Origin of the sequence: Pseudomonas sp. R1-15 (assembly GCF_051132085.1) — a bacterium.
Taxonomy (GTDB): Bacteria; Pseudomonadota; Gammaproteobacteria; order Pseudomonadales; family Pseudomonadaceae; genus Aquipseudomonas.
This window is the reverse complement of sequence record NZ_CP071660.1, coordinates 2305381-2533741: the sequence shown is the minus strand read 5'-3', so window position 1 is coordinate 2533741 and position 228361 is coordinate 2305381. Positions and strand designations below refer to the sequence as shown.

The following is a 228361-nucleotide window of genomic DNA, read 5'->3' as shown; positions in this document are numbered from 1 at the left end:
CCTTGCGGTAGGTCCGGTCTTCGAAATCCATTTCGCCGGCTTGCGCCTGGGCAGGCAACGGCTCGGAGATGGTTTGCATGAGGTAACCCCTGATTGTTGTTATTGGGTCACGTCGAATGAGCGGCTCATCCGGCGATTGAACGAGGACTCTACTGTCGTGGATCGATTCATTCCCAATGGCATTTTTGGATTAGTTGATAACCAGTTGTTATCGGAATCCGAGGGGCTACTGCGTAGCCCAGCGGGAGCAAGCTCCCTCGCCACGGGGTTTGGTGCTGGCTGGACCCATGTCTTCGCGAGCTGGCTCGCTCCCACCGGGCTGTGATTTACCTCAGTAGAAATCCAGTGTGGGAGCGAGCCTGCTCGCGAAGGCGGCGGCACTGTCAACCACTCTGGCGGGCGTTGTCCTTGAGAATCTCGGCAAACTCCAGCGCCGCGCCCACCAGCGGCTCGTCCTTTCGCGTGAGGATGCCGTAATCCTGCGGCACCAGGTGCAAAGGGGTGTCGAGGGTCTTGAGCTGGCCGCTTTCCAGCAGCGGATCAACCATGGCATTGGGCAACATGCCGATCATCGGGCCGCGTTTCAGCACCTGGAGGAAGGTCTGCATGGAAATCGTATCGATGGTGTTGCGCGGCATCCGCACGCCCGCTTCGGCGAACGCCAGTTCCATGCGGGCGCGGATCGGCGTGCCGACCGGGTAGAGAATCCACGGCAAGTCGACCAGTTGCTGCAGCGATATCGGCCCGGCGTCTGCCAGCGGGTGCCGGTCGTTGACGACGATGCAGAACGGTTCCGGAGCCAGGGGCTGGAAGTCGTAGCGCTGCTGCTGGCTCTGCTCGGTAAACCGCGCCACGGCCAGGTCGAGCTTCTTCTCTTCCAGCATCTTCATCAGGTGATTGCTGGTCTGCTCTACCACCTCGATGGACAACAACGGCCAGCGCTGCTTGATCTGCAAAATCGCCTCGGGCAGGGCCACCGCGGTCGCGGCAAAGATCCCGCCGACCTTGAGATAACCATGGCCGCCCTCCCGCAGGCTGCTGATCTGTTCGACGAACGAGCGCGCGTCATTCAAAGCGATCTGTGCGTAGCGCAGCACATGCTCGCCCAGCGCGGTGGGCGGCATGCTGCGCGGACGCCGCTCGAACAGGGCGAAGCCGAGCAGGCTCTCGATTTCCTTGAGCATCTTGCTCACCGCCGGCTGGCTGAGGTTCATCTGTTCGGCCGCCAGGTGCATGTTGCAGGTGCGGCCCAAGGTATCGATCAGCAGCAGATGGCGGAATTTGAGCCAGCCGCAGAAGCTGGAAAAGGACAGATCGGACATGGGCAACCCTCACGATGCAATAACCGGACGTTATCAGATACTGAATATATCTCATTGGAGTTCATCACCAGCGCGCCCTAGCTTGAAAGCTTTACGAACCAGGAAGACTGCCCATGTCGCTGATGCTTACCCCCGAGAACACACTGCCGGTCGATGGCCTGGCCGGCACCCTGATTGGTCGTGCCTGGGTCCCTGGGCGGATCGCCGGGCCTTCGCCAATCGTACTGCGCAGCGACGGAGTGTTCGACCTGTCGGAGCGTTTCGCGACCTTGAGCGATTTGCTGGAAGCGTCCTCGCCGCTGACAGCGGTCAGGCAAACGCCGGGCACGTTCATCGCCAGCGTCGACGCGCTGCTGGCCAACACCGGCATGCATGCTGACCCGGCCAGGCCCTTCCTGTTGCCGCCCTTGGACTTGCAAGTGATCAAGGCCGCCGGCGTGACCTTCGCCGCGAGCATGATCGAGCGGGTGATCGAGGAGCAGGCTGGCGGTGACGCGGCCCGGGCCGAAGCCGTGCGCGCGACGGTGCACAGCGTCATTGGCGACAACCTGCGCTCGATCGTCCCGGGCTCCGAGCAAGCCATGCGCCTCAAGGCCTTCCTTATCGAACAGGGCATGTGGTCGCAGTACCTGGAGGTCGGCATCGGGCCGGACGCGGAAATCTTCACCAAGGCGCCGGTGCTGGCCGCCGTCGGCAGCGGCAGCCAGATCGGCATTCATCCAGCCTCGCAATGGAACAACCCGGAACCGGAAGTGGTGCTGGCGGTGAATAGCCGCGGCCAGATCCACGGCGCCACCCTGGGCAACGACGTCAACCTGCGGGACATCGAAGGCCGCAGCGCGTTGTTGCTGAGCAAGGCCAAGGACAACAATGCCTCGTGCGCCATCGGGCCGTTCATTCGGCTGTTCGATGAACACTTCAGCCTGGACGACGTGCGGGCCTGCGAGGTCGATCTCCAGGTACACGGCGAAGACGGTTACCGCCTGCACGGCTGCAGCTCCATGAGCCAGATCAGCCGCGACCCGCAGGACCTCGCAGGCCAGACACTCAACGCCAACCACCAATACCCGGATGGCTTCCTGCTGTTTCTCGGTACCCTGTTCGCCCCCACCGAGGATCGCGACCACGCCGGCAGCGGTTTCACCCACAAACTGGGCGACCGGGTCAGTATCAGCAGCCCGTTGCTCGGCAGTTTGCATAATCAGGTGACTCACAGCTGCGAGGCCGCGCCCTGGACCTTCGGCGTCGGCGCCTTGCTGCGTAATCTCGCCGCGCGGGGGCTGCTCGATCGCTGAGCCCGACAGATCGTCGATTCATCCAATTACAAGAGAGAAATGAATCATGAGTGACACGCCAAAACGCCGCCTGCGTAGCGAGCAGTGGTTCAACGACCCGGCTCACGCGGACATGACCGCCCTGTATGTCGAGCGCTACATGAACTACGGGATGACCCGCGAAGAGCTGCAATCGGGTCGGCCGATCATCGGCATCGCCCAGACCGGCAGCGACCTGACGCCCTGCAATCGTCATCATCTGGAGCTGGCGCAACGGGTCAAGGCCGGTATTCGCGACGCTGGCGGCATCCCGATGGAATTCCCGGTGCACCCGATCGCCGAACAGTCGCGCCGGCCCACTGCCGCCCTGGACCGCAACCTGGCCTACCTGGGCCTGGTGGAAATCCTCCATGGCTACCCGTTGGACGGCGTGGTGCTCACCACCGGCTGCGACAAGACCACCCCTGCCTGCCTGATGGCGGCGGCGACCACCGACCTGCCGGCCATCGTGCTCTCCGGCGGGCCGATGCTCGACGGCCATCACAAGGGCGAACTGATCGGCTCCGGCACCGTGCTCTGGCACGCACGCAACCTGATGGCCGCCGGCGAAATCGACTACGAAGGCTTCATGGAAATGACCACGGCGGCATCGCCCTCGGTGGGCCACTGCAACACCATGGGTACCGCGCTGTCGATGAACGCCCTGGCCGAAGCCCTGGGCATGTCGCTGCCCGGTTGCGCGAGCATTCCGGCGCCCTATCGCGAACGCGGGCAGATGGCCTACGCCACCGGCAAACGCATCTGCGAACTGGTGCGCCAGGACGTGCGCCCATCCCGGATCATGACTCGGGAGGCGTTCGAGAACGCCATCGCCGTCGCCTCGGCACTCGGCGCATCGAGCAATTGCCCGCCGCACCTGATTGCCATCGCCCGGCACATGGGCGTCGAGCTGAGCCTGGACGACTGGCAGCGGATTGGCGAAGACGTGCCGCTGCTGGTCAACTGCATGCCGGCCGGCAAGTACCTCGGCGAAGGCTTCCACCGCGCCGGTGGCGTGCCGGCAGTCATGCATGAACTGCAAAAGGCCGGACGCCTGCACGAAGACTGCGCCACGGTCAGCGGCAAATCGATTGGCGAAATCGTCAGCAGCAGCCTGACCAGCAACGCCGATGTCATCTACCCGTTTGCTACCCCGCTCAAGCATCGCGCTGGATTCATCGTGCTCAGCGGCAATTTTTTCGACAGCGCGATCATGAAGATGTCGGTGGTCGGCGAGGCGTTTCGCAAGACCTACCTGTCCGAGCCCGGCGCTGAAAACAGCTTCGAAGCCCGGGCCATCGTGTTCGAAGGGCCGGAGGATTACCACGCGCGGATCGACGACCCGGCGCTGGACATCGACGAGCGCTGCATCCTGGTCATTCGCGGCGTTGGCACCGTGGGTTATCCCGGCAGCGCCGAGGTGGTAAACATGGCGCCGCCCGCAGCGCTGATCAAACGCGGTATCGACTCCCTGCCCTGCCTCGGCGACGGCCGCCAGAGCGGCACCTCGGCGAGCCCGTCGATCCTCAACATGTCCCCTGAAGCGGCGGTGGGCGGCGGCCTGGCGCTGCTGCAAACCAACGACCGGCTGCAAGTGGACCTGAACACCCGCACCGTCAACCTGCTGGTCGACGAGGCCGAAATGGAACGGCGCCGTCGCGAATGGACACCCAGCATCCCGCCCTCGCAAACGCCCTGGCAGGAACTCTATCGGCAACTGGTCGGGCAGTTGTCCACCGGCGGCTGCCTGGAGCCGGCCACGTTGCATTTGCGGGTAATCGCCCGCAGTGGCGAGCCGCGGCATTCGCACTGATTCGGAGCGCCCGGTCGTGAGTGGCCGGGCACTTCAGAGCACTTAAAGAAGCGTCCTACGTCACCCGTCTCCTTGTCTGACTTATTTCCCTAGCCTTCCTCGGCAAAGTCTCGCGCACCCGATTTTTCGCGAGACGCCTGCCCATGTTCGACCGATTTTTCCTGCCGGCCTTTGAACAAGCCGCTTCCTGATGGATCAGGTGCGCCGCATCGAGGCGGAACTCGACAGCTTCAAAGACAGCCTTTCCCTCTACCGCGAACAACTCGACCGCTGGTACGCCCGTGCGGCGGACCGGGCCAGCCAGGCGGCCGACTTGCCTTCGCTGATGGGCATGGAACGGGTGCTTCTTTTTGGTGGCAGCGCCACGACGGTCAGCAGCCGCGACAGTGATTTCCACTCGACCGTGGCCCGGTGCCCCAAGGGTGGGGTCCTGACGATCGAGAGCAAGCTCGAATCGGTGTACGACATTCCGCTCGGCGACATCGTGGTGGATGTAGTGTCGGTGGACAGCGGCGAGGTCACCCCCGTCCAGCTGGATGCTCAGGGTGTCGGGACCTTCAAAGGCGAAGCGGGTCGCTACTACCGGGTTCACGTTCAAAGCGAAGTCACCCCCAGGCAGATCGAGGACCTGTTTTCTTCCTACAACGGCCTGACTGCTGATCTGACGGACTGGCTGCGTAGCGAATGGCAGGTTTTCAAGCCGCAATGGGCGCAGCAATCGTCGGCGACGTCGGCGGCCGCGGTGGGCAATGGCCTGCTCGCCGGCGGTTGGGCGGCCATCGAGGGCGTGTGGGACAGCATCAGCTTGCTCTCGGACATCCTCAAGGACCCGAGCCGGTTTGGCGATCAGTTGGGCAGCGGTGCGGCGGACCTGGTCGAACTTGCCGAGTCGTCCCCGCTGGTGATGGCCAAGCTGCAATTGCTCGCCAGCGACGAAGCGGCGCTGTGCCTGCTGGTGCGCACCGCGAGTCTCTGGCTGGACATGCTGCCGCCCAGCGAAGTGGCCGGCGGCACGGCCAAAGCGTTGTCCATGGTGGTCGTGCAGTTGGTGATCGACCTGCTGATCGGCGTGGTCCTGACCTTCGCCGGGGCGGGCGCCGGGATTGCCTACCTGTCGCTGCGCCTGGTCCGGCACAGCGCCCGGCTACTGGACGCCGTAACACGTTTCATCCGGGCGATCTTCGCGGTGGTGAACGGGTTCATGGCCTACGTGGACCGCTACAAAACCGTGGCGGCGCGAGGCATTGCCGCTGGCGTGAAAAAAGGCCGGATGCAATTGCGCTGGGACGCGCAGCGCAACACCACGCTGAAAAAAGACGAACCCCACGACGACGCCCCGGCCCCCTCGAAAAACCCCAACGGCGACCCCGCCGACAGCGCCGCCCAGACCCGCACCGACGGCTGCCCGGTGTCGATGGTCACCGGCGAGGAACTGCTGACCCTGGAGGATGGCACCCTCGACGGGCGCTTGCCCTTCGTCTTCACCCGCCTCTACCGCACCAGCGCCGCCGGGCTGGACATCGGCCTCGGCCGTGGCTGGAGCCATGGCCTGGCCCATCGCCTGGTGATCGAGGGTGAGCAGGTGATCTGGATCGACAGGAAAACCGCCGCACCACCTTTCCTCGCCCCAACCTTCAGCGCCCGGCGATCCACAACAGCCTGGCCCGCGCGGCGATCTACCTGAGCCGCGAGCCGGACGAACTGATCATCGCCCAACCCGGCGAAGACGCCCCTTTCCTACACTTTCGCGACGGTCATCTGACGGCGCTGAGCGATCGGTACGACAACCGCCTGACCGTCCAGCGCAACATCTATGGCGACATCAGCCGCCTGGACAACGGCGCCCGACGCGGCCTGCGGTTGCGCTACGAGCATCGTCACCTGGTCGCCATCGACTATCAGAGCTTTGACCCGCAACAGCATCCGGACGAAGCCTGGCGCACCGAACAGACGCTGGTGACCTACCGCTACGACGGCCGTTTCCGACTGATCGAGGCGACCAATGCCGCCGGCGAAAGCGAGCGCTACGACTACGACGACCAGCACGTCATCCTCCAGCGGCAACTGGCCGGCGGCGCGAGTTTTTACTGGGAATGGCAAGGCCTCGGCCCAGCGGCGCGCTGCGTGCGGCACTGGGCGTCCTTCGCGCAGATGGACAGCCACTACAGCTGGGGCGAGGACGGCAGCGTCACGGTCCGGCATCGAGATGGCAGCCAGGAGGTGTACGTCCACGACGACCGTGCACGGTTGGTGCGCCAGGTCGATCCCGCTGGTGGCGAACAGCTCAAAGCCTATGACCAGCAGGGCCGGCTGACCGCCGAGCAGGATCCTTTGGGCGCGGTGACCGAATACCGCTACGACGAAGCCGGACGGCTGGTGGCGTTGATTCCGCCTGAAGGCGAGCCGACGTCCTACGAATACCGCAACGGCTTCCTGCACGCCCGACAGCGCGGCAAAGCCGTGTGGACCTACCGGCGCAATGCCCAGGGTGATGTGATCGAGGCCATCGACCCGGATCGTCACAGCACCCTGTACGCCTATGACGCCCAAGGGCAACTGCTCTCGATCCGCTATCCGGACGGCGGCACCCATCATTTTGTCCGCAACAGCCAGGGCCAGCTGACCGAAGAAACCCTGCCCGACGACAGTCAGCGGAGTTTTTCCTACGACACGTTGGGACGGCTGCTGACCCGCCGGGACGAACATGGCGCGATCACCCACTACCAGTGGGACGCCGTCGGCCGCCTGCTGGAAACCACCCTGCCCACCGGCGCCACCCGCGCCTGGAGCTACAACGCCTACGGCAAGGTCACCGCCGAACGCGACGAACTGGGGCGCATCACCCGCTACGAATACGCCGACGACCTGCACCTGATCAGCCGGCGGCTCAATCCCGATGGCAGCGAACTGAAGTATCGCTACGACTCGGCGCGGCTGTTGCTCACCGAAATCGAGAATGAATCCGGCGAAAAATATCAGCTGGCCTACACGCCCAACGGATTGATCCGACAGGAAACCGGCTTCGACGGCCAGCGCACCGGCTACGCCTACGACCTCAACGGCCACCTGCTGGAAAAGACCGAGTTCGGTGCCGATGGCAGCCAGCGGCTCACCGCTTATCAGCGCGACAGCGCTGGCCGCCTGTTGCGCAAAACATTGCCCGACGGCAAACCGGTCGAGTACCGCTACGACGCCCTCGGCCGGCTGGTCAGCGTCGACGACGGCCACTGGCCGCTGGCCTACGAATACGACAACCAGGACCGCCTCGTCGCCGAACATGAGGGCTGGGCCACCCTGCACTATCGCTACGACGAGGCCGGCCGGCTGACCTACTGCCGCCTGCCCGACCGCAGCACCCTCAATTACCGCCACCTCTATGGCGGCGCGCTGCTGGCCATCGACCTCAACGGCCAGTGCCTGACCGAACACCGCTTCACCGGTACCCGCGAGCGCCAGCGCCAGCAAGGCCTGCTGCTCAGCGACTACAACTACGACGAACAGGGCCGCCTCAAGGCCCAGACCGTGTGGCAGACCCAGCAGAAACAACTGTTCTGGCGCGATTATTCCTACAGCGCCAACGGCAACCTCGCCACGCTGTCCGACACCCGAAACCGACGCGCCTACCACTACGACCCGCAAGATCGCCTGCTGCGCATCGACTACGCCCACAGCCAGCCCCCCGAGCACTTTTCCCACGACCCGGCCGGCAACCTGCTGCTGCACGACCGCCCCGGCCCGACCACGCTCAAGGGCAACCGCCTGCTGATGGAGGGCGATCGCCACTACGACTACGACGCCTACGGCAACCTGGTCCGCGAGCGCCGCGGCAAAGCCCAGTGCCTGGTCACCGAATACCGCTACGACAGCCAGCACCGCCTGATCGGCCTCACCACCCCGGACGGTAACGAAACGTCCTACCGCTACGACGCCTTCGGCCGACGCATCGAAAAGACCGTGGACGGCCAGACCACCGAATTCATCTGGCAAGGCGACCAGCTCATCGCCGAAAGCAGCGATCACCATTATCAAAGCTACGTCTACGAGCCCGGCACCTTCCGCCCCCTCGCCCTGCTCGAAGGCCAAGGCCCAAACAACGCCACGCCGTTCTACTACCACAACGACCACCTCGGCACACCCCAGGAACTGACCAGCCACCAGGGCGAAATCGTCTGGGCGGCGCGTTACACCGGCTACGGCAAACTCACCAAACTCGCCCACGGCGCCGGCAAACAACTGACCCAACCGTTGCGCTTCCAAGGCCAATACCACGACCTGGAAAGCGGCCTGCATTACAACCGGCATCGCTACTACAATCCGGACACGGGGCGGTATCTCACGCCTGACCCGAGCAAGCTGGCGGGTGGGCTCAATGGGTACCGGTACACCCTGAACCCGACGGGGTGGGTGGATCCGTTGGGGTTGGAAGGCTGTCCGGGCGACGGGTGTAAGAAGCCGGCGGTTGGCGAGCAGGATCCGGCGGCTAAGGTTGGAGTGGATGAGGGTGAGCCTTCGTCTCCTATTATTCAAAATGTTGATCCGACGTTACTGAACCGAACACATGCAATATCAGGCAAGACGTCGAGAAAAATAGTAGAGACTCTCTCTAACAATATGCGCAAGAGTGGTTACGATGACAGTTTCCCTATTGAGGTCGCCGAGCATAACGGCAGTCTATATATTTTGGATGGTCATCATCGAGCCGCCGCTGCAAGACAAACAGGAACCAAGGTCACCTTGATGCTTATCAAAGACATTGCTGGCCACAAAACCACACCAAACAGCATTGATGACGTTATCGACTCGGCAAGAAGTGTTGGTTTTGATCGACTGGAGCAGCGTAGAAGATGAAAGATAAAGAAAACCTAGGGGAGCTAGCTCTTGACTTCCTCTCAAGCGTCGATGAAGCCACTTCTTTGCTCGAAGAGAAGTTTGGCTCACGGTCTATTTTACGGCTATGGCGCAGCGGACAAATAAAACGCTGCGGGATTGTAAAGAAAAAAATAACCTACGAACTTCACGGTGCAGGGTGTGCTGTGAACCTACCGCATGTACTCGTAAACTTCGATTACGGTCCCGGCGGTAGAATAGATGGTTTTGATGCATGGCGTCTTTATCTTTACGCCACCGAGCTGCCAAAAAAGTATCCTAGGTATCAAAGCCAAGAAGTTCTGGAGCTGGATTTTCGGGAATATGTCGCATCAGGTCGATTTGAACCAATGCCCGAGGACCGAAGCGGCCTCTATTGCTTATCGAAAAACAATTGAGAAAAACGGGGACAGATTTATTTTTAATAGATCCGCCCCTTTCAAGGCGTTAATAAATCCGTCCCCTTTTCACTTAATAAATCCGTCCCCTTTTCACACCATACCCAAAGAATCATTTAAAAAGTACACCAAGAAAAAATAACCGATGAACACTCAGAAAATATACCAGCTTGGCGGAAAGATAACATTTGATGATATTTCGCATTTAAATCAAACAAAGGAGCTATCACAGCTCATAGACGACCTGAAAGAGGATTTATTTCAAGCCAGCTTCCCTTCGGATCAAATTTTAGATATCGGGTGGTACCCGGAATTTTGTAAAGAGGGTCACTTTAGAGTCGTTCTGTTATCAAAATCCAACTGGGACACCCCAGTACACTCTGAAAACGCAAGAAACTGGATAGAGCTGGAAAAAGCATTAGCAAATGCGTTGAATAAAGTTAAAAAATAGGACATCGGCGACAGACTTAGGAGTGAATTGATGCTGACTTATAACCGCTTTCGCGAGCGGGCTCGCTCCCACAGCGGACTGGATATGTCATCAGAACTACCAATCAGCCAGACACACCGAGGGCTGTTGAGAGGGGCTGCTACGCAGCCCAGCGGGAGCAAGCTCCCTCGCCACGGGGGTTGCAGGAATATGTAAGCTACGGGGAAAGCCCAACAAATAACTCTGCCAGTAACGCTCACAGATCAATCTTTCAACACCCCCTACTCACATATTCCCAACCATCTCCCACAACGACGCCCCTACCCCGGTAATGCTCTCCCCAGCAATCAACCCCGCCGCTGCCGTAATAGCGAAGCGTTCCGTGAGGCTTGGCCAGCGGCAGCTCACCAGCCAGGTGAGCACGGCGCCGAGGGCCATCATCAGCGATACCGAGGCCGGCAGGACAAAGGCCAGGCCCAAGGCCGCCGTGCTTGGCAGGTAGCGGGCCCGATGGGCCGGCAGCAGGCTGTCGAGGATGCCCAGCAGCAAGCCGGCGAAACCACCGATGAAGATCGCCCAGCGGATGCTCGCCGACAACGAGTCCAGGCCATGGGTCAGGGTTTGCGCCACGGCCTTCCAAGTGGCGACCGCCGGGGCCGGCCATTCTTCGGTGAGCAGCATGGTTTGCGGGTCGGGGATCAACGCCAGGTAAGCGAGCACGCCGACGATGCTGCCGATGAAGATTCCCAGGGTCTGCGCCTGCAGTTGTTTGCGCGGCGTGGCGCCGATCGCTCGGCCCACCTTGAAATCGTTCATCAAGTCCGTGCATTGCCCGGCCGAACCGCCCGCGGTATTGGCGCTCATCAGGTTGATCGGCACCTGGCCCGGGGCGACGATGCCAAAACTCAACTGGGACAATTGCCCGATGGCACCGATAGGCGGAATACCCGTGGCGCCAACCACACGGGCCGCCACCGCCGCCAGGCAGATGGCCAAGGGGATGGTCAGCAGCGCCATCCACGGATTGATGCCGAACAACAGCGCTTGCAGGCTTACCACCAGAAAGATCGACAATAGGAAACCGAGGGCGGGGCCGGCCTTGGGAATCACCCAGGTCGCCGCGCCGCTGGCCTTGGTGGAACCGTGCAAGGCCCACAGGCGAATCGCCAGGGAAGCCAGCGTCGAGCAGACCATCAGGCTCACCCCCGGCCACAGCAGCCACTCCACCAGCACCGCAAATTGCGGTCCACTGCTGCCGGGCGGTAACTGCACCAGGCCATTTTCCAGCAGCCACGGCGCCAACCCGCCCCACGCCAGCAGCGCGCCGAGCAGCAGGGTCAGGCCGACGCGGATGCCGATGATGCCGCCGAACCCCACCAGCAACAGCGAAGGGTCTGCGGTAAAGGTCAGGCGCTCCAACTGGGCGTTCGGCGACCAACGCGGGATGGTCCACCAAAACGTATCCACCCACTTGGCGAGCCCGGACAGCAGCGCCGCGCCGAGCAGCACCTTGAGCCGCGTCGCGGCTTCCTGGCCATGGTTGTAGATGTGCAGGAGGGTTTCCAGGGTCGCCATGCCTTCGGGGAACCTCAGCGCCTTGTCATTGAGCAATGACGGCCGCAGGTACCAGGCAATCCAGATGCCCAGGAAGCTCACCGAAAACACCCAGGCAACCATCGGCACAGCGTCCAGTTGCTGGCCGGTCAGCAAGGTGTACGCCGGAATGGGCGCGACCAGCCCGCCGGAGATGATCGACGCCGCTGCCGACGCAACGGTCTGGTTGATGTTGCTTTCGTGCAACGTCCACGGCAGCCCCGCCGCCGAGCGTTTGGCCAGGCCCTGCCAGATGCCGTAGCCGACCAGCAAGGCAATGATCGACATGTTGAACGACCAGCCGATTTTTAGTCCGGCATAGACATTGGAGGGCGTTAGGAGGATGCCAAGCACGATCCCCGTGATGACCGCGCGCGGGCTGAATTCGCGTTCGACGGGGAGGACATGCGGGCTCGAAATCTGGTCCATGCGAATTCCTTATCGGCAAAAAACAGTCGCCTCAGCCGAGGCAACTACCTGACAAGTGAGTACTGTATCGACGCAAGGTTCACCTGCGATGGTTCTGGCGACCACGGGATAGAGCCGTCAGCCCCGACAATCGAACGCTCTCCTCAAGCAGCCCTCCACCTGGCCGATAACCTGTGTGACGGCGGCCCTCCGGCCTCGTCAGGCTCTGCTGGTCGCATAGGGTGATGATCAATGGCTTTGCAGCTTAACCGCTTACTGATGTTTGGCGTCCTGGTGCTCCTGCTTGCAGGTGGGTCGGCGTTGGCCATCGCGGCTGAGCCGCCGCTGCGCATCGTCACGGAGGAGTTGCCGCCCTACAACATGACGCAGAACGGACGCGTGACCGGCATGAGCACCGAGGTCGTCGAGGCCGTGCTCAAGGAGATCGGCGTCCAGGCGTCGATCCAGCCCATGCCCTGGGCCCGCGCGTACGAGTTGGCGCTCAACGAAAGCAACGTCCTGATCTATTCGATCGTCCGCACGCCCGCACGCGAAGCGCTTTTCCAGTGGATCGGCGCCATCGCCCCGACCCAGTGGTACATCTACTCCCTGGCTGAGCGGCCAGTGAAGCTCAGCTCCCTGGCCGATGCCCATGGGCACCAGATCGCGACCGTCAATCAGGACGTCGGCGAGCAATACCTGGTCTCGAAGGGGTTCCGCATCGGCGAGGATCTGCAATCGAGCACCAAATACGAACACAACTACCGCAAGCTCAAGGTCGATCATGTGGAGTTGTGGATTTCCAACGAACTCAACGCGCTGTACCTGACCCGGCAGAATGGCGAAGACCCGGAAAAGGTCCTCATCCGGTCATTGCCGCTGCCCGAACTGAGCAGCGCCGACGGCTTGAACATGGCATTCAGCCGCAACACGCCGGCGCAAACCGTCGAGAAATTCCGCGCCGGCCTGGAGGCCATTCGTCGCAACGGCGTCTACGATGCCATCGCGCGCAAGTGGTTATGAGATGGACGGCAACTTCGCCCCGGCGCCCTTTCAACGACCACAGGCCAAGGCCCTCAGCTCCCTGGGGCGTCGACTGGTGCTCGCGACGCTGCTGTTCTGCCTGATTTTCACCGTGGCGATGGTGACATGGCGCACCTGGCTGGCCTGGGAAAGCAACCTGGCGGAAATGAATTCCGAGCTGGGGCTGATTGACCAGGTGTTCCAGGACACCCTGGCCCACGCCATCTGGGAAATGGATCGCGAGTCCCTGGACAAGCAGCTCAACAGTGTCGCCAGTGCAGCGCCGGTCGGACGCGTGGTCCTGAATGTCCTGCGGCCCGGCCGCTCACCGGAAATCATCGAACTCAACCGCTACACCACCGGTAACGCCGGCTCGGCACCGGTGTTGCAGCGCCAGCTCATCGCGCAACCCTATCTCGGCGCTCATGAAAAAGTCGGCGAGCTGATTATCGAGGGCGATAATCAACTGCTCTGGAAGCGCCTGTGGGGCGAAGCGCGCACCATCGTCATCACGCAAATCATCCAATCGATGCTCCTGGCCGGGCTGGTCATGACCATGTTCAACCGTCTGGTGACCATCCATGTGGTGCATATCGCCCGGCATTTGGGTGAGCTCGCTCCGCAAACTCTCAAGCGTCACCTCAAATTGCAGCGCTCGGTCAACCGCCAGGACGAACTGAGCCTGCTCGAAACCCAGGTCAACGAACTGCAGGACAATCTCCACGCGCACCTGGAACGCCAGCGTTCGGACGAACTGGCGATCGCCGCCAGCCGCGATCAACTGGTCGAACTGGTCGAGGCGCGCACGGCGGAACTCAAGGCCGCCAACCAGGCCCTCGAAGCCCTGTCCCGCCACGACGCCTTGACCGGCCTGGCCAACCGTCGCCACTTCGACGAACTGAAGGAAGTCGAATTCCGCCGCGCCATGCGTCATAGGACGCCGCTGGCGGTGCTCATGTGCGACGTGGATTTTTTCAAGATCTACAACGACACCTACGGCCACATGAACGGCGACCTGTGCCTGCAACAGATAGCCGAAACCCTGCGTGACGTGTTCGGGCGCTCCGGCGAGCTGACCGCACGGGTGGGTGGCGAGGAATTCGTCGTCGTGCTGCCCAACATCGACGCGCAGCAGGCCTGCGAGGCAGCCGAGCGGCTGCGCGCCGCCCTGGCCGAACGCAAGCTGCCCCACAGCGGCTCATCGGTCTCGCCCTTCGTCACCCTGAGCATCGGCGTCGCCGAGCTGGACCCCGAGACCATGGATCATTTCGATCCACTGATGCAACGCGCCGACCAGGCGCTGTACCGGGCCAAGCACCAGGGACGCAACCGCGTCTCCCTCTGAAGACCCATCAACGTCGAGGTCTGTATGCGCCACTCTCTGATGCTCTGCTCCTGCGTACTCCTGGCCTTGATCAGCCTCACAAGCCAGGCCGAAACGATCGAGGTCGTGACCGAGGACTCGCTTTACGCGTATCTGCGCGACGACAAACTCGTCGGCCCCGGCATCCATATCGCGTCCGACACGCTGCAACAGGCCAACCTCAGCGATTTCCGCATGGCCCTGTATCCCTGGGCGCGGGCTTATGAGATGGCCTTGCGCGAACCCAACGTGCTGATTTTCCCACTCGATCGCACCCCGGCCCGGGAACAGCTGTTCAAGTGGGTCGGTGAAATCCATCGTTCCACCAGCCGGCTCTACAAGCTGCGCGACGCCGACCCCATCACTGTCCGCAACCTTGAAGAGGCCAAGCAGTACAGCATCGGCGTGATACGCAATGACGCCAAGCAGATCTATCTGCAAGAACGTGGCTTCAGTCGTCTGGTCGTGTCGGCGAACAACCACGACAACTTCCAGAAACTGTTGAACCGTCAGGTCCAACTGGTGCCGATGCCGGAGAACACGGCACGCCTGATGAGCCAGGATGCCCAGATGGATTTCAATCAGCTGGAGGAAGTCTATGCCCTCGACGAACAGCCCCACCGGGTCTACCTGGCTTTCAGCCTGAGCACACCGGACGAAACGGTCGCCCGTGCCCAGCGCGCGTTCGAGGCGCTCAAGGCGTCGGGCGAAGTCGAGCGGATCATGAAGGAGAAGCGTTGACGAGCGGCACCGGTCAGCGACGTTGAACTCTCGCATCGCAAACATCGTCTAGCCCATTAGATTCTGTGGGAGCGAGCCTGCTCGCGAAGACGGCGGCACATTCGACATCAATGTCGTCTGTCACACCGATTCGCGAGCAGGCTCGCTCCCACATTCCTGGGTTCGGCTACCGCGATGGAGATGTATCGATGAGCACACTGAACTGGGTATCGGCGTCCATTCAGACCCTGATGCTGGAACGCAACGATTGGGTACCCAACCATCCGCGCCTGCCGGTGATCATCTACCGTGACGCGATGGCTGCCCAGGCAGGTGATCTGGCCGCCCATCTGGAAGAGATGTTCCGCAGCAACGGCTGGCCACCGCAATGGCGCTACGGGATCTACGATTTCCACCATTACCACACCGAGGGCCACGAAGTTCTGGGCGTCGCCAGCGGTCAAGCGCGCTTGATGATCGGCGGCCCCGATGGCCAAGTGATCGACGTCCAGGCAGGCGACGTGTTGCTGCTGCCTGCTGGCACCGGGCATTGCAACCTGGGTTCCAGCGAAGATTTCCTGGTCGTCGGAGCGTACCCACCGGGCCAGCAGGCCGACATCTGTCGCGAAGCGCCGAGCGCGGCGCAACTGGCAAACATCGACGCGCTACCGTTTCCTGATCAGGATCCGGTGCAAGGCGCCAAGGGTGCTGTCAGTCGATATTGGCGGAGCCAACGCTGACATTTCGCAGCCTTTCGCAACGATCCACGGTCAACGACCGTAGACCTTCTGCAACTGCTCTTGGGACAGCGCGTCTTCGAAAGGGACCGGCACCGACTTCACCGCGCCATACAGGTTGCGATAGCGCCAGTAGTTACCGTTATTGGCCAACTGGTAGCCGCGCTCGACCACACGCTGGCCGTCAAGCACATAGCGCAGGGTTTCCTGGGCCGCCTCTGGTGGCACCGGTAACATCAGGTCGGTTGCCAGCACCCGCATCGACTCGTCGATGCATTCGTCGAGCACTTGGGTCACTTGCACCAGATCCAGCGAGCCGTCGTCAATACAGCGTTTGCCACAGCGCCTGATCGGCTGGCTGGAAACCTCGATGCGCATGCGATACAACGCGGAACCCGCGATGTCCTGGACCTGTACCTGATTGATCAGCACGAAACTGCCACGGTCAGGCGTAAGCATCAGTTTGGGCTCGATCACCAGGCGAGCGCTGACCGGCCCCTGCCCCTGCTTGAGTCCTGCCACCAGCGACGCTTGCTGGAAGCGCTGTTGCAACCGCTCCTGCAACGGCTCGCCGGCAAGCAGGTCCGCCAGCGGGCGCGACTCCTTGGCGGCGGTATTTTCCGCATCGCGCTGCAAGCTGCCACTGCCCATCTGGGTATTGATCAGGCTGGCAACCAGCAACCCGGCAAGCCCGGCGCTGTTACCGGAGCTTGCGACCAGGGTATGACTGGACGACGCTGCCTTCTGCGCGGCCTGCGCGTCGACCACCGTGCTGGCTCCCACAAACGCCTGCGGCAATTGCAGGTCCACCTTGACTCCATGGGCCTTGACGTAGGACACCGCGTCCTGCGATTTGAAACCGGCCTCAGGTGCCGGTTTCTGCGCGCATCCCATCAGCATCAACAGGGCCACTGAGGTGACCGCGATCAATTCACGCTTCATTGTTCGAACGGCGTGATCATTTGCTGACGGCTCGTATCCATCGCCTGGTAGAAGGCATTGGTCAGATTGGTATAGTTCGGCTCGTCCCACTCGCCCTGGGCGGCCTGCACGACGGAAAAGGGTTTGAACCACAACAGTCTGTTATCGGCCAGATCGATCAGCATGCCCTGTCCGAATACTTGCGCCATGGGTACGCTGGTCGGCACGATACTGTAGTAACTGCGGGTGGCTCCGGTCCCTGTCACGTTGACCAGCAGCAGGCGATCGACACCGTAGGTGGCCTTGATCGATGTCAGGTCGCGGACGGTGTAGCCTTCACGGAAACTCGTCTCCTTGAACTTGTTCAAATCCACCGGCTCGTTGATGCGCTTGGCCTTGTAACCCTTGGCTTGCAACTTGGCGACAATGGCATCCGGCAATGTGTTGAGATCGCGCACTTGCCATTTTTCGACATTATCGCTGAGCTTGCTGTTGACGCCTTTGTTGATGGCCAGGTCCAGCAGACCCTGGTTGCCGGTCAGCGCCAGGACGGGTTCCGGCACCACGTTGATCGCCACGCCAACTGTGGTCTCCTTGGCATCCCAGAATTGATGGTCCAGCGGTACCGGAGGCTGGACATGAGCGCAGCCGGTGAGTGTCAGGCAAGCAACAACGGTCAGTGCTGCCAGGGTGCGAAGCGTATGAAAAGACATGTATCAAGTCCCTATGATTAAAAACGATGCTGCTTATGTCGGCAGCGACGGCAGTAACAATAGCGGCACATTGATATTTATTTTTTCAATCCTTTGATCTTCCATACGCTTCTTCGCTTGCTGCTCCCTAGATCATCGGCGAACTGCTCACCACCCGCAGCGCCAACCCCTCGAACGCATCCAGAGTAATGGTGAACTCACCCTCGGGCGTGAGATCCCCTTCGACCCGCTCGTTGATGATGTCCACCACTGGCCCCGGTGCGATACCGGGCAGGTGCAGGGTTTCGGTGATCGGCGTCGAACCGAAGTTCAGCGCGGTGATCTGCGTGCCTTTGCCGGCCGGCAGTTCGTGAACCATGATCAGCAGCCCCGGATGCTCGACGTCCGGGATGAGGATCTGGCGGCTCGCCGCGATGTCGTAGGCGCGGCGCGCGGCCAGGATCCTGCGCAGTTGCGAGGCGAACGAATCCGGATCCTTCAACTGGCTCGGCAGGCTGCCGTACAAAGTCTTTGGACGCGGCATCTGCCCGGCTGACAGCGGCGCTTCCGGGTTGAGGTCGACCAGGTCGTAGGCACCACGATGAATCCAGCGCGTGTCGCCGTCGCGCATCAGGTGCTCGACCTGTTCCGCCGGCAACGGCAACGCTCCCACCAGATCCCAGCCAGACAAGGCGAACACGCCCGGTTGCATGGCGTTGAACATCACCAGTAGCAGATGCACCTGGCGAATCTGCTGGATATCGGCCGCTGTGATCGCGTCGAGGTCGCGAATGCCCAGGGCGGCGGTGATGATGCTCGCCGTGGTGCAAGACACGCCGTTGGTGACGAATTTCAGGTTGTAAGGCGCATGCTCGCCGGACAAGCGTTCATACATCTGCTCGCGGATGTGCTCGCGCAGGATACTGCCGGGAAACGTCTGGCCTTGATACAGGTAGGTGTCGTGGGCATGCAGCGTCCAGAAATGCACCAGCTCCAGGGTCAGTTCATCGTGATTCTGCAAGGCGTGGATCAGCGAGCCCGGGTCGATGCCGAAGCTGTGCATCTGGCGCAGCATCAAGCGCAGGAATTCGGTGTCGCCCATCAGCAGGGCGTGCTGGTAGGCCGGTCGAGTGATGAAGTCGTAAGACAGGTCTGCCCCGCCGTGGGACATGGCGGCAATGTCGTCGAGGGTCAGGTTCAATTCCTGGAAGCTGAAACCGCCCGCCTTGCGAATCGCCCCGCCGAGCAACTGGTTGCCGGTGATCGACAGCGGATGGCTTTCGGACCAGGCGGTGCCATCGAGCTTGCGCTCCACGCCGAGAAATCCGTTGGCGTCCAGCCGGAGGATCTTCGCGCCCATGACATCGATGGCGTGCAGCGCATCGCCAATGATCATTTGCTGCGCGGCAAATGTCGGGTCCAGCCAGTTCAGCGACGGCTGCCCTTCCTTGAAATAGTGCAGATAAACCCAACGCCGTGGCTTGCCGTCGACGCCCATGATGATCGGCGTCGCGCTCCAGTCGGTTTCCTTGACGCCAGGCTCGAAGAAAATCACTCGCTGCAACTGACCGACGATGTAGTGCTTGTCCCGCAGGGCATCCACCTGCTGCGCGGTGAGGTTCTGGGCATCACGCCCCTCCCCGACCTCGGGCAGCAGCGGCCAGTCTTCCTCGCGGATTTCCACCATGTGGTAGAGGCCCGGATAGTCTTCGTAAGCCATCTCCGCCAGGCGGAAATCAGCGCCCTTGCCGGTGTGGGACGGGATGACGTCGTCGATGACCACCGCGTTGTGCGCAGCGGCCATGCGGGTCAGTGCCTGGAGTTGAGCGTCGGTGCCCAGCTCAGGGTCGATGTCGAAGCTGATGCGGTCGAAATTGCCATCGATGGTTGGCGTGTAGTCAGTGCCGCTCAGGCCGCCGGATCTTTTCAGCGGACCATTGTGGATGCCCTGGATGCCGATTTTCGACAAGGCGTGCCACAAGGTTTCGTCGCCCAACGCCTCGAGCACCGTGCCATTTTCCCGGGTGACGATGGAGGCTGGGTATGCGGTAAACCACACTGAGGAAAGCGCTGAAGCATCACGGGGCCGGGTGTGCGCATAGGGCTGCTGCCACAAGCGTCCTTGCCCCGAATAGAGCTTGGCCCGCTGCCGCGCCGCGTGGAGCATCGATTGTTCGACCAGCCAGTCGACATGATTTTTCTCAGCCATCGTCATAAAAATCCCTGTCGTGAAGAAAAAACCGGACCGGCTGCCGACATCAGCGGCGCCGCTTATTAGTCATATGAGGCTCTGGCCCGGTATTCGTTGCATTGAGGCACGAAGCGGTGGGTATTCGATGGGTGAACCCGAACCAAGGTGGGAGCGAGCCTGCTCGCGAAGGCGCCAGCCCAGACGCCTCAAAACTCGTGGCGAGGGAGCTTGCTCCCGCTCGGCTGCGCAGCAGTCGCAAAACCGGTGGATGCGGTCTGCCTCAAAGACTGCCGGGGCCCGCTTCGCAGGCCAGCGGGAGCAAGCTCCCTCGCCACGGGGGACCTGCTCTGGCGTGGCGGCTCGTGTTCAGGCCGATGTCCCGCCGCAAATCGGACTGATCCAACCCTGTGGGAGCGAGCCTGCTCGCGAAGGCGCCAGCCCAGACGCCACAAATTCCGTGGCGAGGGAGCTTGCTCCCGCTCGGCTGCGCAGCAGTCGCAAAACCGGTGGATGCGGTCTGCCTGAAAGACTGCCGGGGCCCGCTTCGCAGGCCAGCGGGAGCAAGCTCCCTCGCCACGGGGGACCTGCTCTGGCGTGGCGGCTCGTGTTCAGGCCGATGTCCCGCCGCAAAACAGACTGATCCAACCCTGTGGGAGCGAGCCTGCTCGCGAAGGCGCCAGCCCAGACGCCACAAATCCCGTGGCGAGGGAGCTTGCTCCCGCTCGGCTGCGCAGCAGTCGCAAAACCGGTGGATGCGGTCTGTCTGAAAGACTGCCGGGGCCCGCTTCGCAGGCCAGCGGGAGCAAGCTCCCTCGCCACGGGGGACCTGCTCTGGCGTGGCGGTTCGTGTTCAGGCCGATGTCCCGCCGCAAATCGGACTGATCCAACCCTGTGGGAGCGAGCCTGCTCGCGAAGGCGCCAGCCCAGACGCCACAAATCCCGTGGCGAGGGAGCTTGCTCCCGCTCGGCTGCGCAGCAGTCGCAAAACCGGTGGATGCGGTCTGTCTGAAAGACTGCCGGGGCCCGCTTCGCAGGCCAGCGGGAGCAAGCTCCCTCGCCACGGGGGACCTGCTCTGGCGTGGCGGTTCGTGTTCAGGCCGATGTCCCGCCGCAAATCGGACTGATCCAACCCTGTGGGAGCGAGCCTGCTCGCGAAGGCGCCAGCCCAGACGCCTCAAAACTCGTGGCGGGGGAGCTTGCTCCCGCTCGGCTGCGCAGCAGTCGCAAAATCGGTGGATGCGGTCTGCCTGAAAGACTGCCGGGGCCCGCTTCGCAGGCCAGCGGGAGCAAGCTCCCTCGCCACGGGGGACCTGCTCTGACATGGTGGTTCGTGTTCAGGCCGATGTCCCGCAGCAAATCGGACTGATCCAACCCTGTGGGAGCGAGCCTGCTCGCGAAGGCGCCAGCCCAGACACCTCAAAATCCCGTGGCGAGGGAGCTTGCTCCCGCTCGGCTGCGCAGCAGTCGCAAAACCGGTGGATGCGGTCTGTCTGAAAGACTGCCGGGGCCCGCTTCGCAGGCCAGCGGGAGCAAGCTCCCTCGCCACGGGGGACCTGCTCTGGCGTGGCGGTTCGTGTTCAGGCCGATGTCCCGCCGCAAATCGGACTGATCCAACCCTGTGGGAGCGAGCCTGCTCGCGAAGGCGCCAGCCCAGACGCCTCAAAACTCGTGGCGAGGGAGCTTGCTCCCGCTCGGCTGCGCAGCAGTCGCAAAATCGGTGGATGCGGTCTGTCTGAAAGACTGCCGGGGCCCGCTTCGCAGGCCAGCGGGAGCAAGCTCCCTCGCCACGGGGGACCTGCTCTGGCATGGCGGTTCGTGTTCAGGCCGATGTCCCGCCGCAAATCGGACTGATCCAACCCTGTGTGAGCGAGCCTGCTCGCGAACGCGCCAGCCCAGACGCCACAAATTCCGTGGCGAGGGAGCTTGCTCCCTCGCCACGGGGATTTGCTCTGACGTGGTGGTTCGTGTTCCACAGCCTGCGTTACCGCCTTCGCCAGCAGGCTCGCTCCCATAGACTCAGTCGTCGTTGAACGGTGCTGCCACGTCACTTTCACCTGGCGCACCGGGTTTCCGCAGGTTGGAGCAATTGGAAGCGTAATTCTGTCCATCGAACCACGCGTCGACAAAGGCAAACACGTCATCCAGCGAACCATGCAACACCCCGTCATGCCCCAGGCCTTCATACGTACGCCACGTCACCGGATTGCCAGCGGCACACAACGCCGCCGCGACCGCGTATTGCCGCTCCGGCGTAATGGTATGGTCCGCCTGGCCCGTGGCAATGAACAACGGGAAGGCTATCGACGCCTGGGGCATATCGGTCGTTGGAATGCGCGCAGCGTTCAACGCCTCTGGGGTGATCGTGAACAGCTCGGCAAACGAACCAATCTGCAACGCCTTGGACTTTTGCCCAATATCACGGGTACAGCCTTGCCGGGCGACGCTCAGCAGTTCGAGCCCCTTGGCCGTCAGGATGCCTTCGATCGGTGGCCCGTCCTCACGCAACGCGCCTGACGCCAGTGCCAGGAACACCGTATTGGACTGGCGCGGCGGCAGCTTGATGGGGCCTTCGGGGAATGTGCTGTTCGGTGCCGTGAGCACCGCGCCCAGAATGGGCAGTTCCGGTGCATAGGTACCAGCAAGGATCGCCGCGCCCAGCGCCGCCCCACCGCCCTGGGATTGTCCGGCCAGGACCACGCGATTGGCGATCAGGCCTGGCTCGAAGGCTTGAGCAGCAAGAATCGAGTCCAGGACCGAGCGTCCCTCGGCCTGCCAGAACGTATAGGGATGAGGTCCCGGCCCTCCCAGGCCTTGATAATCGCTGGCCACCACGGCGAAGCCGCGCGCGAGCCAGCGATTGATATACGCCGCGTCACGCTCACGCAATCCCGCCCAGGAAGGCGCACAGGCATCGGCGATGCCCAGCGTGCCGTGAGCCCAGGCCAGCAGCGGCCAGCCTCCGGCCGGAGGATTTCCTGCCGGCAGATATAACGCCCCGCTGACCGGAACGAGGCCGGACCGCCAGCGCTGATCGATGGAGCTGTAGAGCAGACGCAAGGCCCGCGCGGCGGCAGGCATTTGAGCCTGAACCGCCATGGCCTCGCTGCGCAGCAGCACGCCAGGCTGCGCAGGCATCGCGTCAGACCAGCGATAAAACGGCGACAGCTGCATGTCTCCGGCAGCGGGACCGACGGGAAGCGTGCCGGCCGCCATCGCGTTGGCTGCCACGACGATGACCGCCCCCACGCAAATTCCTCTGAAGGCTTGGCGGATACTCATGGAAAGTTTCCCCGACCGGAAAATGCCTTGCGCAAGGCGTTGCCCTGCGCAGCGATGACGTTGCGTGCGACAGGAGCCACCTCATTGAAGCGAATGAACCCGTGAGGCATGTTCGCGAGTACTTGCAGATCTGTTGCCACGCTCGCGCTTTGCAATCGACTCGCCAGCTCACGGTTTTCGTCCACCAGCGGATCCAGTTCACCGACCACCAATCGCACCGGCGGCAGGCCCGCAAATTCACCAATGATCGGCTGCACCCTCCAGTCGTCCTCGTCATTGGCCAAGTAGCAGGCCCAGTAAGCGCCCATGGTCTCGACCGACAGATTCTGGCCGCCGTAGCCGCCAAGTCGCTGCCAGGAATCGGAGGTCAGGTCCCGCGAGTAGCTGCCGTAGAACAGCAATAACTGCCGCAACGCATCGATTCCCGCGTCGCGTAGTGCAATGGCGACGCCCAAGGCGAGATTGGCGCCTGCCGAATCGCCGCCCAGGGCATAGCCGCGTACCGGGCAGTCGGTGATAGCGCCGAGCTTGATGACCCGGCTGACGATCGCCGCCACCTCGTTGAACGCCACCGGAAAGCGATGTTCCGGCGCCAGCGCATAGTCGATGGAGAGCACCGCCAGGCCACTGTCGCGCACCAACTGGCGCAAAGGTGCGTCCCAGCCGGCGAGCGAACCGTGGCGGAATCCGCCGCCATGGCAGTAGAACATCAGGCAAGGCGTCTCATCGCCCTCCGGCCAATAGAGTTTGCAGGGCACCGTTCGCCCATCAACGGCAAAGCCCAGGGTGCGCTCGTAGGACAGCGGCACGCTGCGTTGCGCCGCCCAGGCATTGATCCGTTCCAGATGCGCCCGGACGCTGTGCACGTCCCCATGAACGACGGGCAGCAATCCCTGCTCCCGGAGCGCGTCGACCACGGCCGCCAGGTCGGGATGCACCGGCGGATTTTCATCGCGACTCATGGCCGGTTATCCACGCGGCTCTCGCAGCCGACAGCTCGACGTCCGTCCGCAATGACGCAATGGCTGGGCGGGCTGCGTCCTTCCAAGACGGCCACCGCGCATTGGGCGGCGATCAGATTGGTGCGATTGAGCCCCTCCACCGTGGACGCGCCGACATGGGGCGTCACGATCACGTTCGGTAGCTGGATCAGTTGTTCGGTCACCGGCAAGAGCGAGGGGTCCGACTCGCTTTCAAAGACGTCGAGCCCTGCCCCTGCGATTCGCTTTTCGCGCAGGGCCCGCCGCAGATCGTCATCGCGCACCAACCCGCCCCGCGCGGTGTTGATGAGCACCGCGGAACGCTTCATCAGGTTCAGTGCGCGCTCATCGATCAGTCCTTGGGTTTGCGGATTGAGCGGCGCGTGAAGGGTGATGAAGTCGCTTTGCCTGAGCAGCGTATCCAGGTCAACAAAATCACCGTCGGCCTCGGCGCCGCCTGGATGAGGCGTATAGATCAGCGGCCTGACTTCAAACCCGGACAAGCGCTGCAGGACACCCCGGCCAATCCGGCCCAACCCGACGATGCCAACCGTCTTGCGGTACAGATCACCGCCCAGGGGAATCGACCAGTCATTGCCCGACAAGCCCATCTGGCAGCGCTTGAGTTGACGGCAGACGGCGAGCATCAGCGCAACGGTGTGGTCGGCGACGCTGGCATCGTTGCCGCCAGTAGCAATGGTCGCCACCTTCCCTGCCGCTGCCACCGCTGCCGTATCGACCCGCTCATAACCGACGCCGCGACGGGCGATGACTTGCAGGCGCGGCAGTGCATTCAGCAGGCTGGACGTGACATTCGCGTGCCCGACGATCCAACCGTCGGCGTCTGCCAGCAGGTCGATCAGTTGCCGTTCACTCAGATCGCCATCGGCTTGTCCGGGCGCCAGCTCCGCGACAACCACCTCACAGCCATGGTTCTGCAGAAAGTCGCTGGCCATGGAGTCGAAAAACCGCTGTGTAACCACTATTTTATGGCGATGATCAAGCATCACGGACCTCTTGATAGAAACGTCCAGCATTCAAAATGCGTAATCCAGATACACCCTGGCCTCCGAGCCGCTGACCACGTTGTCGGGTTGTGCGGATATCAATGCGACAAAATCCTGGTCAATGCGGTAATCGATATAAATCAAGCCGACTGAGAGCCCGGCGTATTCCTTTTCATCGAAGCGATAATAGAGACGGTATTCATTCTGTCGCTCGGTCACATCGGTGCGGCGGCCGTTGAATGGATCGGTGGCGTCAAACTGACCTTGTTTATAAATAGTCATGACTTTGAAACCGTCCAGCGAAGCCCCCAATAAAGAATGTCCGCTCAAGTCATATTCGGCGCCGATTTGCCAGGTTCGCTCGCCATCGTTATTGAAGTCGTTGCCGGAGCGTGTCCAGGCATCCATCCTGCCGTCGACATTGTCCGCATGATCAAAGTAGGCATAACCGAGCTGCCCATTGCTCAACTCGGCCTTGGTCTCGGAAAACGAAACACCCAGGCGAAGTTTGTCGAGCAACAAACCAACGTTGATATTCAACCAGCTCGCCTCATCGTCATAAGCGGCCTGGCCGGCCTGCCAATCACGTTCCCAGATTCGCCCGGCCTTTTCGAACTCATAATATTGAGTGTCCAGTACGATCCCGGCTTTATCGCCGAGAGGCGCTTTCAACGTGAGTCCGTATCGAGTGTTTTCATTGAAGTCCCGCGATACGCCATGGTCGTAGCCAAGTTCGATGGCCTTCAGGTCGTATTTGACGCCGTAGGTGTACAGGTCTTTTATTTCCTCGCCCGACTGACTCGACAAGTGCTCGAACTCTTCTCTGTCCCGAGGCGACGTACGGTTGATATAGGCCGTTTCGAACCCCAGCGTGCCGGGAAGCGGACCAATGCCCATCTCGGTGAAATTCAAATGAGCCCGGCCTCCCTGGTAGGACCCAGGGACAATCCGCGTGTCGAGCGTGACCAATGTTCCCGCATCGAACCGACCCCGCCCCATCTGGGAATCGACGTTCCAGCCATCGCCCTCATAACGCAGCTTGAAATAACTCTGCCCGACTTTCGCAAAACCGCCATTGGTCCCATCGGTATCGTCGAACAAGTCCCGGCCGTTATCTTTGGAGTCGATCATTGCCACGCCATACAGCGAGGCGTCAAACCCTACGACGCCGGCCCAATAACTTGAGTTGTAATCCAGAATGGCACCGATTCCGGTACCGCCCAGCTTGTTGCCGTCCGGAAAACCGCCAAAACGGTTTTCGATCAAGTCGTTGGATATTCGAGTATTGATATAAACCGAGCGCAGATAAGCATTCAACTTTCCTTCATGCTGGAACCGGTCCGGATAACTGATCGTTGCTGAAAGAGCCACTTCAGACACAAACATTGTCGACAGCAACGTCATAGCGACGGCGTTAATCGATTTCATCGACCACCTCATCTATTATTTTTATTTTGACGTGAGCGGACGCAACTCGGCGTCCTTCAAACTTCGGCGCTACGCGTTAATGAATCAGATAATCGCCCGGGTAATGACCGCGGTTACAATCAGGACAAGGCTGCTGCCGATCGCCCAGAGCAGGCAATAGCGTTGCATGTCGCCCATGTCCCGCTTGATGATTCCGCTGATCAGATAAACCGCCGCCACCAAGGGGCTTAGTGCGTGAACCGGTTGGCCCAGCACCGAGGCCCGCGCTATGTGCATCGGGTCAATACCGTATTCGACGCCCGCCGCGCCCAGTACCGGCAAGATGCCAAAGAAAAACGCGTCATTGGATAACAGGAAGTTGAGTGGCAAGGCGACGAGCGCGGTAATGATGCTGAAATATTGGCCGTGGTCGTCGGGAATCAATTGCACAATCTTTTCGGACATCCCATCAACCATGCCGGTACCTGACAAGATCCCGGTAAACGCACCTGATGCAAATATCAGGGCGATGACCATCAGGACACTTTCGGAGTGCGCCGCGACTCTGGCCTTCTGTTCCGCCAGGCGTGGATAGTTGATCAGCAGCGCCAGGGAAAGCCCCACCATCATCAACATCGGCAAAGGCGCCAGCCCTGTGGCCATCGCATACATGAGCCCAGCGGTGAGCGCGAGATTGACCCAGAAAAGCTTCGGCCGATGCGTCTCGGAATGCGCGGTGGGCAAGACGACATCTTCCGGCGCGGCGTCCTTGGCAGCGGCCGTCCAGCCCAAGCGACGGCGCTCTCTGCGACCGATCCAGAACGCCACGACAAACGCATAGGCAAGGCCCGCGAACATGGCCGGCACCAACCCCAGGAACAACTCGGCCACATCCAGGTGAAGCGCACTGGCGGCGCGGGCCATCGGCCCTCCCCAGGGAATCAGATTGACCACGGTATTGGTCAACAACAGCATCAACGCCAGGATCAGCGGGTTCATGCCGAGGCGAAGGTAAAGCGGCAGGAACGCAGTGGTTACAATCAAGACCGTCGTTGCGCCATCACCATCGAAGGAAATGACCGTGGCCAGCAATGCCGTGCCCAGAACCACGCGCAGAGGATCGTTGCCCACGTAACGCAGAATCTTTCGTACAGCGGGTTCAAAGAGCCCGGCGTCAAACATGATTGCGAAATAGAGGATTGCAAACATCAACATCAGCGCGGTGGGCGCTACTTGCTTGACGCCGTTCATCACCATCGCGCCCAGTTCCGGTCCTGCTCCACTGGCCAGGCCAAACGCGACCGGGACAAGAATGAGTGCCGTCACAGCGGAAAGTCGCTTGCTTATGATCAATGCCATAAACGTGACGACCATTGCGAAACCTAACCAAGCCATGCGTTTCACCTTTTCGTTTTTATTGTTATCGATCTTCGAAAATCAATGTGAACAACTCTTGCGCAGCCGAAATCTACATAGGGGCTGAAACGCTGTAAATCTTGATTTTTTCCGTCAACATCCCTGTTGGATAAGACTCGTCAGACGCAGCCTGGGTAGAAAAAACAAAGTTGAAACCCGGCGCCGATACACATTGACTACAGGACGGTAAATCCAATAAACATGTATACCTCTCCATCAATTCGATTGGACCGGTCATGCCAGAACAAGAAGGCCTTTACCTCTCGGCAGAAGAGGCGGCAGCCATACTCCGGGTCAGCCTGCCGACGCTGTACGCCTATGTCAGCCGCAAAAATATCCGCTCCATCAAGATTGCCGGCTCGCCCAAGCGGCGTTACTGGGCAGAAGACATCCAACGACTGGTGAAAGTACCGGCGCAAGACAAGCCCATTGCCAAGCGTACGACGCCGTCGGACAGCGCGATTACGCTGATAACGGACGATGGCCTGTTTTATCGCGGCCACAATGTCGTCGAGCTGGCTGATCGTTCAACCGTCGAAGAAGTCGCCGAGTTGATCTGGCAGGTGCCTTCGGCGTTCGGCACGTCGCTGCCTCGCACCCCGAAGGACACTGCCAAGCTGTTGAAGATCTATGAACACACGTCCGCCCAGGAAAAAGCCATCGCCCTGTTCCCCCTGGTGCAGCGAGAAAATCCCAAGGCCTTCGACCTTTCCCCTGACAGTTACGCCCGTACCGGCGCCGATGTCGTGCGCTGGTTTGCCGCGTTGGTCGTGGGGGCGACCGAACCGAGCAACCAGCCCTTGCATGAGTTCATCACCCAGGCCTGCGGCGCCCCGCCAGCACATGCCGATCTGATCCGGCGCCTGCTGATTCTCAGCATCGATCATGAGCTGGACCACACCACCCACAGTGTCCGCGTCGCCGCCACCACCGGCGCTACCCCCTATTACGCGGTCATTGCAGCGCTCGCCGCCGCGCGAGGCCACAAGATCGCCTATGGACGAAATGAAGCCGCCAGCCGGATGATCGAGGAAATCTGTACGGCCGCGGACCCTACTCGACCGATCCTGCAGCGCTACAGCCAGGACGGACACATCGTCGGGTTCGGCCCCAATGTGCATTCGATCAACGACCCGCGAGCCAGCAACCTCATGGCCGCGTTGACTGCAGTATTTGATGGCGACAGTGAATTCATCAGGTTGCAGAAAGCCTTTTCGGTGGCCTCGGAACTCGTTGCATACCCGCCTGAATTCATTCTCCTGGTGAGTTTCATCGGCAGGAAAATGGGACTGCGCGGACAGGAAATTTCATTGGCCGGCGTCGGTCGCTCGATCGGCTGGATCGCCCATGCCAGCGAGCAATACAACCAGCACCACGAGGGCCGGCCTCGCGCTCGTTATACCGGGACGTTGCCAACGGCGACCGACATGGGGCGCCGTTGAAGTCCGCTCCGGGCGCGCCTGCGGACGAAAGATATTCTCGCCTGTGAGGCCTGTTCGCGAGCAGGCTCGCTCCCACAGTAAGCTGCGCCACCCAGAACATCCAGGCACGGCACATAATCTGTGGGAGCGAGCCTGCTCGCGATGGCGGCGTTTCAGGCGATGAGGATGTGAATGGACTGGCCTCTTCGCGAGCAGGCTCGCTCCCACAGCAGATCTGCGCCATCCAGAACATCCAGGCGCGACACATGACCTGTGGGGGCGAGCTTGCTCGCGATGGCGGCGTTTCAGGCGATGAGGATGCTGGATGGACTGGCCTCTTCGCGAGCAGGCTCGCTCCCACAGTAATCTGCGCCATGCAGAACATCCATGCACGGCACATAACCCTGTGGGAGCGAGCTTGCTCGCGATGGCGGCGTTTCAGGCGATGAGGATGCTGGATGGACTGGCCTCTTCGCGGGCAGGCCCGCTCCCACAGTAATCTGCGCCACCCAGAACATCCAAGCACGACACATAACCCTGTGGGAGCGAGCCTGCTCGCGAAGCTTCTCAAAGGCACAGTGCAGCCGGTTTCTGGTCCGCAATGGGTGCGACAGCCATCGCCGCAAACAACGAATGGAACTGCGTCTGCCGCTCAAGCCCGGCGACGAACCCAAGCACCAGGTCCTGTGCCGACGCGTCGATATGCGGCATCGTCATGCGCCGGAATTTCCGCTCGAAATCCCCATCCGTCATCGGCGTTTCGACTGACCCGGGGCCGGTGATCACCTCGCTCACCACCTGTTCACCGCAGACCAGCGTCACACTGACACGATTGGCAAGGTGCCGTGGAAACAGCGCCGTCAACGCCGGATCCTCCGTGACGCTGACCTTGTCCATCAAGGTAATCGCCGCAGGGTCGGCGATTTTTTCCGCGGAATACGAAGCGATGGTGATATCCCCGTCGAGCAACGCCCGAGCCACGTTATAGGGCAGGCTGTGGTCCGCAGTCTCGCGGGTTTTCGGCAACCATTTCTCCGCGGTGTCCGCGAGGACACGACGGTTGAATTCGGACGTTTCGATGCTAATGGCAGCGATGTCATTCACGTTGTCGATGCGCTTGCGGATATCCAGCGCGGCCCAGACGGCGGTGTGCAGCTCGCCGTTGGTGGGGAATGTCTTGGTCAGCGAGCGTCGTATCGCATAGTCGCCGTTGTCGGGCGTAGCAAAACGATCAGTGTCCAGCTCGAACGGCCCTGAAACCAGCTTGAAGAACCCCATCTCGCCCTCGAAGACCGGCGACGGCCCGGTCATGCCATGGCGCGCCAGCTGGGCCGCAAAAACCGCGTTGCGCGCGGCATTGGCGGCCGAACAGCCCTTCCAGTCGGACAAGGTTCCACTGCGCACCTGGCGCATTGCCAAGTGCCCGCTCAAGGCGATGTTGATGGCTTGCTCGGTCTGCGCAACGTCCAGCTTCATCAGGTTGGAAGCCGCCGCTGCCATCGCGACGTTGATGTAATTGACGTGGTCCCAGCCATGCCTGTTCAAGCTTGCCGCATCCTGCAAGCGCATCTGGATCTCATAGGCCAGGACGATGGCCGAAATCAGTTCGGCGCCGGTGGCGCTCTCGGCTTGCGCCACGGCGAGGCAGGCCGGGATGTTGTCACTCGGATGGCCCGGCTCCAAGCCCATGTAGCCATCGTTGTAATCGAGGAAACGAACCATCAGGCCGTTGGCGAAGGCAGCAATTTCCGCTGTCGTTTGCAGGTTCGAGCCGAATATGCCGGCGGTAGTCGCGGGGTTGGCAGCCGCATAACCCAGCGCAGCCTTTACCGGGGCCGCCCCGTAGGCGCCCAGCACGCAGGCCAGGCTGTCGATGAAGCGCTGGCGCACCAGGTGAATGATTTCATCGGGCAGGCGCTGTTTCCTGAATGCGTGGGCATAGCGTGCCAGCCGCATCGCAACGGTGGAATCCGTCATGATTACCTCGGGTAAATGGGTGGTCAGTCCTCGTCCATGAGGCGAACAGAGCAAGGCGTGAACGGGCCTCAGTCGATGGTCACATCAAGCAGCCGGACGTATTGCTGGCCGGCATGCATGTCGCGCTCGACCATTCCGCCCTGGGGCGTCGGGCGGGGAAAAGAAATCTTGACCATTTCCAGGTCCGCCACCGGGATGTGCTTGACCCGCTCGGGATCAGTGCCGTAGAGCTTCGCGAATTGCGCCGGGGAAAGTGCCGCGCAATCGGAATAACGCTCGAAATTCTCCCGCCCGTTGAAAAAGATATCAAAGGTGATCCAGAACGGCCCCGCTTGCTTGGATCGGACATGCCGGCATACATCACGCAACTTGGTCATTGTGCAAGCTCCTTCCTGGCCACCGAGGTAGCCGATAAATCAATCCACTCCAGACGAACCAACTCCATGGGATCCTCAAGTTCCACCACGTGATTCAACTTGAACTCGAAAATCTGCCCACGCGGTATATCAGCCGGGGTAAAGGCAAATCCATACGACGGCAGTTCCTTGCCCATGACACTCGGGTAATGGAAGAAATAGGGATTACACGCGTGGGCAATGGTATTGGCGATTTCCTGGGTTGCGGCAGTTGCCACAAACAACATGCCTAGTTCCGGCGGCGGTAATGTTCCCGCAGGCGGCGTTACACCGGTGACGCCGTTCCACCCATACATGCGCAGGGAAATATGAAACTCGCCCAGTTCCTCGGCGGGGATGGATTGGCGGGTTCTTGTATAAAGCGCTTCAAGTAACCGATCATGGAAACCGTCGATATCCTTGAGTACATCGGGGTCTTGAATGCCCACCAGCATGATCGTTTGATATAAACCGGCCGCGGCGCCTTCCAACTTCATGGTGTACGGCATTTCCTCCCAGCGCGAACCTTCGACCCGGACAGCACGGCCATTGAGATCGGTGTAACGTGCCTCGGCTACATTCAAGATGCCACCGGGCTCGACCAACCGGAACGGGTCGCTGTTTTCGTAGAGCATGTGGGCCGAAACGCTATGGGGCGTGCACCGGTTGTCCTGGCTCAACGGCTCGACTTCGAAGCCGTTCGCATCGATACTCAGCAGGATTCCCGAGCCTAGCGTGGGATTGACGGCACACTGCACGCCGCATTCGCCGGTCTTGCCAGCGTGCCACGAAGGCCCCCAAGGCGCGCCTTTCCAGATCGGATAACAGGCGATGACCGCGGTATCGGTGGAGCGGCCGGCCAATATGATATCGGCACCGGCCTCCAGCGCAGCGAGAAAGGGCTCCACCCCCAGCGCGGCGACAATATGTTCGCAAACGTCCACCGTTGCGTCGTCCAACGCAGTATGTGGCGACAAGGGTTTTATACGCCCCTCGGCGTTCAAGTTCTTTATCGTGTCCTTGTCCTGCTCGCAATAAATGAGCGCAATCTTTGGCGCCACGCCCAACTCTTCGGCTATTTCCAGGGCGATATCACGCGTCCAGTTCAAATTAAGATCGCCTCCCGCCTGACCGGCGGTACCGACAATGATCGGCACTCCGGATTGCGCCTGGGCTTTCATTAATATCATCAAGTCACGCTTGACCGCGCCTCGGTTGTTCTTCGATTTACCCAGTGCAAGATAAGCCGCGCCACTGTCGGTTGAACCGGCATCGGTGGCGATAACTTGTGCACCGGCGGCCAATCCATAGGCTATTTCCTCTTCCCGCACGCCCGCTCCCAAAGAACCGCAGGGAACAATGACTTTTATACAATCTTGAAATACCGTTCGCATAAATCCCTCTTCTTTTTTACTTCTTCTTTGAGGCGATGATAAGGCTTGCAACGGTGTTGACAAGTGGACAGATTTTGTCCATATAACTACGCCAACGCTAACTTCGCCGCTGTGAAAAATTCGCAGCGAGTTGAGCGATATCAAAACTGTTTTCGAAGTGGATTCAGCAGGCAAAAGGACTTCATTGATGGAGCAACACATGCGCCAGACCGGACCGGATGAACCGCCGCAGAACGCTCCCCAGCGCATCAGCGCCGAGTCGATGGCGCATTTCATGCCGGGCACGCCGCAAGTCGTGCCGATGCGTGCGCAGGTCCAAGAAATGGTGATGCAGCTGTTCAGCCACCCTACGGTAGTCGAGCCGATCCTGGTGCCCGCGGTGGTCGAGCCTCTGCTCGTCCTGGTGCTGACCGGGGGCGCCCGGATCGAGGAACGTTCGCTGGGCGGCGAATGGGAAGCCGTCGATGTTCAGGCCGGTGATTTCTACCTCACCAGCACGAACGAGCCTTACGAGATGCGCTGGCAAACGCAAGGTTGCGACACCTTCGAAGTCATGCACCTGTATCTCGGTTTGCCGTTGATCGAGCGCGCCGCGCGCGACGTGCTCGGGGAACGGGCCGGTCCTGTCACCTTTCGCGATATCTCCGGAGCCCGGGACCCGCGGGTGAGCTTCATGCTGGATCAGTTGCGCAACGAGCTGGTCGACGAACGCCAGCCCAGCCCACTGTTTGCACAGAGCCTGGCCCAGGCACTGGCGGTGCACCTGGTGCGTACCTACCTCGCGCCCCACAGCGGAGCCTCGCGCAGCAACGCGCTGCAGGCGTACAAATTGCGTCGGGTCCTCGATACGATGAACCAGCGCCTCGTCGATGATTTCAGCCTTGCCCACCTGGCCCAGGTCGCGGAGCTGAGCGAGTATCACTTCAGCCGAATGTTCAAGCGCGCCACAGGCCTGTCGCCTTCGCAGTATTTCATACGCCTGCGCATGAGCCGGGCCCGGCAACTGCTGCTCGAAACGGACCGCAGCGTCATCGACATCGGATTGGAAGTGGGTTACTCAAGCCCAAGCCATTTCTCCCAGGTCTTTCGTCGGGAGATAGGCGTGACGCCCAGCGATTATCGCCAGGCGTGAGGACCGTTCACCCACTCGCCAGCGCCCTGCTCACTCGTTGATGTAACGTTCACAGCGCGCAGACAGGAAGGCCCTGAGCACCTGGACCGACGGCGTCAGCGAGGTTCGATGGGCGCACACCAGTTGCAGCGGCGCTGGCTGGCCATACTCCGCTGGAAAAATCTCCACCAGGCGACCGCTGCGAAGGTCGTCCATTACATCGAGCTTCGATTTGTAGACGATCCCCTGGCCCGCCACGGCCCAACGCCTGGCAATATCAGCGTCATCACTGATGCGATCGCCAGCGACCTGAACCGTTTCCAGCCCATTCGCTGTCTGGAAGATCCAACGCTCGTAGGTTTGCTCACCCATCACGTAACGCAGGCAATTGTGCCCGCTCAGCTCACCCGGCGTCTTTGGCAGGCCGTGCCGCGCGATGTAGTCGGGTGAGGCACACACGGTCCTTCGGTTGGATGGAGCCAGCATCAGGGAGACGAGGCTCGAATCGGCCAACTGACCATAACGAATGCTCGCGTCGAGATGCTCCCCGAACAGGTCGGCGACCTGGTCGCTGACCCGCAGCTGCAACAGTACCTTGGGGTGCATCTGCTGGAACTCGTCCAGCCACGGCAGCAGCAGGTTTCGCCCGATGTCCGAGGGCACCGACAAGCGCAGCGTCCCGGCCACTTCGTCACGTCCCTCGGCCAGGGCGAGCTCGCCATCCGCCAGCACCTCCAATGCCCGCCGGGCATGGGCCAGATAGCGCTCACCATCATCCGACAAACGCAGCCGCCGCGTAGAGCGCACGAACAGCCTCACCCCCAGGCTTGCCTCGAGTCGCTGTACCGCGACGCTGGCCAGCGCTGGAGAAATATCCAGCAAGCGCGCCGCCGCGGAAAAACTCCCGGCGTCAGTGGTCGTCACGAACACCTGTAGATCATCGACTCGAACTATCTTCTTCACGCTGCGCGATTCTTTACCTGGACAGGAGCTTTTCAGCGTAATGGGAAAAGCGCTCATTGCACAGGGCAGCCGAGGCACAGCCGATCAAGGTTCTCATGCGCTCAAACCGATCCAGCCGTGGATACCCACATACATGCCGACTGCAATTATCAACATGCTCGACAGATAAGGCGCGCGCCGGGCAACAGTGCCCAGCCACGGCCAGCGATTGGAGGCCTGCCGAGCGCCAAGGGCCGCGGCTGCTCCCACCGTAACCAGGGTAATTGCCAGGCCGATGCTGAAGCACAAGACAAGCATGCCGCCGAGCGCAACTTCCTTGACCTGCAGGCAGAGCAGCAGGACGGTTATCGCCGCAGGACACGGGATCAGCCCACCCGTCAGGCCAAACACAATGATCTGGCCCGTGGTGACGTCTCGATTGCTGAAACGCTTGCGGATGTCGTTGGCATGCGCCCGTTCATGAGCGTCCTGGTAACCCTCCGATGACAGCGCCAGTTCCGGATGCGCATGATCGTGATCGTGATCGTGATCGTGATCGTGATCGTGATCGTGATCGTGATCGTGATCGTGATGAGCATGGCGATGCCCGTCACCGCTCTCAAGCTTGAACATCTGTTCGCCACGCCAGGTACGCCAGAGCATCCACAACGCGATCGCAATGATCAGCACCGCAGAGGCGAGTTGGAAGTACGGTTCCGTAGTCTCGGCGTCCAGCCCCTGGCCCAGGTACATCCCGCCAATCGCCACCAGCCACACCACGGCGGTGTGCGAAAGCGTCGCGGCCAACCCCAGCAACACCGCCTGCTTGACCGAGCCGCGAATGGCCACGATGAACGCCGCCATCATGGTTTTCGAATGACCAGGTTCCAGCCCGTGCAAAGCGCCCAGCAAGATCGCACTGGGGAAATACAGCCAGGCGTGAGCGCCCCCCTGTTGCAGCAGTTCAGCAAAATTCGGCATGTCGAGGCCTAGAGGTACTTGGTGATTTGTTTGAAGGCTTCCAGCGGCGCGCGCTCGCCCCTGTCCAGTGCCGAAACGGTGTCTTCGAGGCAATGATCGATGTGATCCTGGATCAGTGTGCGCTTGGCCTGGCACACGGCTTTCTCCACCGCATGCAACTGCTGGGCGATGTCCACGCAATCACGACCCTCCTCGATCATGAGGATGATGCTGCGCAGGTGACCGTCCGCCCGCTTGAGGCGCTTGATGATCGCTTCATGGCTTTGGTGGACATGGGGATGATCGTGGTTGAGTTCACTCATGGACGAGGCTCGGATCGCTATGGAATGCGCCGGATCATATCCCCCCCAGGGGGATATGACAAACAAGCGCTCCCCGTATGATGCACCGCGCATCATTGCGGCTTCGTCAGATCCTGTAATAAATCGCTTCACATGAAGTACCGGGAACCGTTGTAGGATTTCTTCCCGAATTATTGCCAGGCCCGTATGAACACCCTCCAGGAACCTCCCAGTCGCTTTTCAAGAAACACGGTCTCCCCCGCTTCAGCGCCGCGCACATCGCGGTTGCAGCCCTCTTCCCTCGCATTGAACGCCCGAGGGAGCGAATAACCCATGGAATGGATCGTTGACCCCACGGCATGGCTCGGCCTGCTGACCCTGATCGTGCTGGAGCTGGTGCTCGGCATCGATAACCTCGTATTCATCGCCATCCTGGCGGACAAGCTCCCCCCCGCGCAGCGCGACCGTGCCCGAGTCATCGGCCTGTCCCTGGCGCTTCTGATGCGCCTGGGCCTGCTGGCGAGCATCTCCTGGATGGTGACCCTGACCAACCCGCTCTTCGAAGTGTTCGGCAAGACGTTCTCGGGCCGCGACTTGATCATGCTGTTTGGCGGCGTGTTCCTGTTGTTCAAGGCAACCATGGAGTTGCATGAGCGGCTCGAGGGCCACGTGGCGCAACGTTCCGGCAACGCCGCCTATGCGCTGTTCTGGCCGATCGTTGCGCAGATCGTGGTGCTGGATGCGGTCTTTTCCCTGGATGCGGTGATCACCGCCGTGGGCATGGTTGAACATCTGTCAGTGATGATGATCGCGGTGATCTTCTCCATCGGCCTGATGATGATCGCGAGCAAGCCGTTGACGAAATTCGTCAATGGCCACCCTACCGTCATCATGCTGTGCCTGGGCTTTTTGATGATGATCGGCTTCAGCCTCACCGCCGAGGGCCTGGGTTTCCACATTCCAAAAGGTTACCTGTACGCCGCGATTGGCTTCTCGATCCTGATCGAGCTGTTCAACCAGTTGGCGCGCTCGCGGCGCAAGAAAAGCCTGCGAGGTCTTCGGCCGATGCGCGAGCGTACCGCTCACGCGGTGTTGCGCCTGCTGGGCGGTCAAAAACTGGGGGCCGATGAAGTCGGCGAAGAAATCGCCGACCTGCTGGAAGGCGAGGAGCCCGAGCAGGTTTTCCATCGACGCGAACGGGTGATGATCAGCGGCGTACTGCAATTGGCGGAGCGCCCGATACGCAGTGTGATGACCCCTCGCGCGCAAATCGACCAGCTCGACCTGGCAAACACGCCGGAAGACATCCGTACGACGCTGATGCACTCGTCGTATTCGCGCTTGCCGTTGATTCGCGACGGGTGCGTGGATGAGCCGTTGGGTTTCGTCCACAAGAAGGAGCTGCTCAAGGAAATACTGGCGGGCAATCAACCGAATCTGGAAGCCATGGCGCGCAAAGCCATCAACCTGCTCGACAGTTTCACGATCCTCAACGCGCTGGAGCAAATGCGCAAGGAGTCGACCCACATCGCCTTCGTGGTCAACGAATTCGGTGACTTCGTCGGCCTGCTCACGATGACCGACATCCTTGAGTCCATTGCGGGCGAATTGCCCGACGCCAGTGAAATCGACGGGCCGAATATTGTTGCGCAAGAGGACGGTTTCCTCGTCAGCGGGGCCCTGAACCTCAGCCAGGTTCGCGAACACATCGGTTTTCAGGCGTACGCGACGGAGGATTACCAGACCCTTGCCGGTCTGGTGATGAGCTTGCTGGATCGCTTGCCGATGATTGGCGATACCCTGAATTGGCAGGGATGGAGCATGACCGTCATGGAGGTTGAAGAGCGTCGGGTAACCAGGGTCTTGCTGCGTATCGAGGAACAGGCATGACCTGCTAGCTGCCAAATGGTGCTGGCGCCACAGCATATGAAACGTATATCCTCGATATACGAAACATATGGAGCCACACATGGGCATTGTCAACATCGACGACGAACTTCACGACCAGCTACGCAAGGCCACCAAGGTCTCCTGCCGTTCGATCAACGCGCAGGCGGCCTTCTGGATCAAGGTCGGCATGCTGTGCGAGACCAACCCTACCCTCAGTTTCAACGAGATCATCCAGCGCGAACTCAGCGACGCCGGCGTTACGGCGCAACCGTTGGAGGCGAACTGGCAATGATCAAGCGACCCGAAGAACTGGCCCTGATGGCCGAGTCCGGCCGACTGCTCGCCTTGGTGTTCGAACGGTTGGATCAAACCAATTTGATGGGGCTGTCAACGCTGCAGATCGATGCAATGGTCGAGGATTTCATCGTCCGTGATCTCCATGCGCGCCCCGCCAGCAAGGGACAGTACGGGTACGGTTTTGTACTCAACTGCTCGATCAACGAAGTGGTCTGCCATGGTGTGCCCTCGCGCTCGCGAGTGCTTCAAGACGGTGACATCGTCAATCTGGACATCACCCTGGAAAAGAACGGCTATATCGCGGATTCGAGCAAGACGTACCTGATCGGCAACGTCGACCCAGCCGCCAGGAAGCTGGTCCAGGTCACTTATGAAGCCATGTGGAAGGGCATCCGCGCCGTCCGCCCGGGCGCTCGCCTGGGCGACATCGGCTCGGCCATCCAAGGCCATGCGATACGCAACGGTTATTCGGTGGTCCGTGAATATTGCGGCCACGGCATCGGCCGGCAAATGCACGAGGAACCCCAGGTGTTGCACTTCGGCACAGCGGGAACGGGCCTGGTCCTGCGCGAGGGCATGGTCTTCACCATCGAACCGATGCTCAACCAGGGCAGATCGGACGTCAGGACCGAAGCCGACGGCTGGACCGTGGTGACCCGGGACGGCGCGCTCTCCGCGCAGTTCGAGCATACCGTGGCCGTTACGGCGTCCGGTTTTTCGGTGCTGACGTTGCGGCCGGACGAATCGGACAAGATCACGGGCACGCTTTGAACGACTGTTTATTCATCCTGTGGGAGCGAGCCTGCTCGCGAATGCGCTACCACAGTCGATGAATATGCTGGATGTGCCGATCTCTTCGCGAGCAGGCTCGCTCCCACAGAGTCTTTCGAATCCGCCGGGCGAACAGCTCGATGGATGCCTAGGTTTCGGCAACGCCAGCTTCCAGCTCCAGTTCATCACGGCGATGGTCAGCCTGCCGTCCCAGTCGCCATCCAAGGCCGGCCCACAGCAACGCACACCCTGCGCCGATCAACGCGACCAGGCCGGCGCCCTGCCCCAGCATGTCGAGCGCCGTCTTGATCCAACCGCTGACCGCATCACCGCCGCGATAAACCACCGTGTCGATAAAGTTCTTGGCTTTGTATTTATTTTCCGCGTCCAACGGCGTGAACAGCATTTCCCTGCCCGGCCTCACGAACGCGTACTCGCCGATCCTTCGCACAATCATCAATGTCGCGAGGATCGCAAAGCTTGGCGCCAGTGCCAGACCGACGAAGCCGATGCACATGATCAGCGGGACGATCGCCAATAACGCACCGATGCCGAGCTTCGGGGCGATGCGCCCGGTGATGAACAGCTGGGACAGTAGCGCGCCCGCCTGCACAATAAAATCGATAGTGCCGAAGACGCGTACCTGGGCCTGGCGGTCCGGAAACAGCTCGGCCACCAGACGTGCCTGCTCGAAGTAGAGAAAGGTGCTGACCGTTGCCAGCAGCACGACGAAACCGGCGATCCCCAGCAGGTACGGCGAACGGAACACCGCCGTCATGCCGCTGAACGGATTGCCAGTCAGGGGCCGCTGCGGGCTTTGCGTGGGTGCCGCGCCGGGACGCCCGGCCCCACCGGTTTCACGCCAACGCATCAAGGTTCGTTTCAACCCAAGCGTGGCCCCCAGCAACACGGCTGCCACGAACATCAACCCCGAGGCACCGAGGCTGTCGATCAGCAGTGCACTCAAGGCCGGCCCGAGCAGGCCGCCGGTGCTGGCGCCGGCCGCGATGAAGGCGAACAGGCGCTTGGCCTGCTCGCTGTCGAATACATCGGCCATCAGGCTCCAGGCCACGGAGACGACGAACAGGTTATAGACCGAAATCCATACGTAAAAAATACGCGCCAGCCAGACGTTGTCCGAATCGAACTGGAACAGCTCGACGAACATCAGCAAGTTCAAGACGAAGAAGCCATACACCCAATCGACGAGGCGCAGGCGCGGCACTCGCGCGCTGAGCCAGGCGAACAACGGCACGGCCACCAGCATGACGAGAAAGGTCGCGGTAAACAGCCATTGCAGATTCTCCACACCCGCGGCGATCCCCATCGACTCACGGATCGGACGCAACATGAAGTAGCCGGTGAACAGGCAGAGGAACAACAGGAACCCGCACATTGCCGGACGCAGTTCATCGTCACGGGCGTTGAGGGCCAGGCTCAGCCGATGCAAATAGGAAGGGGTACTCATGGAAACTCCTGGGAAACGGCAACAAGCCGGAGGTCGAGCGCGGGGACGAATGCCCGCGCCCAGGCTGCGTCAGCGATAGGTCACGCCGGTCAGTTGCTCGGAGATGGCCCAGAGCCGTTCGGCATCCGCCTGCGCGTTCGCGGCAGGCGGCGTCTTGGCGAAACCCAACGGACCGCGCCTTTCATCGTCCCCAGTCGGGCCGTAATAAGCACCGCCCACGGCTCGCACAGCGGTAGCGGCATACAACGTGGGCAACGCGCCTTGCGCCGCCGAGTGGTACGCGTCGCGATCCTTTGCCCAGCGCTGGCCGAACTCGCTTTCGAGGCCGGGCCCGCGCGCGACCAACTCGGTGACCGCTACCCCGGGGTGCGCCGCCATGCTGCGAATACCCCAGTTTTCGGCATCACTGCGCCGCTGCAAGGCAAACGCCCAGTGCAGCACCGCCAGTTTCGATTGCGCGTAGGCCGCGTACGGGTCGTATTTGCGCTCGAACTGCAGGTCATCAAAATTCATCGTGCCGCGCGTCGCCGCAATACTTGAAACGCTCACAACTCGGGCGTCCTGGCTCTGGCGCAAGAGCGGCACCAGCAGGCCGGTCAGCGCGAAGTGCCCCAGGTAATTGGTCGCCAGTTGCAGTTCGAAACCGTCGGCAGACATACCGCGCTCTGGCGGCGCCATGATGGCGGCATTGTTGATCAACACGTCGAGGCGCGGCAGCTTGCTCTGGAGACGCTGGGCCAGCGCGCTTACCGATGAGAGATTGGCCAGGTCCACGGCCTCGAATTGCACCTTGGCATCGGGCACGGACTCGCGGATACGGGCGATGGCCTCCGCGCCGCGCTCCGGGTTGCGGGCGGCGATAATGACGTCGGCACCGGCACGCGCCAATGCCAGCGCATCTTCATAACCCATGCCGCTGGTGCCACCGGTGATCAGGACAATCCGGCCTTTCTGCGACGGTATGTCGCTGGTGGACCAGTCGGGTTTGGGTGCAACGCGAGCCGATGCTTCGACGCTGATGGCGCTGAACAGCGCTACGCCCGCAGCGAGCGTCCGGGCCAGCGTGATGATCCGGCCCAGGTTGGGCGAAAGTCCGATTGCGGGGATTGTTGTTCTATTCCACATGACTGGCTTCTCTGGTGGGGGTGATGAAGGGGTATGGCCAGTGTTCACTGGATGGAGCACGCATCGGCCAGCTGCAGGAAGCTGACGTGCCGGAGTTCACCCTGGGTATCGACATAGGTCATCTTGGCTCGCACCACCTCGCACACCGACGGGCTCGGCGCCTCGATGCGAATGGCCTGGGCCACGTCCAGCGGCATGCCGTATTCGTAAGCCGGGGGATTGGTTTGCTCTTTCGCATAGAGCGGCGCACCGCCTAATGCGATGACGGCCAACAGACTGGCGATCGACAGGTTCTGAATGTTCATAGTGGTCTCCACAAATGCCCTTACCGGGATAGTGGTTGCACTTTATGAGGGGGACACTGACGTCAAGGTGACCGGCGACTGACAGGAACATGTCAAACGCCGGCGCCGGGAAAAACGCGGTGGCTCAGCCAACGGGATATTGATGTGCGGCCTCTTCGCGAGCAGGCTCGCTCCCACAAGAAATCGGCGTTTACCCGGAATTCTTCGGCTGCTGGAGATCCACTGTGGGAGCGAGCCTGCTCGCGAAAGCGCCGTCTTGGCCGACGGCGATATTGACGCTTCGCGAGCCAGCGCCTATCGCGCTGCCTGGCTCGTCAGGGAAAAGCCGAAGGTGTTGAGTCCGTCCTTGCTGTGGGCGAACACCCGCCCACCGTGCATCGACGCCACCGCCCGCACGATGGAGAGCCCCAGGCCATGGTGCGCGTCACTTCGGGCCCTGGCGACGTCAGCTCGATAGAAGCGTTCGAACAGATGCTCCAGGTGCACGCTTTCGATCGGTTCGCCGGCGTTGGAAACGCTCACCCTGGCCTGCATGCCATGGTTTTCCAGACTCACCGTGATGGTGCTTGTCGGCACCGCGTAGCGCGCCGCGTTTTGCAGCAGATTGGCCAGGGAACGGTGGAACAGACGCCGATCGATGCACACGCGCATGTCGCCCTGGATCACCACGCTCAACTGTTTGTCGTGCAGGACCGGCTCCAGGTATTCCACGGTCTTCGACGCTTCCTCGTAAAGCGAGACATCGCTCAGCTCGGTTGCCCGCTGGCCGCTTTCGGCGCCCGCCAGGAACAGCATGTCGTTGACGATGGTGCCCATCCGTTCCAGTTCTTCGAGATTGGACTGCAACAGGTCCTGAAGCTCATTCACGTCCCGCCCGTGGGCCAATGCGACCTGGGTCTGCCCGATCAGGTTGGTCAGCGGCGTTCGCAGCTCATGGGCCACATTGGCGTTGAACCCTTCGAGCTGGCACCAGGCGGCTTCCTGGCGCGCCAGGGCGCCGTTGAACGACACCGCCAGCTCCTGCAATTCGCCGGGCAGCGCCTGCGTGTCGAGTCGCTGCTTCGAATCCCCCGGCGGCAGGCTGTTGGCCTGCCGGCTCAGGCGCCGGACCGGGCCCAGGCCAAAACGCGCGATCCAATAGCCGAGCAGCGCCACCAGCACGACCCCCAGCGCAGAAGTCAGGATCAATATCCTCGTGAAATCATCCAGGGTCTTCATGAACGGCGTCGAATCCAATCCCACGATAAAACGCAATTCCGGACGGCTGCCCATGGCCGCAATGGTCTCGACCATCAGCACCATCGGGCGGTCTCGGTCGGGCAGATCGAGGGTGGCGAAACCATCCGGGCGCTTCGACCAGTCCAGGCCGTCCGGCATCGGCCCGCCATAACTGTAGGCCGGGTCGTCGACCACCACCCAATAACGCACGCGCTCATCCGCGGGCGTCAGGCCATCGAGCTTTTGTCGCAAGCCGACCCAGAACGCCGGCGAATCGTATTTGGCGAGCACCGGATCGAGCACCGAATGGCGCAGGATCAGCTCGTTCTGCATCTGCTCGTCGAGCGACTGCTTCAACGAACAGCGCAACAGCGTCGCACTGACCGCGGTGATCAGCGTGACTGCAAGCGCGAACATCAACGCCAGTCGCTTGGCTATGGATCCCTTCATCACGCTGTACCCGCTTGCCTGTCACTGAGTTCACGGCTCTCCAGCACATAACCCATGCCGCGCACGGTATGCAGCAACTTGCGCGGATACGGCGCATCCACCTTGGCCCGCACCCGCTTGATCGCGACCTCGACCACATTGGCGTCGCTATCGAAATTCATGTCCCAGACCTGCTCGGCAATCATCAACTTGGAGAGAATCTCACCCTGGTGTCGCGCCAGCAGGCTCAACAGGCAGAACTCCTTGGCGGTCAGGTCCAGGCGCAGCCCGGCCCGGGTTACCTTGCGCGCCTGCAGATCGACCTCCAGGTCGTCGATGCGCAAATGCGTCGGGTCGGCGGCGTCATCGGCACGCCGTCGGATCAATGCCTGGACCCGCGCAACAAGCTCGGCGAAGGAAAACGGTTTGCCCAGGTAGTCGTCAGCACCCTCGCGCAGCCCTCGGACCCGATCATCCACCGTGCCCCTGGCCGACAACATGATCACCGGCGTCTTCTTGTGCAGGCGCAAGCCCTGCAACACGCCGTAGCCGTCCTTGCCCGGCAGCATCACATCCAGGATCACCACGTCGTAATCCATTTCCAACGCGTAATGCAGGCCATCGATACCATTGGTCGCGACATCGACAATGTAGCCGAGCTCGCTCAAGCCACGATGGACATAGGAAGACGTTTTTTCTTCGTCCTCGACGATGAGCAACCGCATCGGATATTTCCTCCAGCAAAGGGGTGCGCTGTACAGGCGCTCATGCATCTTTCAAGCGGCCCGGGCAGACCGGTACAGCGTCCAGCAGAGTATCGGGCCGAAGGTGTCCGCAGCCTGACCGCTTCCTGACATTCCTGTCAGAATTGGCGCGGCCGTGCCGGCAGTCCGACTTATGGCCGCCCCTCGAAGTTGACCATCCAGGCGACCCCGAAACGGTCTTCGAACATCGCAAAGCGCTCCGCCCAGAAAGTCTTGCCCAAGGGCATCTGCACGCTGCCGCCGGCACTCAGGCCATTGAACAGCCGCTCGGCCTCCTCCGCGCTGTCGACATTGAGAGACACCGACACGCCTTGCGGCTTGCTGAACGGTTGGCCGGGCGCGCAGTCGGAAGCCATCAGGCTGAAGCCGCCCACGGTCAGGCAGGTGTGCATGATCAGATTGGGGTCCTTGGGCATGCCGACGTCCTCGGGCGCCTCGGCAAAGGACATGGAAAAAAGCTCGCCGCCCAGCACGTCCTGGTACAACGCGAAGGCTTCCTTGCAGCGGCCGTTGAAGGTCAGGTAGGGAATGATTTTCATGCTCTGCTCTCCTGTCTGCGGTTTCACGATTGATCGGATATCTGCGCTCGCAAACGTTCTTCCTGCTCGCGCAACTCGGTGGTAAAAGACTCGCCGAAATCCTCAGCCTCGAAGATCTGGCGAATTTCAATCTCACTGTCGCTGACCATGGGGTTGGGGCAGCGCTTGACCCAGTCGACAGCTTCCTGCAACGACTGGACCTGGAAGATCCAGAAGCCGGCGATCAATTCCCCTGTTTGGGCAAACGGGCCCTGGACGACGGTCCGGTTGTTTCCGGAAAACTGTACGCGAACACCCTTGGCACTGGGATGCAGGCCTTCACCGGCGAGCATCACCCCGGCCTTGACCAGCTCTTCATTGTAGGCGCCCATGGCGGTCAGCAGCTGCGCGCTGGGCATTTCTCCGGCTTCGGATTCGGGACTGGCTTTGACGATCACCATAAATCGCATGCTCATAGCTCCTCAGAGTAGATGGATCAAGCCGTCCGTGTGGCGGCTCTGCAGGTTAATCGAATGGCGATGACGCAAATCGACAACCCGAGGCGATTTTTTTGAACCATCGCGTGTAGGGCGTCCAGTTACTCACGATTCGTGAAGAAAGCTTTCACGGGCCGTACCTTCGTACCACAGCGCGCTCGCCCTAGAATGGGAGCAACAACCAAAAGGAGTTTCGAGCGATGTTTGCCTCATTTGAATCGGGTCGATGCCACGTCAACGGTATCACCGTCAACTACCGCAAAGGCGGCAGTGGCCAAGGTTTGCTACTGCTTCACGGGCACCCTCAGACTCACGTGATGTGGCACAAGATCGCCGAGCCGCTGGCGCAACATTTCACCGTGGTGGCGGCGGATCTTCGGGGCTACGGCGACAGCGAAAAACCGCCGGGCGACGCGCAGCACCTGGCCTACTCCAAACGGCAGATGGCGCTGGACGGGGTGGAGCTGATGCGCGAACTGGGATTCATAAAGTTTGACGTGTTGGCTCACGACAGGGGCGCACGAGTGGCCTGTCGGATGGCGATGGATCACCCGGACGCAGTAAAACGCTTGATCGTTCTGGATATTGCTCCGACGCTGGCGATGTACGAGCAGACCAATGAAGCTTTCGCCCGCGCCTATTGGCACTGGTTCTTTCTGATTCGCCCAGCCCCTTTTCCCGAGACGCTCATTGAAGCGGATCCGCAGTTGTATCTGCGCAGCGTCATGGGGGCTCGCAGCGCGGGCATGGCGCCCTTCACCGAAGCGGCATTGGCCGAGTATCTGCGTTGCCTGAGACTACCGGGGGCAGCCCATGGTCTGTGTGAAGACTACCGGGCCAGTGCCAGTATCGATCTGGAGCACGACAAGAGCGACCTGCAAGCCGGCAGGAAACTCTCACTGCCGTTACTCGCCCTATGGGGAGCTGACGGCGTTGTGGGCCGCTGCTTCGATCCGCTTGGCGAATGGCAAAAGGTTGCCGGCGACGTCCGGGGAAAAGCCCTGCCGTCGGGGCATTACATTGCAGAGGAAGCGCCAGGGCTTCTGATTGACGAGGTGCTCGGGTTCCTGCTCCCACCGGTCCCCGGCGCCAGGTGATTTCACGCGGCGAAACTTCCTCGGCATCAATTACGAACATTTCCAGAGGCTGAAAATTCACGCTCCAGCGTCTATGGTAGATACTTGCAACGGCGGCCATCGTCCAATAACAAGATCGCTGTGAAGGCCCTTCGCGGGCCTCACGCCTGATGGAGCAATTCATGACCCTGCATGACACGCAGACGATCCCCGGCGAACTCGCGGCGTTCGTCAACGACCACTTTTCCGGGCGCGGCCTCAGGCCGGACGGGGTCATTGCGCAATCCTGGTACCGCAGCGTCGTGGAGCACCGGCTCGATCCTGGCGCGCCGAGCCGCAAGAATATCCTGAGCGCCGACGCCATACGGCGTCATCAGGAACAGCACCAGCAATATCTTTCCATCGCCAGCCAGGGCGTCAGCGGCCTGGCCCAGCGCGTGGTGCCAGCCGGTTTTGCCGTACTGCTGAGCGACGAGCATGGCATCACCCTGGATTCCCGGCTCCCCAGCCAGCACGACATCTACACCCGATCGGGGCTGGTAGTGGGCGCGCAGTGGGACGAGTCGGTGGTGGGCACCAACGGTATCGGTACCACCCTGGCGGCGGCGCAGCCGTTGATCATTCATCGTGAGGAGCACTTCCTGGCATCGAATTTCAGCCTGAGCTGCTCGGTGGCGCCGATCTTCGATGCCCAAGGCTTGTTACGCGGCTGCCTGAATGCGACCTGCATGAACAACGAGGGCCCTCGGGAAAGCCAGTACCTCACGCTGCAACTGGTGATCATGTATGCGCGGCTGATCGAGAACGCAGACTTTCGCCAGCGCTATCGCGACCGCTTGACCCTGTCCCTCAAACCCATCGATGAAATTGCCGATCTGGCCAACGAGCAACTGCTCGCGCTCGATGAAAGTGGTCGCGTCATCGGCGCGAACCGTGCCGCGTTTGTCGCGCTGGAGCTGGCAGATCAGCCGGCACTGCTCGGCACGCTCATCGACAGCCTGCTCCCGACTACGGTGGACGAACTGCTCCGGCTCACCAATGGCGGCGCCCAGGGTGTGCGCTTGCGCCGTCGTCAGGATGAAGCATTGTTGGAAGTCGGCCTGCGTATCCCTTCCGAACGGCACCGCCCGCTGCCCGTCGCCCGCCCGGCCCCTGAGGCTCACCCGGATCTGCAGCAACTCGCCGGTCTCGACGCCCGGCTGCAACAGAACGTGCGACGCGTGCGCAAGGTGATCGACAAGGGCATCCCGATCCTGATTACCGGCGAGACCGGCACCGGCAAGGAGGCCTTTGCCCGTGCCATCCACCAGGCCAGCCAACGTCGCGCCGGGCCTTTCGTGGCATTGAACTGCGCGGCGATTCCGGAAACGTTGATCGAGAGCGAGCTGTTCGGCTATCGCGCCGGCAGTTTCACCGGCGCCAACCGCAAAGGCATGAAAGGCAAACTGGAGCTGGCGAACGGCGGAACCCTGTTCCTTGATGAGATCGGCGACATGCCCGCCCATTTGCAGACCCGTTTGCTGCGGGTGCTGGCGGAGCGTGAAATCTCGCCTCTGGGGGCCGAGGTGCCGGTGACCCTGGATGTCCAGGTGATTTCGGCTACACACCAGGACCTGCAGGCGATGATCGGCGACAAGCGCTTTCGCGAAGACCTGTTCTATCGCCTCGCCGGCATGAACCTGGCGCTGCCGGCCTTGCGCGAACGCAGTGACCGGGCCGAGTTGATCGACAAATTGCTCGCCGCCCAACCTGGCGCCCGCGGGTTACGGCTGAACGCCGATGCGCGCCAATGCCTGATCGACTACCCGTGGCCCGGCAACATCCGCCAGTTGCTCAATAGCCTGCGCTACGCGGTGGCCCTGGCGGAAGACGGCGTGATCGACCTGGATTGCCTGCCCGGCGAATTACTCTCACCGCAAGCGCTGCGATTGCCTGGCAGCACCCAACCGTCGACCAGCAACCTGGGTGAACAACTCGGGAGCGAAGAGGCCCGTCAACTGCTGGGCACCTTGCGTCGGCTGCGCTGGAACATCAGCGCCGCCGCCACCGAACTCGGCGTTTCGCGCTCGACGCTGTACCGCAAGATGAAAAAGCACGGCGTCGTCGCGCCCAACGATCAGCCGTAATGCCACTCGAAGGCTTTCGACTGCCCCGTGGCGAGGGAGCTTGCTCCCGCTCGGCTGCGAAGCAGTCGTAAACCAGCGGCTGCGGTGCATCTGATGCTCCGCGTTTCGCCAGGTTTGGGGTCGCTTCGCAACCCAGCGGGAGCAAGCTCCCTCGCCACGGGATCCCGGTTTCCCTTTGACCGCATCAGGCGGGAGCCGGCATTTTTCCAAGCACAGGTGATGATCAGATTTGGATGTAAACCACATGAGTATGGGTGTACTCATACAAACCGTGCTTGCCATCCGCGCCGCCGCCACCGAGCTCGGCGTTTCGCGCTCGACGCTGTACCGCAAGATGAAAAAGCACGGCGTCGTCGCGCCTAACGATCAGCCCTGACGCTACTCGAAGGCTTTCGACAGCCCCGTGGTGAGGGAGCTTGCTCCCGCTCGGCTGCGAAGCAGTCGTAAACCAGCGGCTGCGGTGCATCTGATGCTCCGCGTTTCGCCAGGTTTGGGGTCGCTTCGCAACCCAGCGGGAGCAAGCTCCCTCGCCACGGGATCGCCGTTTTCCCTCGGACAGCATCAGGCGGGGAGCCGGTATTTTTTCAAGCACAGGTGATGATCAGATTTGGATGTAAACCACATGAGTATGGGTGTACTCATACAAACCGTGCTTGCCATCCGCGCCGCCGCAACCGAACTCGGCGTTTCGCGCTCGACGCTGTACCGCAAGATGAAAAAGCACGGCGTCGTCGCGCCTAACGATCAGCCCTGACGCTACTGGAAGGCTTTCGACAGCCCCGTGGCGAGGGAGCTTGCTCCCGCTCGGCTGCGAAGCAGTCGTAAACCAGCGGCTGCGGTGCATCTGATGCTCCGCGTTTCGCCAGGTTTGGGGTCGCTTCGCAACCCAGCGGGAGCAAGCTCCCTCGCCACGGGATCCCGGTTTCCCTTTGACCGCATCAGGCGGGAGCCGGCATTTTTCCAAGCACAGGTGATGATCAGATTTGGATGTAAACCACATGAGTATGGGTGTACTCATACAAACCGTGCTTGCCATCCGCGCCGCCGATACCGGATTTGCGCGCCCCCGCATGAAAACCCTGCATCGCTTCGAAATTCTCCCGGTTGATGTAGGTTTCGCCGAAATCCAGTTCATGGCTGGCGCGCATGGCCGAACTCAGGCTGCGGGTATAGATCGATGAGGTCAGGCCGTATTCACTGTCGTTGGCCAGGGCAATGGCTTCGTCCAGGTCATCGACAATCTGGATCGGCAACACCGGGCCGAAAATCTCCTGGCGCATGATCGCCATGTCGCTGCCACACCCGGCCAGCACCGTCGGCTGGTAATGAAAGCCCTGGCCCTTGTCGGCCACCGCGCCGCCGGTGACCACTTCGGCCCCCTGCCCCGTGGCGGTCCGGACCATTTGTGCGACCTTGTCCAGCGCCGCCTGGTTGATCAGCGGCCCCATGTCCAGATTGTCTTCGGCCAGCGGGTCGCCGTAGCGGGTCGCGGCCATCGACGCGGCGATCTGCTCGATGAATTGATCCGCAACCTTGCGTTCGACGTACACCCGCTCGGCGCAATTGCAGACTTGCCCGCTGTTGATCACCCGCGACGCGGTGACCGCCTTGACCGCCAGCGCCAGGTCGGCGTCCGCCAGCACGATCGCCGGGGCCTTGCCGCCCAGTTCCAGGTTGAGCTTGGTGATGTTCGGCGCCGCTGCGGCCATGATTCGCGAGCCGGTGCCGACGCTGCCGGTGAAGCTGATCAGGTCGATGCCGGCATGGCTGGTCAGGTCATGTCCCACGGTTGCGCCGGTGCCGCTGACCACGTTGAACACGCCTGCCGGCAAGTCGGTCTCGGCGACCAGGCGGGCGAACTCGAAGCAGTTGATCGGGGTTTCTTCGCTGGGCTTGATCACGATGGTATTGCCGGTCACCAGCGCAGGCGCCATCTTGCGTGCGATCAGGAAGAACGGGAAGTTCCACGGCAGGATGCCGGCGACCACACCCAGGGGTTTGCGCAACAGGAAGATGCTTTCGCCGGCGCGATCGCTAGTCAGCACCTCGCCTTCAAGGCGCCGCGCCCATTCCGCCATGTAATCCAGATAGTCGGCGGTGAAGTTGACCTCCACCCGCGCCAGCCCCAGCACCTTGCCCTGTTCGGCGGTGATGATATGGGCGAGGCGCTCGGCGTTGTCGCGCACTTTGCTGGCGATCTTGCGCAGGTAACCAGCGCGTTCGATGGCCGGGCGGGCCGCCCAGCCTTTCTGCGCCTTGCGCGCCGCGGCAACGGCCGCTTCAACCTGTTCGCCGCTGGCTTGCGGCACCCGCGCCAGCAAGCGTCCGTTGGCCGGGTTGTGCACCTCGATGCTCGGTTCGCTGGGGACAAAGGCGTTGGCGATGAAGTTCTGGTAATCGATGATCTCGGTCATGGGTCTGCTCTCGCGGTCAGTGTCGAAAGCGATGCAGAGGCGCACCGGCCCCTGCGTCGCGGGCGTTCATTTGGCGCTGAAGGTTTTCCAGACGCCGCCTTCCTGCTGCAGGTCGTGGGCGCGCTTGATCAGATATTGATGAATCTGCTCGACCTGTTCCGGCGTGAAGGCATCGGCAAAGGACGGCATGCCGTCAGGTACTCGGCCGCCATAAAGAATGCCGAGGAACATCTGGTGTTTTTCGCTGGTCAGCTTGCGCAGGTCCGGCAGCACGCCACCGCTGACGGCATGGATGCCGTGGCACTGCGAGCAGTAGCCGTCATAGAGCTTGCCGCCGGCGTCCACCGCCGCCATGTCAGCGGTCAGCGGCGGCGGTTTCGGCGTGTCGGCAAGCGGCGCCGGCTCGTTGAGTTTCGCGGTGCCGCCCAGTTTGTAAGTCAGCACCTGGGAGAACGGCCGCACCCCGGCGCGCAGGGACAAAGCCCCGGCAAACGTCGAGAAGGCTCCGCCCCAGCCGGCCATGAAGGTGACGTATTGCTCACCGTCCACGCTGTAGGTAATCGGCGCGGCCATGACGCCACTGGCCGCCGGCTGCTCCCAGAGCTTCTTGCCGGTGTCGGCGGCGTAGGCGATCACCCGGCCATCGGCGCTGCCCTCGAATACCAGGTTGCCGGCGGTGCTCAAGGTGCCGCCGTTGAAGATCGTCACATAAGGCACTTCCCAGGCCGGTTGCTGCTTGACCGGATCCCAGGCAATCAGTTTGCCCGACCAGCCCTTGGCCATTTCCAGCAGCCCGTCGGCATCCTCCGGCATCATCCCGGTGCGCAGGCCCAACTGGTACATGCTCTTGAACGGGTTGCGCTTCGGCGCCTCGGGGATGTGCTCGTAGTAGGCCGACATGATGTGCGCCGGGATATACACCAGGCCCGTGTTCGGGTTGTAGGACATCGGCTGCCAGTCGTGGGCGCCCCAGAACGCCGGTGTGACCAGTTTGCGCTTGCCATCCTTCCAGTACGCAGCGTTCTCGTCGTCGACGATCGGCCGGCCGGTCTTCATGTCCATGCCCTTGGTCCAGCTTTGCGGCACGATCCCCTTGGCCGACAGCAGCTCACCCGTGGCGCGGTCGATCACGTAGAAAAAACCGTTCTTCGGCGCCTGCATCAGGACCTTGCGCGGCTTTCCATTGATCGGCAGTTCCGCCAGGATCATGTGCTGGGTGGCGGTGTAGTCCCAGGCGTCTCCTGGCGTGGTCTGGTAGTGCCAGGCGTACTCGCCGGTGTCGGCATTGACCGCGACGATGGATGACAGGAACAGGTTGTCACCCTTGGCCTGGCTACGCCATTTCGGGTCCCACAGCGAGCCATTGCCCACCCCGATGTACAGCAGGTTCAAGTCCGGGTCGAAAGCGAAAGAGTCCCAGGCCGTACCGCCCCCGCCCTGGGCCACATAGGCATCGCCGTGCCAGGTCTTGGCGGCGATCGCCATGGCCTTGTCTTCCGGCGGCAGCTTGGGGTCACCCGGTACCGTGAAGAAACGCCAGGCCTGCTTGCCGGTTTCAGCGTCGTAGGCGGTGACGTAACCGCGTACGCCGAACTCGGCGCCGCCGTTGCCGACCACCACTTTGCCGTTGACCACCCGCGGGGCCCCGGTGATGGTGTAGCTGCGCGAGTGGTCGGCGCGGGTGTCCACCGACCAGGCGCGCTGGCCGGTCTTGGCATCGATCGCCTCCAGGCGGCCGTCAAGCACGCCCACGTAGACCTTGCCCTTCCATACCGCGACACCCCGGTTGACCGCATCGCAACAGGCCTCGCCGGCGCGGTTGCGGTCAGACTTGGGGTCGTACTTCCAGATCAGCTTGCCGTCGCGCGCATCCAGGGCGTAGACCACGGAGAACGGACCGGTGGTGTACATCACGCCATCGACCACGATCGGCGTGGCCTCGACACCGCGGTCCAGATCGAGCTTGTAGCTCCACGCGAGGCCCAGCTGGCCAACGTTCTGGTCGCTGATTTTGTTCAGGGGGCTGTAGCGCTGCTCGTCGTAGGTCCGGCCGGTGCTCATCCAGTTACCCGGCTCCCGGTCGGCGGCAATGATGCGCTTGCCATCGACATTCGCCGCAATGTCTTGCGCCCAGCCTGGGGCGGCATTGAGGGTAAGCGCCAGCACGATAAATAACGTCTTGAGGGGAACGCGCGGGCACGCGTTCGCAGAAGCAGTAGGCACGGCGAGGCCAATCTGTGTCATGGGAGACTCCTGGTTCTTATTAGTAGCGAAGCCATTGCGCTGCGCACCAGAAGAAGAGCAACCCCCATGCCACCGTTATAAATATCGCTGCAGGCCCCGTAATACGGGGCCCTCATCCCTGGCCGCCGATTGCGTCCGCGCGCGACAGCTGTCGCATTGGCCGCGACAGTTGTGCCGGACCTGACACAGCGAAAGTCGACACTCGACGCGGTGGAATATGACTGGCTCGAGGCGCAGACCTGCCCAGAAACTGGTCGAAGGGCGCGGACCTGCTATCTTGAAATACACACCTGTGTAGTTGCGATTTCATATGTATTCAGGTTGTGCTGGGAGTAATGAAATTGAAAGCAATGGATCTGCGCTCTATCGATGAATCGGCCACATCATCCTTATGCGGCGAGTGCGATGTGATCGTCGTCAATTACAACGCCGGTGAGCTTTTGTTGGCGTGTGTAGCGTCGGCGTTTGCCGCCGGCGCTTCCAGAGTGATCGTGGTGGATAACAATTCCCACGATGACAGCCTGGCGAGGCTGGAGCGTACCCACGCCGGCGATGACAAGCTTGAAATCGTGCGCAATGCCGCCAACCTCGGCTTCGCGGTGGCGTGCAACCAGGGTGCCCGCCTGTCGGAAGCCACCAATTTGTTTTTCTTGAACCCGGACGCCGTGCTGGAAGCCAATGCCATGGACCGTTTGCTCCTGGCACTGCGCAGCTCGCCTGAGATCGGCATGGTCGGAGGGTTCCTGTGCAACCCGGACGGCAGCGAGCAAGCCGGTGGGCGCCGGGTGTTCCCCACGCCCCGGCGCGCCTTCATGCGGGCTTTCGGACTGTCACGGCTCTCGATGTTTTTCCCATCGGTTCTGTCTGATTTCCTATTGCACAAGGAGCCGCTACCCAGCACGCCCACTGTGGTTGAAGCCATTTCCGGAGCCTGCATGCTGGTCAAGCGCGAAGCCATCGAGAGCGTCGGGTTGTGGGACGAAGAGTACTTCCTGCACTGCGAGGACCTGGATTGGTGCATGCGCTTCCACCAAGCTGGCTGGAGCGTTCTGTTCGTGCCTGATGCTCAGGTGATGCATGTGTTTGGAGGCTGCAGTCGGCATCGCCCGTATTTCGTCGAATGGCACAAACATTTGGGATTCCTGCGCTTCTATCGCAAATTTTTCCGCCGCAAATACCCCGCCATCCTATGGATCAGCGTGGTGATCGGAGTCTGGTTTCGATTCAGCCTGATGGTCCTTCGCCACGCGACGAGCCGATTTAAAAATGCAAGCAACCTATGACAACAGACTTCAATTTGCGGGTAGGCATACTGGGCGGTTCCAGTTTCCTGGGCCGACGCGTCCTGCCATTGCTGATACGAAACGGCCACCTGACAAGCGCCTTCACCCGAAACCTGTCCAAGGTTTCGTCCTGCCCGAGAGTGACCTGGCGAGAGGCTGACGACTGGCAAGGACTGACGCTGGACACCCTGCTGTCCTTCGCTCCCATCTGGGTGTTGTCCGACTATCTGGAGCGCCTTGCCAGCACCCAGGTCAAACGCGTTGTCGTCCTGTCTTCCACCAGCCGTTTTGCCAAGCATGCATCGCCCGACCCTCGGGAAAGAGACGTGGCGCAACGCTTGATACGTGCAGAAGAACAACTTGAGCAGTGGGCGACCGAACGGCAGATCGAATGGGTGATCCTGCGACCGACCCTGATCTATGGCTTTGGTGGCGACAAGAATATTTCGGAAATCGCTCGTTTCATCCAGCGCTTTGGATTTTTCCCACTGATCGGTGGCGGCACCGGGTTGCGCCAGCCAGTGCATGGTGATGATGTTATCCAGGCTTGCCTGTCGGCCATGAACATACCTGACTTGCCCAGTGGTGGCTACAACCTGTCGGGGGGAGAAATCGTGCCGTATCACACCATGGTGCGACGCATCTTCCAGGCCATGGGACGCCCGGTTCGAACAGTGCCCCTCCCAGCCAAGGCATTGGGTTGGGGCGTTTCGATCATGCGATGCCTGCCACGCTACCGGCACCTTTCCAGCGCGCTGGTGGCCCGGATGAACCAGGACCTGGTGTTCGACCACTCGCAGGCCAGTCAACAGTTTGGCTTTGCCCCCAAGGCGTTTCAGCTGCTGGATGAAGATTTGCCTGGACGCTGAAACGGCCTTGGCGATAGGTAGGATGTTTTGTGCCTGCCTGCCGAAAATCCAATGTGGGAGCGAGCCTGCTCGCGATGGCGGAGTGTCAATCAACGAAGATATTGGATGGCCGGCCATTTCGCGAGCAGGCTCGCTCCCACAGGGGATCTGCTGCGTAGATGCATTTTGCGGCTGCTGAAAATCCAATGTGGGAGCGAGCTTGCTCGCGAAGGCGGCGTATCAGTCGATGAAGATGTTGAATGAGCTGGCCTCATCGCGAGCAAGCTCGCTCCCACAGGGGATCTGCTGCGTAGATGCATTTTGCGGCTGCTGAAAATCCAATGTGGGAGCGAGCTTGCTCGCGAAGGCGGCGTATCAGTCGATGAAGATGGTGAATGAGCTGGCCTAATCGCGAGCAAGCTCGCTCCCACAGAGGGACTGCTGCGTAGATGGATTTTGCGGCTGCCGAAAATCCAATGTGGGAGCGAGCTTGCTCGCGATGGCGGAGTGTCAATCAACGAAGATATTGGATGGGCCGGCCATTTCGCGAGCAGGCTCGCTCCCACAGGGGACCTGCGGCGTAGATGCATTTTGCGGCTGCCAAAAAATCCAACTGTGGGAGCGAGCCTGCTCGCGAAGGCGGAGTTACTGTCAACGAGGATGCCGAGGGGTGACCTTATCGCGCCCTACCCCTCCGCGCCGGGCTCGTCGCGATGTACGTGGGCTTGCCACGCCCCCCATTTGCTTTCGAAGTACGCCTGGTTTTTGTCCCAGAGGGCCTGGTATTCGCCGCTGGCGATCAGCTTGCTGAACGAGGCCTGCCCGTAGTGATGGATAAACGCATCTTCAGCGCAGACCGTGCGGTAGCCGGCAGCCTGGACACGACGGCTGTAGTCGTCATCTTCGAACAACCCGATACCGAACGTTTCATCCAGATACCCCACCTCATCGAAGGTGGTTCGACGAAAGGCGACACAAAACATCGCGAGCATGGAGATATCGAACGACTGCCCCTTACGGGCTTCGGTGTAGTGGTCTGCAAACGCCTGCATCTGTTGGATGTCGGTATAGGAAATCTCGATCTTCGCTTCGTTTCCTACCGCATTCGTGACCGGCCCGACCAGGCCGATGCTCGGATCACACAAATGCCTGACCAGCGGATCGAGCCAACCGCCCGGCACCACCGTGTCGTTATTTAGCAGTAGCAGGACGTCACCGTCGGCTTCTCGTAAACCCTGGTTGTTCGCCGCAGCGAAGCCCCGGTTGTCCGGGTTGAAGATGATCTTCGTGAACGGTACCTCACGGCCCAGGCGTTCAAGATAATCTTGCGTGCCATCGTCCGAGCCGTTGTCGACGACAATCAGCTGGTAATTGGGCCAGGTGGTATTGCGCAGAACACTGTTTACACATTGAATCGTCAGATTGAGGTTGTTGTACGTCACGATCACGATGGAGACTTTCTCGTACAGCCCGACGATGGCTAGTTGCATGCTATCAAATCGATCCTTCCAATCGTTGGCCCGAGCGAGCTCCACACGCCGCTTGTAAAGGGCCAGATCGCGCTCGGCCAGGGCACGCTCGATCTGCTCGATGAACTCATCGACTCCGGTTGCGAAGTACAGCAGGTCCTTGTAGATGGCGATCTCCGCCAGCGGCGTGGAGATCACCGGTTTGCCGGCGCTGATGTACTCGTAGAACTTCACCGGATCGACCGCATGGGTCACGTTGTAAAGCCTGAAGGGAATCAGGCACGCATCGAAATGATCCAGGTACAGCGGCATCTCGGTGTACGGCTTGCGGCCCAACAACCGCACATTGGGCTTGTGCTCGAGCCCCGCCAGGTCCTCGACGAAAATATCCCCCACCAGGATGAAATTCCACGTCGGTCGCAGGTCCGCCAACGCCGCTAGCAGTGGATAATCGAGCCATTCAGCCAAGGCGCCGTAATAGCCAATCACCGGGCCGACCAGCCCGCTCAGCACATCGTTGGTAAAACAGTGCTGGTGGAAAAAAGCAAAATCCACAGCGTTTCGCACCAGCACGCAGCGAGGGTTATGGGCGCACCATTTCTGGTAAAGCAACGCCGCGGAAACGGTCACCAGATCAGCCTGGGCAATCAGCGTCTTTTCCTCGCTCAGCAGCTGTTCGCCGATGTTCGGAAAACCATCCCAGTCGTCCATGCAGTCATAGTGAATGCGCCAGCCATGCAGCGCGCGCAGGCTGAGTACCACGGGGCTCCAGTAGGCAATATGCACCACCGAGAGGGCGGTTCTGATCTGCATGTCGGTGACCAATGCAGCAATCGCGCGCAGCAACGCCTGATGGTTCTCAGGCGTCACTATCTTTTCGTAATAGGCCATTTGCACATCGCGATGCAGCGCCACCTCGAAAAGATTGGACGCCACTGAGGTCACTCGATAAAGCTGTCCCTGCTCCGGCACACTGGATGGAACGATATAAAACACCCGATAACCATTGCTCGCGAACTGGCTCATCAACTGCTGCGGTCGCTGGAAGCGCGCGGCCCAATCGATATTGGCGAAGCAGAGAATATCCAGCTGCCCTCTGGTGGCGAAATCCGCTTGTACCTCAACGTTCGGCAACGGTTCCGGCGCTGCCGGGTAGACGATTGCCGGGGCAGTTTCGGGAAATTCCCGGGTCGCGGCAAACCCATAACGCAGCACCCGGAACAGCGTACGCAGTGGCCGGGTGAAACGCCACGAACGGGTGTTCTGCAGGAAGTCGACTTTCGCCAGCGCGGTATCGCGCTCATTGACGGCCGCATCTCGCTGAGCCAAGGCGGCGTCCCGGTCGATCAAGGTGCTGTCGGGCTTAAGCATGCGGGTACCGATGCAGCGGCGTGCTGTCATCCGGCGGCCACATGGAACTGCGCGAGCCCGGCCGGTAGAACGTTGCGGTCAGGCTACGACGGGAAGAATGGCAACCACTGACTACAGGCGTGACGGCATGCCAGGAATTATCCGAGCGCACCAGGATCGCCGAATTACCCACCAGGGGCTCGATCTCGGCCGCCACTGCGCTGGGATCGTTGCGGTGCAGGATGTTCAGGCAACCGCCGTCGTTGCGGTCCCAGGACTCATTGAAATAGAGGATATGGGTGACCAGTTTATCGGGCAGGTCCGGATGGGCCCCCAGGCTCGCACCCGGACCATAATGAAAGACATTGACCTCCATCGGCACGCTGCGCAGATCGATTCCAGTCATGTGCGACATGGCTTCGCGATAACCAGCCGAGCCAAGATCCCGAGCCAGCCGCAACCATGCCTCGCTCAATTCCTGCGCATGAGCGATGGTATCGTCGCCCATGCCCAACAAGGCTCGTGCCTCGTAGTCATAGTTTTTTTCACCGCCATAACCACTCACCGTCTTGAAGTGATCATGAGGAAAAGACGCTGCCAACGCGGCGGCATCCTCGGCCGAGTAAAGGTTGCCGATTTCAGCCCATGAAAACGGCTGATCCTTTAGCGCCGCTGGCGTGAGACGAGAGAGATCTAGCATTGTCGGTTCTTGTTCGCTGTCAGGTTTCTGATACCACGGGCGATGGAACGCAGTGGCGCGGTCATTCGGAATGAATTGGAGTTCTGCAGCTCACGCATCCTGGCATCGCTGCGAGCCAGTTGCTCACGGAGCTGGATGATCCGTTGCTGTTGGGCAAGCTCCCGTGCTGCCAGGTCCTGCGCGGGTTCGTTGATCTGCGGCACAGGCATGACCGGACTCACCGGCGATTCAGCTGGCACTGGGTCGTACGTCTCGGCCGCGGCTTCGAGTAGATTGGGCAAGTGCTGCAGAAAAGCCCCCAGTACCGGCTGCGACGCCGTTTTACCTTGGCGAATGATCTCAGCGACCCGGTCCCAATGCTCCACCAACTGATCCGCCGCCGCACGCGCCAAGGGCGATGGCTGAGTCTTGCCCACGCGGGCGAGGAACCATTGCGGATCGACCGTCGCGACGTTCGGCAACGCATGCAGCGTGTCGAACCCAGCCAGCGCCGTGTACTTGCCCGTGGTCAGGTCCGCCGAGCAAAACACCGGCACGCCAAACGCCAGGGCGGTGATCGCCAGGTGATAGCTATGGCCGATCACCGCTTGGGCCTGGCTGAGAATTTCGGCCATGAGCAACGGCTCCGGCCAGAACGGCAAGGTGATGGATCCGGGCAGCCGACCGGCAATCACTGACGGATCGTCACCCAGGACTGGTCCAATCGGCACCACCACGAACTGGTAGCCCAGGAACGCCTCGGGGTGGTCTTCGAACAATTTTACAAAGGACTCCACCACATGGATGGCGTGGATCACGATGTAGGGCCCGGTCAGCCCGGCATGCTCGCGCAGCCGAACAAACTCGGCCGAGGGCCGTTGCTCATCGATCAGGCGCGGCAAGCCGAACGCGGTGTCGGGCAGCACTTCGATCTCGATTTGCTGGCTGAGCGCGCCGAGGGTATCGCGCGACAGGGCATCACGGACGCGCACGTACCGGCTCTGCTCAAGGGCCATCGTCAATAACGGCCTGGCCCAATCGGGGATACTGTTGCAATGCATCCCCGGTGCATTCCACATGACCGGGACCGCATGCTGCAGCGCGATGAGCGCGGGGGTCAGCCAATAACCGGTAGGGTGATGGATGTCCGCAGTGGTCGGACCATAGCCATGGGCAACGACTTTATCGAATCGGATCAGGAAACCACCGCCGATCAACACGCCATCCAGGCTTGCCGCTACAGCGGGCAGCTCTGTCAGCGAGGTCACCGCATAGGGCCATTCGGATGATTTTTTCCCGTGATAGGAAAACGGCTGCAGATTGACCGAACCCAAGCGCCGGGCCAGCTCTGCCTCGGCGATGATGGGGAACAGCAGGTCACCATAATTTTCTACGTCGAAGGTGCCGAAGATAGCCACCTGCCACGTGCGCTCATCCGCGGGTTCCGCCAGGTCGTTCTCTGCTGGAATCCCGCAGGTCTTGGGAAGCGACTCGGCCGCTCGCGGGTCGACGCTGTGCAATCCCAGGTCAACCATGCCCAGGAAATGCTTGTGGCTGGGCAACATGTCGAACGCCAAGGGGGCGACTTGCTTCTCGATCAGTTGCGAGGTGTCTTCCGTCGCGCCATGCAACAGCTTGAGCGTGACGTGGTAGCGCCCCTCGGCGAGGTTAGCCGGGAAGCGCACCGTGATGGCCGTACGCCGCCAGCCGTTTTCGACCGGGCCCGGTTGCAGGGCGAAGTTGCCCCCGCCGATCACCAGCAGCCTCGCCTCCTGGATAGTGAAGCTGATGTTGGGCTGAGTGATCGACTCATGCAGTAACGCTTCGACACGAATCTCGATGTCGTTGCCGTACAGGTAACTCGAAGAAAGCTGCCGAGTGTTGGTAAAACAGGCGGCGGTGATGTGTCCCTCCGCGGTTCCAAAGGCCATCCCCTGCTGACCGCCAATAAAGGTTTTTTGTGTAACCGGTATGGCCCCGCCACTGGCCCAGCGACGTTGCTCGTCACGCATGTCGAGCAAGTGCAGCTCGGCCATTTCATCGGGCGAGCCGCTGGCAACAACGCGGCCGGCGCGCAGATAGATGACCCGGTGGCAAAACCGTTTGACCATGCTCATGTCGTGGGAGACGAACAGCAGCGTGGTGCCTTTGGCAGCCAGTTCTTCCAGGCGGTTCAGACATTTGAATTGAAAAGATGCATCGCCGACGGAGAGGGCCTCGTCGACGATCAGAATCTCCGGTTCCACGCAGACCGAAACGGCGAACGCCAGCCGTACCAGCATCCCGCTGGAATAGATTTTGGTGGGCTGGTCGATGAAGTCGCCGATGTTGGCGAAGGCGATGATGTCATCGAAACGAGCGTCAATTTCCGCGCGACTCAAGCCCAGCACCGCCGCGTTCACATAGACGTTCTCGCGGCCGCTGAACTCCGGATTGAAGCCCGACCCGAGCTCAAGCAACGCCGCAATCCGGCCATGCCCGCGGACACTGCCCCGGGTCGGCATCAACGTTCCGCAGATCAGTTGCAACAAGGTGGATTTGCCACTGCCGTTACGGCCGATGATGCCGACAGTCTCCCCCCTTGCGATGGTCAGGGAAACGTCATCCAGGGCCCAGAACTCGCGGTAGAAACGCTTCCTGCCGCGCACCAGCATCTGCAACAGGCGGTCCTTGGGCGCATCGTAGATCTGATAACACTTGCTCAGGTTCTCGGCGCTGATGGCCACTTCAAACGACATCGGCAAAGCCCTTCCATGAGTCACTTCCATTAGCGGCACTACTGAATCATTCCTTCGCTGGGCACTGCCGATGAGTTAAGCACAAATGGAGAAAAAAACTTCGAATGTCCTGAACTTGGCCTACCCTCCATGAGGATGCGATTCACCGAGTTCCGATTTTTTGTCTTGAGGCCCCAGTACCAATGCAGTCGTTCAGCACTTCCCCTGCCGCCATGATCAAGAGTGTGCTGGTCAATCGAATCCTGATCTACGTGTTGATCCGCAGGGAGGTCATCGGTCGTTATAAAGGCTCGGTGCTCGGTATCTTATGGTCGTTCTTCACTCCGGCGTTCATGCTGGTGGTCTACACATTCGTGTTCAGCGTGGTCTTCAAGGCCCGCTGGTCGGGTGGCGGCGAGTCCAAGAGCGAATTCGCCCTGGTGCTGTTCGCAGGCCTGCTGGTGTTCAACCTGTTTTCCGAATGCCTGAACCGCGCGCCGGGCCTGGTGCTGGCCAATACCAACTACGTCAAGAAGATCGTCTTCCCGCTGGAAACCCTGCCGATGGTGTCGCTCGGCGCGGCGCTGTTCCACATGGCGATCAGCATCCTGGCCTGGCTGCTCTTCTATATCATCCTGTTCGGAACTCCTCCGGCAACCGCGCTTCTGCTGCCGTTGGTGCTGTTTCCGTTGGTGTTGTTGACCCTGGGGATTTCCTGGTTTCTCGCCTCGATAAGCGTGTACCTGCGCGATATTGGCCAGTTCATCGGCATTGTCATCACGGCGATGCTCTTTCTCTCGCCGATTTTCTATCCCCTTTCGATACTTCCGCAAAGCTACCAGGCGGCGTTGCAGGCGAACCCCCTGACGCTGCCGGTGGAAATGGTTCGTGACGTACTGTTCTGGGGCAGGACGCCACAATGGGCGCACCTGGCAACTTACTCGGCAATTTCCTTGTCGATTGCCTGTGCCGGATTCGCCTGGTTCCAGAGGACACGCAAAGGCTTTGCCGATGTCATCTGAGTTTGTTGACGTGGCGCCTCGTCCAGCAGCCGCTATGCTGATGGATGGCACGGCTGGAACCTGGGGCTGCCTGGTTATTGAAGTCGACAACACACCTGCAAGACCCGGGGTGCGTTGCCGTAATGTCCAAGGAACTGGAAGAACGCATGGATCAGATCAACCGTCTTGTCGATCACATTGACAAACTGACTCGCTCAACACAGTCCAGATCCATTGAAGCCTTGCAGCTGGTCAAGGAAATCGAGAATCGGGACCGGCTGATCAAGCAACTGAACCTGGGTTCACAAGCGCTTCGCACTCGCCTGTCGCTTCAGGAAGGCAAGGCCGGGCGACTGCGCGAGCAGTTGCAGGTGACCGAACGGCGCCTCAAAGACACCCAGGCGTTACTCAGGGCCAAAGAACGCCAAGCGGTGGAGCTGTCCGATTGGGCGGTGGATTTACGCGCACAACTGGCGGCGAAGCAGACTGAGCTGTTCAAGCTTTCTGACTGGGGCAACGCCATCGAACGCGCACCGCTGCGTTATTCGATACGCAAGCAGCTGTATAAATTATCGCGCCGGATCTACGCCTGGTTGCCGCTCACCGCACATCGGAAAAGCAGGCTAGCCCAGCGGCTTCGAAGCTGGTTGAAACGCACCAGGGCGACAGCCGGCGAATCATCGGCGTCCCCAAGCCTCGCGCCGCTGCAACCCCTGCTACCACCGATTGACCTTGCCGTGCCATCCAGTCACGGGCAGCCGACGATCCTGATGTTCGGCGTGATCGATTGGCACTTCCGCATCCAGCGCCCACAAAACCTGGCCAAGGAGTTGTCGCGGGCGGGACAAACGACCTTTTATATTTCCAACCACTTTATCGACGATGATGCTCCCGGCTTCGAGGCGGAGCGCCTGGAAGGCTCCGAGCGGCTGTTCCAGATCCGTTTCAAGGTGCGCGGGGCTCCGGCCATTTATCATGCCCCGCCTTCAGCGGCCGCGATCAGCCAGTTGCGCCAAGGCCTGGCCATGCTGCTGGACGCGGCGAACGTCGCCGCCGTGGATTGCATCGTCCAGCACGCCTACTGGTTCCCGCTGGCAAGACGTGTCCCCAACGCCACGCTGGTCTATGACTGCATGGATCACCACGAAGGTTTCGGCAATGTTGCCCAGGAACTGCTCGACCTGGAAATCGCCTTGATGCGCCGGGCCGATCTGCTGGTGGCGACTTCCGACTGGATCGAACAACACGGCAAGCGGGAAAACCGCAACGTAGAGGTGATCCGCAACGCCTGCGAATACGGTTTTTTCAGCCAACGCCCCGACAAGATCTACCGGGACCCGGCCAACAGAAAGATCATCGGCTACTACGGCGTCATCGCCGAATGGTTCGACCTGGAACTGGTCAAGCGCGTCGCCCAGTCCTTCCCGCAGCAGCTGATCCTGTTGATCGGCAGCGATATCGTCCAGGCGAAAAAATATTTCAAGGCCTGCCCGAATGTGGTCCTGGAAGGCGAAGTCCCGTATGCCTCCCTGCCCTATTACCTCTACGCCATGGACGTTTGCCTGCTTCCGTTCAAGGTCATGCCCCTGACGCTCGCCACCAATCCGGTCAAGGTCTATGAATACCTGAGCGCAGGAAAACCGGTAGTGTCGGTGAAACTGCCGGAGTTGAGCCAGTTCGGCAAACTGGTCTGGACGGTTGAACAGCCGACTGAGTTCATCTCGGCCATACGCGGTGTACTCGACGCTCTGCCAGAGGTCGGCGCAACGCCAAGGGCGCGTCAATCGTTCGCCCAGGGCCAGACCTGGCAGCATCGGGCCGCCAGCCTGCGCAAGGCCATCGCGTCATTGCCCCTGCCCAAGGTCAGCGTCGTGGTGTTGACCTACAACAACCTCGAACTGACCAAGGCTTGCCTCGACAGTCTGTTGACCCAGAGCCAGTACCCGAACCTTGAAACCATCGTGGTCGACAACTGCTCCAGCGACCAGACCCCGGCCTATCTCACTGCCTGGGCCAAGGGACATCCCGAACGGATCGTCATCCTCAATCCGGATAACAAGGGATTCGCCGCAGGGAACAACCAAGGGCTCGCGGCAGCCAGTGGCGAGTACCTGGTCATCCTGAACAACGATACGGTCGTCACCGCCGGCTGGATCAAGGGGTTGATCCGTCATCTGAAGGACCACGAGGAAATCGGCATCATCGGTCCGGTCACCAACAACATCGGCAACGAAGCCAAAGTCCGCACCCGTTATGGGCGGATGGAGGACATGCCCGCCGAAGCCGCGCAAATGACCCGTGCCCGCATGGGCGAGTGGTTCGAAATCAACACCCTGGCGTTTTTCTGCGTGATGTTCCCGCGTTCGACCTACGAGCAGATTGGCGGCCTGTGCGAGGAGTACGGCCTGGGGTTCTTCGAGGATGACGATTATTGCCGCCGCGTGCAGCGTCGCGGCCTGCGCGCGGCTTGCGCCGAAGACGTCTTCGTCCATCACCACCTGTCCGCCTCGTTCAACACCTTGGGTGCCCGGAAAAAACAGGCACTTTTCGAAAAGAACCGGGCGATCTACGAGAACAAATGGGGATCCTGGGTTCCGCACACGTACCGAGATGTATAGGCCCCTCTTGGATGCAACGCTGTCTACGAGCGTTGACCAACCCGTGGCGAGGGAGCTTGCTCCCGCTGGGCTGCGAAGCGGCCCTGAACCCGGCCACCGTAGCGTGCCAGGTGGGGTGTATTCAGCTTTTGGGGCTGCTGCGCAGCCCAGCGGGAGCAAGCTCCCTCGCCACAATGAATCGAGAAAAAGCCTTAAGCGAGTTCCTTCAGCCGAGACGATATTTTGCCCGGATCAAGCCTGAAATACGCAGTGGTGCTGTTGGTTTTACTGGCGAGTACGGCGGTCGGCGTGTACGGTTTTTCGACGCTTGAACTGGCCTCCATGAACAGCAGCAGCCGCACGATACTGCTGTCAGTGGGGGTCCTGGCGGCCCTTACCGCCTTCACTCGCAAGCCGCCGATCATTCTTTGCCTTGGCCTGCTGGCGTGCCTGACCATTGCCTGCTCGCAGATCTGGCCGGTGGTTGTCGTCGCGGTCTTCGCGCTGTCTGCCACCGTGCTCGGCAGGTGGCTGCTCAGGCAAGAAAATCCGGCCGACTGGAGCATCCATCTGCTGATGGGCACCGGCACGTTCGGTACGCTGACAGGCCTGGCTGCGTATATGCCGATCAATTATCCCTGGCTGTATGGCGCGATGTTGGCAGTGCCGCTTGTACTGGGGCGCAAACAGGTCCTGTCGATAGGTCGCGAACTGCTGGCACAAATCCAGGCCACCCGCTCGGCACATACGCCCCTGCAAACCGGCCTTGATGTACTGATTGGCGGATTCGCCTGCCTCTACGTGCTGGTAGCTTTCATGCCGGAGGTCGGCCACGACGCCTTGGCCATGCACCTCTTCGTCCCTTCACACCTGGCCCAGCGGCATCAATGGTCGTTCGATGCAAACACCTACGTGTGGGCAGTCATGCCCATGCTGGCCGACTGGATCTATAGCATCGTCTATATGCTGGCGGGCGAAACGGCGTCACGCCTGAGCAATAGCGCATTCGCCTTGCTGGTGGCGTGGCAGATTCGCAACATGACCCTCTGGGCCGGGGGCTCCGCCACGAGCGCTCGCTGGGCAAGCCTGATATTCCTGTCGACGCCCCTCGCCTTCGCTGAAAGCAGCAGCCTGCACATAGAGTCGGCGTGGACCGCCTTCATGCTGGCCGGGACCCTGGCAATCCTGAAGGTCTCGGGCTTCACTGCGGATCCTCGGGAACGCCTGTCGCAACTGGTCCTGGCCGGTGTCCTGCTGGGTTTCGCCATGGCGACCAAGGCGGTGACCCTGAGTGTCCTGCCGGTCCTGCTGCTGGTCCTCTTGCTGCAGTACAAGGCCTGGGCCGTGCGAGGAATCGCCAAGCCCCTCATGCTCGGCAGCGCCGGCCTGCTGCTGGCGGGCGCTACCCCTTACATCTGCGCCGGGTACTTGACCGGTAACCCGGTGTTCCCGTTTTTCAACGGGGTTTTCCATTCACCGCTCTGGCCGGACATGAACTTCGAACCGCCCGCCACGTTCGGTACCGGAATGACCTGGGACACCCTCTATCGAATGGTCTTCCAGTCGCCGCAGTTCATCGAGGGACGGGTCGGCGCGGCAGGTTTCCAGTGGCTGCTGCTACCCACAGCGGCCGTCGCCGTGCTGCTGAGCGGCAACAAAAAAGCCCTGTGCATTCTCCTGGTCGGCGCCGGCGCGATGTTCATGACGTTCCAGTCAACGGCCTACCTGCGTTATGTGTTTCCCTCCTTTGCGCTGTTCTCGGTTATCCTCGCCCTGCCCTTTTCCGACGCCAGGGCCTTCCCCCGCAGCCTCGCCATCGCGGCCGGTGCCGTGTTGGTCCTGGCCAATATCCGCTTCATCCAGGCCGCTACTTACTATGGCGAAATCAAACCCTCGGCACTGTTGAGCCAGGCCGGTCGGGAGGCCTTTTTGCTGGAGCGCCTGCCGATCCGGAAAATGGTCGACACCGTCAACGCCTTGAACAGCGGTTATCAACCCGTGGCGGTTTTTGCGTCGCCCTTGATGGCGGGTTTGCATGGCGATGCCCTTTACGCGTCGTGGTACAACCTGAAGTGGAAGGGCGAATTCGACGCAGCGACCTCGCCGGCGGAGCTTACCCGGCGCTTGCGCCAGCGCCAGGTGAACTGGCTGGTGATCGATCTCAAGTCTGTTCCCCAGGCACAGCTCGACCGCCTGCTCGCCGTGTCCACGTCGTATTCCAGGCTGGGTAACCTGGACCTGCGCAAACTCAACGCCACCCACTACGAGCTCCTGCTCAATCCGGACCTGTCCAGCCTCGACGGCTGGAACCTGCTGTCGCCCTCGACCTATGACACCTCGCGCAAGATCCTCACCGTCAACGTCAAGACACCCGCCACACAGCGCGTCGACGTCACGCCGGGGCTGACCTACACCAACAGTGTGTCCGCACGCTGCACGGAGGCAGCCACTACCGGAAGAATCCAGGCCAACTGGATGGACGACCAAGGCGACTTCATCAGCGCCAGCATCGCAACGTTTGATTGCACCACGCATTGGGAGACCCATGAGATGAGTGTCATTGCCCCGGCTAATGCTACGTCCGCGGTCATTTATGCGTCCGGGCATACCGACACTCCCCTGGAGTTCAAATCACTTTCATTCAGGCAATAGTTGGCAAATCGATGAACACAACAACAGCGATTTTCACGGATGAACTACGCGTTGCCGTCGTCATCCCCAGCTATCGGGTCACCGCACATATCGTCGGCGTCATCGACGCCATCGGGCCGGAAGTCTGGCGCATCTATGTCATTGACGATGCCTGCCCGGACGGTTCGGGCGGGCATGTCCTGGCCTCCTGTAACGACCCTCGGGTCAAGGTGCTGCCCCATGACATCAACAAAGGTGTGGGGGGTGCGGTCATGACCGGCTATCGAGCAGCCCTCGCTGACGGCGCGAGTATCATCGTCAAGGTCGACGGCGACGGTCAGATGGACCCGACCCTGATTCCGCTGTTCATCGAACCGATCCTGGCGGGTGAAGCCGACTACACCAAGGGCAATCGGTTTTTCGACCTGGAGGAAGTCCAGTCGATGCCGCGAATTCGTCTGTTCGGCAATGCCGTGTTGTCGTTGATGGCCAAACTGTCGACGGGTTACTGGGATCTGTTCGACCCGACCAACGGCTATACCGCGATTCACCGTGACGTCGCCAGGCTGCTGCCCCTGGACAAGGTCAGCCAACGCTATTTTTTCGAGACCGACATTCTGTTCCGCCTGAACACCGTGCGCGCGGTGGTAGTGGATATTCCGATGGAAGCCCGCTACGGCGATGAAGTCAGTCACCTGAAGATCTCGAAGATCGTGGGCGAATTTCTCTTCAAGCATCTGCGCAACTTCACCAAGCGCGTGCTCTACAACTACTACTTGCGCGACATGTCCCTGGCTTCGATCGAGCTGCCGATCGGGATCCTGATGTTCGTGTTCGGCATCCTGTTCGGCAGTTACCACTGGTTCGAGTCGGCGCAGCATGGCGTCGCGACGCCAGCCGGCACCGTGATGCTCAGCGCATTGCCCATGCTCATGGGGCTGCAATTGATCATGGCGTTTCTCGGTTACGACATCGCCTCGGTCCCCAACAGGCCTCGGCATTCCAGGCGCAGGGCCACTTCATTGCGGGAAGAAAAGTCATTAAAGCGCTAAGAGATCTTTTATCGGACCCGTCGCTCAAGACGCTGGATGTCGATGGCTGCGAACGCCTTGAACTTCACGGCAAAGTGCTTGAGCGCAAGCAAATGCTTCGGGACGTCTTCGTAGAGTTCCACCACGCGTTCCGTCGACTGGCAGACCGCTATTTCCATGTCGGGGGTCTTGAGGTGGAGTTGGGAGCGGGCATCGCGCCCATGCGCGATTCGTACCCGCACGTATTGGCCACGGACGTTGTCGCCAGCGAGAAACTCGACATGGCGCTCGATGCCCAGGCAATGAGCCTGGACGATGATTCGGTCAGGGCCTTTTATGGCCAGAACTGTTTTCATCATTTTCCTCACCCCGAGCGCTTTTTCACGGAGCTGGAAAGGACGCTCAGGATCGGCGGCGGGGCCATTTTGATCGAGCCCTTTCATGGCCCCTTTGCCGCGTTCCTCTATAAGCGCCTGTTCAAGTCCGAAGGCTTCGACACGCACTTCCCCTCTTGGCATACACCGTCGACCGGCCCCATGAACGGCGCCAACCAGGCCCTCAGCTACATCGTCTTCGTTCGAGACCGGCAGGCGTTCGAGCACAAGTACCCGGGTCTGGAGATCGTCCACCAGGAAATCTGCGGCAATTATCTTCGTTACCTGATATCCGGCGGCCTGAACTTTCGCCAGCTATTGCCTGACGTCTTCATCCCTGTGCTCAAGGTCGTCGAAAAACTGCTGTATCCGTTGCGGCGGATATTGGCCTTGCACCACATAGTGGTGATCAGGAGGACATCTTGACCTTTATCCGATACGGCGCCATCCAACTCGTGGCCTATGGGTTGGACATGGGTATCTTCTTGCTGCTGCTCGCGCTATTCGATGACCACCCCGTGCTGGCCAACGTCGCCGGCAAAGTCGTGGCCGGGACGTTCGCGTTCTTTTCGCATCGGCATTTCACATTCCAGTCGACACGCGTTGGCAGCAAGGCTCAAGCGCTGCGCTATTTTTCATTGCTCGCCATCAATATTCCGCTCGCTTCGGTGCTGCTCAGCGCGGGGCTGTACCTCATCGATAACCCTGTCCCGGTGAAATTTGTCAGCGACGTGATCTGCGTAGCGCTGACCTACTGGATCAGCAAGCGGTTCGTGTTTCGTACCGATACGCACCCGCCGGCTCCCGCTGACCGAGCCGAAGGCGCAGGACCATGAAGCTACTGATCACCGGCGCGACCGGCTACATCGGACAACGCTTGAGCACCCTCGCGACGGCAAGCGGCCACGAGGTCATTTGCGCCACCCGCCAGCCGGGGCCCGCCGCCTATGCCTGGCTTCCTTATGACCTGCGGGGCCCGGTACCCGAATGCCCTGCCAGCACTCAGGCGCTGATCCATCTGGCGGCCGACACATCGACCGCTGCTGACACCGACCCGGATGCCGAAATAAACGCGGCCGTGGCGCTGATCGATTGCGCCCGACAAGGCTCGGCCAGGTTCATCTTCATATCCAGTCAAACCGCCGAGGCCACGGCCCCGAGCGTTTATGGCCGGACCAAGTGGCGCATCGAACAACATGTGCTGGCCGCCGGCGGCACCGTGATCCGCCCCGGGCAAGTATACGGCGGCCCAGAAAGCGGGCTCTTTGGCCTGTTGACCGGGCTGGTTCGCCGGAGCCCGTTCACTCCGATCCTCATGCCAGCGCCTTGCGTGCAGCCCATTCATGTCGACGACCTCGCGGCCGCGATACTGGCCGTCGCCGAGCGGGACGATATTCATGGCGAGGTCCTCAATCTGGGCGCCGTGAAACCGATTGCCTTTGGCCAGTTCCTGGGCGCAATTGCGACGCACCGGATCCGCGCCACTCGCCTGCCAATCCCTCTGCCGGTGGCATTGCTCAGGCTGTTGCGGCTGATACTCGGACGGTCCTTGAGCACAAAGCTGGGCCTGGAGCGGATCTTTTCCCTTATTCATCTGCCGCCCATGGACAGCGAGCGTTCCCTGGAAAAACTCGGCATCGCGTTGCGCCCTCTTGCCCACGGCATGCATCGCTCCGGCGATGGGCAACGTCGAGGCCTGCTACAGGAAGCGGCGGTGCTCTTGGGCTACCTGCTCAAGCGCCCGCCGCAAAAAAGCCTGGTAAGGCGCTATGCAAGGGCACTGGAGCGTGCGGGCAAAACCCGTCCCGTCATCCACTCACGCCTGCTGATGGGCTGGCCGATACTCTTGACGCTGCTGGACAACCCCGGCGTCCTGCGCACGCCCGAGGGCCAGGAACTGGCCTGGCGCCTGCAGGTTGCACTCGGTATCGCCGAAGCCAGCCCCCAAGGCGCGCATGTGTTTCTCGGCACCCAATGGCCGCGCAGCGTTGTCGCCACGCTGGTTGCGTTGGGACTCACCTCGGTCAAAGCGTTGGTGTGGCAGATAGCGGCGTTGTCGTGCCGTGCTTTTGCCCGCCCGCTGCTGCTTGGAAGTGAAGCCCACCGTGAAGCCTGAGTTCGATGTGATCATTGTCGGCAGCGGCCCAGCCGGGACTTCAGCGGCCTATCCGCTGGTCAAGGCGGGCCTGCGAGTGCTCATGGTTGATGCCCAGGCCAACAGCGACTCACCGGTGCCGCCAACCCGCCCCTTCCTCAGTGCCAGGACCAACGACGCGCATCAATGGAAATGGATGATCGGCGAAAACTTCCACGCCCTGGACCAACTGGACGCCGTGTCGCCCAAGCTGAAGACGCCGACCCACGCCCATGTCTTCGAAGGGTTCAGCGCCGGCAATCGCATCGAGACCGAAAACTTCATCGGCATCGGATCACTGGCCACCGGAGGCCTGTCCAATGCCTGGGGTTGCGGCGTGGCAGCGCTGGGCGCCGGTGACTTCGCCGGGCTGCCCATCGATTATTCCGAGATGCAAGTGTCCTACGAAACAGTCGCGCGCCGGATCGGTATCAGTGGCCGGCTCGACGACGATCTCTCCAGCTACTTCGGTCTGGATGAGTGGTCGCAACCACCCCTGCCACTGGACAGCCTGCATCAGCGCTTGCTCGACCGCTACACCCGGCGCCGAGCGGTGTTTCCCGACCTGGGGTTTCGCCTTGGCCGTTCAAGGGTCGCCGCCTTGAGCCAGCCCCTCGACGAGCGCAAGGCCTGCGATCTTTCTGGAAACTGCTTGTGGGGCTGTCACCACCAAGCCTTGTACAGCGCCTCGCAAGAGCTGCGAAAACTCAAGCAATACCCTGGGTTCCAGCACGTCCAGAATTTCCTGGTGGAGGATCTGCTGAAACAGGACGACTCATGGACCGTCACCGATCATCGCTCCGCCCGGCGCTTGCGCGGTGCCCGCCTGTTACTGGCGGCGGGCACGCTGGCCTCGACCCGGCTCGTCCTCAAGTGCCTGAACCATTCGGCACCGGTACCGCTGCTGTCATCGCCGACGGCGGCCTTCCTGCTATGGTTGCCAAGAATGCTCGGCACCCAGAGAGTGCCGGTATTTGGCCTGGGCCAGCTCTCGTTCACCCTGGAGTTGAAGTCCGGCGCCACAGCTTTCGGGTCGACGTTCAGCACCACGGGCTTGCCCATGACCGAGTTCGTCAGCCGGATTCCCATGAGCAAACGCTACAGCATCGAATTGCTGAGGAACCTGCTCAGCGCGTGCGCCGTCGGCAACATCTTCCTTCCCGGGCAGCTGTCCAGCAACACGGCGCTGCTGCGCCCCGACGGTTCGTTGAGCATCACCGGCCAAGTGCATCCCGAGCTCCCCGGGATCATGAAAGCCGCCGAGACCAGGCTACGGCGGATCTATTGGAAGATGGGCGCGCTGTTGATGCCCATGAGCTTCACCGTCGGCAGACCGGGAGCAGATATCCACTATGCGGGAACCCTGCCCATGCACTCGACGCCGAAGATTGGCCAGACCGATCGCCTTGGCCAGGTCGCCGGCCTCGACGGCGTGCATGTCGTTGATGGCGCCTGTCTGCCCAGCCTTACCGAGAAATCGCACACGTTGACCCTGATGGCCAACGCGGACCGGATAGCACGCTCTCTGACAACAATGATAGGAAATCAGCAGTCATGACCCGCAAAGTACTCTGCATCGTCGGTACACGCCCCGAAGCCATCAAGATGGCCCCGGTGATCAACGCCCTCAAGGCCGAGAAAAACATCGAGTGCCGGGTGCTCGCCACCGCCCAGCACCGCGGCCTGCTCGACCAGATACTGAAGGGCTTTGCGATCGATGCCGACCTCGATTTGGACATCATGCGTCCCAACCAGTCTCTGGCAGCGCTGACCTCACGCCTGCTGCGTGAACTCGACGGCGTCCTGCAAGCCGAGAAACCGGATGTGGTACTGGCTCAAGGTGACACGACCACCGTCATGAGTGCCGCACTGGCGTGTTTCTACCTGCGAATACCCTTCGGCCATGTCGAAGCGGGCCTGCGTACCGGGGACCTGTACAATCCGTTCCCCGAAGAGGCCAACCGGGTGATCGCCGGCAAGCTGGCCCGCTGGCATTTCGCGCCGACCCAGGGCGCCGTGGCCAACCTGCTGGACGAAGGTGTTGCCGCCAGTGATATCACCCTGACCGGCAATACTGTCATCGATGCCTTGCTGATGACCGCGGCACAGGACTCAGCCTTGACCGTCCCACTCGATGCGCACAGACGCATGGTGCTGGTGACCTGCCATCGTCGGGAAAACTTCGGCGAACCGTTCCAGGATATCTGCCAGGCACTCAAGCGCCTGGCCGAACGGAACCCGGACATCCAGATTCTTTATCCCGTCCACCCCAACCCGAACGTCAAGAACGTCGCGCATCAGTTGCTCGGCCAAACCCCGAACATCATCCTCTGCGCACCGCTGGACTACGCTCCGTTTGTCGCGGCAATCAAGCGCTCATACCTGATCATCAGCGATTCCGGGGGCGTGCAGGAAGAAGCCCCTGCCCTGGGTAAGCCGGTGCTGGTACTCAGGACAGAAACCGAACGCCCCGAAGCGGTCGACCTCGGCGTGGTCAAGTTGGTGGGCGCCAATCGGGACACCATCGTTGAACAGGCACAGCATCTCCTGGATGACCCTCAGGCCTATCAGGGCATGGCGCGGGGCGTTTCCCCCTATGGCGACGGCAGGGCCGCAACGCGTATTGCCGACGTCCTGCGCCAGCACTTTCAGCCATGAGAATGATCTACCTGTCCCCGGTGCCATGGGCCAGTTTCAGCCAGCGCCCGCATCATTTCGTCAACTGGTATCACCACCAGACTGGCGCACAGGTGCTCTGGATCGATCCATACCCGACGCGCTTGCCCACGTTGAACGACATCAGGTCCAAGCCGCCTGTTGCCGATCAGCACAGCGTCACCGTTCCCCCCTGGTTGCACGTTTGCAAACCCCGGAGCCTCCCCATTGAGCCGCTCCCAGGCTCGGCAATGCTGCTCAAGCGACTGTGGCGCAACCTGTTCAAGGAGATTGCGGCGTTTGCCGCCGCCGGCCCCTGCCTGATAGGTGTCGGAAAACCTTCCGAACTGGCCTTGCAACTGCTGGCACGCATGCCTGCAAGCCCTGCCGTCTACGACGCGATGGATGATTTTCCGGCCTTTTATCAGGGCCTGTCACGCCGGTCCATGGAGCGTCGCCAGGCGCAGCTTATTCGACAGGTAGGCAAAGTGCTGGCCTCCTCCAGCCCTCTGCGCAATAAACTCCTGGGCATGACCGACCAGGTGGAACTGGCCCTCAATGCCTGTGACGTGCGCGGACTGGCGCCGGTCGAAAGCCTGGACCTGGCCGCCAAACAACAGGTGCTTGGTTATGTCGGCACCCTGGGTCGTTGGTTCGACTGGGACCTGGTCACCGCGCTGGCCCAGGCCAACCCTGGAAACCGGATCCGGCTGATCGGCCCCGTCTTCACACCGGCGCCCTGCGTATTGCCCGCCAACATCGAGCTGCTACCCGAGTGTTCCCATGCCGATGCAATGACGGCCATGGCAACGTTTTCGGTAGGCCTGATTCCGTTCAAGCTCAACCGCCTCACCGCCTCGGTCGACCCGATCAAATACTACGAGTACCGCGCCCTCGGCCTGCCTGTCATCTCGACCCGCTTCGGTGAAATGGCCCTGCGCGACCGGGAGCCGGGCGTCTGGATCGTGGATCAAGGGACTGACCTGCGCAACACCGTCGTTGCAGCGCTCGCCAGTCAGAGCGACCATGCCACCGTTCAGCAATTTCGTCAGGCGCATCTCTGGGCCAAGCGTTTTTCGGCGGTAGACCTCATGCCTGCCTCATTGGAGAAACCAGAAGTCTGGTAAATCATCCGGCAGCCACAAAGCCCCGCTGCAGGTCCTCGATCAACACCTCGACATCCTCCAACCCCACATGCAAGCGCACCACCGGGTTCAACGCCCGATCCTCGGCGCTTTGCCGATCCTGGGTATCGGCAACGGTCACCAGACTCTCGAACCCACCCCAGGACGCCCCCAACCCGAACACCTGCAACGCATCGATAAAACCCTCCAGGTACGCGTCGTCATTTTCGCGAAGCTCAAAAGTCAGCAGTCCATTGCTGCCCTTGAAGTCCCGCAACCACAGACCGTGACCGGGATGATCGGGCAGTGCTGGGTGGAAGACCCGTTTCACCTGCGGCTGCGCCTGCAACCAATGGGCGATCGCCAGTGCCTGGCGCTCATGAGTGTCGAGGCGTGGCGCCAGGGTGCGTGCGCCACGCAGGACCAGATAGGCGTCGTCGGGGCTGACGGTGTTGCCGAAGGTGTCGCTCATGGCCGCCAGTGCTGGCCAAGCCTCCTGGCGCGTGCACACGCTGCCCATGACCACGTCGCTGTGGCCGCTCAGGTACTTGGTCAGGGCCATGATCGAGATGTCTGCGCCCAACGCCAGCGGCCGGTACAGCACGCCCGAACCCCAGGTATTGTCCACGGCCAGCAGGATGCCGCGCGGCTTGCAGAGCGCGGCGATAGCCGGCAAGTCGCAGAGTTCGTACAGCAGTGAGCCGGGCACTTCGGTGTAGACCATCCGGGTGTTGGCTTGCAGCCGTCCGGGCAGGTCGCTGCCGTCGGGGGCAAAATAGCCGACTTCTACGCCGAAGGCTTCGAGGAAATCCCGGGCCACGCGGCGTACCGGCGCATACACCGCATCGGTGATCAGGACATGATCGCCGGGCCGCAGGTAGGCCAGGAAGGTTTGCGCCACGGCAGCCAACCCGGTACCGAACAGCCGGGTGCGGTAGCCGCCCTCCAGTTCGGTAACGAGGTCTTCGAGGGCGAAGGCCGTCGGGTTGCCGCGAGCGCCATAAGTCAGCACTCGCTCGCTGTCGCGCCGGGAACGGGCGTCGCGCATCTGTGCGAGGTTGTCGAACAGCACCGTGCTCAAACGACTGACCGGCACATTGACGGACCGGGCGCCGGTGCCCTTCTCGCTGCGCGCGCCATGAATCAGGCGGGTGCGAAGCCGCGCATCGGCAGCGCTTTGAGGCGGGCCCTGCAACGGGTTGAGGCTGGCGATCTCCGCTTCGTTCATTTGCGCCAGCAGGCCGATTTCCCACGCCAGGTACTGGCGCGCCGCGTCCTTGTTTCCGGAATGCCGGTCGTGAGTGAAAAACAGGAAATCAATGCACTGTTCATCCGGCAACGTGTCGGCGCCTTCTCGTAGCGCCAGGCCGGCCGAGCGCCACGCATCGACCCCGCCATCGAGCCAATGAACATCGGTTCGCGATAGCTCCAGCGCCGCCACGGCCGCCAGCCGAGGATCATCGGCGACCAGCACCAGCGGCCGCCGCTCGCCCGCCAGCGCACCGGCCAGCAAGGGTCGGATTGACCAGCGCGCCCCGGCAATGTGACCTTTGCGATAGGCGTTGCTCGAACGCAGGTCGATCAGCGCCACCGCGTCATCCCTCAGGGCATCCGCCACGGCCTGCGCGCTGATCCCGGGCAGTTCCGCAGGCGCGAAGACGTCTGGAAGCGGTAACGCCAGGCCACTGCTCAAACCGCCCGACAATACAAAAGCTTCATGCCCGAGCTGCCGCAGCCAACTGGCGATGATCGGTGCACGCACGCCGTCGTTGTCAAACAGCACCACCCGCGCCTGACGAACGCCCACATACAGATCGGTGGATTGAATCAACTGTCCGCCCGGCGCGTGCTGCGCGCCCGGCAATGTGCCGGCAGCAAACTCCTCGGCGGTGCGCACGTCGCAGAGAAACAGGCTGCGCCCGGCCTCCGCCGCCCACCGCTCGACCTGGGCAGCCTCGACGGTCGGCACCCCGGCCCGCTCGGCCAGGCGTGTCGCCGCCAGGCGCTGGGTCGGCAATGTGGCGCTCGACACCTGGTCGGCATAACGCCGTTGGCTGCCGTGCTCCAGGTGAAAATCTTCCAGATGCCAACCCTGCGTGCCGTTCTCCAGCGCATAAATCGGGTTTTTCAGACCGAGGTCGATCAGCGTCTGGGCGCCGATGATGCTGCGGGTCCGGCCGGCGCAATTGATCACGATGGGGGTCTGCTCGTCCGGCACCAGATCATGCACGCGGTACCCGAGTTCGCCATTCGGGCAGCAGATCGAACCGGGAATGGTCATCTTGCGATACTCCTCCAGCGGCCGGCCGTCGAGGATCACCAGCGGCTTGCCCCGAGCCTGCCATTGCGCCAGTTGGCGAGCGCTGACGTGAGGCGTGTGACGGACCGCCTCCACCTGCTCGCCGAAAGCCTTGGACGGCACATGCACGCCAGCGAACAGTTGATAGCCGGCGGCCTGCCAACCGTCGGCGCCACCTTCCAGGATGTGCACGTTGGCGTAGCCCAGCACGTGCAGGCGCTGCGCCGCGCGCTCCGCCAGGTCGCCGCCATCCTGGTCATGCAGCACCAACCGGACCTGAAGGTTCGGCGCCAGCCGTCGAGCCTCCAGCTCCAGGCGGCTATAGGGCAGATTCACCCCGAAAAACAGATGGGCTTCGCCGTACTGGCCGTGCTCACGCACGTCAAACAGGGCGATTTCCTGCCCGTCGAACAACCACTGCTGCAGTTGCTGGGGAGTCAAGGTCTGGCTCATGGTAGTCCCGCTGGAAAAAGTGAAAGACTGGAAGGCAAGAGGCCGTCAGGCGTAGGCCTTGATCGACGGCGCCATCTGCGAGGCGTTGTAGTTGAGGATTCGCCCATCGGCTTCGACGCCGTAACGGCCGTTGAGCGACTCCAGCGGCAGGCCATAAAGATGGAAATGCAGGGTCGGTTGCTCGCCTGCGACCCGAATGCCATGCAGGTCCTCGCCAAGGAAAGCGATGGAGGTTCCAGGCTGCACGATCACTTCCTTTTCCAAGTGCAGCGTGGTGAATCCGGGCTCGCGTCCTTCGTCATCACGCTGGTAGACGTAGTTGATTTCCTGACCTTCGATGGCGCTGATGATGGCCCAGGTCTCATGGTTATGGGGGATGGTGCTCTTGCCCGGCAGCAGCGAGTTCAGGTACAGCGTCGGGGTGTCGCCGTCATCGTTGAGGCGATAGCGAAACGCGGTGCTGCCCTGCCCCGGCTGCGGCGCCGGGAACGCCTCGAAATTGAACAGGTCGCGGCGTTCGGCCAGGCCTTCCAGCAGCACGACGATCTGCTTGAGCGCGGCGCGGTCGACGCCACGCTGATGGATGACGCGCACTTGCTTGAGGAAGCCCTCGATCACATCGGCACGGTTACGGGTATTCATGGCAGGTTCCTTTTCAGACGGACAGGCTATAGCGGCTCAGGTTGGTCAACAGATACGGGTCGTCCTGGACGAGAGGCGGCCGGCGCCCCGGGTCGCCCAGGGCGTGGCGCAGGAATTCCCGGGTGCGCTCGCTGGCGGGATGCTGGAAGACTTGGGCGGCGCTACCGTGCTCGACGATCACGCCGTTCTCGGTGAAATAGACGACGTCGCTGATCTCTTCGGCGAAGCGCATTTCATGGGTCACCAGCACGCAGGTCATGCCCTCCTCGGTCAGCTCGCGAATCACCGTCAACACTTCGCCGACGGTTTCCGGATCGAGGGCCGAGGTCACTTCATCGAACAGAATCAGCTCCGGGCGCATCGCCAGCGCGCGGGCGATCGCCACGCGTTGCTGCTGGCCGCCCGAGAGTTGCCCCGGATAGGCGTCGGCCTTGTGCTCCATGCGCACCTTGGCGAGCAAGGCCCGCGCGTCCTTTTCGGCATCGCTGCGGTTGCGACCGAGCACCTTGCGCGGCGCGATCACCAGGTTCTCCAGTACCGACAGGTGCGGGAACAGGTTGTACTGCTGGAACACGAACCCGACGCGCTTGCGCAGTTCGATGCGCTGGGCCTCCTGGGCCAGCGTATGAACCTCGGTGGCACCGACACGGATGCTGCCACGCTGGGGCTGCAGCAGCCCGGTGATGCAACGCAGGATTGTCGACTTGCCCGAGCCGGACGGACCGATGATCGACACGGCCTGACCACGGCGTACGTCCAGGTCGATGCCCTTGAGCACCGGGTTGCTGCCGAACGACAGGTGCAGGTCGCGCAGGCTGACGAGGGGCTCGGCGACGGTTTCAGTAGAAGGCATAACGTCGCTCCAGGTATTGGGTAAGACGGGAAATCGGGTAGCAGTAGGCAAAGAACAGCACCAGCAGGCTCAGGTAGATCAGCACGGTGAAGCCCGTCAGGTTCACGGTGTTGCTGGCGATCTGCGCGGTATCGATCACGTCATGCACGCCCACCAGCGAGGCCAGCGCGGTGCCCATGGTGATCACCGCATAGAGGTTCATCCACGGCGGCAACATGCGCTTGAAGCACTGGGGCAGGATGATCGAGCGAAAAATCTGCCCACGGGTGAACGCCAGGGACCGCGCGGCCTCCCATTGGGTGCTGGGGATCGAGGCGATGGCGCCACGGAAGATTTCCGCGACATTCGCACTGGCCGGCAGGGCCAGGCCGAGGGTCACCTTGACCCAGTCGGGAAACGCGACATAGGCCGTGCCAATGCGAATCTCGAACGGGAACACATAGGTGGTGAAATAGATCAGCACCAGCCAGGGCGCATTACGAAAGACCTGCACCCAGATCCGCGCCGGCCAGTGCAACAGCCGCAGCGGCGACAGCATCATGGCGCCTACCAGCAGCCCCAACACCGAGCCGAGACCGATGGCCAGCAGGCTGATGAGGATGTTCTGGCCAAACCCTGCGACCAACGCCGGCGACCATTGCCACAGCGCCTTGAGCACCGGGCTGTTCGGCGCGAGATAAGCCAGCCAGCACAGCGCTCCCAGCCCCAGCAGCAATTTGCCGAGATGGCGACGCGGCCAGGCCACGGGCAGGACAGCGGAGGAATCAATGGCCATAACCGGGCATCCTTAGGCGGGCTTCGAGCCAGCGCCCGACGCAATTGACGGTAAAACTCAGCAGGCCGAAAAACGCCAGGATCAAAATCATCAACTCCAGCACGTTGTCGCTCTGGGTCCAGATCATGATCGCCGCGTAGGTGATGTCGCCCACCGCGATAGCCGAGGCCACGGCGGTCATTTTCACCAGGTCGATCAGGTTGTTGATCAGCGACGGCAAGGCAAAACGCAGGGCCAGCGGCAGTTGCACGTTCCACAACAATTGGCGGTGGTTGAAAGCCAGTGAACTGGCCGCCTCCAGGGTCACCGTCGGCACCGCTTCGATACCCGCACGCAGGGCCTCGGCGTGGAAGGCGCCTTTGTGCAGCGAAATCACGATCACCACCCACGCGAAGGGCGTCAGCGGGTTGGCCGCGCCGACGGCCTGGGTCAACAGCATGTTCAATACCAGGAAGGCGCAATACAGCTGCACCAGCGTCGGCGTGTTGCGGGTGACTTCGACAAACACTCGCGCAGGTCTGGCCAGCCAAGGCTTGCCGGAGGTCAACAGGGCGGCCAATCCGACACCCGCCAGCAAGCTGCCGGCAATCGTCAGCAGGCACAACCACAGGGTGGTCAGCGCGCCCTGCTCCAGCGTGCCGCGCTGATAGGCGTCGAGCAGGAAGTTGTAGTTGAGGCCGAGCCCGGCGCTCCACTGGACGAGTTGCTCCAGCCAATGGCTCATGGTTCGCTCCTCAATTGGCCGCAGGCATGGGCGATACGCCGACCCGCTTCGGCAACGATTTCGGTCGCCGTGGCGATGGACAGGCGAAACCACGGCGACAAGCCATAAGCACTGCCCGCGACGCCGGCGACGCCCTCTTCCAGCAGATACGCAACCACATCGGCGTCGTGCTGCAGGCGCTGGCCGTCCGGGCGATAGCGCCCCAGCAGCCCGGCGCAGCAGACAAAAACGAAAAAGCCACCTTGCGGCTCAAGTACTTCCAGGCCTGCGACATCACGCAAGCGGCTCACCAGCACATCGCGGCGCTGACGATAGGCCGCGACCTGTTCCGGCAGGAAATCCAGGCCGCCCTCGAACGCCGCCAGCGCCGCCGCCTGGCCAACCGAGGAAGCGCCGGAGGTGGATTGCGATTGGACCACGCTCATGGCGTCGGTCAGCGCCTGCGGCCCGGCCCCGAAACCGATGCGCCAGCCGGTCATGGCATAGGTTTTCGACACCCCGCCCACCACTAGGCACCGTGATTGCAAATCCGGCGCGACATTGAGGAGGCTCTGGATGGCAAACCCGTCGAAACGAATATGTTCGTAGAGTTCATCCAGCAGAATCAGCACGTCGGGATATCGGCCCAGCACCTGGGCCAGGCCTTGCAGTTCGGCTTCGCTGTACAGCGCACCGCTGGGGTTGCCAGGGCTGTTGAGGATCAGCCAGCGAGTGCGCTCGCCGATATGCTGCTCAAGCTGTCGTGGCGTGAGCTTGCAACCCTGCTCCAACCCGCACTCGATGAACACCGGCACGCCGCCATTAAAACGCACGCTGTCCGGAAAAGATGGCCAGTACGGCGTCGGTACCAGCACTTCGTCGCCGTCATCGAGGGTCGCGGCGAAAGCGTTGAAAATGATCTGCTTCGCACCGTTGGCAATCACGATGGAGGCCAGCGGATAGTCCAGTTGGTTCTCCCTGCGCAGCTTGTGTTGCACCGCCACACGCAAGGCTTTCACGCCCGGCGTCGGGGTGTACTTGGTGGCCCCGGCTGCAATGGCGGCACAGGCCGCCTGCTTGATGTGCGCCGGCGTGTCGAAATCCGGCTCGCCGGTGGTCAGGTCGAGAATGTCCCGACCGGCTTCACGCAGGGCCGTGGCACGGGACTTGGCGGCGGCATTGGCGGACAGCGAGACACGCTGCACGCGCTGGGACAGATGGAGCGTCATGGCCGCGCCTCCTCCAGTACCTTGCCCGGATTGAGCAGATTGCGTGGGTCCAGCGCTTGCTTGATCCGGCGCATCAGGTCCAGTTCTACGGCACTTTTGTAGCGCCCCAACTCGTTCACCTTGCGCTGGCCGATGCCGTGTTCGGCACTGATCGAGCCACCATGAGCATGGGCGCTGTCGTGCACCCGCTGACTGAGCGCGGCGTAATGGGCCATGTGTGCATCAATCGTGGAGTCCAGCGGGTGGGCAACGTTGTAATGCAGGTTGCCATCGCCCAGATGCCCGAAGGTGTAATGCCGCACGCCGGGAAAATGCTGCTGGAGCAACGCATCGGTATGGGCAACGAACGCGACGACCTCAGAAATCGGCACCGAGATGTCATGTTTCATGTTGCGACCGGCACGCTTTTGCGCATCGCTGATGTTCTCCCGCAGCTGCCAGAATGCCTGGCTCTGGACGAGGTTCTCGGCGATCAGCGCATCGGCCAGCAGCTGCTGTTCGAAAGCTTCGCCCAGCACCTGTTCGAAGATTTCCCGGGCATGGTTTTCGCTGTGGTTATCCGACAGCTCCAACAGCGCGAACCATGGCTGGCGAGCATTGGCGAAGGGCCGCGGACCATCGGGAAACTGCTCGCGCAACAGCGCAAGACACTCGGCGCTCAGCAACTCGAACGCCGTCAGGCTGGCACCAAAACCGGCACGGGCATGGGACAACAACGCCACCGCCTGCTCCAGCGAGTCGAACGCCAGTAGCGCGGTGGCCTGGGCCTTGGGCAGCGGAAACAGCTTCAGCGTCGCGGCGGTGATAATGCCGAGCGTGCCTTCGCTGCCGATGAACAGGTCCCGCAGGTCGTAGCCGGTATTGTCCTTGCGCAAGCCGCGCAAACCGTTCCAGATTTCACCCTCGGCGGTTACGACTTCCAGGCCCAGGGTCAGTTCACGGGCATTGCCGTAGCGCAGCACCGCGGTGCCGCCGGCGTTGGTCCCCAGGTTGCCGCCGAGGGTGCAACTGCCTTCGGCGCCAAGGCTCAAGGGGAACAGGCGTCCGGCCTGGCGGGCAACGTCCTGGACGGTTTGCAGGATGCAGCCCGCCTCGACGGTGAGGGTGTCGTTGTCGGTGTCCACGGCGCGGATCCGGTTCATCCGATCGAGCAACAGCAATACCGAGCGGCCGCTGTCGTCTGGGGTGGCGCCGCCCATCAATCCGGTGTTGCCGCCCTGCACCACCACCGGCGTAGCCGTCGCGGCGCAAGCCCGGACCACCGCCGCGACTTCTTCGGTGCTGCCCGGATGGACCGCGGCGATTACTCGCCCGACGTAACACCCCTGTTTGTCGGTCAGGTACGGCGCGGCTTCCTCGCCGCGTTGCACATGCCTGGCGCCCAGCAGGGCCTGCAAGGTCGAAAAGAGTGAATGGCTCATGGCTGCGAGGCCAAGGGAGCCGCACCTTGATACCTGGCGTGCAGATCACGCAGGGCCTGGGACGGTGCCATGCCGGTGCGCTCGCCGAGTTCGATCAGCCAACCGCTGCGATGCCAGTCGCGCACGATGGCATCGAGTCTGGCCTGGGTGTCGTGCTCGCCCTTGCGCAGCCAGATCACCGAATTTGAAGGAATCAGGTCCCCCGGCAGCGGGATCTCAAAGCCTGACCACTCGGCTTCGCTCAACAGTGCGTGCATGGTCGGGCTCACGTGCACCGCAGCCACGCAGCCATTGCCGCGAAGCGACAACAGCGACTCGGACTGGCTGCGAAAAGCCTTGATCTGTGCGCCATAGGTTTCTTGCAGCGGCTTGATGAAATTGCTGCCCTGGGACACGCACACCGGTTTGCCCTTGAGGTCGGCCCATTGCGCTATGCCGGCCCCCTTGCGTATCAGCGCCGCGCCACCGACCTCTTCATAAGGTGTCGGCACGTAGTCGAGAATCTCGCCGCGTTCTTCGGTGAACTGCATGTTGGCGATCAGGATGTCGACTTTGCCCTGCTGCAAGAATTGCACGCGGTTCGGCGCAAGCACGGAAACGGTCTGCGTCTCCACCCCCAGCGCCTTGCCGATGCCCTGGGCCAACTCGACGTTGTAGCCCCGGTGCTCGCCGGTCTTGGGGTCGATGGTGCCGAACGGCGCGCCGCTGAGCATCACCCCGACGCTGATGGCGTGGCGCTGCTCGATCTTGTCCAGCGTGGCGTCCGCCTGGGCCAGGCTGGCAGCGCAGCCGGCAGTCAAGGCCAGGCACAGGGCGGCCAGCGTTCGAGGGGAGAAAAATGAAGACATGGGCGATTACCTTGCGCGTCGGTCGAGGGTCGTTGAGAAAGCTGCAAGCGCCGCTGCTCAGGCGCCGTTGGCCTGGAACTGCTTTTGCAACTCGACCAGGGCGGGTGACGCCGGGGTGATGCGATTACGGGCCTGGGCGTCGATCAACCAGCCGCTGCGGTGCAATTGCTTGATGATCGGATCGAGCCTGGCCTGGGTATCGTTTTCGCCTTTGCGCGTCCAGATCACCGAGGGGGCCGGGTTCAGCTCCGGGCTCAGGGCGCGGTAGCCCTGCCATTCGGCGTTGTCGGCAATTAGTGGATTGATCAACGTGGCGTCATGCACGGCGGCAACGCAGTTGTTGCCCCGTAACGCCAGCAGCGACTCCGAGGAGCTCTTGAAGGCCTTGATCTGCACGCCCAACTCGGTGAGCGGCTTGATGTAGCTGCTGCCCTGGGAGGTGCATACCGGTTGATTCTTCAGATCTTCCCAGCGGCTGATCCGGCTGTCCTTGAGCACCGCCGCGGTGCCGCCGACACGGTAGAACGGCGTAGGCACGAACCCGAGGATTTCACCGCGCTCGGTGGTCCATTCCATGTTGGCGATCAACAGATCGACTTTGCCCTGCTGCAGAAACTGCACGCGGTTGGCGGGCAATACCGGCACCAGTTGCACCTCGGCGCCGAGTTGCCGGCCCAGTTCCTGGGCGAGGTCAACGTTGAGGCCGCGAGGTTTCTGGGTAGCGGGGTCAATGCCGCCGAACGGGCCGCCGGACAGCAGCACGCCAACCACCAACTCGTGGCGCTGCTCGATCTTCTCCAGGGTGGCGTCGGCCTGGGCAATGTCGACGGCTGCCAACGAGACCAAGGCGCCCAGCAACACAGGCAGGAGATGTTTGACAGGTGAGCGCTCGAACAACATGGATTTCCCCTCATGGATGATCGGCGTACCCCGACCTGATGAGTGGGCATCCTAGGTACCGCTTGGAGCCAACGGAAATGCAGATATCTCATATCGTTATAACTCGCCCGGTTTGGTTTAAAGGCGAAAAACATATAACCGTTATTTTATTAGCCCACAGCGAAGTTCACGTAAAGGAAATGCAATCAATACATAAAAAACTGTAATGTTTAGGTTTTCAGTCTTGATATGAAGCGATAGCCATGGCGACCCTGGATCTCGAATTGCTGCGCACCTTCATCGCCGTGGTCGATCACCACAGCTTTGCCGAAGCCGGTGCCCGACTGGCCCGCACGCAATCTTCAGTCACCCAGCATATGCAGCGCCTGGAACAGCAGGTCGGGGTCACGTTGTTCGAAAAACGTGGCCGGCAAAAGCAGCTCACCGAAGCGGGCCAGCAGTTGCTGCGGCACGCGCGGCAGATGCTGTCGCTCAACGACGATGCGCTCAATTCCCTGCACGAAAGCAGCCTGAGCGGTGTGTTGCGTATCGGCTCGCCCCACGATATTGCTGACACGATCCTGCCGCCGATCCTCAGCCACATCGCCCGCTCGGCCCCGCGCCTGCGCCTGGAAATCGATGTCGGCCGCAGCCCGTTCCTGATGGACGACCTGCATCGCGGCAAGGTCGACATGGTCATTTCCACCCGCCAGGATCCGAACCTCGAAGGCTTCGCCTTGCGTACCTCACCGGTGTGGTGGATCTGCTCGGCGCAGTACCTCCACAACCCCGCCGAACCGCTGCCGCTGATCCTCGTGGACGAGCCGAGCATCTATCGGCGCTATGCCCTCGAAGCCCTGGAGCGCGCCAATATCCCCTGGCGCCAGGCCTACCTGGCCTCGAACCTGATCGGCATCAAGGCCGCGACCCGCGCCGGCCTGGGCGTCACGCCCCGCAGCATGGAAATGCTCGGCCCGGACATGCGTGTGCTCGGCGAGAACGATGGGCTGCCGCGACTGCCGGATGTGACCTATCACCTGTGGATCCGGCCGAATACCGTCAACGCACTGGTGCGCCGGGCTTATGAGCTGATCAGGAACAATCAGGGGCATTGAGTGATCGCTGCCCAGGCTCAGCGCAATCACCCTATCCAGCGGGCAGACAGGCACGTTCAGTTGGTTGCCGGAGCCCAATCAGTTCTGCTGGACATGCCTGCGCGGTGGCTACGCCCTGGACAGTGCCAGGGCGCATCGCGGATCAATTGACCCTCGATATCGTCCGGGCGTTGAAAGGACTTTTGAGCAGCCGTCATGCCTGCCCTCCCTGTCCATCAGCCAGCGCCGCGCCGTTGAGGTAATGGTCGCCCAGCAGCCGACGCTGGGTCAGCAACACCGGCTCGGCTGCATCCGGCAACGGCCGCGGCAAGCTGCGCCCGGCCAGCTCGAAGAATAGATGCGCACCGACACGCGCCGCCTCGGCAGCAGCCAGACGAAAGGCAATGGCGGACGATTGGGAAGCGTTGGCGCGTTCGAGCAACGCATCGGCGGCGTCGATGCGGATACGCAGGTTGCCGACCGCGGCGACCACCAGGGCTTCATGTCGCGCGCTCTGCCCGCGCAGGTAGTCAAGCAGAGCCGCCTCGACGTGGCGGGCATGGACGAGGTCGCTACGACCCTGGGCGTGTGAATGGGACATGCTCGATACCTCAGTTCCAGGAGTGACGTTGCGGCTTGATGTCGTTGAGAAGCTGGTTGCCGACCAGGTGATATTTCCAGCGCACCGGGTCATGCAGGGTATGGGTCCGCGCATTGCGCCAGAACCGGTCCAGGCCCTGGCTGGCCGAGACGCTGCGCGTGCCGCCCAGCTCCAACAGGCGGCTGGAAGCCTCAAGGGCAATCTCGGTGGACAGCACCTTGGCCTGGCCTACGACCACAGAGGCTTCGGCGACCCGTTCCTCACTGGGCTCGGCAACCGCAAGATCGACCGCTTGGGCCGCGCGCTGCAAAATCGCCTCGGCCGCTTGCAGCCGCCAGGCCAGCTCGCCGATCAGCGCTTGGCCTAGCGGATCCTGCCAACCGTGTTGCAGGCCGCTGTCGACCCAAGGACGCGCCTGGCGGGCGACACGCAGGGTCTCGGCGAAGGCACCCCGGGCAATGCCGGTGTCCACCGCGGCCTGGATGATCTGCGAAATCGGGCCATCGGAAGTGGGCTGGTCATAGGCTTTCCAGGCAGGTACCACGTCGCGGGCAGGCACGCGTACGCCTTCGATGCGCACCTGGCCGCTGGCGGTGATGCGTTGGCCGAAACCGTCCCAACTGTCGATTACCGTCAATCCGGCGGCATCGCGCGGAACCAGCGCGATATGCACATGCCCCGCCTCGTCCACCGCGGCTACCGGCACGATATGAGCGAACAATGCACCGGTGCAGTAGGCCTTTTCGCCGTCGAGTACCGCCGTGTCGCCATCGAAGCGGATCTGCGTCTGGAACGTGGTGACGTATTGGCTTCGCGCTTCGGAAAAGGCGTTACCAAAGCGATAGCCCTGGAGCACCTTGGCGTAGTAGCGCTGCTTCTGCTCTTCGCTGCCGGTCAAGCCGAGATTGCTGAGCACGCCGAAATGGTTTTGCGGCAACTGGCCGAGGGATGAATCGGCCGCGGAAATGATGGCGATCACTTCGCTGAGGGTGACATAGGACACCCCGGCGCCACCGTTGGCCTTCGGCACGCTGATCGCCCACAACCCGCTTTCGGAAAAGCGTTCGAGTTCTTCCCAGGGCAGACGTCGGTCGCGGTCGCGGGTTGCCGCCTCGCGAGTGAAATCCCCGGCCACACGGTGCGCCACCTCGATCGCCTCGGCGTCGCTGCGAATGAGATGGGCCGGGCGCCGAGGCACCGGACGAACCTGCTCGGATGGATCAATAGTCGCTGAATGGCTCATGTGTTGCTCCTTTCGTAACGGGTTCATCAACAGCCAGAGCACAGTCCGTACCAACCCTCTAAACCCTTTTTTTTCAAAGAGTTGTGAACCAGCAGCGGGCTGGACAAAGCCCCTGCAACAGCAAACTGCGGATTCACTGTTGCCCACAAGACAGCGGGAAACCGGCACTCAACCGGTCTTGCCGCCCAGATAGAAATGCTGGATGTCTTCCCGCGCCGCCAACTCCGCACCGCTGCCCTCACCCACGACCCGACCGTTTTCCAGGACGTAGGCGTAGGTGGCATGGCGCAGCGCAACGTTGATGTTCTGTTCGGCCACCAGGAAGCTCATGCCTTCCTGGACATTGAGCTGGGCGACGATGGCAAAAATCTCCTCGACGAGGATCGGCGCCAGCCCCATCGAAGGTTCATCCAGCAATACCAGCCGAGGTCGGGTCATCAGCGCCCGGCCGATGGCAAGCATCTGCTGCTCGCCGCCGGATGTCAGCCCGGCCTGGGTCTTGCGCTTGGTCTTGAGACGAGGGAACCAGGCGTAGATGCGCTCCAGACCCTGTTCCAGTTCCCGGCGCGTCGGGTTACGCAGGAAACCGCCGGTACGCAGGTTGTCCTCGACGGTCAGGTGGGCGAACACGTGGCGCCCCTCCAGCACATGGACAATGCCTTGGCGGGCCAGCAGGTTGGCGGCGACGCCGGCGGTATCCTGCCCCTGGAAAGTGATCCGGCCGCGGCTGACTTGCGCACGGTCAGCCTGGACCAACCCGGAAATGGCCTTGAGCGTGGTGCTCTTGCCAGCCCCGTTGGCGCCCAGCAGCGCAACGATGTCGCCCTGCCCGATCCGCAGGGAAACCCCGGCCACGGCGAGGATCGCGCCGTCGTAGATGACTTCGATGTCGTGCACCGCCAGCAACTCGCTGCTTGCGGTGCCCGCAAGGGCCGCAATGGTCATGGATTCTTCCTCCTCGTGCGCACGGCTACTGCGCCGCGCAATCGCGGGCCGTTACGCCCTTTTCTTTCGCATACTCGGCGGCCTTGGCGTCGATCAATGGGCGCAACGTCGCGCGGTCGGCCTGGACCCAGTCGGTGATCAGTTTCCATTGCTGGCCGTCCCATTGTTGTACCTTGGCTGCCCCGCCACCTTCATGGTCGCTGCAAGACAGCTCCAGCGGCTGCATCAGTCCAAGGAAACCGATCTCCCTGAGACGCGCGTCATCGAGGTCGAGATGCTCCAGGCCCCAGCGACCTTCCTCACCGTTGAGCGGACGATTGCCGAACTTCTTCTGCCCGGTGCGGATCGCCTCGACGGCAATGGCGGCATTCACCAGGCCGGAGTTGTAATAGACGCTGCCGAAACTCTTCGGATCCTTGAGATCGCTCTTGCCGGTATCGAGGATGTACTGGCGAATGCGTTGGTGGATGTCGAAATCGGCACCGCCTGGATAGGGTGTCAACGCCAGGTAGCCCTTGCCGGCCTCGCCGGCCGGCAACACGTCCTCGTTGGAACTGGCCCAGATGTCACCGACGATGCGCTCCACCGGGTAGCCGAAACGCGCCGCGGTCTTGATCGCCACCGGCGTGGATACACCCCAGGTACGCAGGAACACCCAGTCCGGCTTGAGCTGCCGCACCTGGCGCCACTGCCCGGCCTGTTCGTTGCCCGGATCCGCCACCGCGATCTGGATGTTCTCGAAGCCATACTTCTGCGCCAGCAGGGCCAGCGGCCCCTGGGTTTCCCGACCATAGGCCGAGTCATGGTAGACGGTGGCGATCTTCTTGCCCTTGAGCCTGTCCAGCCCGCCCTCGCGCTCAGCCACGTAATTGATGAATGCCGAGGCCTCGCTGTAGAACGTCAGCATGGCCGGGAAATTGTAGGGAAACACCCTGCCATCGGTGGCCTCGGTACGGCCATAGCCGAGGGTGATCAGCGGAATCCGGTCGGCTTCGGCCTTGTCCGCGAGGGCATAGGCCGCCGGTGCACCGTTGGGCTGGTAGACCGCCACCGGCGCGCCGTTGAGGCCGTTCTTGAAGCGCTCGTAGCACTCGATGCCTTTTTCCGCCGTCCATTCGGTCTCGCACTCCTGCCAGACCAGCTTGACGCCGTTGATCCCGCCTTCCACCTCGTTGATGTAGCGCAGATAGTCGATCATTCCGGCCCACACCGGAATGCCGCTGGAGGCATAGGCGCCGACCCGGTAGGTGGCCAGGGGGAAGAACTGTTCGTTGGCCGCCTGGGCAACCGGTACCAGCGTTGCGCAGGCACCCAGTGCCAGGCCGATGGCAGCGAGGCTGCGTTTTAAAGTTACATGCATGTTGGTCTTCTCGATTGGGTCTTGTGCAGTGTTGGAAACCTCCTTTCCCTCGGTAGGGTCAAGGTTCGTTGGGTTGTGGGAAGGCGCTCAGAACCGCAGCGGCCAGACCCTGATGCGTTCACGCAGGTCGCCTAGCAGGCGTGCCAGCCCTTCCGGCTCCTTGATCAGGAACCAGATGATCAGGCCACCAAAGAGCACCTTCTGCAGGTTCTGCAGTTGCCCGGCGTCGACGTTGCCGTTGAACAGCCATAGGCCGGCATGGCTGAGCAGGATCGGCACGAGGCTGATGAAGGCCGCGCCGATGAAGCTGCCGGCAATGCTGCCCATGCCACCGATAATGATGATGAACAGAATCTGGAACGAACGATTGATGTCGAAGCTGCCTGCACTGGCCGTCCCCAGGTACGCGAACGCCCAGAGCGCCCCGGCGATTCCGAGGTAGAACGAACTGACGGCGAAGGCCATGCGCTTGTCGCGCTCCACCGCGATCCCGATGACAGCGGCAGCGGTGTCCATGTCTCGGATGGCCATCCAGTTGCGGCCAATCTGGCTGCGCACCAGGTTGACCGCCACCCAGGTCAACAGCACCACGCAACTGAGGGTCAACAGGTAGCGACCGACCGGGGTGCCGAGGTTATGGCCTAACAGCTCCAGGCGTGGCGCGCTGATGGTGCCGGACGAGGCGTAGTTGTAGAACCAGGGGAATTTGGCAAACACCCATTCTAGGAAGAACTGTGAGGCCAGCGTGGTGACCATCAGGTAAAAACCCTTGATCCGAGAACTGGGGATGCCGAACAGCAGCCCGACCAACCCGGCAATTACCCCACCGCCAAGCAGCGCCAATGGCAACGGCAGCCCGGGCACGCGCAGCAGCAGGCCGTATGTGGCGAACGCGCCCACGGCCATGAAGCCGGCGGCGCCGACCGAGGTCTGGCCGGTGTAGCCGGTCAACAGGTTCAGCCCCACGCCTGCCAGCGACAGCACCAGGAAGGGAATCAGGATCGCGTTGAGCCAATAGTCGTTGCCCAGCCACGGCAACCCGATAAAAGCCACCAGTAGCAGCAACAAGAGGCCCGGCCGCCAACGCCGGCGCACCAGGGTCAGGGGTGAGTCGTCAAAGCTGGCAGTGAGGCGCGCAACAGTAGCGGTCATGGCGTCATACCCGTTCAATGATCCGGTCGCCGAACAGGCCGGACGGACGGATGTAGAGGAAGATCAAGGCGAGGAAATAGGCGAACCAGGGCGTGATGCCTCCGCCGATCAGCGGGCCGATGTAAGCCTCGGCAAGATTCTCCGCCGCACCGACGATCAGCCCGCCGACGATGGCCCCGCCGATCGAGGTGAAGCCGCCGATGATCAGCACCGGCAGCGCTTTGAGCACCACCAGCGAAAGCGAGAACTGCACGCCCTGCCGCGCGCCCCAGAGCAACCCGGCGACCAGGCCGACCACCCCGGCCACGGCCCAGACAATCTGCCAGATGTGATTGAGGTTGATGCCCAGCGACAACGCCGCACGGGTATCATCGGCCACGGCGCGCAGGGCGATCCCGATGCGGGTCTGGTTGAACAGCAAGGCCAGCACCGCCACCGTCAGTCCGGACACCGCGGCCGCCATCAAGTCGAACTGGCTGACCATGATCTCCCCCACGAACAGCGGGACGTCCTCGATGCCCAGGTCCAGCGCACGCACCTGGGCGCCCATCAGTCCTTGGGCCAGGCCCTCGATGATAAACGACAGGCCGAGGGTGGCCATGAACAGGGTGATCTGCGATCGGTTGACCAACGGCCGTAGCACCAGGCGCTCGATCAACAATGCGCCGACGATCATCACCAGCACCGTCAGGACCAACGCGAGGGCAAAAGACAGGCCCTGCTCACGCAAGCTGACGAAGGTCAGCGCGGCGAACAGCAGCATCGCGCCCTGAGCAAAATTGAACACGCCGCTGGCCTTGTAGATCAGCACGAAACCGATGGCCACCAGTGAATACAGAGTGCCGGCCAGCAGCCCGCCAACCAGGGTTTCCAGAAAGAAATTCATGAGTGCGAGGCCCCCAGGTAAGCGGCGATCACATCGGGGTTGGCCTGCACCTGCGCGGGCGTGCCGTCACCGACCTTGCGTCCGTAGTCCAGCACCACCACATGGCTGGACAGCCCCATGACCACCGGAATGTCGTGTTCAATGAGAATCACCGTGGTGCCAAGGTCGCGATTGATATCGACGATGAAGCGGCTCATCTCCTGTTTTTCTTCAGCGTTCATGCCAGCCATCGGTTCGTCGAGCAACAGCAGGGTCGGCTGCGCGATCAGTGCCCGGCCCAGCTCCACGCGTTTCTGTAAACCGTAGGCGAGGCTGCCCACCGCGACGTCACGCCAGGCCTGCAGTTCGAGGAATTCCAGCACCTGCTCGGCCCGCTCGGCGAACGCCCGCGCCTCGCGCCGGGCGCGCGGCAAGCCCAAGGCCTGCTCGAGAAAAAACGTACGCTGCAAGCGCGACAGGCCAGTAAGCAGGTTGTCCACCACGCTCATTTTCTTGAACAGCGCGTTGTTCTGGAACGTCCGGCCGATACCAAGCCGCGCCGCTTTCAGTGGATGCGGACGGCGCAACGGTTCGGCAGCGAAGAACACCTGGCCGGCATCGGCCCGGTAGACCCCGTTGAGGATGTTCAGCAACGAACTATTGCCCGCACCGTTCGGCCCGATCAACGCGCAGATCTCGCCAAGCCTGACGCTGAACGAGAGGTCGGAAATCGCTTTCACGCCCCTGAACGACAGCGACACATTACGCACCTCCAACAGCGCATTCATGCTGCTCGCTCCAGATATTCCTGCAACCAGGCCTGGCGCGCCGAGCCTTGCAACAAGGCGTCTGCGGGCGCGCTTGGCACCTCGATCCGGCGCAGCCGCTGGAACCCGAGCAGACGCCGCACCCGCGACTTGAGCCAGCGGCGCAGGCCACGTCGCGGATCATCCAGGGTCCATTCGCAGAGGCGTCGCCGCCAACTGCCCGCAATCGGCAGCCGGGCTTCGATTTCCGCCGCCAGCGAGTCGACTCGCGCAGCGGACAACAGCAAGGCCGTCGGGGCAATCTCGCGGCGATCGCGGCTGGCCGATTCGCGAGCTTCCGGAAAGGCCAGGCCTTCACCGCCCTCCAGCCAGCGACGGAACAGATGAGTCAGCCCATCACGCCATTCAGTGCCCTCATCGATCCATACCACCGCGTCCTTGGCGACCTGGGCCCAGCCCTGGCGCTGCGCTGCCGGCGCCTCGGTGACGAACAGCACCGACAGTGACTGCACCTGCCACAGGCCACGACGCGCCGCACTGGCCTGGGCCGAATACAGCCGCAGCGGCCACTCTTCATCCAGGCCGCACTGCAGCCAGTGCGAGACACTTTCGCGGCGCTGGACAAAGGCGAACGCCGGGCGGATCAAACGTAACTGGCGTTGCAGATCCTCGCCCTGACTGTCGCGGTCGACGACCACGCTGTGTCCACCCAGCTGGCGCGCCGCCAATGTCAGGATCAGCAGGCTCGGCTCGAAGGCACCGCTCAATGCCAACCGCGCGCCAGGGGCGAAGCCTTGTTGGCGCAGGCCATCGCAAACCCGCTCGACCTCGCGTTGCACATCGATCCATCGCCAGGCCTTCCAGGCGCCGAGGCGTCGATGACGCATGGCGATCTGCGTCGGACGCTCCCTGGCCCAGCGCTGCAACGCCACGAGGGCGCTGTCCGTCACGCTTTCGGGCAATGGAGCATTGACTTCGAAAATACTCATGCGCTTACTCCTCAACCAGGGCCGGCTCAGCGACACGAGCGCGCTGGGCCAGGCGATTCAAGTCCCGATAACCAGCGCCCGGGTGGCTGGCGGGCAGGCGCGGGCCGTCGCCGAACAGCTTCTCGCGCAGGGTGCCGGGACGATAGTCGGTCTTGTACACGCCGCGCTGTTGGAGTTCGGGCACCAGCAGCTCGACCACGTCGCGAAAGGTCTCATGGGCCAGGGCGTAGGCCAGGTTGAAGCCGTCCACATCGGTTTCCTCGACCCAGGCCTGTAACTCGTCGGCGACGGTTTGCGCGCCGCCGACGATCAACGGACCAAAGCCGCCGATGCCGACCCAATCGGCCAGTTCCTGGACTGTCCATTGTTTGTCGGGGTCGGCGGTGGAGAAGGTTTCCACGGCCGATTGAATGGCATTGGTATGGATGTGCTTGAGCACCTGGTCGGGTCGGTACTGGCTGAAATCGATGCCAGTCCAGCCGGAAACCAACGCCAGCGCGCCCTCATAGCTGCTGTAGGATTTCAGCTCCCGCCACTTGGCCTGTGCCTTGGCATCGGTCTCGTCGACGATCACCGTTTGCAGGTTGAAGATCAGCACCTTGCGCGGATCACGCCCGGCCTCGGCGGCACGTCGGCGGATATCGGCCACGGTCTTTTTCAGGATGACCTTCGACGGCGCCGCGACGAATACACATTCCGCATGGCCGGCGGCGAAATCCTTGCCACGGCTCGATGCCCCCGCCTGGTAGAGTACCGGCGTGCGCTGCGGCGACGGCTCGCAAAGGTGGATACCCGGCACCTGGAAGTGCTTGCCCTGATGACGGATCTCATGGACTTTGCCGGGGTCGCTGAAGATGCCGCGCTCACGGTCGCGCACCACCGCGCCCTCCTCCCAACTGCCTTCGAACAGTTTGTAGAGCACCTCGAGGTATTCGTCGGCGTAGTCGTAGCGTGCATCGTGATCACTCAGCGCCTTCTGGCCGAGGTTACGCGCGCCGCTGTCGAGGTAAGACGTGACGATGTTCCAACCGATGCGCCCCTTGGTCAGGTGATCCAATGTCGACAGGCGGCGGGCAAAGGGATAGGGATGCTCGAAGGTCAACGAGGCGGTCAGGCCGAAACCCAGGTGCTCGGTCACCAGTGCCATCGGCGTGATCAGCGCCAGTGGATCATTGACCGGGACTTGGGTCGCCTGGCGGATCGCGGCGTCACCATTGCCGCCGAGCACATCGTAGATACCGATCACATCGGCAATGAAGATGCCGTCGAACTTGCCGCGCTCCAGCAGTTTGGCCAGGTCGGTCCAGTAATCCAGGTCTTTATACTGCCAGGCACGATCCAGGGGATGTCGCCAGAGCCCTGGAGACTGGTGGCCGACGCAGTTCATCTCGAGGGCATTGAAACGAATTTCACGTGGCATGGGAACTCCTGCTCGATGGGTTCAGCACCATATCCGGGCGCTTTCTCGTTGCTGTCTCAACATGATTCATGCCAGTTCGTAAATTCCTTTATTTACAGTGGGTTACTCACGAAACTGGGCAACCAGGGTGACTGCCTCCCAACACCGGTGTTGATCAATTGTTCGATAACAAACAGTACGGACGTTCGCTCGGGACCGTTTGCCAACACCCAGCCGACGGCCTGGTCCGGAACCGGCCATCGCTCATCAATGTTCACTGGCTGAAGGCTTGGTTGAAGGACGTGTCGATAACGCCAGCAGTGGCCAGCGGAGCCGGCAGCGCCTTGACCTTGAACAGGAAGTCCGCCGTGCTCTGCAGGTCGGCGGCGGACTGCTGGTCCACCGGACCAACGCTCATGTGGGCCTGGCGCAACCAATGGCGCGAAACGTCCTGGTCAAGATTGGCCTTCTTTGCCCAGAGGTCGGCGTATTGGTCGGTGTGGTTGTCGACCCAGGCGCGGGCTTGTTTTACGCGGCCGAGGAAGTCGGCGATGGCTTCACGCTTGCTGTCGATGGCCGGCGTCGAGGCGGCTATGGCGCTGAGGCCGGGCATGAGGTCCTTCGCCGTCAGGATCGGCCGGGCGCCGGAGAAGAGGATCTGTTGCGAGATGTAGGGCTCCCACACCGGAAAGGCATCGATGCTGCCCTGGGGCAAGGCCGCGGCTGCATCAATGGGCATCAGCTTGATGAAGTCGACGTGGTCTTCCGGCAAGCCGGCCCGTTCCAGGGCGCGCAGTGTCAGTTGCTGACTCCACGCCCCGGGCCAATAGGCGACCTTCTTGCCCTTGAGGTCGGCGATGGTCTTGACCGGCGAGTCCTTGGGCACGAGCAGCGCGATGGTGTCAGGGTTCTGCCGCGAGACGCCGATCAACTTCACCGGTGCCTGTTTGGCGGCCAGGAACAGGAAGCCCGAATCGCCGAGGAAACCCAGGTCCAGGTCACCGGTACTCAGCGCCTCGGCCAGTGGCGCGGCCGCTTGGAAGTGCTTCCAGTCGACGCGATAGGGGGCGCCCTCAAGCACACCCGAAGCCTCCACCGAAGCCCGTACGTTGTAATAGTTCTGGTCGCCGACATGCAGTACCAATGGCTCGGCGGCCTGGGCCAACGGTGCGGCAAACAATGTGCTGAGCAGTAGACGTTGCAAGAATTGGCCGGGCTTCATGAAAAGGCTCCTGATTGAATTTCTTAGAACTTAACGCTCTTGCAATTCAACTCAGAAATTCTTTTGAGGCATAAGCTCATAAGCCGCTTGCAACCGCTGTCTGCGGTGCAACAGTGCCGCAGCAGACTGTTGACAGGGCAACATCGCCCTCCAGACTTCCACCCCCTCGCGCCCCCGCCAGCCGCCCTGCTGCGGCTGTGGCACAGAGCCTGCAATATTCCATTCCAGTGGGATTTCCTCCTGCTTGCCGATCTTTCGGAAATAAGAACATTGCCTTCCTGCCGCCTTGCCTGGAGCCGCTCGATGAAACCCGCCCTCCGTTTTTCCCTGGCCCGCGCCAGATACCTGTTCAGCGCCTGCGCTCTGGTGCTGGGCCTGCCGTCCATGACCCTGGCCGCAGAAAGTCCACCGGCTGAAGTGCATCTGGACTACGCCTATTACTCGCCGGTGAGCCTGGTGCTCAAGCATTTCGGCTATCTGGAAAAGGCCCTGCCCCAGACCAAGGTGAGCTGGGTTTTGAGCCAGGGCAGCAACCGCTCCCTGGAATACCTCAACAGCGGCGGCGTCGACTTCGCATCGTCCGCCAGCCTCGCCGCCGTGCTGAGCCGGGCAAACGGCAGCCCGATCAAGTCGGTCTACGTCTACAGCCGCGCCGAATGGACCGCCCTGGTGGTGCGCAAGGATTCGCCGTACCAGACAATCGCCGACCTCAAGGGCAAAAAAATCGCCGCCACCAAGGGCACCGATCCCTACCTGTTCACGTTGCGCAGCCTGCAACAGGCCGGGCTGGACAAGGACGACGTAGAACTCGTCCACCTGCAGCACCCGGACGGGCGCACCGCCCTGGAAAAAGGTGACGTCGACGCCTGGGCCGGCCTCGACCCGCACATGGCCGCCAGCGAAGTCCAGGCCGGATCGCGCCTGCTCTATCGCAACCCCGACTTCAACAGCTACGGGGTGGTCAGCGTCACCGAAAAGTATGCAAAGGAGCATCCGCAGACCATCAACACCGTACTCGCCGCTTATGAACAGGCCCGTGAATGGGCGGTAGGTCATCCGCAGGAGCTGGCCAAACTTCTGGCCGACGAATCGGGCCTGCCGCTGGAAGTGGCCAGGTTGCAACTGTCGCGTACTGATCTGGGCAACCCACAACTGAGCGCCAGGGACCTGCTGGCCTCGAAGGCCGCCGCGCCGATCCTGGTTTCCGAGGAGCTGGTGCGTCGCGGGGTGAATGTTGACCAGGTCATCGAGCAACTGCTCGACACCGGTCACCAACAGGCCGTGGCCCGTCAATAACCGATTGCCCAGGCGACAACCGATCCGCGCCTGGCGCGGATTCGACGTTGCCGGAGAACCGCCATGAGCAGTAACAGCAAAGACCTTTCCAGCCTGCGCCTGGCCCTGCCCGCAACAAGCAAGGCGCCCCTGTTCAATGCCGACTGGCGACTGCGTCTCAAGGGGCTGGCCCTGCCGGTGCTGATCATCGTATTCCTGGAGATCATCGTGCGCATCGGTTGGCTGCCCTCCTACCAGATGCCAGCCCCCAGCGAGATCGCCCTGACCCTCGGCGACCTCGCCGAAGGGGCATTGTGGAAACACATCAGCGCCAGCCTGTTGCGGGTATTGCTGGGCTTCGCCATCGGCGCCGGCCTGGCCTTGGTATTCGCCGCCTGGGTTGGCTTGAGCCGGGAAGCCGAAGCCTATCTGGAACCGACCTTCGCCGGCCTGCGCTCGATTCCGAGCCTGGCCTGGGTACCGTTGCTCCTGCTGTGGCTGGGCATCGACGAAACCTCGAAAGTGGTGCTGATCGCCATCGGCGCGTTCTTTCCCGTTTACCTCAATGGCGTCGCAGCGATTCGCAACATCGACCGCAAGCTGGTGGAAGTCGGCCATATGTACGGGTTCAACCGTCGCCGTCTGGTGCGGCGGATTCTCCTGCCCGCCGCCCTGCCCGGCCTGTTCACCGGTTTGCGCAGCGGCATGAGCCTGGCCTGGATGTTTCTGGTGGCCGCCGAACTGATCGCCGCCACCAAAGGCCTGGGCTATCTACTCAGCGATGGCCGCGAAACCTCGCGGCCGGACATCGTCCTGGCGGCCATTATCGCGCTCGCCGTGCTCGGCAAGCTCAGCGACGGCATCCTTGCCGGCCTGGAAAAACGCTTCCTGGCCTGGCGCGACACCTTCAACGGCAGCGAGGATTGAGCCATGACCCAAGCCCTGCTGGATATCCACGTCGAGCGCAAGACGTTCGCCACCACCACCGTGCTCGATAATATCCACCTGCAACTGCAGCCCCGGGAAACCGTGAGCCTGCTGGGTCCCAGCGGCTGTGGCAAAAGCACTTTGCTGCGCATCGTCGCAGGCCTGGAAAAAGACTTCGAAGGGCAACTGCTCAGCCACACCGAACAGCTCGCCTTTGTGTTTCAGGAAGCACGGCTGATGCCGTGGCTGACGGTGCAACAGAACATCGGCTTCAGTGATGACGGTGATTACGACAAGGCCTGGGTCGCGCAGTTGATCGACGAAGTTGGCCTCAACGGTTTTGCCGACGCCTTGCCCAAGGCGTTGTCCGGCGGCATGGCGCAACGCGTGGCGATTGCCCGCGGCCTGTACTCGCGACCGCAAGTGCTATTGCTGGACGAACCCTTCAGTGCCGTGGACGCGTTCACCCGGATGAAACTGCAGGACCTCTTGCTGCAACTGGCCGAGCGGCACGCCATCGCCCTGTTGTTGGTGACCCACGATGTCGACGAGGCGTTGTACCTGAGTGACCGGGTCTTGGTGATGGACAACCGCCCCAGCAGCATTCGCCAGGAACTGACGGTGCAACTGGACCATCCGCGGGATCGACGCGACCCGTTGCTGGCGCAGCTCAAGGCGCTGGCCCTGACTGAATTGCAGCGTGCGCATGTGATTTGACAGCGGCTTTATTAATAACTCAAAAGAATTAATAAATGAACAATCAGTATTTATGGTTATAAAAATAACCACGTACTCTCAGTTCATCCCGCCATTGGTCATGACAGCGAAGGCCCTATGAAACCGACTTGCAACGTTATCGACTTCGTCCAGTTCCGCAAACGCAAGCAGGCCCAGGCACTGGCGCGGGCCATGTGGGAAATGTACGCACGTAACGCCGGTTATCAGGCGTTCCAGTGGGTCCAAGCCTCCCAGCCGACCAGGACCTATCACGCGTGAGCGCCCAGGAACCCTCGCGTTTTCTGGCGAGCGCCGAAGAACCAGAAGTGGATTTGAATCAGTTGGAGGCGCTGGACGAAGATCCGATCAGCGAGCGGGTTGCGCAGAACCTGCAACGCCTGCGCAGCAAGCGGCATCTGTCCCTGGATGCCCTCGCTCGCCAATGCGGGGTGAGCCGGGCCATGCTAGCGCAGATCGAATCCGGGCGCAGCGTGCCCTCGATCAAGGTGCTGTGCAAAATTGCCAAGGGTCTGAAAGTCTCGGTGGCGGCGTTCCTCGAACACCGGGCTTTCGAAGGGGTCGCAGTGCTGTCGGCCAGCCAGAGCAAACGCCTGGTCAGCGCCAATGGCGCCTTCGTCAGCCGTTCCCTGTTCCCTTTCGATGTCGCACGTCAGTCGGAATTCTACGAGCTGCGCCTGAGCCCGCTGGGAGAAGAACAATCCGAAGGTCACGGCCCCGGTGTCCAGGAAAACCTGGTGGTGTCCCAAGGCGTACTGGAGATCAGCGTCAACGAGGAGCGCTACCTGCTCTCCACCGGCGACTCGATCCTGTTTTATGCCGACCAGCCACACCGTTATCGCAACCCGGCCGACAGCGAAGCGGTGGCCTACCTGGTGGTTACCTACCCGGAACGCCTGGACTGAAAAAAAACAGCCGAACAAAAGCCCGGCCGCGTCTCACTTGAAGCTGGCAAGATCCATCGTGCCAAGGGAGCAAGCCCCCTCACCACATGAATCAGCAGGTGCAGCACATCATCGGCATGCCATTGCAGCTCATCATCATCGGCATGCCGCAGTCGTTCATCATTTTCATCATCAATGCGCAGCAGTTTTTCATCATGTCCATGTTCATGCCGGCCATCGGCATGATTTTGCACATCATGCAATCAGCCATCACCGTACATTCCATCACGCACTTCATCGATGGCATCGGCATACCCATCATCGGCACAGGCATCATCATGCTTGCCATCGGCATGGCCATGCTCGCCTGGGACATGCACATCATGCTCATGTTGCCGCAATGCATCATCGTCGGCATGCCGCAGTTCATCATCATCTGCATCATGTCGGCGCTGTTCTTGAACATGGCCATGTCCATGCCGGCGGCGGGCATCATTTTGCACATCATGCCGTCATCCATCATTTCGCAGGTCATGGTCGCCATCATCATCGGCATGCCCATCATCGGCATCATCGGCATGTTGGCGTTCATCGGCATTTGCATCTGCATGGCATTCATCATGGTGTGTTCCTTTCAAGTATCGAGAGTTGGACGAAGCTGATGGGGCGGATTCTAAGCCTTGAGCCGAACCCGGCAAGATGACTATCCAACAGCGGGAATGCATGCTCGAACAGAGCTGACGGGGCGAAAAGCGTCAGCTTGGCGGCTGTTACGTCGATTGCGCTTTCATAGCGGAAATAACGTGGGCCATAGCGCCGCTTTGATGGTCGCGGATATGCGAACCGGACCTATATAAATAACTGTAAGAAATAATCGGTCTAGATTGGCAGACCACGGTTCGCATTTTCATGAGTAGAAGGAACCCGCACCCGCAACGCAATCAGCAACGCAGCCAGCAGCATCAGCACAGCCGCCGCGACGAATACGCCGGCGCTGCCAGCGAGGCTGAACATCGCACCGCCAGCGGCGGCGCCCGTTGCGATGGCCGACTGCACGGAGGCCACCACCATGCCCCCGGCGCTTTCCGCCTGATCAGGCACCGCGCTGGCGACCCAGTTCGACCACGCCACCGGCACACCGCCAAAGGCCAGGCCCCAGATTGCCAGCAGTACCGCCTGGCCCGGCACCGAGGCCGGCAACAGCACCAACGCCAGTGCGGCAACGCCTACCAGCGCCGGCATCAACACCAGGGTGGCCAGCGGATGGCGCTCAAGCAGCCAACCGGCCAGGAGCGTGCCGGCGAAGTTCGCCACACCGAAACCCAGCAGCATCAGCGACAGCCCTTGCGCGTCGATGCCGGTAGTCCCTTCGAGAAATGGCCGGACATAAGTGAACATCGCGAAATGGCCGCTGTGCACGAGCACACAACCGAACATGCCCATGGCGATGCCCGGGCGCCGCAACACCTCCAGTACGGTGCGCAGGCGTGCCGGCCTGCGTGGCGCAAGGCGCGGCAGCGTGAACGACTGGAAAGCCAGCGTCACCACACCTACCGCCGCCGCTGCAACGAACGCGCTGCGCCAGCCATACAGCCCGCCCAGGTAGCTGCCCAGCGGGACCGCAACCACCGTCCCGATGGCGATGCCGCTGAAAATGATCGAGAGCGCTCGGGGCAACAAAGCCGCCGGTACCAGGCGCATCGCCACCGCTGCCGCCATGCTCCAGAATCCGCCAAGGGCGATGCCCAGCAAGATTCGCATCAGCAACAGCACCGCGAGGCTGGAAGAAACGGCGACCAGTAGATTGGATGCGATCATCAACGTGGAAAAACCCAGCAGCACCCAGCGGCGATCGATGCCGCGGGTCAGGCCTGGCACCAACAGGCCAGCGAACAACGCGACCACGGCGGTCACCGTTACCGCCTGGCCAGCCAGCGCTTCGGACACCCCCAGATCCGTCGCCATCGGCGTCAACAGGCTGGCCGGAAGGTACTCGGCGGTCAGCAATCCGAACACGCCCATTGCCAACGAGAACACGGCCATCCACGCGGGGGTAGTCGGCTCTACATCCGGCCCGACGCCGGAACGGCTGCCGGCTACGGCATTACATACACAGTCAGTCATTACACGAATCTCCGAATTTCATTGCGACCCGCAGTCTAGGCGCGCGAAACCGGATGATCTATGATCGAAAACCCCGACTTTTTGACCGAAACACCTGAACGATGCCTACCGATCAGTTTGCCCTTTCCTCGGATCTCATCAACGAGCTGTTGCGCGGTATGCGCCTGCGCGGTGTCGAGTACCGGCGTATCCAGGCCGGTCCAGCCTTCGGCCTGGGCTTCGCTGCCAAACCCGGACACGCCTGGTTCCATTTCCTGGCGGTCGGCAATGCACTGCTGCGGATGGAAGACGGAACCACCTATGCGCTGTCGGCCGGCAATGCCGTGTTCATTTCCCATGGGGCGGCGCACCAACTGCTGTCCCATGTGGACGCGCCGGTCCAGGACATTGATCGCCTGGACCGCGCTCCCCTCGGCGATGCCGTCAGCGCGGTGGATACTGGAAACGATGCCAGCCCCACGCCGACGACCATTCTGTTCAGCGGCTGCATGGAGTTCGAACTGGGCAGCCTCCATGGCCTGGGCAGGCTGATGCCGGGCCTGATGCTGATTGATGCCGGCGGCCAGCGTTACCCCGGACTGATGCCTATCCTGACCACCATGGAGCGCGAGGTCAGCGCCGCACGTGTCGGCTTCGCCGGCATCCTCGCGCGGCTGGCCGACGTGGTGGCGGCCATGGTCGTTCGCGGTTGGGTGGAGTGCGCGTGCGGCAATGCCTCTGGCCTGGTCGCCGCATTGCGCGATCCGCGCTTGGCCAATGCACTTCTCGCGCTCCATCAACAACCGGGCCGCGACTGGACCGTCGCGCAGTTGGCGGAGCAATGCAATACCTCGCGGTCGGTCTTCGCCGACCGTTTCCAGGCGACTATCGGCATGGCCCCGCTGCGCTACGTCACCGAACTGCGGATGCGGCTCGCGCGCCAGTGGCTGACGCTCGAAAGGCTGCCGATCGAAGAAGTGGCGCAGCGCCTGGGCTACACCTCCCAGGCCGCTTTCAGCCGCGCGTTCAAGCGCGTTACGGGCAACACGCCTGGGTTGAGTCGGCAGTCGAGGCAGTCGGCTCTCCAGCCTTGATAGGCGGATAGGGCGACGTAGTTGATTCTTCGCGTCGGCATTAAGGAATTTGATATGCAGGGCAAAACGCGTAGTTGTCATTGGCGCGGGCATCATGGGCGCGTCAGTGGCTGATCGCCGCTGAACGAGCTGTCCGTCGCGGTTACGGAAGGCTATCTACAAGATCTCTGCTCTATGATTGTTGCAACGGCGTTATGGACGGGATCATAAATGCTGTGGTTGAAGGTAGTGAATCGAACGCCGCTTTTGGCCGGTTGGTGCCCTTCGCAACCGGTGACTTTCGGCCAGAAGCAGACGTATTGCTGCTGTTTAAGCAAAGCTTAAGGACCGAAATATCAGCCCGCTATTCGGCAGTCCCAAGCCCCGGGATGACTAGGGCACCCAATAGAATCAAGGAGAGATGGATGCACCTCATTCAAAAGTCCAGCCAATGTATTTTGCTGGCCGGCGTGTTTGTCATTAGCGGTTGCACTTCGTTTTTGCAGGGCAAGCAGTATGTCGTTCCCGCCCCCGGTGAACCCTCTGCAACGGTTCGCCTCAAGGCTGGAAATGGTGCGAGACTGGATGCCATGACGTTCAGCGACAATGGATGCTATGCGGGTTACACCATCCTGCCGTCTAACGGCGACCATATCGAATCTCGGGTCGCCGTGAATAAGGAACTGATCCTGACCTATGGGCGGGTGGCAGGAGGCAGCGTTTGCCAGATACCGTTCTCTTTCACTCCACAGAACGGCGCCACGTATACCTTGGTCCAAGGCTCTTGGAGCAAGCCCAGGACAGGCATTCTTCCTATCTTCAATCGCGACGAATATTTTTGCGGCGTAGGCGTCGTCAAGAAAGTCGGCGACCAGGAAAGCGTCGAACCCATTCAACAGCTGCAAATCAAGACTGGGTTCGCATGCCTGAAATTCGTTAAAGAATAGGGGCACCGCACGGCATCCGTTGCGAGTTGGATACCATTACGGGCGGATAGCGCCCTCCCCGGGCAACGACACCGATTACCGACCATTGTTCTGCAGCGAAAGCGGTGAAAAGCGCTGAAAAGGGGGACAGATTTGTTGGCTGAAAATAAATCTGCCCCCTTTTGTAGGAAATGAATCTGCCCCCTTTTGTAAGAGTGATCAGCTAGAGAGGGTTCCGCAGTTTTGTCCGACGCTTAACTGGTCATTCCCAGCCCAGTTTTTTGTAGCAAGTTTTGTCTTGTTCGGGAAAGTCCGTCAGGTATTCGCCCCACTGCATATGGGCATAATATTTAGTCATTGCTTCGAAATGACTTTCAGCCTCGACCTCCCAAACAAGCTTCGCTTCCGAATGCATAAGCGCACGTGCACCATCACCCTGAGCACCAGCCAGACAAAAGGTCCGACAGCCATCAGGTTCCTGCCAAAGTTCATGATTCATATTTGAGGTTCTGTTTTTAAACGTCGTTATGGTGCCCAACCGCCTGATAGTAACGGCCGTCATGGATCGACTCATAGATGCTAATGGCGAATCCGAACGCCGAATTTTTTCGACAGCATTGGCAAAAAGCGGTCCGCTCCGCGTTGCACCGTTGGAGTGTAAAATGTTGGCCTGACCCCTTCCAAGGACTGACCAGTGATTTCTTGCCATGTCAGATATGCCATTGACCCTTACCAACTCCCAGCGCAGACGCGGCGATCACAAAACTGCCGTGTCTCTTCGCTTGCTCCATCCGGTGAGATATCAGGGCACCATGGTGGCCCAAGGCTCATGCATCTTTTCGGGTGGCACCCTTGCAGATCTCATCGACCAAAATGTCATGCTTCCTGCGCCAACCGAACCTTTGCCCCCAAGCATCGTCCGAGCTTAAGCGTTTAAGCTAACTGCTCGCCACGAGGTTTCCGTTTGAAAGCTGCCATCGTCAAAAATTACCGTCTGATCGTCAAGACCATGGGCTACGTGGGCTGGGCTTTGTTCTGGTTGTTGCTCTGGGACATCGCCGTCACGGTGGACTTCATGCTGTTTCTCAACGCCAAATTGAACCTGCCGCTGATGCCGCTGACGTTGCTCGGCTCGGCGTTGGTGGTGTTGATCAGCTTCCGCAACAGCAGTGCTTACAACCGCTGGTGGGAAGCACGGACGCTGTGGGGGACGATGATCAACAATTCACGCAGCTTCGCCCGTCAGGTGCTGACGCTGCTGGACGACCCCGGCAGCGAGGTGAATCCGGTCAAGTCGACCTTGTTGCGTCGCCACGTCGCTTATGTGAATTGCCTCGCCGCGCATCTGCAAGGCCAGCCTTGTCCCGAGGAAGTGCGGGCGTTTATTCCGGACGAAGAGTTTGCCCGCAGTGGCACGACCAATAACTTTGCCAACGATATCCTCACCGGCTCGGCGACGTTGCTGGCGCGCGAATACAAGGCCGGACACTTGGACAGTATTCGCCTGGCGCGTCTTGAGTCGACGCTGGTGGACCTGTCCAACAGTCAGGGCGGCATGGAGCGGATCGCGAATACGCCGCTGCCCTACCCTTATGTGTATTTTCCACGGCTGTTTATTTCGCTGTTCTGCCTGATTGTGCCGGTTGGACTGGTGGAATCCCTGGGCTGGTTCACGCCGCTGGCTTCGACCGTGGTTGGGTTCATGCTGCTGGCCATCGAGCGCATCGGCACCGATCTGCAAAGCCCGTTCCGCCACAGCGAACATCAGATCCAGATGGAAGCGCTGTGCGAAACCATCGAAAAGAACCTGCAGTCGATGCAGCGCGATTCCTTGGGTGATGTGCGCAGGATTGAAGAGAACGCTTGAAGAAGAACCCTGTAATGGCCCCTCAAGTTATCAATGTTGTTGAACTCGTCGCGCTACTTCACATAGCCACTGGCGCAACAGTTGGGCTGCCTCGCCCAGCACCACATCTTTGGCCTGCACCAAATAATAGCCCTTGCCAGTCTTCAGTACAGCGTCAACGACAGGTACAAGAAGGCCTTGCTCCATGTCGTCCTCAACCAGCCAAGGGCTGGTGAGCACCAAACCTTGGTCGCGCCGCGCCGCGTCGATTGCCAACTCGGACTGATCGAATTTGAGGCTGCTGGAGAAGTTATCAGGGGACATGCCGACCGATGACAGCCATTGAGACCAGTGGGCATGAGAAGTCGTATAAAGCAAGGTGGCTCCCGGCAAACAATCAAGGTCATGCAACTGGAGCCGTTCGCGGTAGGCCGGGCTGCAGTAGACCCTTACCTCGTCCGGCAAGAGCAGTTCTGCGTGCACGTCACTGGCATATCCATCGAAATGGCGCACTGCCAGGTCGCAGGCGGCGTCGTTAAAATCCACGGTATCGGTAGATGCACTCAGGTGCAGTTGCATTTCTGGATAGCGCTCGGTGAACAACGGCATGCGCTTTGCGAACCAGGACTTGGCGAACGCCGGCGGCAGACTCAACCGTACCTGCCTGTCTCTAAGACCCCGGACAGCCAGGTTGGCTGTCTCCAGCTGGCGAAGAGCCGGCTTCACCTGCTCCCAGTAGCTCAGAGCTTCCGCCGTTGGTTGCAGCCTGCGCACACTGCGTACGAACAGTGGCGTTCCTAGCCAACCTTCCAGTTTGCGAATCTGTTGCCCGACTGCTCCCGGCGTTACGAAAAACTGGCTTGCAGCGACGCTGACGCTGCCAGTGCGCATGACCGCGTCGAAGCAAGCGATAGCCCTGAGGGGCGTGTCAGCTCTCATGAGGTAGTTTTTCTCTTCTATAGATCGAAAACACATGATTTGTAGCGGCTTGCGTACTTTCCCACAATCGAATTTCGCCACAGCGCAGAACGAATTCCGATTTCCGTAGGAAAAACCAATGCCGATCATCCGGCAGGTGGTCGGCTGTTTGCCCAACCGAGTGAGGAATAAATGGCTGTCCAGATCATCAGCGATAAAAGGTGCCAATAAGTGAGGAAGTCTGTAGACGGGGCTGCCACGGCGGTGATGGTGGTGCTGTGCCTCATTTGGGGTGCCCAGCAAGTGGCAATGAAGGCGGTTGCTGGTGACATGGCACCCATCATGCAGGTCGCCGTTCGCTCGGGAGTCGCTGCAGCCTTGGTCTGGCTGATCGAAAAATGCATCATGCGGGAGATGTGGTTGCCACGTGTCTGGTGCCGCTCCGGGTTGGTCGTGGCCGTTCTGTTCGCCAGCGAATTTCTGTTTATCGCGCAAGGGTTACGCTGGACAAGTGCTTCACATATGGCGGTTTTCCTTTATACAGCGCCCTTATTCGCCGCCATTGGTCTGCATCTACGCTTGCCGGAGGAGCGCCTTAGCGCGATTCAATGGTCTGGTATGTCTCTGGCGTTCGCAGGGATTGCCGTCACCTTCCTCATGCCACGGGACGGGACAGCTCTTCAAATCACCAACTCAAACAGTCTTCTGGGTGACCTGTTGGGCTTGTGCGCGGGCGCTACTTGGGGATTTACGACGGTGGCGGTGCGTACCAGTCGCCTTAGTGAAGCGCCGGCAACCCAGACCCTGTTTTATCAACTGGCAGGAGCCTTTCTCTTTCTGCTGCCTTTAAGCCTGGTAGCAGGCCAAAGCTCGATGACTTTCTCTACCGGCGCAGTGGCCAGCCTGGTTTTCCAGACATTAATCGTGTCAGTGGCAAGCTACTTGATCTGGTTCTGGATGCTTCGTCGCTACTTCGCAGCTCGTCTTGGAGTGCTGGCCTTCATGAGTCCGCTGTTTGGCGTACTAATGGGTTATCTGTGGCTCGGAGAGCAAACGAGCTTCGGATTTCTGCTAGGCGCAAGCCTGACTATTGTCGGCCTGCTCGTAGTGAATCTCAGCAAAGCGGTTGGGCAGACTGGGGATGATAGAAGTTGCCCGCCCCCTGGAAATCGCAAGGGGAAGATGCAGTCATGAAGACGGGTTGACGGACAGGCTGGCCGTCATCCGGTGATCCGCTTCGGGGTACGTCCAATTGCGCAGCTCACCTGGCAACCTGATTGAGCCCTGTCTATAGTTTTCGGCGCCAGATAGCTACCGGAGGCATGGACATGAGTCAGAGCATTTCGCTCGCCGCTTCAGCTGCGCGGAACACCGGCATGGTAATCACGACTTTATGGGGCTCGGACACCGTCGCAGGCATCATGGTCGATCCGGACGGTGCCATCTGGCTTGGCGCTTATAGTCGCCTGGGATTAGGAGGCGAAGAAGATTCAGGCTTTACCGGCAGCCTTGTCCGGTTCAATGCCGACGGTAGCCTGGATCGCAACTTCAGTGGAGACGGTAAGTCCCTCCTCCCCGTGTCGCTCGATATCGAGGACGGTGGTAACGCTGCGGTGCAGCCGGGAGGGGGCTACCTGGCGGCGCTCTACGTGAAAGTAGGCGATGCCTGGGTTTCGGGTGTAAGCCGTACCTTGGCTGACGGCAGCCTCGATACCAGTTTCGGGAATGGCGGCACCGCGACGGTGCCTTTCTACTGGAATGAAGATCTAGGCCAGCAAGCGTCGTTCTCCGTACAACGCGACGGCAGCTTTTTCGCAAGCGCCGGGTATCCCTCTGGAGAAATTCATATCGCTCGCTTCGACGCGACGGGGACCTTGGTCTCGTCTTTCGGCGAGGCTGGAGTCCTGCACCTGCCAGCGTCCGTGGGCATTCACCCCGGTAGCGCGATCGACGTTTCGCTGCAGGGAGACGGGAAGGTATTGGTCACCGGGCGAGATACCCTGACCCGCCTCAATCCGGACGGTACTCTGGATAGCAGCTTTGCGAACGGGGGCAGCCTCGCCCTGGATGTTCACCCAGAAGCCCTTGTCATTCAGGATGACGGCAAAATCCTGCTGGCGCGCGCCTCGGGCGGCGTGGCGAGCGTCATCCGCCTCAATGCCGACGGCTCGCTCGACACCGGTTTCGGTGATCAGGGTAAGGTGAGTTGGGGCTCGCAAAGCGCTCCTTTCGCAGTCGCCGACATGATCCTGCTGGCCAACGGCAAGCTATTGATTGGCGGAAGCCAAGGGACGAGCGCGGACGGTTATCTGGCCGCCTTGGTCCAGTTGAACCCCGACGGTAGCCTGGACCTCGGCTTTGGCAATCCCGACGATGGCTATCACCACCTTGACGGTGGCCGCGAGGATGACTTCCTGCTCGGTACCGCCTCGTTCGACGATGCGATCTCTGGCGGGGCCGGTGACGATCTGCTCGATGGCCAGCAAGGTCGTGACCTGCTGACGGGCGGCGCCGGGGCCGATACGTTCCGTTACCAGTCAGCCGCAGACAGCTACCGAACCGCAACCACGGCCCATAGCGACCGAATCACCGACTTCGACCCCAGCACCGATACGATCGACCTCTCCTCCCTCGGCTTCCTCGGGCTGGGCAATGGATATGACGGAACGCTGGCGATACGCGTCAATGAAAGCGGGACCCGGACCTACCTCAAGAGTTTCGAGGCCAACGCGGATGGGGAACGCTTCGAAGTGGCCTTCGACGGTAACCTGGGCCAGACGCTGAATGAAACCAACGTCCTGTTTCAACAAGCCAGACTGATGGGCACCGAAGGGGCTGATCGTTTACAAGGCAACGCTCGAGGCGAAATCATCGAAGGATTCGCAGGCGATGATCGCCTTAATGGCGCACTGGGGAATGATGTACTGGTTGGCGGAAATGGTCGGGACCTATTGGCGGGTGGCGGCAACAACGATGTGTTCCGCTTCGACGCATTGAGCGACAGCTACCGTACCGCCACCGAAAACCACACTGATCGCCTGATTGACTATACCGCGGGTGAAGACACGATCGACTTGTCCGTCTTGGGCTTTACTCGATTGGGAAATGGTTACAACGGCACGTTGGACGTGGTTTTTAATGAGGCCAAGAACCTGACTTACTTGAAGAACTACGAAGCCGACGCGTCCGGGGCCAGATTCGAGTTGAGCCTGGCAGGGGATCACTCCGGTTACCGTGACTTGAACATCATCTTCGCCGAGCCCTTGGAGGAGGACCTCTTTCAGTTGATCGGAGTGGCTGACGCCCTAGTGTGAAACGCAGGCCTGGATAGTTTTGTCTTAGGCAGTTAGCACTCGACGCGGGGATGTCATCCAACGGAACAGGCCGCTCTTCGTTACTCCCCGCAGTTGTTCTTCCGCGCCGCGAAGCTTAACGTCATTCGATGCGCGAATTTACTTCAACGCAGCCACCACGGCATCGAAGAATACCATCGGGTCGATCGGCTCTTTGTCCACCGGCTTGGGCTGGGCACCGAAGGTGACAATCACGACGTTATTGGCAGGGTTGACGTAGATGTTCTGGCCCTGGATTCCGACCGCCGAATAGGCGCCGTCTTTCACCGACGGCTCGGTCCACGCCGTCCACCACATATAACCGTAGTCCAGGGACTTGCCGCCTTTGAGGGTGGTCGGCAGCGTCGCCTCCTTGACCCAGCCTTCGGGCAGAATCGAGGTGCCATTGATCTTGCCGCCGTTCATGAAAAACAGCCCGAAGCGTCCATAATCGCGCAGCGTGGCACTGATACCACTGCCACCGATTTCCACGCCGTCAGGCGAATCGAGCCACCACCGGGCATCACTCTCCATACCGAACGGCTGCCAGATCTTCTGCGATAGATAATCGGCCAGCGGCATCTTCACAGCGCCACGGACGATCTCGCCGAGTACCTGCGTTTCGCCAGTGCTGTAAGTGTTGGCCGTGCCGGGCTCGGCTGCTCGCGGCAAACTTGCCATCAAGGCCATGGTCGAACGCGGTTTCTGCGATATCTGCGCTTTGAGTAGCGCGCGACGATCGGACGCCGGATCGGTGTAGGTCTCGTTCCACTTCACGCCCGAAGACATCATCAGCACGTTGCGCACGGTCACGCCTTCGTAGGCGCTGCCCTTGAGCTCGGGAACGTAATCCACCACTTGCGCATCAAGACTCTTGATAAGGCCGTCCTTGATCGCTGCAGCCGCCAGCGTAGAGGTGATGGACTTGGCTATCGACATCGACATCCATCGGGTTTTCTCGGTGTTGCCTCGCTGGTAGGTCTCGAACACGATCTTGCCGTCCTTGAGCACAAGCATCGCCGTAATGCTGTCCAGCGCGACGAAGTCATACAGGTCGTACTTTTTGTCCCCGACAGTGAAGCGAACGTTGGGCAACTGTTTGTCTGATTTCGGCAGCGCATACGGGTGATCCCCGGCTTTGATCCTGTGGGTAGGGAACAGCCGGTCGATGTTGCGGTACGTACTGACCGCCAGATCGGGGAGCATGGCGCCGTCATAGATCTGCTCCACGGTGCCAATCGGTTCCTGGGCGTGGGGATAATCCTCAGCCCATGCGCCCGCGTTGATACCCGCAGCGAGCAGACCGAGGGAGAGAAGCAGCGAGCGACCAGCCGCAGCCACACCAAAAATAGCGGATGAGTGCATAACCTATCCTTATTTTGATTTGCTATTCACGCACGTCGAGACACGCGCCCGCTTGAACCATAGCCTACTCATTGAAATCACGCCCGGGCTGCAGGACGATGCTGTCCCCCTTTAAAGCGGTCCTTTTTTTACAACCTCAGCCCTGCGATTCTTAGGCGACTGGCGTTGCCGACGAACCGACAGCCGCCACTCCAGGGCCCTCTTCCAGCCTCTTTTGAAGCACCTTTTCGTCCAACTGCCCACACCACTTGGCAACCACGATTGTCGCCACCCCATTACCGATCAGATTGGTCAATGCCCGCGCTTCAGACATGAAACGGTCTATCCCCAGAATCAAGGCCAGCGCAGCAACGGGCACATGCCCTACTGACGACAGCGTCGCCGCCAAGACGATGAAGCCACTGCCCGTTACACCCGCCGCCCCCTTTGATGTGACTAGCAAGACCAGCAACAACGTAATCTGGTGCGTAATGTCCATGGGCGTATCGGTGGCTTGGGCGAGGAAAATCGCCGCCATGGTGAGGTAAATGGAAGTGCCATCAAGGTTGAAGGAATAACCGGTCGGGACGACCAGGCCCACGACGGACTTATGCGCGCCGAGCTTCTGCATCTTGACGATCATGAGTGGTAACGCGGTCTCGGACGACGAAGTGCCCAGGACGATCAGGAGCTCTTCGCGAATGTACTTGATGAACTTGAAAATGCTGAACCCATGCAGGCGCGCTATCGATCCCAATATCCCCAGTACGAAGACCACGCAGGTGAAGTAAAAACACAGCATCAGATAGCCCAACTGGACTAAAGAACCGACACCGTACTTACCGATAGTGAAGGCCATCGCACCCAGCGCACCGATGGGCGCGACTTTCATGACCACACCCATGATGCTGAACAACACCTGGGAGATGCTCTCGATGAACTCGAACACCCGACGCCCATAATCACCGATGCGATGCAGTGCGTAGCCAAACAGTACAGAGAAGAACAGCACCTGCAGAATCTCACCCTCAGCAAACGCGCCAACAATCGTGTTGGGGATAATATGCAGGAGGAACTGAATGGTGCTCTGCTCTTTGCCTGCGGCAGCGTACGCAGCAATACCCGACGCATCGAGCGTGGACGGATCGATATGCATTCCAGCGCCCGGCTGCACGAAGTTCACCACAGCCAGCCCGATCAACAGGGCGATTGTCGAAACAATCTCGAAGTATAGAAGCGCATAGCCACCGGTCTTTCCCACCGCTTTCATGTTTTGCATGCCTGCGATGCCGGTGACTACGGTACAAAAGATGATGGGGGCAATGATCATTTTGATCAGCTTGATAAAACCATCACCGAGCGGTTTTAACGTGGTACCGGTTTCCGGATAGAAGTGGCCAATCAGGATGCCGATTGCGATCGCGAACAGGACTTGGAGATACAGAATCTTGTAGAACGGTTTGCGGATTTGGGTTTCAGCAGACATGGCGGAACCTCGTTTTGGACACGTGCGAGGTCCTCGGACCACAGCACCCGTTACATACACCTTCCTTTGATGGAAGAATTTGTTTTAAGTAAGAAGAGAAATAACTGAACTTATGGGTCGCGTGTGTTCGCGGCAGGTTCAACGTGCTGTCCTGTGGAGACGCCACTGTAAGCGCCCCCTCTATCGGGACTGCAGAGAATGACGGCGATGAGCAGCATCACGTTTATTTGCCGCTCAGATTTTTAATATCCTCAACCAGGCTATCCAATGTCGGACGCATGATTAAGGGATCAGGCGCACCTGCGGGCGCATCGAGTCCTACTCTGTTATGCCAAAAGGTTGGCAAGCCAACTTTCTGCGTGCCAAACAGATCGTAAGCAGAGCCCGCCACGAATACGGCGTGAGCGGGCTCTACCCCTGCTATTTGCAGGGCGAGCCTGTAGGGTTCCGCATCGGGTTTGTAGAAGCCGGCCTGTTCAGAAGTGACAATGACGTCAAATGGCACTCCCAGAAGATCCGCTGCGATGCGCCCCAACCGCTCCGAACAGTTGGTCACCACACCGAGCTTGTAGTGAGGCGCCAACTCGGTGAGCACGCGTTTGGCCTCAGGCCAAGGTTGTAACTGCGTCCAGCGTGCCTCCAGATTCTGCGCGGCCTCCTTGCCTAGTCCGACACTGATCGCAGCCTCTTCGACTAACGTTTCATAAGGCCGGTAAGCACCACAGCCGTAAGTCGCCTTCAAGTAAGCCATACGCCAGGTGCGGCCCATTTCATCGGAGCCTGCCACGCAATTCCATAGCGTCCATGAGTCCAGCAGAGCGGTGAGCAAATCGAACAGAACGAGTTTCACCGGAGTTTGCTGAAGATTGTTTTCAATCGAATTCATAACAACTGCCCTTCTTGAAAAGTATTTAAACTTCAGCCACTGCTGAAATTTCCACCAAAGCCCCGTGATGGAGTGGACCACACGGAATGATCGCTCTTGCGGGACGATGCGGCCCCATCAGCGTTGAATACGCAAGATTCACGGTCGGCCAGTCAGCAACATCAACGATGTATATTTGCACGTTGACCAAGTGACTAAGCGAAGCACCCGCTGCCTGAAGCACCGCTTCTACATTTGCCATTGCCTGAATAGCCTGGGCTTCTACGCCATCGGGGAACTCTTGTGCATCAGGCGGAAACGGCAACTGGCCAGAAATGAAAAGAAGTTTTCCTGCCATGACCCCATGTGAGTAATGCCCACCGGGTACAGGCAGCTTCTCTGCTGTAATCAACTTCATTGGCCTCTCCTTGATTGATCAAAGTTTGTGTTCAGCTGAATGAATTACCAACCCGCGATGCGTGGCCAGTACCCCACACTGCGCCCCTCGCTGAAAACGTGATAACCCGCGTGCTGCGCTGAGGTGGCACAGGCGTGGTTCGGCAGGATCCGCAGCAGCGTGCCCAAGGGCAGCAAGCTTGAGGCTTCAAGCTTCCCGGCCCGCGATGAAATGATCCCGTGCTCCTGATTGGTGGCGCTGACGATCAGGTCGCCGATGGGCTGGCCGCTGGCGTCACAGACGATGCCATAGCCCTGATCGACCGCCTGTCTGGCGGTACCACGATCACGGGAAAGTGCCATCCATCCCGCATCCGTAATGATCCAGCCTTTTTCAATTTGATGACCGATTACAGTCGTCAGAACCGAGACGGCGATATCCTGCACCTGACAAACGCCCAAGCCCGCCATGACCAGATCGAAAAAGGCGAATACACCCGCGCGTACTTCTGTCACCCCGGATAAATCCTCGGTAAAAAGTGCCGTGGGTGTCGAGCCGACACTGATGATCGACAGGTCGAAGCCTGCATTCGTCAGCATTTGGCTGGCATCGATAATCGCCGCGCGTTCATGCCGGGCGCTGGCTTCGATTTCAGCGATTGACTGACTGTCGTAAGACTTGCCGGCATGTGTCATCAGGCCGCTGACCCTGACGCCATTGGCGCTCAGCAGCCGCGCGATTTCCACCAGCAGCGGTGATTGCGGGCCAAGACCGGAACGGTGACCGTCGCAATCGATTTCCAACAAAACATCAAAAACATGACCCGACGATTCGGCGAATTCGGCCAGTAACCTGGCGGTGTCCAGATTGTCGAGTACCAGCTTGAGCTGTGCGCCTTTACCGATCAATGCAGCGGCATGAGCGAATTTGTTGGGCGCAATGCCGACGCCATACAAGATGTCGGTGAACCCGGCCTCGAAAAAGAAATCGGCCTCCCGCAGGGTTGAAACGGTGATCGGGCCGCGCCCGCCTGCAAACAATCGCTCGGTGACTTCCAACGATTTATTGGTCTTCACGTGTGGCCGTAAGTCCACGTTGAATGCTGCCAGCTTTTGGCGCATCCGCTGGATGTTCGCATCGAGTTGATCGCGCTCCAGCAATAAGGCGGGGGTTTCGATATGAGTGAATGCTGACATGTCTGGTCTCCTGGAATAGCGCTATTCTAAGCCTCCAGTTTCAGATTAAAATTTAAACCTTCTAATTCTAATATTCAGTGATTCTTAATGAACGAGACAGTTGATCTCCGCTTTCTCTTGGTCGTCCGGGAAAGCGAGAGCTTGTTGGCCGCGTCACGCAAGCTGGGTCTGACGCCTTCGGCGGTGACCCAGCGACTTCAGCAAATGGAGAAAAAACTGTCGATTCGATTGCTGGATCGGTCAGCCCGGCAGCTGCGCTTTACCGATGAGGGCGAGTTCTTGTGCCTGCGTGGAGCCGAGCTGGTCGAGCAGTTCGATTCCCTACTGGCGGATTTGCAAGAGCGGCGTAGTGGCTTCGTCGGCAAGTTGAAAATCAACGCACCATTCGGATTTGGGCGACTGCACGTGGCACCCGTCGTGGCAGCTTTCCAGCGCCTGCATCCAGATGTAGAGATAGCATTGAGTCTGTCGGAACAGCCTATGGTCGAAGCGACTGACCGATTTGATGTGGTTATCCATATTGGGGAACTGCGCACCTCCAATCTGGTGGGCCATCCCATTGCCCCCAACCGTCGCTACGTATGCGCCTCACCGGACTTTATTGAACAGCACGGGCTGCCGGAACATCCCGACCAGCTGGCTACCCTGCCTTGCATTGCATTGCGGGAAAACAACGAAGACGTCACGCTCTGGCATTTCACGCGCGCGGGTAAAACACACAACGTGCGAATCCGCCCAGCGTTGAGCTGCAACGATGGAAGTGTTATTCGGCAATGGGCTTGCGAAGGGAACGGCATCATCATGCGTTCTGAATGGGACGTTGCCGATGCGCTGGCGGAGGGGACGTTGATACGACTACTGCCGGGTTGGAAACTTCCAGAGGCCAATATTGTTGCGCTGACGCATCAACGCGAAGGGCTGCCCGCAAGAACGCTCAAATTTCTGCGCTTCCTCCAGGATCACTTCCGGCCGCAACCACTCTGGCGACAATAGATTTTGCACCGCAAGCCAAGATTGATTATTACCGTGGGCTGGAGGCCAAGGGGGATGCCTAGCGTTTGCTCAGCGCAGCATCAACGGGAATATCAAGGATAAAGGTCGCGCCCTGCCCTGCCCCGTCGCTGTGCACGGTCAAGCTGCCGCCCATTTCCTGCGCGGCGAGCGCGCAACTGTGCAGGCCGAAACCGTGGCCGTCCTTGCGAGTGGTGAAGCCATGGGAAAAGATCCGCGCCAGGTGCTCTGGCGCAATCCCGTTGCCGTTGTCGGCCACCGTGATACGCAATGCTGATCCGTCGACAAGGGACGCGCAGAACGTGATACAGGAGCTGCAATCGTTCACGCCATCCAGCGCCTGCCTGGCGTTGCGGATCAGGTTCACCAGAATCAGCAGCACCCGGTGCCGGTCCAGCGACAGCAGAGGCAAGTCGGCAATGTCCTTGACCACCGTCACCTCCTTGCGTGCCAGTGATCCGGCACTCATGCGCAAGGCATCATCGATCAGCTCCGAGACCGGTACTGTCTCGACGACGCTGACAGCAACGGCATAGGACTGCTGGGCAGCGACGATGGTTTTGATGTGGTCGATGCCTTTGATGAGTTGCCCGAGCTCTTCGATGATGCCCTGCTGCTCTTCCGTCACCACTTGCGCCAGCTTGAGCAGGTAATCGGGCAGCATCCTTCCCTTGTTGTCCGTGGTCAGAAAATCGCTCAGGTCGTGGACGTGTTCGTTCATCAGCCGCGCCACTTTGCCCAGCCCCTGGGCCTTGGAGGTGCGCATCTGGCTGCTGACCAGTTCTGCCGATACGTTCACGCTGTTGAGGACGTTACCGACGTTGTGCAGCACAGTCGTGGCGATTTCGGCCATGCCCGCCTGGCGGGATTTTGCCTGCAGTTCGCTTTGCACCTGGCTCATGCGCAGCGCCGCGCGTACGCGAGCCTTGAGCTCCAGCGGCGAGAAGGGTTTGGCGATATAGTCGTCGGCGCCACTTTCCAGCCCGGAGATACAGGCCTCGCTACCGCCGCGGGCGGTCACCAGGATTACCGGCAGATGGGCAAAACCGGCGCTGGCTTTGATCCTGGCGGTCAGGCCGAAACCGTCGAGCTTGGGCATCATCACATCCGAGACGATCACGTCGATGGGTCGAAGCTGCAGCAGTGCCCAGGCCTGCTCTCCATCCGTTGCGGTGGCGACGATGTAGTCGTTCTGCAGAAGCTCGCTGAGATAACTGAGCATTTCCGGGCTGTCGTCCACCACCAGCACTCTGAATCGCAGGGCATGTTCCGGATGCGGCTCGTCGTCTGCGCCTTGCGTCGAAGCGAGGTCGTTGCGACTGCCCTGGCGGCCATCGTCAAAACGCAGGTGGCGCTGCTCCATCGTACTGGTTGTGCCCGCCGATGATCGCTCAAGCATATGGCTGGCTTCGGTCGGCAGGGTGTTCTGCTCAGCCCCCAGCGGAAGCCGGACAAAGAAGCGCGAACCCCGTCCAGGCTCGCTGTTGACGCCAACTTCGCCGCCCATCAGTTCGGCCAGGTCCTTGACCAGGGCGAGACCGATGCCGGTGCCGCTGTAATGGCGCGTGGCGGAGTTGTCGATCTGGGAAAAACGCTGGAACAACAGCGGCAGTTTGTCCGGCTCTATGCCGATTCCCGAGTCTTGCACCGCTAACTCAAATCGCTCGCCTTCGATCGGCTTCACTGCCAGGTGTACGGTGCCACCGCCGGGCGTGAACTTGATGGCATTGCTCACCAGGTTAAGGAGGATTTTCTCGAAGTGCCGGGGGTCCAGAAACACCGTGCCGAGCGCGGGATCGATGCTGCAAGTCAAGGTGCAGCCTTTGCCCTCGGCGACCATGGCGGCGTCCTCGGCCAGCACCCCCACCGCCTTGTTCAAATCAACCGACGAGGGACACAGCTCGAACTTGCCAGCTTCGGCCTTGGAAAAGTCGAGGATGTCGTTCACCCGGTTCATCAAGCGCAATGCGTTGCGTTGGGCACGTTCGACCTGCACACGCCAGTCCGCTGGCGGGGTGTCCGCCGCCGAGAGCTGTTCCAGGGGAGCGAGGATGAGGGTCAGGGGAGTGCGCAGTTCGTGGCTGACCGTGGCGACAAAATCGCTCTTTGCCTGGTTGGCCGTCTCGGCCTGGTTGCGCGCCTGAATGAGTTCGACGGCCTGCGCCTCCAGTATGTCGGTCTGTTGGTGCAACGTGTCGGTCCGTTCGGCGACCATTCGCTCCAAAGAGGCCTGGACCTGCTGTCGCTCGGCCTCGGCCTCGGCCTCCAGCACCCGGATGCGCAGGGCATTCTCCTGGAACACCCGTACGGCGCGGGTCATGATTCCAATCTCGTCCCCGCGTGCGGCGCTGGCAATCTCGGCGTCCAGGTCGCCGGCCGCAAGCCGGCGCATGACCGAGGCCAGGGCCACGATGGGCTGCGCGACAAATCGTGATGTGCTCCAGGCGATGGCACCGGCCAGCAGGACGGCGACGGTGCCCGCAACTATCGTCGCAAGCATGCCGCGATCGTTGTGGACCAAGGCGTCGGAGCGCGCTTCACCCGCAAAGCGCGCAACCAACAGGCCGGCGCTCCGTGCCTCGTTGCGAACCTCGTCGCGCGCCGCGCTCAAGGCATTGCTCGCCTGATGGAACCTGGCAAAGGCCGCCCGGTAGCCGGCAATCTGATCACTGACCGTCAGGGGCGTCGCCTTGGCTTGCAGTCCGACGGACGAAGGCAGAACCCGAGCGAGACGGGAGAGCTCGTCGAGAATCAGGCCGACAGAGCGGGCGGTTTCGGCCGACGGTGACAGGCGAAACGACAAGGTCTGCGCTTCCAGCGTGGCGACACGCTCGGCGAAACGCTTGGATAACGCGGCGGCGTTGTGCAGCAAGCCGGTCGCTGCCTGAATATCGCTTGCGTCGTGGCCGACGAGCCCATCCGCGTCAGCCAGCATCGCCTCGAGGCGCGCGGCCGCATCCCCGACGGCGGCGAGCTGCCGCAAAGCTTCGTCTCCCTGGCGTCTGGGGGCCTCGCCAAGGTGCTCTACCGCGACGCTGGCAGCAGCGACCGCCGCCGCCAACTGATCAAGGATCTCCGTTTCCTGCGGCGCCCCCGTCACCTCGCGCAGTTGCTCGATCACCGGCAGGAGCGCCGCGCAGGCGTTGCGCGCCGCGATGGCAGCCGCCGCATCCTGGGTCACCAACATCTTGGCCACATGGGCGGTGATGATCCGTTCGCCGTTGCGCAGGACATCCAGGATGCGGTGGGCGCTTTCGATGTCGCTCACCCGCGCCTCGTGGCCGGCGGTGCGGGCATCGAGCCCCTTCAGGCCATCTGCGATGCCCTGTTCGACGAGAATCGTCGCCTCGCGCATCCGCCCGTAATGGGCGGTCATGTTCTCCGTTTCGCCATCCATGGTCAGGGTCGCCGCGCGCAAGGCGGTGATCGCCGCGGCGAGCCGTTCCAGGCTGCCCTTGAGCGATTGCGCCTCGGCCGCCGGAATGGCGCTGAGGCCGGCGATCGCCGTCGCCACCATGCCTTCGGCCTGGGACAGGCTCTCAGGATCGCGAGTGGCGATGAAGTTTTCCACACGCCCGGTGGCGCCGTTGACCGAGGCCAGGATCTCCGCCGAATGGCTGGCGGAATCCACCGCGCGGACCATGCCTCGCAAGCCATAGAGGTTCACCAGCGACACCGCCAGCATCAGGAACACCAGCGCGGCGACCGCCAGCCCGATCCTGACGGCAATGGGCCTGTCGGTGACGGGCTTGAATGTCACCATGGCGCTGCGCCTCTCCACTCCCCCGCCACTACTGCTTCGTAACCTCCGGCAAAGGCGTCGCTGGCGGCGCCGTATTGTTGTTGGCCGCGTCGATCATCGCGGCTACTGAAGCCTGGCTGTAGAAAGGATTGGCGGCGCCGCCCACCGGCATGGTCGCGAGCCAGGCGTCCAGGTCTTTCGCATCGATACGTACCAGCGGCACTTCGACGAACTTCGGCACCTGCTTGCCCGCCAGAATCTGCTGCGCCACCCAGAAACCTACCTGGGAAACGCTGGGGGAGGCAGAAACAGAGACGGTCTCGTAGCCATTGGCATCGCGCTCCTGTTTCCACAGGGCGAGTTCGTCCTGACGATTGCCCATCACGATGATCGGCAAAGGCCGCCCCGCCGCCTTGAACGCCATGGCCGCGCCATAACCGTCGCCTCCTTGAGTCGCCACGGCATCGATACTCGGCAGCGACGGCAGCGCCAGCGCCACCTCTTTGCGGGCGACGGAAGCCGTCCAGTTCCCATACACGGTCTTGGCGAACTTCAGGCCCGGATAGTCGCTGGCGGCCTTGCGAATGCCGTCGCTGATGTTTTTATCGGTGGCATCGCCGGCAATGCCGCGGATCTCCAGCAGCGTTCCGTTCCCCTTGAGGCGCTCGGCGATGTAATCCATCTCCACGCGGCCCATGGCGGACCAGTTGTAATCCACGGTATAGACGCAACTTTCGCTGACCAGGCTGGCCATGACCACCACCACGATGCCGGCATTGCACGCATCGCGGATCACCCCGTTCAGCGCCGTGTCGGACGCGGCCAGGATGACGATGGCGTTCACGCCATTGACGATCATGTCCTGGATATGGGCCGCTTGTTCCGACGCCGAGTTGTTGGCGCTGACCACCGGAGCCTCGCGGATCAAGCCGTCCTTTTGCGCCTGGGACGCAATTTCCTGCCAGTTGCGCACCATCACCTTGCGAAAATCGCTGCCTGCGTATGAATTGCTGAAGGCAATGCTATAGCTTGCGGTAGAGCCGCCGGCGACACCGCCGTCGGCCGCTTGGGCTGGATGGGCGGCAAGCATCGCCAGCCCGGTCACGCAACCGGCGAGGCGCCAAAGGACGCTGTGGATCAAGGGCCATTTCAATAATGGAACCGGGCATGAAGTATCAGACACGTACAGACTCCTTTCCTTGGCGGCGACTGAAACCCGTGCAACGACGGTAGTGGCAATGAGCATAGTCCCAACGTGCCTGCTTCGCGCGGCCACGGAGGATTTCAGCCAGCCGAGCCCGCTAATCGCGCCACCTTCACAACGCCGCAGCCGCAACCCCTCGGGCACGCCAGGCAAAAGCCAGCACCATCAGCAGCCCCAGACCCGCCATTGCCGCGCCGGCCAGGGAAATCGCCGGGTAACCCAACCCCGCGTTGATCACCGCGCCGCCCAGCGCCGCACCAATCGCGTTGCCGAAGTTGAAGGCGCCGATATTCACTGCCGAGGCCAGGTTGGGCGCGTCCTTGGCGGCTTCCATAACGCGCATTTGCAATGGCGGTACCAAGGCAAAACTGGCGACACCCCAGATGAGGATGGCAACCGCGGCCGGCAGCGGCCAGCGCATCAGTACCGTGAACGCCAGCAGGACGAGAATCAGCACGCTAAGGGAAACGATCAGGGTCCGGTCTATCGAACGATCCGCGGCCTTGCCGCCCCACATATTGCCCAGCGTCAGCCCCACGCCGAACAGCACCAACATGGCCGTGACAAAGGCACTGGAGGCATGGGTCTCGCTGGTCAGGATCGGAGCGATGTAGGTGAAGACGGTGAACATTGCGCCCGAGCCGACTACCGTCAGGGCCAACGCCCCGAGCACCGGGCCACGGCCCAGCACCCGAATTTCCGCCAGCACCCCGCTGCTTTGCGGCGCCGGCAGGTTGGGCAGCGCGAACCACAACGCAGCCATTGCCATTACGCCCAATCCGGTAATTCCCCAGAACGCGGTGCGCCAGCCAAACAAATCGCCAAACCAGGCCGCCAACGGCACACCGCCGATGGTCGCCAGGGTCAGGCCCATGAACATGGCCGCGACCGCCCCGGCACGTTTTTCCGGGGCGACCACGCTGGCGGCGACGATGGAGCCGACGCCAAAAAACGCACCGTGGTTCAGTGAGGTCACCACCCTGGCGACCATCAGGCTGTAGTAATCGGTCGCCAGCGCTGACATCAGGTTACCCAGGGTGAAAATCGCCATGAGTCCGATCAGCAGATAGCGTCGGGGAATTCTGCCGGTGGTCAAGGTCATCAGCGGCGCGCCGAGCAGCACGCCCAGGGCGTAGGCACTGACCAACAGACCCGCGGCGGGAATGGAAACGCCGAGATCCGCGGCGATGCCCGGCAACATGCCCATGGGGGCGAACTCGGTAACGCCGATGCCAAAGGCACCAATGGCGAGTGCGACAAGCGGTGGATTGATACGCATGGGAAGCCTCCTTATCTATGCCGCAAATGCTACGATTCGGCCTTTGCAAGCGGTAGATAGCATTTCTGGCAAGCACCTTTGCGTACGGAGCACAAATGGACTTCAACGGCAGATCAGGTGAAATGGCTATGTTCGCCACGGTGGCGCAGGAAGGCAGCTTGTCCGCTGCCGCTCGTGCACTGGGGCTGACGCCCTCGGCAGTCAGTCGGATCATCGCGCGAACCGAACAACGGCTCGGCACCCGCCTGCTGTTGCGCACCACCCGCTCGATCACCTTCACCGCCGAAGGCGAGGCTTACCTGCGCGCAGCCCGGCGTATCCTTGCCGACATGGCCGAGGTCGAAGAGGCCATCGCCGACCAGGGCGTGCCCAAGGGCCGTTTGCGGGTCAGTGCCGCCCTCGGCCATGGGCGGCAGACCATCGTTCCTCTGGTGGCCGCATTCAGCGCCCGCTACCCGAACATCGTCGTCGACCTCACCCTTGGCGACGAAGTGGTCGACATTCTCGGCGGCCAGGCCGATGTGGCGGTGCGGTTTGGCCACCTGCCCGACAGCCCGCTGACCGCGCGCAGGATCGGCGACACCGGCCAGGTGGTGGTGGCTTCTCCCGAGTATCTGCAACGACACGGCACCCCCGAGGTACCGGAAGACCTGCTGCGGCACAACTGCCTGCGCTTCAACTTCCGTCGCGCCGAACCCAACTGGCCCTTCACCCGCGACGGCAAAGAGTTTTCCCTGAAGGTCAGCGGCAACATCGAATGTAGCAGTGGTGAGGCGCTGGCACAGTTCGCACGGTTAGGCGCTGGCATCGCCCGTATCGGCGAGTTCAGCGTGGCCGAGGATCTGCAACGCGGCGATCTGGTATCGCTGCTGGATGACTGGAACCCCGGAGACCGGGAGCCGATCCATGCAGTCTTCGTGGGGGGGGCGGCGATGCCGGCGCGGGTACGGGTGTTTGTGGACTTTCTGCTGGAGCAGCATCGGATGTGAGGTTGAGCTGTATCTCACGCATGAACAGATTCGGCCCCTGCGCAGAAAATACCGGCAGCGCAGAATGCGTTGACAATCCAGCTGCTAAGCTCAGTTTCGCTCCAGACCATAAGCCATACAACTCAAAGAAAGGTAAGGCAGCATGAGCACGGTACAGCCTCCGATCACATCAAAGTCCGCGAAATGGCGCTTCAAGGCAGGCATCGCGATTCTTTGCCTGATGCTCGCGTTATGGTTGCTGGTGCCGCTGGCGGCGGCTGCGGATGTACCCCGCTCCACCATCGCGGCGATCACCGGCGCGCTGTTCATCATCAACAAGGTGCTGTTGCTGCTGGTCATCGCGGTGATGGGCAAGGCAGGTTTTCAAGAGCTCAAGCAGAAGGTGTTCGGTTATGTGTCGGGCCTTGTACCCAGTGCCGAGCAGGAGGTCAGCGTCACCCGCCACCGTATTGGCCTGGTGATGTTCTGCCTGCCGTTGCTGTGCTCTTTTCTTGAACCTTATATCGATGCCTTCGCGCCCGGCTTTCGCCCCAACAGCTGGGCGTTGCAACTGCTTGGCGATGTCCTGTTGATCGGCAGCTTCTTCGTCTTGGGGGGCAATTTCTGGGAGAAATTGCGCGCGTTGTTTATCCGCACCGCACGGGTCAATACCGCTGCCGACGCGGTCTGATCCGATGCCAGGGTCGCCGCCCCCGGCGCTCTGTCAGCTGTTTTTTGGATGGCCATGACTTGCAGGTGCCGATATGCCCGATTCGCCCAGTTCCGTCGAGCCTGAGTTACAAACCGAACCGCTTCCTGAAAAGCCTGCGCCAGCCAATCCGCTAAGGCGCATTGCCCTGGGCGTTGCAGTGTTGATCGCGGTGCTGTTCACCCTCTCGATTTTCATGGAGCGCCGCACGCCCTCGACGTCGCAAGCCGTGGTGCAAGCCTATGTGGTGGAAATGGCCGCCGAGGTGGGTGGCCGTGTGACAGAAATTACGGTGCTCGACAATGCCCGGGTGAAGACCGGCCAGGTGCTGTTTCGTATCGACCCGCAGCCCTACAGACTTGTCGTCAGCGAGGCTGAGGCACGGCTGGAGGAAGCCGGCCAGGCAGTGGGTGCCAGCACCGCCTCGGTGGATGCCGCCCAGGCGCAGCTGGTGTCGGCGCGAGCGCAGCGCGACAACATTCGCGAGCAAGCCCGACGGGTGAACCAACTGGTGGAGCGTGGGGTGTTCGCCCCGGCCCGCCAGGATGAAGCGAAAGCCTCGCTGGGCTCCGCCGAGGCGGCCGTGAGCAAGGCCCAGGCCGACCTGGAACGGGCGCGCCAGCAACTGGGGCCCAAAGGCAACGACAATCCGCAGTTCAAGCAAGCCCTGGCCGCGCTGGAAAAAGCCCGGCTCGATCTGGTGCGCACCGAAGTCATCGCACCCGCCGACGGCGTGATCACCCATCTCCAGCTCGCCGTCGGTCAGGTCGTCAGCGCCGGCCAACCGGCACTGACCTTCATCGACAGGGGCACGGTATGGGTGTCTGCCGCGTTCAAGGAGAACAGCCTGGAACATGTGCAGGCCGACGATCCGGCGGAACTGGTGTTCGATGTATTGCCGGGCCGTGTGTTCAAAGGCCGTGTTGAAAGCGTCGGCTGGGGTGTCGCGCAACAGGGCAGCAGCAACTCGGCCCTGCCCTCGGTGCGCAACCAGAGTGGTTGGGTGCGCGACCCGCAGCGCTTTCCGGTACGCCTGATAGTGGAGGAACCGCACCCGATCGGCCCGCGTTACGGCTCGCAGGTGAGCGTGGTGATCTATACCGATGACAACCCCATGACTAACGCACTGGGGGCATTCATGACACGCCTGGGCGCCTGGCTGAAGTATGTCAATTGACGGGCAGGCCGAAGTCGAGCTCCTGCGGATCAAACGCCAGGGACTGCGTGTCGCCCTGGCAGTGACCGTGGGCTTGTGCGCGGGTCTGGTCCTGGGCGACGTCCTGCCGTTTCTCGCGCCCTTGTTCGCCATCCAGTTCCTCTTGGCCAGCCGCCGCGTGCCAGCGCTGTCTCAAGGGTTGATTACGTTGCTGGTAAGTATGCTCACCGGCGCGCTGCTGGTGGGTGTGACGGGTATGCTCGGTGAGCGGCCATGGATATTGCTGCCGCTGCTTTGGCTGTTTTATCTCGCCTGTTTTACCGCGCAAGGCCGGCAACCTGGCGGCGCGGGACCAGCGCTGATGCTGGTGATCGCCATTGTGGTGCCGATGCTCGATATCGCGCAGAGCGATCTGGGCGAGTCCATTGTGCTGGTACTGGTCAAGGCGGTCGGCCTGGGTTTGCTGCTGGCCTGGGGCGCCCATGCGCTGCTGCCCGACCCTGCTGGTGAACATGCCAAGCAGGCAGCCGCCCAGCCGCACGAGCAGACGCTGGTGATTCGCCAGGCCATGGCCAGCGCGACAATTCTGCTGACCATGGTTGCCCTGTGCCTGAGCGACCCAAGGCTGGCCACGGCGATCGTCGTCCCGATCACGGTGGCCTCGTTGCTTAGCCAGTTTTCCCTGGGCATGAGCAGCCGCACAGCCCTTGGCCTGGTGCTGGTCAACCTGCTAGGCGGAATGGCGGCGTCCGTGGCCTTCACGCTGTTTGAACTGCGCCCAACCCTGTGGCTGGTGGCGCTGATCCTGTTGCTGGTAAGCCTGCTGTTTGGCGGCAAAGCCTCCATCGGCAACGCCACTGGCAAGATATTCGGCGGCGGGCTTATCACCTTCGTTATTCTGTTCGGGCTCGGTGTATCGCCACTGCCAACAGAGACGCCACAGCTGTTTTCCAGCCGAATCGCCTACGTGTTGTTTGCAGTGGTCTATGCCATTGGCCTGGCCGCGCTGCTGTGGCCAAGAGCGCGTATATCGGAGCCTCGTCCGCAATCGGTGTAGGTGATCCACTCCTGCATTAGGCGCGTCTGCTTGCGGTGCGGCCGTTGTCTAGTGTGGTTTTACAACAGCCGGCACAGCCATTCGGGCAAAGACATACAGCAGCATCCCCACCAGGATAAGTGCCCCGCCTCGCAGCCACGTACCGATGTCTTGCTGACTCAGCAATACGAGGCAAGACAGGATCGCCAGCCAGGGTACCCAGGTGGGAACCTGAAAATGTTCTTCCGCAACATTGTCCTTGCGTAACACCAGCACGGCCATGTTGGTGCTGAGAAACACGAACAGTAAAAGCAGCACCACGGTTTGCGCCAAGGTCGCCAACGTTCCTGTCAGCGTCAGTGCGATGGCTACGAGCGTTGTGGCAATAATGGCCGCCCAGGGCGTGCGCCTATGCGGCAGGACCCGTCCCAGGACATCTGGCAACAACCCCAGATTGGCCATCCCATAAGTGAGTCGACTGGCCATGATCATGGTCAGCAGCGCTCCGTTGGCCACCGCGATGAGCGCGATAAAGGCGAACAGGCGCGGCGAAATGTCGAGCCCGGAAGCCCGAACCACTTCAAGTAATGGGGCCGATGTGGCAAGCAGTTTCTCCGTTGGCAACACTGAGGACGCGGCGACCCCAACAGCCATGTAAACCACCCCTGCGGTAATCAGCGCCGCGAACAAGGCCCGTGGGTATACCTTGCGAACATCCTTGATCTCTTCCGCGAGATTGGCGGACGTCTCAAAACCGACGAACGAATAGAACGCGAGCAACGCCGCGCCCAATACCGCCAGCATCGGACTGACCCCAGGCTTGAACTCCAGCGCCCTTGCCAGTTCAGCCTCGCCCGAACTGAAAAAGTAACCCGCAGCAACGATGACCAATATTAGCCCTGACAGCTCGACCACGGTCATCAGCAGATTCGCCCCCAGAGATTCTTTGATCCCTCGTGCATTCAGGAGGGCAATGAGCAACAAAAAGATCAGCGCAGCAACGTGGGGTGATACCTGGATGAATGCGCCAAGATAGTCCCCCGCGAAGGCCAGCGAGAGACCGGCAGCGCTGGTCACCGCGGCGGCAAGCATGCAAAAACCGACCAGGAACGATATCAGCGGTGATTTAAAAGCCTTTTCGGCAAACACCGACGCCGCGCCCGCGTGAGGATATTTCGAGACCAGTTCGGCGTACGAACCTGCCGTCAACATGGCGAAGAACAACGCGATCAACAACGGCACCCAGATCGCCCCGCCTACCTCTCCGGCGATGGTACCCGCAAGGGCATAAACGCCAGCGCCCAGTACATCGCCCAGGATGAACAGAAACAGCATCGGCCCCGTGATGGCACGGCGCAAAGAGGGCTTGGGTTGTGACGGGTTTACTGTCATTTGAGGCTCTGCCAGGGGGATTTTTTTCGCAAGATTCATCCGAGCGTCATGTCTTGCACAACCTCTGAGCAGTGGAGAAATTCGCAGGGTAAAAGTTCACTAAATTGCCAGTTCCGCACAAACGCCACCGCCCGCCAGGTTGTAAAGGCGTAACGTGCAGCCAATCTTGTTTGTCACCATCTGCACGATGGCCAATCCCAGGCCCGCGCCATTGGCATTGCCGCGACTGTAAAAGCGCTCGAACAGCCTTGCGATTTCCCCTTCATCGATCCCCGGGCCGGCGTCTTCAACCCTCAAGCAGACCCTGCCCGCCTCGTCCTTGCGCACCACCACAGCCACCTCGCTCCCTGGTGGAGAAAAATTGAGGGCATTGGTCCCGTACAACGCGCGGGACAGACGCTCGCGGGTCACCACTTTGCCGGGGCGCACCATTAGCTGGTGAAGCAGTTGGTATTCCATGGGGGTGACGATGACGTCCGCATCCTGGTAGCGCACCTGCTGAGTGGCCGGGTCAAGGCCGACGCCGGCGTGTTCAAGCATCGGTTGCGCGCGGCCCTGGCTGCGGCGCAGCAAGGCGCGCACGCGGGCCTTGAGTTCTTCGACGTCGAAGGGTTTCACCAGATAGTCGTCGGCGCCAGCGTCGAGCCCAGCGATGCGTTCGGCGGTGCCGTCGCGGGCGGTGAGGACCAGCACCGGTAAATCGTGCTGCTCGGCGCGCAGTTGTTGCAACAGGTCGAGGCCGCATTTCAGCAAAAATGTTACGGCTGGTTGCCAACTAAGGCTACCCTAAGGTTGGTTTCGCACTGTTCAACTTCCCACCTCCACTGAGAGCTTTTCCATGCGCAAAATTCTCCTGTTGTCCCTGATTATCGCCAGCCCCCTGGCTGTCGCCGGTCCGCAATGCACCACCGCGGAGCGTTCGCAATGGCAAGACGAAAAAGCCTTCCAGGACAAGCTCAAGGCCGAAGGCTACGAGATCAGCAAGTTCAAGGTGACCGATGGCAACTGCTACGAGATCTACGGCTTCGACAAGGACAAGCGCAAGGTCGAAATCTACCATGACCCGGTCACCGGCAAAGCCGTGAAGACCGAGATCAAAGGCTGATGCCAGGCGAATCCTTACGCCTGTGGGACCCGTTGGTGAGACTGTTTCATCTGTCTATCGCCGGGGTCTTTGTCGCCAACTACTTCTTCAACGAAGCAGGCGACGACTGGCACGTCTGGCTGGGCTATTACGCCATGGCCTGGCTGCTGGTACGAACGGTTTGGGGATTTGTCGGACCACGCAGCGCACGGTGGGCGGACTTCTGGCCCACGCCAGAACGTCTGGGTGCTCACGTGCGCTCGTTGCTCAACGGTCGGCCACAACACCGCCTGGGCCATTCGCCGATTGGCGCGCTGGTGATGCTGTCGATGTTGCTGGCATTGCTGATTATCGGGATCAGCGGCTTCCTGATGCAGGAAGTCGATGCCCTCTGGGGCGCCGATTGGCCGCTGCAACTGCACGAAACCGCCGCCAACACGCTGCTCGGTCTGGTGTGTGTGCATGTGCTGGCAGCCGTTTTTGAAAGTATCCAGGTACGCGACAACTTGCCGTTATCCATGCTCACCGGTCGCAGGAAGCGCCTGCCGGACGAACGTGCGCAGTAACATTTAATGACGCCGAGCTTGCAGAGCGACTATTGATGGGTGTCCGCTTCCTCAGCCGGATAAAACTCGCCCTCCTTCCCCATCTTGTTCAGACGTTCGCGGGCGATCAGCTCAACGCTGGCCACTGCGGCCTGATCCTCAGGGTCGACCAACTGCAAGCACAGGCGCTGGACATTCTGATCGTGGGTGCCCTCGCTGAGCATTTCGTGGGTGAAAACCTGGGCACCACGCCATAGGCATAGCTGAGTATGAGTCCCACCGAGCCATATCTCGTTGAATGGTCCAAGGTCGGTGGTAGCCAGCTGATCCACGGTGATTGTCTTATCCATTGCGCTGTACCTTGCCAATGAGTAGATACAGGTAGACTTACAGGCGCAGCGGGTCGTTCCCAGCGTCTGACGAAAGCCCAAGACAGGTCTGGCTTAAAACATGGATTGAATCCCTTACTTCTCGATGATCTCGCCGCGCATCGGTGCCAGCCGTGCGATCAGCCGATTTTGCACCGGCACCGGAACACGCTGTTCATCCATTGCAGCAATCAGATCTTCAACCAAGGCATTAAAATCACTGCGGCTGATGTTCTGCCCCTTGTGACTCTCGGCCATGCTGTCACCGGTGTAGGTGCAGGGGCCGCCGGTTTCTAGGCAAAATTGCTCGATTAATTTGTCGCGCAGCCGCTCGATATCAATCTTGCGAAAGCGCTCTACGATACGTTCATCACGCGCGATGTTCAGCAGCATGCCCTCGACGATCCGGGTGATCCCGGCCTGTGCGCCGAGGTCTTGATAGAGCGAGTCGTCCCTGGACAAGGGTTGTGTGCAGGCGCTCAACAGCCCGATCAGCACCAGCAGGACAATGCGCATCAAAAACTCCCCTGCACCGAAAGATATGTGCCGTTCTGGCGGTCGAGCGTCGCGATTTCGCCCAGCCGCGCGTAGGCCAGCACCACCGACAGATGTTTATTGGGAAAGTAACCGACGAACAGATCAACCCAGTCACTTTCCCCGGCAAAGGACAGGTTGTCCGGTTTCTGCCGATACTCGACGCCCAGTGCCCAGCGCGGATTGAGCAGCACCGCCAGGGAGCCCTCCTTCAGCACGCTACGAGTGTCGCGACGGTCACCGCCGAACCCGAGCAACCCCAGCTCATTGGCACGGCTGTAGCGCAGGCTGCCATTGAGCAGCAGGTTGTAGCCAAACGCCCCGCCCATGAATAACCGACTGGCAGCCAGATAGCCTTCGGTGTCGCTGTCCCGCCTGGCGCCAACCAGGCTCGGGATCAGGAAGTTGTTCTGGTGTTTATACTCCAGACCAAGGGAAACCTGCGGCAAATCGCCGTAGATCACGTCACCGAACAAACGCACCTTCATGGCAAAGATGTCCTGGCCGAGGTTATCGTCGGGCAGGTTCAGCTTGTTCACCAGCGAACCCAGGTCGAAACGCTGCCGGGCAAACGACAGCTCGACCCGGTTGTCGTAGGCCACGGCCAGCCCGGCGACATCCAGCCGATAATCCGGCAGATTGACCGAGGTCGCGAACGCAGTCGCCCCCCATTCGTTTTTTTCGCCGTAACCGGCCAGCACTGCCCACGGCGTGATCCCGCCGCCGGCGGCACCCTCCAGGCTGCTGGCGCCACCGGTCGCGATCAAACGCCCGCCGTCGGCAGAAACGACCTGAAGGGCGAGTCCTGTGCAACAGGCGATCGATAGCCACAAACGTGAACTCATGATGTTCAATGAACCAGCGAAGAATGAAGATTCAAAGGCAACGCTACCCAGGCCTCGAACGCCGCGGCGGTCAGCGGTCGGCTGATCAGGTAGCCCTGCGCGGTATCGCAATGCCAACGTTCGAGTAATCTCAGGCTGTGTTCATATTCAACGCCTTCGGCAACCACCTTGAGCCCCAGGTTATGACTCATTTCGATGGTCGAGCGGACAATTACCGCATCTTCGCTGGTGTCATGCAGGTCCCGGACGAACGACTGGTCGATTTTCAACTCTTGCACCGGCAGTCGCTTGAGGTGCGCCAAGGACGAATAGCCGGTACCGAAGTCATCCACCGACAGACTGATGCCACAATCGCGCAACAGATGGAGGTTCTTCAAGGCCCGCTCGGGCTCGCGCATGACAGCGCTTTCGGTGACTTCAAACACCAGCTGCTCGGCTGGCAGCCGATGCGTGCGCAGCAACGCCACGACCCGAACAGGCAGATCGTCGCTGATCAGGTCTTCGGCGGATATATTCAATGACAGTTGCAAGCGTAACCCTCGCCCATTCCACTCCGCGAGCTGGCGCATGCCCTCGTTGATCACCCAATGGGTCAGCGCCTGAATGCTTCCGGTCCGTTCTGCCAAGGGAATGAATTCGGCTGGAGAGATCGGGCCCAGTTGCGGATGCTGCCAGCGCAACAGGCCTTCAGCCTGGCGGACATGACTCTTCAGAATGTCCATCTTGGGCTGGTAATGCAGGAGCAGCTCACCGTTGTTTGCAGCGTGGCGCAAGTCTCGAATCAGGGCGATCTGGCGGCGGTGAGCCAAATCACGCCCGTGCTGATAAATCTGTAGATGACCCGGCATCTGCGCCGCGTCTTTCATGGCGATGGAGGCGCGTTCCAGCAGGGTCTGCGCGCTTTGCCCATCCGCCGGGTAGGCCGCTATTCCAAGCCTGCAGTCCAGGGCCAGGTCGTGGCCGTTGATGTGCTGGGGCTTGAGCAATACTTGCTGCAACCTGTCCGCCAAGGCGACCGCCGCATCGCTGTCCATCCCATCGAGCAGAACCAGGAACTCCTCGGCGATCAGATGCGCCACGGTGTCGCCAGGGTGCAACAGGGCTTGGGTTTGCTGGCCGGTCTGACGGAGCAGCCGGTCGACCGTTTCGGGGTCGACCGTTTCGTTGATGGCCCGCAGGTTATGGATGCCCATGCAGATCAGGGCAATCGGCCGGTTGGCGGCAATTGCACTGCCCAGGCGCTCCATGGCCAATGCGCGGTTGGGCAAGCCAGTGACGGGGTCATGGAGGGCGTTGTGGGCCAGCTGCTGCTCCCGCTCGGCAATGCCGCTTTGCATCGAATTGACGGCTTTGGCCAACACCCCGAGTTCATCCTCCCGCTCCAATACCACGGGGGTCTGGTAATCGCCTTGACCGATGCGCTCCGCCGCGAGGGCCAGTGACTTGACCGGACGCGACACACCTCGTGCCAACAGCAAAGCGCCGACCAACGAGGCGATCAGTGCGACCAGGGTAATCGCCAGGATTTTTTCGTCCAGCGGAGCAAACGCTTGCATGGCCACGTCCAGCGGACTCTGCAGAAGTGCTATTACTTGCCCATCGTATTCGTTCGAACCGTCAGCCAGCAGCAAAAACTGACTGAGGAAATTGCGATCCAGGTGCTCCGTCAGTACCGCGCTAATGCGGTTGGACGAGTTGAGCATCAAGCTGGAGACAGGCCCGCGCAGAACGTCTGGTTGCGTGCTGACAAGCTCACCAGGCCGTTGTTGATCAACGGCAAGAAACGAAACCTCAAGGTTGGTGAGTGAGCGCAACTCACTGGCAAAGGCCTTGTCCATGCTGAAACCCATCACCACCCTGGCAACAGGCAGAGGTGCGAGTACGGGCGTTTCCACCAACAGATGCGGTTTACCCTGCAACGGTACGATTACCATGGCCTGGCGCGCACGTTGTGCCAGGCGCAGCGCGCCATCGTACTGGAACAATGAACCTTCCGGCATGTTGTCGAGGGTACTGGCGAGCACCTCGCCGTCCATGCTCAGCAGAATCATGTCGCTGGCATTGATGCGCTTGCCATGGTTGACCAGCACTGAACGGATGGTTGCAGCATCCCGGCTGGCCACCGCTTCGCGAAAGCCGAAGTCGGCTGCCAATAACTGCACGCCATCAGCCAAGCGTCGGCCCTGCACTTCCAGCAGCCGCTCGAAGACGCGCGTACCGACGTCCAACTGCGCCTCGGACTGGCTACGCACCGCAGAACGGGTCGCCGCATTGACGCTGAAATACAACACGCCGATCACCCCCAGCGACAACAGGATCATCACCGCTGCGACTTGCGCCTGGAAACTATTGCGCAGTTTCACGAGCCGCTCGCTTGAATGTATCGCCGAAGGCACTCGAAGCCGGAGCGGTTGCGGGCTGCTCAGGTAAAGGCTCCAGCGTCAGGGTGTAGTTCTGCTTGAGGCCGGCCGCAGGAAGTTTCACAGAACCGGCATCGATCGGTTGCATCCCCTTGAGCCGGGGATGCCAAAGCGTCACGCGGTACTCGCCGACTGGCAAATCGTTCAGCACCACATTGCCTTGGGCATCGCTGACGGCAAAACGCGGATCGTCGGTGACAAAGACGTAGCCGAGCATCCGGTCATGGATGTTGCAGCCCAATACCACCACGCCGGGCTTATCGAACAGCACCGGCTCGGAGGGGGAGCCCTCGTACAAGCGCAACTCAAAGCGCTTCGCCGGCGAAAACGAGTAGACCTGATGGCGGATGTTGTCGCTGTTGGGGAATTTGATCGGGGTGCCGGTGTGCACCGCCAGCACATGGGGCGCAAATTGCTGGTTGCGCTGATCCATATTGGCGGCGGGAGGCGCCAACGGCGCACCTATCGGGCCTTGCAGCGTGACCACCGCGTCGGGCAGCCGCTGGCCCGTGCCTTCGTGCATCGCCACATCAAGCTTGGCCACCCCCGCCCACCCGACAGGGCACGCGAACAGTAACAGCAGTGCAAAAAGCGGGTTATTCCTGGACATGCCCATTCCATTAAAAACAAGGGTGAATCGTCCTGGTGACGAGACTCCTGATGGCGGCATCGGCAGTCACGCACTGATCGCCCATTTACCTAGGTATCGACCGCGTAGCAAAAACCTGAACAGGCAGGCCCGACATGACCGACTGCCGGCCTTGCGAGCCCCGCTGAAACGGCCGTTGATATTTTTATTCAGCCAAGTGCATCCAGTCCGCGTTCCAGAGGGTAGTACATGTAGCGGCCATGAACCGCTGCGCTGATCAAATCCTCAGGAGAAGCTTGTATGAACGCTAAACGATTGTTCCGCATTGTCGGTACTGCATTGACTGCCAGTTGCCTGTTCGTCGCGATGCCTGCTGCTTACGCGCAAGCAGGCTTGCCTGAAAGCATCAAGGTCCCGGCCGGGCACAAGGTCGCGCTCGAAACTGCAGGAGTCGGAGAAATCACTTATGAATGCCGTGACAAGGCCAATGCCACAGGGCAGACAGAATGGTTCTTCATCGGCCCGAAAGCGCTGCTGAACGACCGAAGCGGCAAGGCTATCGGCACTTATTTCGGACCACCTGCAACATGGCAAGCCAACGACGGTTCCAAAATCACCGGAACCCAATTGGCGGTCGCATCGGTCAGCCCCAAAGACCTCCCCTTGCAGTTGGTCAAGGCCAACCCCGCCGAAGGGAAAGGCGCAATGAGCGGGGTCAGTTACATCCAGCGGCTGGCCGTGAAGGGTGGCGTAGCGCCGATGGCCGAATGCTCCAGCGCCAACAAAGGCAAGCGTGAGGTAGTGAAGTATCAAGCCGACTATATATTCTGGGCTGCCCAATAGATCACGCTCGACGGCCAGTGGTCAGGGCAAAGTCGGCTACTCTTCTCCCATGAATACCCCCTTGCCTCCGGGCTTGGGGTCATGTTGCTGCCAATGGCTGGAAACCTGTCCTTGCCCGAACCTTACTTCGACTATGAAGCCCACCTTGCGGCCTGCGCCCAAGGCGACCAACAGGCGTTGCGCGCCTTATACGATCAGGAAAGCGCACGCGTGATGGGCGTTGCTCAGCGAATCGTGCGCCATAAGGCGTTGGCGGAAGATATCCTCCATGACGTCTTCATCAAAATATGGACTCGCGCCGCCAGTTTCGACCCGACCAGAGGCTCGGCCCGTGGCTGGATATTCAGCATAACCCGACATCTGGCCCTCAATGTCGTGCGTGACAACGCCAGGCAAATTCAGCTCGACGAGCACAGTGAAATGGCCTCGGACGCCTTGGCGTCCGTTGACGCGCCAAACAGCGACACGTTTGAGTACCTGACTCGTTCAGGTCGTATCTATACCTGCCTTGAACGATTGGAGCCGGCCCGGCGCAACTGCATACTTCATGCGTACGTGGACGGTTATTCACATTCCGAAATATCGAAAAAAGTGGGCGCACCGCTGGGAACCGTAAAGGCGTGGATCAAACGTAGTCTGGTGGCGTTGCGGGAGTGCATGGGATGACGACGAGCGTAGAGGATGATCTTCCCGAAAACATCGAAGAACTGGCGAGCGAATATGTGTTGGGGACATTGCCGGCCAATCAGCGCAAGCAGGTTCGACAGCGTCTCGCGCAAGAACCCGCCCTGCGCGACGCGGTCGATGCCTGGGAGCAGCGCCTGGCTGCCTTGACTGAGCAGGCAGAACCGCAAACACCTGGGCCCCTAGTCTGGAGGCGTATCCAGAACAGCCTGGACAGTCATGGCCAGCGAGCGCCGAATGCCCCACGGTCGAGATCATTGTGGAATTTTCTTCCGTTATGGCGCGGGCTCGCCGGGGCAGGCATCGTTGCAACATTGCTGCTGGGAACGCTGCTACTGACGCGCACGACCGCGGTCAGCCCAACCACTTACCTGGTGGTGCTGGTAGCGCCGCAGAACCAGGCACCTGGATGGGTCATTCAAGCGACCGACTCCAAGGAAATTCAACTTATACCGCTGGCGGTGGCTCAGGTCCCCAGCGATAAAGCATTGCAATTCTGGACCAAGGCGGATGACTGGAAAGCGCCGGTATCCCTGGGTTTGGTCCGGCCTGGACAAACGCTGTCGGTCCCGCTCGATAAATTACCGCCGTTGGAGCCCCATCAACTTTTTGAACTCACGCTTGAAAGTGTCAATGGCTCGCCGACCGGAAAACCCACAGGGCCGGTGCAGTTCATCGGCCGGGCCGTGAAAGTCCTCTAGCACCCTCCTCAAATCATGCAGCCCGCGCTGATCACGCTGGGCATCGGTGGGCACTCGATAGACTCGCTCTCGTGACGCCTACCGGAACGAACTACTGCGCAGACAAGAGCTTTTTCACTTCTGCGATGATGGCGCCTATCTCGAATGGCTTTGGCAGGACTGCATCAAACAAATCCGTTCTCTGCATACCTATGTGCGCCTGAGCACCGCTCATGAGGATAATTGGCAAATGATTGACGGACGGAAGTGCTCGCACAGCCGTGGCGAACTCCAAGCCGTCCATGACGGGCATCATGAAGTCGGTAACAATCAACGCTGGACGCTCCCTTTCGAGAACTTCGAGTCCCTTTCGACCATTGCTGGCTTTTACGACCATGAAGCCTTCATCCTCCAGCGCGAAGCTGAGGATGTCAGCGATCAGATACTCGTCGTCGACGACCAGGATGGTGGTCATGTTAATTTTTCAACCTGCTCAAAGACTTATGAAATCGAACCAGGCAAGGACTCAGTGGCAACTGAAGGTTCATTCCTCAAAGCCTTTTTCAGGAAAACATCTTGATCACGAATCACCACCTCGAATCGCGAGGGGTCATAGGAGCTATCTCGTACCTTAAGAATGGAAAGCGTCCTGCTTAGTTCAGCGCGATTCTCAAAGAAACGCATCAGCATCAGGTTGTCGACGATGCTCGACAGGTCGGAGTTCGGTGAGCTGACCTCAGAACCGAACAGGTCGCGCATTTCCCAGGATGCAAATACCGTAACGCCTCTGGAGCGCAGCTCATTCATGAGCGCACTGTAGAAATCGGTAATCCGTCCCGGATTTGTCGAAACGCGTGTCATCCCGCTCAGACTGTCGATGAACAGGCGTTTGATACCCTTTTCCTTGACGATGCTCAGCAGTCTTGAGCCGAGTCCATCCAGCAGCCCTTCGGTGGTTGGCTGCCAGACAATGCTCAACGCCCCGCTCTCCTCCATGGCTTCGATGTCGATGCCCAGTGAGGATCCTTTCAAGCGCAGCCGCTGTGGGCTCTCATAGAACCCAAAATGCAAGCCTGGGGCATCAGGTGTGGACTTGGCCAGGAATTTGAGACCCAGCGTGGTCTTGCCGATCCCGGAGGGTCCCATGACCAGAGACACACTGGAGCTGTGCAGTCCTCCGCCCAATATATCGTCGAGCGAATCAATCCCACTGGCGATGCGCGTCATGTCCGCACTGTCGGAAGAGGAAGGACGGCTGTACAGGCTCTCGAGACGCGGATAGACAACCAGGCCGTCATCAGTGATTTCACATTCGTGAAGACCGGTCAGCGCGCTGCTGCCTCGCGTCTTGCGGAGTTGTATACGTCGTACGGAACGAGTGCCGAACAGCTCCTCTCCCATTTCGATCACACCATCAACCATCGTGTGCTCTGGGCTACCGTCGTCAAGCCGTGAACTGGTGAGGAACAGTACGGTACATCCGGCGAACGCTGCGTGGCCTTGCAACTCCAGGATGAATTTCTTGGTGTCGATAGGCGAATCGGCTTTGGAGCGCGCATTGAGCAAACCGTCGACGACCATGACCGTAGCCTTCTGCCGACTGATCTCACGCCGAAGCAGTTTTACTACTTCATCGAGACCTTCGTTTTCCAACGTATCGAATGCGCTGACGAACTGGATTTCAGCGCCCACTTTGGATGAGTCGAAAAAGCTCAGGGTAGAGAGAAACTGAAAGAGACGGTCGTGCGACTCGGCCAGCAGTGTGGCGACTAAAACCCGGCCTCCATTACGCACGTGATGGAATCCAAGCTGATTGGCGAGGATCGTCTTGCCCGAACCTGGACGACCTTGAATTATGTATGAAGCACCCGCGACCAGCCCTCCGTTAAGCAGAGCGTCGAGCCCTTCGATTCCGCTTTGAAGGCGTTTTAGCTTTTCCACAATGTGACCCTGATCTAAAAAAACAGGCTTTTAAGCCGGATGAATGAAATGCTAACGCCAATTCGAATTCGAGGCCATTCAGGTAGATAGAAAGTAGACGTGGAAGATCGTTCGCTTTGGGTCGTAAGTAATCATCAGCAATGTCCGGTCCCTGGACATCAAGGAAAAACTGAAGTGAGCGCCAAGGAAAGGCTGCTAGACGATATCTCCGTCATCCTGGGCAGTCGGACGCGCAGGTGCTGAGGAAGACGCCTGGACCTGCGTACCGGCGAGCGGCTGCATGGGTATGCTCTGACCTTGAGCGGCCTGGCTTTGAGGGGTGGCCGCGGAGCGTTGCCTCAGGGCTCCAACGCTTTTATTCCAGGCTGACTGGGAAGTGGTGCCAATGGCGCTGGCAACGCTAGTGACTCCATCCCCTACCGCTTGAGCTGCATTTTTTGTGTGGTGGGTCGCTGACACAGCTGTCTCCTTGGCAAATCTGGCGCCGGTGAGCGATGTCTTGAGCGCAAGCTCGCCGCCCTTGACCGCCACCCTGCCCGCTGCATCTGCGCCCCCTTCTACCGCTTTTGGTACATGGGCATCGACAGCAGCGGTGGCTTTTTTCGGCACGGATCCACCTAGCGAGGCGCCAGCTGCCCACAGCCCGAAAGCCAGGGTACCCAATACGTTTTTTACACCCTCCGAGGCTGCGGTAGCCGCCATTTTTCCCAGCTCCGTGGACTTCGCCAGGTTGGCTGTGGCGGTTGTAGCCGCGCCCATTGCAGAAAAACCGCCAATCAGCAGACCATTTCCTACAACACTGACCGGGTCTACTATCTCTTTCAAGGCATCGCCGCTGATGACCGCATTCAGCGCCGTCGCCGCGCCTTCACCCAGCCGCGCGGAGACCATCTTGACCAGGGCAGTGGCATCGAGATCCTTTAAAGTCTCGAAGTCATCCAGCCATTCGGTATCTTGATCAATAGGCTTATGAGCCTGCCCTTCCGGTACAGCATCTCGACGACCATAGAGCATTGCAGGGTCAGCCAAATGGTTACTGCGATCACGGCTCACATTGTAATGCTCGATTGCAATACCCACGATGATAGCCGTGACCGGTCGTAGGGCGGGTTGCAGGATTGCATCCAGTTCCTCTTTGCCAGCAGCCGTCATGGCAAGCGTTGATGCGTACATTGCAGTGTTACGTACTGCAAACCCGGTAAGCCATTTGTTAGCTTCGTCGAAAGCATTACGCAATGGACCTTTGTCCAACGCCAGCAGCTTTTCCGCCACCGATGCTTGAAGCGCCGGATGCAGTGTATTGCTCTCGGGTTTAAGGTAATAACCAGGCTTGAAGCCCGCGATCGTCTTGTTACCGGCAGCATCCGCCATACCGGCATACAAGCATGACATAGCGTTCTCTATAGCCGCTTGGCGTACCGTATTGGCATGCTGGCCCGCTACCTGAAGGATCGACGGTTTGAAATTACCGGCCTCGGTCAGCGCCGCAAAGGGCGTCCCCCCCATCCCTGACTTTATGGACGCAAACAATCTGTCGGCCCTGGCTGCGTTTTTTTCCGCCTTCTCCATGTCATGGACGGTATAACCCCCGGCCTCCAGCCGTTGGGCACGGTCATCGCGAATGGCGTTCAGCTCCGCGTTGCGGGCGCTTGAAGCAGGGGCAGCGGGTTGATCGGAGTCAGCTTGTGTTTCAAGGTGAGCCTCGAAATGGTTATGAAGCCGCGTGCGCATTGCTACCCCGATATCGCCGAGGACCGGAGAGTGAGAGGCCCGCAGTGTTGTTTCCTGCTGTATCTCATCAGGTGGACGGGTCAGCTCGCGGCTTGTACCTACATTAATCGTATCCATGGCGTTGTCCTCTTGGCATCGGCAGATAGAAGAATGCGAATGACCCCGTTATGAGCGGCGGCATCCTCACACCTGAGTGGCCGTACCGGAAGAAGCGTTCCAAGGATGTAATAAATTTGAAAAACCGACGGTCACAACTGAAAGACTGACCGTTCTATTTTTTTCATCGTAGAAGGCGATGCGAAGGCCAGGCTGGTCCTTGGACACAAGAATGTCGATGCGATAGCTAAAAGTCGCTGAGCAATGGAACTACTGATAAGAAAGAACCTGTGGCTTTCCCCCAAGACGGGCCCTTCTCATCTGAAAATCTTGCATTCCATGCGCGATGCACACATATTTAGCCCATGAAAGATATGAAACTCGAAAACATAGTTGGGGCGCTGTCGCTGGCGATTTCTGACTCTATCCACCAAGGCACTCAAGACCAAGCTCCGGAAGTTGGTCCGGCAGCTGCGGCTATTGCCTTGCTCGGTCACGAGCCAGGCATGTCCATAGAGCGTTTGAGGCGAGCCTTGGGATTGTCTCATCCTGGAGCTGTGCGCCTGGTTGATAGGCTTGTCACCCAGGGTGTAGTGGAACGGAGACAAGCAGACGCTGATCGGCGTGCCGTTGCGCTCCATCTTACTCCCGCAGGAAATACGAACTGTGCTGCCGTGCTAGCGGTCCGCCATGAACGTATAGCTCGTGCTTTGGAAGTGCTTGATCCGGATGAGCGCGAAATCCTTGGACGGATAACCGAAAAGCTACTCAACGGCTTGGTGAATGATCTCGATCAAGGCTATTCAGTTTGTAGACTGTGCGACCCTGCGTCTTGCACGAATTGTCCAGTCGCAGATGCGTTGAATGAAAATCCCTGCACTGGCCATCTCTAAGACTGGAAGGGCAAGTTGGTCTGTGATGATTCTGGTGGCTACAAAGCCAGCTTCGAACTCGGGGTGACCGAGATCGGCTGTGTGGCCCATGCGCGGCGCAAGTTCTTCGAGTTGCACGCTGCCAACAAGAGCACGCTCGCCGAGCAGGCCTTGCGCTATATCCAAACAATTGGGCTGAAAACCAAATCAGACCATGGGTTCTTGGGCGCAAGAACTGGCATGCGCTCCGATTGACCGAAAGAATAAATATCGCCGGTGTCTATGAAGTTGATCCCTTGCGCCAGAGCGTGGGCGATCAACCTGTTGGCTTCGCCCTGTTCAACCGCGCCGATTGCAGCCCACATACCCGCGTTGGCATTACCACCGAGCGTCATCGTGCCCAGGCACAGCTCGGACACATACAGGCCCGTACGGCCAAGTCGCTTGTATTTCATGACTTCTCCTTCGAGATCAATGGATGAAAATGAGCACAGCAGCGGGCCAGTATCGTCGGCGCGAGTGGACATCAGACAGACTGAGATTTACCGGCTCGGAACTGTCCGGCAATCAATGCGACGCGCGCGCCATACAGACGCGCGGTCTCCAGATCTCCCGATGACATCTCGTCAGGAGAGGCATCCGCCGGCGTCTGTGCCATGGGCGCGATATAAGAACCCATGCGGTTCAAATCGTCGCGTTTCGACGCCTTGACGTTCGCTGGTTTGATGTCCAGACCAACCCAGATCCCGGCGTGCTGCCCAGAGAGCAGGAAGAAATACTCAAGAGTATTGAGCTTGTCGCCGTTGATGCTCGCGCTATTGGTGAAGCCGCCAAAGATCTTGTTTTGCCATGCGCCTTCAAACCAGGGCTTGGAAGAGGCGTCCGCGAATTTCTTGAACTGCCAGCTAGGGCCGCCCATGTAGGTAGGCGAACCGAAGACGATTGCGTCTGCGTCTGCGAGTGTTTGCCAGGCATCCTCGGAAATATTGCCCTCGGGGTCGATTGCAACCAATACAGAGTCGGTGCCAGCGCCTTCGGCGACGGCAGCTGCCATTCGTACGGTGTGGCCATAGCCTGAGTGATAAATGATGACCGTTCGGATTGGCGTGGAAGTTGAGTTCATGAGTGCTCCCTTACAAGTTCTGGAGTTGTTGACAACCTGAGAGTTACTCTACTGAGTCCAAAATTAGTTATAAACCATCCGAATCCGAACACACTGTTATCCAATCGGTGAACAATGCCCAATCTTCAGGCACTTTTGATTTTTGCCCGCGTTGCGGAAATGATGAGCTTCACGCGTGCCGCTGAAAGCCTGGGAATCCAGAAGGGACGGGTGTCGACGGTGATTCGTGAGCTGGAACGGGACGTGGGCGCGACCCTCCTGCACAGAACAACACGCAGCGTGCAATTGACCGAAGACGGTCGTAGTTTTTATGCACGTGCTCGTGACCTGCTGGCCGAAGCTCAGGACGTGCAGTCCATGTTCGCGAACAGCGGCGCCCCTCTGAGGGGGAGATTGCGCGTAGATATGCCGACTGAGTTGGCAAAGACCGTCGTGATTCCCGCTCTGCCGCAACTACTCAAGGCCAATCCTGAGTTGGAGCTGGAACTATCCAGCACGGATCGCCGTGTCGATCTGGTTCAAGAAGGGTTTGATTGCGTGATTCGTCTCGGGCCGATCATGGACGACAGACTGATCGCCCGCTCGCTCGGCAAACTGCGCATGATGAACGTGGCGAGTCCAGGCTATCTGGCAAAGTACGGCATACCGCAAACACTCGACGACCTCCTCATCCAGGGTCACCAGATGGTTCACTACACGCCGACACTCGGCGCGCGACTCGCTGGTTGGGAATATCCGGAGGGAGACAGCTACGCATCACTTGCGTTGCCAGGGGCGATGCAAGTGAATAACGTGCAAACCTATCATGCTGCGGGCCTGGCGGGGATTGGACTGATTCAGGCCGGTTATCTGGCCCTTGCGCACCACATCAAAAGCGGCGATCTGGTGGAAATTCTGCCCGATCTACGACCAGAGCCGCTGTCGGCGTCGCTCGTAGTCGCGCATCGGCGTAACCTTTCCCAACGCGTCCGGGCCTTCATGACTTGGATTGAGAGTGTATTGGAACCCTATTTTGATTAGCCGCTAGAGTGGGCAACATACGCTGCAGCCCCTCGGTGAGGATCACCAGGCTCACCCCTAACAACGCAACGTCTTTTATCAGGAACGTGCCCAGGAAGTTCAGCCATGGAAAACCTCCCGATCCGGCCTCCCATATCGGCAATACCAACATCATGGAAATGGTCGTAAAGAAGGTCAGCGATGCTAACAACCCACCTGCGATAGCTGCTCGAGCAGACCAGGGTGAAGCGATGAGCAGCAATGCAGTCAGTATCTCGACTACACCTAATAAGTACGAGGTACCGGCTTCGCCAAGAACTGGATAAAGCCAGGCCAGCCATGGGGTGCCACTGATCAGGGGTATGAGTACCTGCACCTCGATCTGCGTGAACTTGAGTAGACCAATCATTAGCAGGGGAAGAACAACGCCGGACAAGACAATTGCCCGACTTACGTTCTCGAGTCTCGAAATGCTGGAAGTGAGAGCAGCCTGGCTGCTGGTGACGCTCGTGATGTGCTGCATGAGATTCTCCGATTGCCGATATGTGCTCGAAGCATATATCAGCGATTGGCAAAATGCATGCGTCACGCATATAATATTTCGCTATGAAGCCTAAGCATGTCGTAGATACAGCCGGTACTGGCTAGCGGCTAAGGCGTACGCGGTGCCTCACACTGAACGCGCTTTATCTACCTTTATCGCAGCGATCACCGATGGTTACACTCACAAAGGTACTCATCATGCATAACCACGCGCGGTTCCATCTTGCGGCCCTACTGACAGCCGCCCTAGTCACGGGTGCAACCTACTCACCGTCGCCCACCGCAGCGCTAGCGTCACAGACGTCGACCGCAACGACGGCACCGCCCCATAAACCTGCACTCGCAGGCATCTACGCCTTCACTCTGGGCAAGTTCCGCATCACCGCACTAAGCGACGGGACGCTGCCCCTCGATCTACATCCGCTGCTTAGAGGCATCAGCCCAAAGCAGATCGACGCAATGCTGCAACGCGGATTTGCTCGCAACCCGCTGGAGACGTCTATCAATGCCTACCTCGTCGATACTGGCTCAGATGTAGTACTGATCGATACCGGTGCCGGTGAATTGTTCGGTAACGTTGGCGGCAAGCTACCCGAAAGCCTGGCGGCTGCGGGCTACCAGCCGGCGCAGATCACCGATGTGCTGATTACCCACATCCATACCGATCATTCCGGCGGCCTGACACGCGGCGGCCAGATGATGTTTCCCAATGCGACCATCCACGTCGGCCAGGCCGACGTCGACTTCTTCCTGGACCGCGCCAACCTGGACAAGGGGTTAAAGCCGGATTATCTGGAGCAAGCGCTGAAGACGGTTGGCCCGTACCAGCGCGAAGGCAAGCTGAAGCCATTCGCAGCCGAATCCGAAATCCTCCCGGGAATCACCGCCATTCCCACGCCGGGACATACGCCGGGCCACAGCTTTTTTCGGGTCACAAGCGAAGGCGAGAGCATCGATTTCTGGGGCGACATCATGCATGTCGGCCTCATCCAGTTCTCGCGGCCGGAGGTGACAATAACCTTCGACGTCAATCAGAACGCCGCTCGCGCCCAGCGGCTACAACAATTCGAGGCTGCCGCGAGTGAGCAACGGTTGTCAGCAGTGGCTCACTTGCCATTTCCGGGCATAGGCCACATCAGGCGCGAAGCCGGCAGGTATGAGTGGGTACCCGTCCAATACCGCAATCGCGACTGAAGGCCTTATACGCCTGCTTACCAGTTGTAACTCACTTTGGCGGTAATCTCGCGACCCGGGTTGTAGAAGTTCGCTGTGCCGGAACCGACCACGTGCTGCTCATCCAGCAGGTTGCTGACGTTCACCGCAAGGTCGGTGCCCTTGGCGATCTCGTAGTTGAAGGCGGCGTCGAACAGCGTGGTGCCATCGCTTTTGCCGGAGTTGGCTGCATCGAAGTAATAAGAGCCGACGTAGCGCGCACCCAAGCCGACGCTGACATCAGTACCGGGCACGTCGTAATAACTCCAGAGCGAAGCGGAATGCTTGGGCGCCGTGGAGAATTCATTACCTTTCAGGGAGCTGCCGTCGTACAACGAACCGCGCAGTACCTCGGACTCCATATAGGAATAGCCGCCTATCAGGCTGATGTTCTGCGTCACCTGCGCCTTGGCCTCCAGGTCGAGGCCACGCGCCCGCGATTCGCCCACCGTCTGTTGCTCGATGATGCCGCTCGGCAGCACCACGGCGATGGTGACATTTTCCTGGGTCAGGTCATAGACGGCTGCGGAGAACAGTGCGTCCATTCCCATCGGCGCATACTTCACGCCCACTTCGTACTGCGTGCCCGTCTGCGGGGTTACGCCAACCTGCGGCGGCGAGACGGATTCGACCATGCTCACATAGGTGGACACCTCGTCGTTGACGATATAAGTCAACGCACCTCGGTAGGAGGTTTCGGAGAAGTTGTCCTTCTCAGTGGATTGCAAGCCTTTGCTGGTAAGGTCCATCGAGTCGTTGCGCATACCCGCGGTGACGATGAAACGCTCGTAGAACGACAGGTTCTGCTGAAGGAATACGGCCTTGGTGGTCGCGTCTCGCTTGTTGACGGCATACGGCGTGATTGAGCCTGGGACGCCAGTAAACACAGGATTTTTGATGTCAATCGGGGTCGTCATGGCGTAGACCGAGCTTTCCTTGGTGGTCGAATCGAGGTACTCCACGCCCACCAGGCTGCTGCTGTCGATGTTCTCGAAGCGGGCATCGTATTGCAGCATCAGATTGCCGTTGAACTGGTCGGCCTCAGTGTCCGTTCCAAACAGATACCGGTCGACAGTAGTACCGACACGTGCAGCGCTGTCGCTGAGGTAAACGTAGCCAAAATCATCGGTCAATTTGCTGTAACGCAGATTGCTTCGCAGTACGAAGCCGTTGTCGAAGTCATGCGTGACATTACCGCTGAGGCTGGTGCGCTCGACATCGTGAAAGTTGTAGCTGGGCTCACCATAAAACTTGCTGCGGTCGTACTCTTTGTCCAGCGGATAGCCGCCACTGTTGGGCGAACTTTCAGTTTTCAGATAGTCCAGAATCACGGTGGCTGACGTGTAATCCGTGGGTGCCCAGGTGAGGCCACCCATCACCAACCGGTTATCGTCCTGTGAGTGGTCGTACTCGCGGTCGCTGTTCTGGCCTTTGGCAGTAAAGCGGCCAGCCACGGTTTTCTCGTCATTCAGCGCATCCCCTACATCGATGCCTGTCTCCACATGGTCAAACGAACCGTAGGTCACATAGCCTTGGCCAAACTGTTCGAAGCGCGGCTGTTTGGTCACGAAATTCACCGAACCGCCCGGGTCCGCTGGGCCAAACAGCGTGGAGTTGGCGCCACGCAGAATCTCTATGCGTTCATAAGCGAACGGATCTTCGCGTACGCCGCGCATCGAACTCAGGGTCAAGCCGTCACGGTAGGTGGTGGCCTGGAAGCCCCGGATCTGGAAATAGTCGTTGCGGTCATCCGTACCATAGAAATCACTGATCACGCCCGGCGTGTATTGCAGTGCCTCTTCCGTGGTGCTGACGCTGCGTTGCTCCATTTCCTTGTTGGTAACAACCGACACCGATGCCGGTGTATTGAGAATGCTGGTTGCCACCTTGCCGCCAACCCAGAGCTCCTTGGCAACTACCGAGTTGGCGTCGTCGTCGGCACTGACCCTGACCTTGGCATTGATGATAAGGGGTGCAAGGCGGTATTCGTCGACGTCCGTTGCGTCGAGCTCCAGCGGGCCGGCGGGCTTTGGTTGAGGGAGCAGTAGATAGGCATTCGGGCCCTGCTGTTCGATTTGCAATTCACTCCCCTGCAGCAACGATGACAGCGCTGCCGACGTATCGAGCGTGCCATTCACGCCAGCAGTGGTGCGGTTCGCGACACTTGACGCGTCGAAGGAAAGACTGATGCCAGCCTCGCGCGCAAAGCGGTCTAGCGCCGGCGCCAGTGGGCCGGCAGCGATGTTCCACTGCTTGACTGGGTTGCTGTGGTCAGCGCTCGATGTTTGCGCCAGCGATGGCAATGCATAGCTGCTTACGATCAAACCCAAAATCGCAGCGTGCAAGGCACGATTTAATGGATGGCGCTGTGAAACGGGGGACGAACTCATTTTCTCGCTCCAAGAAAGGACATCGGCAGACTGGCCTGTATTCCGGCCTTCCTTAGAGGTCGAACGAGAATGAGAAGCTACCTCATTATTTTTCAGCTAGCACAAAATTTTTTGATGGGCTCAGGTGGCAGCGGTCACGGTCACCCAATAACGGGTTCGATAATCAATGTTCAAGTGCAGTGACTGCGCGACCAATGCCAGGACCTGATCGTTGTCGGCGAGCTGGAAGGTGCCGGAAACGCGAAGATCAGCGACCTCTTCGGCGCAGCGCAGCACCCCGGGGCGATAACGCGACAACTCCACGATGAAATCATTGAGGCGCATATTGCGCGCACTGATCACCCCGTCCCCCCAGCTCCATAGATCCAGGCCGTTGTCCCTGAACATTCGGGTGCCACTTGATGAGAACAGCAGCTGGCTTCCTGCCTGGACGCTGCGGCTCGCAGGAGTTTGACTGGAGCCGGGGAAAACCGTGACTGATCCTTCCTGAGCCGCGACCAGAGTGCCATCATCCAGCTCGCGCGCCAGGAAGCGGGAACTCTGAGCACGCATGATCCCGTCACGTGATTGCACCCAGAACGGTCGCGCTCGAGGCGAGTGTTGATCCGCGCCGACATTCACGATGATTTCACCACGCCGCAGGATTATCAGGCGGCGCTGGGCGTCGAAATCGCTGTCGACGGCGCTATCGCTATTGAGCTGGATAAGGCTGCCATCATCGAGTTGGAAGCGTCGTTGCTCGCCGGTACTGCTGCGCTGCTGCGCAAGCATGGCAGGTACGGGCGTATAGTCCCGGCCGAGCCAGGCTGCGGTGCTAACAGTAGCCAATAGGCCCAGCAGCTTCAGGCTTTCCCGCCGCCGCATTCCATGATGGGTACCCTCAAGGGTTTGTCGGGCCAATTGAGCTGGCACGCCTGAAAATTCATCCCCAAGCGTTTCCACACGCTGCCACGCCAACACATGCTCCGGGCACTGCTGCAGCCAGTGCTCGAAAGTGCGCTGTGTTTGTTCATCGGCTTGATTGAAGCGAAGGCGCACCAGCCATTGGATCGCCTGCTCGACAATGGCCGGATCGAGCGCCTGCGGCTCATGCCTCGACATAACGCAAGCGATAGCAGTGCTGCAGGGCCGTGGCCAGGTCGCGTTCCACCGTCGCACGGGAAACACCCAGCTTTTCGGCTATTTGCGCGCAGGTCAGACCGTCGAGTCGGGCAAATAAAAATGCCTGGCGAACTCTGGGTTTCAGCATACCGAGCATGCGGTCTATGCGCTCGAGCGCATCAAGAATCAACAGCCGGCTTTCTTCCGAGGGGACCTCGTGCTGAGGCAGCAAAGTGACGCTTTCCAGGTAGGCACGTTCGAGTTCACGACGACGATACTGATCGATCATCAGTCCGCGGGCGATACTGCTCAAATAGGCGCGTGGTTCGCGCAAGGGGCTGGACTGGCGGGATTTGAGCAGACGTACAAAGGTGTCCTGCGCCAAATCTGCTGCGTTATCGCGACATCCGATGCGTCGGACAAGCCAGCCGTGTAACCACGAGTGGTGGGTTCGATAGAGCAGCCCTAGATCTGCATTACCTAGCGTTTCATCGCTGCGCATCGGAATCCCGGCAAGTACATGATTGATAATTAATCGCATTCTACTCACGCGATAGGCCTTAGGCAAACTTGGCTCATCAAGCCTTCAACAAACATCAACTCACATCGAACGCTTCTCCACCCAACGCCGATACTGACGCGTGCGAAATGCCAGGGCGAGCTGCTGCAGGATCAGTGCACGCAACGGCGACACGCTCGGATCGGGCTGTTTGGCCCGACCCAGTTTGTGCAATTGAAACTTCACCACCGCCATGTTCGCCAAGGCCGCAAGGGTCTTGTTTTTCCAAGTGATCGGCGGCAATTGCGGGGCCTTGTCTTTGCCCTGCAGCCAGTCACGCGGCAGGTAAGGATCAATGGCCAACGCCGTACCGATGCCCACCATGTCCACACCGCTTTGCACGACGCTTTCGGCAACCGGACGTCGACGTATGCCACCGGTGACCATCACCGGCATTTTGGCGACGGTCTGGATTTCACGGGCAAACTCGAGGAAATAAGCTTCCCGGGCCAAGGTATGCCCATCACGCGTCTCACCCTGCATGGCGGGGACTTCGTAACTGCCGCCAGATAATTCCACCAGATCCACCCCCAGGCCGTTGAGCAGCCCGACCACTCTTTTGGCGTCATCGGCCGTGAACCCTCCGCGCTGGAAATCGGCGGAATTGAGTTTGACTGCTACTGCGAATTCCGCCGAAACCACAGCCCTGACCGCCTTGACGACTTCGAGCAACAACCGCGCCCGGTTTTCCAGAGAGCCGCCCCACTCGTCCGTCCTTTGATTGGTCAGCGGCGAAAGGAACTGACTCAACAAATAACCATGGGCGGCGTGGATTTCCACGCCGGTGAATCCGGCTTGTTCGCCAAGGCGTGCAGTGTTCGCAAAATGCTGGATGACCTCTTCAATCAAACCAGGGGGCATGGCGTAAGGCGTGGCGAAACGCTTGGACATGTTGCCCAGTGCCAACGGCACGGCTGACGGCGCCCAGGTTTTTTGCCCAAGGTTGGCCTGCATCTGCCGACCTGGGTGGTTGATCTGCAACCAGAACTGCGCACCGCCGGATCGGCCTATACGCGCCCAGCGCTTGAACTTGTCCAACGGCTGATCATCCTGCAACACCACGCCACCCGGTCCGGTCATGGCGCGGCCGTCGACCATCACGTTGCCGGTGATGAGCAGGCCGGCACCGCCGTCGGCCCACGCCTGGTAAAGACGCATCAGTTCTTCGGAGGGCGCCTGGTCGGCGTCCGCCATGTTTTCTTCCATGGCGGCTTTGGCGATTCGGTTCTTGATGGTCGAACCGTTGGGGAGCATCAGGGTGTCGAACACATTCATGGAGCGGTCCTCAGCTGGGTATGAGGCACCTTAAGATTGAAGTCCACTTTAAGGTCAATCGCTTTTTCTTTTTGCGTGCTTTTGACGGGATCGAAATTTTTACGCCCGTCAGGCCCCGGAAGCCTGACGGGTATTTTTTCTCTTGGAGGACGCTGTCGCACGCTTGCCTGCAGAATGGACAACGCCTTCTTCACGCAGTCGATTGATCAGTAACTGCGCGTTGTCCGCACACGCCATGCCTTCGGGCTTACCCTCGATGCCCTTGATGACGAGCAAAAGTTGCGCCTTGTTCTGGGCCAGCCGTTGCTGCAATACGCCGATCTCCTCAACCTTCTGCTTGAGTCCACTGAGCAACTCATCGTGTTGCCAACCGCCGGCATTCATCGGCATCAGTTGGCGAATTTCCTCCAATGAGAAACCGGCCGCCTGTGCGCCGGTAATGAGTTCCAGAACCCACTCGGTATCAGGTGCGTAATCCCGATAGCCATTGGCTTTGCGTCCGACGGACTTGATCAGACCGCTGGCTTCGTAGAACCGGATGCGTGACGGCGCCAACCCGCTTATTTTCGCCAGTTCGCCTATCCTCATAGCACCCCCTGAAAAATCCGTTGCCCTTGAAGTCGACTTTAAGCCTAAAGCCAACCTCAAGGTCAAGCCGCTGCGATGCGACGTGCTGATCCGACCTCCCCCCCGATCCACTGTGGGAGCGAGCTTGCTCGCGATGGCGTCAGAACGTTCAACATTGGTGCAAGCTGCCCCACCGCTATCACAGGGGTGCGTCAGTGACCGAAAAACTTCGACCAGAAGCAATCAATGCCCAGCTGTCTCACCTTTGCGATATTCACTGAAGCTCGCTGCATTTTGCTCCAGCGGCAATGCGAGGCCATTCGCAATGTAGGAAACCGTACGGTAAAAGCCCGCGAGCATCAGAACCTCCAGGATCTGATCATCGTCGAAGTGTTTTCTGAGGTTAAAGAATGCTTCATCGCTTAAAGTCGCTCGATCATGAAGCGCATCGACCGCGGTCAATAGCGCGGCCTCTTCCTCCTTCCACTGCCCTGGGCGAAGCGGATATTCCAACGTGCCGGCAATCTCTTCCCTGGAGAGCCCGGCGGCCTTCGCGAAGGCCATCACATGCACCCCCCACTCGTACTCACAACCTGTGCGAGCACACACCCTATCGATGACCAATTCTCTCTGGCGAAGTGTCAGCAACGCGCCATCCAGCAGCGAACCTGCCTTGAATTTCCGCCATGCGCGATCGCTGCTTGCGATGGTCGAGAATAGAGCGAGTGGCGGTACTCCTACGCCCATTATCTTGTCGAAATCCGCCCTGACATCGGCTGGGTAGGGTTCATTGAGTGCTTTGATTCGTGGCATCGCGTATCCTCCGCTATCAAATGTGTAGCAAGGATAGTCGCTACTGAATGTGTAGCAAACAAGGGCAATAACCATGAGTGATAACCAGCGGTGCGCTTCATCAATACTCAGGGGACGCCGGCCAATCATGGCGCTCCTGGACTTACTCGGACAAAAATGGGCGCTGAGGGTCCTGTGGGAACTGCGCCATGGCGCGATGAGTTCCAGGGCTCTGAGAAGTGCGGCGGGAGACATCTCTCCCACCGTGCTGCAAAGCAGAATCCACGAGCTGCGCGACGCTGGCATTGTCGAGCGAGTCGACGGCGGCTACAGCCTCACGCCACTTGGCTTGGAGCTATCGGAAGCATTCATGCCCCTCTACCGGTTTGCGGGCAAATGGGCGAACTGCCTGGAAACTCCACTCATCGAACAACCCGGTTCGTTGCATCAATGAGCTCTGCCTTACCGCCAGCAAGCGAAGGCGCTGAAGCAGCCACCTTATCGTGCGGGAATCCAAGGGGCATGGCGCTGGCAGCGTCCAGCTGTGCCAGTTGATCCGCCGTCAGCTGAACCTCCACTGACGCCAGGTTATCGGCCATCTGCTCCGGCGTGCGTGGGCCAATGATCGGCAGTGTTCCCTTGGCCAACACCCAGGCGATTGCGATCTGACCCGGCGTGTGGCCGGTCTCTTCGGCGATCGCTAACACGGCATCAACCGTCGAGGTCTTGCGCTCGCTGTCCTCATCGTGGATCACCGCCCCCAAACCCTGAGCACGACCGGTTTCCCCTTTGCGGTATTTACCAGTCAGCAAACCACCGCCGAGCGGCGACCATCCGACGGTTCCCAGATTGAATGCCGCGGCCATCGGCAGGAGTTCGCGTTCGGCCGAGCGCTCTACCAGGCTGTGCTCCAATTGCAACGCCGATATCGCCGACCAGCCTCGAAGATCGGCCAGGGTGGCGGCCGTTGCCACACGCCAAGCCGGGAAGTTCGACAGTCCGCTGTAGAGCACTTTGCCAGAGCGGATCAGGTCGTCCAGCCCCCGCACAATTTCGTCGATAGGCGTTACGCCATCGGGCATGTGCACCCACAAAAGATCAATGTGATCCGTCTTGAGACGCTTGAGGCTGGCTTCCACCGAGCTGCGCATGGCTTTGCGGCTGTTGCCGGCGCGCAGGACGCCGGCACCGGCTGAATCACCCAGCGAGAACTTGGTAGCCAGCACCACTTCATCGCGCTCGGTCGCCATGAAATCGCCGAGCATGGATTCCGATTGGCCAAATTGGTATTGATCGGCCGTATCGATGAAATTGCCCCCAGCCTCACGGTAACCGTCGTAGATTTTACGGGCCTCGTCCACCTCGGCCCCGTAACCCCATCCTTTACCGAAATTGCCAGTACCCAGCGCGAGCGAAGAGACCCGCAGGCCGGTATTGCCGAAAATGCGATATCGCATGGCGGACTCCTTCAAGGCAGGAGGCTTCGGCGACCTGCGCTGGGTTGAGAGTGAATGAGTGCGCATGGAGTCTAGACGGCTTATTGAGGACTTGCTGCGATGGGCTGGCTATTGGTAGTGAATGGCTACAATCGGCCAAAAGCGGCCGTTCGTAAGCGGTCATTCACGGCCATGAGCAGACATTCGCTGGTGACCTCTGGTATTGCCTGGTTCACGCCCAATGTGTCTAATCGTGATTTTTTTCGCAAGGAACACACCATGCAGCTCAGCACTCTGACGTCTAAGAGCACAGTTCGCCTTGGAGGTTCATCAAACGGCTGTACCACTGTTGAGCGTTGCTTTTCCGATTTTCGAATTGACGACAGTTCTTTATTAGAAATTCTAGCGACCGCTGATGGTGGCCACTCTGACTTCATGAGCGGTTTCGTATCGGGTTTTTCAGAACAAAATCTCCTTTTTTCCGATAGCCTCCTTCGATGCGGTCAGTCAGAGGTGGAGCCATATCGGGTGTTGATTTACATCTGCCCAGAGTGTGGCGACATCGGATGCGGAGCCTACTCAGTGCAAATTCGCAGGTGTCGTAGCGAGATTATTTGGGAGGAATTTGCTTACGAAAATGGATATGAAGAACCTCGCATAATACTTAACGTTGGGCCATTTACATTCAGCTCAGCGTCCTATGTCGGCGCTGTAAAAGCCGCGTCCGAGATTTAATTTGATTGTAGCCGGTCCCGAAATACCGGAACCAACCCGAAGCGGTCCTCATCATGTTCCAGTATTATCATGCTGATGTCCCAGCTGCTCATAGATAGGTTGATGTATGGCCAGAAGCGTTAGGCTTCAAAAGAAACTTCATTCAAGGTATCTCATTGAGATAGCAGGAGAGGTGTTGCTTGATGGCTGCCTCGTTAAAAAGCTGTGGGCGCTCAACAGAGGTGACAGGTTTGAGTTGAATTCACACTCCTTCAGTTTTGGCCCTGTTCAAAAATACCGCTTGGAATACGTGATAACGAGAGGCCCAATTCCCAGGCATTGGCTCCACAAAGAATTTGACCCAGAGGAGCTAACATTATTTTTTACGGCAAAAGACTTTGTCGGCATTTGCCATGGCTGGACCTTGTTTGACGAGTGACCGCTCAGCATCAGCTTTCTGGGCGGTAGCTTTTGGCCGATTGTAGTCCTTCACTATGGAACGCTTCCAGAGCGTCCGCGGATTCGTCAAACTGAGGATGGGGCGGACGCTGCAAGGAAGCAGAGGCCTTTAAGTGGATCGCTGATGAGACTCAATTCGGAGCGAAAGATAAAGCTGAAGCTGCAACTGGCGCGCGACCTAGACGGCTTTCGCTCGATGACCTAGTGCCTGAGAAGGCGGCGGTTTCCACATCACTGGGAACCCTCTATGTGCGGCCTATCTCTATTTCGGATTCGAAAGTTTTCGGGTGCCATGAGGCGGCGGAGTTGGGTCGGGCCATCGTGCTTAATGTCGCTAGTCGTATCAAGGGCAGAGGTCGGCCAACGTGGTCCCGCGAGCTATGCCAGCATTTTAAGCATGTCCATGAACATCGGACCTGAGAGATCACGTATCTCTCCGTCGTCAGCAACCAAGCAACCTACAGCGCCAGCGAATGACTCTTGGTCATGCGCTGGGATGTCCAAGCTGCAAATGATTCTGTAGCGGAACAGCCAGCCGCAGGCGACGCGACCGCACAGTTCTACCGTTTGATGATAGCCATCAACGGACAGGGGCCGGACACCGTGGGCCTGCGCAAGGTTATTTGCTGTACTGCCGGTAGATTCGCGTTGGGAAGATTCGTTGTTCATACGCACTGGAAATGGCTGGAATAGCAGTCGATTATCTACTCGTTTGGTTTGAATGTCTGGGCATCTGCTCTGGGTCGATTACGGCCCTCGCGACAGCCAGATATCGAGTGGATTTAGGGTGCTTGCGCCTCTAGCTGTAGCTTTGTAGGATTCTGCGAGCGCACCGACAATAGCGGCTCACATGAACAGTAGGTCAAGCCTGGAAATCGAGGGCGATGATTTAAATTCCAGACTTCGATTGCGCTGCTATCAGATATGGAGATTTTTCGACTTTGGATTATGGACAAGCTGTTGCAGTCGTCGAAGCCTTTCAAAATCTTGCACACAGAATTGACATTGAATTTCCAGAACACCTCGCAGCACTCATGGGAATAGCGCATACACCCCCTTCAAAGGCTGCACTGAGTAGCCTTGTAGATTTTCATTGGCTTGATGCCGAAGAAGCAGAACGAGAAATCAATGAGTGGCTTAACCCTGATGACCAGCAGGGTCGAACCTTTCTTCCCTTTGCGGCTACAGGCGGCGGTGAGCCCTACTGCCTGGTTCGATTGGACAACGGGACTTCGGGGATCGCTCAGGTACTTCATTTTGCTCAGCCGTCTCCACTTGCCCATGCCGATATCTCGTCGTTCGTGACAAGGGAATACGTGCGCGTCGCTGCGGACCTATCTTGGCTACCGCCTCAAACGGACTACAGTATCGCACTGAAAAGTGAAGTGGCATTGATCGAAACGGCTTTACTACCCGCAGACTATGCGCTTCTTGGGGCCCTGTTTAGTCGACAGTGTGTCGCCATGAATTACCAGGCTGGCCCTCGAGGCATGTCGAAAATTGTCAAAGCCTTCATCTCTCAAGAAGAAGAGGAATCGTTAGCCGCCCGACTACGCCATCCGAACCCAACCGAGTTCGAAGCTCTTCGTGCTTGGATGCGCTGAATGTGCCTTCACTAGGAACCGAGCCAGTCCCGGCCAACACTCACACGTCCCAATATCCGCTTTGGTTTTTTGCCCGTCCCAATAGACAGCAATCGGCCAATTGCTGCCCGTCAGTCTGGAAGGACCGACTTTTTCAACAGAATCGGCCAGAAGCTGCCTCTCAGAAGGCTAATGCTAAGCGGTCACTCGTCAAACAAGGTCCAGCCATGGCAAATGCCGACAAAGTCCTTTGCCGTAAAAAATAATGTCAGTTCCTCTGGGTCGAATTCTTTGTGAAAATCGGGGCCAGACCACAATTTTATAACCATGGTCTGCCCCCGATCTCTCTGCGAGATTGGCCCGACGCTTCTGGAAAATAACGGCTGCTCAAAACCAAATTATTGCTACCCATGAGCGCATTAAAAATAGGCACAATAGCTCGCTAGGCTTCCTTTATTAACAGACGGATTCGTTCATGCATCACCGCATCCACGCCGCTTACCATCAAGCGGCCTTCTCCCGCAGCACTTGCGCGTGGTTGACCATTGACGATGTGGCCATCGAGCAATGGTTGGCCTCCCACCTGAATGACGCCAGTGTCGCCCTGCTTGGGCTTTCCTTAATGTGGTTAATGGATGAGGAAGAAGATGCCCTCGCCAGGCGTCGCTTCATTCCCGGCGAGGACGGCAGCTCCACCCTTGTACCACTGCTGGTGTGCAGCGATGATATGGACTTCGACTGCACCGTGCTGATGGTCGAACAGGTATCGACGGCGACACCGTGCATTGGCGGCGTTTCGGCTGGAGCGCTTCCGGCAAGCTGGAAGTGGGTATTTCTACTCGCTGGAACGCGGAAAACCAGCCGGTAAGCTTTTCCCTGGAGGAGTTCCGCGCAGCGCTGGAGACGTTCGACAAACTGCAGAAGGAACCGCCGAGTCAATGAGGGGCACGAATTTTAAGCAGCAACTTCCCGAGCCCGACGATGCTGCTAAAGTGAAGCTTCACAAGCTGTTGGCTGCCGGCACAATTTTGTCAGTGATGAATAAGACCAAATGGGCCGAGCTGATCGAGGCAATGCTTCGCTCACCGCAAATGCAACCAGAATTCAGACTGCACAGTGTTTTAGCGCCGAGTGGCTATTGCACAGACTGGGATGGCGATTGGCATTACCACATCCATCCGGTAGCGGAAATCGAGTGGATCGAACTCAGAGCGGTTTCGCTCGATTGGTTGCTGTCCACGCTAAGAAAACACAACCTCCCGTTTTCGATCGAAGGCGAAACGCCTCGTGTATGGGGCTATACCAGACTTGGCATGCAGCCTGTTTGGTGCTGAACTCAAACGTTTAAACGACGGCTTTCGGCCCAGGAGAGACCAACCACGAACACGCCGGATTGGTCCCAGTAAACTGCGTACTCACCCAAGGCCGCCCCTGTGGTTCCAGCATGAAAATAGTGATAGACACCAGACCAGATGATGTTCTCAGGCTCGAACATCTCTTGGAGGGATACAACTATACCGTCTGGATAAATACCTACGGCCCTCTTGGTATAAACCAAACTCTCGAAGAGGCCCTTCGTAGTTCTGTTTCCAAAGACTGTGTCGTTGGTAATACGACCTCAGTGTCTGTGGAGGATGCCAGAAGCCAGGCACTGGAGTTGTTGCTTCACGCGGGCGATGGCGGTTATGGGCCACTGTATCTGTTGACTAATCGCTCGGAAATCATCTCTTTAGCCGAAGCCTTGTTCCAATCAGTGAATCTCAATCAGGCCGAAAACGTAACCTCATTCTGGCTTGCAAAAGGGCACCCAGCCTACCCAGTGTTTTGGGATTTTGCGTTCGATATCCATACTTTGGAGCAACGATGGATCCTTATGGGCAGCAGCAGTGATTAGCTCAAACGGCGCCCGCTGTTGCTCGATTATGATCGGCTATCTTTCGGAGCCGCTGTACGCGTCATACTTGGAAACCGTGCCTGCGCAATGTGCGCATGGAAACGAGTAAGCGGTTGGAGCCTTTAGAAGGCTTCTTCGAGGGCTAGCGCTCTTTTGGTCGAGCTCTGCCTGTCATTATGGGGCTATCGGCCAGAAGAGGACGTTCTGACGTTCCTGAGAAAACCGACAAGGAGAAAGGGGAATGGACTTCGTTATCGATTTTATAGCTCATCGCATTGGTGTTTTTGTGCTGGGTTTGTTGAGTGGCGGCCGCTTCAAGGGGGAGAGTGGTTTTGCCTGGGGCTGGGCAGTTGTCGTCGGTGGACTGATTTTGCTATCTCCATTCGTAGCATTCATAGCTGTGCTCATTTATTCCAGTGGCCCGTGAATCGATGTCTGTAATTGAGTCAGACGCTGCATTTCTCGAACGGCAGCTTTTGGCCGAAAGCAGCTTGCAGACATTTCCCAGGCACAAAAAAAAGCCACTCATCTGAGTGGCTTTTTCTGAATCTTGGAGCGGGAAACGAGACTCGAACTCGCGACCCCGACCTTGGCAAGGTCGTGCTCTACCAACTGAGCTATTCCCGCGTCTTGGTGTGGCGCATTCTATAGATTCATAACACGCCGTCAACCCTTTGATTCAAAAAAGTTTTATTTCGGATCAACGTCAGTCCGCAGGTGCGGCCAGGCGGCGCGCAGGTATTGGACCATCGACCACAATGTCAGGCCTGCGGACACCAGCAGCAATGCGTAACCCAACAGCACCCAGAAGCTGAAGTCCGAGGGGTTCGCCAGCAGGATAACCAACGCCAGCATCTGGGCGGCGGTTTTCCATTTGCCCAGGTTCGATACCGCAACCTGGGCACGGGCGCCCAGTTCGGCCATCCATTCGCGGAGGGCCGATACGACTATTTCGCGTCCGATGATCACCGCTGCCGGCAAGGTCAGCCAGAGGTTGCCGTGTTCCTGCACCAGCAGCACCAGCGCCACCGCGACCATCAGCTTGTCGGCCACCGGGTCGAGGAACGCGCCGAACGGCGTGCTCTGCTCCAGGCGGCGGGCCAGGTAGCCGTCGAGCCAGTCTGTTGCGGCGGCGAAGGCGAAGACCGAGGCGGAAGCCACGTAGCTCCAGTGGTACGGCAAATAGAACAGCAATATGAAGATCGGGATGAGCAGGACGCGTAGAACGGTAATCAGGTTTGGGATATTCATCGGCACAACTGGCTACGAGGTTGACGGGCATTCTACTCGCTATGCAGGTTCGCATAAATCGACTCTGCGAGCTTTTTACTGATACCGGGTGCTTTGGCTATCTCTTCGATGCTGGCACGAGACAGCTCCTGCAAGCCACCAAAATGTTTCAACAGGTCGCGCCGGCGCGTCGGTCCAACCCCCGCCACGCCTTCCAGCGTAGACGTACGGCGGGTCTTGCCTCTCCGGGCGCGGTGGCCGGTGATCGCGAAACGGTGGGCTTCGTCGCGGATCTGCTGGATCAGGTGCAGCGCCGGCGAGTCTCCCTTCAGGGTGAATTCGTGGGCCGCGTCGTTCAGGTAAAGGGTCTCGAAACCAGCCTTGCGCGTGGCGCCCTTGGCGACCCCCAGCAGGATCAGGTCCGGGACCGACAATTCATTGAGCACGTCGCGGGCCATGGACAACTGGCCCTTGCCACCGTCCACCAGCAGGATGTCCGGCAACTTGCCCTCGCCGTCCTTCAGCTTGCCGAAGCGCCGCATCAGCGCCTGGTGCATCGCCGCATAATCATCGCCCGGCGTAACGCCCTCGATGTTGTAACGTCGGTAATCGGACTTGATTGGCCCCTCCGGACCGAACACCACGCAAGAGGCTACCGTCGCCTCGCCGCTGGAGTGACTAATGTCGTAGCACTCCAGTCGCTGCGGTGGCTCATCCAGGTTGAGGACATCGGCAAGGGCTTCGAATCGCGCCGCCACATGCTGGCGGTTGGCCAAGCGCGCGCCTAGCGCCTGTTCTGCGTTGGTCACAGCCAGTTGCTGCCAGCGCGCCCGAGTGCCGCGCACACGGTGACTGATGGTCAGTTCGCGACCGCGGAGCTTGTCGATGGCCTCGATCAGGGTCGGGAAGTCTTCATGCACCACGTTGACAATCAACTCGCTGGGCAAATCGCGCTCCGGGCTGCTGACGTAGTACTGGCCGAGAAAAGCCGCCATGACTTCGGCCACGTCTTCCTCGATACCCACCTGGGGGAAGAAATTCTTGCTGCCCAAAACGCGGCCGCCGCGCACGCTGATCAGGTGAACGCAGGCGCCGCCGGGGTTGATGAACGCCGCAACGACGTCGACATCACCGCTGCCGCCTTCCATGCTCTGCTGGTCCTGCACCCGGCGCAGCAGCCCGATCTGGTCGCGCAGCTCTGCGGCGCGCTCGAATTCGAGGTTGATCGATGCCTCTTCCATCGCTGCTGACAATTCGTCGGTCAGCGCATTGCTGCGCCCCTCCAGGAACATCACCGAGTGACGGACGTCTTCAGCGTAGATCTCGGGCTCGACAAGCCCGACACACGGGGCCTTGCAGCGCTTGATCTGGTATTGCAGGCACGGCCGGGTGCGGTTCTTGTAGTAGCTGTCCTCGCACTGGCGAACGAAGAAGGTTTTCTGCAGCAGGCTCAGGCTTTCACGAATGGCCCCAGCGCTGGGGTAAGGACCGAAATACCGCCCCTTGGCCTTCTTGGCCCCGCGATGAATGCTCAGGCGCGGAAACGCTCCGTCCGACAGGAACACGTACGGGTAGGACTTGTCGTCGCGCAGCAGGATGTTATAAGGCGGGCGCCATTCCTTGATCAGCGTCTGCTCAAGCAGCAATGCTTCCGTTTCGTTGGCCGTGATGGTGGTTTCGATCTGCGCGATGCGCCCCACCAGGGCCGCAGTCTTCGGCGCGAGGCCGGTCTTGCGGAAATAACTGGCCAGGCGTTTCTTGAGATTCTTGGCCTTGCCGACATAAAGCAGGCGCGCGTCGCTGTCGAACATGCGGTACACGCCAGGGCGACCGCTGCAGGTGGACAGAAAAGCGCTGGGATCAAACTGCTCGGTCATTTTCAGGCGCTGGCATCGACCATGCCGTGGCGCACCGCCAGCAGCGTCAACTCGACATCACTGCTGATCGAAAGCTTTTCGAAGATACGGTAACGGTAGGTATTGACGGTCTTGGGTGACAGGCAAAGCTTGTCGGAGATGATCTGGACCTTCTGGCAGCCGACGATCATCAGCGCGATCTGGATTTCCCGCTCGGACAACGCATCGAAGGGCGAATCGTTGGTCGGCTGGAAAGACTTGATTGCCAGCTGCTGGGCGATCTGCGGGCTGATGTAGCGCTGGCCGGCAAACACCAGGCGGATGGCCTGGACCATCTCGTTCAAGCCAGCGCCCTTGGTCAGGTAACCCGCCGCGCCCGCTTGCAGCAGCCGGGTCGGAAACGGGTCTTCTTCACAGACGGTCACCGCGACAACCTTGATGTCCGGATGGCTGCGCAGCAGTTTACGCGTAGCTTCGAGGCCGCCGATGCCCGGCATCTTGACGTCCATCAACACCACATCGGGTTTCAACTCCCGCGCCTTGATCAGGGATTCTTCCCCGGACTCGGCCTGGCCAACCACTTGCAGGCCATCGATGTCAGCCAGCATCCGTGTAATGCCCGTACGGACGAGATCATGGTCGTCGACCACTAACACCCTAATCAAGCAGACACCTCACGATTTGGTCTTGTATGGGTTGCCTCACACCTTAGCAAAAAGCATTCGGCAGACCTAGCGCAAAGGGGCAGATAAAAGTTACAACACATCTTCATGAAATCCGACATCCGCAGCCTCAAGCGGCAACGTCCCGCTGCATTCTCAGGAAACATTCATCCTCGCCGACGACCCGCAGCCCCATGCGTTCGTAGAGCTGCCTGGCCGGATTATCCTTGAACACGGTCAGGCGCAACGCGGGGCGACGCTCCAGCGCCACCATCCCCAAGGCCTGTCCGATCGCCCAGGTTCCGGCCCCCTGCCCATGAAACGCCTTGTCAATCTGCAACTCCCGGATATACAGCGCACGGGCGTCGCGGCTGAGGCTGACGAAACCCAGCGCCTGGTCACCCCGATGGATGATCAAGTTCTGGCGAATCACCCAGGCCAGGTCAAACGCTTCGTCCTGCCACAGCAAATCATGACGCAGATAATAGGGAAGCATATTGCTGCACGTCAGTTGTCGGGCGAATTCGATATCATCGACTTCAGCCGGGCGCCATTCGAACATCATTTTAGACCTCGTCAAAGCGGCACCACCTGCCCTACCCAGCCGCTGCCCTGGGGACGAGCCATGACCAGAAGCTCGCCGACGCCTGGCGCCGCGGCAATCAGCGAGCCATCGGCTGCCCAGATCGCGCTGCGACCGGCCGACTCCCACCCTCCCGTAGCGCCGCCGTGATTGGCCATCAGGACCATCATGGCGTGTTGTCGGGCGTAACCTTGCAGCAACGTCGTGTCCGCTATATAGCCTCCCTCGGTTATCAACACGCCGGCTGCATATAGCGTAGCGCCCTGCTCCGCGGCTGCCGCCGCATGGCTGGCCTGGGAAAAATCGGCGCACACCGCCAACGCCACGCGATCCGCGCCCATCGCCAGGATCGAACCGCCGTGACCGGGCGCGAAAGCGATTTCTTCTCCCGCGTGCAGATGCTGTTTGCTGTAGACCCCAAGGGAGCCATCCGCACCGAGCACCAATGCGCCGATCAGCACCGGGGCGTCGGCCGCGAGGCGAATCGGCATGCCGACCACCGCAGTCAGGCCGAGCTCCCGCGCCAGGTCGCGCAGCGGTTGCAACACAACATCCTCCGGCAAGATAGCCAGTTCCGCGGCCAGCCCTCGCTCGTACCCGGTGAGCGACAGTTCTGGAAACACCAGCAACCCCACATTCCGATCGGCGGCGGACTCCATGAAGCGCTGATGATGGATAAGGTTGCCGGCAATGTCCCCCGGAATGGAAATCGATTGGGCGGCAGCAAAGGCTCGGCTCATGGTGCGTCCTTGACGGAGGGACAAAGCGCTGAGTTTGTCACAAAGCCCGCCGGACTCAAGCGGCGTGGACGGTGTCATCAATCCGATAGGATTTTCTTATTGAACCGGCGCGCCTCGCTCTAGTAAGCTGCGGATCATTCATCGGAGACAGACCATGTTCAACGTCCTTGCACAGCTTCACACCGCCAGCGCCCTGCGCTCGGTTGCGGCTGCCCGGGTGAGCAGTGTCCAGACTCCGGTCAGCTTTTATTTTGGGTATTGGTTTAGCCACTGGCGCGCCTGATACCCAACCGGCGCCCATTTCAAACGGGTCGCCTACCAGAGTTTTCCAAACCCCCGGTCGGCCTCCCGACCGGGGGTTTTGTTTTTCAGGCCCAGACAATTGCAGCACCAGACAACTTGAGGATCGAACCATGAACTACGCCACTTATTACCGTTACGACAGTTTTGCCGCCTGGCGATTTACCAGCCACCGCTCGGGACAGCCTGCCGCCTCCGATCGGTCACCTACCGGTGGCATGCCTTCATTGCCGGCCATCACGGCCAATTGTCGAACACCCCAATAGGGCCGGCGCGCGGGAACGAACCCGCTGCTCGCCCAGGAAGCCAGATCATGAATTCGTCCGTTTCTGCTTTGCCACTGTCCACCCTCACGCCTGCCAATGAAGCGCTGACCCTGCGTCTGCCAAGTGCTCTGCAGCTCAAACAGCAATTGCCGCTCGCCACTGCGCTGAGCCAACAGGTCGAAACCCATCGCCAAGCGGTGCGTGCGATCCTCGACGGCGAGGACTCCCGCCTGCTGGTCGTCGTTGGCCCCTGCTCGATCCACGATCCTGAGTCTGCGCTTGAATACGCCGCCAACCTGGCGCGCCTCGCCCGCGAAGTGGACGACAGCATGCTGCTGGTCATGCGCGCCTATGTCGAGAAGCCCCGCACCACCATCGGTTGGAAAGGCCTGGCCTACGACCCCGATCTGGACGGCAGTGACGACATGGCTGCCGGCTTGAACCTGTCCCGGGAGCTGATGCATGAGATGCTGCGACTCGGCCTGCCGGTCGCCACTGAATTGCTGCAGCCCATGGCCGCTGGCTACTTCGACGACCTGCTCAGCTGGGTCGCCATCGGTGCCCGGACCACGGAATCGCAGATTCACCGGGAAATGGCCAGTGGCCTCGGCATGCCGGTCGGTTTCAAGAACGGCACGGACGGCGGGGTCGGCATCGCCTGCGACGCCATGCGCTCCGCCGCCCACCCTCACCGGCATTTCGGCGTTGACAGCCAGGGGCACCCGGCGATCGTCCAGACCCAGGGCAACCCTGACACTCACCTGGTGCTGCGCGGCGGCCATCGCGGGCCGAACTATGATCGCCAGAGCGTGGCGCAGATACACGACGACCTCACCCGCCTCAAGATTCCGGCCCGGATCATGGTCGATTGCAGCCATGCCAACAGCGGCAAGGACCCGTTGCGCCAGCCGCAGGTGTTCAATGACGTATTGGAACAGCGTCTGCAAGGAAACCGCGCGCTCATTGGCATGATGCTGGAAAGCCATCTGTTTGAGGGTTGCCAACCATTGGGGCCGACGATGCGCTACGGCGTGTCGGTGACCGATGGATGCCTTGGCTGGGAGGCCACCGAGCAACTGCTGCGCCAGGCCGATCACTCGTTGCGATTGCAGGCCTGACCCCGCCCGACAGGCCCTCCGTGAGCGGAGGGCCTCGCTCAACCAGGCGTCCGGGTACGCACCTCGATAATGATCTCGACAGACCGCTGGCTGACATCGTCCAGTCGTTCCACCTGATAAAATAGTTGCACCGACCTGTTTCGCTGTTCATGCCAATACGCAGCCGGCACCTCGAAGACCAGCGGTTGGCCGACCATCGCCTCGGTGATTTCCCGCTCCTGCACATGGGTATAGGTCCCGTTGCATTGCAGGCCGACCCATTCGCCCGCCGCCAGTCCGGTGCCATCGATGACCACCGTCACCGGGCCTTGCAGCGTTTCGATATCGAGCCCTCCTTCGTTCAGCGCCGCGACCTGGGGCGCCTTCAGCGCAGGGCGCACCAACGGGCCGATATGCACCGACAAAGACTCGGACTGGCGTGCCGAGCGGCCATGTCTGACAACATAGCCCAGGCTCAACCGGTGGCCGACATACGGGGCCAGGTGCGAATAATCGATCCAGAATGACACTTCACGCCCCAATACATGCTCCTCGATGTGCAGCACGTCATGCCAAAGCGTCTTCGAATCCTGGCTGACACTCAAGGCCAGCCGACCACCGACCGCCATCCTCGAATAAGGCCGAATGGTCACCCGCGCGCCTTCCGGCACCCGGGCGGGATCGAGGCTGCCACCCACCGCATCATCGGCAATCGGCGGCAACAGCAGCTCGGGCCTGTCGCCGACTTCAAGTTGCAGGGCTTGCGACCCCAGCACGCCGGGGACCCACTTTCCGGCTACCTGGTAGGAGATCTCCAGCGAACCTCCGTCGAGCTCGGCGATATGCGGTTCACGAACGACAAAAACCACGTCCCGTCCAACCTGCCGTTCGGTAATAAACCTGCTGGTTTCATGCCGGTAGGGGTCGCCTTCATTATTGAGCCCATGCCAACGCAGCCGCACTTCATCACCACTCGTCATCGTCGGATACGGCTTGATCGTGATCACGGCCTTGTTCCAGGCCGGATCCACCACGCCTCCCCTGGCCTTCGCCAGTAAGGGCGCTGGCAGCCTCGCGCAGCATGGGTCGCTGCTCTCCTGCGTCGATGGGTAAGTCTTCATTTTCATGTTCCAGTCCTTTGGAGAAGGCGCCATTCACATCATGACGCCGGTGAAGACATTGGAACCCGGCCGCCGCAAATGCGCAGTCAGACAAGTCGACCACGCTCGGTGGGCTGTTGCGCCAAGTGTTGTAGCTGCCTGCCGCGACGACTATCGGAAGTGTCCCGGAACCTTGGGCATCGTCCGCCTTACAGGTGAATCTTCCTGCTTTTTCTATTCCAGTTTCCCTGGCTTACCGCGGTTTGGTCCTACACCGCTCGCTTGTAGCCTGCATTAGAGTGGTGGCGGCAAATCCAGGTGAACCTCTTCGAAAAAGGTACGAACATGCAACGGAATGCAAACACTCACTTTCCTATCCTGCTGGTCCATGGGTTGTTCGGGTTCGACAGGATCGGCGCCTTCGGGCTCTTTCAGAACGTCAAACAGGCTTTGCGCACCGCCGGCGCGCGGGTCTTCATCCCGTATCTGTCGGCTACCCATTGCAATGAAGCCCGCGGCGAACAATTGCTGACGCAGATCGACCGGGTCCTGGAAGGAACCGGCTCCACCCGGGTCAACCTGATCGGGCATGGTCAAGGTGCGCTGGCGGCACGTTATGCAGCGGCAACCGCCCCCGAACGAGTCGCCTCGGTCACGTCGGTCAGCGGCCCCAACCAGGGCTCGGAACTGGCCGACTTCCTGCGCAAGGCCCTGACCCCCGGGCGATTGCCGGAGCATGTAGCGAACCGGGTCGCAACACTCTTCGCCGACTTCATCTCGGCACTCAGCGGCCAAACTCGGCTTCCACAGAATGCCATCGCGGCGCTGGCGGCACTGACGACTGAACGCGTGGGCGCGTTCAACGACCGATACCCCCAGGGCCTGCCCCGAAACTGGGGCGGCAACGGGCCGCACCTGGTCAACGGCGTTCGCTACTACTCCTGGAGCGGCACGCTGCAAGACACCCCTGGCGAAGCCTGCGGTGCAGCAGGTCCGCTGCATGATTTCTGCCGGGCCTTTTCCGAATACTTCATTACCGAAGCCGGACAGAACGATGGCATCGTCGGGCGCTTCAGTTCCCACCTGGGCAAGGTCATTCGCTCCGATTACCCACTGGACCACTTGCACGCCATTAATCACGCGAACGCCAGTGGGCACCGCAAGGGAACGGACCCGCTAGCGCTCTATATAAGGCACGCCGAGCGTTTGCGAATCGTCGGACTCTGATCGACACGTCGCATTTTTGACAACAAAGCCCTACTGATTCCGGTAGGCTGGACGTTTTGAAAACACTGAAGGAGATTCCCATGGCCAAAGCCACTGCCCGCCACATCCTGGTATCCAGCGAAGACAAGTGTAACGAACTCAAGGCCCAGATCGAAGCCGGCGCTGACTTCGCCGAGATCGCCAAGGCGAACTCCAGCTGCCCGTCCAGCCGTCAAGGCGGTGACCTGGGCTCGTTCGGTCCAGGCCAGATGGTCAAGGAGTTCGACACCGTGGTGTTCAGCGCACCGATCAATGTGGTCCAGGGCCCGGTCAAGACCCAGTTTGGCTATCACCTGCTGGAAGTCACCAGCCGCCAGGACTGATCCCGGTTTATCGACATGACGGCCCGCCCTTTGGTGGGCCGTCATGTTTGCGTGATGCGAGGGGCTGGCGATGAGCGCGCCGCTCGCGTACAAATCATGATCATCGATCACCCGGCTCTAAGGCTGACAATGCGACTGGCGTTTCCCTCCTGGCTACTCACTGCCGTGGTCCTGCTAACAGGCGCCGCAGGTGTGAGCGCCGCCCCCCAACATGCCCTGACTGTTTATGGCGAGCCGGCCAAATACGCCGAAGGCTTCGGCCACTTTGCCTATGCCAATCCCCAGGCCCCCAAGGGCGGCACGATGCGCCGCTCGGCCATCGAGATCGGTCATTTCGACCATATCCTGCCCTATATAGACAAAGGCATCGGTGTCAGCCAGGTCGACGGCATGCTCTATTCGCCGCTGGCCCAGCGTTCGCTGGACGAGCCCTACACCGTCTACGGCCTGGTGGCCGAGAAGATGGAACGGGCCGAGGATGGCCTGTCGCTGCGCTTCTACCTGAACCCCAAGGCCCGCTTCGCCGACGGCAAACCCATTACCGCCGAGGACGTGCGCTACAGCTTCGAGCTGCTGATGACCCAGGGCAGCCTGCGCTACCGCACACAATTCGCCGCAGTCAAAGGCGTCGTGGTGGAATCGCCTCGCAGCGTTCGTTTTGATTTCAAGAACAACGAAAACCGCACGCTACCATTGGATGTTGCCACCCTGCCGGTGTTTCCCGAGCACTGGTGGAAAACCCGCGACTTCGCCAATGGCGGCGGCTACGAAGCCCCACTGGGCAGTGGTCCGTACCGGGTGAGCAAAGTCGACTCGGGTCGCAGCATCACTTTCGAACGCAATGCGGACTGGTGGGGCAAGGATCTGCCGGTCAGTCGCGGCTTGTATAATTTCGACCATTTCAGCATTGAATATTTCGGCGATACCGACGTGGCCCGACAGGTCCTGCGTGGCGGCGCCTACGACTACAACCGCGAATTTTCCGCCACCGGTTTTGCCATCGGCTACGACAGCCCGGCCCTGCGCGACGGTCGCCTGCAAAAGGCCCACCTCGCCGCAGACGCGCCGCAGCCGGCACAGGGCTTCGTGTTCAACCTGCAACGCCCGCAGTTCCAGGACCGCCGCGTACGCCAGGCGCTGGCCATGCTCTGGGATTTCGAATGGAGCAATCGCCAGATGATGCGCAATGCCTATGTGCGTCAGCAGAGTTTCTTTTCCAACACCGACCTCGCCGCCCGGCAACTCCCCGATGCGGCGGAACTGGCGATCCTCGAACCGTTGCGCGGCAAAGTCCCGGAAGAGGTGTTCACGCAGGTATTCGAGGCGCCGAAAACCGACGGCAGCGGCGTGATCCGTGACAAACAGCTGCAAGCCCTGGCGCTGCTCGAACAGGCCGGCTGGAAGCCTCACGGCGACCGGTTGGTGAATGCCGAAGGCGAGCCCCTGAGCTTCACGTTCCTGAATACCCAGAACGGTATCGACCGTCTGTTGCTGCCCTACAAGCGGACCCTGGCGCAGATTGGCATCGACATGAGCATCCGGCGCATCGACTCGTCCCAGTACGTCAACCGGCTGATGAGTCGCGATTACGACATGATCATCACCGGTTACCCCGTGAGCACCTCGCCCGGCATGGAACTCTACAATTATTTCGGCTCGGCGGCCGCCAATGATCCGGGCGCAAACAACTACATGGCCCTGCAGAACCCAGCCGTGGATGCCCTCATCGACGGCCTGGTCAAGGCCACCACCCAGAGCGACATGCTCCGCCATGCCCACGCCCTGGACCGGGTACTGCAATGGAATTACTACTGGATCCCCAACTATTACCCACCCGGCAGCTCGACCGTGTGGTGGAATCGCTTCGGCATGCCGAAGGTCCAGGCCAGCAATGACGAAGCCATCGAAAGCTGGTGGGAAGTCAGCACCACGCCGTTGACCAACGAACAGATGACCGCCGAACGCATCAAGCGCAGCGCACCCGGAGGGCATCACTGATGTGGGCTTATATTGCACGGCGCCTGCTGCTGATCATCCCGACGCTGGTGATCATTCTGCTGGTGAACTTTGTGATCGTGCAGGCCGCACCGGGCGGGCCGGTCGAACAGGCCATCGCCCACCTGCAAGGTATCGGCGGCGCCAGCGTCGGCAGCTCGGGTAATGCCATGGCCGGCAGCTCGCGCGCCAGCCGTGGCCTGGACCCGCAACTGATCAAGGACATCGAGAAACAGTACGGTTTCGACAAGCCCGCCCACGAACGCCTGTGGCTGATGCTCACCAGCTATGCCCGCCTGGATTTCGGCAAGAGCTTTTTCCGCGGCGCCACGGTCACCGACCTGATCCTGGAAAAAATGCCGGTGACCATTTCCCTCGGGCTGTGGGCGACGCTGATCACTTACCTGGTGTCGATTCCGCTGGGCATTCGCAAGGCCGTGCACCACGGTTCGGCATTCGACGTGTGGAGCAGCACCGCGATCATCATCGGCTATGCGATGCCGGCTTTCCTGTTCGCCATGTTCCTGATCGTCATGTTCGCCGGCGGCACGTCCCTCAATTGGTTCCCGGTGCGCGGGCTGGTGTCGGACAACTTCGAATCGCTATCGACGCTGGGCAAGATCGCCGATTACTTCTGGCATCTGGTGCTGCCCGTCACGTCGCTGGTCATCGGCGGCTTTGCCACCCTGACGATCCTGACCAAAAATTCGTTTCTCAACGAAATCACCCGTCAGTACGTGGTGACGGCACGGGCCAAAGGCATGAGCGAACGGCGCGTGTTGTACGGCCACGTGTTTCGCAACGCGATGCTGCTGGTGGTCTCGGGCATTCCCCAGGCATTCATCAGCGTGTTCTTCGCCGGCTCGTTGCTGATCGAGGTCATTTTCTCCCTCGATGGCCTGGGGCGCATGAGTTATGAAGCTGCCGTGTCCCGAGATTATCCGGTGGTGTTCGGCTCGCTGTTCATCTTCACCCTGTTCGGCCTGCTGATAAAGCTCATCGGTGACCTCTGCTACACGCTGGTGGACCCGCGTATCGACTTCGCCGCGAGGAACGCCTGATGTTCAAGTTCTCGCCCTTGGGCCGGCGGCGTTTCGAGCGCTTCAAGAAAAACCGTCGTGGCTGGTGGTCGCTGTGGCTGTTCATCGGCCTGTTCGCCCTGACCCTGGGCGGTGAACTGATCGCCAACGACAAACCATGGGTGGTGAGCTATCAGGGCTCGCTGTACTTCCCGGTTTTCAAGCGCTACACCGAGCAGGAATTTGGCGGTCAGTTGCCGTTCCAGGCCGACTATCGCAGCAACTATGTACAGAACCTGATTCACAAGGATGGCGGCTGGCTGCTCTTCCCGCCCATTCCTTTCAGCGACGACACGCCCAACTACGACCTCAACCAGCCGGCGCCAAGCCCGCCGTCGACGGTCAACTGGCTGGGCACCGATGATCAGGCCCGTGATGTGCTGGCGCGGGTGATCTTCGGCGCACGGGTGTCGATCCTGTTCGCCCTGGCCTTGACCGCCATCAGCGCGCTGATCGGAATTACCGCCGGCGCCTTGCAGGGTTATTACGGCGGCTGGGTGGATCTGCTCGGGCAACGGTTGCTGGAAGTCTGGTCCGGGTTGCCGGTGCTCTATCTGCTGATCATCCTGTCCGGTTTCGTGGAACCGAATTTCTGGTGGCTGCTGGGGATCATGGCGCTGTTCTCCTGGCTGGCGCTGGTGGACGTGGTGCGCGCCGAGTTCTTGCGCGGGCGCAACCTGGAGTACGTGAAAGCGGCACGGGCCTTGGGCCTGACCGACCGCAAGGTGATCGTGCGACACATCCTGCCCAACGCCATGAACGCGACCTTGAGCTACCTGCCGTTCATCCTCACCGGCGCGATATCCACGCTGACGGCCCTGGACTTTCTCGGCTTCGGCATGCCGGCCGGCAGTGCGTCCCTGGGTGAGTTGATCGCCCAGGGCAAACAGAACCTGCAAGCGCCGTGGCTGGGATTGACGGCGTTCTTCACCCTGGCACTGATTCTGTCGCTGCTGGTGTTCATTGGCGAGGCGTTGCGCGACGCCTTTGATCCCCGGTCTTGAAGCGGAGCTTTTAGATGAGCGACAACCTGATCGAAATCCGCAACCTGAACGTGGCCTTCAACGACCAGCCGGTAGTGCGCGACCTGTGCCTGGATATCCGCCCTGGCGAATGCCTGGCCCTGGTGGGCGAATCCGGCTCAGGCAAGTCGGTGACGGCTCACTCGATTCTGCAATTGCTGACCGACAGCGGCGCACGCACCACCGGCAGCATTCGTTATCGAGACCAGGAACTGGTGGGCGCCGAGGCCAAGACCTTGCGCGAGTTGCGCGGCAATCGGATCGCAATGATTTTCCAGGAGCCGATGACGTCGCTGAATCCATTGCACAGCGTCGAAAAACAGATTGGCGAGACATTGATGCTGCACAGGGGACTGGGCGGCAAAGCGGCGCGCCAGCGGATCCTGGAACTGCTCGACCTGGTGGGTATCCAGAACCCGGCCGAACGGCTCAAGGCCTATCCCCACCAACTCTCGGGCGGTCAGCGCCAGCGGGTCATGATTGCCATGGCCCTGGCCTGCGAACCGGAGTTGCTGATTGCCGACGAGCCGACCACCGCCCTGGACGTGACGGTCCAGCGCAAGATTCTCCTGCTGCTCAAGTCATTGCAGCAGCGGCTCGGCATGTCCCTGCTGCTGATCAGCCATGACCTCAACCTGGTGCGCAGCATCGCCCAGCGGGTGTGCGTGATGAAGGCGGGAGAAATCGTCGAGCAGGCGCCTTGCGAAACGTTGTTCAGCGCACCGCAACACCCCTACAGCTGCGAACTGCTGCACGCCGAGCCGGAAGGCGAAGCCCTGCCCCGGGACGAGCGCGAAGACGTGTTGCAGGTCGAGGATTTGCGGGTCAGCTTCCCCATCGGTGGCGGGCTGTTGCGGCGCAAGCAATACCTGCGCGCCGTGGATGGCATCAGCCTGAGCATCCAGCGCGGCAAGACCCTGGGCATTGTTGGCGAATCCGGTTCCGGCAAGTCCACGCTCGGCCAGGCGATCCTGCGGTTGATCGAATCCGAAGGCAGCATCCGTTTTAGCGGCGCAGCCCTTGATCAGCTGTCGCAGAAAGAACTGCGGCCCTGGCGCAAGCAGATGCAGATCGTCTTCCAGGACCCGTTTGGCAGCCTCAGCCCGCGAATGTCGGTGCAGCAGATCATCAGCGAAGGTCTGGAGGTGCACAGCAGGTCCAGCGCCGAGCAATGCGAATCCCAGGTGATCCAGGCGCTCAAGGAAGTCGGCCTCGACCCGCAGAGCCGGCATCGTTACCCGCACGAGTTTTCCGGCGGCCAGCGCCAGCGCATCGCCATCGCCCGGGCGCTGGTGCTCAAGCCCGCGCTGATCCTGCTGGACGAACCGACTTCGGCGCTGGATCGCACGGTGCAGAAACAAGTGGTCGCCCTGCTCCGCCAGCTCCAGGAAAAACACGGCCTGACCTACCTGTTCATCAGCCACGACCTGGCGGTCGTGCGAGCCCTGGCCCATGACATGATCGTGATCAAGGACGGCAAGGTCGTCGAGCAAGGCGCCAGCCACGACGTATTCGACTCGCCCCGACACCCTTATACCCGGGAGCTGCTGGCGGCGGCCCATCCGGGATAAGCCTGACCCGATCAGGCTTCGCGGCGCTGGTCCAGGGTCTGGGCGAATTCGCCCATGACCTCCACCACCTGCTTCGCGCCCCGGTGGATGTCGAGGATGACGGTGCCGGCCTGGTTCGCCAGCTTCACGCCTTGCTCGGCCTTGGCGGTACTCGATTGCATGCTGCCCACCGCCTGCCTGGCCAGGTCGCGGTTCTTGCCGACGACTTCGGTAATGGCAACGGTTGCCTGGCTGGTACGCCGGGCCAGATTGCGCACTTCATCGGCAACCACCGCGAAGCCGCGCCCCTGCTCACCGGCACGAGCGGCCTCGATGGCCGCATTGAGCGCAAGCAGGTTGGTCTGTTCCGCGATTCCCCGGATAGCATCGACAATGTTGCCGATCTCTTCGGACTGCGCGCTGAGAGCGCTGATCCCGGTAGCGACCTGTTGCAGTTCATCGGCGATGCTTTGCACTACGGTCACGGTCTGCTGCACGACGGCGGTGCCCAACTGGGTGTGCTCATCCGTCTGCCGGGACGTCTCGAAGGCCAACTGCGCCGCCTTTGATTCGGATTGGCGTTGCTCGACTTCACGCGTGCCGTCGGTGGCAAACTTGACCACCCCGTACAAATGGCCCTGGGCATCATAGAGCGGGTTATAGGTGGCCTGCAGCCAGACTGTGTTGCCGTGCCTGTCGACGCGCTGGAAAAGCCCGCTCTTGTATTCGCCACGGTTCAGTCCAGCCCAGAAATCGCGATAGGCTTCGCCTTGAACTTCGCCGGGTTCGCAGAAAATCCGATGGTGCTGGCCGCGAACCTCCTCCAGGCCATAACCCATGACCTTCTGGAAGTTGACGTTGGCATTGATGACATGACCGCCCAGATCGAACTCGATCACCGCCATGGAGCGATCGATCGCCTGCATGAAACTCGACTCCGCCTGAGCCCGTAGCACGCGATCGTTGATGTCGCGGCTGACCTGGATGATGCGTTCGACCCTGGCGCGCTGATCACGCACAGGAATGTAGCTGGCCTGCACCCACGACCCCAGGCCATCGCGTGCCAGATGAAGGTGCTGCTGTTCGCTACCCTCACCCTGCGCCAGTTGCTGCCATAACACCGCATATTCGCGGCTGCCGGCGTACTCAGGCGCGCAGAATATCCGGTGATGCTTGCCGAGGATGTCATCCAGCACGTAGCCGGTCATGTTCAGAAACAGCGCGTTGGCGCCAAGTATTTCGCCTGAAGGCGCGAACTCGACGATCGCCATCGATTGGTGGAAAGCCGCCCGCTCGGCTTCGAGAGAGGCCAGTGCGCCCTGGGTCTCGTGCAAGACGTCCTGATGTTTGCGAGTGCGAATGAACATGGGTGCCGCTCCCGGTGACATGAGTGCTTGGCCGTAGCCGTCTGAAAGGCGGAATGCCTTTTCTGCAGAGGCACTATTAAGCCATCATCGCCGCAAAAGCTGTACATAATTTTTTATATGTACAATTTCTGAGGGAAAATTCGCTCACCTGTCCAAGACTCAATGCCAACCGATTTTCCACCGTTCGCTGTCGGTCAGATCACGCCAGTCCAGCACGGCAACCCGTCCGCTATACACCGCCTGCAACTCGACCTGAACGGGGCAATCCTGTTCGTCGCAGAGCAATTGGGTGACGAGAAAATGCTTTTCCCGATGGACGGGCTGGCAGGCGGTCCACTTGGAAAGCTTGAGTTTGCGAGGGTTGAATTTATTCATGGATCATCCAGTACAGTCGCGAACGGGCCTAAAAACATGTACAGAGTATTTCATACGTACAGCTTTTCCTGTGGCAATTCTGGCGGTAAAAACAGCCCTCTCCACCGGCTTGGCCCCACTACAGAACGCCGAGTTTGATCAGGCATAATGCCGCGACTCATCCGAGGGTGCCGGCAAGCCCACCTCTTTTTGGAATGCCTGATGAATCCCACCGAAAGCCTCAAGGACTACAAGCGCGTACGCACGCTGGCGATCCGCTCGCTGTTCGAGATCATCGAGCAGTCCAGCGAAGGCACGGTCATTGTCGATCGCGATGCGAATATCGTCTGGATGAACGAGCGCTACGCCCGTCGTTTCGGCCTGAATTCGGCGCAGGAAGCCATCGGCCGCGCCTGCGAAAGCGTGATCCCCGGCAGCTTGCTGCGTGAGGTGGTGCGCACCGGACGGCCGATCCTGCTGGACATGCAGGACACGCCCAAGGAACCGCTGGTGGTGATGCGCCTGCCGATCCACGACAACGCCGGCGCGGTGATCGGCGCCATCGGTTTTGCCCTGTTCGATGAGTTGCGCAGCCTGTCGCCGATGCTCAAGCGCTATCTGAGCATGCAGGAAGAACTGGCCTCCACCCGCTCGTTGCTGCGGGCGCGGCAGACCAAGTACAACTTTGCCCACTTCATCGGCACCAGCAGCGCCGGCCTGGAGGTCAAGCGCCGCGCCCGACGCAGCGCCAGCACCGATTCACCGGTGCTGTTGCTTGGCGAAACCGGTACCGGCAAGGAGTTGCTGGCCCAAGCGATCCATAGTGCTTCACCGCGGGCGCACAAGGCCTTTGTCAGCATCAACAGCGCTGCCATCCCCGAATCGCTGCTCGAGGCCGAGTTCTTCGGCACCGCGCCAGGCGCTTTCACCGGCGCCGACCGCAAGGGCCGCGCCGGCAAACTGCAGATCGCCCAAGGCGGCACGCTGTTCCTCGACGAGATCGGCGACATGCCGCTACCGCTGCAAAGCAAACTGCTGCGGGTGCTCCAGGAGAAAGAATACGAACCGGTCGGCTCCAACGAGGTGTTGCAGAGCGATGTGCGGATCATTGCCGCGACCTCCACCGATCTTGAAGCGGCAATCAAGCGCGGCGAGTTCCGCGCCGACCTCTATTACCGTCTCAACGTGCTGCCGATCCAGGTCCCGCCGCTGCGCGAGCGCCTGGATGATCTGCCGGCACTGAGTGAGGCGATCCTCGAAGAGTTGCGCAGCCAGCACGAACTGCACCGCGACGCTCTCGATCTGCTGGGCCAACACGCCTGGCCGGGCAACATTCGGGAATTGCGCAACGTGCTGGAACGAGCCGCGTTGCTCAGCGACGACCTGATGCTCAGCGCAGCTGACATCCGCGCGGCCATCGGCACTTTCATCCCGGTTGAGCGCACGACAGACCCGACCCTGGAGCCGTCATTGGCGCAGGAAACCTTCAGCCAGGCCCGGGCTCGATTTGACCGACACTTGATCGAAACCACCCTCGCGCAATGCGATGGCAAGGTAGTCGAGGCGGCCGAGCGGTTGGGGCTGGGAAGGTCGACGTTGTACAAGAAGATGGTGGCGCTGGGGATTGCGGAGTCTCAATAAAGAGACCCTCTTCTCCATTCTTAGACTAGCAATATCAGAGCGCTTTGCGCTCATCGCGAGCAAGCTCGCTCCCACAGGAGTCCATGTTTTCCTTCAAGTACGCGATCAAATGTGGGAGCGAGCTTGCTCGCGATGAGGCCAGCCTATCCGACATAAATCTCAAAATAGAGACTCTTCCTTCTACCCCGCTCTGCAATAACAAAATTTATCCTTATCTATCAGCTACTTAGCCGTCTGGCACAAATATCGCTATAGCCCTCCTCAAAGCATCACCCACAACAATAACAATCCCAGGAGACACACCATGAGTGTGATCATTGCCTTGGCAGCCCTCACGCTGCTGATGGTTGCCGCCTACCGTGGCTACAGCGTCATCCTCTTTGCCCCGATCGCCGCCCTCGGCGCGGTCCTGCTTACCGATCCATCCGCCGTCGCTCCTGCATTCACCGGAGTGTTCATGGACAAGATGGTCGGTTTCATCAAACTCTATTTCCCGGTGTTCCTGCTTGGCGCGGTGTTTGGCAAGCTGATCGAGTTGTCGGGTTTCTCCCGCTCCATCGTCGCCGCGGCGATTCGCCTGCTGGGCACACGCCAGGCCATGCTGGTGATCGTGCTGGTCTGCGCGTTGCTGACCTATGGCGGCGTGTCGCTGTTCGTCGTGGTGTTCGCGGTGTACCCGTTCGCCGCGGAGATGTTCCGCCAGAGCAATATCCCCAAGCGGCTAATTCCGGCCACCATCGCCCTCGGCGCATTCTCGTTCACCATGGACGCCCTGCCCGGCACGCCGCAGATCCAGAACATCATCCCCAGCACCTTTTTCAACACCACCGCCTGGGCCGCGCCGTGGCTGGGCGTGATCGGAACGATCTTCGTCTTCTGCTTCGGCATGCTGTTTTTGCAGCGCCAGCGCAACAAGGCCCAACGCGCCGGTGAAGGTTATGGCACCGAACTGCGCAACGAGCCGGAAACCGCTGAGGACATCAAGCTGCCCAACCCGTGGATCGCCGTTTCGCCGCTGCTGGCGGTGGGGATCATGAACCTGCTGTTTACCCAGTGGATCCCGCAGTGGTACGGCAAGACGCATAGCCTGGCGCTGCCGGGCATGGCGACACCGGTGACCAGCGACATCGCCAAGCTCACCGCGATCTGGGCGGTACAGGCCGCCTTGCTGGTGGGTATTGTCATGGTGCTGCTGTTCGGCTTCCGCGCGATTCGCAGCAAACTGGCCGAAGGTAGCAAGAGCGCGGTGGGCGGTGCCCTGCTCGCGGCGATGAACACCGCTTCGGAATACGGTTTCGGTGCGGTGATCGCCTCGTTGCCGGGCTTTCTGGTGCTGGCCGACTGGCTCAAGAACATTCCCGATCCGCTGGTCAACGAAGCAGTCACCGTAACGCTGCTGGCCGGCATCACCGGTTCCGCGTCGGGGGGCATGAGCATCGCCCTGGCGGCGATGTCCGAAACCTTCATCAGTGCCGCCCACGCCGCCAACATTCCCCTGGAAGTACTGCACCGGGTGGCCGCCATGGCCAGCGGCGGCATGGACACCCTGCCTCACAACGGCGCGGTGATCACCTTGCTGGCCGTCACCGGCCTGACCCACCGTGAAGCCTACAAAGACATTTTCTGCATTACGCTGATCAAGACCCTCGCGGTGTTCTTCGTGATCGGTGTGTTCTACGCCACTGGCATTGTGTGAGGTTTCCATGACGACATTTCTTTCGGGCAAGACTGCCCTGGTCACCGGCTCCACCAGCGGCATCGGCCTGGGCATCGCCCTGAGCCTGGCCAAGGCCGGCGCCAACCTGATCCTCAATGGCTTCGGCGATGCCTCGGCGGCGGTCACCGAAGTCAAGCAGTTCGGTGGCAAGGTCGGCCATCATCCGGCCGATGTCAGCGACCCGGCACAGATTGCCGACATGCTCTCCTACGCCGAGCGCGATTTCGGCGGCGTGGACATCCTGGTGAACAACGCCGGGATCCAGCACGTGGCCGCGGTCGAGGAGTTCCCGGTGGAGCGCTGGGATTCGATCATTGCCATCAACCTGTCCTCGGTGTTCCACGCCACTCGCCTGAGCCTGCCGGGCATGCGCGCCAAGGGCTGGGGACGGATCGTCAACGTCGCCTCGGTGCATGGTCAGGTCGGCTCGGTGGGCAAGGCCGCCTACGTCGCCGCGAAGCACGGGGTGATCGGGCTGACCAAGGTGGTTGGCCTGGAAACCGCTACCAGCAACGTGACCTGCAATGCAATCTGCCCAGGCTGGGTGCTGACGCCACTGGTGCAGAAACAGATCGACGACCGCATCGCCAGCGGCGTCGACCCGCAACAGGCCCAGCACGACCTGTTGGCCGAGAAGCAACCGTCCCTGGAATTCGTCACCCCGCCGCAGCTGGGTGAACTGGTGCTGTTCCTTTGCAGCGAAGCCGGCAGCCAGGTGCGCGGCGCGGCGTGGAATGTTGATGGAGGGTGGTTGGCGCAATAACCCTCCGCGATCCCCGTGGCGAGGGAGCTTGCTCCCGCTCGGCTGCGTAGCGGCCGCCTATTGGGGCCTGCTTCGCAGTCCAGCGGGAGCAAGCTCCCTCACCACAGAAGCGCTTCTCGCCATAAATAACGCCGTGTGCTGCAATGTTCGCAAGCCCCGGAAAAACAAGAGGCACCCCATGTCCGACATCCTCTGGCAGCCCAGCCCCGAACGCATCGCCCGGTCGCGCATGGACGCCTTGCGCCGGTTCGTCAACGAACGGCACTCGCTGCAGCTGAACGATTACCCGGCCCTGCACGCGTGGAGCATCGACCAGCGCGAAGCTTTCTGGCAGGCCATCGTGGACTTCTTCGACATCCGTTTTCACCAGCGCCCCACCGCAGTGCTGGTGGAAGGCCCGCATATGCCCAGCGCACGCTGGTTCCCGGGGGCCACGCTGAGTTTCGCCGAACATCTGCTGCGCCGTCGCGATAACACCGTGGCAGTGGTTGCCGTCGATGAAGACGGCACTGAGCAAACGCTGACCTGGGCCGAACTCGCCGCCCATGTCGCCGGCCTGCAGAAAAGCCTGCAAGCCGCCGGCGTGACCCAGGGCGACCGGGTCGCCGCCTGCATGCCCAACACCTGGCAGACGCTGGTGGGCATGCTCGCCACGACGAGCCTGGGGGCGATCTGGTCGTGCTCATCGCCGGATTTCGGCACCCAGGGCGTCATCGACCGGTTCGGCCAGATCGAGCCCAAGGTTTTGATTACCTGTGCCGGTTATCGTTATGCCGGCAAGGTCATCGACCAGCGCCCGAAGGTGAACGAGATCCTTGCGCGGCTGCCGTCCCTGCAACAGTTGATCGTGCTGCCTTACGCCCGACCCGATGCTCGCGTCGAGGATTTCAAGACCCAGGCCGGCGTTGCGCTGTGGGAGGACTTTTATCAAAGCGGTGGCGAGCCGGAGTTCGCCAGCGTGCCGTTCGATCATCCGTTGTATATCCTCTACTCCAGCGGCACCACCGGCGTACCGAAGTGCATCGTCCACAGTACCGGCGGCGTGCTGCTGCAGCATATGAAGGAACATGGCCTGCACGTCGATCTCGGCCCCGGGGATCGGCTGTTCTACTACACCACCTGCGGCTGGATGATGTGGAATTGGCTGGTCTCGGCCCTGGCGGTGGGCAGCTCGGTGGTGCTGTATGACGGCTCGCCGTTTCACCCTGGTCCCGAACGCCTGCTCGACCTGATCGACCAACAGCGCATCAGCGTGTTCGGCACCAGCCCGAAATACCTCGCCGCCCTGGAAAGCCAAGGCATCCAGCCACGCCAGAGCCATGACCTGGGCAGCCTCAAGACCCTCCTGTCCACCGGCTCGGCCCTGGCGCCCCACAGCTACGATTACGTTTACCGCGACTTCAAGGCCGACGTTTGCCTGGCCTCGATGTCCGGCGGTACCGATATCGTCTCCTGTTTCATCAACGGCAACCCGCTGTCCGCCGTGCGCCGGGGCGAGATGCAGGGCAAGAGCCTGGGCATGGCGGTGCAGGTCTGGAACGAGGCCGGCGAGGCGGTGATCGGCGAGAAAGGCGAGCTGGTCTGCACCCGGCATTTTCCGGCGATGCCCATCGGGCTCTGGAACGACCCGCGCCAGGATAAACTTCGCGCCTCCTATTTCAGCCAGTTTCCCGGAGTGTGGGCCCAGGGGGACTACGCCGAAGAACTGGCCCACGGCGGCTTGCTGATCCACGGACGCTCCGACGCGGTGCTCAACCCCGGTGGCGTGCGCATTGGCACGGCGGAAATCTATCGGCAGGTGGAAAAAGTCGAAGAGGTCCTCGACAGCGTCGCCATTGGCCAGCAATGGCAGGGTGACGTACGAGTGGTGCTGTTCGTGCGCCTGCGTGATGGCGTCGTGCTGGACGATACCCTGGAGCAGAAGATTCGCCAGGTCATCCGCGCTAACACGACGCCGCGCCATGTACCGGCGAAAATCCTCGCGGTCAGCGACATTCCGCGCACGATCAGCGGAAAAGTGGTGGAACTGGCCGTGCGTAACGTGGTGCATGGCGAGGCGGTGAAGAACACCGATGCGCTGGCCAATCCCGAGGCGTTGGAGCAGTTTCGCGGACGGCCGGAGCTAGCGACTTGACCGCTGGTTATTTGCTGGCTTCAGTACCGCTTCGCGAGCAGGCTCGCTCCCACACTGAATTGCAGATCCCTGTGGGAGCGAGCCTGCTCGCGAAGAACGATAACGCGGCTCCCTGAAACCGGACTCAATCCATCAGTCCCCACTCCCCCGCCGGCGGATCGGCCGGCGGCGCGGCCCCCGTCTCCGCATGCAGCTTCAAGCGCAAACGCAGGTTGTTTGCCGAATCGGCATTTTTCAGCGCTTCTTCCTCATCAATGGCGCCTTCGACCACCAGGTTGAACAATGCCTGGTCGAACGTTTGCATGCCCAGTTCCTCGGACTTTTCCATGATGCCCTTGAGCTCGCCCAGTTCGTTGCGCCGGATCAGGTCGGCCACCGTCGGCGAGCCCAGCATCACCTCCACCGCCGCCCGCCGCTGACCGCCGCGGGTGCGCACCAGGCGCTGGGAAACAAACGCCTTGAGGTTGTTGCCCAAGTCGTGCAGCAGTTGCGCCCGGCGTTCTTCCGGGAAAAAATTGATCACCCGGTCCAGGGCCTGGTTGGCGTTGTGGGCATGCAGGGTCGAAATCACCAGATGGCCGGTGTCGGCAAAGGCCAGGGCATGCTCCATGGTTTCCCGGTCGCGGATTTCGCCGATCAGCACCACGTCCGGCGCCTGGCGCAAGGTATTCTTGAGCGCGGCATGAAAACTGCGCGTGTCCACCCCGACTTCCCGCTGGTTGACGATCGATTTCTTATGCCGATGGATATACTCCACCGGGTCCTCGATGGTGATGATGTGGCCGCTGCTGTTGCGGTTGCGGTAATCGATCAGCGCCGCCAGGGAGGTCGACTTGCCCGAGCCCGTCGCACCGACGAACAACATCAGCCCCTGCTTCTGCATGATGGTTTCCAGCAGCACCTTGGGCAGCTTCAGGTCTTCGAAGCGCGGGATGTCCAGCTTGACGTTGCGTATCACCATGGACACGTCGTTGCGCTGTTTGAAGATGTTGACCCGGAACCGCCCGACACCGGCCAGGGAAATCGCCAGGTTCATTTCCAGTTCCCGATCGAACTCAAGGCGCTGTTCGGCGTCCATCAATGACTCGGCGAGCCCGGCGATGTCGCCTACCTTGAACGCCTGGTTGCTCAGCGGCTTGAGCACACCTTCAAAACGCGCGCAGGGCGGTGCACCGGTGGACATGTAGAGGTCGGAACCGTCCTGGCTTGCCAGGATGCGTAACAAGGGATCAATTTCCATAGCCTGAAAAACTTCCGCAAACTTCAATGGACACGTTGGCCCGAGCCAGAAAAACTTCAGATCAACCCGCGCTTACCTTCTCCAGAGGATAGTAGAAGCCGCCGCATCGATATGAACATCCAGGGACTCCCGTGATGAATGCAATACCCGCCGGCAGCGACACACAGCAATTGATCGCCCGTCAGGACTGGACCGCCAGCCCCTTGGGCGCCATCGATACCTGGCCACAGAGCCTGCGCACCGCCGTGGACATCATGCTCCACTCGCCCATGCCGATGGCCGTGCTGTGGGGGCCGCAGCTGACCCATCTGTACAACGACGCCTATGCCCGGCTGGTCGGCGACAAGCACCCCAGGGCCTTCGGCCAGCCCACCCACACGGCCTGGCCTGAACTTCGGGGCGAGACCGAGGGGATTTATCACAGCGTGTTGCAAGGGCGCATGTACGCCTGCCGCGACAAACGGTGGCGCATGCCCTTCAGTGGCCGCCTCTGTGACGTGTGGCTCGACCTGACCTACAGCCCGATACACGACGAAAGCGCCAGTGTCGCCGGCATCCTGGTCACGGCCATCGAGACGAGCGAAAGACGCCGGCTGGCCCAGGAATTCGAGCGGCGTTCCGAGGCCAGCCTCAAGGCCCAGCAGGAAAGCGAGGAGCGCTTGCAACTGGCGCTGGCGGCCACCGATGCACTGGGGACCTGGGACTGGGACATCAGCGAAGACCGCTTCATCGCCGATGCGCATTTCGCCCTGCTGCATGGCGTCGATCCGAGCCTGTCGCGGCAACTGCCGATCAGCGCGTACCTGGAAGGCGTGCACCCCGAAGACCGGGCGATGGTCGCGCGCAGCATCAAGCATTGCATCACCCACGGCACCGAATATGCCGAGGAGTACCGGCTGCTGCAGCCCGACGGTGAACTGCGCTGGGTATTCGTGCGCGGGCGCTGCTACAAGGATCGCCACGGCCGGCCCAAGCGCTTCCTTGGCGCGGCGCTGGACCTGACCGAGCGCAAGCGCACCGAGCACGCCCTGCGCCAGAGCCAGACCGAGCTGCAACTGATCATCAACGCCATGCCGGTGCTGATCAGCTATGTCGATCGCGAAGAGCGTTTCCGCCTGAACAACAGCGCCTACCTGAACTGGTACGGGCTGACCCCGCAGGAGCTGTACGGCAAGACCATTCGCGAGGTCATCGGCGACGAAGCGTACGCGGCGCGCGCCGAACAGATCGCCGGCGCCCTGGCGGGCAAGCCGTGCAGTTTCACCGTGCAGTCGGCCCATCGCGATGGCCGGCCACGGCATGCATTGATCAACTACCTGCCGCGCCATGGCAGTGACGGCGCGGTGAACGGTTTCTACATCTTCGTGATCGACGAAACCGAGCGCAAGAAAACCGAAGAAGCACTGCGTAATCTCAACGAAACGCTGGAGGAACGGGTAATTGCCCGCACCCAGCAACTGGCCGAGGCCAACCATCGCCTGCAAAGCGAGATGTTCGAGCGCGAACGCGCCGAAGAAGCGCTGCGCCATGCGCAGAAAATGGAAGCGGTGGGCCAGCTCACCGGCGGCATTGCCCATGACTTCAATAATATGCTCACCGGTATTCTCGGCAGCCTGGACCTGATGCAGCGCTACATCGCCTCGGGCCGCGCCGCCGAGATAGGCCGGTTTACCGAAGCGGCCATCTCCTCGGCCAACCGTGCCGCGGCCCTGACCCATCGCCTGCTGGCCTTTTCCCGGCGCCAGTCGCTGGACCGCAAACCCTTGGACGCCAATGGCCTGGTGCGCTCACTCGAAGACCTGTTGAGCCGTACCACCGGCGATCACATCGTGCTGCGGCTTGAACTGGCCGACGAGCTGTGGCCGGTCAGTACCGATGCCAGCCAACTGGAAAACGCCCTGCTCAACCTGGTGATCAACGCCAGGGACGCGATGCCCGACGGCGGCGAGTTGACCATCGAAACCGCCAACGTCTACCTCGACGGCAGCGACATCAGCACACTGGAACCGGTCAAGGCCGGGGATTACGTGATGATCGCCGTGCGCGACAACGGCAGCGGCATGACTCCCGCCGTGCTGGCCAAGGCCTTCGATCCGTTCTTCACCACCAAACCCATCGGCCAGGGCACCGGCCTCGGTCTTTCGATGATCTACGGCTTTGCCCAGCAGTCTGGCGGACACCTGAGCCTGGACAGCGTGCCAGGCCAAGGCACGCGGGTGCAGCTGTACTTGCCGCGGCTGCGCGTTGCCGCGACCGAACAACCCGCAGCGCCGGCGGCCACGGACGCGCCGCCGGCCATTGCCGGGGAAACCGTGTTGCTGGTCGAAGACGAACCGGCGGTGCGCATGCTCGTGCTCGACCTGCTGGCCACCTTGGGCTACACCGCCCTCGAAGCCGAGGACGGCCGGCAGGCTCTGCTGTTGCTGGAATCCGGGCAGCGCATCGACCTGCTGGTGACCGATGTCGGCCTGCCAGGCATGAACGGCCGGCAGCTGGCTGAAATCGCCCGTCAGCACCGGCCTGATTTGAAAGTCCTGTTCATGACCGGTTATGCGCAGAAAGCCACCGAGCGCCAGGGGTTCCTCGAGCAAGGCATGGACATGGTTGCCAAGCCGTTCACCCTCGATCTCCTGGCCAACAAGATCCGGACGATGATCAACCATGGCAGCTGACTTGAGGCATAATCGCCGCCCTTTTGCACCGCTCAGGTCACCGCTGCAATGAAAGCCCAAGCCCGCCATATCCTGGTGAAAACCGCCGAAGAAGCCGAACAGCTCAAGCAACGCATCGCCAAGGGCGAAGCGTTTGACGTGCTGGCAAAAAAGTACTCCACCTGCCCCTCCGGCAAGCGCGGCGGGGACTTGGGTGAGGTACGCCCTGGGCAGATGGTCGGCGCGATCGATGCGGTGATTTTCAAGAAACCGCTGCGGGTGGTGCACGGACCAATCAAGAGCAAGTTCGGCTATCACTTGGTGCAGGTGTTTTACCGCGACTGAAGCGATGCTGGCGCGAACCGGCTTCTGTGGCGAGGGAGCTTGCTCCCGCTCGGCTGCGCAGCAGTCGCAAAGGATGGGCCTGCTGCGCAGGCCAGCGGGAGCAAGCTCCCTCGCCACAGGGACGTGATGTCACTGCCGGGGAATCAACGCCCCCGGCACCTGAATCACCCGGCTCGCCAGCAAATGCCCGGCCTCGGCGGCTTCCGCCGGGCTGCCGCCGAGCAAGCGGCTCGCCAGGTAAGCGGCGCTGAACGAGTCTCCCGCCGCCGTCGTGTCCACCACCCGCTCGACCCGCAGGGCAGGCACCTCATATGACCGGCCGTCGCAACGAATCAGACAAGCCTCGGCGCCGCGCTTGAGCACCACTTCCGGTGTACCCAACTGTGCATAGGCAGCGAACACCGCCTCGCTGTCGGCATGGCCGAACAGTGCCTGTTCGTCGTCCACGGTCAACAACGCCAGCTCGACGTAGGGCAGCACGCTGCGATAAGCCGCACGGGCCGCCTCGACCGAGGCCCAGAGCCTCGGTCGGTAGTTGTTGTCGAACACCACCTGGGCCCCGCGCCGACGCGCCTCGACCAGCGTGTCGATGAGTTTGCGCCGGCCCTGCTCGCCAATCACCGCCAGGGTCACGCCGCTGAAATACAGCACATCGTAGTCGGCCAACGCTGCGAGAATCGGCGCGGCGGCTGGCGAGGTGAAGCAATCACGCACCGCCGCCTCGTTGCGCCAGTACAGGAAGCGGCGCTCGCCCGTCGCGTCGGTCTGGATGCAATACAGGCCCGGCAGGCGCCCGGGCAAGCGCTGGACCATGCCCAAACCAATGTTTTCGGCGGCCCAGCCCTGGCACATGGCATCGCTGAAACTGTCGTCGCCCAGCGCGGTGACGTAATCCACAGCGCCGTTGTCGCCCAAGGCCCGGGCCAGGTAGACCGCGGCGTTCAGCGTATCGCCGCCGAAGCTTTGCTGCAGGCTGCCGTCGGCGCGGTGTTGCAATTCGATCATGCATTCGCCGATGAGGGCGATGCGGGGTCTGGTGTTGCTCATGAGTTATCCTGATATTTCAGCGGTGTGTTGCGGGCCGCTTTCGCGAGCAGGCTCGCTCCCACAAGTGATCGCTTGGTCACCCGCGATGCAATTGTGGGAGCGAGCCTGCTCGCGAAGGCCGCGACTCGGTCTCAACTCTTAAAAACAAGTCTCCATGCTCTCGACCACCCGCAACCCCTCATCCACCAGACACCCCACCCGCCACTTGTCGAACGTCAGGCACGGATGAGACGTGCCGAACGCAATGATGTCGCCCACCCGCAGTTCAACGCCCGGCGCCACGTTCATGAACGCATGCTGGTCCATCACCGCGGTCACCTTGCAGCCGCTGACGTCGTCCCCCGTCGCCGATTCCGAACCCGGCGTGTAGCGCTTGAGCGGCACCGGCAACCCGGCGTCGTAGGCCACGTCGCGCTTGCCCAGGGCAATCACCGCAAAGCCCGGCTCCGGCAGCGATTGCACGTGGGCCCAGACTTCCAGCGCTGGACGCAAGCCTTCGTGCAGGTCACTGCGGCGCTCCAGCACACAGCATTGCGCCTCCTTGTAGATGCCATGGTCGTGGGCCACATAACTGCCAGGTCGCAACACACTGAGGAAGCGCCCGTGGGCATTGCGCGCCTCGAAGGATTCGGCGATCAGGTCGTACCAGGCCGAACCCGAGGCGGTGATGATGGGTTTGTCGTTGGCAAACGCGCCGCTGTCCTGCAACTGCATCGCCAGCCCGACGAGGGACGCGGCGAACGCCCGGATGCCGCTGATGGCGTGATCGCCGTGGATCACCCCTTCGTAACCTTCGATACCGGTCAAGGCCAACGCCGGTTGCGCACCGATGGCCTCGGCCAGCGCAAGTACCTCGGCTTCGGTCCGGCAACCACAACGACCGCCGACCACGCCATACTCGATCATCACGTTCAACCGTGCGCCGCGCGAAGCGAAATAAGCCCCCAGCTCGGCGACGTTGTCTGGATGATCCACCAGGCAATGGAATTCGAACGCCGGGTCGGCCAGCAGGTCGGCGATCAGCGCCATGTTCGGCCGGCCTACCAATTGATTGGCCATCAGCACCCGCCGCACGCCATGGGCGTAGGCGGCGCGGGTCTGCACTGCGGTGGCCAGGGTCAGGCCCCAGGCACCGGCCTCAAGCTGGCGACGAAACAGCGTCGGGGTCATGCTGGTCTTGCCGTGGGGCGCCAGCTCGGCGCCGCTGTCGCTGACGAACTTCTGCATCCAGCGAATGTTGTGCTCCAGCGCCTCGCGATGCAGTACCAGGGCCGGCAGGCTGACATCGCGCAGCAGATGGGCGCCCGGGGAAGCGGCGCCCTTTTCGACACCGGCGTTATCAATGGCAGAAGACATGTTCGAACTCCTCATACAGCCGCGGCTGTCTATTCGTTGATGCGACGGGCCAGGTTGTTGGCGCTCTCGATCAGCACCCGGCGGTAGTCGGCATAATTGTTCTTGGCGTCAGCCCTCGGGGCGACGATGCACAGCGTCGCGATGGCCACGCCACTGGGGTCTTTGACCGGCGCGGCGAAGCAATGCGTGAAGGTGTCGGCCACACTGTCGAAGGAGAAAAATCCATCGACACCGGCCTGGCGGATTTCCTTGAGAAACTGCTCCAGGGGCAAGCGCTCGCCGCCCGGCAGGATGAAGTCGTCGGGGTCGATCAGGTCGACGATCTGCTGGTCGCTCAGATGCGCCAACAGCAGGCGCCCGGACGCGGTCCAGGGGATCGGCGCGTTCTCACCGATGTCCGAGGAAATGCGAAAGTGCCGCTCGCCTTCCTTCATCAGCGCGACGGTGTATTTGCGCCCGTTGAGCAGGCACATCTGCGCGGTTTCGCGGGTCTGGCGGACGATCTCCTGCAAGGCCTGGTCGGCCTCGCGGCTGAGGTCGAAATGCCGCAGGTGCGCCTGCCCGAGAAAATACAACTGCCGCCCCAGGTAGACGTGACCATCCTTGCCGACCGGCTCGAGAATGCGCCGTTCAAGCAGCGACGCCACCAGTTCGTAGACCGTGGACTTGGGGCTGCCGATGCCGCTGGCAATATCGTTCGGGCGCAGCGGCTGGCCGATTTCCTTGAGGAAATCGAGGATATCGAACGCCCGATCCAATCCCCGGGCCCGGCGTTTGATGGTGTCTTCGGTCATGTCTGCGGTTCCTGAGATCTCAATTTTCATCGGGCAAAAAAACCTTGTGGCGAGGGAGCTTGCTCCCGCTCGGCTGCGCAGCAGTCGTAAAAAATGGGCCTGATGCGCAGGCCAGCGGGAGCAAGCTCCCTCGCCACGGAAAGTGGCCTCGCCAGAATATCGTGTTCAGGCCTTTTTCTTGTAGGCGATGCAATCGATCTCGACCTTGCAGTCAACCATCATGCTCGCCTGCACACAGGCCCGGGCCGGGGCGTGTTCGGGGCTGAAATATTCGCCGAAGACCTTGTTGAAACTCCAGAAATCGCGCGGGTCATCCAGCCAGACGCCGCAACGCACAACATCTTCCAGGCCATAGCCGGCCTCTTCGAGAATGGCGATCAGGTTCTTCATGGTCTGGTGCGTCTGCTCGACGATGCCGCCAGCGACGATCTCGCCATTCACCGCGGGCACCTGGCCGGACACGTGCAACCAGCCATCGGCCTCCACGGCGCGAGCGAAGGGCCGCGGCTGCCCGCCGCCCGCAGTGCTGCCGGTGCCATAGCGCGTAATGCTCATGAGTTACTCCTTATTGGATGGACTTAAAAACGGGTGTTCTTGAGAAATTCCGCCAGGCGCGGCGATTGAGGGCGCTCGAACAATTCCTTCGGCGGCCCCTGCTCTTCGATGCGGCCCTGGTTCATGAAAACGATCTTGTCGGAGACCTCGAAGGCAAAGCGCATTTCGTGGGTCACCAGCAGCATGGTCATGCCGTCTTCGGCCAGGCCCTTGATCACGCTCAGCACCTCGCCGACCAGCTCCGGATCCAGGGCCGAGGTCACTTCGTCGAACAACATCAGGCTGGGGTTCATCGCGATCGCCCGGGCAATCGCCACGCGCTGCTGCTGGCCGCCGGACAACTGACCGGGAAAGTGATCGCGCCGTTCCAGCAGGCCGACCCGCTGCAGCCATTTCTCGGCCAGGGCCACCGCTTCGTCCTTCGGCAGTTTTTTCACTTTGAGCAGGCCCAGGGTGACGTTCTGTAAAGCGCTCAGATGCGGGAACAGGTTGAATTGCTGGAAGGCCATCCCGGTCATGGCCCGGTGCCGGGCGATGACTTTTTCGGCGTGACGCACGCGCTTGCCGTCCACCTCGTCATAGCCGATGGACTCGCCGTCGAGCACGATCCGCCCGCCCTGGAATTCTTCGAGCATGTTGACGCAACGCAGCAGCGTGGTCTTGCCCGAGCCACTGGAGCCGATCAGCGTCACCACGTTGCCGCGCTGCATGCTCAGGTCCACGCCCTTGAGCACTTCCAGCGGGCCGTATTGTTTGCGCAGGCCACGGATATCCAGCAGCGGTTGCGCGTTTGAAAGGGAAACGTCAGTCATGGCAAGGCCACCCGCTTTTCAATGTGCCGCCCGAGCAATTCGATGGCGTAGTTGATGATGAAAAAGAGAAAACCGGCGAACAGGTAGAACTCCAGGGTCATGAAGGTCCGGGCGATGATCTGCTGGGTGCTGAGCAGCAGTTCGGCGACACCGATCACCGACAGCAGGGTCGAGGCCTTGACGATCTCGGTGGAGGAATTCACCCAGGTCGGCAGGATCTGCCGCAACGCCTGGGGCAGCAGCACATAACCGAGCGATTGGAAGAATGTCAGGCCGATGGCCTGGCTCGCTTCCATTTGCCCACGCGGCAATGCCTGCAAGGCACCGCGCACAATCTCGGCCACGTGGGATCCGCAGAACAGCGTCAATCCGAGGACGCCAGCCTCGAACGCACCGATCTGCCAACCCAGGGCCGGGGCCATGTAGAAGCAGGCCAGTACCAGCACGAACACTGGCGTGCCACGAATCAGGTCGACGTAGAAACGAAACGGCGCGCGCATCCAGACCCGCCCGTAAGTCAGCGCCAACCCGGCGACGACGCCGATCAAGGTGCCCAACACAATCGCCAGCGCCGAACATTGCACGCTGGTCAGGAAACCGGCCCACAAAGTCTCCCGGGCGACCCACAACTCCTGCAACCAACTAGGGGATTGGTACATGGAACGCTCCTAACGGCGGATCGCCAGACGCTGCTCGAAGTAACGCAGCAACATGGCAATGAGGTAACAGGCCGCGACATACAGGGCCGTGGTGACCAGCCAGGTTTCAATCACCCGGTAGCTTTCCACGTTGATCTTGCGGGCATAGTAGGTCAGCTCCGGCACGGCAATCGCCGCCGCCAGCGAGGTGTCCTTGAACAGCGAAATGAAGTTGTTGGACAACGCCGGCAGCACGTTGCGCAGCATCACCGGCACGGTGACGTAGGCCTTTACCTGCCATTCGCCCAGGCCGATCGCCAGACCTGCTTCCCGCTGCCCTTTGTGAATACTCACCAGGCCGCCACGGAACACTTCGGTGAGGTAGGCCCCGGCGTACAGCGAAAGCGTGATGACGAACGACGGCAGCTTGTCCAGGCGAATACCCAGGCTCGGCAAGGCGAAGTAGATCAGCAGGATCAGCACCAGGATCGGTGTATTGCGGATCACCGTGACATACACCGAGGCCAACAACCGCAGTGCGCGGTGCTTGCTCAACAGCGCGAACGCCAGCAGGAGGCCGATTACACACCCGATGGCGATCGACACCAGCGCGAGGGAAAGCCCCAGGCCAAGCCCCGCCAGCAGCGTGTCGAAATCGCGCCAGACGGCGGCAAAGTTCAACTGATAATTCATGGTCGGCAGTACCTTCGACGGGGCGCCCAACGCTGGCGCCCCGGGCTCACTGGGTCATTTGTATTCAACGGGGAAACCGATGGCCGGCGATGGCAGCTCGACGCCGAACCACTGCTTGAACGACGCAGCGTAGGTCGGGAATTCCACACCGGTCATGGCTTCATGCAGCGCAGTGTTGACGAAGTTCAACCAGTCCTGGTCGCCGCGCTTGACCGCGCAGGCATAGGTTTGCGGACTCCAGGCGTAGGCCGGGCTGCGATAGCGACCGGGGTTCTGCACCATCAGGTATTTGACCGAGGACTGGTCGGTGGCAGCGGCATCGGCACGGCCGGAGTTCACCGCCTGATACATCAGGTCGACGCTGTCGTACTGGTCGACCTTGGCCTGGGGCAGCGCCTGGTGCACCAGTTCTTCGGCGTAGACGTTCTGCAGCACCGCCACGGTGACGTCGTCGCCGGCGGCCTTGAGGTCTTCGATTTCCTTGAACTTGCTGTTGGCCGGCAGTAGCAGGCCTACACCTTCGCGGTAGTACGGCAAGGTAAATGCCACCTGTTGGGCTCGGCTGGCGGTGACCGTAATGAACTGGCAGCTCATGTCGACCTTGTCGGTCAGCAGGTTGGGAATCCTTGCATCGGAAGACTGCACCACGAACTCGACTTTTTCCGGGTCATTGAACAAACCCTTGGCGACGATCCGCGCGATATCGATATCGAACCCCTGCAACTTGCCATCCGCTCCCTGGAAGTGCCACGGCGCATTGGTGCTGCCCGTGCCCACGATCAATTTCCCGCGTTGCAGCACGCTGTCCAGCTTGCTGTCGGCCGCCTGAGCGACACCCATGGCAGCCGTCGTGGCCGCGAAGAGAAAAACACACGCTTTGAATAAGGAAGGTCGGCATTGCATGGCAAGCACTCCAGGATGAGTTTATTCCGCTATACCGGAACATGGTATGTAACAACGGAATAGACAGCAGAAAGTGTGCCACAGGCTTGATGTGCATGGGTGGGAAAAATGGAATGTGAGGAAAATCAGCGAGATGGAAAAATACAACGCCAGAGGGCACCCCGGCGGGTCGCTGCGTGGTTGCTACCGTTGGCCACGGATGCGGGTAGCGAGGCCCCAAATCGGTGCCGCTGCGGGGATCAGTACACCTGCCGCACCGAAACGGAGTGATTCCGGGATGGGTGGGTAGCCCCTCTCCTGTGGGAGCGAGCTTGCTCGCGATGGCGGTGTTTCAGCCGATAACGATGCCGGCCGACCTGACGCTATCGCGAGCAAGCTCGCTCCCACATAGGGCTTGCGGTGCTATTTACGCTTGTAACTCTTGCTGCCACCGGGTGTGAGGCAGTAGACCCCGCCCCGGGGACCTACGCAATAATTGCCGCTGCCGCATTGGCAGCCGTCTGATGACTTGAGCAGCGATTGCGGGCGAGCCTCATTGCGAAGCCCCAGCACAGCGGAACAGGACCTTTTCGAAGCACTGATGGAGCCGTCGTTGCACAGGAACGTATCGCCGTCACATCCGGCAATGCCGCCCTTGCGTCCGGAACACGGCTGGTTGGCAGCGATGGCCGAAGTGCCCAGGGCCAACAACAGGACCGCGACACCGGTGCGAAGCAGAAAGAACTTTCCGTGACAGAGCTTCATGACAGCTTCCAGGCTGATAGATGGCCCTATGCTAGCACTGGAGTCGTTCCCCGCCTACCGCCGCAAATTGCCTGTTTCATGCGTTATCAAAAAACTCCAACTCATAAGTCATCGAGAGAAACCTTAATCGTTGGGTCATTCTCCCGCTCGCGGCAAAGGGCAACCAGCTCGATGTCCTCAAGCCGCTCCATCATGGCTTCATACTCTTTGGCAGGGACACAGTAAAAAGCCGGCTCGTTACGGTTGAGGATCGCTACAGATAGTCCTCCGCCTGCAGCAACGGTGCCCATGGGGTTTTTCTTGAGTTCGGAGATGCTGGCTACCACTTGAGAAAGCACGATATGGGTCATGAGATATCCTCGAGCACTTTTAATGGTGCTAAAAATAGCACTCCAAACCGGCTCTCGCTACTGCTCAACGCCCGCAAAACCTCACCCTGGACAGCATTCGCAAATCCCCCTCGCGGTAATAGTCGTCGCTCCAGCTGTCATCCACCGCCAGCGGCTTGACCTGCTTGAGGGCGAGTTTTTTCGCGAAGTAGCGAAAGCGGTAATGCTCGTAGAAACGCAGCAGTTCGAGCCCGTAGCGGTCGGCCAGGTCGGTGTCGCCCTGGATGACGAGGTAGTTCTCGTCGTTGCCGTTGCTCGCCGCGATGCTGAGATTATGGCTGCCGCTGATGATGGTCGGCGCATCGCTGGTGAAATCGGTGACCACCGCTTTGGTATGCACCAGCAGGTTGCCTTTCTGGCCTTTCATGTTTTCCCTGAGCCAACCTTCCAGGCCAGTATTGAGCAGCGCGGTGGCGGCGAATTCGGCGGTGCGGTCGGCGTGAAAACCGCTGATGCGGCTGGTGGTATTTTGCAGGCCGTAGCGCAGCACGTCGTCATTGGGCTGGCCGAGCAAGGCATCGAGGATCCGGTCGGGCAAGGCAAACGCCGTGACGAACAGCAGGTCCTTGCGCGCACCGTCGATGATGTCGACGAAGCGATCCAGATCGCCCTGCCCGGTACGCGGCGAGAAACCGGCGAACAGTTTCTCGTCTGCATCCATGGGGTTGTTACGGGTCAGCCATTGGCGCGTGGCATCGACATCCTCCGGCGTGGCCCAGATCTGCTCGAAGACCCGAAGGTAACTGGCGCTGATGCGCGGGTCGTCCAGCACATGAATGACATTGGCCTGGCGGTAGATGCCATTGGCGGTGAAATTGGTGCTGCCGCACAGCACCGCCTCGGGTTTCAGCGACGCGTTGCCTTCGACTTTGCTCAGCACGATGAACTTGTCGTGGAAGATATTGTGGGTGACCCGCCCACGCTTGTTCGCCGCTGGCAGTTTTTCCAGGCTGGCTTCGTTGCGCAGCGTACCGTCATCCCCCGGTTCGGCGTGGTACAGCACCCTGACCCGTGCACCACGGGCATGGGCAGCGTTCACCGCATCGACGATCACCGGTAATTCGTACTCATAAATGGCGACGTCCAGCGCCCAGTTGGCATCGAGCGCCCGATCGATGAAGCCGGTCAGGCGTCCCAGCAAGCCGTTTTCCAGCCAGCGCCGCGGCGCGTCGGGCCAGTCGTCGATGGACAGGTTCTTGTTGGCATCAATGAGTGCGTCCAGTTCGGGAAACTTGCGCTGAAACGCCTGGCTGGCGGCCACCGCGCGATTGAAGATGACCCGCTGGTTGGCCGGCTGGCCGTCATCACTGGTGACGCTCACTTCGAGGGATTCGCCCAGTTGCGGCGCATCGGCGTTGCCGTAGGCCAGGTGCACGCGGTAATGAATCGTAACGCCAGGGTTGACGGCGTAATCGGCCCAGCGAAATTTCTGCAAGGGCGCCTTGTCGCTGGGCGTGGCATGGAATTGGGGAAAGGTGTGCGCCTTGTCGGGGAACGTCAGGCTGTTGAACAGGAACAGCCAGGGCTTGGCGCCCTGCTGTTTTTCAATGGCAAAACCCAGCAGCCCCTTGCGCCGGGGCTCCGCCAGGTCCATGGCGAGCAACACGCCGTTGGTGCCGGCATAGGCCTTGACCCGGAAATCGTCCTTCGCGTTGGTGACGAGTACGCGCATGATTCACTCCTGTGGAGACTGCCTGAGCATAGAGCAGTGATGCAGATTGAACATAGAGGTCCGGGACCGAGGCGATGCCTTCGCGAGCAGGCTCGCTCCCACATTGGTTTCGCTGTGGGCACATAACCAGTGCAAGCCCCGTCACCCTGTGGGAGCGAGCCTGCTCGCGAAGGGGCCTGCCGTTACACCGCAAAGTTCAGTCAGTGCGCTTCATCGATATGCCGATACTCAGCGCCCAACTGCTCCGCCAGTTGCCTTGCCCTACCCAGGCGAATCGGGCCGCGCTCGATGTCGATCAGCAGGCACGGGCGTTCGAGAGGCGGCACGCCCAGCCCGTCCTTGACTCGTCCATCGGTCATCAGCAACACCCGCTGCTGCTCCGCCGGATAGCGCTTGCGCCGGACCATGAGCCAGCGCTGCGCCTCGTCCAGCGCCGCCAGCAACGGCGTGCCGCCGCCGGCGCCCAGCGCGTCGAGCCAAGCGCCAAGGCCAGTAGAGGCCTTGAGCCCCTGCACTTGCCACCTCGGCGCCGCGCCGCTGGCCGTCAACAGCGCCAACCGTGCACGTTGTCGGTAGGCGTCATCGAACAGTTGGGCCAGCAGTCCCTTGCCGTCACTCAGGGCGCGATGGCGGCGGGTCGAGGCCGACGCATCGACGATCACCAGCCACAACTCATGGGCTGAACGCTGCCGCCATTTGAAACGCAAATCCGCCAGCAGGCGTGGACGTCCCTTGAGCAACGTGCCCGGCCAATCCACTGCGCCGCTGGCGACCGCTTTGCCGTGGCCTTGGCGGCCCTGGTCGAGCCGTCCCGGACGGGGTCTGGCATTCGCCCCCGAGGACGACCGGGGGCGAATGCCTAGGGCTTTTTTGGCCAGCTCGGCACGTCACGCCGGGCACCGCTCGGCAGCGCCCGGGCCGGCAGGTCACCCCATTGGCCCTGGCCTTCGCCGGACTCGCTCGCTTCATTCCGGCTCGGCGACGGTGCCTGGGACGGCGCGGGGGCCGGGGACGCAGGGTCGCGGCGCCGATGGCGCAAGGCAAACTCGGCGACGGCGTCGATGTCTTCGGCGGCGATGGCGCCCGCGCCACGCCAGGCGGCATGAGCACGGGCGGCCCGCAACCAGACGAGGTCGGCGCGCAAGCCATCGACCCCAGCGGCGAAGCAACGCTCGGTAATCTGCTCCAGCGCCATGTCATCCAATGGGATCCCGGCCAACCGCGCGCGCGCCTGGTGGCAGCGTTCACGCAACTGTCGTTGAGCGGTTTCCCACTCGGCGCAGAACGCCGCCGGATCGCTGTCGAAATCCAGCCGCCGCCGAATGATCTGCCCGCGCTCGGCAGGCGCCGTGTGACCATCAAGCGCCACGTTCAGGCCGAAACGATCGAGCAATTGCGGACGCAGTTCGCCCTCTTCCGGGTTCATGGTGCCGATCAGCACGAAACGCGCCGGATGCCGGTGGGAAATGCCGTCGCGCTCGATCAGGTTGGTGCCGCTGGCGGCGACGTCCAACAGCAGGTCCACCAGGTGATCCGGCAACAGGTTCACCTCATCGACATACAGCACGCCACCGTCGGCCTTGGCCAGCACGCCGGGGGAAAATTGCGCGCGCCCTTCCCCAAGTGCGGCATTCAGGTCGAGAGTGCCCACCAGCCGCTCTTCGGTGGCGCCCAGTGGCAAGGTCACGAACTGACCGCTTGCCAGCAGATCCGCCAGGCCCCGGGCCAGCGTTGACTTGGCCATCCCCCGTGGACCTTCGATCAGCACACCGCCGATCTTCGGATCGATCGCCGCCAGGCACAGGGCCAGTTTCAGCGCATCGGCGCCGACCACGGCGGAGAGGGGAAAATGGGCGGTGTCGGTCATGTTGAATGTCTCATGAATGTAAAAACGTCCCCGTGGCGAGGGAGCTTGCTCCCGCTGGGCTGCGCAGCAGCCCCAACAACCTGAGGTCTCGGCGTTTTTCTGGATGACGGATGACGGCTGCTGCGCAGCCGAGCGGGAGCAAGCTCCCTCGCCACAAAAGCCCGCCAGTCATCGGCAAATCAGCCATCCTCTTCGATATCCAGCAACAGATTCTCCAGCGCCTCGCGATAGTCGCCCGGTTCCTGCCACATCCCCCGCTGCTGGGCTTCGAGCATTCGCTCGGTCATGTCCCGCAGGGCGTCGGGGTTGTGCTGGCGGACGAAGTCCCGGGTATCCGGATCGAGCAGGTAGGCATCGGCCAGCAAGGCGTACTGGTGATCATCGATCAACTGCGTGGTAGCGTCGAAGGCAAACAGGTTGTCCACCGTCGCCGCCAGTTCGAACGCGCCCTTGTAACCATGGCGCTTGACGCCGTCGATCCACTTCGGATTGGCCGCGCGGGAGCGGATGACCCGGTTGAGTTCTTCCTTCAGGGTGCGGATTTTCGGCAAGTCCGGCTGGCTGTGATCGCCGTGGTAACTGGCCGCGGCTTCGCCACTCAGGGTTTCGACGGCGGCGAGCATGCCGCCCTGGAACTGGTAGTAATCATTGGAATCGAGCAGGTCGTGCTCGCGGTTGTCCTGGTTCTGCAACACCGCTTGCACCTGACTCAGGCGCCGGCTGAACTGAGCCCGCGCGGCGGTGCCTTCATCACTGGCGCCGTAGGCATAGCCGCCCCAGTTGAGGTACACCTCGGCGAGGTCTTCGCGGCTCTGCCAGAGACGTCCGTCAACAGCGCCCTGCACGCCCGCGCCATAGGCACCGGGCTTGGCGCCGAAGATCCGCCAGCCGGCCTGGCGCGTCGCGTCTTCCAAGGGCAGTCCGGTTTGCCGCAAGGCTTCGCGTTCGCTGCGAACTTTCGCCGCCAGCGGGTTCATGTCGTCCGGCTCATCGAGGGCCGCAACGGCCTGCACCGCCGCATCGAACAGGCGGATCAGGTTGGCGAAGGCGTCCCGGAAGAACCCCGAGACCCGCAGCGTCACATCGACCCGGGGCCGGTCCAGCAGGCTCAACGGCAGGATTTCGAAATCGTCGACGCGCTGGCTGCCCGTGGCCCACACCGGGCGCACGCCCATCAGCGCCATGGCCTGGGCAATGTCATCGCCACCGGTGCGCATGGTCGCGGTGCCCCACACCGACAGACCGAGCTGGCGCAGGTGATCGCCATGGTCCTGCAAGTGCCGTTCGAGGATCAGGTTGGCCGATTGGAAGCCGATGCGCCACGCCGTGGTGGTGGGCAGGTTGCGCACGTCGACGGAGAAAAAATTGCGTCCGGTCGGCAGCACATCCAGGCGTCCGCGACTCGGCGCACCGCTGGGGCCGGCCGGCACGAAGCGCCCACCCAGCGCATCAAGCAAGCCGCGCATTTCCGCCGGACCACAGGCGTCCAGGCGCGGCGCGACGACGCAGCGCAGGTGTTCGATGATGCAGCCCACCGCGTCCCAGCCCGGCGCGTCGAGCTGCTTGACCGGACCTTCCAGGGCCTGTTCGATCAACCGCGCGGCGAACAGCTCCAGGCGCTCGCGGGTGTCGCCGACGCTGCGCCAAGGCTCGGCGCTGACCTCGCCGAGGGCCTCGGGTCGCGTCCCGGTCCAAGGCTCGGCCAAGGCACAATCGAGCGGATCGAACCCCAGCCCGAACGCCTTCGCCAGGGCCCGCAACAAACTCGACTGCGCGCCCTTGCCGTCGCCACGGGGAATACGCAGCAACGCCAGCAAGGTGTCGATACGCAACCGTCCGCCAGGCGACTCGCCGAAGATATGCAAGCCGTCGCGAATCTGCGATTCCTTCAGGTCGCACAGGTAGGTGTCCAGGCGTGGCAGCCAGATTGCCGCGTCGGCGTCGCTGTCGAGAGCGGCGTCGAGTTGCAGTTCGCGGTCGATGTGGGTCTCGCGCACCAGGTTGAGAATATCCCGTTGCAGCTCCCGGGCGCGGCGCGGGTCGAGCAGTTGCGCCTCGTAGTATTCGTCCGCGAGCAGTTCGAGGTTACGCAGCGGCCCGTAGGTTTCGGCCCGGGTCAGCGGCGGCATCAAGTGATCAATGATCACCGCCTGGGTGCGTCGCTTGGCCTGGGCGCCCTCGCCCGGGTCATTGACGATGAACGGGTAGATGTTCGGCAGCGGTCCGAGCAGCGCGTCCGGCCAGCAATTTTCCGAGAGCCCGACGCCCTTGCCCGGCATCCATTCGAGATTGCCGTGCTTACCGACGTGAATCACTGCATGGGCGCCGTAGGTGTGGCGCAACCAGAAGTAGAACGCCAGGTAACCGTGGGGCGGCACCAGGTCCGGGTCGTGGTACACCGCGCTCGGGTCGACTTGATAACCGCGCGCCGGCTGGATGCCGACGAACGTCAGACCAAGGCGCAAGCCGGCGATCATCAATCGGCCGTCGCGGAACATCGGGTCCTGCTCGGGCGCGCCCCAACGGGCCAATACCGCGTCGCGGTTGGCCTCGGGTAGCGCGTCGAACATGGCTTGATAGGCGTCCAGGGCCAGGCTTTGATGACACGGTCGCAAATCCAGGCTGTCGAGATCGTTGCTGACGCCGCCGAGCAATTGCTGGATCAACGCGGTGCCGCTGGCCGGCAGCTCGGCCGACAGCGGATAGCCCTCGGCCTGCAGGGCGCGGAGGATATTCAGCGCCGCCGCCGGCGTGTCCAGGCCGACACCGTTGCCGATGCGCCCATCGCGAGTCGGGTAATTGGCGAGGATCAGCGCCACGCGCTTTTCGCGGTTGGGCAGACGCGCCAGCGCCGTCCAGCGCCGGGCCAGCTCGGCAACGAAATCCATACGCTCGGGCACCGCCCGGTAGCAGACCACATCGCTCTGGCTGCGCTCGCTGCGCCAGGCCAGGTCCTTGAAACTGATGGGCCGGCTGATGATCCGTCCATCCAGTTCCGGCAGGGCGATGTGCATCGCCAGGTCGCGTGGCCCCAGGCCTTGTTCGCTGGCGCGCCAGCCGGGCTCATTGTCCTGCGCGCAGATCGCCTGGATCACCGGGATGTCGCGGCGAAACGGCCGCAGATGCGGTGCTTCAGGGCTGGATTGGGCGAAGCCGGTAGTGTTTAGAATCACCCCCGCCCCTGCCTCGTCCAGCCAACCTTCCACCTGTGCCAGGCAACCGGGTTCCTTGAGGCTGGCCACGGCAATCGGCAGCGGATTGAGCCCCGCCGCTTGCAGGCGCTGGCAGAATACGTCGATGAAAGCAGTGTTCGCCGCTTGCAGGTGTGAGCGATAGAACAACACCGCCGCCACCGGCTCGTCGGCGCGCCAGTCGGCTTGCCAAAGATCGAGGGTCGCGTGGGTGTGTTCGGGGTGGTAGATCGCTGTGCGCGGCAAGGGCTGCGGTTCGGCCCACGGATAATCGCGCGCAAACCATTGGCTGCCGAGGTGATGGAACAGGTTCAGGGCATTGGCCAATCCGCCCTGGCGCAAGAACTGCCAGAGCCGGTCGCGATCCTCGAACGCTACGTTGCTCAGGTCGCTGAGCTCCGGGTCGGGGCGATCATCCCCCGGCACCAGGATCAGCTTCACGCCGCGCGCGGCCAGTTCCATCAGGCGCTCGATGCCGTAACGCCAATAGCCGATGCCACCGTGCAACGACAACAGGATGACCTTGGCGTGGCGCAGTACGTCGTCGACATACAGGTCCACCGACGCGTGGTTCTGCACCTGCATCGGGTTGGCGAGGCGAAACTGCGGGTAGTCGTCCGGCAATTGCCGCGCCGCTTCGGCCAGCAGCGCCAGGCTGGAATCGCCGCTGCACAGGATCACCAGCTCGGCGGGGGTTTGTCCGAGGTCGGCGATGTTGTCATCCGACACAAAACCGCCGGGCTGGGTCCTGAGCAGGTGCATGGCTTAGACGCTGAGGGCGGCGCGCAGCTGCGCTTCAAGCAGCCCGGCATCCAGCGCCTGGCCGATCAGCACCAGCCGCGTCACCCGTGCTTCGTCGGCGCCCCACTGGCGGTCGAAATGCTTGTCGAAGCGCGTGCCGACGCCCTGGATCAACAAGCGCATCGGCTTGTTCGGGATCGCCGCGAAACCCTTGACCCGCAGCACGTCATGCTGGATCACCAGTTGCGTCAGCGCGTCCAGCAGCAGGCTTTCATCGGCTTGGGGCAGTTCGAGGGAGATCGAGTCGAAGGCGTCATGATCGTGGTCGTCATCATCACCGTCATGGTGGTGATCGTGGTGGCTGTGGCGACTGTCGATGTGCTCCTCGGAGCCCGCGCCCAGGCCGATCAGCACGTCCAGCGGCAGGCGACCGCTGCTGGCTTCGATGACCTTGACCGCTGGCGGCAATTCTTCGGCGACTTCCAGGCGGACTTTTGCCAGGTCCTCAGGGCTGATCAGGTCGGCCTTGTTGAGGATCACCAGGTCGGCGCTCGCCAGTTGATCGGCGAACAGCTCGTGCAGCGGCGATTCGTGATCCAGGTTCGGGTCCAGTTTGCGCTGGGCATCGACCTGGTCGGGGAACGCGGCAAAAGTACCGGCGGCCACGGCCGGGCTGTCGACCACGGTAATCACCGCATCGACCGTGCAGGCGCTGCGGATTTCCGGCCACTGGAAGGCCTGGACCAAGGGCTTGGGCAGGGCCAGGCCAGAGGTTTCGATGAGGATGTGGTCGAGGTCGCCGCGACGGGCCACCAGTTCGCGCATCACCGGGAAAAACTCTTCCTGCACGGTGCAGCACAGGCAACCGTTGGCCAATTCGTAGACCCGGCCGTTGGCTTCTTCTTCGGTGCAACCGATGGAGCACTGCTTGAGAATCTCACCGTCGATACCGAGCTCGCCGAATTCGTTGACGATCACCGCGATGCGCCGGCCCTGGGCGTTATCGAGCATGTGCCGCAGCAAGGTGGTCTTACCCGAGCCGAGGAAACCGGTGACGATGGTGACGGGGAGTTTGGCCAGTGTTTTCATCGGATGCCCTTTGGCAAGGTGGCGGGCAAACGGGACGACAACCGCTGGCACAGACGCGCGCGGAAGATTTCGCCACCGGATCACCCCGCCCGGTTGTAGTGAGAATCTGTTGTCGAGGCAGGTCTCCTGGCTGACGGCGGGCCGGTCCACGCTTCATACAAAGCCTGGACCGACAATTTGCTGCGCCTTCCCGTGCGCCCGTTGAAAAAGGGCATGCACAGTGGCCTTGCAGAAACAGCACCGTTCACAGTTGCGGGGGCAGCCGCGGCTTGGACCGCGTTCCCTTCTTAGCTTCGGCGTACGCCAAAGAACCTCGAAGGCGCAAGGCTACGCAGGGTGCGCGGGCGGGTCAATGTCCCTGAGGCAAACTCCGCGGGCCGGTGCCTTATCGTCGGCACCGGCACGGCCGATCTAGCGGGCCGCCACGCGCCAGAGCCGGGCGATGTCCCGCGCGCGCTCGGCCAACAGGCGTGGCGCATCGGTGCAGGCTTCTTGCAGCGTCATTGGCCCGTTCGCCAGGGCAAAGGCGGCATCGATGCCATGCTCATACAGCGCCTGGTAACCCTCCCCCAACGTGCCGGCAATGACTACCACCGGTACACCTTGGCGCCGGGCAATGCGGGCCACGCCAAAAGGCGTCTTGCCGCGCAGGGTCTGCGCATCGAAACGGCCTTCGCCGGTGATGACCAGATCGGCCCCGTTGATCGCCTCGGCCAGGCCGGTCAATTGCGCCACGACTTCGACGCCGGTGCGAAACCGGGCCTGGAGAAAGGCCTTGGCGGCGAATCCCAGGCCTCCGGCGGCGCCACTGCCCGGTTCGTCGCGCACGTCCCGGTGCAACGCCTGGGCGCAGTGTTCGGCGAAATGCCCCAGCGCGCGATCCAGTTGCTGCACCTGCTCGGCAGAAGCGCCCTTCTGCGGGCCGAACACCGCTGAAGCGCCGTGGGGCCCGCACAAGGGGTTATCGACGTCGGCGGCGATCTCGAAACGCACCCCGGCCAGGCGCGGGTCCAACTCGCTAAGGTCAATGCGCGCCAGTTTGCCCAGGGCCACGCCGCCGGGCGGCAGCGATTGGCCCTGTGCGTCCAGCAGCGCCACGCCCAGAGCCTGCATCGCCCCGGCACCGCCGTCGTTGGTGGCACTGCCGCCGATCGCCAGGATCACGCGCCGGGCACCCTCATCGAGGGCGGCGCGAATCAGTTCGCCGGTGCCGAAGGTGCTGCTGGAGCACGCGTCACGCTGTCCCGGCGGCACCAATTGCAGGCCGCTGGCCTCAGCCATCTCGATGATCGCGGTGCCGCTGTCGGGCAGCCAGCCCCAGCGGGCCTCGACAGCGGCGCCCAAGGGCCCGCGAACCAGGGTGCGACGCCACTGGCCGTTGCACGCCGCCAGCACCGACTCCACCGTCCCTTCCCCGCCGTCGGCCATTGGGCATTTGATCAACTGCGCATCCGGCCAGACCTCAGCCAACCCCTGGGCAATCGCGTCCGCCACGCCCTGGGCGCTGAGACTGTCCTTGAACGAGTCGGGGGCGATGATTATTTTCATTTTTGTTCTCCGGTTCCGATGCACAGCATGCTGCCAGCTGACCGCAGCCCTGACGCCGGTCCGCCGCACAAAACTCCTTGGGCATTATTGGTCAATTTCACAAAAATGGCGGTTCGGCATTGCTGGCCTCTTCGCGAGCAGGCTCGCTCCCACAACGGATCCGTGCTGAAAACAAAAATCGCGAGCGCAGCAGATCCAATGTGGGAGCGAGCTTGCTCGCGATAGCGGTGTGTCAGCTTGCAGTTTTTTGAAGCGGATGCCGTCATCGCGAGCAAGCTCGCTCCCACAGGGTCATGCGGGGAGGTTTTGATCGTGCGGCAACAGTTGCACCCCCAGGTACAGCGCCAGCATTCCATCCAGCCGCAGCGGGTCCACGCCGCTGAGCTCGGCGATGCGTTCCATGCGATAGCGCAGGCTGTTGCGGTGGATGCCCAGCGCGTCGGCGCAGGCCTGGCTCTGGCCGTCGTGTTCGCACCAGCTGCGCAGGGTCGCCAGGAGTTGCCCGTTGTTGTCCTTGGCGATCACCTTGCGCAGCGGTGTCAGCAACTCGTCCAGCGCATCGTCGCTGCGATGGCGCCAGAGCAGCACCGGCAGGCGATAACGATTGAGGATCAACAGGCGTGACTGCGGCAGGACATCACGGCCGTAGGCAAGTAGGTCCGCCACGCGCCGGTAGCAATGGCGCAGGCCGGTCAGACCCTCGGCCTGACCGCCCACCGCCACCCTGAGGATGTTCCAGCCCAGCCCGTCGAGCTTGCCAAGCAAGCGCTCGTTCTCCACCGAAGCCGTGACCGGCCGGCACCAGAGCAAAGAAGATTTGGACGAGGTCAGGCACCAGCTGTCCGGGTAGCGCGACATCAGCCACGCGCTCAGCGCCTCGACGGTTTGCCCGGGCCCATGTTCCTGGCCCAGTTCAAACAGGTACGGCACCCGCGACAGCTGCGGCTTGAGGCCCATCTGCAGGGCTTCGTCGAGCAACCGTGGCGAATCGCCGGCATCACCCAGCAGCAGCGCCAGCAAATCATCGCAACGCTGGCGCCGCCATTGCTGCTCGGCCTGCTGGTTGCGCTGGGCGAGCAGCATTTCGGCGGTCATGCGCACCAGTTCGGCGTAGGTGCGCAACTGCGCGGGTTCGCCGGTGATACCGAGGACGCCGATCAGCCGCTGGTCGAGCATCAACGGCAGGTTGATTCCCGGCTGCACGCCCTTGAGGTGCACGGCGGTGTGCTCGTCGATTTCCACCACTCGCCCATTCGCCAGGACCAGCTGCGCACCCTCGTGACGGGTATTGATGCGCTCGCGCTCGCCGCTGGCTAGGATCAGGCCCTGGTTGTCCATGACGTTGACGTTATAGGGCAGAATCGCCATCGCCCGGTCGACGATGTCCTGGGCCAGGTCGTGATCGAGTTCGAACATGGGCGATTCCTTGTGAGCAGGGTTCTTGGTTTTGGGCGTAATGCTTCAGCGCGATTGGTCAGCCGCACAGGGTCCGCGCCCAAACCCTGTGCCCCGGCACAAAGACACGGGCCCTCAGGCTGGCCGAGACTCAAGGGGCGGTCAACGTTACCCCTTGGCACGCCAAAATCATAATAAAGAGAGACCCGCCATGTCCCAGAGCGCAGCAGCCCTCCTGGCTACCCCCGACGAAAAAAATACCGTCTACAAGCGCATCACCCTGCGCTTGATCCCCTTCATCTTCATCTGCTACCTGTTCAACTACCTGGACCGGGTCAACGTTGGCTTCGCCAAGTTGCAGATGCTCGATGCGCTGAAATTCAGCGAAACCGTGTACGGCCTTGGTGCCGGGATATTCTTCATTGGCTACGTGCTGTGTGGCGTGCCGAGCAACCTGGCGCTGACAAAATTCGGCCCGCGGCGCTGGATCGCGCTGATGATGATCACCTGGGGCACGCTGTCGACCTGCCTGCTGTTCGTCACCACCCCGACCGGGTTCTATACCTTGCGGCTGTTCACTGGCGCAGCCGAGGCCGGGTTCTTCCCTGGCGTGGTGCTGTACCTCTCGCAGTGGTTCCCGACGTTCCGTCGCGGCCGGATCATGGCGCTGTTCATGTCGGCCATCCCGGTGTCCGGCCTGCTCGGCAGCCCGTTTTCCGGCTGGATCCTCAACCATTTCGCCGCTGGCCAGGGTGGCCTGGCGGGCTGGCAGTGGATGTTCCTGCTGCAAGGCGTGCCGACGGTGATCCTCGGGGGCCTGGCGTTCTTCCTGCTCAGCGACACCTTCGCCAATGCCAAGTGGCTGACCGACCATGAGCGCGCCGTGCTCACCGCCGACCATGCCGAAGACCTGGCCAACAAGCCGAAGACCACTACCGATTCCCTGGCAGCCGTATTCAAAAACCCGGCGATCTGGGCCTTCGGCCTGGTGTACTTCTGTATCCAGAGCGGCGTGTACGCGATCAACTTCTGGCTGCCGTCGATCATCAAGAACCTGGGTTTCAACGATAACCTGGTGATCGGCTGGCTGAGTGCGATCCCCTATCTGCTGGCGGCGGTGTTCATGCTGCTGGTGGGCCGTTCGGCGGACCTGCACAAGGAGCGCCGCTGGCATCTGGTCGTGCCGATGCTGATGGGTGCGGTCGGGCTGCTGATCGCCGTCAATTTCGCCACTACGCCGGCCATCGCCATCCTCGGCCTGACCATCGCCACCATGGGCGCCCTCACCGGCCTGCCGATGTTCTGGCCGGTGCCCACCGCCCTGCTCAGCGCGGGGGCGGCGGCCGGCGGCCTGGCGCTGATCAATTCCATGGGCCAGATGGCCGGCTTCCTCAGTCCGTACCTGGTGGGCTGGGTCAAGGACGCCACCGGCTCGACCGATGCGGCGCTCTATATGCTGGCGGCAGTGATTGTCTGCGGCAGCCTGCTGGCGTTGCGCATGACGCGCACCCTGCGGGGCTGATACCCCTCTGGCCCCTTGTGGGAGCGAGCTTGCTCGCGATAGCGAAGTGTCAGGCAACATCTTTGTCGATTGATACGCCGCCATCGCGAGCAAGCTCGCTCCCACAGTTGATTTGTGCCGTTTGGATAAAACGGTTGGATCCACACGGCGGTTCTGGTATTTGATGGGACCTTTCCCATCGATAAAAGGATCTTGTCCATGAGCTACCGCACGCTGGGCCATTCCGGGTTGCAAGTCTCGGCGCTGACCCTGGGCACGATGATGTTCGGTGAACAGACCAGCACCGAGGATTCGCTGCGGATCATTGACAAGGCCTGGGACCAGGGCATCAATTTCATCGACACGGCCGATGTCTACACCAACGGCCGTTCCGAAGAAATCGTCGGCGAGGCGATTGCCAGCCGGCGCCACGAGTGGGTGCTCGCCACCAAGGTCGGCTTCGGCCCGCCGGACGGTGTGCCCAACCGCAGCGGCTTGAGCCGCAAGCATATCTTCAACGGCATCGAGGCCAGCCTGACGCGCCTGGGCACCGATTACCTGGACATCTACTACCTGCACCGCGAAGACCACAACACGCCATTGCAGGTCACGGTGTCGGCCATCGGCGATCTGATTCGCCAGGGCAAGATCCGCTACTGGGGCCTGTCGAATTACCGCGCCTGGCGCATCGCCGAAGTGATCCGTATCGCCGACAGCCTGGGCGTCGATCGGCCGGTGATCAGCCAGCCGCTGTACAACATCGTCAACCGCCAGGCGGAAACCGAACAGATCACCGCCGCGCAGAACTACGGCCTCGGCGTGGTGCCCTACAGCCCCCTCGCCCGAGGTGTGCTCAGCGGCAAGTACGCACCCGATGTGGCACCGGATGCCAACAGCCGCGCCGGACGCCAGGACAAGCGCATCCTGGAAACCGAATGGCGGGTCGAATCCTTGCGCATTGCCCAGCAGATCCAGCAATACACCCGGGATCGCGGCGTCGGCATCGTCGAGTTCGCCATTGCCTGGGTGTTGAACAACCGTGCAGTCACGTCGGCGATCGTCGGACCGCGCACCGAAGAACAATGGGACGCGTACACCAGGGCGCAAGCGGTGCGGATCACGGCGGATGACGAAGCGTTCATCGATTCGCTGGTGACACCGGGGCATGCTTCGACGCCGGGCTTCAACGACATCAGTCATTTCGTGCCGGGCCGCGTGCCGCATACGTCGTGATATTCAACGCATGACCACGTGGCGAGGGAGCTTGCTCCCGCTCGGCTGCGTAGCAGCCGCTATTTCGAGTCCGCTACGCGGCCCAGCGCGAGCTTGCTCCCTCGCCACGGGTAAACAACTCCCTGCTGCAATTCCAATAACAAGAGGCATCAGTGTCCAAAGGCATCGCTCTATCGGTATCGGCCTCCGCCCTGTTCGCGGTCCTGTATTACTACACGTCATTGCTCGACCCCTTGACCGGGATGGAAATTTTCGGCTGGCGCATGCTGCTCACCCTGCCATGCATGACCGCATTCATGCTGGTGGCACGGGAGTGGACACTCGTCAGGCAACTTGTCTGGCGCTTGGTCGACACACCGCGCCTGCTGATCGGCGCGACGGTGTCTTCGGCCTTGATGGGAATGCAACTGTGGCTGTTCATGTGGGCGCCGCTCAACGGCTACAGCCTGGACGTATCGCTGGGGTATTTCCTATTGCCGCTGTCGATGGTCATCACCGGGCGTATCGTCTACGGCGAGCGGCTCTCCCGCCTGCAAAAGATCGCGGTGTTCTTCGCCACGCTCGGCGTGCTCAACGAACTCTACCGGGTGGGCGGTTTTTCCTGGGCGACCTTGCTTGTGGTGATGGGCTATCCGATCTACTTCGTCCTGCGCCGGCGCCTGGGCACCGACAACCTGGGCGGGCTCTGGCTGGACATGACGCTGATGCTGCCCCTGGCGTTCTGGTTCGTGCAGAGCGGTGGACAAGGTTTCGCGATTTTCAACCAGCACCCTCGGCTTTCGCTGCTCATCCCGGGACTTGGCGTGATCAGTGCCTCGGCGCTGGTGGCCCACATCATCGCCAGCCGACTGCTGCCGTTCAGCCTGTTCGGGCTGTTGAGCTATGTCGAGCCGGTGTTGCTGCTGGGCGTGGCACTGCTGCTGGGGGAAAGCATCCAGGCTGAGCAATGGCTGACTTACATCCCCATCTGGATGGCGGTGGCCGTGCTGGTACTGGAAGGCTTCAGGCATCTGGTGCGGCAGCGGCGCCGGGCTTGAGGCTACCCCCGCCCTGTGGGAGCGAGCCTGCTCGCGAAGGCTTAGATGACTGACACAGCGCTTTCGCGAGCAGGTTCGCTCCCACAGGGGTCTTGCATCGACAACAAAAAGCCCGCCCGGCATCACTGCCGGGCGGGCTTTTTTACCTGTCGGGTTTACTCGGTAGTGAGTACACCACGCCGCACCTGGTCACGCTCGATCGATTCGAACAGCGCCTTGAAGTTACCCTCGCCGAAGCCATCGTCACCCTTGCGCTGGATGAACTCGAAGAACACCGGCCCCATCAGGGTTTCCGAGAAGATCTGCAGCAACAGGCGCTTGTCGCCCTGCTCCGAGGCCCCGTCCAGCAGGATGCCCCGCGATTGCAGCTCCGCCACCGGTTCGCCATGGTTCGGCAGGCGTCCTTCGAGCATTTCGTAGTAGGTGTCCGGCGGCGCGGTCATGAAGCGCATGCCGATCTTCTTGAGCGCATCCCAGGTCTTGATCAAGTCGTCGGTCAGGAAGGCCACGTGCTGGATGCCTTCGCCATTGAACTGCATCAGGAACTCTTCAATCTGCCCGGCGCCCTTGGATGACTCTTCGTTCAGCGGGATGCGGATCATGCCGTCCGGGGCTGTCATGGCCTTGGAAGTCAGGCCGGTGTATTCGCCCTTGATGTCGAAGTAACGAATCTCGCGGAAATTGAACAGCTTCTCGTAGAAGTTGGCCCAGTAGGCCATGCGCCCGCGATAAACGTTGTGGGTCAGGTGGTCGATGATCTTCAGACCGGCGCCCACCGGATTGCGATCGACACCCTCGAGGAAGACGAAGTCGATGTCGTAGATCGAGCTGCCTTCGCCAAAACGGTCGATCAGGTACAGCGGCGCGCCGCCAATGCCTTTGATCGCCGGGAGGTTCAGCTCCATCGGGCCGGTTTCGATGTGGATCGGCTGGGCACCGAGTTCCAGGGCCTGCTTGTAGGCTTTTTGCGAATCCTTGACGCGGAAGGCCATGCCGCATACCGACGGGCCGTGCTCGGCCGCGAAGTAGGACGCCACGCTGTGCGGTTCGTTGTTGAGGATCAGGTTGATCGCGCCCTGGCGGTACAGGTGCACGTCTTTGGAACGGTGGGTGGCCACCTTGGTGAAGCCCATGATCTCGAAGATCGGCTCCAGGGTATTCGGGGTCGGGGATGCGAACTCAATGAATTCGAAGCCCATCAGGCCCATCGGGTTTTCGTATAGATCTGCCATGTCGGCGCCTCATCAAACTTATCAATTAACAAAAAAACGTTAGTTGCCAGTGATGCTGAGGACGCGGGGCGGCGCGCAGGAAATGCCGCGGACACTGCGGGCGAGGAAGTCGCCATAGATCAGTTGAAACCCAAGTATCTTCATTGTCGACCCAAGGCTATTGCGGGCGAGGCTTCTGCTGCCAGAAGACCTTATTCTTATATGCGTAACCCGATTCTACACAGCGTAACCATATTTGTCCGCCTCAGGTATCAAATCGTCTTTTTTGCCGAACGTGCAAGCGGTTTGTTGCACAGGAAGATCCCCGCCAGGATCAACCCGCCGCCTACGCACATCAACAAAGTGAGCCGTTCGTCGAGCAGCATCGCGCCCAGCAGTACCGCCGTCAGCGGGTTGAGCGCAATGAAGACGCCGGAACGCGTCGCACCGATCCGGCGGATGCCCTGATACCAGGCGATATAGGCCAGGGCCGAACCCAGCACGCCGAGGTACAGCAGGCTCAACCATTGCCTGAGGTCCAGCCCGCGCAATGCCTCGAAGCGGACCTCACCGCCGGCTGCGCACGCCAGCCACAACATCAGCGTGCCCAGCAGGATCGACCAGGTCACTGTCTGCAAAGGACCCAGGCTCTCATTCAGGCCTTTGGAAAACAGCGAATAGATGCCCCACCCCAGCACACAGCCGAAAATCAGCAGATCCCCGCGCCAAGCCTGTTCCGTCGCCTGCAACAGCGCCGGTTCGCGACTGATGATGACCAGCCCCGCCCCACCGATGCACAGCACGATACCGGCGACTTTAAAGCGGCCCAACCGTTCCTTGAACAAACACCAGGAGGCCAAGCCGATCACTGCCGGGTTCAACGCGACGATCAACGAGGCGCGCGACGCGTTGATGTATTGCAAGCCATGGAAGAAACACAGGTTGTAGAAAAAGATCCCGAAGAACCCCAGCGCCGCTAGCTGCAGGCCCTGCTTCAAGCCGGGCCTGGCCAGGGGGATACCGGCGACGCCGAGAAACAGCAGCAACGCGATGCTCGCCAGGAGAAAACGCAAGCTGGCGGCGAACATCGGCGTCAGCGCATCGGCAAGGATCCTACCGGCCACAAAGGTGCCGCCCCAGATCATCGTGACCATCGCAAGCTTGAGGTAAACCGGCAGGTCCGAGGGTGTCGAGGCAGTTTGTTCCAGGGCTTTCATAGTCCACCACTAGGAGATTAATCAATGTCCCGTGTGTCGCTGGGATGGCGTATTGTTCCGCTCATGAAACATCATCGTAAAATGAGCGTTTACTCATGACCCTCACCCAACTCGAAATCTTTTCGCTGGTCGCCGAACTGCAGGGTTTCACCGCGGCCGCGACACGCCTGGGCATCGGCCAGTCAGCGGTGTCCCATGCGATAAAATCCCTGGAACAGGAGTTGGGCGTCGAACTGTTCAGGCGTCATCAATCCCTTGTCGAGCTCAGCGACATCGGCCAGCAATTGTTGCTGCGTGCCCGGGCCATGCTCGGCCTGGCCAACACCCTGCAACAGGAGGCCGCGGATGCCCGCGGCATGCGCCGTGGGACCCTGCGTATCGGCTCGTTCGGACCGACGTCGTCGATGAAACTGCTGCCAGCCATCCTGCAGCGGTACCGCACCCTGCATCCGGGAATCGAAGTGCACATCGATGAAGGGCCGGACCGGCAAGTGCTGCAATGGCTGGATGAACGACGGATCGACGTCGGTTTCGTGGTCCTGCCCGAGGAACGCTTCGATACGTTCGCCTTGATGGAAGACCAGATGGTTGCCCTGCTGCCCACCCATCATCCCCTCGCCGAGCGCGCCTGCGTGGAGCTCAAGGCGCTGTGCAACGACCCCTTCATACTCACCGAGGCCGGCTCCTCGGAAGTGGTCCGGCGGCTGTTCAGCGCCGCCCGGCTCACGCCGAATATCCGCTATCGCTGTTCGCAACTGCTCAGCACGCTGGATGTGGTCAGCCGGGGCGAAGCCGTGACCGTGGTTTCCGAGGGTTCGCTGCCAGCCATGGAAAATCCCGGGTTTGTCGTACGTCCCTTGTCGCCGCGCGTTCCGCGCCAGATCGGCCTCGCGGTGCTGGATAGCCGCCAGGCCTCGCCCGCGACGCTGGCGTTTATCGAAGTGGCCCGGCAACCATAAGCCATCTGGAGGCCGGCGGGCGCGCAACCGCCTGGCCGTCTATCATCGACGCTGTCCCCCGCCCAGGCTCAACAAGGTCGTACCGATGCCATTGTCCGCCACACAGATACGCAAGCGGTCCCGTCGCAATCTGATCACCCTGCTCTTCGGGGTGCTGCCGGTGCTCTCGGGGGTGGGCATTCTCCATATCCAGGCCGAACGGACATTGCAACAGCAGGCCCGCCAGACCGCGGGAGAGCTGGTCCGGCAAGTCGAGCTGATGCTCGACAATACCGCGCTGGCGGCGCGCGCACTGCTGCCCCTGGCCGGTCAACCTTGCGAAGCGGTAAAACTGGCCCTGCGTGACCAGGTGACCCGCCGGCCCTTCGTCCGTTCGACCAAGCTGATATGGGACGACACGCTGTACTGCAGCTCGCTGTTCGGCGAATTCGAGGAGCCGGTCAACCCGCACAATTACCACCAGGGCACTCTGTGGCTGATGGACGGCAACCCGGTCACGCCCGACACCGCGTTGCTGGTCTACCGGCTCAACGAGGGCCGGCAAGGGGCACTGGCGACACTGGACGGTTACCACCTGGCCAATGTCCTGCGCCTGATTGGCGGCGAGACGCGTTTGTTGCTGCAAGTAGGACCGAGCTGGCTGGCGGCGGACGGCAAGGTTCGGCAAACCCCGCCGCCTGCCCAGCCGGTAGCTCGCAACGAGTTGGCCTCGTCACGCTATGCCTTCAACGTCGAAGCCGGCTTCGATGAAGGGGAAACCTGGCGCTACATGACGCGGGAATATCCGCCGCTGTTCAGCCTGCTGATTGTCTTTGGCGCCATCGCGGCGCTGCTCGCGCATTGGACACAGAAACGCGCCTCCTCCCCCAGCCATGAACTGCTACGCGCTCTCGAGGCCGGGGAGTTTGTGCCGTATCTGCAACCGGTGGTGCGCGGCGACGACAAGCGTTGGGCCGGGGTTGAGGTGCTGATGCGCTGGAACCACCCCAAGGAAGGCCTGGTGCGTCCGGACCTGTTTATCCCGCTCGCCGAACACAGCGGGCTGATCGTGCCGATGACCCAGGCACTGATGCAGCAGACCAGGCAATTGCTGGCGCCGCTCGCGCCCCTGCTGGAGGCGCCGTTCCATGTCGGTATCAATATCACCGCCCGCCACTGCAAGGACCTGGCGCTGCTGGAGGATTGCCGCGAGTTCCTGGCCGCGTTCCCACCGGGCGTCGTCACGCTGGTGCTGGAACTGACCGAGCGCGAGCTGATCGAACCGAGCCCAGTGACCCACCAACTGTTCGAGCTGCTGCACGATCTGGGCGTCAAGATCGCCATCGACGATTTCGGCACCGGCCATTCCAGCCTGGGCTACTTGCAGCAGTTCAACGTCGACTTTCTGAAAATCGATCAAAGCTTCGTCGCGATGATCGGCGCCGATGCGCTGTCACGCCATATCCTGGACAGCATCATCGAGTTGTCGGGAAAACTGCAGTTGGAGATCGTCGCAGAGGGCGTCGAAACCGTTGAGCAAAGCGATTACCTGACGGCTCACAACGTCAACTTTCTACAAGGCTATCTGTTTGGCCGGCCTATTAGTGGCCAAGACTTCAATGCTGCGCTGACCGCCGCTAAAAACCCGCCCACGACACCGCTCGATTGACCGATACACGCCACACGCGTTGGAACAATTGTTCCTGTTACATAACGAAAAAGTTACGATTTACACTTTCTGAATTAACTACTACAATTTTTTTGCCTGTGCCAGAGAGCAGGAAGTCATTATCATCGAGTCGCTACAAAGCGCTTGGCTTAATGCTTTGTTGGCGGTTTGTATCAGCCAGACATTTTGATTGGAGTAACGATATTGTCCAGACTCGCTGAATTCCGTGCAGCCGAAAGGGCCCTTCAGGAGCAGCTCAAACAGCTGGAATCTCTGAAGAATGACGCCGGGCTGAAAAAAGAGATCGAATTTGAAGAAAAGCTCTTGGGGCTGATGAAAACCTACGGCAAGAGCTTGCGCGACATCGTCGCCATTCTTGATCCGAAGCCGTCCAAGGCCGGCCCGCAGGCGGTCAAGCCAACCAAGACCCGCCGCGCCCGCGTGGTCAAGGTGTACCAGAACCCGCACACCGGCGAGCTGATCGAAACCAAGGGCGGCAACCACCGCGGCCTGAAAGCGTGGAAGGAACAATACGGGGCTCAAACCGTTGATTCCTGGTTGCGCGGTTGACCATCGGCATTATTGAGAAGCCCTGACTGGTTCAGGGCTTTTTTGTGCCGGACAACTTCAGTATCAAGCCTTGAGTATTAGACGCATTAGAATTTCAGGCTATTTCTTACAGACTGAACTTCCTCCTGGCTTTGAACAAATACCTGGGCCTGGCCGGCGTAGGACAGCACATACGCCCTGCCCTCTTTTAGCGCAGCAACAAGTGTTTGAGACAACACATGTCTGCCGTTCTGCGTGATCGTGCAAGTGGTTTCCAGCGCTGCAGTCCCGCCCAACAGGGAAGAATGAATCTTATTGCAGACGCTTTGATAACCGCCCTGGAAAAAATCCTTCTGAACGGATTTTCGCATCTCCAGCAACACACCTTGCAAGTTGACCTGATGATCGGGTTCGACGGGCGTGGTTGTCAGTTCCATCACCATCACCGCATTACCCGCGGAATCGTTCTTGGTCGCGCGTTCACGACTGATCGACTGCGCAGCCGCCGGCGCGGACGCCTGCGCGGGGAGCGATTCGACTACCCAGCCCGATGGCCATGCAACCTGCGGTTCGAGCGCAAGGGCACCGCTACTCGCAATGCCGGCTGACAAGAGAATGAACAGCGTAAGACAAGGTCGAATCATTGCGTTGCACTCAAGGACGAATCGTAAAGTCTGAAGCCCGCCGCAGCACCAGGCAATAGCCACACGCGGTTTGGCGATGGCGCGCGCCTTGCGTATCATGAACGCACCTGCAAGGAAGCCATCTGACGCAAGCCCAGGAACCGTCGCAGCCCGGTTGCGACGCCGTTTGCCCCACTTATTTTCCGGAGGGCCCATGAGCCTGCACGAACTCGACACTTTCCCAGGCGTTACTGCCCAGCCCGACGCCGCCACGGCCAGATTCGTCTTCAACCACACCATGCTGCGGGTCAAGGACATCACCAAGTCCCTCGATTTCTACACCCGTGTACTGGGTTTCTCGCTGGTGGAAAAACGCGACTTTCCCGAAGCCGAATTCAGCCTTTATTTCCTCGCACTGGTCGACAAGAGCCAGATCCCGGCAGACGCCGCGGCGCGTACCGAGTGGATGAAGTCGATCCCCGGCATCCTCGAACTGACGCATAACCATGGCACCGAAAACGATCCGGCGTTTGCCTACCACAACGGCAACAGCGACCCGCGCGGTTTCGGCCACATCTGCATCTCGGTGCCGGACGTCGTCGCCGCCTGCGAGCGCTTCGAAGCGCTGGGCTGCGACTTCCAGAAGCGCCTGAGCGATGGCCGCATGAAGAGCCTGGCGTTCATCAAGGACCCGGATGGCTACTGGGTCGAGATCATTCAGCCTGCACCGCTGTAGACCTCACGGCCTTCTCCTTATGGTGGAGCCCTTGTGGGAGCGAGCCTGCTCGCGAAGGCGGCGGATCAGTTGACAATGACGTAGCTGACACACCGCTTCGCGAGCAGGCTCGCTCCCACAGGGTTATGCATGATCCAAAAAAAAACCCATGAGCCGTGGCCCATGGGGTTTGTTTTTCCAGCGGCTGGCGTCAGGCCGGGGCGGACGTACGGATCAGGTGATCGAAGGCGCTCAACGAAGCCTTGGCACCCTCTCCCACGGCGATCACGATCTGCTTGTACGGCACGGTGGTCACGTCACCGGCGGCGAACACACCCGGAATCGAGGTTTCACCGCGGGCATCGACGATGATCTCGCCACGCGGCGACAGCTCGACGGTGCCCTTGAGCCAATCGGTGTTTGGCAACAGGCCGATCTGCACGAAGATGCCTTCCAGCGTCACGTCGCGCACTTCACCGCTTGGACGGTCCTTGTAGCGCAAACCGTTGACCTTCTGGCCGTCGCCCGTCACTTCGGTGGTCTGGGCGTTGGTGATCACCGTCACGTTCGGCAGGCTGTGCAGTTTGCGCTGCAACACCGCGTCGGCACGCAATTGCACGTCGAACTCCAGCAAGGTGACATGAGCCACGATACCTGCGAGGTCGATAGCCGCTTCGACGCCGGAGTTGCCGCCGCCGATCACCGCTACGCGCTTGCCTTTGAACAGCGGACCGTCACAGTGCGGGCAGTACGCCACGCCCTTGTTGCGGTATTGCTGCTCGCCCGGCACGTTCATTTCACGCCAGCGGGCACCGGTCGCCAGGATCACGGTCCTGGCCTTGAGGCTCGCACCGCTGGCGAACTTGATCTCATGCAGCCCGCCGTCTTTGCCAGCGACCAAAGCGTCGGCACGTTGCAGGTTCATGATGTCGACGTCGTACTGCTTGACGTGCTCTTCCAGGGCGACGGCCAGTTTCGGGCCTTCGGTTTCCTGGACCGAGATGAAGTTCTCGATCGCCATGGTGTCGAGCACCTGGCCGCCGAAACGCTCGGCCGCGACGCCGGTGCGGATGCCTTTACGGGCCGCGTAGATCGCTGCCGAAGCACCGGCCGGGCCACCGCCGACCACCAGTACATCAAAAGCATCCTTGGCGCTGATCTTCTCGGCCTGACGCTCGATGCCGCTGGTGTCGATCTTGGCGAGGATTTCTTCCAGGCCCATGCGGCCCTGGCCGAAGTTCACGCCGTTCAGGTAGATGCTCGGCACCGCCATGATCTGGCGTTCGTCGACTTCGGCCTGGAACAGCGCGCCGTCGATGGCGACGTGACGGATGTTCGGGTTCAGCACCGCCATCAGGTTCAACGCCTGGACCACGTCCGGGCAGTTCTGGCATGACAGCGAGAAATACGTCTCGAAGTTGAACTCGCCCTTGAGCGAGCGGATCTGTTCGATCACTTCGACACTGGCCTTCGAAGGGTGGCCGCCGACTTGCAGCAGGGCCAGCACCAGCGAAGTGAATTCGTGCCCCATGGGAATGCCGGCGAAGCGCAGGCTGATATCGGCTCCCGGGCGATTCAACGAGAACGATGGCTTGCGCGCATCAGTACCGTTGTCGAGCAAGGTAATCTGGTTGGAAAGACTGGCAACGTCTTTGAGTAATGCAAGCATTTCCTGGGATTTCGCACCGTCGTCGAGGGATGCAACGATCTCGATCGGCTGGGTGACCCGTTCCAGGTATGACTTCAACTGAGCTTTAAGATTGGCGTCCAACATACGGGCGATTTCCATGTTTGAATTTCAGAAAAAACAACGCCCGAGCGAATCTCGCCCGGGCGTTTTTTGGGGCGAAGCGGCTTACTTGGCTAAGAGCGAATCGCCCTCGGATAACGCACTGGTTTAGATCTTGCCGACCAGGTCCAGGGACGGAGCCAGAGTGGCCTCGCCTTCTTTCCACTTGGCTGGGCAGACTTCGCCTGGGTGGGCAGCAACGTACTGAGCAGCCTTGATCTTGCGCAGCAGCTCGGAAGCGTCACGGCCTACACCGCCGTCGTTGATTTCAACGATCTTGATCTGGCCTTCCGGGTTGATCACGAAAGTACCGCGATCCGCCAGACCGGCTTCTTCGATCAGCACGTCGAAGTTGCGGGAGATGGCCAGGGTCGGGTCGCCGATCATGGTGTACTGGATCTTGCCGATGGCTGGCGAGGTGTTGTGCCAGGCAGCGTGGGCGAAGTGAGTGTCGGTCGACACGCTGTAGATCTCGACACCCAGCTTCTGGAACTCGGCGTAGTTGTCGGCGAGGTCTTCCAGTTCGGTTGGGCAAACGAAGGTGAAGTCAGCCGGGTAGAAGAACACGACAGACCACTTGCCTTTCAGGTCGGCGTCCGAGACTTCGACGAATGCGCCGTTTTTGAAAGCGGTAGCTTTGAACGGTTTAACTTGGCTGTTGATGATAGGCATCGTTGACTCTCCGTCAGGGGTTGAGAAGTTGATGAAGTGAATCTTAGCCACTCATGCCGCCGCTGGCTCATTGGCAAAGCTCATGCGAATGATTGGTTTTGGCTATCAGGAATCTATATAGATAAAAGAAATCTGTGGACCTGCCACAGGCGACCCTTTGTTGATCGCGGCAGTTGCCAAACAGTTCACAAGGCTGGACCGATGGATCACAGCCTTGGTTCGCAGGCGCCAATCAGGCGGTTGGCGTGCGCATGGTGACGAATTCTTCGGCGGCGGTTGGGTGCACGCCAATGGTCTCGTCGAAGTCGCGCTTGGTGGCCCCGGCCTTGAGGGCGATCGCCAGGCCCTGGACAATTTCCCCGGCGTCCGGCCCGACCATGTGGCAACCCAGCACCTTGTCGGAGCTGGCATCGACCACCAGCTTCATCAGCGTGCGCTCCTGGCACTCGGTGAGAGTCAGCTTCATCGGCCGGAAACGGCTTTCGAAAATCTGCACCTCATGGCCCTCCTCCCGTGCCTGCTCTTCAGTCAGGCCAACGGTGCCGATGTTTGGCAGGCTGAACACGGCCGTGGGAATCATCCGGTAATCCACCAGACGGTATTGCTCGGGCTTGAACAGGCGCCGCGCCACTGCCATGCCTTCGGCCAGTGCGACGGGGGTCAACTGCACGCGACCGATCACGTCGCCAATCGCCAGGATCGACGGCTCGGCGGTCTCGTACTTTTCGTTGACCTGCACAAAACCCTTGTCGTCCAGCGTGACGCCGGTGTTTTCCAGGCCGAGGTTGTCCAGCATCGGGCGGCGGCCAGTGGCGTAGAACACGCAATCGGTGACCAGCGTGCGACCGTCCTTGAGCGTCACCTTCAGGCTGCCGTCGGCTTCCTTGTCGATGCGCTGGATGTCGGCCTTGAATTGCAGGTCGAGGCCACGGCGTTGCAGCTCTTCGGCCAGGTGTTTGCGCACCGCGCCGTCGAAACCGCGCAAGAACAGGTCGCCGCGATACAGCAAGGAGGTCTGCGCGCCCATGCCATGGAAAATCCCGGCGAACTCCACCGCGATATAGCCGCCACCGACCACCAGCATGCGCTTGGGCAGCGACTTGAGGAAAAACGCCTCGTTGGAACTGATGGCGTGCTCGCGCCCGGGAATCTCCGGGATCACCGGCCAGCCGCCCGTGGCGATCATGATGTGCTGTGCGGTGTGGCGCTGGCCGTTGATTTCCACTTCGTGAGGGCCGGTAATCTTCGCGTGACCTTCATGCAGCGTGACACCGCTGTTGACCAGCAGGTTGCGATAGATGCCGTTGAGGCGATCGATCTCGCGATCCTTGTTGGCGATCAGCGTGGCCCAGTCGAAACTCGCCTTGCCCGCTGTCCAGCCATAGGCCGACGCTTGCTCGAAGTCCTCGGCGTAATGCGCGCCGTAGACCAGCAGTTTTTTCGGCACGCAGCCGACATTCACGCAGGTGCCGCCCAGGTAGCGGCTTTCCGCCACGGCCACCTTGGCTCCAAAACCGGCGGCAAACCGTGCGGCTCGAACACCGCCGGAACCGGCGCCAATCACATACAGGTCAAAATCGTAGACCATCATTCATCTCCTTCGGCAGGCCGTCAGCATACCTGCTGTTCCTGCATGGAGCAGCCCGATCGGGCAGCGATGGAAATGATTATGGGGGCGCAAGCGCAAAAGCCAACCGGCATTTCGCAGGTCGCCTTTGTGGCGAGGGAGCTTGCTCCCGCTCGGCTGCGAAGCAGTCGCAATTCAACGAGGATTCAGCGTCTGGAGCGGCAGGCAAAAAAAACGCCCCGAACCAGTCGGGGCGTTTTTTCAAGGCGCGGTGCAGGCTATCAGTAAGCCTTGCCGGTCTTGTAGAAGTTCTCGAAGCAGAAGTTGGTCGCGTCGATGTAACCTTCGGCGCCACCGCAGTCGAAACGCTTGCCCTTGAACTTGTAGGCCATTACGCAGCCGTTCTGGGCTTGTTTCATCAGGGCGTCGGTGATCTGGATTTCGCCGCCCTTGCCTGGCTCGGTCTGTTCGATCAGGTCGAAGATGTCCGGAGTCAGGATGTAGCGGCCGATGATCGCCAGGTTCGACGGTGCGTCTTCAGGCTTTGGCTTCTCGACCATGCTGTGAACCCGGTAGATGTCTTCGCGGATCATCTCGCCGGCGATCACACCGTACTTGTTGGTTTCCTGCGGATCCACTTCCTGGATCGCCACGATGGAGCAGCGGAACTGCTTGTACAGCTTGACCATCTGGGTCAGTACGCCGTCGCCTTCGAGGTTGACGCACAAGTCGTCCGCCAGCACCACGGCGAACGGTTCGTCACCGATCAGCGGGCGACCGGTCAGGATCGCGTGGCCCAGGCCTTTCATTTCGGTCTGGCGGGTATAGGAGAACGAGCACTCGTCCAGCAGCTTGCGGATGCCGACCAGGTATTTTTCCTTGTCGGTGCCCTTGATCTGGTTTTCCAGCTCGTAGCTGATGTCGAAATGGTCCTCCAGGGCGCGCTTGCCACGGCCGGTGACGATGGAAATTTCCGTCAGGCCTGCGTCAAGGGCTTCTTCGACACCGTACTGGATCAGTGGCTTGTTCACCACCGGCAGCATTTCTTTGGGCATGGCTTTAGTCGCTGGCAGGAAGCGAGTACCGTAACCGGCTGCTGGGAACAAGCATTTCTTGATCATATAAGTCCTTGAAAAGGCGGTATGTACGAGTTTCGGCGCAGTCTAATCAGGCCGCAGGCACCTTACAATGCCCACGCTGGCCAACCGATGCCATCATAGAGAAATAAACCGGCGGATAGTTCAATCGCCTTTCGCTTCGATGGTTCCAGCGGTCCCACTGTACGCCCATGGGCGCTGTTTGCGAGCTTTTGACGTATCATGGCCGCCTTGATCACGCCAACGGGGCAATTAGATGTCGGCAACTCCAAACGCAAACGGTTACTCGGTCAGCCAGGACAAGGACGGCCAGTGGTGGATTACCAATTACCACGGTGAACAGGTCGCCGGCCCCTTGCCCAGCAAGGCCATGGCGGTGGAAGTCGCTGCGGTATTCCAGGATGAGCGCTCTGCCCCGGCGCCCCGGGAGCGCGAAAAAGCTCCGGCACGCAATACTCGCCGCAAGAAATAGTCGGGCCATCCCGCCATTGCCTTGATGAGAACTGTGGTTTAGCTGTACCGGAATGGCCATTCGCTATAATCTCGCGCCATTCCTCCCCCCTCTCGATGACGATCCCATGAAAACACTTCTGGCGCTGTTTACAGTCCTGGCCCTGGCGGGCTGTGCCTCAGCGGAAAAAACCTACCTGGCCAACGGTGAACAAGGCCTGGCCATCGACTGCTCGGGCGAAGCCAATTCCTGGGCGACCTGCTACGAAAAAGCCGATGCGTCCTGCGCCGGCACGGGTTATCGCATCGTCGGCACCGACGGCACACCACAAGCCAAGGAAAGCGAAAAGACTCTGGGGGTCGACGTGGGCAACTTCAGCAGCCGCAGTGTCGTCGTGGTGTGCAAATAAAAGTGGGCAAATAAACTAGATGTGAATCTCGGCGAACTTGATCCCCAGGCCCCGCAAGGTCTCGATCAGGTCGTCGAGCCGGGAGAAGGATTCAACTTCGTCCTGGTCGTCCACCAGGAAAAAACTGCGTCCGGCGCTTTTCTTGAAGAACACAATCCACTCGCCCGGGCTCCCAGGGTTCTGGATCACGTGGGTGGCGCAGATCAGGCCTTCTGCATGGCGCTCGCGCACCTGTTCGCGTTTCATTGACCGGGCTCCATAAATGACAATGCCGCCAACGGCGACCGTGGCGGCATTCTTGTATCGAGGGTGGCAGTTTAACCGATGCCTGGCGATCCGTCAGGCCGAGCCCACGCTCAACCGGAAATGCAGGCGTTGGCCGCGTCCTGTACATCCCCGGGGCGCACGGGCACGTTGGACATGCTTTCATGCAGCTTGATGCTGCTGCCGCTGGAGCGCTCGTCAATGTCGAACACCGCCGCCGGCAGCGCCGACAGCTTGCCGGGAACGATCACCCGAACGCCGTTTTTATGCGGCTCCATTTGCAGCGGGCCACGGCTCTCGAGCAGCTTGTCGGCAACACACCGGGCGTATTCATGGGGCTTCTTTCCGGAGATGACGCTCATGGTGGGCGGTGTCTGGTTGATGTCCGATACCGACGCACATCCACTCAGGGCCAAAGCCAATACCCACACGCTGCGCTTCATACGATTCCTCCGATAAAGACCCTCCGACAGCATAAACACTGCTTTTCTCCCCTGCGCTGCGCTTTTTTACCCAGTGGCCGGTAATAAATCAGCCCAGCCTGGGACAGGGGTCGGATATTAACCCGTGGTGCTGATAAACTGCGCGCCATTATTTGCTTCATCTTCTGTCCTGACCCGGCAAGAAATGCCCTTCTGGAGGCACCCTTGAAATTCATCCACCAGCGCGAGCACCTCAACGAGGACGATATCGTCGTTATCGAATGCTCCCAAATGTGCAACATCCGTTTGATGAACGACGCCAATTTCCGCAGCTTCAAGAACGGTGGCCGGCATACGTACCATGGCGGCGCGTTCGACACGTTCCCGGCACGGATCACCGCACCGAGCACAGGCTTCTGGAACATCACCATCGATACCGTCAACCGTCGCGCCATCAGCGTTACCCGCAAGCCGACCCTGACCCACAAGATCAAGATCATCCGGCGCTCCAGCTCGAAACTGAGCTGAGCAGCGTCCCAGACGAAGACAGGAATAACCGTGGCCCAGACGACCAAATACGTCATCAAGTACAAGCTCAACGGCGAACGCCGCTTCGAGTTCGCGCAGTTGCAAAATGGCACCGAGGAAGAAGCCCTGGCAGAGCTGAAGAAGCTGCATGGCGAGAGCGATGATGTGATCAGCGACCTCAAGGTCAGCAAGGCCCTCTGAACGGCGGGACAAAATGCCTTTCGTGGCGAGGGAGCTTGCTCCCGCTCGGCTGCGCAGCAGTCGTAAAACGCATTGACGCGGTACATCATAATGGCTTCATCTGCCTGATTGGGGCGGCTGCGCCACCCAGCGGGAGCAAGCTCCCTCGCTACAGAAAGCTCATCACACCGCAAGAATCGGGGTGCGGGCGACGCAGTAGTGCTCAGACTGGGCAGTCCTCCCATTCAGGATTGCAATCATGCCCTCTGAGTCCTCCCTGCCCCGCCCCATCGCCGACCTCGACTGGCCCGCCCTGGAACAAAGCCTCGACAAGGACGGCTGCGCGATCATTCGCAACCTGCTGCCGGCAGCGCTGTGCCTGCAGCTGCGAGGCTTGTACAGCGACCCGGGGCTGTTTCGCTCCCGGGTGGTGATGGCCCGTCATGGATTCGGACGCGGCGAGTACCAGTACTTTGCTTATCCGCTGCCCGAGGTCGTCCAGCAATTACGTCAATCGCTGTATGCCCGGCTGGTGCCGCTGGCCAATCGCTGGAACGATTGCATGGGCCTGCCTGTGCGCTATCCCGACCGGCACGCCGATTTCATCCGGCGCTGCCACGACGCCGGCCAACAACGCCCTACGCCGCTACTGCTGCAATATGGCCCGCAGGACTACAATTGCCTGCATCAGGACCTGTACGGCGAGCACGTATTCCCATTGCAGGTGGCGATCCTGCTGGCGGAGCCGGGCGAGGACTTTACTGGCGGCGAATTTGTCCTCACCGAACAGCGCCCGCGCATGCAGTCACGACCACAGGTCATCGATCTGAAACAGGGCGACGCCGTGGTATTCGCCGTACACCAGCGACCCGTCAACGGCGTTCGCGGTTATTATCGAGTGAACCTGCGCCATGGCGTCAGCCGCTTGCACAGCGGCCGCCGGCATACACTTGGGATCATTTTTCATGATGCGCAATGACCTCACGCCCATCACCCTGGATCTGTTCGCCGATCAACCGCCCACCACGCCCGGCGAGGTCGAACAGATCGGCCAGCAATCCTTCGTATTACGCGGGTTTGCCCTGCCCTGGCTCGACCGCGTGCTGCCGGCGCTGGAAAGCGTCTTGCAAGCGGCGCCATTCCGGCAGATGGTCACGCCCGGCGGCTTTACCATGTCGGTGGCCTTGACCAGTTGCGGCGCGCTCGGCTGGACCACCGACCGCAGCGGCTATCGCTACACGGCCCACGATCCGCAGACCGGCCAGCCCTGGCCCGACATGCCACAGTTGTTTCGCGAACTGGCCCGTAACGCCGCCCGGCAGGCGGGGTTCGAACACTTCGAGCCCGATGCCTGCCTGATCAACCGCTACGTGCCCGGCGCCCGAATGTCGCTGCACCAGGACAAGAACGAACGCTCCCTGACGGCCCCCGTCGTCTCGCTCTCCCTTGGCCTGCCGGCGATGTTCCAGTTCGGTGGGTTCGAGCGCAGCGACAAAAGCCAGCGCATTGCGCTGTTCCACGGCGACGTCGTGGTCTGGGGCGGTGTGGATCGCTTGCGTTTCCACGGCGTGCTGCCACTCAAGCCGGGAGAGCATCCGACGCTGGGTGCCCAGCGGATCAATCTGACGTTCCGCATGGCCGGATAACAGCGCAGAATTCAACCGCAAGACCCGGAGTGTCGCCACCTGGATGGCTCGCTACTGTAGGCAAAACGGGCCAATGGAATAACGACCATGAACAGCTCTTCAAACACTCTCGCCTCTGAACAGGACCCACGCTGGGCCGCCGTGCTCGCCCGGGATCCGCGCGCCGACGGACAATTTGTCTATGGCGTGAAAACCACCGGCATCTATTGCCACCCCAGCAGCCTGTCGCGCCTGCCCAACCCGCGTAACGTCGAATTCTTCGACACACCGGAACAGGCCCAGGCGGCCGGTTATCGTCCCAGCAAACGCGTGGCCAGGGACCAGACCCAGATCGCCGCGCAACAGGCCGCCCGGGTCGCGGCCGCCTGCCGGCAGATCGAGGCCGCCGAGGAACTGCCAGGCCTGAATGAACTGGCGCTGAGCGCGGGTTTGAGCCCTTTTCATTTCCATCGCGTTTTCAAGTCTGTCACCGGCCTGACGCCCAGGGCCTACGCCGCCGCCCACCGCTCGCGCAAAGTGCGCGAACGCCTGGCCGAAGCCGGGACGGTGACCGAGGCGCTGTATGACGCCGGTTTCAATTCCAACAGCCGCTTCTATGAAGCCGCCGACAAAGTCCTCGGCATGAAACCGGCCGACTACCGCGCCGCCGGGCAGAACACCGACATTCGCTTCGCCGTCGGCCAGTGCTCCCTGGGGGCGATCCTGGTGGCGCAAAGCGACCGTGGCGTGTGCGCGATTCTGCTGGGGGATGATCCGGACGCACTGGTGCGCGACCTGCAGGACAAATTCCGCCGCGCCAACCTCATCGGCGCCGACCGGGAATTCGAGCAGTTGATTGCCCAGGTCGTGGGGTTCATCGAAGCGCCGGCCCTGGGCCTCGACCTGCCGCTGGACCTGCGCGGCACGGCCTTTCAGGAACGGGTCTGGCAGGCCCTGCGGGAGATTCCGCCGGGCAGCACCGCCAGCTACGCCGAGATCGCCCAGCGCATCGGCCTGCCCAAGGCCGTTCGCGCCGTGGCCCAGGCCTGCGGCGCCAACAGCCTCGCCGTGGCGATCCCCTGCCACCGTGTGGTGCGCAGCGACGGCAACCTCTCGGGCTATCGCTGGGGCGTCGAGCGCAAGCGTCAGTTGCTGGCGCTGGAACGCTCGTCCGCAGACTGAACGCCGATATAGATCGCCACCGAGTCGGGCGCGTTGTAGACCTCGAAATCGGTGGTGAACCGGCGCACGGTCTGCGGATTATCGGCGAAGTACGCCCAGATCAGGCCCCAGGCCTGGATCACGCAATCGGGCATCGGCCCCTTGGCTGAAAACACCAGGTAGTCCCCGCCCTCGACGTCCACGGCGGGGTAACCTGCGCTCGTGGCATCGACCTGCACACCGGCCGTCACGTTGAAGTAGCCGGTGGCATCGGACTCGTAATCGGAATACACCCCATAGACGAACGACTCGGACTGCCGGGCCGGAACGTTTTCGAACAGCCCTTCAGTGAAGAACTGCTGCCACATCGGGCCGATCTTTGCCGTGTCGCCTTGCTGCTCGTCGGCATTGCGGGTGCGCACCTGCAAACCGGCGACGGTGAAGGGTTCGACAGTCTTGAGTTTCACGTCCATGGATCGAGTTCCTTGATGGGGGAAACCGCATGGTACCCATCCCTTTGCCCGGATCAAACCCGAACATCGATTGAAAAACTCGACTGGTCCTGGCCGGGCGACACCTGCTAAAAACACGCTTTCCTTCTGCCGTCGGAGACACCCGAACATGAGTCAGTGGCCAGACACCCGCATTCTCGACCTGCTCGGCATCGAGCTGCCCATCATCCAGGGGCCTCTGGCCGGCGTAACCGGTCCGGCCATGGTAGTCGCCACCTGCAATGCCGGCGGGCTGGGCTCGATGCCGGCGGCGATGCTCGACGTGGAGCAACTGCGCCAGGCGTTGACGACCATCAGCGAACAGACCGAAAAACCGTTCAACGTGAATTTTTTCTCGCACCAGCCACCGGCGTTCGATGAACAACGGGCCGAGGCCTGGAAACAGCGGCTCAAGCCTTATTACGAAGAACTGGGCGCCGACTTCGAAGCGCCGACGCCGGTGTCCAATCGCACCCCGTTCGATGATGCGGCCTGTCGCGTGCTGGAGGAACTGCGGCCCAAGGTGGTCAGCTTCCACTTCGGCCTGCCGGAAAAATCCTTGCTGGATCGGGTCAAGGCCACCGGCGCGAAAATCCTCTCCTCGGCCACCACCGTCGAAGAAGCCATCTGGCTCGAACAGCATGGCTGCGACGCGATCATCGCCATGGGCTACGAGGCCGGCGGTCATCGCGGGATGTTCCTGAGCGAGGACCTCAACACCCAGGTGGGTCTGTTCGCCCTGCTGCCGCAAGTGGTGGATGCGGTGAAGGTGCCGGTGATCGCCACCGGCGGGATCGGCGACGCGCGCGGGATTGTCGCGGCGTTTGCCCTGGGGGCGTCGGCGGTGCAGTTGGGCAGCGCTTATCTGTTCACACCGGAAGCCAAGGTCACACCTTCCCACCACCGGGCGCTACGCACGGCCAGGGAAAGCCAGACCGCCGTTACCAACCTGTTCACCGGCCGCCCGGCCCGGGGCATCGTCAACCGGGTGATGCGCGAGGTCGGCCCGATGAGCCCGCTCGCGCCGGCTTTCCCCCTGGCGGGCGGCGCCTTGATGCCGCTGCGGGCGAAAGACGAAGCGGATTTCGCCAACCTCTGGGCCGGCCAGGCCTTCCCCCTGGGGCGTGAGCTGCCGAGCGGCGAACTGACCCGGCGCTTGGCCGAAGAAGCGCTGGCGCGGTTCAAGGGCTGACTTGGTCGACTGACGCCTTCGCGAGCAGGCTCGCTCCCACAGGGTTTTGTGTCGGATCTGATCCCGCATCCACCGTAGATCCAGTGTGGGAGCGAGCCTGCTCGCGAAGGCGGTGGCCCTGTCACCGCAAATTCCCAGCAAAATGCCGCGTTCCGTTTCCCAGACATTCGCTATATATTCCGCTATATAGCGAACCCATCCCCACGGAACCCTGCCCATGCGCTCGAACCCTTTCGCCCCGCTGCTGCTGGCTACCTGCTTTTGTGT

The 228361-nt window shown here is 61.0% G+C and carries 202 protein-coding genes, 1 tRNA gene, 13 pseudogenes and 1 riboswitch (2 of these 217 running past the window's edge); of the genes and pseudogenes, 93 read left to right on the top strand and 123 right to left on the bottom strand.

From position 1 onward, the window contains the following. Together J3P97_RS11645 and J3P97_RS11640 are read right to left on the bottom strand one after the other, a co-directional pair. Nucleotides 1–79: the start of an MFS transporter gene (locus J3P97_RS11645; protein WP_434674208.1), read on the bottom strand. It extends 1304 nt beyond the left edge of the window; 79 of the gene's 1383 nt are visible here — the first part of the coding sequence; its start codon is at nt 77–79; the stop codon falls past the left edge of the window. Nucleotides 80–383: 304 nt separating this feature from the next. Then, the gene (locus tag J3P97_RS11640) at nt 384–1322 is read right to left on the bottom strand and encodes a LysR family transcriptional regulator (RefSeq protein WP_305495087.1); all 939 of its coding nucleotides are present in this window, start codon (nt 1320–1322) and stop codon (nt 384–386) included. Between the two features lie 113 nt (nt 1323–1435). Here J3P97_RS11640 and J3P97_RS11635 point away from each other — a divergent pair, with 113 nt between their 5' ends. From J3P97_RS11635 to J3P97_RS11615, 5 genes and pseudogenes are all read left to right on the top strand, one after another. Then, entirely contained in the window at nt 1436–2617 is a 1182-nt protein-coding gene (locus J3P97_RS11635) for a fumarylacetoacetate hydrolase family protein (protein WP_434674207.1), read from the top strand. 46 nt (nt 2618–2663) lie between these two features. After that, complete coding sequence (locus tag J3P97_RS11630) at nt 2664–4448, top strand: IlvD/Edd family dehydratase (RefSeq protein ID WP_434674206.1); 1785 nt, start codon at nt 2664–2666, stop codon at nt 4446–4448. 190 nt (nt 4449–4638) lie between these two features. Further along, a pseudogene (locus tag J3P97_RS11625) lies at nt 4639–9296 on the top strand (RHS repeat-associated core domain-containing protein). Then, entirely contained in the window at nt 9293–9712 is a 420-nt protein-coding gene (locus tag J3P97_RS11620) for a DUF6896 domain-containing protein (protein ID WP_434674205.1), read from the top strand. The pseudogene J3P97_RS11625 and the gene J3P97_RS11620 overlap by 4 nt, the downstream one beginning before the upstream one ends. 145 nt (nt 9713–9857) lie before the next feature. Then, the gene (locus tag J3P97_RS11615; protein ID WP_434674204.1) at nt 9858–10163 is read left to right on the top strand and encodes a hypothetical protein; all 306 of its coding nucleotides are present in this window, start codon (nt 9858–9860) and stop codon (nt 10161–10163) included. A gap of 264 nt (nt 10164–10427) precedes the next feature. On the opposite strand, the gene J3P97_RS11610 is transcribed toward J3P97_RS11615, so the two are convergent. Then, nucleotides 10428–12164, bottom strand: a complete 1737-nt coding sequence (locus J3P97_RS11610) for an OPT family oligopeptide transporter (protein WP_434674203.1) — start codon at nt 12162–12164, stop codon at nt 10428–10430. A 231-nt stretch (nt 12165–12395) separates the two neighbouring features. On the opposite strand from J3P97_RS11610, the gene J3P97_RS11605 reads away from it, so the two are divergent. From J3P97_RS11605 to J3P97_RS11590, 4 genes are all read left to right on the top strand, one after another. Then, a complete protein-coding gene (locus tag J3P97_RS11605) occupies nt 12396–13166 on the top strand; it encodes a substrate-binding periplasmic protein (protein ID WP_434674202.1) in 771 nt (256 codons plus the stop codon). A 1-nt stretch (nt 13167) separates the two neighbouring features. Next, nucleotides 13168–14511, top strand: coding sequence for a GGDEF domain-containing protein (locus J3P97_RS11600; RefSeq protein ID WP_434674543.1), 1344 nt, complete (start codon nt 13168–13170; stop codon nt 14509–14511). Nucleotides 14512–14535: 24 nt separating this feature from the next. Then, nucleotides 14536–15270, top strand: a complete 735-nt coding sequence (locus tag J3P97_RS11595; protein WP_434568749.1) for a substrate-binding periplasmic protein — start codon at nt 14536–14538, stop codon at nt 15268–15270. Nucleotides 15271–15458: 188 nt separating this feature from the next. After that, nucleotides 15459–15989, top strand: coding sequence for a cupin (locus J3P97_RS11590; protein WP_434674201.1), 531 nt, complete (start codon nt 15459–15461; stop codon nt 15987–15989). A 30-nt stretch (nt 15990–16019) separates the two neighbouring features. Here J3P97_RS11590 and J3P97_RS11585 read toward each other — a convergent pair whose 3' ends face one another. The 8 genes from J3P97_RS11585 to J3P97_RS11550 all read right to left on the bottom strand — a co-directional run bounded on the left by J3P97_RS11585 (nt 16020) and on the right by J3P97_RS11550 (nt 27858). After that, a complete protein-coding gene (locus J3P97_RS11585; RefSeq protein WP_434674200.1) occupies nt 16020–16928 on the bottom strand; it encodes a hypothetical protein in 909 nt (302 codons plus the stop codon). Next, nucleotides 16925–17620 carry a hypothetical protein gene (locus J3P97_RS11580; protein WP_434568752.1) on the bottom strand — a complete coding sequence of 232 codons (696 nt, stop codon included), beginning with the start codon at nt 17618–17620 and terminating at the stop codon, nt 16925–16927. The genes J3P97_RS11585 and J3P97_RS11580 overlap by 4 nt, the downstream gene beginning before the upstream one ends. A gap of 127 nt (nt 17621–17747) precedes the next feature. Continuing rightward, nucleotides 17748–19814: a maltose alpha-D-glucosyltransferase gene (gene treS / locus J3P97_RS11575; RefSeq protein WP_434674199.1), complete on the bottom strand. Its 2067-nt coding sequence runs from the start codon at nt 19812–19814 to the stop codon at nt 17748–17750. A gap of 1992 nt (nt 19815–21806) precedes the next feature. Beyond that, complete coding sequence (locus J3P97_RS11570) at nt 21807–23069, bottom strand: alpha/beta fold hydrolase (protein ID WP_434674198.1); 1263 nt, start codon at nt 23067–23069, stop codon at nt 21807–21809. Further along, nucleotides 23066–24031, bottom strand: coding sequence for an alpha/beta hydrolase (locus J3P97_RS11565; protein WP_434674197.1), 966 nt, complete (start codon nt 24029–24031; stop codon nt 23066–23068). Before J3P97_RS11565 ends, J3P97_RS11570 begins: the two co-directional genes overlap by 4 nt. After that, a complete protein-coding gene (locus J3P97_RS11560) occupies nt 24028–25056 on the bottom strand; it encodes a phosphoglycerate dehydrogenase (RefSeq protein WP_434674196.1) in 1029 nt (342 codons plus the stop codon). Before J3P97_RS11560 ends, J3P97_RS11565 begins: the two co-directional genes overlap by 4 nt. Before the next feature lie 30 nt (nt 25057–25086). Next, nucleotides 25087–26484, bottom strand: coding sequence for an OprD family outer membrane porin (locus J3P97_RS11555; RefSeq protein WP_434674195.1), 1398 nt, complete (start codon nt 26482–26484; stop codon nt 25087–25089). An 84-nt stretch (nt 26485–26568) separates the two neighbouring features. Next, the gene (locus tag J3P97_RS11550; protein ID WP_434674194.1) at nt 26569–27858 is read right to left on the bottom strand and encodes a CitMHS family transporter; all 1290 of its coding nucleotides are present in this window, start codon (nt 27856–27858) and stop codon (nt 26569–26571) included. A 257-nt stretch (nt 27859–28115) separates the two neighbouring features. Between J3P97_RS11550 and J3P97_RS11545 the strand changes: the two genes are divergently transcribed. Then, complete coding sequence (locus tag J3P97_RS11545) at nt 28116–29321, top strand: citrate synthase (protein ID WP_434674193.1); 1206 nt, start codon at nt 28116–28118, stop codon at nt 29319–29321. Between the two features lie 546 nt (nt 29322–29867). On the opposite strand, the gene J3P97_RS11540 is transcribed toward J3P97_RS11545, so the two are convergent. The 3 genes from J3P97_RS11540 to J3P97_RS11530 all read right to left on the bottom strand — a co-directional run bounded on the left by J3P97_RS11540 (nt 29868) and on the right by J3P97_RS11530 (nt 33066). Continuing rightward, nucleotides 29868–31277: an MmgE/PrpD family protein gene (locus J3P97_RS11540; protein ID WP_434674192.1), complete on the bottom strand. Its 1410-nt coding sequence runs from the start codon at nt 31275–31277 to the stop codon at nt 29868–29870. A gap of 68 nt (nt 31278–31345) precedes the next feature. Further along, nucleotides 31346–31654, bottom strand: coding sequence for a DUF4387 domain-containing protein (locus tag J3P97_RS11535; RefSeq protein ID WP_305495120.1), 309 nt, complete (start codon nt 31652–31654; stop codon nt 31346–31348). Then, nucleotides 31651–33066, bottom strand: coding sequence for an acyclic terpene utilization AtuA family protein (locus J3P97_RS11530; protein ID WP_434674191.1), 1416 nt, complete (start codon nt 33064–33066; stop codon nt 31651–31653). The genes J3P97_RS11535 and J3P97_RS11530 overlap by 4 nt, the downstream gene beginning before the upstream one ends. 199 nt (nt 33067–33265) lie before the next feature. On the opposite strand from J3P97_RS11530, the gene J3P97_RS11525 reads away from it, so the two are divergent. Further along, nucleotides 33266–34198, top strand: coding sequence for a helix-turn-helix domain-containing protein (locus J3P97_RS11525; RefSeq protein ID WP_434674190.1), 933 nt, complete (start codon nt 33266–33268; stop codon nt 34196–34198). Between the two features lie 30 nt (nt 34199–34228). Here J3P97_RS11525 and J3P97_RS11520 read toward each other — a convergent pair whose 3' ends face one another. The 3 genes from J3P97_RS11520 to J3P97_RS11510 form a co-directional block, all read right to left on the bottom strand. Continuing rightward, nucleotides 34229–35131, bottom strand: a complete 903-nt coding sequence (locus J3P97_RS11520) for a LysR substrate-binding domain-containing protein (protein WP_434605113.1) — start codon at nt 35129–35131, stop codon at nt 34229–34231. 102 nt (nt 35132–35233) lie between these two features. Further along, nucleotides 35234–36100 (bottom strand): nickel/cobalt efflux protein RcnA, encoded by an 867-nt coding sequence (locus J3P97_RS11515; RefSeq protein WP_434674189.1) that lies wholly within the window; start codon nt 36098–36100, stop codon nt 35234–35236. 8 nt (nt 36101–36108) lie between these two features. Next, nucleotides 36109–36402 (bottom strand): metal-sensing transcriptional repressor, encoded by a 294-nt coding sequence (locus tag J3P97_RS11510; RefSeq protein ID WP_434568764.1) that lies wholly within the window; start codon nt 36400–36402, stop codon nt 36109–36111. 312 nt (nt 36403–36714) lie between these two features. On the opposite strand from J3P97_RS11510, the gene J3P97_RS11505 reads away from it, so the two are divergent. The 3 genes from J3P97_RS11505 (at nt 36715) to map (ending at nt 39339) form a co-directional block, all read left to right on the top strand. Beyond that, nucleotides 36715–38271, top strand: coding sequence for a TerC family protein (locus J3P97_RS11505; protein WP_434674188.1), 1557 nt, complete (start codon nt 36715–36717; stop codon nt 38269–38271). Between the two features lie 79 nt (nt 38272–38350). After that, complete coding sequence (locus J3P97_RS11500; RefSeq protein ID WP_434568766.1) at nt 38351–38563, top strand: ParD-like family protein; 213 nt, start codon at nt 38351–38353, stop codon at nt 38561–38563. Continuing rightward, on the top strand, nt 38560–39339 hold the full coding sequence (gene map / locus J3P97_RS11495) for a type I methionyl aminopeptidase (RefSeq protein WP_434674187.1): 780 nt from the start codon (nt 38560–38562) through the stop codon (nt 39337–39339). The genes J3P97_RS11500 and map overlap by 4 nt, the downstream gene beginning before the upstream one ends. Nucleotides 39340–39487: 148 nt before the next feature. Here map and J3P97_RS11490 read toward each other — a convergent pair whose 3' ends face one another. The 7 genes from J3P97_RS11490 to J3P97_RS11460 form a co-directional block, all read right to left on the bottom strand. Next, a complete protein-coding gene (locus tag J3P97_RS11490; RefSeq protein WP_434604473.1) occupies nt 39488–40807 on the bottom strand; it encodes an NTP/NDP exchange transporter in 1320 nt (439 codons plus the stop codon). Nucleotides 40808–40876: 69 nt separating this feature from the next. After that, complete coding sequence (locus J3P97_RS11485) at nt 40877–41932, bottom strand: SDR family oxidoreductase (protein ID WP_434674186.1); 1056 nt, start codon at nt 41930–41932, stop codon at nt 40877–40879. Nucleotides 41933–41976: 44 nt separating this feature from the next. Beyond that, nucleotides 41977–42237, bottom strand: a complete 261-nt coding sequence (locus J3P97_RS11480) for a DUF2790 domain-containing protein (RefSeq protein ID WP_434568770.1) — start codon at nt 42235–42237, stop codon at nt 41977–41979. A gap of 294 nt (nt 42238–42531) precedes the next feature. Next, nucleotides 42532–43905, bottom strand: coding sequence for a heavy metal sensor histidine kinase (locus tag J3P97_RS11475; RefSeq protein WP_434568771.1), 1374 nt, complete (start codon nt 43903–43905; stop codon nt 42532–42534). Further along, complete coding sequence (locus tag J3P97_RS11470) at nt 43905–44609, bottom strand: heavy metal response regulator transcription factor (protein WP_434568772.1); 705 nt, start codon at nt 44607–44609, stop codon at nt 43905–43907. Before J3P97_RS11470 ends, J3P97_RS11475 begins: the two co-directional genes overlap by 1 nt. A gap of 170 nt (nt 44610–44779) precedes the next feature. Next, nucleotides 44780–45187, bottom strand: a complete 408-nt coding sequence (locus J3P97_RS11465) for a VOC family protein (protein WP_434568773.1) — start codon at nt 45185–45187, stop codon at nt 44780–44782. A gap of 23 nt (nt 45188–45210) precedes the next feature. Further along, nucleotides 45211–45636: a YciI family protein gene (locus J3P97_RS11460; protein ID WP_434604468.1), complete on the bottom strand. Its 426-nt coding sequence runs from the start codon at nt 45634–45636 to the stop codon at nt 45211–45213. Between the two features lie 227 nt (nt 45637–45863). Between J3P97_RS11460 and J3P97_RS11455 the strand changes: the two genes are divergently transcribed. The 4 genes and pseudogenes from J3P97_RS11455 to J3P97_RS11440 all read left to right on the top strand — a co-directional run. Beyond that, nucleotides 45864–46760, top strand: coding sequence for an alpha/beta fold hydrolase (locus tag J3P97_RS11455; protein ID WP_434568775.1), 897 nt, complete (start codon nt 45864–45866; stop codon nt 46758–46760). 161 nt (nt 46761–46921) lie between these two features. Next, nucleotides 46922–48865, top strand: a complete 1944-nt coding sequence (locus J3P97_RS11450; protein WP_434604463.1) for a sigma-54-dependent Fis family transcriptional regulator — start codon at nt 46922–46924, stop codon at nt 48863–48865. A gap of 313 nt (nt 48866–49178) precedes the next feature. Then, a pseudogene (locus J3P97_RS11445) lies at nt 49179–49241 on the top strand (hypothetical protein); the annotation flags it as partial. A 315-nt stretch (nt 49242–49556) separates the two neighbouring features. Next, nucleotides 49557–49619 (top strand): annotated as a pseudogene (locus tag J3P97_RS11440) (hypothetical protein); the annotation flags it as partial. Nucleotides 49620–49842: 223 nt separating this feature from the next. On the opposite strand, the gene aldA reads toward J3P97_RS11440, so the two are convergent. Both aldA and J3P97_RS11430 read right to left on the bottom strand, forming a co-directional pair. Next, nucleotides 49843–51279, bottom strand: a complete 1437-nt coding sequence (gene aldA / locus J3P97_RS11435; protein WP_434674185.1) for an aldehyde dehydrogenase — start codon at nt 51277–51279, stop codon at nt 49843–49845. 66 nt (nt 51280–51345) lie between these two features. Next, a complete protein-coding gene (locus tag J3P97_RS11430) occupies nt 51346–53523 on the bottom strand; it encodes a PQQ-dependent dehydrogenase, methanol/ethanol family (RefSeq protein WP_434674184.1) in 2178 nt (725 codons plus the stop codon). A 350-nt stretch (nt 53524–53873) separates the two neighbouring features. On the opposite strand from J3P97_RS11430, the gene J3P97_RS11425 reads away from it, so the two are divergent. Both J3P97_RS11425 and J3P97_RS11420 read left to right on the top strand, forming a co-directional pair. After that, nucleotides 53874–54806, top strand: coding sequence for a glycosyltransferase family 2 protein (locus J3P97_RS11425; protein WP_434674183.1), 933 nt, complete (start codon nt 53874–53876; stop codon nt 54804–54806). Continuing rightward, nucleotides 54803–55675 carry an NAD-dependent epimerase/dehydratase family protein gene (locus tag J3P97_RS11420; RefSeq protein ID WP_434674182.1) on the top strand — a complete coding sequence of 291 codons (873 nt, stop codon included), beginning with the start codon at nt 54803–54805 and terminating at the stop codon, nt 55673–55675. The genes J3P97_RS11425 and J3P97_RS11420 overlap by 4 nt, the downstream gene beginning before the upstream one ends. Before the next feature lie 665 nt (nt 55676–56340). Here the strand turns inward: J3P97_RS11420 and J3P97_RS11415 are convergent. The 4 genes and pseudogenes from J3P97_RS11415 to J3P97_RS11400 form a co-directional block, all read right to left on the bottom strand. Next, nucleotides 56341–58494 (bottom strand): glycosyltransferase, encoded by a 2154-nt coding sequence (locus J3P97_RS11415; protein ID WP_434674542.1) that lies wholly within the window; start codon nt 58492–58494, stop codon nt 56341–56343. After that, the gene (locus J3P97_RS11410) at nt 58487–59173 is read right to left on the bottom strand and encodes a 2OG-Fe(II) oxygenase (RefSeq protein WP_434674181.1); all 687 of its coding nucleotides are present in this window, start codon (nt 59171–59173) and stop codon (nt 58487–58489) included. Before J3P97_RS11410 ends, J3P97_RS11415 begins: the two co-directional genes overlap by 8 nt. Next, nucleotides 59167–60480, bottom strand: a pseudogene (locus J3P97_RS11405) (polysaccharide pyruvyl transferase family protein); the annotation flags it as partial. The pseudogene J3P97_RS11405 and the gene J3P97_RS11410, both read right to left, overlap by 7 nt. Nucleotides 60481–60660: 180 nt before the next feature. Further along, a pseudogene (locus J3P97_RS11400) lies at nt 60661–61890 on the bottom strand (ABC transporter ATP-binding protein); the annotation flags it as partial. 182 nt (nt 61891–62072) lie between these two features. Between J3P97_RS11400 and J3P97_RS11395 the strand changes: the two are divergent. From J3P97_RS11395 to J3P97_RS11380, 4 genes are all read left to right on the top strand, one after another. Beyond that, on the top strand, nt 62073–62891 hold the full coding sequence (locus tag J3P97_RS11395) for an ABC transporter permease (RefSeq protein WP_434674180.1): 819 nt from the start codon (nt 62073–62075) through the stop codon (nt 62889–62891). Between the two features lie 122 nt (nt 62892–63013). Then, complete coding sequence (locus J3P97_RS11390) at nt 63014–65488, top strand: glycosyltransferase (protein WP_434674179.1); 2475 nt, start codon at nt 63014–63016, stop codon at nt 65486–65488. A 222-nt stretch (nt 65489–65710) separates the two neighbouring features. After that, nucleotides 65711–68119: a phospholipid carrier-dependent glycosyltransferase gene (locus tag J3P97_RS11385; RefSeq protein WP_434674178.1), complete on the top strand. Its 2409-nt coding sequence runs from the start codon at nt 65711–65713 to the stop codon at nt 68117–68119. 11 nt (nt 68120–68130) lie between these two features. Beyond that, entirely contained in the window at nt 68131–69150 is a 1020-nt protein-coding gene (locus J3P97_RS11380) for a glycosyltransferase family 2 protein (RefSeq protein ID WP_434568785.1), read from the top strand. Nucleotides 69151–69158: 8 nt separating this feature from the next. Here the strand turns inward: J3P97_RS11380 and J3P97_RS11375 are convergent, their stop codons facing one another. Beyond that, nucleotides 69159–69308 (bottom strand): hypothetical protein, encoded by a 150-nt coding sequence (locus J3P97_RS11375; protein WP_434674177.1) that lies wholly within the window; start codon nt 69306–69308, stop codon nt 69159–69161. 102 nt (nt 69309–69410) lie between these two features. Here J3P97_RS11375 and J3P97_RS11370 point away from each other — a divergent pair, with 102 nt between their 5' ends. Genes J3P97_RS11370 through J3P97_RS11345 form a run of 6 tightly spaced genes read left to right on the top strand, consistent with a single transcriptional unit; the run spans nt 69411 to nt 75419 of the window. Continuing rightward, nucleotides 69411–69929 carry a class I SAM-dependent methyltransferase gene (locus J3P97_RS11370; RefSeq protein ID WP_434674176.1) on the top strand — a complete coding sequence of 173 codons (519 nt, stop codon included), beginning with the start codon at nt 69411–69413 and terminating at the stop codon, nt 69927–69929. Next, the gene (locus tag J3P97_RS11365) at nt 69926–70339 is read left to right on the top strand and encodes a GtrA family protein (RefSeq protein ID WP_434674175.1); all 414 of its coding nucleotides are present in this window, start codon (nt 69926–69928) and stop codon (nt 70337–70339) included. Before J3P97_RS11370 ends, J3P97_RS11365 begins: the two co-directional genes overlap by 4 nt. After that, complete coding sequence (locus J3P97_RS11360; RefSeq protein ID WP_434674174.1) at nt 70336–71619, top strand: NAD-dependent epimerase/dehydratase family protein; 1284 nt, start codon at nt 70336–70338, stop codon at nt 71617–71619. The genes J3P97_RS11365 and J3P97_RS11360 overlap by 4 nt, the downstream gene beginning before the upstream one ends. Then, a complete protein-coding gene (locus J3P97_RS11355; protein WP_434674173.1) occupies nt 71609–73195 on the top strand; it encodes a GMC oxidoreductase in 1587 nt (528 codons plus the stop codon). The genes J3P97_RS11360 and J3P97_RS11355 overlap by 11 nt, the downstream gene beginning before the upstream one ends. After that, on the top strand, nt 73192–74295 hold the full coding sequence (gene wecB, locus J3P97_RS11350) for a non-hydrolyzing UDP-N-acetylglucosamine 2-epimerase (protein ID WP_434674172.1): 1104 nt from the start codon (nt 73192–73194) through the stop codon (nt 74293–74295). Before J3P97_RS11355 ends, wecB begins: the two co-directional genes overlap by 4 nt. After that, a complete protein-coding gene (locus J3P97_RS11345; RefSeq protein WP_434674171.1) occupies nt 74292–75419 on the top strand; it encodes a glycosyl transferase in 1128 nt (375 codons plus the stop codon). The genes wecB and J3P97_RS11345 overlap by 4 nt, the downstream gene beginning before the upstream one ends. 1 nt (nt 75420) lies before the next feature. Here the strand turns inward: J3P97_RS11345 and metC are convergent, their stop codons facing one another. From metC to J3P97_RS11300, 9 genes are read right to left on the bottom strand one after another with little or no spacing between them, the layout of a single operon-like run. After that, nucleotides 75421–78168 carry a cystathionine beta-lyase gene (gene metC, locus J3P97_RS11340; protein ID WP_434674170.1) on the bottom strand — a complete coding sequence of 916 codons (2748 nt, stop codon included), beginning with the start codon at nt 78166–78168 and terminating at the stop codon, nt 75421–75423. A gap of 45 nt (nt 78169–78213) precedes the next feature. Further along, on the bottom strand, nt 78214–78810 hold the full coding sequence (locus J3P97_RS11335; protein ID WP_434568792.1) for a cysteine dioxygenase: 597 nt from the start codon (nt 78808–78810) through the stop codon (nt 78214–78216). A gap of 13 nt (nt 78811–78823) precedes the next feature. Continuing rightward, entirely contained in the window at nt 78824–79663 is an 840-nt protein-coding gene (locus J3P97_RS11330; protein WP_434568793.1) for an amino acid ABC transporter ATP-binding protein, read from the bottom strand. Continuing rightward, nucleotides 79650–80438, bottom strand: coding sequence for an amino acid ABC transporter permease (locus J3P97_RS11325; RefSeq protein WP_434674169.1), 789 nt, complete (start codon nt 80436–80438; stop codon nt 79650–79652). Before J3P97_RS11325 ends, J3P97_RS11330 begins: the two co-directional genes overlap by 14 nt. Beyond that, entirely contained in the window at nt 80428–81162 is a 735-nt protein-coding gene (locus J3P97_RS11320; RefSeq protein WP_434604430.1) for an amino acid ABC transporter permease, read from the bottom strand. Before J3P97_RS11320 ends, J3P97_RS11325 begins: the two co-directional genes overlap by 11 nt. Continuing rightward, nucleotides 81159–82370 carry an aminotransferase class I/II-fold pyridoxal phosphate-dependent enzyme gene (locus J3P97_RS11315; RefSeq protein ID WP_434674168.1) on the bottom strand — a complete coding sequence of 404 codons (1212 nt, stop codon included), beginning with the start codon at nt 82368–82370 and terminating at the stop codon, nt 81159–81161. Before J3P97_RS11315 ends, J3P97_RS11320 begins: the two co-directional genes overlap by 4 nt. Continuing rightward, complete coding sequence (locus tag J3P97_RS11310) at nt 82367–83791, bottom strand: FAD-binding oxidoreductase (protein WP_434674167.1); 1425 nt, start codon at nt 83789–83791, stop codon at nt 82367–82369. The genes J3P97_RS11315 and J3P97_RS11310 overlap by 4 nt, the downstream gene beginning before the upstream one ends. After that, nucleotides 83788–84639 carry a transporter substrate-binding domain-containing protein gene (locus tag J3P97_RS11305; protein ID WP_434674166.1) on the bottom strand — a complete coding sequence of 284 codons (852 nt, stop codon included), beginning with the start codon at nt 84637–84639 and terminating at the stop codon, nt 83788–83790. The genes J3P97_RS11310 and J3P97_RS11305 overlap by 4 nt, the downstream gene beginning before the upstream one ends. Before the next feature lie 57 nt (nt 84640–84696). Then, nucleotides 84697–85539, bottom strand: coding sequence for a transporter substrate-binding domain-containing protein (locus J3P97_RS11300; protein ID WP_434674165.1), 843 nt, complete (start codon nt 85537–85539; stop codon nt 84697–84699). A gap of 242 nt (nt 85540–85781) precedes the next feature. Between J3P97_RS11300 and J3P97_RS11295 the strand changes: the two genes are divergently transcribed. Then, nucleotides 85782–86633 (top strand): LysR substrate-binding domain-containing protein, encoded by an 852-nt coding sequence (locus J3P97_RS11295; RefSeq protein WP_434674164.1) that lies wholly within the window; start codon nt 85782–85784, stop codon nt 86631–86633. A gap of 193 nt (nt 86634–86826) precedes the next feature. On the opposite strand, the gene J3P97_RS11290 is transcribed toward J3P97_RS11295, so the two are convergent. The 10 genes from J3P97_RS11290 to J3P97_RS11245 all read right to left on the bottom strand — a co-directional run bounded on the left by J3P97_RS11290 (nt 86827) and on the right by J3P97_RS11245 (nt 97155). After that, nucleotides 86827–87213 carry a hypothetical protein gene (locus J3P97_RS11290; RefSeq protein WP_434674163.1) on the bottom strand — a complete coding sequence of 129 codons (387 nt, stop codon included), beginning with the start codon at nt 87211–87213 and terminating at the stop codon, nt 86827–86829. 10 nt (nt 87214–87223) lie between these two features. Continuing rightward, on the bottom strand, nt 87224–88456 hold the full coding sequence (locus J3P97_RS11285) for an SfnB family sulfur acquisition oxidoreductase (protein WP_434674162.1): 1233 nt from the start codon (nt 88454–88456) through the stop codon (nt 87224–87226). 168 nt (nt 88457–88624) lie between these two features. Beyond that, nucleotides 88625–89401: an ABC transporter ATP-binding protein gene (locus tag J3P97_RS11280; RefSeq protein ID WP_434674161.1), complete on the bottom strand. Its 777-nt coding sequence runs from the start codon at nt 89399–89401 to the stop codon at nt 88625–88627. Nucleotides 89402–89426: 25 nt separating this feature from the next. After that, complete coding sequence (locus tag J3P97_RS11275; RefSeq protein WP_434674160.1) at nt 89427–90761, bottom strand: ABC transporter substrate-binding protein; 1335 nt, start codon at nt 90759–90761, stop codon at nt 89427–89429. 87 nt (nt 90762–90848) lie between these two features. Then, complete coding sequence (locus J3P97_RS11270; protein WP_434674159.1) at nt 90849–91913, bottom strand: branched-chain amino acid ABC transporter permease; 1065 nt, start codon at nt 91911–91913, stop codon at nt 90849–90851. Nucleotides 91914–91917: 4 nt separating this feature from the next. Beyond that, nucleotides 91918–92799, bottom strand: a complete 882-nt coding sequence (locus tag J3P97_RS11265) for a branched-chain amino acid ABC transporter permease (protein WP_434674158.1) — start codon at nt 92797–92799, stop codon at nt 91918–91920. Then, nucleotides 92796–93566 carry an ABC transporter ATP-binding protein gene (locus tag J3P97_RS11260; protein ID WP_434674157.1) on the bottom strand — a complete coding sequence of 257 codons (771 nt, stop codon included), beginning with the start codon at nt 93564–93566 and terminating at the stop codon, nt 92796–92798. Before J3P97_RS11260 ends, J3P97_RS11265 begins: the two co-directional genes overlap by 4 nt. Continuing rightward, nucleotides 93563–94534: an AMP-binding protein gene (locus J3P97_RS11255; protein WP_434674156.1), complete on the bottom strand. Its 972-nt coding sequence runs from the start codon at nt 94532–94534 to the stop codon at nt 93563–93565. Before J3P97_RS11255 ends, J3P97_RS11260 begins: the two co-directional genes overlap by 4 nt. A gap of 4 nt (nt 94535–94538) precedes the next feature. Then, nucleotides 94539–95954 carry an LLM class flavin-dependent oxidoreductase gene (locus J3P97_RS11250; RefSeq protein ID WP_434674155.1) on the bottom strand — a complete coding sequence of 472 codons (1416 nt, stop codon included), beginning with the start codon at nt 95952–95954 and terminating at the stop codon, nt 94539–94541. Nucleotides 95955–96207: 253 nt separating this feature from the next. After that, nucleotides 96208–97155: an ABC transporter substrate-binding protein gene (locus J3P97_RS11245; protein WP_434674154.1), complete on the bottom strand. Its 948-nt coding sequence runs from the start codon at nt 97153–97155 to the stop codon at nt 96208–96210. A 303-nt stretch (nt 97156–97458) separates the two neighbouring features. Between J3P97_RS11245 and J3P97_RS11240 the strand changes: the two genes are divergently transcribed. The 5 genes from J3P97_RS11240 to J3P97_RS11220 all read left to right on the top strand — a co-directional run bounded on the left by J3P97_RS11240 (nt 97459) and on the right by J3P97_RS11220 (nt 100997). Further along, the gene (locus tag J3P97_RS11240; RefSeq protein ID WP_434674153.1) at nt 97459–98451 is read left to right on the top strand and encodes an aliphatic sulfonate ABC transporter substrate-binding protein; all 993 of its coding nucleotides are present in this window, start codon (nt 97459–97461) and stop codon (nt 98449–98451) included. Between the two features lie 63 nt (nt 98452–98514). Further along, nucleotides 98515–99357: an ABC transporter permease gene (locus tag J3P97_RS11235; RefSeq protein WP_434604393.1), complete on the top strand. Its 843-nt coding sequence runs from the start codon at nt 98515–98517 to the stop codon at nt 99355–99357. Between the two features lie 3 nt (nt 99358–99360). Then, nucleotides 99361–100074 (top strand): ABC transporter ATP-binding protein, encoded by a 714-nt coding sequence (locus tag J3P97_RS11230; RefSeq protein WP_434674152.1) that lies wholly within the window; start codon nt 99361–99363, stop codon nt 100072–100074. A gap of 117 nt (nt 100075–100191) precedes the next feature. Further along, nucleotides 100192–100353, top strand: a complete 162-nt coding sequence (locus tag J3P97_RS11225) for a hypothetical protein (protein ID WP_434604390.1) — start codon at nt 100192–100194, stop codon at nt 100351–100353. Nucleotides 100354–100406: 53 nt separating this feature from the next. Further along, entirely contained in the window at nt 100407–100997 is a 591-nt protein-coding gene (locus J3P97_RS11220; protein ID WP_434605107.1) for a helix-turn-helix domain-containing protein, read from the top strand. 91 nt (nt 100998–101088) lie between these two features. Here J3P97_RS11220 and J3P97_RS11215 read toward each other — a convergent pair whose 3' ends face one another. Together J3P97_RS11215 and J3P97_RS11210 are read right to left on the bottom strand one after the other, a co-directional pair. Next, nucleotides 101089–101598, bottom strand: coding sequence for a hypothetical protein (locus tag J3P97_RS11215; protein WP_434674151.1), 510 nt, complete (start codon nt 101596–101598; stop codon nt 101089–101091). A 257-nt stretch (nt 101599–101855) separates the two neighbouring features. Next, the gene (locus J3P97_RS11210) at nt 101856–103100 is read right to left on the bottom strand and encodes an MFS transporter (RefSeq protein WP_434674150.1); all 1245 of its coding nucleotides are present in this window, start codon (nt 103098–103100) and stop codon (nt 101856–101858) included. A gap of 101 nt (nt 103101–103201) precedes the next feature. Between J3P97_RS11210 and J3P97_RS11205 the strand changes: the two genes are divergently transcribed. Next, nucleotides 103202–104173 (top strand): AraC family transcriptional regulator, encoded by a 972-nt coding sequence (locus J3P97_RS11205; protein WP_434674149.1) that lies wholly within the window; start codon nt 103202–103204, stop codon nt 104171–104173. Nucleotides 104174–104577: 404 nt separating this feature from the next. Further along, nucleotides 104578–105099, top strand: a complete 522-nt coding sequence (locus tag J3P97_RS11200; protein ID WP_434674148.1) for a hypothetical protein — start codon at nt 104578–104580, stop codon at nt 105097–105099. Nucleotides 105100–105340: 241 nt separating this feature from the next. Here J3P97_RS11200 and J3P97_RS11195 read toward each other — a convergent pair whose 3' ends face one another. Continuing rightward, nucleotides 105341–105640: a hypothetical protein gene (locus tag J3P97_RS11195; RefSeq protein ID WP_434674147.1), complete on the bottom strand. Its 300-nt coding sequence runs from the start codon at nt 105638–105640 to the stop codon at nt 105341–105343. 402 nt (nt 105641–106042) lie between these two features. On the opposite strand from J3P97_RS11195, the gene J3P97_RS11190 reads away from it, so the two are divergent. Beyond that, on the top strand, nt 106043–106945 hold the full coding sequence (locus J3P97_RS11190; protein ID WP_434568826.1) for a bestrophin family protein: 903 nt from the start codon (nt 106043–106045) through the stop codon (nt 106943–106945). Between the two features lie 30 nt (nt 106946–106975). Here J3P97_RS11190 and J3P97_RS11185 read toward each other — a convergent pair whose 3' ends face one another. After that, nucleotides 106976–108070: a LysR substrate-binding domain-containing protein gene (locus J3P97_RS11185; RefSeq protein ID WP_434674146.1), complete on the bottom strand. Its 1095-nt coding sequence runs from the start codon at nt 108068–108070 to the stop codon at nt 106976–106978. A 3-nt stretch (nt 108071–108073) separates the two neighbouring features. On the opposite strand from J3P97_RS11185, the gene J3P97_RS11180 reads away from it, so the two are divergent. Both J3P97_RS11180 and J3P97_RS11175 read left to right on the top strand, forming a co-directional pair. Next, nucleotides 108074–109036 carry a DMT family transporter gene (locus J3P97_RS11180; protein WP_434674145.1) on the top strand — a complete coding sequence of 321 codons (963 nt, stop codon included), beginning with the start codon at nt 108074–108076 and terminating at the stop codon, nt 109034–109036. 134 nt (nt 109037–109170) lie between these two features. Further along, complete coding sequence (locus J3P97_RS11175) at nt 109171–111156, top strand: M10 family metallopeptidase C-terminal domain-containing protein (RefSeq protein WP_434674144.1); 1986 nt, start codon at nt 109171–109173, stop codon at nt 111154–111156. 138 nt (nt 111157–111294) lie between these two features. On the opposite strand, the gene J3P97_RS11170 is transcribed toward J3P97_RS11175, so the two are convergent. From J3P97_RS11170 to J3P97_RS11150, 5 genes are all read right to left on the bottom strand, one after another. After that, nucleotides 111295–112539: a serine hydrolase domain-containing protein gene (locus J3P97_RS11170; protein WP_434674143.1), complete on the bottom strand. Its 1245-nt coding sequence runs from the start codon at nt 112537–112539 to the stop codon at nt 111295–111297. A gap of 151 nt (nt 112540–112690) precedes the next feature. Then, entirely contained in the window at nt 112691–114004 is a 1314-nt protein-coding gene (locus J3P97_RS11165) for a dicarboxylate/amino acid:cation symporter (protein WP_434674142.1), read from the bottom strand. Nucleotides 114005–114227: 223 nt separating this feature from the next. Continuing rightward, on the bottom strand, nt 114228–114890 hold the full coding sequence (locus J3P97_RS11160; RefSeq protein ID WP_434674141.1) for an HAD family hydrolase: 663 nt from the start codon (nt 114888–114890) through the stop codon (nt 114228–114230). Between the two features lie 25 nt (nt 114891–114915). Then, nucleotides 114916–115287, bottom strand: a complete 372-nt coding sequence (locus J3P97_RS11155) for a RidA family protein (RefSeq protein ID WP_434604366.1) — start codon at nt 115285–115287, stop codon at nt 114916–114918. Nucleotides 115288–115331: 44 nt separating this feature from the next. After that, nucleotides 115332–116462, bottom strand: coding sequence for an alanine racemase (locus J3P97_RS11150; protein ID WP_434674140.1), 1131 nt, complete (start codon nt 116460–116462; stop codon nt 115332–115334). A gap of 87 nt (nt 116463–116549) precedes the next feature. On the opposite strand from J3P97_RS11150, the gene J3P97_RS11145 reads away from it, so the two are divergent. Continuing rightward, entirely contained in the window at nt 116550–117455 is a 906-nt protein-coding gene (locus J3P97_RS11145) for a LysR family transcriptional regulator (RefSeq protein ID WP_434604362.1), read from the top strand. A gap of 58 nt (nt 117456–117513) precedes the next feature. Here J3P97_RS11145 and J3P97_RS11140 read toward each other — a convergent pair. From J3P97_RS11140 to J3P97_RS11120, 5 genes and pseudogenes are all read right to left on the bottom strand, one after another. Continuing rightward, nucleotides 117514–117807 (bottom strand): annotated as a pseudogene (locus J3P97_RS11140) (ATP-binding protein); the annotation flags it as partial. A gap of 567 nt (nt 117808–118374) precedes the next feature. Then, nucleotides 118375–118662 (bottom strand): annotated as a pseudogene (locus J3P97_RS11135) (response regulator transcription factor); the annotation flags it as partial. 309 nt (nt 118663–118971) lie between these two features. Continuing rightward, nucleotides 118972–119865: pseudogene (locus J3P97_RS11130) on the bottom strand (sensor histidine kinase); the annotation flags it as partial. A gap of 1399 nt (nt 119866–121264) precedes the next feature. Further along, the gene (locus J3P97_RS11125; protein ID WP_434674541.1) at nt 121265–122305 is read right to left on the bottom strand and encodes an ABC transporter substrate-binding protein; all 1041 of its coding nucleotides are present in this window, start codon (nt 122303–122305) and stop codon (nt 121265–121267) included. 226 nt (nt 122306–122531) lie between these two features. Continuing rightward, nucleotides 122532–123698 (bottom strand): MFS transporter, encoded by a 1167-nt coding sequence (locus tag J3P97_RS11120; RefSeq protein ID WP_434568835.1) that lies wholly within the window; start codon nt 123696–123698, stop codon nt 122532–122534. Between the two features lie 95 nt (nt 123699–123793). Here J3P97_RS11120 and J3P97_RS11115 point away from each other — a divergent pair, with 95 nt between their 5' ends. The 4 genes from J3P97_RS11115 (at nt 123794) to J3P97_RS11100 (ending at nt 127588) form a co-directional block, all read left to right on the top strand. Then, nucleotides 123794–124687, top strand: a complete 894-nt coding sequence (locus J3P97_RS11115; protein WP_434568836.1) for a LysR family transcriptional regulator — start codon at nt 123794–123796, stop codon at nt 124685–124687. A 142-nt stretch (nt 124688–124829) separates the two neighbouring features. Continuing rightward, nucleotides 124830–125357, top strand: coding sequence for a transporter suffix domain-containing protein (locus J3P97_RS11110; RefSeq protein WP_434674139.1), 528 nt, complete (start codon nt 124830–124832; stop codon nt 125355–125357). Nucleotides 125358–125430: 73 nt separating this feature from the next. Then, on the top strand, nt 125431–126552 hold the full coding sequence (locus J3P97_RS11105) for an HlyD family secretion protein (protein ID WP_434674138.1): 1122 nt from the start codon (nt 125431–125433) through the stop codon (nt 126550–126552). Further along, entirely contained in the window at nt 126542–127588 is a 1047-nt protein-coding gene (locus J3P97_RS11100; protein ID WP_434674137.1) for a DUF2955 domain-containing protein, read from the top strand. The genes J3P97_RS11105 and J3P97_RS11100 overlap by 11 nt, the downstream gene beginning before the upstream one ends. 48 nt (nt 127589–127636) lie before the next feature. Here J3P97_RS11100 and J3P97_RS11095 read toward each other — a convergent pair whose 3' ends face one another. From J3P97_RS11095 to J3P97_RS11085, 3 genes and pseudogenes are all read right to left on the bottom strand, one after another. Further along, a complete protein-coding gene (locus J3P97_RS11095) occupies nt 127637–128959 on the bottom strand; it encodes an APC family permease (RefSeq protein ID WP_434674540.1) in 1323 nt (440 codons plus the stop codon). A gap of 99 nt (nt 128960–129058) precedes the next feature. Then, nucleotides 129059–129274, bottom strand: a pseudogene (locus tag J3P97_RS11090) (sensor histidine kinase); the annotation flags it as partial. A gap of 60 nt (nt 129275–129334) precedes the next feature. Continuing rightward, nucleotides 129335–129700 (bottom strand): annotated as a pseudogene (locus J3P97_RS11085) (response regulator); the annotation flags it as partial. Nucleotides 129701–129797: 97 nt separating this feature from the next. Between J3P97_RS11085 and J3P97_RS11080 the strand changes: the two are divergent. Both J3P97_RS11080 and J3P97_RS11075 read left to right on the top strand, forming a co-directional pair. Then, nucleotides 129798–130064, top strand: coding sequence for a PepSY domain-containing protein (locus tag J3P97_RS11080; RefSeq protein ID WP_048722823.1), 267 nt, complete (start codon nt 129798–129800; stop codon nt 130062–130064). After that, a complete protein-coding gene (locus J3P97_RS11075) occupies nt 130064–130609 on the top strand; it encodes a cytochrome b/b6 domain-containing protein (RefSeq protein ID WP_434674136.1) in 546 nt (181 codons plus the stop codon). Before J3P97_RS11080 ends, J3P97_RS11075 begins: the two co-directional genes overlap by 1 nt. Before the next feature lie 29 nt (nt 130610–130638). Here J3P97_RS11075 and J3P97_RS11070 read toward each other — a convergent pair whose 3' ends face one another. The 5 genes from J3P97_RS11070 to J3P97_RS11050 all read right to left on the bottom strand — a co-directional run bounded on the left by J3P97_RS11070 (nt 130639) and on the right by J3P97_RS11050 (nt 135365). Then, on the bottom strand, nt 130639–130938 hold the full coding sequence (locus J3P97_RS11070) for a hypothetical protein (RefSeq protein ID WP_434674135.1): 300 nt from the start codon (nt 130936–130938) through the stop codon (nt 130639–130641). Nucleotides 130939–131052: 114 nt separating this feature from the next. Then, nucleotides 131053–131472, bottom strand: a complete 420-nt coding sequence (locus tag J3P97_RS11065) for a group I truncated hemoglobin (protein WP_434604337.1) — start codon at nt 131470–131472, stop codon at nt 131053–131055. Then, a complete protein-coding gene (locus tag J3P97_RS11060) occupies nt 131472–132335 on the bottom strand; it encodes a DUF3034 family protein (protein WP_434674134.1) in 864 nt (287 codons plus the stop codon). Before J3P97_RS11060 ends, J3P97_RS11065 begins: the two co-directional genes overlap by 1 nt. 5 nt (nt 132336–132340) lie before the next feature. Then, complete coding sequence (locus J3P97_RS11055; RefSeq protein ID WP_434674133.1) at nt 132341–134698, bottom strand: putative bifunctional diguanylate cyclase/phosphodiesterase; 2358 nt, start codon at nt 134696–134698, stop codon at nt 132341–132343. Beyond that, nucleotides 134682–135365 (bottom strand): methylamine utilization protein, encoded by a 684-nt coding sequence (locus J3P97_RS11050; RefSeq protein WP_434674539.1) that lies wholly within the window; start codon nt 135363–135365, stop codon nt 134682–134684. Before J3P97_RS11050 ends, J3P97_RS11055 begins: the two co-directional genes overlap by 17 nt. Nucleotides 135366–135644: 279 nt before the next feature. Between J3P97_RS11050 and J3P97_RS11045 the strand changes: the two genes are divergently transcribed. The 3 genes from J3P97_RS11045 to J3P97_RS11035 all read left to right on the top strand — a co-directional run bounded on the left by J3P97_RS11045 (nt 135645) and on the right by J3P97_RS11035 (nt 137572). Then, a complete protein-coding gene (locus tag J3P97_RS11045; protein ID WP_434568849.1) occupies nt 135645–136187 on the top strand; it encodes a DUF3455 domain-containing protein in 543 nt (180 codons plus the stop codon). A 111-nt stretch (nt 136188–136298) separates the two neighbouring features. Beyond that, on the top strand, nt 136299–136853 hold the full coding sequence (locus J3P97_RS11040) for a sigma-70 family RNA polymerase sigma factor (RefSeq protein ID WP_434604327.1): 555 nt from the start codon (nt 136299–136301) through the stop codon (nt 136851–136853). Beyond that, nucleotides 136850–137572 (top strand): anti-sigma factor, encoded by a 723-nt coding sequence (locus J3P97_RS11035; RefSeq protein WP_434674132.1) that lies wholly within the window; start codon nt 136850–136852, stop codon nt 137570–137572. The genes J3P97_RS11040 and J3P97_RS11035 overlap by 4 nt, the downstream gene beginning before the upstream one ends. A gap of 91 nt (nt 137573–137663) precedes the next feature. Here the strand turns inward: J3P97_RS11035 and J3P97_RS11030 are convergent, their stop codons facing one another. The 3 genes from J3P97_RS11030 to J3P97_RS11020 form a co-directional block, all read right to left on the bottom strand. Continuing rightward, complete coding sequence (locus tag J3P97_RS11030) at nt 137664–138026, bottom strand: response regulator (RefSeq protein ID WP_434674131.1); 363 nt, start codon at nt 138024–138026, stop codon at nt 137664–137666. Nucleotides 138027–138052: 26 nt separating this feature from the next. After that, complete coding sequence (locus J3P97_RS11025) at nt 138053–139495, bottom strand: ATPase domain-containing protein (protein ID WP_434605097.1); 1443 nt, start codon at nt 139493–139495, stop codon at nt 138053–138055. A gap of 192 nt (nt 139496–139687) precedes the next feature. Continuing rightward, a complete protein-coding gene (locus tag J3P97_RS11020) occupies nt 139688–141340 on the bottom strand; it encodes a RopAA-2 (protein ID WP_434674130.1) in 1653 nt (550 codons plus the stop codon). A 353-nt stretch (nt 141341–141693) separates the two neighbouring features. On the opposite strand from J3P97_RS11020, the gene J3P97_RS11015 reads away from it, so the two are divergent. Both J3P97_RS11015 and J3P97_RS11010 read left to right on the top strand, forming a co-directional pair. After that, a complete protein-coding gene (locus J3P97_RS11015) occupies nt 141694–142212 on the top strand; it encodes a MarR family winged helix-turn-helix transcriptional regulator (protein ID WP_434674129.1) in 519 nt (172 codons plus the stop codon). A 3-nt stretch (nt 142213–142215) separates the two neighbouring features. Next, nucleotides 142216–142383: pseudogene (locus J3P97_RS11010) on the top strand (IS66 family transposase); the annotation flags it as partial. On the opposite strand, the gene J3P97_RS11005 reads toward J3P97_RS11010, so the two are convergent. Together J3P97_RS11005 and J3P97_RS11000 are read right to left on the bottom strand one after the other, a co-directional pair. Continuing rightward, nucleotides 142368–142556 carry an aldo/keto reductase gene (locus J3P97_RS11005; RefSeq protein WP_434674538.1) on the bottom strand — a complete coding sequence of 63 codons (189 nt, stop codon included), beginning with the start codon at nt 142554–142556 and terminating at the stop codon, nt 142368–142370. The pseudogene J3P97_RS11010 and the gene J3P97_RS11005 overlap by 16 nt on opposite strands. A 161-nt stretch (nt 142557–142717) precedes the next feature. Beyond that, on the bottom strand, nt 142718–143314 hold the full coding sequence (locus J3P97_RS11000) for a flavodoxin family protein (protein WP_434568854.1): 597 nt from the start codon (nt 143312–143314) through the stop codon (nt 142718–142720). 114 nt (nt 143315–143428) lie between these two features. Between J3P97_RS11000 and J3P97_RS10995 the strand changes: the two genes are divergently transcribed. Beyond that, nucleotides 143429–144334 (top strand): LysR family transcriptional regulator, encoded by a 906-nt coding sequence (locus J3P97_RS10995; RefSeq protein ID WP_434674128.1) that lies wholly within the window; start codon nt 143429–143431, stop codon nt 144332–144334. Here the strand turns inward: J3P97_RS10995 and J3P97_RS10990 are convergent. Next, a complete protein-coding gene (locus J3P97_RS10990) occupies nt 144291–144836 on the bottom strand; it encodes a YkgB family protein (RefSeq protein WP_434674127.1) in 546 nt (181 codons plus the stop codon). The genes J3P97_RS10995 and J3P97_RS10990 overlap by 44 nt on opposite strands. 218 nt (nt 144837–145054) lie before the next feature. Between J3P97_RS10990 and J3P97_RS10985 the strand changes: the two genes are divergently transcribed. Continuing rightward, nucleotides 145055–146050: an MBL fold metallo-hydrolase gene (locus J3P97_RS10985; RefSeq protein ID WP_434674126.1), complete on the top strand. Its 996-nt coding sequence runs from the start codon at nt 145055–145057 to the stop codon at nt 146048–146050. A 17-nt stretch (nt 146051–146067) separates the two neighbouring features. On the opposite strand, the gene J3P97_RS10980 is transcribed toward J3P97_RS10985, so the two are convergent. The 6 genes from J3P97_RS10980 to J3P97_RS10955 form a co-directional block, all read right to left on the bottom strand. Then, nucleotides 146068–148458, bottom strand: a complete 2391-nt coding sequence (locus tag J3P97_RS10980; RefSeq protein ID WP_434674125.1) for a TonB-dependent siderophore receptor — start codon at nt 148456–148458, stop codon at nt 146068–146070. A gap of 120 nt (nt 148459–148578) precedes the next feature. Then, nucleotides 148579–149559 carry a FecR domain-containing protein gene (locus J3P97_RS10975; RefSeq protein WP_434674124.1) on the bottom strand — a complete coding sequence of 327 codons (981 nt, stop codon included), beginning with the start codon at nt 149557–149559 and terminating at the stop codon, nt 148579–148581. After that, nucleotides 149546–150061, bottom strand: a complete 516-nt coding sequence (locus J3P97_RS10970) for a sigma-70 family RNA polymerase sigma factor (RefSeq protein WP_434605091.1) — start codon at nt 150059–150061, stop codon at nt 149546–149548. Before J3P97_RS10970 ends, J3P97_RS10975 begins: the two co-directional genes overlap by 14 nt. Before the next feature lie 99 nt (nt 150062–150160). After that, nucleotides 150161–151393 (bottom strand): NADH:flavin oxidoreductase/NADH oxidase family protein, encoded by a 1233-nt coding sequence (locus J3P97_RS10965; protein WP_434674123.1) that lies wholly within the window; start codon nt 151391–151393, stop codon nt 150161–150163. 108 nt (nt 151394–151501) lie between these two features. After that, complete coding sequence (locus J3P97_RS10960) at nt 151502–151981, bottom strand: MerR family transcriptional regulator (RefSeq protein WP_434604312.1); 480 nt, start codon at nt 151979–151981, stop codon at nt 151502–151504. A gap of 222 nt (nt 151982–152203) precedes the next feature. Next, complete coding sequence (locus J3P97_RS10955) at nt 152204–152902, bottom strand: carboxymuconolactone decarboxylase family protein (protein ID WP_434674122.1); 699 nt, start codon at nt 152900–152902, stop codon at nt 152204–152206. On the opposite strand from J3P97_RS10955, the gene J3P97_RS10950 reads away from it, so the two are divergent. Further along, on the top strand, nt 152901–153206 hold the full coding sequence (locus J3P97_RS10950) for a winged helix-turn-helix transcriptional regulator (RefSeq protein ID WP_434604308.1): 306 nt from the start codon (nt 152901–152903) through the stop codon (nt 153204–153206). The two genes, J3P97_RS10955 and J3P97_RS10950, sit on opposite strands and share 2 nt — an antisense overlap. On the opposite strand, the gene J3P97_RS10945 is transcribed toward J3P97_RS10950, so the two are convergent. Continuing rightward, on the bottom strand, nt 153175–154209 hold the full coding sequence (locus J3P97_RS10945; RefSeq protein WP_434568864.1) for an aldo/keto reductase: 1035 nt from the start codon (nt 154207–154209) through the stop codon (nt 153175–153177). The genes J3P97_RS10950 and J3P97_RS10945 overlap by 32 nt on opposite strands. A 99-nt stretch (nt 154210–154308) precedes the next feature. On the opposite strand from J3P97_RS10945, the gene J3P97_RS10940 reads away from it, so the two are divergent. From J3P97_RS10940 to J3P97_RS10910, 7 genes are all read left to right on the top strand, one after another. After that, a complete protein-coding gene (locus J3P97_RS10940) occupies nt 154309–154923 on the top strand; it encodes a hypothetical protein (RefSeq protein WP_434604306.1) in 615 nt (204 codons plus the stop codon). 106 nt (nt 154924–155029) lie between these two features. After that, entirely contained in the window at nt 155030–155341 is a 312-nt protein-coding gene (locus J3P97_RS10935; RefSeq protein WP_434604303.1) for a hypothetical protein, read from the top strand. Between the two features lie 961 nt (nt 155342–156302). Next, nucleotides 156303–156965, top strand: a complete 663-nt coding sequence (locus J3P97_RS10930) for a hypothetical protein (protein ID WP_434604301.1) — start codon at nt 156303–156305, stop codon at nt 156963–156965. Between the two features lie 454 nt (nt 156966–157419). Further along, entirely contained in the window at nt 157420–157812 is a 393-nt protein-coding gene (locus J3P97_RS10925; protein ID WP_434674121.1) for a hypothetical protein, read from the top strand. A 70-nt stretch (nt 157813–157882) separates the two neighbouring features. Further along, the gene (locus tag J3P97_RS10920) at nt 157883–158278 is read left to right on the top strand and encodes a DUF6678 family protein (RefSeq protein ID WP_434604298.1); all 396 of its coding nucleotides are present in this window, start codon (nt 157883–157885) and stop codon (nt 158276–158278) included. 110 nt (nt 158279–158388) lie between these two features. Next, on the top strand, nt 158389–158838 hold the full coding sequence (locus J3P97_RS10915) for a hypothetical protein (RefSeq protein ID WP_434604295.1): 450 nt from the start codon (nt 158389–158391) through the stop codon (nt 158836–158838). A 241-nt stretch (nt 158839–159079) separates the two neighbouring features. Then, nucleotides 159080–159265, top strand: coding sequence for a hypothetical protein (locus J3P97_RS10910; protein WP_434604293.1), 186 nt, complete (start codon nt 159080–159082; stop codon nt 159263–159265). Nucleotides 159266–159389: 124 nt separating this feature from the next. Here the strand turns inward: J3P97_RS10910 and J3P97_RS10905 are convergent. The 6 genes from J3P97_RS10905 to J3P97_RS10880 all read right to left on the bottom strand — a co-directional run bounded on the left by J3P97_RS10905 (nt 159390) and on the right by J3P97_RS10880 (nt 163909). After that, nucleotides 159390–159465 (bottom strand) — tRNA-Gly (locus J3P97_RS10905). A 63-nt stretch (nt 159466–159528) separates the two neighbouring features. Then, complete coding sequence (gene pgsA / locus J3P97_RS10900) at nt 159529–160089, bottom strand: CDP-diacylglycerol--glycerol-3-phosphate 3-phosphatidyltransferase (RefSeq protein ID WP_030141409.1); 561 nt, start codon at nt 160087–160089, stop codon at nt 159529–159531. A 32-nt stretch (nt 160090–160121) separates the two neighbouring features. After that, nucleotides 160122–161945, bottom strand: coding sequence for an excinuclease ABC subunit UvrC (gene uvrC / locus J3P97_RS10895; protein WP_305495279.1), 1824 nt, complete (start codon nt 161943–161945; stop codon nt 160122–160124). A 2-nt stretch (nt 161946–161947) separates the two neighbouring features. Continuing rightward, entirely contained in the window at nt 161948–162589 is a 642-nt protein-coding gene (gene gacA / locus J3P97_RS10890) for a response regulator transcription factor GacA (protein ID WP_003200277.1), read from the bottom strand. Between the two features lie 127 nt (nt 162590–162716). Continuing rightward, nucleotides 162717–163151: a GNAT family N-acetyltransferase gene (locus tag J3P97_RS10885; RefSeq protein WP_434568866.1), complete on the bottom strand. Its 435-nt coding sequence runs from the start codon at nt 163149–163151 to the stop codon at nt 162717–162719. Between the two features lie 11 nt (nt 163152–163162). After that, on the bottom strand, nt 163163–163909 hold the full coding sequence (locus J3P97_RS10880) for a carbon-nitrogen hydrolase family protein (protein WP_434674120.1): 747 nt from the start codon (nt 163907–163909) through the stop codon (nt 163163–163165). A gap of 154 nt (nt 163910–164063) precedes the next feature. Here J3P97_RS10880 and J3P97_RS10875 point away from each other — a divergent pair, with 154 nt between their 5' ends. Next, the gene (locus tag J3P97_RS10875) at nt 164064–164192 is read left to right on the top strand and encodes a hypothetical protein (RefSeq protein ID WP_434604005.1); all 129 of its coding nucleotides are present in this window, start codon (nt 164064–164066) and stop codon (nt 164190–164192) included. 330 nt (nt 164193–164522) lie between these two features. Continuing rightward, complete coding sequence (locus tag J3P97_RS10870) at nt 164523–165593, top strand: 3-deoxy-7-phosphoheptulonate synthase (RefSeq protein ID WP_434674119.1); 1071 nt, start codon at nt 164523–164525, stop codon at nt 165591–165593. 38 nt (nt 165594–165631) lie between these two features. Here J3P97_RS10870 and J3P97_RS10865 read toward each other — a convergent pair whose 3' ends face one another. Then, nucleotides 165632–166699, bottom strand: a complete 1068-nt coding sequence (locus J3P97_RS10865; RefSeq protein ID WP_434674118.1) for a hypothetical protein — start codon at nt 166697–166699, stop codon at nt 165632–165634. A gap of 318 nt (nt 166700–167017) precedes the next feature. Between J3P97_RS10865 and J3P97_RS10860 the strand changes: the two genes are divergently transcribed. The 6 genes from J3P97_RS10860 (at nt 167018) to J3P97_RS10835 (ending at nt 173928) form a co-directional block, all read left to right on the top strand. Then, nucleotides 167018–167899, top strand: a complete 882-nt coding sequence (locus J3P97_RS10860) for an esterase/lipase family protein (RefSeq protein ID WP_434674117.1) — start codon at nt 167018–167020, stop codon at nt 167897–167899. Nucleotides 167900–167979: 80 nt separating this feature from the next. Continuing rightward, the gene (locus tag J3P97_RS10855; RefSeq protein ID WP_434568872.1) at nt 167980–168261 is read left to right on the top strand and encodes a peptidylprolyl isomerase; all 282 of its coding nucleotides are present in this window, start codon (nt 167980–167982) and stop codon (nt 168259–168261) included. A 129-nt stretch (nt 168262–168390) separates the two neighbouring features. Next, the gene (locus J3P97_RS10850) at nt 168391–170259 is read left to right on the top strand and encodes an extracellular solute-binding protein (RefSeq protein WP_434674537.1); all 1869 of its coding nucleotides are present in this window, start codon (nt 168391–168393) and stop codon (nt 170257–170259) included. After that, the gene (locus tag J3P97_RS10845) at nt 170259–171317 is read left to right on the top strand and encodes a microcin C ABC transporter permease YejB (RefSeq protein ID WP_434568873.1); all 1059 of its coding nucleotides are present in this window, start codon (nt 170259–170261) and stop codon (nt 171315–171317) included. Before J3P97_RS10850 ends, J3P97_RS10845 begins: the two co-directional genes overlap by 1 nt. Next, nucleotides 171317–172339 (top strand): ABC transporter permease, encoded by a 1023-nt coding sequence (locus J3P97_RS10840; protein WP_434674116.1) that lies wholly within the window; start codon nt 171317–171319, stop codon nt 172337–172339. Before J3P97_RS10845 ends, J3P97_RS10840 begins: the two co-directional genes overlap by 1 nt. A 14-nt stretch (nt 172340–172353) precedes the next feature. Next, the gene (locus tag J3P97_RS10835; RefSeq protein WP_434674115.1) at nt 172354–173928 is read left to right on the top strand and encodes an ABC transporter ATP-binding protein; all 1575 of its coding nucleotides are present in this window, start codon (nt 172354–172356) and stop codon (nt 173926–173928) included. Between the two features lie 11 nt (nt 173929–173939). Here the strand turns inward: J3P97_RS10835 and J3P97_RS10830 are convergent. The 3 genes and pseudogenes from J3P97_RS10830 to J3P97_RS10820 form a co-directional block, all read right to left on the bottom strand. Next, a pseudogene (locus J3P97_RS10830) lies at nt 173940–174386 on the bottom strand (methyl-accepting chemotaxis protein); the annotation flags it as partial. Nucleotides 174387–174542: 156 nt separating this feature from the next. After that, nucleotides 174543–175178: pseudogene (locus tag J3P97_RS10825) on the bottom strand (PAS domain-containing protein); the annotation flags it as partial. Between the two features lie 255 nt (nt 175179–175433). After that, entirely contained in the window at nt 175434–175649 is a 216-nt protein-coding gene (locus tag J3P97_RS10820; RefSeq protein ID WP_434568876.1) for a TIGR02450 family Trp-rich protein, read from the bottom strand. A gap of 201 nt (nt 175650–175850) precedes the next feature. Between J3P97_RS10820 and J3P97_RS10815 the strand changes: the two genes are divergently transcribed. From J3P97_RS10815 to J3P97_RS10800, 4 genes are all read left to right on the top strand, one after another. Further along, nucleotides 175851–177269 carry a sigma-54 interaction domain-containing protein gene (locus J3P97_RS10815; protein WP_434568877.1) on the top strand — a complete coding sequence of 473 codons (1419 nt, stop codon included), beginning with the start codon at nt 175851–175853 and terminating at the stop codon, nt 177267–177269. A gap of 304 nt (nt 177270–177573) precedes the next feature. Next, nucleotides 177574–178965: a GntP family permease gene (locus J3P97_RS10810; RefSeq protein WP_305495295.1), complete on the top strand. Its 1392-nt coding sequence runs from the start codon at nt 177574–177576 to the stop codon at nt 178963–178965. A gap of 7 nt (nt 178966–178972) precedes the next feature. Further along, nucleotides 178973–179749 carry a 3-hydroxybutyrate dehydrogenase gene (locus tag J3P97_RS10805; RefSeq protein WP_434674114.1) on the top strand — a complete coding sequence of 259 codons (777 nt, stop codon included), beginning with the start codon at nt 178973–178975 and terminating at the stop codon, nt 179747–179749. A 178-nt stretch (nt 179750–179927) separates the two neighbouring features. Continuing rightward, nucleotides 179928–181883, top strand: a complete 1956-nt coding sequence (locus J3P97_RS10800) for an acetoacetate--CoA ligase (protein WP_434674113.1) — start codon at nt 179928–179930, stop codon at nt 181881–181883. A gap of 124 nt (nt 181884–182007) precedes the next feature. Here J3P97_RS10800 and J3P97_RS10795 read toward each other — a convergent pair whose 3' ends face one another. Next, on the bottom strand, nt 182008–183123 hold the full coding sequence (locus tag J3P97_RS10795) for a PilT/PilU family type 4a pilus ATPase (RefSeq protein WP_305495301.1): 1116 nt from the start codon (nt 183121–183123) through the stop codon (nt 182008–182010). Nucleotides 183124–183257: 134 nt separating this feature from the next. On the opposite strand from J3P97_RS10795, the gene J3P97_RS10790 reads away from it, so the two are divergent. Both J3P97_RS10790 and J3P97_RS10785 read left to right on the top strand, forming a co-directional pair. Further along, on the top strand, nt 183258–185795 hold the full coding sequence (locus tag J3P97_RS10790) for a PAS domain S-box protein (protein WP_434603977.1): 2538 nt from the start codon (nt 183258–183260) through the stop codon (nt 185793–185795). Between the two features lie 48 nt (nt 185796–185843). Further along, nucleotides 185844–186119 carry a peptidylprolyl isomerase gene (locus J3P97_RS10785; RefSeq protein WP_019690952.1) on the top strand — a complete coding sequence of 92 codons (276 nt, stop codon included), beginning with the start codon at nt 185844–185846 and terminating at the stop codon, nt 186117–186119. 129 nt (nt 186120–186248) lie between these two features. Here the strand turns inward: J3P97_RS10785 and J3P97_RS10780 are convergent, their stop codons facing one another. The 17 genes from J3P97_RS10780 to J3P97_RS10700 all read right to left on the bottom strand — a co-directional run bounded on the left by J3P97_RS10780 (nt 186249) and on the right by J3P97_RS10700 (nt 205574). Continuing rightward, complete coding sequence (locus J3P97_RS10780; RefSeq protein ID WP_434674112.1) at nt 186249–187166, bottom strand: sugar kinase; 918 nt, start codon at nt 187164–187166, stop codon at nt 186249–186251. Nucleotides 187167–187304: 138 nt separating this feature from the next. Continuing rightward, on the bottom strand, nt 187305–188522 hold the full coding sequence (locus tag J3P97_RS10775) for an amino acid deaminase (RefSeq protein ID WP_434674111.1): 1218 nt from the start codon (nt 188520–188522) through the stop codon (nt 187305–187307). A gap of 29 nt (nt 188523–188551) precedes the next feature. Continuing rightward, nucleotides 188552–189316: an IclR family transcriptional regulator gene (locus tag J3P97_RS10770; RefSeq protein ID WP_434624435.1), complete on the bottom strand. Its 765-nt coding sequence runs from the start codon at nt 189314–189316 to the stop codon at nt 188552–188554. 165 nt (nt 189317–189481) lie between these two features. Further along, complete coding sequence (locus J3P97_RS10765) at nt 189482–189871, bottom strand: RidA family protein (protein ID WP_434603969.1); 390 nt, start codon at nt 189869–189871, stop codon at nt 189482–189484. Between the two features lie 23 nt (nt 189872–189894). Beyond that, a complete protein-coding gene (locus J3P97_RS10760; protein ID WP_434674110.1) occupies nt 189895–190683 on the bottom strand; it encodes an amino acid ABC transporter ATP-binding protein in 789 nt (262 codons plus the stop codon). After that, a complete protein-coding gene (locus tag J3P97_RS10755; RefSeq protein WP_434568886.1) occupies nt 190680–191342 on the bottom strand; it encodes an amino acid ABC transporter permease in 663 nt (220 codons plus the stop codon). Before J3P97_RS10755 ends, J3P97_RS10760 begins: the two co-directional genes overlap by 4 nt. A 9-nt stretch (nt 191343–191351) precedes the next feature. Beyond that, on the bottom strand, nt 191352–192014 hold the full coding sequence (locus tag J3P97_RS10750) for an amino acid ABC transporter permease (RefSeq protein ID WP_434603967.1): 663 nt from the start codon (nt 192012–192014) through the stop codon (nt 191352–191354). Between the two features lie 54 nt (nt 192015–192068). Continuing rightward, a complete protein-coding gene (locus J3P97_RS10745; RefSeq protein ID WP_434568888.1) occupies nt 192069–192917 on the bottom strand; it encodes a transporter substrate-binding domain-containing protein in 849 nt (282 codons plus the stop codon). Between the two features lie 402 nt (nt 192918–193319). Beyond that, complete coding sequence (locus tag J3P97_RS10740) at nt 193320–193661, bottom strand: hypothetical protein (RefSeq protein WP_434603965.1); 342 nt, start codon at nt 193659–193661, stop codon at nt 193320–193322. Between the two features lie 101 nt (nt 193662–193762). After that, nucleotides 193763–194011 (bottom strand): type II toxin-antitoxin system Phd/YefM family antitoxin, encoded by a 249-nt coding sequence (locus J3P97_RS10735; RefSeq protein WP_434603963.1) that lies wholly within the window; start codon nt 194009–194011, stop codon nt 193763–193765. A gap of 64 nt (nt 194012–194075) precedes the next feature. Continuing rightward, nucleotides 194076–195722 (bottom strand): phospholipase D-like domain-containing protein, encoded by a 1647-nt coding sequence (locus J3P97_RS10730; protein WP_434674109.1) that lies wholly within the window; start codon nt 195720–195722, stop codon nt 194076–194078. Between the two features lie 200 nt (nt 195723–195922). After that, nucleotides 195923–196480, bottom strand: coding sequence for a vWA domain-containing protein (locus J3P97_RS10725; RefSeq protein ID WP_434568891.1), 558 nt, complete (start codon nt 196478–196480; stop codon nt 195923–195925). A gap of 101 nt (nt 196481–196581) precedes the next feature. Continuing rightward, nucleotides 196582–197589, bottom strand: a complete 1008-nt coding sequence (locus J3P97_RS10720; protein ID WP_434674108.1) for an ATP-binding protein — start codon at nt 197587–197589, stop codon at nt 196582–196584. 179 nt (nt 197590–197768) lie between these two features. Continuing rightward, a complete protein-coding gene (gene cobN / locus J3P97_RS10715; RefSeq protein ID WP_434674107.1) occupies nt 197769–201542 on the bottom strand; it encodes a cobaltochelatase subunit CobN in 3774 nt (1257 codons plus the stop codon). A gap of 3 nt (nt 201543–201545) precedes the next feature. Continuing rightward, complete coding sequence (gene cobW, locus J3P97_RS10710) at nt 201546–202610, bottom strand: cobalamin biosynthesis protein CobW (protein WP_305495327.1); 1065 nt, start codon at nt 202608–202610, stop codon at nt 201546–201548. A 99-nt stretch (nt 202611–202709) separates the two neighbouring features. After that, nucleotides 202710–202941, bottom strand: a riboswitch (cobalamin riboswitch). An 80-nt stretch (nt 202942–203021) separates the two neighbouring features. Continuing rightward, nucleotides 203022–204158: a glycerate kinase gene (locus tag J3P97_RS10705; RefSeq protein WP_434674106.1), complete on the bottom strand. Its 1137-nt coding sequence runs from the start codon at nt 204156–204158 to the stop codon at nt 203022–203024. A gap of 291 nt (nt 204159–204449) precedes the next feature. Next, nucleotides 204450–205574 carry a sugar diacid recognition domain-containing protein gene (locus J3P97_RS10700; RefSeq protein WP_434674105.1) on the bottom strand — a complete coding sequence of 375 codons (1125 nt, stop codon included), beginning with the start codon at nt 205572–205574 and terminating at the stop codon, nt 204450–204452. Between the two features lie 190 nt (nt 205575–205764). Between J3P97_RS10700 and J3P97_RS10695 the strand changes: the two genes are divergently transcribed. From J3P97_RS10695 to rarD, 3 genes are all read left to right on the top strand, one after another. After that, nucleotides 205765–207075, top strand: coding sequence for an MFS transporter (locus J3P97_RS10695; RefSeq protein ID WP_434674104.1), 1311 nt, complete (start codon nt 205765–205767; stop codon nt 207073–207075). 198 nt (nt 207076–207273) lie between these two features. Beyond that, nucleotides 207274–208287 carry an aldo/keto reductase gene (locus J3P97_RS10690; protein ID WP_434674103.1) on the top strand — a complete coding sequence of 338 codons (1014 nt, stop codon included), beginning with the start codon at nt 207274–207276 and terminating at the stop codon, nt 208285–208287. A 152-nt stretch (nt 208288–208439) separates the two neighbouring features. Next, entirely contained in the window at nt 208440–209324 is an 885-nt protein-coding gene (gene rarD, locus J3P97_RS10685; protein WP_434674102.1) for an EamA family transporter RarD, read from the top strand. Between the two features lie 155 nt (nt 209325–209479). On the opposite strand, the gene hppD is transcribed toward rarD, so the two are convergent. Then, a complete protein-coding gene (gene hppD, locus J3P97_RS10680; protein WP_434568898.1) occupies nt 209480–210556 on the bottom strand; it encodes a 4-hydroxyphenylpyruvate dioxygenase in 1077 nt (358 codons plus the stop codon). Between the two features lie 251 nt (nt 210557–210807). Further along, nucleotides 210808–211752: a DMT family transporter gene (locus tag J3P97_RS10675; protein ID WP_434568899.1), complete on the bottom strand. Its 945-nt coding sequence runs from the start codon at nt 211750–211752 to the stop codon at nt 210808–210810. A 95-nt stretch (nt 211753–211847) separates the two neighbouring features. Here J3P97_RS10675 and J3P97_RS10670 point away from each other — a divergent pair, with 95 nt between their 5' ends. The 3 genes from J3P97_RS10670 (at nt 211848) to J3P97_RS10660 (ending at nt 214929) form a co-directional block, all read left to right on the top strand. Beyond that, entirely contained in the window at nt 211848–212711 is an 864-nt protein-coding gene (locus tag J3P97_RS10670) for a LysR family transcriptional regulator (protein WP_434603943.1), read from the top strand. 85 nt (nt 212712–212796) lie between these two features. Beyond that, nucleotides 212797–214359 (top strand): EAL domain-containing protein, encoded by a 1563-nt coding sequence (locus J3P97_RS10665; protein ID WP_434674101.1) that lies wholly within the window; start codon nt 212797–212799, stop codon nt 214357–214359. 204 nt (nt 214360–214563) lie between these two features. Further along, nucleotides 214564–214929, top strand: coding sequence for a histone-like nucleoid-structuring protein, MvaT/MvaU family (locus J3P97_RS10660; RefSeq protein ID WP_434574225.1), 366 nt, complete (start codon nt 214564–214566; stop codon nt 214927–214929). Nucleotides 214930–215015: 86 nt separating this feature from the next. On the opposite strand, the gene J3P97_RS10655 is transcribed toward J3P97_RS10660, so the two are convergent. Beyond that, nucleotides 215016–215552: a DUF4946 domain-containing protein gene (locus J3P97_RS10655; RefSeq protein ID WP_434674536.1), complete on the bottom strand. Its 537-nt coding sequence runs from the start codon at nt 215550–215552 to the stop codon at nt 215016–215018. 193 nt (nt 215553–215745) lie between these two features. Here J3P97_RS10655 and gloA point away from each other — a divergent pair, with 193 nt between their 5' ends. Continuing rightward, nucleotides 215746–216267, top strand: coding sequence for a lactoylglutathione lyase (gloA, locus tag J3P97_RS10650; RefSeq protein WP_434603941.1), 522 nt, complete (start codon nt 215746–215748; stop codon nt 216265–216267). A gap of 190 nt (nt 216268–216457) precedes the next feature. On the opposite strand, the gene ahpF is transcribed toward gloA, so the two are convergent. The 4 genes from ahpF to galU all read right to left on the bottom strand — a co-directional run bounded on the left by ahpF (nt 216458) and on the right by galU (nt 221395). Continuing rightward, nucleotides 216458–218020, bottom strand: coding sequence for an alkyl hydroperoxide reductase subunit F (ahpF, locus tag J3P97_RS10645; RefSeq protein ID WP_305495341.1), 1563 nt, complete (start codon nt 218018–218020; stop codon nt 216458–216460). Between the two features lie 123 nt (nt 218021–218143). Further along, nucleotides 218144–218707, bottom strand: coding sequence for an alkyl hydroperoxide reductase subunit C (gene ahpC, locus J3P97_RS10640; RefSeq protein WP_011061677.1), 564 nt, complete (start codon nt 218705–218707; stop codon nt 218144–218146). A gap of 232 nt (nt 218708–218939) precedes the next feature. After that, nucleotides 218940–220295: a glutathione-disulfide reductase gene (gorA, locus tag J3P97_RS10635; protein ID WP_434674535.1), complete on the bottom strand. Its 1356-nt coding sequence runs from the start codon at nt 220293–220295 to the stop codon at nt 218940–218942. Between the two features lie 260 nt (nt 220296–220555). Further along, nucleotides 220556–221395, bottom strand: a complete 840-nt coding sequence (galU, locus tag J3P97_RS10630) for a UTP--glucose-1-phosphate uridylyltransferase GalU (RefSeq protein ID WP_039592970.1) — start codon at nt 221393–221395, stop codon at nt 220556–220558. A 232-nt stretch (nt 221396–221627) separates the two neighbouring features. On the opposite strand from galU, the gene J3P97_RS10625 reads away from it, so the two are divergent. Both J3P97_RS10625 and J3P97_RS10620 read left to right on the top strand, forming a co-directional pair. Then, nucleotides 221628–221843, top strand: a complete 216-nt coding sequence (locus J3P97_RS10625) for a hypothetical protein (RefSeq protein WP_305495356.1) — start codon at nt 221628–221630, stop codon at nt 221841–221843. Nucleotides 221844–221949: 106 nt separating this feature from the next. Next, entirely contained in the window at nt 221950–222231 is a 282-nt protein-coding gene (locus tag J3P97_RS10620) for a hypothetical protein (protein WP_305495358.1), read from the top strand. A gap of 15 nt (nt 222232–222246) precedes the next feature. Here the strand turns inward: J3P97_RS10620 and J3P97_RS10615 are convergent, their stop codons facing one another. Both J3P97_RS10615 and J3P97_RS10610 read right to left on the bottom strand, forming a co-directional pair. Continuing rightward, entirely contained in the window at nt 222247–222477 is a 231-nt protein-coding gene (locus tag J3P97_RS10615) for a hypothetical protein (RefSeq protein WP_305495360.1), read from the bottom strand. A 110-nt stretch (nt 222478–222587) separates the two neighbouring features. Next, entirely contained in the window at nt 222588–222938 is a 351-nt protein-coding gene (locus J3P97_RS10610; protein ID WP_434568904.1) for a hypothetical protein, read from the bottom strand. Nucleotides 222939–223142: 204 nt separating this feature from the next. On the opposite strand from J3P97_RS10610, the gene J3P97_RS10605 reads away from it, so the two are divergent. The 5 genes from J3P97_RS10605 to ada all read left to right on the top strand — a co-directional run bounded on the left by J3P97_RS10605 (nt 223143) and on the right by ada (nt 226432). Continuing rightward, nucleotides 223143–223445, top strand: a complete 303-nt coding sequence (locus tag J3P97_RS10605; protein WP_003182962.1) for a DUF1883 domain-containing protein — start codon at nt 223143–223145, stop codon at nt 223443–223445. A 30-nt stretch (nt 223446–223475) separates the two neighbouring features. Continuing rightward, nucleotides 223476–223646, top strand: coding sequence for a hypothetical protein (locus J3P97_RS10600; protein WP_305495364.1), 171 nt, complete (start codon nt 223476–223478; stop codon nt 223644–223646). A gap of 238 nt (nt 223647–223884) precedes the next feature. After that, nucleotides 223885–224604 carry a 2OG-Fe(II) oxygenase gene (locus tag J3P97_RS10595; protein ID WP_434674100.1) on the top strand — a complete coding sequence of 240 codons (720 nt, stop codon included), beginning with the start codon at nt 223885–223887 and terminating at the stop codon, nt 224602–224604. Continuing rightward, nucleotides 224594–225271: a DNA oxidative demethylase AlkB gene (gene alkB, locus J3P97_RS10590; RefSeq protein ID WP_434674534.1), complete on the top strand. Its 678-nt coding sequence runs from the start codon at nt 224594–224596 to the stop codon at nt 225269–225271. The genes J3P97_RS10595 and alkB overlap by 11 nt, the downstream gene beginning before the upstream one ends. An 87-nt stretch (nt 225272–225358) precedes the next feature. Beyond that, a complete protein-coding gene (gene ada, locus J3P97_RS10585) occupies nt 225359–226432 on the top strand; it encodes a bifunctional DNA-binding transcriptional regulator/O6-methylguanine-DNA methyltransferase Ada (protein ID WP_434674099.1) in 1074 nt (357 codons plus the stop codon). Here the strand turns inward: ada and J3P97_RS10580 are convergent. Further along, nucleotides 226396–226884, bottom strand: a complete 489-nt coding sequence (locus tag J3P97_RS10580; protein ID WP_434603932.1) for a GyrI-like domain-containing protein — start codon at nt 226882–226884, stop codon at nt 226396–226398. The genes ada and J3P97_RS10580 overlap by 37 nt on opposite strands. A gap of 148 nt (nt 226885–227032) precedes the next feature. On the opposite strand from J3P97_RS10580, the gene J3P97_RS10575 reads away from it, so the two are divergent. Both J3P97_RS10575 and modA read left to right on the top strand, forming a co-directional pair. Further along, nucleotides 227033–228094, top strand: coding sequence for an NAD(P)H-dependent flavin oxidoreductase (locus J3P97_RS10575; protein WP_434674098.1), 1062 nt, complete (start codon nt 227033–227035; stop codon nt 228092–228094). Between the two features lie 217 nt (nt 228095–228311). After that, a protein-coding gene (gene modA, locus J3P97_RS10570) for a molybdate ABC transporter substrate-binding protein (RefSeq protein WP_434674097.1) crosses the window boundary here: on the top strand, nt 228312–228361 show its 5' end (the start). Its footprint extends 703 nt past the window's final position; only the first 50 of its 753 coding nucleotides appear in the window; the start codon lies at nt 228312–228314; the stop codon falls past the right edge of the window.

Excerpts from the sequence above, each read along its gene's own strand:
- J3P97_RS11620 (WP_434674205.1), top strand. The coding sequence starts at position 9,293 with ATGAAAGATAAAGAAAACCTAGGGGAGCTAGCTCTTGACTTCCTCTCA.
- J3P97_RS11175 (WP_434674144.1), top strand. The coding sequence starts at position 109,171 with ATGAGTCAGAGCATTTCGCTCGCCGCTTCAGCTGCGCGGAACACCGGC.
- map (WP_434674187.1), top strand. The coding sequence starts at position 38,560 with ATGATCAAGCGACCCGAAGAACTGGCCCTGATGGCCGAGTCCGGCCGA.
- J3P97_RS11505 (WP_434674188.1), top strand. The coding sequence starts at position 36,715 with ATGGAATGGATCGTTGACCCCACGGCATGGCTCGGCCTGCTGACCCTG.
- J3P97_RS10700 (WP_434674105.1), bottom strand. The coding sequence starts at position 205,574 with ATGTTCGAACTCGATCACGACCTGGCCCAGGACATCGTCGACCGGGCG.
- J3P97_RS10945 (WP_434568864.1), bottom strand. The coding sequence starts at position 154,209 with ATGCGATATCGCATTTTCGGCAATACCGGCCTGCGGGTCTCTTCGCTC.
- J3P97_RS11060 (WP_434674134.1), bottom strand. The coding sequence starts at position 132,335 with ATGAGTTCACGTTTGTGGCTATCGATCGCCTGTTGCACAGGACTCGCC.
- J3P97_RS11515 (WP_434674189.1), bottom strand. The coding sequence starts at position 36,100 with ATGCCGAATTTTGCTGAACTGCTGCAACAGGGGGGCGCTCACGCCTGG.
- J3P97_RS11550 (WP_434674194.1), bottom strand. The coding sequence starts at position 27,858 with ATGGCTTGGTTAGGTTTCGCAATGGTCGTCACGTTTATGGCATTGATC.
- J3P97_RS11115 (WP_434568836.1), top strand. The coding sequence starts at position 123,794 with ATGGACTTCAACGGCAGATCAGGTGAAATGGCTATGTTCGCCACGGTG.
- J3P97_RS11255 (WP_434674156.1), bottom strand. The coding sequence starts at position 94,534 with ATGAGTATTTTCGAAGTCAATGCTCCATTGCCCGAAAGCGTGACGGAC.
- J3P97_RS10990 (WP_434674127.1), bottom strand. The coding sequence starts at position 144,836 with ATGCAGCACATCACGAGCGTCACCAGCAGCCAGGCTGCTCTCACTTCC.
- J3P97_RS10820 (WP_434568876.1), bottom strand. The coding sequence starts at position 175,649 with ATGAATAAATTCAACCCTCGCAAACTCAAGCTTTCCAAGTGGACCGCC.
- J3P97_RS10575 (WP_434674098.1), top strand. The coding sequence starts at position 227,033 with ATGAGTCAGTGGCCAGACACCCGCATTCTCGACCTGCTCGGCATCGAG.
- J3P97_RS10580 (WP_434603932.1), bottom strand. The coding sequence starts at position 226,884 with ATGGACGTGAAACTCAAGACTGTCGAACCCTTCACCGTCGCCGGTTTG.
- J3P97_RS10875 (WP_434604005.1), top strand. The coding sequence starts at position 164,064 with ATGTTCAACGTCCTTGCACAGCTTCACACCGCCAGCGCCCTGCGCTCG.
- J3P97_RS10955 (WP_434674122.1), bottom strand. The coding sequence starts at position 152,902 with ATGATTGGCCGGCGTCCCCTGAGTATTGATGAAGCGCACCGCTGGTTA.
- J3P97_RS11555 (WP_434674195.1), bottom strand. The coding sequence starts at position 26,484 with ATGAAATCGATTAACGCCGTCGCTATGACGTTGCTGTCGACAATGTTT.
- J3P97_RS10910 (WP_434604293.1), top strand. The coding sequence starts at position 159,080 with ATGGACTTCGTTATCGATTTTATAGCTCATCGCATTGGTGTTTTTGTG.
- J3P97_RS11050 (WP_434674539.1), bottom strand. The coding sequence starts at position 135,365 with ATGTCCAGGAATAACCCGCTTTTTGCACTGCTGTTACTGTTCGCGTGC.
- J3P97_RS11280 (WP_434674161.1), bottom strand. The coding sequence starts at position 89,401 with ATGACCATTGCGGCCCTTGCGGGCACCGCAAGCAGCGAGTTGCTGGCG.
- J3P97_RS11510 (WP_434568764.1), bottom strand. The coding sequence starts at position 36,402 with ATGAGTGAACTCAACCACGATCATCCCCATGTCCACCAAAGCCATGAA.
- J3P97_RS11325 (WP_434674169.1), bottom strand. The coding sequence starts at position 80,438 with ATGGCCATTGATTCCTCCGCTGTCCTGCCCGTGGCCTGGCCGCGTCGC.
- J3P97_RS10610 (WP_434568904.1), bottom strand. The coding sequence starts at position 222,938 with ATGAAGCGCAGCGTGTGGGTATTGGCTTTGGCCCTGAGTGGATGTGCG.
- J3P97_RS10760 (WP_434674110.1), bottom strand. The coding sequence starts at position 190,683 with ATGACTGACGTTTCCCTTTCAAACGCGCAACCGCTGCTGGATATCCGT.
- J3P97_RS11390 (WP_434674179.1), top strand. The coding sequence starts at position 63,014 with ATGTCCAAGGAACTGGAAGAACGCATGGATCAGATCAACCGTCTTGTC.
- aldA (WP_434674185.1), bottom strand. The coding sequence starts at position 51,279 with ATGACCGAGATCATCGATTACCAGAACTTCATCGCCAACGCCTTTGTC.
- J3P97_RS11225 (WP_434604390.1), top strand. The coding sequence starts at position 100,192 with ATGAAACCGACTTGCAACGTTATCGACTTCGTCCAGTTCCGCAAACGC.
- J3P97_RS11110 (WP_434674139.1), top strand. The coding sequence starts at position 124,830 with ATGAGCACGGTACAGCCTCCGATCACATCAAAGTCCGCGAAATGGCGC.
- J3P97_RS11580 (WP_434568752.1), bottom strand. The coding sequence starts at position 17,620 with ATGTCTTTTCATACGCTTCGCACCCTGGCAGCACTGACCGTTGTTGCT.
- J3P97_RS11425 (WP_434674183.1), top strand. The coding sequence starts at position 53,874 with ATGGATCTGCGCTCTATCGATGAATCGGCCACATCATCCTTATGCGGC.
- J3P97_RS11530 (WP_434674191.1), bottom strand. The coding sequence starts at position 33,066 with ATGCGAACGGTATTTCAAGATTGTATAAAAGTCATTGTTCCCTGCGGT.
- J3P97_RS11235 (WP_434604393.1), top strand. The coding sequence starts at position 98,515 with ATGAGCAGTAACAGCAAAGACCTTTCCAGCCTGCGCCTGGCCCTGCCC.
- J3P97_RS11475 (WP_434568771.1), bottom strand. The coding sequence starts at position 43,905 with ATGAAGGGATCCATAGCCAAGCGACTGGCGTTGATGTTCGCGCTTGCA.
- J3P97_RS10855 (WP_434568872.1), top strand. The coding sequence starts at position 167,980 with ATGGCCAAAGCCACTGCCCGCCACATCCTGGTATCCAGCGAAGACAAG.
- J3P97_RS11160 (WP_434674141.1), bottom strand. The coding sequence starts at position 114,890 with ATGAATTCGATTGAAAACAATCTTCAGCAAACTCCGGTGAAACTCGTT.
- J3P97_RS10840 (WP_434674116.1), top strand. The coding sequence starts at position 171,317 with ATGTTCAAGTTCTCGCCCTTGGGCCGGCGGCGTTTCGAGCGCTTCAAG.
- J3P97_RS10615 (WP_305495360.1), bottom strand. The coding sequence starts at position 222,477 with ATGAAACGCGAACAGGTGCGCGAGCGCCATGCAGAAGGCCTGATCTGC.
- J3P97_RS11460 (WP_434604468.1), bottom strand. The coding sequence starts at position 45,636 with ATGCGATTTATGGTGATCGTCAAAGCCAGTCCCGAATCCGAAGCCGGA.
- J3P97_RS10800 (WP_434674113.1), top strand. The coding sequence starts at position 179,928 with ATGTCCGACATCCTCTGGCAGCCCAGCCCCGAACGCATCGCCCGGTCG.
- alkB (WP_434674534.1), top strand. The coding sequence starts at position 224,594 with ATGCGCAATGACCTCACGCCCATCACCCTGGATCTGTTCGCCGATCAA.
- J3P97_RS11525 (WP_434674190.1), top strand. The coding sequence starts at position 33,266 with ATGCGCCAGACCGGACCGGATGAACCGCCGCAGAACGCTCCCCAGCGC.
- J3P97_RS11105 (WP_434674138.1), top strand. The coding sequence starts at position 125,431 with ATGCCCGATTCGCCCAGTTCCGTCGAGCCTGAGTTACAAACCGAACCG.
- J3P97_RS11295 (WP_434674164.1), top strand. The coding sequence starts at position 85,782 with ATGGCGACCCTGGATCTCGAATTGCTGCGCACCTTCATCGCCGTGGTC.
- J3P97_RS11195 (WP_434674147.1), bottom strand. The coding sequence starts at position 105,640 with ATGACGGCCGTTACTATCAGGCGGTTGGGCACCATAACGACGTTTAAA.
- J3P97_RS10730 (WP_434674109.1), bottom strand. The coding sequence starts at position 195,722 with ATGCGCGTACTCGTCACCAACGCGAAGGACGATTTCCGGGTCAAGGCC.
- J3P97_RS11200 (WP_434674148.1), top strand. The coding sequence starts at position 104,578 with ATGCACCTCATTCAAAAGTCCAGCCAATGTATTTTGCTGGCCGGCGTG.
- J3P97_RS11170 (WP_434674143.1), bottom strand. The coding sequence starts at position 112,539 with ATGCACTCATCCGCTATTTTTGGTGTGGCTGCGGCTGGTCGCTCGCTG.
- J3P97_RS11590 (WP_434674201.1), top strand. The coding sequence starts at position 15,459 with ATGAGCACACTGAACTGGGTATCGGCGTCCATTCAGACCCTGATGCTG.
- ahpF (WP_305495341.1), bottom strand. The coding sequence starts at position 218,020 with ATGTTGGACGCCAATCTTAAAGCTCAGTTGAAGTCATACCTGGAACGG.
- J3P97_RS11465 (WP_434568773.1), bottom strand. The coding sequence starts at position 45,187 with ATGAAAATCATTCCCTACCTGACCTTCAACGGCCGCTGCAAGGAAGCC.
- J3P97_RS10950 (WP_434604308.1), top strand. The coding sequence starts at position 152,901 with ATGGCGCTCCTGGACTTACTCGGACAAAAATGGGCGCTGAGGGTCCTG.
- gorA (WP_434674535.1), bottom strand. The coding sequence starts at position 220,295 with ATGGTCTACGATTTTGACCTGTATGTGATTGGCGCCGGTTCCGGCGGT.
- J3P97_RS11285 (WP_434674162.1), bottom strand. The coding sequence starts at position 88,456 with ATGAGCCATTCAGCGACTATTGATCCATCCGAGCAGGTTCGTCCGGTG.
- J3P97_RS10790 (WP_434603977.1), top strand. The coding sequence starts at position 183,258 with ATGAATGCAATACCCGCCGGCAGCGACACACAGCAATTGATCGCCCGT.
- metC (WP_434674170.1), bottom strand. The coding sequence starts at position 78,168 with ATGAGCCAGACCTTGACTCCCCAGCAACTGCAGCAGTGGTTGTTCGAC.
- J3P97_RS10845 (WP_434568873.1), top strand. The coding sequence starts at position 170,259 with ATGTGGGCTTATATTGCACGGCGCCTGCTGCTGATCATCCCGACGCTG.
- J3P97_RS11610 (WP_434674203.1), bottom strand. The coding sequence starts at position 12,164 with ATGGACCAGATTTCGAGCCCGCATGTCCTCCCCGTCGAACGCGAATTC.
- J3P97_RS11470 (WP_434568772.1), bottom strand. The coding sequence starts at position 44,609 with ATGCGGTTGCTCATCGTCGAGGACGAAGAAAAAACGTCTTCCTATGTC.
- J3P97_RS10755 (WP_434568886.1), bottom strand. The coding sequence starts at position 191,342 with ATGTACCAATCCCCTAGTTGGTTGCAGGAGTTGTGGGTCGCCCGGGAG.
- J3P97_RS10655 (WP_434674536.1), bottom strand. The coding sequence starts at position 215,552 with ATGATTCGACCTTGTCTTACGCTGTTCATTCTCTTGTCAGCCGGCATT.
- J3P97_RS10870 (WP_434674119.1), top strand. The coding sequence starts at position 164,523 with ATGAATTCGTCCGTTTCTGCTTTGCCACTGTCCACCCTCACGCCTGCC.
- J3P97_RS11145 (WP_434604362.1), top strand. The coding sequence starts at position 116,550 with ATGAACGAGACAGTTGATCTCCGCTTTCTCTTGGTCGTCCGGGAAAGC.
- J3P97_RS11410 (WP_434674181.1), bottom strand. The coding sequence starts at position 59,173 with ATGCTAGATCTCTCTCGTCTCACGCCAGCGGCGCTAAAGGATCAGCCG.
- J3P97_RS11480 (WP_434568770.1), bottom strand. The coding sequence starts at position 42,237 with ATGAACATTCAGAACCTGTCGATCGCCAGTCTGTTGGCCGTCATCGCA.
- J3P97_RS10835 (WP_434674115.1), top strand. The coding sequence starts at position 172,354 with ATGAGCGACAACCTGATCGAAATCCGCAACCTGAACGTGGCCTTCAAC.
- J3P97_RS10970 (WP_434605091.1), bottom strand. The coding sequence starts at position 150,061 with ATGCGCAGCGATGAAACGCTAGGTAATGCAGATCTAGGGCTGCTCTAT.
- J3P97_RS11240 (WP_434674153.1), top strand. The coding sequence starts at position 97,459 with ATGAAACCCGCCCTCCGTTTTTCCCTGGCCCGCGCCAGATACCTGTTC.
- J3P97_RS10975 (WP_434674124.1), bottom strand. The coding sequence starts at position 149,559 with ATGTCGAGGCATGAGCCGCAGGCGCTCGATCCGGCCATTGTCGAGCAG.
- J3P97_RS10720 (WP_434674108.1), bottom strand. The coding sequence starts at position 197,589 with ATGACCGACACCGCCCATTTTCCCCTCTCCGCCGTGGTCGGCGCCGAT.
- J3P97_RS10670 (WP_434603943.1), top strand. The coding sequence starts at position 211,848 with ATGACCCTCACCCAACTCGAAATCTTTTCGCTGGTCGCCGAACTGCAG.
- J3P97_RS11020 (WP_434674130.1), bottom strand. The coding sequence starts at position 141,340 with ATGGATACGATTAATGTAGGTACAAGCCGCGAGCTGACCCGTCCACCT.
- J3P97_RS11070 (WP_434674135.1), bottom strand. The coding sequence starts at position 130,938 with ATGGATAAGACAATCACCGTGGATCAGCTGGCTACCACCGACCTTGGA.
- J3P97_RS11540 (WP_434674192.1), bottom strand. The coding sequence starts at position 31,277 with ATGACGGATTCCACCGTTGCGATGCGGCTGGCACGCTATGCCCACGCA.
- J3P97_RS11260 (WP_434674157.1), bottom strand. The coding sequence starts at position 93,566 with ATGAATGCGCTGTTGGAGGTGCGTAATGTGTCGCTGTCGTTCAGGGGC.
- J3P97_RS10795 (WP_305495301.1), bottom strand. The coding sequence starts at position 183,123 with ATGGAAATTGATCCCTTGTTACGCATCCTGGCAAGCCAGGACGGTTCC.
- J3P97_RS10750 (WP_434603967.1), bottom strand. The coding sequence starts at position 192,014 with ATGAATTATCAGTTGAACTTTGCCGCCGTCTGGCGCGATTTCGACACG.
- J3P97_RS10925 (WP_434674121.1), top strand. The coding sequence starts at position 157,420 with ATGCATCACCGCATCCACGCCGCTTACCATCAAGCGGCCTTCTCCCGC.
- J3P97_RS11430 (WP_434674184.1), bottom strand. The coding sequence starts at position 53,523 with ATGACACAGATTGGCCTCGCCGTGCCTACTGCTTCTGCGAACGCGTGC.
- J3P97_RS10735 (WP_434603963.1), bottom strand. The coding sequence starts at position 194,011 with ATGACCCATATCGTGCTTTCTCAAGTGGTAGCCAGCATCTCCGAACTC.
- J3P97_RS11250 (WP_434674155.1), bottom strand. The coding sequence starts at position 95,954 with ATGCCACGTGAAATTCGTTTCAATGCCCTCGAGATGAACTGCGTCGGC.
- J3P97_RS11150 (WP_434674140.1), bottom strand. The coding sequence starts at position 116,462 with ATGTCAGCATTCACTCATATCGAAACCCCCGCCTTATTGCTGGAGCGC.
- J3P97_RS11320 (WP_434604430.1), bottom strand. The coding sequence starts at position 81,162 with ATGAGCCATTGGCTGGAGCAACTCGTCCAGTGGAGCGCCGGGCTCGGC.
- J3P97_RS10960 (WP_434604312.1), bottom strand. The coding sequence starts at position 151,981 with ATGAGGATAGGCGAACTGGCGAAAATAAGCGGGTTGGCGCCGTCACGC.
- J3P97_RS11125 (WP_434674541.1), bottom strand. The coding sequence starts at position 122,305 with ATGCTTGCCGCCCATCCAGCCCAAGCGGCCGACGGCGGTGTCGCCGGC.
- pgsA (WP_030141409.1), bottom strand. The coding sequence starts at position 160,089 with ATGAATATCCCAAACCTGATTACCGTTCTACGCGTCCTGCTCATCCCG.
- J3P97_RS11075 (WP_434674136.1), top strand. The coding sequence starts at position 130,064 with ATGCCAGGCGAATCCTTACGCCTGTGGGACCCGTTGGTGAGACTGTTT.
- J3P97_RS11015 (WP_434674129.1), top strand. The coding sequence starts at position 141,694 with ATGAAACTCGAAAACATAGTTGGGGCGCTGTCGCTGGCGATTTCTGAC.
- J3P97_RS10865 (WP_434674118.1), bottom strand. The coding sequence starts at position 166,699 with ATGAAAATGAAGACTTACCCATCGACGCAGGAGAGCAGCGACCCATGC.
- J3P97_RS11035 (WP_434674132.1), top strand. The coding sequence starts at position 136,850 with ATGACGACGAGCGTAGAGGATGATCTTCCCGAAAACATCGAAGAACTG.
- J3P97_RS11370 (WP_434674176.1), top strand. The coding sequence starts at position 69,411 with ATGGCGCTCGATGCCCAGGCAATGAGCCTGGACGATGATTCGGTCAGG.
- J3P97_RS11450 (WP_434604463.1), top strand. The coding sequence starts at position 46,922 with ATGACCCTGCATGACACGCAGACGATCCCCGGCGAACTCGCGGCGTTC.
- J3P97_RS10880 (WP_434674120.1), bottom strand. The coding sequence starts at position 163,909 with ATGAGCCGAGCCTTTGCTGCCGCCCAATCGATTTCCATTCCGGGGGAC.
- gloA (WP_434603941.1), top strand. The coding sequence starts at position 215,746 with ATGAGCCTGCACGAACTCGACACTTTCCCAGGCGTTACTGCCCAGCCC.
- J3P97_RS10805 (WP_434674114.1), top strand. The coding sequence starts at position 178,973 with ATGACGACATTTCTTTCGGGCAAGACTGCCCTGGTCACCGGCTCCACC.
- J3P97_RS11155 (WP_434604366.1), bottom strand. The coding sequence starts at position 115,287 with ATGAAGTTGATTACAGCAGAGAAGCTGCCTGTACCCGGTGGGCATTAC.
- J3P97_RS11045 (WP_434568849.1), top strand. The coding sequence starts at position 135,645 with ATGAACGCTAAACGATTGTTCCGCATTGTCGGTACTGCATTGACTGCC.
- J3P97_RS11290 (WP_434674163.1), bottom strand. The coding sequence starts at position 87,213 with ATGTCCCATTCACACGCCCAGGGTCGTAGCGACCTCGTCCATGCCCGC.
- J3P97_RS11030 (WP_434674131.1), bottom strand. The coding sequence starts at position 138,026 with ATGACCACCATCCTGGTCGTCGACGACGAGTATCTGATCGCTGACATC.
- J3P97_RS11005 (WP_434674538.1), bottom strand. The coding sequence starts at position 142,556 with ATGTGGGCTGCAATCGGCGCGGTTGAACAGGGCGAAGCCAACAGGTTG.
- cobN (WP_434674107.1), bottom strand. The coding sequence starts at position 201,542 with ATGCACCTGCTCAGGACCCAGCCCGGCGGTTTTGTGTCGGATGACAAC.
- J3P97_RS11635 (WP_434674207.1), top strand. The coding sequence starts at position 1,436 with ATGTCGCTGATGCTTACCCCCGAGAACACACTGCCGGTCGATGGCCTG.
- J3P97_RS10705 (WP_434674106.1), bottom strand. The coding sequence starts at position 204,158 with ATGAAAATAATCATCGCCCCCGACTCGTTCAAGGACAGTCTCAGCGCC.
- J3P97_RS11330 (WP_434568793.1), bottom strand. The coding sequence starts at position 79,663 with ATGCCTTCTACTGAAACCGTCGCCGAGCCCCTCGTCAGCCTGCGCGAC.
- J3P97_RS11335 (WP_434568792.1), bottom strand. The coding sequence starts at position 78,810 with ATGAATACCCGTAACCGTGCCGATGTGATCGAGGGCTTCCTCAAGCAA.
- J3P97_RS10625 (WP_305495356.1), top strand. The coding sequence starts at position 221,628 with ATGTCGGCAACTCCAAACGCAAACGGTTACTCGGTCAGCCAGGACAAG.
- cobW (WP_305495327.1), bottom strand. The coding sequence starts at position 202,610 with ATGAAAACACTGGCCAAACTCCCCGTCACCATCGTCACCGGTTTCCTC.
- J3P97_RS10860 (WP_434674117.1), top strand. The coding sequence starts at position 167,018 with ATGCAACGGAATGCAAACACTCACTTTCCTATCCTGCTGGTCCATGGG.
- ahpC (WP_011061677.1), bottom strand. The coding sequence starts at position 218,707 with ATGCCTATCATCAACAGCCAAGTTAAACCGTTCAAAGCTACCGCTTTC.
- J3P97_RS11275 (WP_434674160.1), bottom strand. The coding sequence starts at position 90,761 with ATGCATGTAACTTTAAAACGCAGCCTCGCTGCCATCGGCCTGGCACTG.
- J3P97_RS11490 (WP_434604473.1), bottom strand. The coding sequence starts at position 40,807 with ATGAGTACCCCTTCCTATTTGCATCGGCTGAGCCTGGCCCTCAACGCC.
- J3P97_RS11080 (WP_048722823.1), top strand. The coding sequence starts at position 129,798 with ATGCGCAAAATTCTCCTGTTGTCCCTGATTATCGCCAGCCCCCTGGCT.
- uvrC (WP_305495279.1), bottom strand. The coding sequence starts at position 161,945 with ATGACCGAGCAGTTTGATCCCAGCGCTTTTCTGTCCACCTGCAGCGGT.
- J3P97_RS11535 (WP_305495120.1), bottom strand. The coding sequence starts at position 31,654 with ATGACCAAGTTGCGTGATGTATGCCGGCATGTCCGATCCAAGCAAGCG.
- J3P97_RS11210 (WP_434674150.1), bottom strand. The coding sequence starts at position 103,100 with ATGACTGACTGTGTATGTAATGCCGTAGCCGGCAGCCGTTCCGGCGTC.
- J3P97_RS11640 (WP_305495087.1), bottom strand. The coding sequence starts at position 1,322 with ATGTCCGATCTGTCCTTTTCCAGCTTCTGCGGCTGGCTCAAATTCCGC.
- J3P97_RS11205 (WP_434674149.1), top strand. The coding sequence starts at position 103,202 with ATGCCTACCGATCAGTTTGCCCTTTCCTCGGATCTCATCAACGAGCTG.
- J3P97_RS11375 (WP_434674177.1), bottom strand. The coding sequence starts at position 69,308 with ATGGAAATAGCGGTCTGCCAGTCGACGGAACGCGTGGTGGAACTCTAC.
- J3P97_RS10785 (WP_019690952.1), top strand. The coding sequence starts at position 185,844 with ATGAAAGCCCAAGCCCGCCATATCCTGGTGAAAACCGCCGAAGAAGCC.
- J3P97_RS10745 (WP_434568888.1), bottom strand. The coding sequence starts at position 192,917 with ATGCAATGCCGACCTTCCTTATTCAAAGCGTGTGTTTTTCTCTTCGCG.
- J3P97_RS10675 (WP_434568899.1), bottom strand. The coding sequence starts at position 211,752 with ATGAAAGCCCTGGAACAAACTGCCTCGACACCCTCGGACCTGCCGGTT.
- J3P97_RS10690 (WP_434674103.1), top strand. The coding sequence starts at position 207,274 with ATGAGCTACCGCACGCTGGGCCATTCCGGGTTGCAAGTCTCGGCGCTG.
- J3P97_RS11560 (WP_434674196.1), bottom strand. The coding sequence starts at position 25,056 with ATGCTTGATCATCGCCATAAAATAGTGGTTACACAGCGGTTTTTCGAC.
- J3P97_RS11315 (WP_434674168.1), bottom strand. The coding sequence starts at position 82,370 with ATGACGCTCCATCTGTCCCAGCGCGTGCAGCGTGTCTCGCTGTCCGCC.
- J3P97_RS11065 (WP_434604337.1), bottom strand. The coding sequence starts at position 131,472 with ATGCGCATTGTCCTGCTGGTGCTGATCGGGCTGTTGAGCGCCTGCACA.
- wecB (WP_434674172.1), top strand. The coding sequence starts at position 73,192 with ATGACCCGCAAAGTACTCTGCATCGTCGGTACACGCCCCGAAGCCATC.
- treS (WP_434674199.1), bottom strand. The coding sequence starts at position 19,814 with ATGACGATGGCTGAGAAAAATCATGTCGACTGGCTGGTCGAACAATCG.
- J3P97_RS11545 (WP_434674193.1), top strand. The coding sequence starts at position 28,116 with ATGCCAGAACAAGAAGGCCTTTACCTCTCGGCAGAAGAGGCGGCAGCC.
- J3P97_RS10920 (WP_434604298.1), top strand. The coding sequence starts at position 157,883 with ATGAGGGGCACGAATTTTAAGCAGCAACTTCCCGAGCCCGACGATGCT.
- hppD (WP_434568898.1), bottom strand. The coding sequence starts at position 210,556 with ATGGCAGATCTATACGAAAACCCGATGGGCCTGATGGGCTTCGAATTC.
- J3P97_RS11455 (WP_434568775.1), top strand. The coding sequence starts at position 45,864 with ATGTTTGCCTCATTTGAATCGGGTCGATGCCACGTCAACGGTATCACC.
- J3P97_RS11615 (WP_434674204.1), top strand. The coding sequence starts at position 9,858 with ATGAACACTCAGAAAATATACCAGCTTGGCGGAAAGATAACATTTGAT.
- J3P97_RS11500 (WP_434568766.1), top strand. The coding sequence starts at position 38,351 with ATGGGCATTGTCAACATCGACGACGAACTTCACGACCAGCTACGCAAG.
- J3P97_RS11485 (WP_434674186.1), bottom strand. The coding sequence starts at position 41,932 with ATGTGGAATAGAACAACAATCCCCGCAATCGGACTTTCGCCCAACCTG.
- J3P97_RS11100 (WP_434674137.1), top strand. The coding sequence starts at position 126,542 with ATGTCAATTGACGGGCAGGCCGAAGTCGAGCTCCTGCGGATCAAACGC.
- J3P97_RS11265 (WP_434674158.1), bottom strand. The coding sequence starts at position 92,799 with ATGAATTTCTTTCTGGAAACCCTGGTTGGCGGGCTGCTGGCCGGCACT.
- J3P97_RS10780 (WP_434674112.1), bottom strand. The coding sequence starts at position 187,166 with ATGAGCAACACCAGACCCCGCATCGCCCTCATCGGCGAATGCATGATC.
- J3P97_RS11585 (WP_434674200.1), bottom strand. The coding sequence starts at position 16,928 with ATGAAGCGTGAATTGATCGCGGTCACCTCAGTGGCCCTGTTGATGCTG.
- J3P97_RS11310 (WP_434674167.1), bottom strand. The coding sequence starts at position 83,791 with ATGAGCCATTCACTCTTTTCGACCTTGCAGGCCCTGCTGGGCGCCAGG.
- J3P97_RS11360 (WP_434674174.1), top strand. The coding sequence starts at position 70,336 with ATGAAGCTACTGATCACCGGCGCGACCGGCTACATCGGACAACGCTTG.
- galU (WP_039592970.1), bottom strand. The coding sequence starts at position 221,395 with ATGATCAAGAAATGCTTGTTCCCAGCAGCCGGTTACGGTACTCGCTTC.
- J3P97_RS11215 (WP_434674151.1), bottom strand. The coding sequence starts at position 101,598 with ATGATGAATGCCATGCAGATGCAAATGCCGATGAACGCCAACATGCCG.
- J3P97_RS10595 (WP_434674100.1), top strand. The coding sequence starts at position 223,885 with ATGCCCTCTGAGTCCTCCCTGCCCCGCCCCATCGCCGACCTCGACTGG.
- J3P97_RS11000 (WP_434568854.1), bottom strand. The coding sequence starts at position 143,314 with ATGAACTCAACTTCCACGCCAATCCGAACGGTCATCATTTATCACTCA.
- J3P97_RS11420 (WP_434674182.1), top strand. The coding sequence starts at position 54,803 with ATGACAACAGACTTCAATTTGCGGGTAGGCATACTGGGCGGTTCCAGT.
- J3P97_RS11345 (WP_434674171.1), top strand. The coding sequence starts at position 74,292 with ATGAGAATGATCTACCTGTCCCCGGTGCCATGGGCCAGTTTCAGCCAG.
- J3P97_RS11565 (WP_434674197.1), bottom strand. The coding sequence starts at position 24,031 with ATGAGTCGCGATGAAAATCCGCCGGTGCATCCCGACCTGGCGGCCGTG.
- J3P97_RS11270 (WP_434674159.1), bottom strand. The coding sequence starts at position 91,913 with ATGACCGCTACTGTTGCGCGCCTCACTGCCAGCTTTGACGACTCACCC.
- J3P97_RS10935 (WP_434604303.1), top strand. The coding sequence starts at position 155,030 with ATGGCCAGAAGCGTTAGGCTTCAAAAGAAACTTCATTCAAGGTATCTC.
- J3P97_RS10810 (WP_305495295.1), top strand. The coding sequence starts at position 177,574 with ATGAGTGTGATCATTGCCTTGGCAGCCCTCACGCTGCTGATGGTTGCC.
- J3P97_RS10915 (WP_434604295.1), top strand. The coding sequence starts at position 158,389 with ATGAAAATAGTGATAGACACCAGACCAGATGATGTTCTCAGGCTCGAA.
- J3P97_RS10995 (WP_434674128.1), top strand. The coding sequence starts at position 143,429 with ATGCCCAATCTTCAGGCACTTTTGATTTTTGCCCGCGTTGCGGAAATG.
- J3P97_RS10940 (WP_434604306.1), top strand. The coding sequence starts at position 154,309 with ATGGGCTGGCTATTGGTAGTGAATGGCTACAATCGGCCAAAAGCGGCC.
- J3P97_RS11600 (WP_434674543.1), top strand. The coding sequence starts at position 13,168 with ATGGACGGCAACTTCGCCCCGGCGCCCTTTCAACGACCACAGGCCAAG.
- J3P97_RS11245 (WP_434674154.1), bottom strand. The coding sequence starts at position 97,155 with ATGAAGCCCGGCCAATTCTTGCAACGTCTACTGCTCAGCACATTGTTT.
- J3P97_RS11605 (WP_434674202.1), top strand. The coding sequence starts at position 12,396 with ATGGCTTTGCAGCTTAACCGCTTACTGATGTTTGGCGTCCTGGTGCTC.
- J3P97_RS10770 (WP_434624435.1), bottom strand. The coding sequence starts at position 189,316 with ATGACCGAAGACACCATCAAACGCCGGGCCCGGGGATTGGATCGGGCG.
- J3P97_RS11415 (WP_434674542.1), bottom strand. The coding sequence starts at position 58,494 with ATGCTTAAGCCCGACAGCACCTTGATCGACCGGGACGCCGCCTTGGCT.
- J3P97_RS11120 (WP_434568835.1), bottom strand. The coding sequence starts at position 123,698 with ATGCGTATCAATCCACCGCTTGTCGCACTCGCCATTGGTGCCTTTGGC.
- J3P97_RS10665 (WP_434674101.1), top strand. The coding sequence starts at position 212,797 with ATGCCATTGTCCGCCACACAGATACGCAAGCGGTCCCGTCGCAATCTG.
- J3P97_RS10740 (WP_434603965.1), bottom strand. The coding sequence starts at position 193,661 with ATGAAGCTCTGTCACGGAAAGTTCTTTCTGCTTCGCACCGGTGTCGCG.
- J3P97_RS11165 (WP_434674142.1), bottom strand. The coding sequence starts at position 114,004 with ATGTCTGCTGAAACCCAAATCCGCAAACCGTTCTACAAGATTCTGTAT.
- J3P97_RS10985 (WP_434674126.1), top strand. The coding sequence starts at position 145,055 with ATGCATAACCACGCGCGGTTCCATCTTGCGGCCCTACTGACAGCCGCC.
- J3P97_RS10620 (WP_305495358.1), top strand. The coding sequence starts at position 221,950 with ATGAAAACACTTCTGGCGCTGTTTACAGTCCTGGCCCTGGCGGGCTGT.
- J3P97_RS10775 (WP_434674111.1), bottom strand. The coding sequence starts at position 188,522 with ATGTCTTCTGCCATTGATAACGCCGGTGTCGAAAAGGGCGCCGCTTCC.
- J3P97_RS10980 (WP_434674125.1), bottom strand. The coding sequence starts at position 148,458 with ATGAGTTCGTCCCCCGTTTCACAGCGCCATCCATTAAATCGTGCCTTG.
- J3P97_RS10765 (WP_434603969.1), bottom strand. The coding sequence starts at position 189,871 with ATGAGCATTACGCGCTATGGCACCGGCAGCACTGCGGGCGGCGGGCAG.
- J3P97_RS11570 (WP_434674198.1), bottom strand. The coding sequence starts at position 23,069 with ATGAGTATCCGCCAAGCCTTCAGAGGAATTTGCGTGGGGGCGGTCATC.
- J3P97_RS11630 (WP_434674206.1), top strand. The coding sequence starts at position 2,664 with ATGAGTGACACGCCAAAACGCCGCCTGCGTAGCGAGCAGTGGTTCAAC.
- J3P97_RS10965 (WP_434674123.1), bottom strand. The coding sequence starts at position 151,393 with ATGAATGTGTTCGACACCCTGATGCTCCCCAACGGTTCGACCATCAAG.
- J3P97_RS11395 (WP_434674180.1), top strand. The coding sequence starts at position 62,073 with ATGCAGTCGTTCAGCACTTCCCCTGCCGCCATGATCAAGAGTGTGCTG.
- J3P97_RS11230 (WP_434674152.1), top strand. The coding sequence starts at position 99,361 with ATGACCCAAGCCCTGCTGGATATCCACGTCGAGCGCAAGACGTTCGCC.
- J3P97_RS10815 (WP_434568877.1), top strand. The coding sequence starts at position 175,851 with ATGAATCCCACCGAAAGCCTCAAGGACTACAAGCGCGTACGCACGCTG.
- J3P97_RS11595 (WP_434568749.1), top strand. The coding sequence starts at position 14,536 with ATGCGCCACTCTCTGATGCTCTGCTCCTGCGTACTCCTGGCCTTGATC.
- J3P97_RS10850 (WP_434674537.1), top strand. The coding sequence starts at position 168,391 with ATGCGACTGGCGTTTCCCTCCTGGCTACTCACTGCCGTGGTCCTGCTA.
- J3P97_RS11380 (WP_434568785.1), top strand. The coding sequence starts at position 68,131 with ATGAACACAACAACAGCGATTTTCACGGATGAACTACGCGTTGCCGTC.
- J3P97_RS11095 (WP_434674540.1), bottom strand. The coding sequence starts at position 128,959 with ATGACAGTAAACCCGTCACAACCCAAGCCCTCTTTGCGCCGTGCCATC.
- J3P97_RS11305 (WP_434674166.1), bottom strand. The coding sequence starts at position 84,639 with ATGTCTTCATTTTTCTCCCCTCGAACGCTGGCCGCCCTGTGCCTGGCC.
- ada (WP_434674099.1), top strand. The coding sequence starts at position 225,359 with ATGAACAGCTCTTCAAACACTCTCGCCTCTGAACAGGACCCACGCTGG.
- J3P97_RS10885 (WP_434568866.1), bottom strand. The coding sequence starts at position 163,151 with ATGATGTTCGAATGGCGCCCGGCTGAAGTCGATGATATCGAATTCGCC.
- J3P97_RS10695 (WP_434674104.1), top strand. The coding sequence starts at position 205,765 with ATGTCCCAGAGCGCAGCAGCCCTCCTGGCTACCCCCGACGAAAAAAAT.
- J3P97_RS11300 (WP_434674165.1), bottom strand. The coding sequence starts at position 85,539 with ATGTTGTTCGAGCGCTCACCTGTCAAACATCTCCTGCCTGTGTTGCTG.